Annotated in this window: 215 protein-coding genes, 4 tRNA genes, 2 rRNA genes, 4 pseudogenes and 1 riboswitch (2 of these 226 running past the window's edge); of the genes and pseudogenes, 130 read left to right on the top strand and 95 right to left on the bottom strand. The window is 70.3% G+C overall.

Annotated elements, in window-relative coordinates; all coding sequences use genetic code 11:
* The 11 genes from EDD30_RS13100 to EDD30_RS13050 form a co-directional block, all read left to right on the top strand.
* A protein-coding gene (locus EDD30_RS13100) for a type VII secretion system-associated protein (RefSeq protein WP_071808603.1) crosses the window boundary here: on the top strand, positions 1 to 608 show its 3' portion. The gene continues 13 nt to the left of window position 1, outside the view; only the last 608 of its 621 coding nucleotides appear in the window; its start codon lies beyond the left edge, outside the window; it ends in the stop codon at positions 606 to 608.
* A 65-nt stretch (positions 609 to 673) separates the two neighbouring features.
* A complete protein-coding gene (locus EDD30_RS13095) occupies positions 674 to 1,048 on the top strand; it encodes a WXG100 family type VII secretion target (RefSeq protein ID WP_071808604.1) in 375 nt (124 codons plus the stop codon).
* Between the two features lie 47 nt (positions 1,049 to 1,095).
* Positions 1,096 to 1,398, top strand: coding sequence for a WXG100 family type VII secretion target (locus EDD30_RS13090; RefSeq protein WP_071808605.1), 303 nt, complete (start codon positions 1,096 to 1,098; stop codon positions 1,396 to 1,398).
* Between the two features lie 101 nt (positions 1,399 to 1,499).
* On the top strand, positions 1,500 to 2,285 hold the full coding sequence (locus EDD30_RS13085; protein ID WP_071808606.1) for a hypothetical protein: 786 nt from the start codon (positions 1,500 to 1,502) through the stop codon (positions 2,283 to 2,285).
* A 56-nt stretch (positions 2,286 to 2,341) separates the two neighbouring features.
* Positions 2,342 to 5,413, top strand: a complete 3,072-nt coding sequence (locus EDD30_RS13080; protein ID WP_123678269.1) for a WXG100 family type VII secretion target — start codon at positions 2,342 to 2,344, stop codon at positions 5,411 to 5,413.
* A 26-nt stretch (positions 5,414 to 5,439) separates the two neighbouring features.
* The gene (locus tag EDD30_RS13075; RefSeq protein ID WP_143162830.1) at positions 5,440 to 5,760 is read left to right on the top strand and encodes a hypothetical protein; all 321 of its coding nucleotides are present in this window, start codon (positions 5,440 to 5,442) and stop codon (positions 5,758 to 5,760) included.
* 31 nt (positions 5,761 to 5,791) lie between these two features.
* Positions 5,792 to 9,775 carry a type VII secretion protein EccCa gene (eccCa, locus tag EDD30_RS13070; protein WP_071807398.1) on the top strand — a complete coding sequence of 1,328 codons (3,984 nt, stop codon included), beginning with the start codon at positions 5,792 to 5,794 and terminating at the stop codon, positions 9,773 to 9,775.
* Positions 9,772 to 11,178 carry a type VII secretion integral membrane protein EccD gene (gene eccD, locus EDD30_RS13065; protein ID WP_071807397.1) on the top strand — a complete coding sequence of 469 codons (1,407 nt, stop codon included), beginning with the start codon at positions 9,772 to 9,774 and terminating at the stop codon, positions 11,176 to 11,178. The genes eccCa and eccD overlap by 4 nt, the downstream gene beginning before the upstream one ends.
* Positions 11,179 to 11,181: 3 nt before the next feature.
* Positions 11,182 to 12,525 (top strand): type VII secretion protein EccB, encoded by a 1,344-nt coding sequence (gene eccB, locus EDD30_RS13060; protein WP_123678268.1) that lies wholly within the window; start codon positions 11,182 to 11,184, stop codon positions 12,523 to 12,525.
* A gap of 1 nt (position 12,526) precedes the next feature.
* Entirely contained in the window at positions 12,527 to 15,106 is a 2,580-nt protein-coding gene (locus tag EDD30_RS13055; protein WP_071807395.1) for a hypothetical protein, read from the top strand.
* Between the two features lie 17 nt (positions 15,107 to 15,123).
* Positions 15,124 to 18,336, top strand: a complete 3,213-nt coding sequence (locus EDD30_RS13050; RefSeq protein WP_244945231.1) for a right-handed parallel beta-helix repeat-containing protein — start codon at positions 15,124 to 15,126, stop codon at positions 18,334 to 18,336.
* A 10-nt stretch (positions 18,337 to 18,346) separates the two neighbouring features.
* Here EDD30_RS13050 and EDD30_RS13045 read toward each other — a convergent pair whose 3' ends face one another.
* A complete protein-coding gene (locus tag EDD30_RS13045; protein ID WP_071808493.1) occupies positions 18,347 to 19,111 on the bottom strand; it encodes a maleylpyruvate isomerase family mycothiol-dependent enzyme in 765 nt (254 codons plus the stop codon).
* Between the two features lie 168 nt (positions 19,112 to 19,279).
* On the opposite strand from EDD30_RS13045, the gene EDD30_RS38250 reads away from it, so the two are divergent.
* Both EDD30_RS38250 and EDD30_RS13040 read left to right on the top strand, forming a co-directional pair.
* Positions 19,280 to 19,477: a hypothetical protein gene (locus EDD30_RS38250; RefSeq protein ID WP_143162952.1), complete on the top strand. Its 198-nt coding sequence runs from the start codon at positions 19,280 to 19,282 to the stop codon at positions 19,475 to 19,477.
* A gap of 47 nt (positions 19,478 to 19,524) precedes the next feature.
* Positions 19,525 to 20,358 carry an alpha/beta fold hydrolase gene (locus EDD30_RS13040; RefSeq protein WP_084557217.1) on the top strand — a complete coding sequence of 278 codons (834 nt, stop codon included), beginning with the start codon at positions 19,525 to 19,527 and terminating at the stop codon, positions 20,356 to 20,358.
* Here EDD30_RS13040 and EDD30_RS13035 read toward each other — a convergent pair.
* From EDD30_RS13035 to EDD30_RS12990, 9 genes and pseudogenes are all read right to left on the bottom strand, one after another.
* Positions 20,351 to 20,842, bottom strand: coding sequence for a SecDF P1 head subdomain-containing protein (locus EDD30_RS13035; RefSeq protein WP_143162951.1), 492 nt, complete (start codon positions 20,840 to 20,842; stop codon positions 20,351 to 20,353). The two genes, EDD30_RS13040 and EDD30_RS13035, sit on opposite strands and share 8 nt — an antisense overlap.
* Before the next feature lie 143 nt (positions 20,843 to 20,985).
* Positions 20,986 to 21,531, bottom strand: a complete 546-nt coding sequence (locus EDD30_RS13030) for a SigE family RNA polymerase sigma factor (protein ID WP_071808490.1) — start codon at positions 21,529 to 21,531, stop codon at positions 20,986 to 20,988.
* Positions 21,532 to 21,641: 110 nt separating this feature from the next.
* A complete protein-coding gene (locus tag EDD30_RS39080) occupies positions 21,642 to 24,827 on the bottom strand; it encodes a glycosyltransferase (RefSeq protein WP_071808489.1) in 3,186 nt (1,061 codons plus the stop codon).
* Between the two features lie 8 nt (positions 24,828 to 24,835).
* The gene (locus tag EDD30_RS13020; RefSeq protein ID WP_123678267.1) at positions 24,836 to 25,087 is read right to left on the bottom strand and encodes a hypothetical protein; all 252 of its coding nucleotides are present in this window, start codon (positions 25,085 to 25,087) and stop codon (positions 24,836 to 24,838) included.
* Positions 25,088 to 25,268: 181 nt separating this feature from the next.
* On the bottom strand, positions 25,269 to 26,330 hold the full coding sequence (locus EDD30_RS13015) for a hypothetical protein (protein ID WP_143162950.1): 1,062 nt from the start codon (positions 26,328 to 26,330) through the stop codon (positions 25,269 to 25,271).
* Between the two features lie 384 nt (positions 26,331 to 26,714).
* The gene (locus EDD30_RS13010) at positions 26,715 to 27,083 is read right to left on the bottom strand and encodes a hypothetical protein (protein WP_071808487.1); all 369 of its coding nucleotides are present in this window, start codon (positions 27,081 to 27,083) and stop codon (positions 26,715 to 26,717) included.
* Positions 27,084 to 27,545: 462 nt separating this feature from the next.
* Positions 27,546 to 27,848, bottom strand: a pseudogene (locus EDD30_RS13000) (EAL domain-containing protein); the annotation flags it as partial.
* Positions 27,849 to 27,978: 130 nt separating this feature from the next.
* Positions 27,979 to 29,277, bottom strand: a complete 1,299-nt coding sequence (locus tag EDD30_RS12995) for a low temperature requirement protein A (protein WP_211277972.1) — start codon at positions 29,275 to 29,277, stop codon at positions 27,979 to 27,981.
* Between the two features lie 51 nt (positions 29,278 to 29,328).
* Positions 29,329 to 30,075, bottom strand: a complete 747-nt coding sequence (locus EDD30_RS12990) for a TetR/AcrR family transcriptional regulator (RefSeq protein ID WP_211277971.1) — start codon at positions 30,073 to 30,075, stop codon at positions 29,329 to 29,331.
* 56 nt (positions 30,076 to 30,131) lie between these two features.
* On the opposite strand from EDD30_RS12990, the gene EDD30_RS12985 reads away from it, so the two are divergent.
* A complete protein-coding gene (locus EDD30_RS12985) occupies positions 30,132 to 30,893 on the top strand; it encodes a globin domain-containing protein (RefSeq protein ID WP_071808484.1) in 762 nt (253 codons plus the stop codon).
* Between the two features lie 166 nt (positions 30,894 to 31,059).
* Positions 31,060 to 31,182 (top strand): hypothetical protein, encoded by a 123-nt coding sequence (locus EDD30_RS41450; protein WP_280526144.1) that lies wholly within the window; start codon positions 31,060 to 31,062, stop codon positions 31,180 to 31,182.
* Positions 31,183 to 31,290: 108 nt separating this feature from the next.
* On the opposite strand, the gene EDD30_RS12980 is transcribed toward EDD30_RS41450, so the two are convergent.
* Positions 31,291 to 31,986, bottom strand: coding sequence for a maleylpyruvate isomerase family mycothiol-dependent enzyme (locus tag EDD30_RS12980; protein WP_170047604.1), 696 nt, complete (start codon positions 31,984 to 31,986; stop codon positions 31,291 to 31,293).
* A gap of 442 nt (positions 31,987 to 32,428) precedes the next feature.
* Here EDD30_RS12980 and EDD30_RS12975 point away from each other — a divergent pair, with 442 nt between their 5' ends.
* A complete protein-coding gene (locus tag EDD30_RS12975; protein WP_148088132.1) occupies positions 32,429 to 33,349 on the top strand; it encodes a carbohydrate-binding protein in 921 nt (306 codons plus the stop codon).
* 247 nt (positions 33,350 to 33,596) lie between these two features.
* On the opposite strand, the gene EDD30_RS12970 is transcribed toward EDD30_RS12975, so the two are convergent.
* From EDD30_RS12970 to EDD30_RS12960, 3 genes are all read right to left on the bottom strand, one after another.
* The gene (locus tag EDD30_RS12970; RefSeq protein ID WP_071808481.1) at positions 33,597 to 34,754 is read right to left on the bottom strand and encodes an FAD-dependent monooxygenase; all 1,158 of its coding nucleotides are present in this window, start codon (positions 34,752 to 34,754) and stop codon (positions 33,597 to 33,599) included.
* A gap of 30 nt (positions 34,755 to 34,784) precedes the next feature.
* Positions 34,785 to 35,501 (bottom strand): alpha/beta fold hydrolase, encoded by a 717-nt coding sequence (locus tag EDD30_RS12965; protein WP_071808480.1) that lies wholly within the window; start codon positions 35,499 to 35,501, stop codon positions 34,785 to 34,787.
* Between the two features lie 94 nt (positions 35,502 to 35,595).
* Entirely contained in the window at positions 35,596 to 36,222 is a 627-nt protein-coding gene (locus EDD30_RS12960) for a TetR/AcrR family transcriptional regulator (protein ID WP_170047602.1), read from the bottom strand.
* Positions 36,223 to 36,512: 290 nt separating this feature from the next.
* Between EDD30_RS12960 and EDD30_RS12955 the strand changes: the two genes are divergently transcribed.
* Both EDD30_RS12955 and EDD30_RS12950 read left to right on the top strand, forming a co-directional pair.
* A complete protein-coding gene (locus tag EDD30_RS12955; protein ID WP_071808478.1) occupies positions 36,513 to 39,386 on the top strand; it encodes an AfsR/SARP family transcriptional regulator in 2,874 nt (957 codons plus the stop codon).
* Between the two features lie 168 nt (positions 39,387 to 39,554).
* A complete protein-coding gene (locus EDD30_RS12950; RefSeq protein ID WP_394328307.1) occupies positions 39,555 to 40,034 on the top strand; it encodes a sigma-70 family RNA polymerase sigma factor in 480 nt (159 codons plus the stop codon).
* Here EDD30_RS12950 and EDD30_RS12945 read toward each other — a convergent pair.
* Positions 40,018 to 41,307: a hypothetical protein gene (locus tag EDD30_RS12945; protein WP_143162948.1), complete on the bottom strand. Its 1,290-nt coding sequence runs from the start codon at positions 41,305 to 41,307 to the stop codon at positions 40,018 to 40,020. The two genes, EDD30_RS12950 and EDD30_RS12945, sit on opposite strands and share 17 nt — an antisense overlap.
* Positions 41,308 to 41,463: 156 nt before the next feature.
* Here EDD30_RS12945 and EDD30_RS12940 point away from each other — a divergent pair, with 156 nt between their 5' ends.
* The 3 genes from EDD30_RS12940 to EDD30_RS12930 all read left to right on the top strand — a co-directional run bounded on the left by EDD30_RS12940 (position 41,464) and on the right by EDD30_RS12930 (position 48,105).
* Positions 41,464 to 43,278 carry a ParB N-terminal domain-containing protein gene (locus tag EDD30_RS12940; RefSeq protein ID WP_071808475.1) on the top strand — a complete coding sequence of 605 codons (1,815 nt, stop codon included), beginning with the start codon at positions 41,464 to 41,466 and terminating at the stop codon, positions 43,276 to 43,278.
* 67 nt (positions 43,279 to 43,345) lie between these two features.
* Entirely contained in the window at positions 43,346 to 43,639 is a 294-nt protein-coding gene (locus tag EDD30_RS12935; RefSeq protein WP_071808474.1) for a WXG100 family type VII secretion target, read from the top strand.
* Positions 43,640 to 43,698: 59 nt separating this feature from the next.
* Positions 43,699 to 48,105 carry an FtsK/SpoIIIE domain-containing protein gene (locus EDD30_RS12930; RefSeq protein ID WP_211353747.1) on the top strand — a complete coding sequence of 1,469 codons (4,407 nt, stop codon included), beginning with the start codon at positions 43,699 to 43,701 and terminating at the stop codon, positions 48,103 to 48,105.
* Between the two features lie 65 nt (positions 48,106 to 48,170).
* Here the strand turns inward: EDD30_RS12930 and EDD30_RS12925 are convergent, their stop codons facing one another.
* Positions 48,171 to 48,800, bottom strand: coding sequence for a hypothetical protein (locus EDD30_RS12925; RefSeq protein ID WP_071805937.1), 630 nt, complete (start codon positions 48,798 to 48,800; stop codon positions 48,171 to 48,173).
* 5 nt (positions 48,801 to 48,805) lie between these two features.
* Entirely contained in the window at positions 48,806 to 49,096 is a 291-nt protein-coding gene (locus EDD30_RS12920; RefSeq protein WP_071805936.1) for a hypothetical protein, read from the bottom strand.
* 155 nt (positions 49,097 to 49,251) lie between these two features.
* On the opposite strand from EDD30_RS12920, the gene EDD30_RS12915 reads away from it, so the two are divergent.
* Positions 49,252 to 49,935 (top strand): hypothetical protein, encoded by a 684-nt coding sequence (locus EDD30_RS12915; RefSeq protein WP_211277809.1) that lies wholly within the window; start codon positions 49,252 to 49,254, stop codon positions 49,933 to 49,935.
* Positions 49,936 to 50,176: 241 nt separating this feature from the next.
* On the opposite strand, the gene EDD30_RS12910 is transcribed toward EDD30_RS12915, so the two are convergent.
* From EDD30_RS12910 to EDD30_RS12895, 4 genes are all read right to left on the bottom strand, one after another.
* Positions 50,177 to 51,001, bottom strand: coding sequence for a hypothetical protein (locus tag EDD30_RS12910; protein WP_244945229.1), 825 nt, complete (start codon positions 50,999 to 51,001; stop codon positions 50,177 to 50,179).
* 264 nt (positions 51,002 to 51,265) lie between these two features.
* Positions 51,266 to 52,105 (bottom strand): DUF3626 domain-containing protein, encoded by an 840-nt coding sequence (locus EDD30_RS12905; protein WP_394328285.1) that lies wholly within the window; start codon positions 52,103 to 52,105, stop codon positions 51,266 to 51,268.
* 211 nt (positions 52,106 to 52,316) lie between these two features.
* Entirely contained in the window at positions 52,317 to 53,087 is a 771-nt protein-coding gene (locus EDD30_RS12900; protein ID WP_244945227.1) for a site-specific integrase, read from the bottom strand.
* On the bottom strand, positions 53,084 to 53,377 hold the full coding sequence (locus EDD30_RS12895) for a helix-turn-helix domain-containing protein (protein WP_071807466.1): 294 nt from the start codon (positions 53,375 to 53,377) through the stop codon (positions 53,084 to 53,086). The genes EDD30_RS12900 and EDD30_RS12895 overlap by 4 nt, the downstream gene beginning before the upstream one ends.
* Before the next feature lie 475 nt (positions 53,378 to 53,852).
* On the opposite strand from EDD30_RS12895, the gene EDD30_RS12890 reads away from it, so the two are divergent.
* Complete coding sequence (locus tag EDD30_RS12890; protein WP_143162837.1) at positions 53,853 to 54,137, top strand: ATP-dependent DNA ligase; 285 nt, start codon at positions 53,853 to 53,855, stop codon at positions 54,135 to 54,137.
* 88 nt (positions 54,138 to 54,225) lie between these two features.
* Here EDD30_RS12890 and glpK (EDD30_RS12885) read toward each other — a convergent pair whose 3' ends face one another.
* A complete protein-coding gene (glpK, locus tag EDD30_RS12885) occupies positions 54,226 to 55,749 on the bottom strand; it encodes a glycerol kinase GlpK (protein ID WP_123678262.1) in 1,524 nt (507 codons plus the stop codon).
* Between the two features lie 43 nt (positions 55,750 to 55,792).
* Positions 55,793 to 56,560 (bottom strand): IclR family transcriptional regulator, encoded by a 768-nt coding sequence (locus EDD30_RS12880; protein WP_071807458.1) that lies wholly within the window; start codon positions 56,558 to 56,560, stop codon positions 55,793 to 55,795.
* Positions 56,561 to 56,753: 193 nt separating this feature from the next.
* On the opposite strand from EDD30_RS12880, the gene EDD30_RS12875 reads away from it, so the two are divergent.
* From EDD30_RS12875 to EDD30_RS12865, 3 genes are all read left to right on the top strand, one after another.
* On the top strand, positions 56,754 to 57,575 hold the full coding sequence (locus EDD30_RS12875; RefSeq protein ID WP_071807457.1) for an MIP/aquaporin family protein: 822 nt from the start codon (positions 56,754 to 56,756) through the stop codon (positions 57,573 to 57,575).
* Between the two features lie 42 nt (positions 57,576 to 57,617).
* A complete protein-coding gene (gene glpK / locus EDD30_RS12870) occupies positions 57,618 to 59,135 on the top strand; it encodes a glycerol kinase GlpK (protein ID WP_071807456.1) in 1,518 nt (505 codons plus the stop codon).
* Between the two features lie 104 nt (positions 59,136 to 59,239).
* Complete coding sequence (locus tag EDD30_RS12865) at positions 59,240 to 60,964, top strand: glycerol-3-phosphate dehydrogenase/oxidase (RefSeq protein ID WP_071807455.1); 1,725 nt, start codon at positions 59,240 to 59,242, stop codon at positions 60,962 to 60,964.
* Positions 60,965 to 61,626: 662 nt separating this feature from the next.
* Here the strand turns inward: EDD30_RS12865 and EDD30_RS39075 are convergent.
* Together EDD30_RS39075 and EDD30_RS39070 are read right to left on the bottom strand one after the other, a co-directional pair.
* Positions 61,627 to 62,184, bottom strand: a complete 558-nt coding sequence (locus EDD30_RS39075; protein ID WP_071807454.1) for an IS110 family transposase — start codon at positions 62,182 to 62,184, stop codon at positions 61,627 to 61,629.
* Positions 62,181 to 62,474, bottom strand: a complete 294-nt coding sequence (locus tag EDD30_RS39070; RefSeq protein ID WP_071807453.1) for a hypothetical protein — start codon at positions 62,472 to 62,474, stop codon at positions 62,181 to 62,183. The genes EDD30_RS39075 and EDD30_RS39070 overlap by 4 nt, the downstream gene beginning before the upstream one ends.
* A gap of 8 nt (positions 62,475 to 62,482) precedes the next feature.
* Here EDD30_RS39070 and EDD30_RS39065 point away from each other — a divergent pair, with 8 nt between their 5' ends.
* A complete protein-coding gene (locus EDD30_RS39065) occupies positions 62,483 to 62,656 on the top strand; it encodes a hypothetical protein (RefSeq protein WP_170047471.1) in 174 nt (57 codons plus the stop codon).
* Positions 62,657 to 62,953: 297 nt separating this feature from the next.
* Here the strand turns inward: EDD30_RS39065 and EDD30_RS12855 are convergent, their stop codons facing one another.
* Positions 62,954 to 63,307: a hypothetical protein gene (locus EDD30_RS12855; RefSeq protein WP_071807452.1), complete on the bottom strand. Its 354-nt coding sequence runs from the start codon at positions 63,305 to 63,307 to the stop codon at positions 62,954 to 62,956.
* A gap of 354 nt (positions 63,308 to 63,661) precedes the next feature.
* Between EDD30_RS12855 and EDD30_RS12850 the strand changes: the two genes are divergently transcribed.
* The 3 genes from EDD30_RS12850 to EDD30_RS12840 are packed head-to-tail and all read left to right on the top strand — an operon-like array spanning position 63,662 to position 65,424.
* Positions 63,662 to 64,573, top strand: coding sequence for an SPFH domain-containing protein (locus tag EDD30_RS12850; protein ID WP_071807451.1), 912 nt, complete (start codon positions 63,662 to 63,664; stop codon positions 64,571 to 64,573).
* Between the two features lie 4 nt (positions 64,574 to 64,577).
* Positions 64,578 to 64,793, top strand: coding sequence for a type II toxin-antitoxin system antitoxin (locus EDD30_RS12845; RefSeq protein WP_071807450.1), 216 nt, complete (start codon positions 64,578 to 64,580; stop codon positions 64,791 to 64,793).
* Position 64,794: 1 nt separating this feature from the next.
* Positions 64,795 to 65,424, top strand: a complete 630-nt coding sequence (locus EDD30_RS12840; RefSeq protein WP_071807449.1) for a GOLPH3/VPS74 family protein — start codon at positions 64,795 to 64,797, stop codon at positions 65,422 to 65,424.
* A 408-nt stretch (positions 65,425 to 65,832) separates the two neighbouring features.
* On the opposite strand, the gene EDD30_RS12835 is transcribed toward EDD30_RS12840, so the two are convergent.
* Positions 65,833 to 67,557, bottom strand: a complete 1,725-nt coding sequence (locus EDD30_RS12835; protein WP_084556751.1) for a glycoside hydrolase family 13 protein — start codon at positions 67,555 to 67,557, stop codon at positions 65,833 to 65,835.
* A 219-nt stretch (positions 67,558 to 67,776) separates the two neighbouring features.
* Here EDD30_RS12835 and EDD30_RS12830 point away from each other — a divergent pair, with 219 nt between their 5' ends.
* The 6 genes from EDD30_RS12830 to EDD30_RS12805 all read left to right on the top strand — a co-directional run bounded on the left by EDD30_RS12830 (position 67,777) and on the right by EDD30_RS12805 (position 74,776).
* A complete protein-coding gene (locus EDD30_RS12830; protein ID WP_123678261.1) occupies positions 67,777 to 69,009 on the top strand; it encodes an ROK family transcriptional regulator in 1,233 nt (410 codons plus the stop codon).
* Between the two features lie 322 nt (positions 69,010 to 69,331).
* Positions 69,332 to 70,627: an ABC transporter substrate-binding protein gene (locus tag EDD30_RS12825; protein WP_071809161.1), complete on the top strand. Its 1,296-nt coding sequence runs from the start codon at positions 69,332 to 69,334 to the stop codon at positions 70,625 to 70,627.
* A gap of 77 nt (positions 70,628 to 70,704) precedes the next feature.
* The gene (locus EDD30_RS12820) at positions 70,705 to 71,655 is read left to right on the top strand and encodes a carbohydrate ABC transporter permease (RefSeq protein WP_084557563.1); all 951 of its coding nucleotides are present in this window, start codon (positions 70,705 to 70,707) and stop codon (positions 71,653 to 71,655) included.
* Entirely contained in the window at positions 71,652 to 72,569 is a 918-nt protein-coding gene (locus EDD30_RS12815; RefSeq protein ID WP_084557561.1) for a carbohydrate ABC transporter permease, read from the top strand. The genes EDD30_RS12820 and EDD30_RS12815 overlap by 4 nt, the downstream gene beginning before the upstream one ends.
* A gap of 1,263 nt (positions 72,570 to 73,832) precedes the next feature.
* The gene (locus EDD30_RS12810) at positions 73,833 to 74,303 is read left to right on the top strand and encodes a hypothetical protein (RefSeq protein WP_143163005.1); all 471 of its coding nucleotides are present in this window, start codon (positions 73,833 to 73,835) and stop codon (positions 74,301 to 74,303) included.
* The gene (locus tag EDD30_RS12805; RefSeq protein ID WP_071809157.1) at positions 74,300 to 74,776 is read left to right on the top strand and encodes a hypothetical protein; all 477 of its coding nucleotides are present in this window, start codon (positions 74,300 to 74,302) and stop codon (positions 74,774 to 74,776) included. The genes EDD30_RS12810 and EDD30_RS12805 overlap by 4 nt, the downstream gene beginning before the upstream one ends.
* Positions 74,777 to 74,810: 34 nt before the next feature.
* On the opposite strand, the gene EDD30_RS12800 is transcribed toward EDD30_RS12805, so the two are convergent.
* The 3 genes from EDD30_RS12800 to EDD30_RS12790 all read right to left on the bottom strand — a co-directional run bounded on the left by EDD30_RS12800 (position 74,811) and on the right by EDD30_RS12790 (position 78,641).
* Positions 74,811 to 75,617 carry an IS5 family transposase gene (locus tag EDD30_RS12800; protein ID WP_244945226.1) on the bottom strand — a complete coding sequence of 269 codons (807 nt, stop codon included), beginning with the start codon at positions 75,615 to 75,617 and terminating at the stop codon, positions 74,811 to 74,813.
* A gap of 389 nt (positions 75,618 to 76,006) precedes the next feature.
* Positions 76,007 to 76,948: a hypothetical protein gene (locus EDD30_RS12795; RefSeq protein ID WP_143163004.1), complete on the bottom strand. Its 942-nt coding sequence runs from the start codon at positions 76,946 to 76,948 to the stop codon at positions 76,007 to 76,009.
* 913 nt (positions 76,949 to 77,861) lie between these two features.
* Positions 77,862 to 78,641: a type I restriction enzyme HsdR N-terminal domain-containing protein gene (locus EDD30_RS12790; RefSeq protein WP_084557559.1), complete on the bottom strand. Its 780-nt coding sequence runs from the start codon at positions 78,639 to 78,641 to the stop codon at positions 77,862 to 77,864.
* A 350-nt stretch (positions 78,642 to 78,991) separates the two neighbouring features.
* Between EDD30_RS12790 and EDD30_RS12785 the strand changes: the two genes are divergently transcribed.
* Positions 78,992 to 79,192 carry a helix-turn-helix transcriptional regulator gene (locus tag EDD30_RS12785; protein WP_244945225.1) on the top strand — a complete coding sequence of 67 codons (201 nt, stop codon included), beginning with the start codon at positions 78,992 to 78,994 and terminating at the stop codon, positions 79,190 to 79,192.
* Between the two features lie 256 nt (positions 79,193 to 79,448).
* Here the strand turns inward: EDD30_RS12785 and EDD30_RS12780 are convergent, their stop codons facing one another.
* The 3 genes from EDD30_RS12780 to EDD30_RS12770 form a co-directional block, all read right to left on the bottom strand.
* Positions 79,449 to 80,093 (bottom strand): hypothetical protein, encoded by a 645-nt coding sequence (locus tag EDD30_RS12780; RefSeq protein WP_071809154.1) that lies wholly within the window; start codon positions 80,091 to 80,093, stop codon positions 79,449 to 79,451.
* Between the two features lie 672 nt (positions 80,094 to 80,765).
* A complete protein-coding gene (locus EDD30_RS12775; RefSeq protein ID WP_071809152.1) occupies positions 80,766 to 81,371 on the bottom strand; it encodes a DUF2625 family protein in 606 nt (201 codons plus the stop codon).
* 234 nt (positions 81,372 to 81,605) lie between these two features.
* On the bottom strand, positions 81,606 to 82,229 hold the full coding sequence (locus tag EDD30_RS12770; RefSeq protein ID WP_143163003.1) for a hypothetical protein: 624 nt from the start codon (positions 82,227 to 82,229) through the stop codon (positions 81,606 to 81,608).
* A 225-nt stretch (positions 82,230 to 82,454) separates the two neighbouring features.
* Between EDD30_RS12770 and EDD30_RS12765 the strand changes: the two genes are divergently transcribed.
* Positions 82,455 to 82,799: a hypothetical protein gene (locus tag EDD30_RS12765; RefSeq protein ID WP_071809179.1), complete on the top strand. Its 345-nt coding sequence runs from the start codon at positions 82,455 to 82,457 to the stop codon at positions 82,797 to 82,799.
* Between the two features lie 444 nt (positions 82,800 to 83,243).
* On the opposite strand, the gene EDD30_RS12760 is transcribed toward EDD30_RS12765, so the two are convergent.
* A complete protein-coding gene (locus EDD30_RS12760; protein WP_071809148.1) occupies positions 83,244 to 84,050 on the bottom strand; it encodes a hypothetical protein in 807 nt (268 codons plus the stop codon).
* A 383-nt stretch (positions 84,051 to 84,433) separates the two neighbouring features.
* Between EDD30_RS12760 and EDD30_RS12755 the strand changes: the two genes are divergently transcribed.
* On the top strand, positions 84,434 to 85,336 hold the full coding sequence (locus tag EDD30_RS12755) for an aminoglycoside phosphotransferase family protein (RefSeq protein WP_211278021.1): 903 nt from the start codon (positions 84,434 to 84,436) through the stop codon (positions 85,334 to 85,336).
* Here EDD30_RS12755 and EDD30_RS12750 read toward each other — a convergent pair.
* Positions 85,333 to 86,589 carry an NsdA family TPR-like regulatory protein gene (locus EDD30_RS12750; protein ID WP_483400373.1) on the bottom strand — a complete coding sequence of 419 codons (1,257 nt, stop codon included), beginning with the start codon at positions 86,587 to 86,589 and terminating at the stop codon, positions 85,333 to 85,335. The genes EDD30_RS12755 and EDD30_RS12750 overlap by 4 nt on opposite strands.
* Positions 86,590 to 86,823: 234 nt before the next feature.
* On the opposite strand from EDD30_RS12750, the gene EDD30_RS12745 reads away from it, so the two are divergent.
* The 18 genes and pseudogenes from EDD30_RS12745 (at position 86,824) to EDD30_RS12655 (ending at position 98,346) form a co-directional block, all read left to right on the top strand.
* Positions 86,824 to 87,641, top strand: a protein-coding gene (locus tag EDD30_RS12745) for an IS5 family transposase (RefSeq protein WP_394328318.1) whose coding sequence is annotated in 2 segments (ribosomal slippage) — positions 86,824 to 87,169 and positions 87,169 to 87,641 — 819 coding nt in all. Because the reading frame shifts where the segments join, the coding sequence is not laid out codon by codon here.
* Between the two features lie 191 nt (positions 87,642 to 87,832).
* The gene (locus EDD30_RS12740) at positions 87,833 to 88,216 is read left to right on the top strand and encodes a hypothetical protein (RefSeq protein ID WP_143163001.1); all 384 of its coding nucleotides are present in this window, start codon (positions 87,833 to 87,835) and stop codon (positions 88,214 to 88,216) included.
* Positions 88,217 to 88,338: 122 nt separating this feature from the next.
* Positions 88,339 to 89,283, top strand: coding sequence for an RAD23 family protein (locus EDD30_RS12735; protein WP_071809138.1), 945 nt, complete (start codon positions 88,339 to 88,341; stop codon positions 89,281 to 89,283).
* A 103-nt stretch (positions 89,284 to 89,386) separates the two neighbouring features.
* Positions 89,387 to 89,620, top strand: a complete 234-nt coding sequence (locus EDD30_RS40585; RefSeq protein ID WP_071809136.1) for a hypothetical protein — start codon at positions 89,387 to 89,389, stop codon at positions 89,618 to 89,620.
* On the top strand, positions 89,617 to 90,480 hold the full coding sequence (locus EDD30_RS12725; RefSeq protein WP_071809134.1) for an FtsK/SpoIIIE domain-containing protein: 864 nt from the start codon (positions 89,617 to 89,619) through the stop codon (positions 90,478 to 90,480). The genes EDD30_RS40585 and EDD30_RS12725 overlap by 4 nt, the downstream gene beginning before the upstream one ends.
* Positions 90,481 to 90,884: 404 nt before the next feature.
* On the top strand, positions 90,885 to 91,364 hold the full coding sequence (locus EDD30_RS12715) for a DUF6197 family protein (protein WP_071809130.1): 480 nt from the start codon (positions 90,885 to 90,887) through the stop codon (positions 91,362 to 91,364).
* Entirely contained in the window at positions 91,361 to 91,558 is a 198-nt protein-coding gene (locus EDD30_RS12710) for a hypothetical protein (protein WP_071809128.1), read from the top strand. The genes EDD30_RS12715 and EDD30_RS12710 overlap by 4 nt, the downstream gene beginning before the upstream one ends.
* An 896-nt stretch (positions 91,559 to 92,454) precedes the next feature.
* On the top strand, positions 92,455 to 92,802 hold the full coding sequence (locus EDD30_RS12700; protein ID WP_071809173.1) for an RRQRL motif-containing zinc-binding protein: 348 nt from the start codon (positions 92,455 to 92,457) through the stop codon (positions 92,800 to 92,802).
* The gene (locus EDD30_RS39060; protein ID WP_170047678.1) at positions 92,799 to 92,975 is read left to right on the top strand and encodes a hypothetical protein; all 177 of its coding nucleotides are present in this window, start codon (positions 92,799 to 92,801) and stop codon (positions 92,973 to 92,975) included. The genes EDD30_RS12700 and EDD30_RS39060 overlap by 4 nt, the downstream gene beginning before the upstream one ends.
* Positions 92,972 to 93,235: a hypothetical protein gene (locus tag EDD30_RS12695; RefSeq protein ID WP_071809126.1), complete on the top strand. Its 264-nt coding sequence runs from the start codon at positions 92,972 to 92,974 to the stop codon at positions 93,233 to 93,235. Before EDD30_RS39060 ends, EDD30_RS12695 begins: the two co-directional genes overlap by 4 nt.
* A 13-nt stretch (positions 93,236 to 93,248) precedes the next feature.
* Complete coding sequence (locus tag EDD30_RS12690) at positions 93,249 to 93,464, top strand: hypothetical protein (protein ID WP_071809125.1); 216 nt, start codon at positions 93,249 to 93,251, stop codon at positions 93,462 to 93,464.
* A gap of 21 nt (positions 93,465 to 93,485) precedes the next feature.
* Entirely contained in the window at positions 93,486 to 93,782 is a 297-nt protein-coding gene (locus EDD30_RS12685; RefSeq protein WP_071809123.1) for a hypothetical protein, read from the top strand.
* A 25-nt stretch (positions 93,783 to 93,807) separates the two neighbouring features.
* Positions 93,808 to 94,698 (top strand): hypothetical protein, encoded by an 891-nt coding sequence (locus tag EDD30_RS41790; protein ID WP_071809121.1) that lies wholly within the window; start codon positions 93,808 to 93,810, stop codon positions 94,696 to 94,698.
* 96 nt (positions 94,699 to 94,794) lie between these two features.
* Positions 94,795 to 95,163 (top strand): hypothetical protein, encoded by a 369-nt coding sequence (locus EDD30_RS12675; RefSeq protein WP_071809119.1) that lies wholly within the window; start codon positions 94,795 to 94,797, stop codon positions 95,161 to 95,163.
* Between the two features lie 300 nt (positions 95,164 to 95,463).
* Positions 95,464 to 96,861 carry a replication initiator gene (locus EDD30_RS12670; RefSeq protein WP_071809117.1) on the top strand — a complete coding sequence of 466 codons (1,398 nt, stop codon included), beginning with the start codon at positions 95,464 to 95,466 and terminating at the stop codon, positions 96,859 to 96,861.
* 71 nt (positions 96,862 to 96,932) lie between these two features.
* On the top strand, positions 96,933 to 97,118 hold the full coding sequence (locus EDD30_RS39055; RefSeq protein ID WP_170047676.1) for a helix-turn-helix domain-containing protein: 186 nt from the start codon (positions 96,933 to 96,935) through the stop codon (positions 97,116 to 97,118).
* Positions 97,118 to 97,480, top strand: a pseudogene (locus tag EDD30_RS42000) (tyrosine-type recombinase/integrase); the annotation flags it as partial. The gene EDD30_RS39055 and the pseudogene EDD30_RS42000, both read left to right, overlap by 1 nt.
* 377 nt (positions 97,481 to 97,857) lie before the next feature.
* The gene (locus EDD30_RS12655) at positions 97,858 to 98,346 is read left to right on the top strand and encodes a tyrosine-type recombinase/integrase (protein ID WP_084557555.1); all 489 of its coding nucleotides are present in this window, start codon (positions 97,858 to 97,860) and stop codon (positions 98,344 to 98,346) included.
* Between the two features lie 62 nt (positions 98,347 to 98,408).
* Here the strand turns inward: EDD30_RS12655 and EDD30_RS12650 are convergent.
* Positions 98,409 to 98,484 (bottom strand) — tRNA-Lys (locus EDD30_RS12650).
* A 111-nt stretch (positions 98,485 to 98,595) separates the two neighbouring features.
* Complete coding sequence (locus tag EDD30_RS40575) at positions 98,596 to 98,745, bottom strand: hypothetical protein (RefSeq protein WP_244945223.1); 150 nt, start codon at positions 98,743 to 98,745, stop codon at positions 98,596 to 98,598.
* A 94-nt stretch (positions 98,746 to 98,839) separates the two neighbouring features.
* Here EDD30_RS40575 and EDD30_RS12645 point away from each other — a divergent pair, with 94 nt between their 5' ends.
* Entirely contained in the window at positions 98,840 to 99,916 is a 1,077-nt protein-coding gene (locus EDD30_RS12645; protein WP_244945222.1) for a L,D-transpeptidase, read from the top strand.
* A gap of 201 nt (positions 99,917 to 100,117) precedes the next feature.
* Positions 100,118 to 101,347 (top strand): L,D-transpeptidase, encoded by a 1,230-nt coding sequence (locus EDD30_RS12640; protein ID WP_071809113.1) that lies wholly within the window; start codon positions 100,118 to 100,120, stop codon positions 101,345 to 101,347.
* Between the two features lie 16 nt (positions 101,348 to 101,363).
* Here EDD30_RS12640 and EDD30_RS12635 read toward each other — a convergent pair whose 3' ends face one another.
* The 5 genes from EDD30_RS12635 to EDD30_RS12615 form a co-directional block, all read right to left on the bottom strand.
* Entirely contained in the window at positions 101,364 to 101,765 is a 402-nt protein-coding gene (locus EDD30_RS12635; protein ID WP_244945221.1) for a hypothetical protein, read from the bottom strand.
* A gap of 56 nt (positions 101,766 to 101,821) precedes the next feature.
* Positions 101,822 to 102,184, bottom strand: a complete 363-nt coding sequence (locus tag EDD30_RS12630) for a nuclear transport factor 2 family protein (protein WP_071809109.1) — start codon at positions 102,182 to 102,184, stop codon at positions 101,822 to 101,824.
* A 29-nt stretch (positions 102,185 to 102,213) separates the two neighbouring features.
* Positions 102,214 to 102,558: a PRC-barrel domain-containing protein gene (locus tag EDD30_RS12625; protein WP_071809107.1), complete on the bottom strand. Its 345-nt coding sequence runs from the start codon at positions 102,556 to 102,558 to the stop codon at positions 102,214 to 102,216.
* Positions 102,559 to 102,601: 43 nt separating this feature from the next.
* Positions 102,602 to 103,033: a response regulator gene (locus EDD30_RS12620; RefSeq protein ID WP_071809105.1), complete on the bottom strand. Its 432-nt coding sequence runs from the start codon at positions 103,031 to 103,033 to the stop codon at positions 102,602 to 102,604.
* A 112-nt stretch (positions 103,034 to 103,145) separates the two neighbouring features.
* Positions 103,146 to 103,478: a DUF2750 domain-containing protein gene (locus EDD30_RS12615; protein WP_071809103.1), complete on the bottom strand. Its 333-nt coding sequence runs from the start codon at positions 103,476 to 103,478 to the stop codon at positions 103,146 to 103,148.
* A 96-nt stretch (positions 103,479 to 103,574) separates the two neighbouring features.
* Here EDD30_RS12615 and EDD30_RS12610 point away from each other — a divergent pair, with 96 nt between their 5' ends.
* Positions 103,575 to 104,060: a GNAT family N-acetyltransferase gene (locus tag EDD30_RS12610; protein ID WP_071809101.1), complete on the top strand. Its 486-nt coding sequence runs from the start codon at positions 103,575 to 103,577 to the stop codon at positions 104,058 to 104,060.
* A 174-nt stretch (positions 104,061 to 104,234) separates the two neighbouring features.
* On the opposite strand, the gene EDD30_RS39050 is transcribed toward EDD30_RS12610, so the two are convergent.
* The 3 genes from EDD30_RS39050 to EDD30_RS12595 all read right to left on the bottom strand — a co-directional run bounded on the left by EDD30_RS39050 (position 104,235) and on the right by EDD30_RS12595 (position 108,598).
* Positions 104,235 to 106,748, bottom strand: coding sequence for a lipopolysaccharide biosynthesis protein (locus EDD30_RS39050; RefSeq protein ID WP_071809099.1), 2,514 nt, complete (start codon positions 106,746 to 106,748; stop codon positions 104,235 to 104,237).
* 246 nt (positions 106,749 to 106,994) lie between these two features.
* A complete protein-coding gene (locus EDD30_RS12600; protein ID WP_170047674.1) occupies positions 106,995 to 107,501 on the bottom strand; it encodes a GrpB family protein in 507 nt (168 codons plus the stop codon).
* On the bottom strand, positions 107,498 to 108,598 hold the full coding sequence (locus EDD30_RS12595) for a magnesium and cobalt transport protein CorA (protein WP_071809168.1): 1,101 nt from the start codon (positions 108,596 to 108,598) through the stop codon (positions 107,498 to 107,500). The genes EDD30_RS12600 and EDD30_RS12595 overlap by 4 nt, the downstream gene beginning before the upstream one ends.
* A gap of 141 nt (positions 108,599 to 108,739) precedes the next feature.
* On the opposite strand from EDD30_RS12595, the gene EDD30_RS12590 reads away from it, so the two are divergent.
* Positions 108,740 to 109,705 carry a helix-turn-helix transcriptional regulator gene (locus EDD30_RS12590; protein WP_071809097.1) on the top strand — a complete coding sequence of 322 codons (966 nt, stop codon included), beginning with the start codon at positions 108,740 to 108,742 and terminating at the stop codon, positions 109,703 to 109,705.
* Positions 109,706 to 109,964: 259 nt separating this feature from the next.
* Here the strand turns inward: EDD30_RS12590 and EDD30_RS12585 are convergent, their stop codons facing one another.
* Positions 109,965 to 110,771 (bottom strand): ATP-binding protein, encoded by an 807-nt coding sequence (locus EDD30_RS12585; RefSeq protein ID WP_071809095.1) that lies wholly within the window; start codon positions 110,769 to 110,771, stop codon positions 109,965 to 109,967.
* 255 nt (positions 110,772 to 111,026) lie between these two features.
* On the opposite strand from EDD30_RS12585, the gene EDD30_RS12580 reads away from it, so the two are divergent.
* Positions 111,027 to 112,514, top strand: coding sequence for a beta-N-acetylhexosaminidase (locus EDD30_RS12580; protein WP_071809093.1), 1,488 nt, complete (start codon positions 111,027 to 111,029; stop codon positions 112,512 to 112,514).
* Positions 112,515 to 112,593: 79 nt separating this feature from the next.
* Here EDD30_RS12580 and EDD30_RS12575 read toward each other — a convergent pair whose 3' ends face one another.
* A complete protein-coding gene (locus tag EDD30_RS12575) occupies positions 112,594 to 113,193 on the bottom strand; it encodes a CGNR zinc finger domain-containing protein (protein WP_071809091.1) in 600 nt (199 codons plus the stop codon).
* A gap of 101 nt (positions 113,194 to 113,294) precedes the next feature.
* Here EDD30_RS12575 and EDD30_RS12570 point away from each other — a divergent pair, with 101 nt between their 5' ends.
* A complete protein-coding gene (locus EDD30_RS12570; RefSeq protein WP_071809089.1) occupies positions 113,295 to 114,143 on the top strand; it encodes an SDR family NAD(P)-dependent oxidoreductase in 849 nt (282 codons plus the stop codon).
* A gap of 118 nt (positions 114,144 to 114,261) precedes the next feature.
* Here EDD30_RS12570 and EDD30_RS12565 read toward each other — a convergent pair whose 3' ends face one another.
* Positions 114,262 to 115,476: a cytochrome P450 gene (locus EDD30_RS12565; RefSeq protein WP_071809087.1), complete on the bottom strand. Its 1,215-nt coding sequence runs from the start codon at positions 115,474 to 115,476 to the stop codon at positions 114,262 to 114,264.
* An 85-nt stretch (positions 115,477 to 115,561) separates the two neighbouring features.
* Between EDD30_RS12565 and EDD30_RS12560 the strand changes: the two genes are divergently transcribed.
* The gene (locus EDD30_RS12560) at positions 115,562 to 117,445 is read left to right on the top strand and encodes a M48 family metallopeptidase (RefSeq protein ID WP_071809165.1); all 1,884 of its coding nucleotides are present in this window, start codon (positions 115,562 to 115,564) and stop codon (positions 117,443 to 117,445) included.
* 199 nt (positions 117,446 to 117,644) lie between these two features.
* Entirely contained in the window at positions 117,645 to 118,124 is a 480-nt protein-coding gene (locus EDD30_RS12555; protein ID WP_143163000.1) for a hypothetical protein, read from the top strand.
* Positions 118,125 to 118,187: 63 nt separating this feature from the next.
* Here EDD30_RS12555 and EDD30_RS12550 read toward each other — a convergent pair whose 3' ends face one another.
* Together EDD30_RS12550 and EDD30_RS12545 are read right to left on the bottom strand one after the other, a co-directional pair.
* A complete protein-coding gene (locus EDD30_RS12550) occupies positions 118,188 to 119,099 on the bottom strand; it encodes a hypothetical protein (RefSeq protein ID WP_123678259.1) in 912 nt (303 codons plus the stop codon).
* An 11-nt stretch (positions 119,100 to 119,110) separates the two neighbouring features.
* Entirely contained in the window at positions 119,111 to 119,755 is a 645-nt protein-coding gene (locus EDD30_RS12545; RefSeq protein ID WP_071807386.1) for a hypothetical protein, read from the bottom strand.
* A 192-nt stretch (positions 119,756 to 119,947) separates the two neighbouring features.
* On the opposite strand from EDD30_RS12545, the gene EDD30_RS41445 reads away from it, so the two are divergent.
* The 6 genes from EDD30_RS41445 to EDD30_RS12515 all read left to right on the top strand — a co-directional run bounded on the left by EDD30_RS41445 (position 119,948) and on the right by EDD30_RS12515 (position 127,516).
* Entirely contained in the window at positions 119,948 to 122,917 is a 2,970-nt protein-coding gene (locus tag EDD30_RS41445) for a nitrate- and nitrite sensing domain-containing protein (RefSeq protein ID WP_071807384.1), read from the top strand.
* On the top strand, positions 122,918 to 123,334 hold the full coding sequence (locus EDD30_RS12535; RefSeq protein ID WP_071807383.1) for a roadblock/LC7 domain-containing protein: 417 nt from the start codon (positions 122,918 to 122,920) through the stop codon (positions 123,332 to 123,334).
* On the top strand, positions 123,324 to 123,710 hold the full coding sequence (locus EDD30_RS12530; RefSeq protein ID WP_071807382.1) for a DUF742 domain-containing protein: 387 nt from the start codon (positions 123,324 to 123,326) through the stop codon (positions 123,708 to 123,710). Before EDD30_RS12535 ends, EDD30_RS12530 begins: the two co-directional genes overlap by 11 nt.
* On the top strand, positions 123,691 to 124,287 hold the full coding sequence (locus tag EDD30_RS12525) for a GTP-binding protein (protein WP_071807381.1): 597 nt from the start codon (positions 123,691 to 123,693) through the stop codon (positions 124,285 to 124,287). The genes EDD30_RS12530 and EDD30_RS12525 overlap by 20 nt, the downstream gene beginning before the upstream one ends.
* 114 nt (positions 124,288 to 124,401) lie before the next feature.
* The gene (locus tag EDD30_RS12520) at positions 124,402 to 125,559 is read left to right on the top strand and encodes a lactonase family protein (RefSeq protein WP_071807380.1); all 1,158 of its coding nucleotides are present in this window, start codon (positions 124,402 to 124,404) and stop codon (positions 125,557 to 125,559) included.
* Positions 125,560 to 125,818: 259 nt separating this feature from the next.
* Positions 125,819 to 127,516, top strand: coding sequence for a substrate-binding domain-containing protein (locus EDD30_RS12515; protein ID WP_071807379.1), 1,698 nt, complete (start codon positions 125,819 to 125,821; stop codon positions 127,514 to 127,516).
* 116 nt (positions 127,517 to 127,632) lie between these two features.
* Here EDD30_RS12515 and EDD30_RS12510 read toward each other — a convergent pair whose 3' ends face one another.
* Complete coding sequence (locus EDD30_RS12510) at positions 127,633 to 128,763, bottom strand: PP2C family protein-serine/threonine phosphatase (RefSeq protein ID WP_071807378.1); 1,131 nt, start codon at positions 128,761 to 128,763, stop codon at positions 127,633 to 127,635.
* A 49-nt stretch (positions 128,764 to 128,812) separates the two neighbouring features.
* Here EDD30_RS12510 and EDD30_RS12505 point away from each other — a divergent pair, with 49 nt between their 5' ends.
* The 4 genes from EDD30_RS12505 (at position 128,813) to EDD30_RS12490 (ending at position 133,389) form a co-directional block, all read left to right on the top strand.
* Positions 128,813 to 129,286 carry a MarR family winged helix-turn-helix transcriptional regulator gene (locus EDD30_RS12505; RefSeq protein WP_071807377.1) on the top strand — a complete coding sequence of 158 codons (474 nt, stop codon included), beginning with the start codon at positions 128,813 to 128,815 and terminating at the stop codon, positions 129,284 to 129,286.
* Between the two features lie 72 nt (positions 129,287 to 129,358).
* Positions 129,359 to 130,534, top strand: a complete 1,176-nt coding sequence (xylA, locus tag EDD30_RS12500) for a xylose isomerase (protein WP_071807376.1) — start codon at positions 129,359 to 129,361, stop codon at positions 130,532 to 130,534.
* A 7-nt stretch (positions 130,535 to 130,541) separates the two neighbouring features.
* On the top strand, positions 130,542 to 131,957 hold the full coding sequence (gene xylB / locus EDD30_RS12495) for a xylulokinase (RefSeq protein ID WP_071807375.1): 1,416 nt from the start codon (positions 130,542 to 130,544) through the stop codon (positions 131,955 to 131,957).
* Positions 131,938 to 133,389: an MFS transporter gene (locus EDD30_RS12490; RefSeq protein WP_071807374.1), complete on the top strand. Its 1,452-nt coding sequence runs from the start codon at positions 131,938 to 131,940 to the stop codon at positions 133,387 to 133,389. Before xylB ends, EDD30_RS12490 begins: the two co-directional genes overlap by 20 nt.
* On the opposite strand, the gene EDD30_RS12485 is transcribed toward EDD30_RS12490, so the two are convergent.
* The 7 genes from EDD30_RS12485 to EDD30_RS12460 form a co-directional block, all read right to left on the bottom strand.
* Complete coding sequence (locus EDD30_RS12485; protein WP_071807373.1) at positions 133,367 to 134,998, bottom strand: glycoside hydrolase family 13 protein; 1,632 nt, start codon at positions 134,996 to 134,998, stop codon at positions 133,367 to 133,369. The two genes, EDD30_RS12490 and EDD30_RS12485, sit on opposite strands and share 23 nt — an antisense overlap.
* Positions 134,999 to 135,007: 9 nt before the next feature.
* Positions 135,008 to 135,715 carry an HD domain-containing protein gene (locus EDD30_RS12480; protein WP_071807372.1) on the bottom strand — a complete coding sequence of 236 codons (708 nt, stop codon included), beginning with the start codon at positions 135,713 to 135,715 and terminating at the stop codon, positions 135,008 to 135,010.
* Positions 135,716 to 135,769: 54 nt separating this feature from the next.
* On the bottom strand, positions 135,770 to 136,681 hold the full coding sequence (locus EDD30_RS12475) for an MHYT domain-containing protein (RefSeq protein WP_071807371.1): 912 nt from the start codon (positions 136,679 to 136,681) through the stop codon (positions 135,770 to 135,772).
* A 169-nt stretch (positions 136,682 to 136,850) separates the two neighbouring features.
* Entirely contained in the window at positions 136,851 to 136,997 is a 147-nt protein-coding gene (locus EDD30_RS39045) for a GPGG-motif small membrane protein (RefSeq protein WP_170047466.1), read from the bottom strand.
* Positions 136,998 to 137,095: 98 nt separating this feature from the next.
* Positions 137,096 to 137,839 carry a metallophosphoesterase family protein gene (locus tag EDD30_RS12470; RefSeq protein WP_071807370.1) on the bottom strand — a complete coding sequence of 248 codons (744 nt, stop codon included), beginning with the start codon at positions 137,837 to 137,839 and terminating at the stop codon, positions 137,096 to 137,098.
* A complete protein-coding gene (locus EDD30_RS12465; RefSeq protein ID WP_071807369.1) occupies positions 137,836 to 138,090 on the bottom strand; it encodes a hypothetical protein in 255 nt (84 codons plus the stop codon). Before EDD30_RS12465 ends, EDD30_RS12470 begins: the two co-directional genes overlap by 4 nt.
* A 1-nt stretch (position 138,091) precedes the next feature.
* Positions 138,092 to 138,676 carry a nucleotidyltransferase family protein gene (locus EDD30_RS12460; protein ID WP_071807368.1) on the bottom strand — a complete coding sequence of 195 codons (585 nt, stop codon included), beginning with the start codon at positions 138,674 to 138,676 and terminating at the stop codon, positions 138,092 to 138,094.
* 183 nt (positions 138,677 to 138,859) lie between these two features.
* Between EDD30_RS12460 and EDD30_RS40565 the strand changes: the two are divergent.
* A pseudogene (locus tag EDD30_RS40565) lies at positions 138,860 to 139,558 on the top strand (dTMP kinase); the annotation flags it as partial.
* 336 nt (positions 139,559 to 139,894) lie between these two features.
* On the opposite strand, the gene EDD30_RS12450 reads toward EDD30_RS40565, so the two are convergent.
* A complete protein-coding gene (locus EDD30_RS12450; protein WP_071809786.1) occupies positions 139,895 to 140,581 on the bottom strand; it encodes an SDR family NAD(P)-dependent oxidoreductase in 687 nt (228 codons plus the stop codon).
* Between the two features lie 596 nt (positions 140,582 to 141,177).
* On the opposite strand from EDD30_RS12450, the gene EDD30_RS12445 reads away from it, so the two are divergent.
* Positions 141,178 to 142,179 (top strand): sigma-70 family RNA polymerase sigma factor, encoded by a 1,002-nt coding sequence (locus EDD30_RS12445; RefSeq protein WP_071809785.1) that lies wholly within the window; start codon positions 141,178 to 141,180, stop codon positions 142,177 to 142,179.
* A gap of 245 nt (positions 142,180 to 142,424) precedes the next feature.
* On the opposite strand, the gene EDD30_RS12440 is transcribed toward EDD30_RS12445, so the two are convergent.
* From EDD30_RS12440 to EDD30_RS12430, 3 genes are all read right to left on the bottom strand, one after another.
* Positions 142,425 to 143,351, bottom strand: coding sequence for a C40 family peptidase (locus EDD30_RS12440; RefSeq protein WP_342353729.1), 927 nt, complete (start codon positions 143,349 to 143,351; stop codon positions 142,425 to 142,427).
* A 45-nt stretch (positions 143,352 to 143,396) separates the two neighbouring features.
* Positions 143,397 to 143,525, bottom strand: a riboswitch (cyclic di-AMP (ydaO/yuaA leader).
* A gap of 208 nt (positions 143,526 to 143,733) precedes the next feature.
* A complete protein-coding gene (locus tag EDD30_RS12435; protein ID WP_071809783.1) occupies positions 143,734 to 144,063 on the bottom strand; it encodes a DUF3817 domain-containing protein in 330 nt (109 codons plus the stop codon).
* 11 nt (positions 144,064 to 144,074) lie between these two features.
* Positions 144,075 to 144,518: a hypothetical protein gene (locus EDD30_RS12430; RefSeq protein WP_071809782.1), complete on the bottom strand. Its 444-nt coding sequence runs from the start codon at positions 144,516 to 144,518 to the stop codon at positions 144,075 to 144,077.
* Between the two features lie 134 nt (positions 144,519 to 144,652).
* Between EDD30_RS12430 and EDD30_RS12425 the strand changes: the two genes are divergently transcribed.
* Entirely contained in the window at positions 144,653 to 144,898 is a 246-nt protein-coding gene (locus EDD30_RS12425; RefSeq protein WP_071809781.1) for a DUF6158 family protein, read from the top strand.
* 10 nt (positions 144,899 to 144,908) lie between these two features.
* Positions 144,909 to 145,493, top strand: coding sequence for a DUF1360 domain-containing protein (locus EDD30_RS12420; protein WP_071809780.1), 585 nt, complete (start codon positions 144,909 to 144,911; stop codon positions 145,491 to 145,493).
* 22 nt (positions 145,494 to 145,515) lie between these two features.
* Here the strand turns inward: EDD30_RS12420 and EDD30_RS12415 are convergent, their stop codons facing one another.
* Positions 145,516 to 145,704 (bottom strand): hypothetical protein, encoded by a 189-nt coding sequence (locus tag EDD30_RS12415; protein ID WP_071809779.1) that lies wholly within the window; start codon positions 145,702 to 145,704, stop codon positions 145,516 to 145,518.
* Between the two features lie 191 nt (positions 145,705 to 145,895).
* On the opposite strand from EDD30_RS12415, the gene EDD30_RS40560 reads away from it, so the two are divergent.
* Complete coding sequence (locus EDD30_RS40560) at positions 145,896 to 146,222, top strand: hypothetical protein (RefSeq protein ID WP_244945220.1); 327 nt, start codon at positions 145,896 to 145,898, stop codon at positions 146,220 to 146,222.
* 47 nt (positions 146,223 to 146,269) lie between these two features.
* Entirely contained in the window at positions 146,270 to 147,412 is a 1,143-nt protein-coding gene (locus tag EDD30_RS12405) for a GAF and ANTAR domain-containing protein (protein WP_244945219.1), read from the top strand.
* A 20-nt stretch (positions 147,413 to 147,432) separates the two neighbouring features.
* Here the strand turns inward: EDD30_RS12405 and EDD30_RS12400 are convergent, their stop codons facing one another.
* Genes EDD30_RS12400 through EDD30_RS12380 form a run of 5 tightly spaced genes read right to left on the bottom strand, consistent with a single transcriptional unit; the run spans position 147,433 to position 151,299 of the window.
* Positions 147,433 to 147,735: an antibiotic biosynthesis monooxygenase family protein gene (locus EDD30_RS12400; RefSeq protein ID WP_071809778.1), complete on the bottom strand. Its 303-nt coding sequence runs from the start codon at positions 147,733 to 147,735 to the stop codon at positions 147,433 to 147,435.
* A 47-nt stretch (positions 147,736 to 147,782) separates the two neighbouring features.
* Positions 147,783 to 149,426: an MDR family MFS transporter gene (locus EDD30_RS12395; RefSeq protein ID WP_071809777.1), complete on the bottom strand. Its 1,644-nt coding sequence runs from the start codon at positions 149,424 to 149,426 to the stop codon at positions 147,783 to 147,785.
* Complete coding sequence (locus EDD30_RS12390; protein ID WP_071809776.1) at positions 149,423 to 149,905, bottom strand: MarR family winged helix-turn-helix transcriptional regulator; 483 nt, start codon at positions 149,903 to 149,905, stop codon at positions 149,423 to 149,425. Before EDD30_RS12390 ends, EDD30_RS12395 begins: the two co-directional genes overlap by 4 nt.
* 29 nt (positions 149,906 to 149,934) lie before the next feature.
* Complete coding sequence (locus EDD30_RS12385) at positions 149,935 to 150,573, bottom strand: class I SAM-dependent methyltransferase (protein ID WP_071809775.1); 639 nt, start codon at positions 150,571 to 150,573, stop codon at positions 149,935 to 149,937.
* A 60-nt stretch (positions 150,574 to 150,633) separates the two neighbouring features.
* The gene (locus EDD30_RS12380; RefSeq protein ID WP_071809774.1) at positions 150,634 to 151,299 is read right to left on the bottom strand and encodes an AfsR/SARP family transcriptional regulator; all 666 of its coding nucleotides are present in this window, start codon (positions 151,297 to 151,299) and stop codon (positions 150,634 to 150,636) included.
* A gap of 240 nt (positions 151,300 to 151,539) precedes the next feature.
* Here EDD30_RS12380 and EDD30_RS12375 point away from each other — a divergent pair, with 240 nt between their 5' ends.
* Positions 151,540 to 152,202 carry a response regulator gene (locus EDD30_RS12375; protein ID WP_071809773.1) on the top strand — a complete coding sequence of 221 codons (663 nt, stop codon included), beginning with the start codon at positions 151,540 to 151,542 and terminating at the stop codon, positions 152,200 to 152,202.
* Between the two features lie 862 nt (positions 152,203 to 153,064).
* On the top strand, positions 153,065 to 154,030 hold the full coding sequence (locus tag EDD30_RS12365; RefSeq protein WP_071809772.1) for a hypothetical protein: 966 nt from the start codon (positions 153,065 to 153,067) through the stop codon (positions 154,028 to 154,030).
* A gap of 101 nt (positions 154,031 to 154,131) precedes the next feature.
* Here the strand turns inward: EDD30_RS12365 and EDD30_RS12360 are convergent, their stop codons facing one another.
* Together EDD30_RS12360 and serA are read right to left on the bottom strand one after the other, a co-directional pair.
* Complete coding sequence (locus tag EDD30_RS12360; RefSeq protein WP_071809771.1) at positions 154,132 to 155,490, bottom strand: FAD-binding oxidoreductase; 1,359 nt, start codon at positions 155,488 to 155,490, stop codon at positions 154,132 to 154,134.
* The gene (serA, locus tag EDD30_RS12355) at positions 155,487 to 156,701 is read right to left on the bottom strand and encodes a phosphoglycerate dehydrogenase (protein WP_071809770.1); all 1,215 of its coding nucleotides are present in this window, start codon (positions 156,699 to 156,701) and stop codon (positions 155,487 to 155,489) included. Before serA ends, EDD30_RS12360 begins: the two co-directional genes overlap by 4 nt.
* Before the next feature lie 186 nt (positions 156,702 to 156,887).
* On the opposite strand from serA, the gene EDD30_RS12350 reads away from it, so the two are divergent.
* The 4 genes from EDD30_RS12350 to EDD30_RS12335 all read left to right on the top strand — a co-directional run bounded on the left by EDD30_RS12350 (position 156,888) and on the right by EDD30_RS12335 (position 159,332).
* On the top strand, positions 156,888 to 157,868 hold the full coding sequence (locus tag EDD30_RS12350) for an ATP-binding cassette domain-containing protein (RefSeq protein WP_071809769.1): 981 nt from the start codon (positions 156,888 to 156,890) through the stop codon (positions 157,866 to 157,868).
* Positions 157,865 to 158,710, top strand: a complete 846-nt coding sequence (locus EDD30_RS12345) for an ABC transporter permease (RefSeq protein WP_071809768.1) — start codon at positions 157,865 to 157,867, stop codon at positions 158,708 to 158,710. The genes EDD30_RS12350 and EDD30_RS12345 overlap by 4 nt, the downstream gene beginning before the upstream one ends.
* Complete coding sequence (locus EDD30_RS12340; protein ID WP_170047705.1) at positions 158,707 to 158,910, top strand: hypothetical protein; 204 nt, start codon at positions 158,707 to 158,709, stop codon at positions 158,908 to 158,910. Before EDD30_RS12345 ends, EDD30_RS12340 begins: the two co-directional genes overlap by 4 nt.
* A gap of 176 nt (positions 158,911 to 159,086) precedes the next feature.
* A complete protein-coding gene (locus tag EDD30_RS12335; protein ID WP_071809767.1) occupies positions 159,087 to 159,332 on the top strand; it encodes a hypothetical protein in 246 nt (81 codons plus the stop codon).
* A gap of 7 nt (positions 159,333 to 159,339) precedes the next feature.
* Here the strand turns inward: EDD30_RS12335 and EDD30_RS12330 are convergent, their stop codons facing one another.
* From EDD30_RS12330 to EDD30_RS12320, 3 genes are all read right to left on the bottom strand, one after another.
* Positions 159,340 to 159,537 carry a hypothetical protein gene (locus EDD30_RS12330; RefSeq protein ID WP_071809766.1) on the bottom strand — a complete coding sequence of 66 codons (198 nt, stop codon included), beginning with the start codon at positions 159,535 to 159,537 and terminating at the stop codon, positions 159,340 to 159,342.
* A gap of 491 nt (positions 159,538 to 160,028) precedes the next feature.
* Positions 160,029 to 160,745, bottom strand: a complete 717-nt coding sequence (locus EDD30_RS12325; protein ID WP_071809765.1) for a DUF4352 domain-containing protein — start codon at positions 160,743 to 160,745, stop codon at positions 160,029 to 160,031.
* A 56-nt stretch (positions 160,746 to 160,801) separates the two neighbouring features.
* Positions 160,802 to 161,902: an SPFH domain-containing protein gene (locus EDD30_RS12320; protein WP_071809764.1), complete on the bottom strand. Its 1,101-nt coding sequence runs from the start codon at positions 161,900 to 161,902 to the stop codon at positions 160,802 to 160,804.
* Positions 161,903 to 162,539: 637 nt separating this feature from the next.
* Between EDD30_RS12320 and EDD30_RS12315 the strand changes: the two genes are divergently transcribed.
* Positions 162,540 to 162,740 carry a helix-turn-helix transcriptional regulator gene (locus EDD30_RS12315; RefSeq protein WP_244945218.1) on the top strand — a complete coding sequence of 67 codons (201 nt, stop codon included), beginning with the start codon at positions 162,540 to 162,542 and terminating at the stop codon, positions 162,738 to 162,740.
* A gap of 258 nt (positions 162,741 to 162,998) precedes the next feature.
* On the opposite strand, the gene EDD30_RS12310 is transcribed toward EDD30_RS12315, so the two are convergent.
* From EDD30_RS12310 to EDD30_RS12300, 3 genes are all read right to left on the bottom strand, one after another.
* Positions 162,999 to 163,499 (bottom strand): hypothetical protein, encoded by a 501-nt coding sequence (locus tag EDD30_RS12310; RefSeq protein WP_071809763.1) that lies wholly within the window; start codon positions 163,497 to 163,499, stop codon positions 162,999 to 163,001.
* Positions 163,500 to 163,656: 157 nt separating this feature from the next.
* Entirely contained in the window at positions 163,657 to 164,151 is a 495-nt protein-coding gene (locus EDD30_RS12305; protein ID WP_143163058.1) for a hypothetical protein, read from the bottom strand.
* A gap of 807 nt (positions 164,152 to 164,958) precedes the next feature.
* Positions 164,959 to 166,077 (bottom strand): IS630 family transposase, encoded by a 1,119-nt coding sequence (locus EDD30_RS12300; RefSeq protein ID WP_071809189.1) that lies wholly within the window; start codon positions 166,075 to 166,077, stop codon positions 164,959 to 164,961.
* Between the two features lie 107 nt (positions 166,078 to 166,184).
* Here EDD30_RS12300 and EDD30_RS12295 point away from each other — a divergent pair, with 107 nt between their 5' ends.
* Positions 166,185 to 166,499, top strand: a complete 315-nt coding sequence (locus tag EDD30_RS12295; protein ID WP_071808133.1) for a tyrosine-type recombinase/integrase — start codon at positions 166,185 to 166,187, stop codon at positions 166,497 to 166,499.
* Between the two features lie 80 nt (positions 166,500 to 166,579).
* On the opposite strand, the gene EDD30_RS12290 is transcribed toward EDD30_RS12295, so the two are convergent.
* Together EDD30_RS12290 and EDD30_RS12285 are read right to left on the bottom strand one after the other, a co-directional pair.
* Positions 166,580 to 166,652, bottom strand: a tRNA-Arg gene (locus tag EDD30_RS12290).
* A 48-nt stretch (positions 166,653 to 166,700) separates the two neighbouring features.
* Complete coding sequence (locus EDD30_RS12285; protein ID WP_071808132.1) at positions 166,701 to 167,774, bottom strand: alpha/beta hydrolase; 1,074 nt, start codon at positions 167,772 to 167,774, stop codon at positions 166,701 to 166,703.
* Between the two features lie 172 nt (positions 167,775 to 167,946).
* Here EDD30_RS12285 and ssb point away from each other — a divergent pair, with 172 nt between their 5' ends.
* From ssb to EDD30_RS39035, 12 genes are all read left to right on the top strand, one after another.
* Positions 167,947 to 169,020 carry a single-stranded DNA-binding protein gene (ssb, locus tag EDD30_RS41995; RefSeq protein ID WP_211277934.1) on the top strand — a complete coding sequence of 358 codons (1,074 nt, stop codon included), beginning with the start codon at positions 167,947 to 167,949 and terminating at the stop codon, positions 169,018 to 169,020.
* Positions 169,021 to 170,243: 1,223 nt separating this feature from the next.
* Positions 170,244 to 171,239, top strand: a complete 996-nt coding sequence (locus EDD30_RS12265; protein WP_071808131.1) for a cobalamin biosynthesis protein — start codon at positions 170,244 to 170,246, stop codon at positions 171,237 to 171,239.
* Entirely contained in the window at positions 171,236 to 172,771 is a 1,536-nt protein-coding gene (locus EDD30_RS12260; protein WP_071808130.1) for a cobyric acid synthase, read from the top strand. The genes EDD30_RS12265 and EDD30_RS12260 overlap by 4 nt, the downstream gene beginning before the upstream one ends.
* 52 nt (positions 172,772 to 172,823) lie before the next feature.
* Positions 172,824 to 173,468, top strand: coding sequence for a uridine kinase family protein (locus EDD30_RS12255; RefSeq protein ID WP_244945217.1), 645 nt, complete (start codon positions 172,824 to 172,826; stop codon positions 173,466 to 173,468).
* Between the two features lie 21 nt (positions 173,469 to 173,489).
* Entirely contained in the window at positions 173,490 to 174,560 is a 1,071-nt protein-coding gene (locus EDD30_RS12250) for a M48 family metallopeptidase (RefSeq protein WP_071808129.1), read from the top strand.
* 74 nt (positions 174,561 to 174,634) lie between these two features.
* Positions 174,635 to 175,987 carry a dipeptidase gene (locus EDD30_RS12245; RefSeq protein ID WP_071808128.1) on the top strand — a complete coding sequence of 451 codons (1,353 nt, stop codon included), beginning with the start codon at positions 174,635 to 174,637 and terminating at the stop codon, positions 175,985 to 175,987.
* A gap of 1 nt (position 175,988) precedes the next feature.
* Positions 175,989 to 177,569, top strand: coding sequence for an FAD-dependent monooxygenase (locus EDD30_RS12240; RefSeq protein WP_071808127.1), 1,581 nt, complete (start codon positions 175,989 to 175,991; stop codon positions 177,567 to 177,569).
* Positions 177,570 to 177,863: 294 nt separating this feature from the next.
* Positions 177,864 to 178,364 carry an RNA polymerase sigma factor gene (locus tag EDD30_RS12235; RefSeq protein ID WP_071808126.1) on the top strand — a complete coding sequence of 167 codons (501 nt, stop codon included), beginning with the start codon at positions 177,864 to 177,866 and terminating at the stop codon, positions 178,362 to 178,364.
* 52 nt (positions 178,365 to 178,416) lie between these two features.
* Positions 178,417 to 179,184, top strand: coding sequence for a hypothetical protein (locus EDD30_RS39040; protein ID WP_071808125.1), 768 nt, complete (start codon positions 178,417 to 178,419; stop codon positions 179,182 to 179,184).
* A gap of 206 nt (positions 179,185 to 179,390) precedes the next feature.
* On the top strand, positions 179,391 to 179,597 hold the full coding sequence (locus EDD30_RS12225; protein ID WP_071808124.1) for a hypothetical protein: 207 nt from the start codon (positions 179,391 to 179,393) through the stop codon (positions 179,595 to 179,597).
* Between the two features lie 401 nt (positions 179,598 to 179,998).
* The gene (locus tag EDD30_RS12220) at positions 179,999 to 181,552 is read left to right on the top strand and encodes an ATP-dependent DNA ligase (protein ID WP_123678253.1); all 1,554 of its coding nucleotides are present in this window, start codon (positions 179,999 to 180,001) and stop codon (positions 181,550 to 181,552) included.
* Between the two features lie 754 nt (positions 181,553 to 182,306).
* A complete protein-coding gene (locus EDD30_RS39035; protein WP_071810248.1) occupies positions 182,307 to 182,534 on the top strand; it encodes a GNAT family N-acetyltransferase in 228 nt (75 codons plus the stop codon).
* Here EDD30_RS39035 and EDD30_RS12210 read toward each other — a convergent pair.
* Both EDD30_RS12210 and EDD30_RS12205 read right to left on the bottom strand, forming a co-directional pair.
* The gene (locus tag EDD30_RS12210) at positions 182,517 to 182,975 is read right to left on the bottom strand and encodes a hypothetical protein (protein WP_071810250.1); all 459 of its coding nucleotides are present in this window, start codon (positions 182,973 to 182,975) and stop codon (positions 182,517 to 182,519) included. The two genes, EDD30_RS39035 and EDD30_RS12210, sit on opposite strands and share 18 nt — an antisense overlap.
* Positions 182,976 to 183,102: 127 nt before the next feature.
* Positions 183,103 to 183,918: an SURF1 family cytochrome oxidase biogenesis protein gene (locus tag EDD30_RS12205; RefSeq protein WP_071810247.1), complete on the bottom strand. Its 816-nt coding sequence runs from the start codon at positions 183,916 to 183,918 to the stop codon at positions 183,103 to 183,105.
* A gap of 104 nt (positions 183,919 to 184,022) precedes the next feature.
* On the opposite strand from EDD30_RS12205, the gene EDD30_RS12200 reads away from it, so the two are divergent.
* Positions 184,023 to 185,591 (top strand): cobyrinic acid a,c-diamide synthase CobB, encoded by a 1,569-nt coding sequence (locus EDD30_RS12200; protein WP_071810246.1) that lies wholly within the window; start codon positions 184,023 to 184,025, stop codon positions 185,589 to 185,591.
* A 321-nt stretch (positions 185,592 to 185,912) separates the two neighbouring features.
* Positions 185,913 to 186,509, top strand: coding sequence for a TIGR03086 family metal-binding protein (locus EDD30_RS12195; protein ID WP_071810245.1), 597 nt, complete (start codon positions 185,913 to 185,915; stop codon positions 186,507 to 186,509).
* Between the two features lie 461 nt (positions 186,510 to 186,970).
* On the opposite strand, the pseudogene EDD30_RS12190 reads toward EDD30_RS12195, so the two are convergent.
* Positions 186,971 to 189,112 (bottom strand): annotated as a pseudogene (locus EDD30_RS12190) (transglycosylase domain-containing protein); the annotation flags it as partial.
* An 89-nt stretch (positions 189,113 to 189,201) separates the two neighbouring features.
* On the opposite strand from EDD30_RS12190, the gene cobC reads away from it, so the two are divergent.
* Genes cobC through EDD30_RS12170 form a run of 4 tightly spaced genes read left to right on the top strand, consistent with a single transcriptional unit; the run spans position 189,202 to position 192,887 of the window.
* Entirely contained in the window at positions 189,202 to 190,245 is a 1,044-nt protein-coding gene (gene cobC, locus EDD30_RS12185; protein ID WP_071810249.1) for an Rv2231c family histidinol phosphate aminotransferase CobC, read from the top strand.
* A complete protein-coding gene (gene cobT, locus EDD30_RS12180; RefSeq protein WP_071810244.1) occupies positions 190,242 to 191,294 on the top strand; it encodes a nicotinate-nucleotide--dimethylbenzimidazole phosphoribosyltransferase in 1,053 nt (350 codons plus the stop codon). Before cobC ends, cobT begins: the two co-directional genes overlap by 4 nt.
* Complete coding sequence (cobA, locus tag EDD30_RS12175) at positions 191,291 to 192,484, top strand: uroporphyrinogen-III C-methyltransferase (RefSeq protein WP_071810243.1); 1,194 nt, start codon at positions 191,291 to 191,293, stop codon at positions 192,482 to 192,484. The genes cobT and cobA overlap by 4 nt, the downstream gene beginning before the upstream one ends.
* Positions 192,485 to 192,512: 28 nt before the next feature.
* Positions 192,513 to 192,887: a VOC family protein gene (locus tag EDD30_RS12170; RefSeq protein WP_071810242.1), complete on the top strand. Its 375-nt coding sequence runs from the start codon at positions 192,513 to 192,515 to the stop codon at positions 192,885 to 192,887.
* On the opposite strand, the gene EDD30_RS12165 is transcribed toward EDD30_RS12170, so the two are convergent.
* The gene (locus tag EDD30_RS12165) at positions 192,876 to 194,318 is read right to left on the bottom strand and encodes an alpha,alpha-trehalose-phosphate synthase (UDP-forming) (RefSeq protein WP_071810241.1); all 1,443 of its coding nucleotides are present in this window, start codon (positions 194,316 to 194,318) and stop codon (positions 192,876 to 192,878) included. The two genes, EDD30_RS12170 and EDD30_RS12165, sit on opposite strands and share 12 nt — an antisense overlap.
* 129 nt (positions 194,319 to 194,447) lie before the next feature.
* Between EDD30_RS12165 and EDD30_RS12160 the strand changes: the two genes are divergently transcribed.
* From EDD30_RS12160 to EDD30_RS12140, 6 genes are all read left to right on the top strand, one after another.
* Entirely contained in the window at positions 194,448 to 194,987 is a 540-nt protein-coding gene (locus EDD30_RS12160) for a hypothetical protein (RefSeq protein WP_143163080.1), read from the top strand.
* 119 nt (positions 194,988 to 195,106) lie between these two features.
* On the top strand, positions 195,107 to 196,783 hold the full coding sequence (ettA, locus tag EDD30_RS12155; protein WP_071810239.1) for an energy-dependent translational throttle protein EttA: 1,677 nt from the start codon (positions 195,107 to 195,109) through the stop codon (positions 196,781 to 196,783).
* Positions 196,776 to 197,015, top strand: a complete 240-nt coding sequence (locus tag EDD30_RS38245; RefSeq protein WP_148088131.1) for a hypothetical protein — start codon at positions 196,776 to 196,778, stop codon at positions 197,013 to 197,015. Before ettA ends, EDD30_RS38245 begins: the two co-directional genes overlap by 8 nt.
* Complete coding sequence (locus EDD30_RS12150) at positions 197,012 to 197,422, top strand: acyl-CoA thioesterase (protein ID WP_071804479.1); 411 nt, start codon at positions 197,012 to 197,014, stop codon at positions 197,420 to 197,422. Before EDD30_RS38245 ends, EDD30_RS12150 begins: the two co-directional genes overlap by 4 nt.
* Complete coding sequence (locus tag EDD30_RS12145; protein WP_071804480.1) at positions 197,419 to 198,081, top strand: DUF8185 domain-containing protein; 663 nt, start codon at positions 197,419 to 197,421, stop codon at positions 198,079 to 198,081. Before EDD30_RS12150 ends, EDD30_RS12145 begins: the two co-directional genes overlap by 4 nt.
* A 129-nt stretch (positions 198,082 to 198,210) precedes the next feature.
* Positions 198,211 to 198,792 (top strand): type III secretion system chaperone family protein, encoded by a 582-nt coding sequence (locus EDD30_RS12140; RefSeq protein WP_071804483.1) that lies wholly within the window; start codon positions 198,211 to 198,213, stop codon positions 198,790 to 198,792.
* A gap of 49 nt (positions 198,793 to 198,841) precedes the next feature.
* On the opposite strand, the gene EDD30_RS12135 is transcribed toward EDD30_RS12140, so the two are convergent.
* The 4 genes from EDD30_RS12135 to EDD30_RS12120 all read right to left on the bottom strand — a co-directional run bounded on the left by EDD30_RS12135 (position 198,842) and on the right by EDD30_RS12120 (position 203,453).
* Positions 198,842 to 200,101 (bottom strand): delta-60 repeat domain-containing protein, encoded by a 1,260-nt coding sequence (locus tag EDD30_RS12135; protein ID WP_071804484.1) that lies wholly within the window; start codon positions 200,099 to 200,101, stop codon positions 198,842 to 198,844.
* A 37-nt stretch (positions 200,102 to 200,138) separates the two neighbouring features.
* Complete coding sequence (locus EDD30_RS12130) at positions 200,139 to 200,546, bottom strand: globin (RefSeq protein WP_071804486.1); 408 nt, start codon at positions 200,544 to 200,546, stop codon at positions 200,139 to 200,141.
* Positions 200,543 to 202,159, bottom strand: a complete 1,617-nt coding sequence (locus EDD30_RS12125; protein WP_394328231.1) for an MFS transporter — start codon at positions 202,157 to 202,159, stop codon at positions 200,543 to 200,545. The genes EDD30_RS12130 and EDD30_RS12125 overlap by 4 nt, the downstream gene beginning before the upstream one ends.
* A gap of 217 nt (positions 202,160 to 202,376) precedes the next feature.
* A complete protein-coding gene (locus EDD30_RS12120) occupies positions 202,377 to 203,453 on the bottom strand; it encodes a mechanosensitive ion channel family protein (protein WP_071804491.1) in 1,077 nt (358 codons plus the stop codon).
* Positions 203,454 to 203,678: 225 nt separating this feature from the next.
* Here EDD30_RS12120 and EDD30_RS12115 point away from each other — a divergent pair, with 225 nt between their 5' ends.
* Positions 203,679 to 204,221, top strand: a complete 543-nt coding sequence (locus EDD30_RS12115; protein WP_071804504.1) for an HNH endonuclease — start codon at positions 203,679 to 203,681, stop codon at positions 204,219 to 204,221.
* An 18-nt stretch (positions 204,222 to 204,239) separates the two neighbouring features.
* On the opposite strand, the gene EDD30_RS12110 is transcribed toward EDD30_RS12115, so the two are convergent.
* Positions 204,240 to 204,851, bottom strand: coding sequence for a class F sortase (locus EDD30_RS12110; RefSeq protein ID WP_244945215.1), 612 nt, complete (start codon positions 204,849 to 204,851; stop codon positions 204,240 to 204,242).
* Positions 204,852 to 205,187: 336 nt separating this feature from the next.
* Positions 205,188 to 205,673 (bottom strand): hypothetical protein, encoded by a 486-nt coding sequence (locus EDD30_RS12105; protein WP_071804494.1) that lies wholly within the window; start codon positions 205,671 to 205,673, stop codon positions 205,188 to 205,190.
* Between the two features lie 222 nt (positions 205,674 to 205,895).
* Between EDD30_RS12105 and ctaJ the strand changes: the two genes are divergently transcribed.
* Positions 205,896 to 206,183, top strand: a complete 288-nt coding sequence (gene ctaJ / locus EDD30_RS12100) for an aa3-type cytochrome oxidase subunit CtaJ (protein ID WP_455580203.1) — start codon at positions 205,896 to 205,898, stop codon at positions 206,181 to 206,183.
* Between the two features lie 91 nt (positions 206,184 to 206,274).
* On the top strand, positions 206,275 to 206,658 hold the full coding sequence (locus EDD30_RS12095) for a DUF5130 family protein (RefSeq protein ID WP_071804508.1): 384 nt from the start codon (positions 206,275 to 206,277) through the stop codon (positions 206,656 to 206,658).
* Positions 206,659 to 206,667: 9 nt separating this feature from the next.
* On the opposite strand, the gene EDD30_RS12090 is transcribed toward EDD30_RS12095, so the two are convergent.
* Both EDD30_RS12090 and pepN read right to left on the bottom strand, forming a co-directional pair.
* Positions 206,668 to 207,204: a Uma2 family endonuclease gene (locus tag EDD30_RS12090; RefSeq protein ID WP_244945214.1), complete on the bottom strand. Its 537-nt coding sequence runs from the start codon at positions 207,202 to 207,204 to the stop codon at positions 206,668 to 206,670.
* A 147-nt stretch (positions 207,205 to 207,351) separates the two neighbouring features.
* Positions 207,352 to 209,907: an aminopeptidase N gene (gene pepN / locus EDD30_RS12085; RefSeq protein ID WP_071804512.1), complete on the bottom strand. Its 2,556-nt coding sequence runs from the start codon at positions 209,905 to 209,907 to the stop codon at positions 207,352 to 207,354.
* A 195-nt stretch (positions 209,908 to 210,102) separates the two neighbouring features.
* Between pepN and EDD30_RS12080 the strand changes: the two genes are divergently transcribed.
* From EDD30_RS12080 to EDD30_RS12065, 4 genes are all read left to right on the top strand, one after another.
* On the top strand, positions 210,103 to 210,345 hold the full coding sequence (locus EDD30_RS12080) for a hypothetical protein (protein WP_071804497.1): 243 nt from the start codon (positions 210,103 to 210,105) through the stop codon (positions 210,343 to 210,345).
* Positions 210,346 to 210,407: 62 nt separating this feature from the next.
* Entirely contained in the window at positions 210,408 to 211,598 is a 1,191-nt protein-coding gene (locus EDD30_RS12075; RefSeq protein ID WP_071804498.1) for a DUF1015 family protein, read from the top strand.
* A gap of 34 nt (positions 211,599 to 211,632) precedes the next feature.
* A complete protein-coding gene (locus EDD30_RS12070) occupies positions 211,633 to 212,553 on the top strand; it encodes an alpha/beta hydrolase (RefSeq protein ID WP_071804500.1) in 921 nt (306 codons plus the stop codon).
* A gap of 23 nt (positions 212,554 to 212,576) precedes the next feature.
* Complete coding sequence (locus EDD30_RS12065; protein ID WP_071804502.1) at positions 212,577 to 213,050, top strand: ribose-5-phosphate isomerase; 474 nt, start codon at positions 212,577 to 212,579, stop codon at positions 213,048 to 213,050.
* 23 nt (positions 213,051 to 213,073) lie between these two features.
* On the opposite strand, the gene EDD30_RS12060 is transcribed toward EDD30_RS12065, so the two are convergent.
* Both EDD30_RS12060 and EDD30_RS12055 read right to left on the bottom strand, forming a co-directional pair.
* Positions 213,074 to 213,382 (bottom strand): hypothetical protein, encoded by a 309-nt coding sequence (locus tag EDD30_RS12060; RefSeq protein WP_123678252.1) that lies wholly within the window; start codon positions 213,380 to 213,382, stop codon positions 213,074 to 213,076.
* Positions 213,383 to 213,729: 347 nt separating this feature from the next.
* Positions 213,730 to 214,962 (bottom strand): GNAT family N-acetyltransferase, encoded by a 1,233-nt coding sequence (locus EDD30_RS12055; protein ID WP_123678251.1) that lies wholly within the window; start codon positions 214,960 to 214,962, stop codon positions 213,730 to 213,732.
* Between the two features lie 98 nt (positions 214,963 to 215,060).
* On the opposite strand from EDD30_RS12055, the gene EDD30_RS12050 reads away from it, so the two are divergent.
* A complete protein-coding gene (locus EDD30_RS12050) occupies positions 215,061 to 215,828 on the top strand; it encodes a DNA-directed RNA polymerase II (RefSeq protein ID WP_211353746.1) in 768 nt (255 codons plus the stop codon).
* Positions 215,829 to 215,922: 94 nt separating this feature from the next.
* Here EDD30_RS12050 and EDD30_RS39885 read toward each other — a convergent pair whose 3' ends face one another.
* Complete coding sequence (locus EDD30_RS39885) at positions 215,923 to 216,303, bottom strand: LapA family protein (protein WP_123678250.1); 381 nt, start codon at positions 216,301 to 216,303, stop codon at positions 215,923 to 215,925.
* Positions 216,304 to 216,393: 90 nt separating this feature from the next.
* Between EDD30_RS39885 and EDD30_RS12040 the strand changes: the two genes are divergently transcribed.
* Positions 216,394 to 217,290 (top strand): glucose 1-dehydrogenase, encoded by an 897-nt coding sequence (locus EDD30_RS12040; RefSeq protein WP_071806717.1) that lies wholly within the window; start codon positions 216,394 to 216,396, stop codon positions 217,288 to 217,290.
* Positions 217,291 to 217,364: 74 nt separating this feature from the next.
* Here EDD30_RS12040 and EDD30_RS12035 read toward each other — a convergent pair.
* Positions 217,365 to 217,438 (bottom strand) — tRNA-Gly (locus tag EDD30_RS12035).
* A gap of 141 nt (positions 217,439 to 217,579) precedes the next feature.
* Here EDD30_RS12035 and EDD30_RS12030 point away from each other — a divergent pair.
* The 6 genes from EDD30_RS12030 to EDD30_RS12005 all read left to right on the top strand — a co-directional run bounded on the left by EDD30_RS12030 (position 217,580) and on the right by EDD30_RS12005 (position 223,093).
* Positions 217,580 to 217,653: transfer RNA gene (locus EDD30_RS12030), tRNA-Pro, on the top strand.
* Positions 217,654 to 217,693: 40 nt separating this feature from the next.
* Positions 217,694 to 219,043, top strand: coding sequence for a trigger factor (tig, locus tag EDD30_RS12025; RefSeq protein ID WP_071806716.1), 1,350 nt, complete (start codon positions 217,694 to 217,696; stop codon positions 219,041 to 219,043).
* Between the two features lie 187 nt (positions 219,044 to 219,230).
* Positions 219,231 to 219,860: an ATP-dependent Clp protease proteolytic subunit gene (locus tag EDD30_RS12020; protein WP_071806715.1), complete on the top strand. Its 630-nt coding sequence runs from the start codon at positions 219,231 to 219,233 to the stop codon at positions 219,858 to 219,860.
* Positions 219,861 to 219,871: 11 nt separating this feature from the next.
* The gene (locus EDD30_RS12015; RefSeq protein WP_071806714.1) at positions 219,872 to 220,534 is read left to right on the top strand and encodes an ATP-dependent Clp protease proteolytic subunit; all 663 of its coding nucleotides are present in this window, start codon (positions 219,872 to 219,874) and stop codon (positions 220,532 to 220,534) included.
* Positions 220,535 to 220,822: 288 nt separating this feature from the next.
* Positions 220,823 to 222,115 carry an ATP-dependent Clp protease ATP-binding subunit ClpX gene (gene clpX / locus EDD30_RS12010; protein WP_071806713.1) on the top strand — a complete coding sequence of 431 codons (1,293 nt, stop codon included), beginning with the start codon at positions 220,823 to 220,825 and terminating at the stop codon, positions 222,113 to 222,115.
* A gap of 183 nt (positions 222,116 to 222,298) precedes the next feature.
* Positions 222,299 to 223,093 (top strand): carbon-nitrogen hydrolase family protein, encoded by a 795-nt coding sequence (locus EDD30_RS12005; RefSeq protein WP_071806718.1) that lies wholly within the window; start codon positions 222,299 to 222,301, stop codon positions 223,091 to 223,093.
* Positions 223,094 to 223,208: 115 nt separating this feature from the next.
* Here EDD30_RS12005 and EDD30_RS12000 read toward each other — a convergent pair whose 3' ends face one another.
* Positions 223,209 to 223,424: a hypothetical protein gene (locus EDD30_RS12000; RefSeq protein ID WP_084556570.1), complete on the bottom strand. Its 216-nt coding sequence runs from the start codon at positions 223,422 to 223,424 to the stop codon at positions 223,209 to 223,211.
* 616 nt (positions 223,425 to 224,040) lie between these two features.
* Between EDD30_RS12000 and EDD30_RS11995 the strand changes: the two genes are divergently transcribed.
* Both EDD30_RS11995 and EDD30_RS11990 read left to right on the top strand, forming a co-directional pair.
* Positions 224,041 to 225,561 (top strand): 16S ribosomal RNA (locus EDD30_RS11995).
* Between the two features lie 386 nt (positions 225,562 to 225,947).
* Positions 225,948 to 227,439: ribosomal RNA gene (locus EDD30_RS11990) — 23S ribosomal RNA — on the top strand (it continues 1,617 nt past the right edge of the window).
* The 16S and 23S rRNA genes sit together here, the layout of an rRNA operon.

Here is a 227,439-nt window from a genome sequence, read left to right as displayed (position 1 = left end):
ACTTCCTGCTCATGGACCCGGACTGGCGGCCCGGCCCCGACGAGCGCGTGCCGCCTCCCGCTGCCGTGATGGGCGCCTGGCCGCTCGGTGGGGACGGCTCCGTCGAGCCGTTCCGCGGCAATCCCGGATACCGCCCCCGTGACGCCGGCGCTGCGGCCGACCCGCTGGACGCGGTGCTCCGCCTGCTCTCACGGCGGCGGGCCGAGCCGGAGCAGCTTCAGGTGCTGTTGCACGAGGCGCGGCTCGACGTCGCGCTCGACGGCGAAGAGCAGGAACTGGTGGTCCCTGCTCCCGATGGCGTCGACTGCGTCGTCGTCGCCACCAGTGCCGCCCAGCGTGACCTCGCCGACGTGCCGCGGTGGCGTGGTGCCGACCTGATGGGCCTGGTCACGGCCCTGCCGGACGGCATCGACGTGCTGTTCAACCCGGGCGGCCCGGTGCCGGTGCGGCTGACCGGCGACTTCCTGCGCGAGACGCTGATGATGGGCGACGAGGAGCTCGCCGAGGCGTACGACCACCTGCGGTCGTCGGCCCCGGGGCCCGTGCCGGTGCTGCCGTGGGTGCTCGGCGACGGTCGTAGCGACCGAAGGGGCACTGTTCTCCGGTAGTTGGTGCATAGCAGCGGGATTGACGCTCATCGCGCCCTGATCGTCGCGGAGGATCCAACCCTGGGGTGCGCGAATCCCCCTTCGCCGACCTCGCCACCGTCCGAGAAGGAGTAGCGATCATGGCCCAACCAGACGTCAGTACCACAGATGAGGGCATGGCCAGGGCCATGGCCCTGTTCATCGACAAGAAGGGCGAGTTCTCCACCCACCGCCAACGCGTCGAAAACGCCATCGCCAACCTGAGGGCGTCGTTCGACGGCCGGCCGGCCATCGCCTTCGAAAAGGCGATGTACGAGTGGGGTCAGGGATTCAATGTGATCACCGAACAGCTCAATATCCTCATGGATTCGATGAGCGAAAACAGCAAGGAGAACCAGAGGCGCGAGGAGTCCGGCGTGGAGGACGCCGGCATGTTGATGCAGGCCCTGCCCGGCTTCTGACCCGGCCGCGCCAATCGTTTCCGCCCGCTGAAGAGGAAGGCAGCACAATGTCGTACCGCACCAACTATGCAGCGGCTGAGCAGGCCGGCACCGAACTTGTGGATGCCTGTCAGAAGATCCACCTCGGCGTCGAGGAATTGCTGGAGTACTGCATGAGTCATCTGCAGGAATGGACCGGTGAGGCGCAGAGCGCGTACGGACCGGTGCAGGCCAAGTGGACTGGCGCTCAGGGCAAGATGGGCCAGCACCTCGTTGTCGCCGAGCAGATCCTCGCCAAGATCCACGCTGACATCCGCGATGGCGACGTGCTCAACGCGAACCGGTGGAACGACACGAAGGTCGGGTTCTGACCAGCAGTTTCCGCTGATGACGCGCCGGGGCCGGTCGGTGACGGCCGGCCCGGTGGCGCCCTTGCGCAGTCAGGAGTGCACCCGTGGCCGACACGCCTCATGTGGACATCCCGTACAAGAACTACAACTCGATCCCGCCGGAGGTCGTGTACCAGGAAGGCGGACTGACCAAGGAACAGTACGACGCCTATCTCGAGCTCGAGAGAAAGCGGAGTGAATACCAGGGGGACCAGAGCAACCCGGAGGACACGTATAACCCGACGGACGCGGAGGCGGCTGCCGAGTTCGCGTACAACAAGTGGACGCGGGAACACCCCGACTTCCCGATCAAGGTCAACACGGCACTCGCCTCCAACGAATTCCAGAAATTCGATCCGAACACGGACTACTGGGCCGGTGGTAAGGCGAAAGGTCCCGACTCCCATGCGGACACGCCGCCCGGCCTGCCTGACGTGCCGAAGACGGAGGGGGACGGAAAGGCCTCCGTCAGCGTTCATCAGGAGGCGTTGGAGAAGTTCCGGGTGAACCTCAAAGAACTGAAGGGCGTCCTCGCGGGCGCCCGGACGAAGCTGGGGACCGTGGAGGCCAACCCCGGCCGTTTCGGCGCCGGAGTCGATCTCGCCGTCGCCGTGAACTCCGATCTCGTCGGCGACGTCGACAAAGCGCTCGGCCGTGTCGTCCAGATCTTCAAGGACATTGACGACGACTGCGTCGCGGTGATCAAGCAGTACGACACCGTCGAGGAGTGGAACGAAAAGGACGCGAAGAAGCTCGACAACATCTTCCGCGAGACCTTCGGCGGGATCACCGCGAAACCCGAGGCCGCAGCCGGCGGGAAACCCGACCCCGCGGCCGACCCGAAGGGCGGCGGCGCCAAGTCCGGCTGAGCGAGGACTTCGCCTTGCACGTCGTCAACATGATCCCTCGAGAATGGTGGGCCCCGGTGGCGGATGAGAGAGATTCCCAGGCGACCCGCCCCCCGGAGCTGAAGCCGGGGGAGCGGCCCAAGATCGACGACTTCGAAGATGAGAAGCTGGACTGGCGCCAGCTCAAGGCCCTGATCACCGGGTCCGCGGCGGTGGAGGTCGATTTCCCCGACATGGCGCAGGATCTGCGCCTCGCGAGCGTCGACCCGAACTCCCTCTTCCGGGCCGGCGACACCATGATCACCGTGCGGCGCCACATCGCCGAGGTGGCGAACAACCTCCGCGCCCAGGCCGCCGCCATCGCGGGCGAGGGAAAGGTGTGGCAGGGAGCCGGCGCGGAGTCGTTCCTCAGCAAGATGACCCAGCTCGGGGACGGCCTGGAGGGCGTGGCCGAGGAGCTGGCCGGCGGTGACGACGAGAGCTCCGTCTCCATCAGCAGCAAGCTCTACGACGCCGGCAACATGTTGCAGTGGGCCCAGAACCAGGTCAACTTCATCGACCACTACTACGCGACCTGGGCGTTGGCCCTCGGCGCCAAGAAACACTCGGACGGCCTCGTCCACATCAGCGAGGCCCACGGCGCCGACAAGCTGAAGAAGCAGATGGCCGAGGACATGCGGAAGGTCCTTCGGCAGGTCGCCACGAGGTACGAGGAGACCAGCGCCGCGGCCAGGGCGATCGAGGCCACCTCGACCGGTACGAGCTCGTCCGGAGGCGGCGGTCCGGAGACGAGGATTCCGCCACCGACCGTGCCGAACGGCCCGCCACCGACCGGCGGGCCACCGAACGGGCCGAACGACCGGTCACCGAACGGCGACAGCCCCAACGGCCAGGACGGATTCAACATCCCTCGTCCGGAGGGTGGCAACTTCGACATCCCGTCGCCGGACGATGACTTCGACATCCCTTCGTCGGATGGCGGCAACTCCGCCATTCCCTCGCCGGATGGCGATGACTTCAAGTCGCCGAGTGGCGACAACTTCACGTCGGATGGCGGCAAGCTCGACATCCCGGCGCCGGACGGCGGCTTCCAGCCCCCGCCTTCGCCCACCGGCGTCGGCGCACCTTCGCCGAGCGGCGTCGGCGCACCCCACCCGGGTGCGAACATCCCGCCGGTCGTGCCGCCGGTGATCCCGACGGGCCCGGGCGCCAACGGCCGCACCGCATCCGGCAACTCCGCTTCGCCGCCGAATGGTGTGAACCGCCTGCCGCCACCGGTGGACCCGTCGAGGGCGCCCGCACCCTCGGGGCCGGACGGTGCGAACGGCGGCCGCGTGACTCCGCCCACCAGGCCGGGCACGCTGCCGAACATCTCCGGCAGTACGCCCTCGCTCGACGTGCCGAATGCACCGGACGCCACCCCTCCGAGCCGCGTGCCGGGCTCCCCGGTTGGTCCGGGTCTGGGTGATGTGCCGAGTGCTCCGGGTGACTCGCCTCCGGGTCGGGTGCCGGGTGTTCCGGGTGGTCCCGGTCTGGGTGATGTGCCGAGTGCTCCCGGTGACTCGCCTCCGGGTCGGGTGCCGGGTGTTCCCGGTGGGCCGGGCCTCGGCGATGTGCCGAACGCCCCGGGCAGTTCGCCTTCGGGTGCGGGGATACCGCCCGCCATGCCGCCGGCGAGCCCGGGTGGTGGCCAGGAGTCGCCACCGGATCGATCGGAGTCGTCGGGCCTGCTCGACCCGGACGGCAAGCAGTGGCAGCCGAGTCCGGTCGAATCCGGCCTGCCCGACGCGCCGACGGGCGCGTCTCCGGGCCGCCCCGGCGGCGTCGACGCCGCCGGGGCGGAAACGCCGGTCGTGGAGGCGCCGGATGTCGGGCGCCCGGTGGGCGTGCCGGGCGTCGAGCTACCGAGCGTGACGTCCGCGCCGGGTGCGGGCGGACCGGGCGCGATGATGCCGCCGGCGATGCCGCCGCCGAGTCCGGGTGGTGGCCAGGAGTCGCCACCGGATCGATCGGAGTCGTCGGGCCTGCTCGACCCGGACGGCAAGCAGTGGCAGCCGGCGCCGCCGGTGCCGGACGCCCCCGACGCCCCGGTAGGCGTTCCCCCGGGACGGGCGGGCATCGCGGGTTCCGGAGTGGACTCGCCCGCGGCGGCGGGCGTGGGCTCTCCGGACCTGCCGGTCGCCGGGCCCGGTTCGCCGGTGCCGGAGACCGGCCTGCCGGCCACCGGCCAGCACGGCGGTGTGCCGGGCGGACCGGGCGCGATGATGCCGCCGGCGATGCCGCCACCGAGTCCGGGTGGTGGCCAGAACTCGCCGCCCGACCGATCGGAGGCGTCGGGCCTGCTGGACGCCGCCTCCCGGCCGTGGGACGCCACCGTGGTGGAACCGGATGGCCCGGATGCCCCGGCCGGCGCGGCTCCCGGCCGGCCGGAGGCACCGCCGGTGGCCGCCGAGCCACCGGACGCCGCGACCGCCGCGCCGGAGAAGGCCACGGCCGGGAGCGCCGCGCCTGCGGGAGTGCCGGACCTTCCCGGTGCGCCCGAGGGCGGCCCCGGCCCGGTAGCGCCGCCGATGATGCCGATGCCACCGGTGGCACCTCCGCCGGCAACGCCTCCCGGCGGAGCCTCGACGCCGGGCCAGGCGCGGCCGGGAGCCGCCGGGAGTCCGGGGACCACGACGCCGGATCGCGGGGAGACCGAGCCGGAGGTCACGGGGGATCCGGGGGACGGGCCGGTGCTGCCGGTGGTCGTACCGTCGGCCGACGCCGTGGGTTGCCGCCCGGAGCGCTCCGACCGGCCCACCGTCGTCGCGGCGGGCGCCGAGGACGATGACGATGCGGTCCTGGTCGTGCCGCCGGTGCCGTTCCCGCGCGGCGCGGCGAAGGCCGGCGATCGCGAGCGGCGGCCTTCCGCTTCGGGCGTGCAGGTCGCGGCCGATGGGCGGGTGTGGTTGCCCGGGGAAGCCGGCGTCCCCGCCGTCCTGGACGACGAGGGCGAGGCCGCGGCGGCCGACGGGGAGCCGGACGGCGAAGCGCCCCCGCCCGACAACCACGTGGCCGTCATCCGGCCGTCCGACGGCGCCGAGGACGTCAGCGACTGGGACACCGGACTGCTGCCGTGGAGCGCGCCGCCGGCGACGGCGGAGCGGTGATGACCGGGAACGGACGGAGGCAGACCATGACGGACGGGACGGGCCCCGATCCGGGGCTCGACGGCGCGCCGGGGCTGCGCCGCTGGCGGCCGCGGCGGGCGGACGGTCCGGCCGCCGGCGGGCTCGGTGCCGCACCGCAGATGCTGAGCTGCGGCGGCCCCGATCTCACTGCCGAGGAGGCCGAGAAGCTGCGCGAGCAGCGGCGGCGCGCTGAGGCGCAGCGGGAGGGCAAGACGGCGGAACCGACCGAACCGGGGGAACCGGCCGAGCGCCGCGCCGTGGACCTGCTCCAGGGGCGTAGCTCGTCGTGGACCGTCAGCAGGCCGGCGAGCGGGGTGATCGAGTGAGGATCACTCCCGCCCGGCGGAGGGCTTGCGCATGAGTACGGTCACCGTCAAGCGCCCGCCACGGGCCGAGGGCCCGGTGCTGCCCGAGGGCCAGGTCGAGATGCAGGAACCGCCGGTGATGGCGGAGCCGGCGCCGCTGGACTTCCGGTCGTTCCTGATGATCCTGCCGATGGGCATCGGCATGGGCTCCATGATGATGATGTTCGGGATGCTCAACCGGGCCCCGGCGATGTACGTCATGGGCGGCGCGATGGGCGTCGGCATGATCATGATGGGTGTCGTCCAGATCGGACGGAACGCGGCCGAGCGCAAGCGCAAGATGCGCTCCGAGCGCCGCGACTTCCTGCGCTACATCACCCAGCTCCGCGAGAAGGCCCGGGAGGCGGCGGACCAGCAGCGGCGGGCGGTCACCTGGAACAACCCGGACCCGGGACGGCTGTGGTCGATCGCCATGAGCGACCGGGTGTGGGAACGCCGGGCCGCGCACGACGACTTCGGCCGGATCCGCATCGGGGTCGGCCGGCAGCGGGCCGTGGTGACGTATCTTCCGCCGCACACCAAGCCGATCGAGGACCTGGAGCCGCTCTCCTCGATCTCGCTGCGCCGCTTCACCGAGGCGTTCTCGTCGGTCGCGGGCGTGCCCACGTCGCTCGGTCTGCGCAGCTTCGCCAGCGTGGAGTTCGCGGGCGACCTCGCACCGGCGCTGGGGCTGTTGCGTGCGGTCGTCGGCCAGTTGGCCACCTTCCACGCCCCCGACGAGCTGCGGATCGCCGTGCTCGCCGCCGGGGCTGCCCGCGACGAGTGGGACTGGGTGAAGTGGCTGCCGCACAACGCGCACCCGGTGCGGCAGGACGCCTGCGGCATGGTGCGGCTGTTCTCCGACGACCACGACGAGCTGATGGACCTGCTGGGCGCGGAGGTCACCGATCGCGGTGAGCACGACCGCGGAGCCCGGCCCACCGTGCTGGAGCCGTTCGTGGTGATCGTCGCCAACCGTGCCGAGATCCCGGACGGTTCCCCGCTGTTCGGCGCCGGGCTGCGCAACGTCGTCCTGCTGGACGCCACCGGCCAACTTCCCGGCGGGCCGAAGACCTTGCGGCTCACCGTCTCGGACACGGAGGTGGAGTTCCCCGCAGGCGACACCACCGGCCGGGCCGCCTGCGACGGTTTGGCGATCGCGCAGGCGGAAGCGCTCGCGCGGATCCTTGCGCCGAAGCGCACCAGCGGCACCCTCGAGGTGGTGGACGAGCCGCTGACCTCCGACTTCGAGCTCACCACGCTGCTGGGCATACGGGACGCGCGCGGTTTCGACGTGAGAGCCCTGTGGCGCCCGCGGCAGACCCAGCGCGCGCGCATGCAGGTGCCCATCGGGGTCACCGAGGACGGCGAGGTCATCGAGCTCGACCTGAAGGAGTCCGCCCAGGGCGGCATGGGACCGCACGGGCTCATCATCGGCGCCACCGGCTCGGGCAAGAGCGAGCTCCTGCGGACGCTCGTCTGCGCCCTGGCCGCCACGCACTCCTCCGAGATCCTCAACCTGGTGCTGGTCGACTTCAAGGGCGGCGCGACGTTCCTCGGCATGGACCGGCTGCCGCACACCTCGGCGGTCATCACCAATCTCGCCGACGAGCTACCGCTGGTCGACCGCATGCAGGACGCGCTGAACGGCGAGATGAACCGCCGCCAGGAGTTGCTGCGCGCCAGCGGCTACGCGTCGCTGTTCGAGTACGAGAAGGCCCGCCTCGCCGGCGCGCAGCTCGTGCCGTTCCCCGTCCTGCTGGTGATCGTGGACGAGTTCAGCGAGCTGCTGGCCAGCAAGGCGGAGTTCATGGACCTCTTCGTCTCGATCGGCCGCCTGGGCCGCAGCCTCGGCGTGCACCTGCTGCTCGCCTCGCAGCGCCTCGACGAGGGCCGGATCAGCCGGGTCGAGGGCCACCTGTCGTACCGGATCGGGCTGCGCACCTTCTCGTCGATGGAGTCCCGCGCGGTGATCGGCGTCGGTTCCGCGTACGAGCTGCCATCCGAACCCGGCAACGGCTATCTCAAGATCGACATGACGAACCTGGTCCGGTTCAAGGGCGCCTACGTCTCGGGTCCGTACGTGCGCCCCGCCCTCGCGGGCAGCGCCGAGGAACAGCGGCGCGCGCTGGCCGAGATCGTCCCGTTCACGACGCGCGCCGTCGCCCGCCCCGACGCCGAACCGGCGACGGAACGCGACCCGCAGGTCGGGGAGGCGGAGCCCGCCGAGGAGGCCGAGGACGACGCCACCCCGCCCAACTTGATGGATGTCCTCATCGACCGGCTCGTGGGCGCGGGCCCGCCGGCGCGCCAGGTCTGGCTGCCGCCCCTGGGCGAGGCGCTCACCCTCGACACGCTGCTGCCCAGCGTCGTGCCCGACCCCGACCTCGGCGTCACCGTGGAGAACCCGCGCCTGCGCGGCGGGCTCAAGGTGCCCGTCGGGGTGGTCGACCGGCCCTACGAGCAGAGCCGCGAACTGCTCATCGTCAACCTCGCGGGAGCGGACGGGCACGTCGGCATCGCCGGTGCGCCGCAGAGCGGCAAGTCCACGCTGCTGCGTACCCTCGTGCTCTCCCTGGCCCTGACCCACACCCCGCGTGAGGTCCAGTTCTATGGCCTCGACTTCGGCGGCGGCGGCATCATGTCCGTCGCCGGGCTGCCGCACGTCGGATCCATCGCCAACCGGATGGAACACGACCGGGTCGTGCGCACCATCGAAGAGGTACGGCAGGTCATGGAGTACCGCGAGGCGATGTTCAGTAAGCACGCCATCGACTCCATCGGATCCTACTTCGCCGCCCGCGCCCGCGGCGAACTGCAGGACCCGCACGGCCACGTCTTCCTGATGGTGGACGGGTGGTTCACGCTGAAGCAGGACTTCTCCGACCTGGAATCCGGCCTCTCCGAGATCGCCGCCCGGGGCCTGTCGTTCGGCATCCATCTCGTCATCACCGCCAGCCGCTGGTCGGAGGTCCGTACGTCCCTGCGTGACATGCTCGGCACCAAGCTCGAGCTGCGGCTGGGCGACTCCATGGAATCCGAGGTCGGCTCCCGCAAGGCGGCGACCGTGCCGAACCACCCGGGCCGCGGCATGACGTCCGAGGCACTGCACTTCCTCGGCGCTCTGCCACGCCTCGACGGCGTGGACAGCACCGACGACCTCAGCGATGTCACCAAGTCGCTGGCCGAGGAGATCAGGACCTTCTGGCCCGGCGAGGCGGCTCCGCCCGTACGGATGCTGCCGGCCCGGCTTCCCGTCGAGCAGCTTCCGGCTCCCGAGAAACCGTTCCGCGTCTGCCTCGGCCGCGACGAGCAGCGGCTCGCCGACGTGTGGCACGACTTCCGGGTGACGCCGCACCTGATCGTCATGGGCGACAACGAGACGGGCAAGACGAACCTCTTGCGGTTGGTGCTGCGAGCGGTCTCCCAGCGATACCGCCCCGAGGAGGCGAAGGTCGTCATCGGCGACTCGCGCCGCGATCTCGACAACGCGCTCGATCCGGCGTACCGGGCCGGCTACGGCATCACCTCGGACTCGCTCTACGACCTGGCGGCGCAGGGGCAGGTGTCGCTGCGCGGCCGGGTGCCCGGGCCGGACATCACCTCCGAGCGCCTGCGCCGCCGCGACTGGTGGACCGGGCCGGAACTGTTCGTCGTCGTCGACGACTACGAGCTGCTCGCCCGCGGGCACGGTCAGTCGGCGCTGGAGCCGCTGCTGCCGCTGCTGTCGCAGGGCGCGCACATCGGGCTGCACGTCATCATCGCCCGCAGCACCTCGGGAGCGATGCGGGCGTTGATGGACCCCGTCATCCGCCGCATCTGGGAGCTGGGCAATCCCGGGCTGCTCTTCTCGTACCCGAAGGAAGAGGGCCGGTTCCTGGGCGACGCGCCACCGCGCCGCCTGCCGTCCGGCCGGGCCCAGCTCGTGACCCGCCGCGGCGTACGCCTGGTGCAGACCGGCGCCGTCGCCGCCGGTGACAGTGGAGGTGCGGCATGACCAGCGCGATCAGTGACGACCTGTGCCGCATCACCGTGAACGGCCCGGACAAGCGCGTCGACCTCGTGGTGCCCTCGTCGACGACGGTTGCCGCCCTGCTGCCGGTGCTGCTCTGGCACACGGTCGAGCTCAACGCCTCCGACGGGCACCGCCCCGACGGCACCTGGGTGTTGCAGCGCCTCGGCGGCAGGCCGTTCGATCCGACCGGCACCCCGGAGTCCCTCGACTGGCTGGAGGGTGAGGAGTTCCACCTCCGGCCGGCCGCCGAGCCCCTGCCGGAGCTCGACTTCGACGATCTCGCCGATGGTATCGCCACCACCGTCAACAAGCGGCCGGACCGCTGGCAGCCGCACTACCGCAGATATCTGTTCCTCGCGCTGTCGCAGCTCGCGCTGGCCCTGCTGACGGCCACCGTCGTCGCGGGCTACGCCGGCGCGGCGCTGGCCGGCGTCGGCTTCGGCCTCGCGGGCCTGCTCGCCGCGGCCGCCGTGGTGGCCGGGCGGCAGGCCGGCGATGCCGGGCTCCCGTTCGTCTTCGCCACGTCCGCGTACGGGTGTGCCGCCGTGGTCGCCCTCACCCTCGCCGACGGGGTGGCCGGCGCACCGTCGCTGCGCGAGCCGGGCCTGGCGATGGCCGCGGTGGCCGGGCTGGCCGTGGCGGCGCCGCTGGTCGTGGTGCAGCGGCTGTGGGCGCGGGCGCTGCCGTACCCGGTGCTGCTGGGCCTGCTCGTCGTTGCGGCGGAGACCGTCGTGATCACCTGGCTGCACCGGACGTTCGGCCTCTCCTGGCCGGGCGCCGCGGGCCTGTCCGCGTCCGTGCTGTTCGGCGTCGTCGTGTTCGCGCCGAAGATCGTGCTGCGCTCGGCGCACCTGCGCGGGCCGCAACTGCCCAAGACCGGGGAGGAACTGCAGTTCGACACCGAGCCGCATGAGGCCGATGACGTGCACCGCCGGGCCAACGACGCGGACCGCTACCTCAGCGTCGCCACGGTGACGGCCGCGGTGGTCCTGTCGGTCCTCTTCTGGCTGGCGATGGCGGAGCCGGGCTGGGCCGGGTGGCTGTTCGTCCTGGTGCTGGCGAGCGCCCTGCTGCTGCGGGCCCGGGCGTTCCTGGGCGTCTGGCAGCGCGTGTCGCTCACCGCCGCCGGTGCGACCGGCATGATCCTGGTGATCGTTCACTGGTCGCGCACCGCCACACCCGGCCGGCTCATCGTCATCCTCTGCGGGCTGGCCCTGCTGGTGGCGGCCTTCGTGATGGCGGCGCTACGTCCCTGGCCCCGGCGGCTGCTGCCGGTGTGGGAGTTCACCGCAACCATTCTCGACGTGGCTACCGGCCTGGCGGTGCTCCCGATCGCCCTGCAGTTGCTCCACACGTACGCGTGGGCGCGCGGATTGGTGGGCTGACGCATGCAGACCCAGCGCGACCACGTGCACGCCCACCAGTTCCTCATGGGCCGGATGAGCAACGCGCTCGTGCTCGGCGATCCGGACACGGTGGAGAATCCGTTCACCCGCGCGGTGACCGGCCTGCTCGCCGGCATCCTCATCGCCCTGCTGATCGTCGCCGGCTTCGGCATCTACGGCTGGCTCGTTCCCGGCGGCAGTAAGGCGTGGCGGCAGAAGGACGCCATCATCGTCGAGAAGGAGACCGGCGCGGCGTACGTCTATCTCAACGGCGCGCTGCTGCCGACGATGAACATGGCCTCGGCCCGGCTCATCAAGGGTGCCGACGCCCGCATCCAGCTCACTTCCCGCCGCTCGCTGAAGGGCGTGCCGCGCGGCAACCCGATCGGCATTCCCGGTGCTCCGCTGGTCCTGCCCGAGCCGGGCAGGATGCTGACCGGGCCCTGGCTGGCCTGCCCCGACGCCTCCGGCGAGAAGGCCGGCGCCAACCTCGACCCGAAAGCCCCGGCCGATGCGCTCGCCGACGACAAGTACGTGCCGGTCAGCGCCGGCGGCAGGGACTACCTGATCTGGCGGGGGCAGCGACACCCGATGGCCGACCGGGCCGCGCCCGTGGCGCTGGGCCTGTCGACCGTGACGCCGATCCGCGTGCCGCAGTCCTGGCTCGGCCTCCTGCCCGAGGGCGAGCCGCTGCGGGCACCCCGGATCGACGGCGCCGGACAGCCCGGCCCGGCCGTCGCCGGGCGCGGGCATGTGATCGGCACGCTGTTCCGGCAGCCGGTCGCCGGTGGCACCGAGCAACTGTTCGTGCTCCGGCGCGAGGGGCTGGCACCGGTCAACGCCACCCAGTTCCGATTCCTGCAGGCCGCCCGCGCCGGCCGGCCCGTCGAGCTCACCGCCGCCGACGTGGTGTCCGCGCCCCGCTCGGCGAACGTGTCCCTGACCGGCGGGCCCCCGGAGCTGGCGGCCGCCCGCTGGGAGGAGCCGCGCGGCCGGGTGCTGTGCCAGCGGCAGGAGCCGGTCGGCGTCGGCGCCGTGGCCGCGACCGTCGTGTTCACCGGTGACGTCCAGGCCGTCCGCAAGTCGGACGGCTCGCCCCGGGTGTCCGTGCCGTCCGGCTCCGCGATGGTGGCGTACCCGGTGCCGCTGCCGCCGGGAGGGCGGATGCCGGCGCCCTACCTCATCTCCGAGGTGGGCGTCCGGTATCCCGTGCCGAAGGACCAGGCACTGACGGCGATGGGCGTCAACGGTGTCTCGAGGCCGATGCCGGGGATCGTGCTGGCGTCGATGGAGAACGGGCCCGTCCTCGACCGCGACGCGGTCATCGTGGCCGGAATGGGAGGCTGACATGAGCGGACAGATGCGATGGCCGCGGCGGCGCAGCGGAGACTCGGCCATCATCCGACACACGGTGGGCAACGCCGTTGTCCTGCGGGCCCGGTCGCGGATCAGCCCCGAGGCCCGGGACATCGCGCTGGCGGTGCAGGAGGACGCGCACAACGACATCGTGCTGCTCGACCTGCACGGCGAGGTGCCTATGGGGCTGTGGGAATCGGTGGCGGCCGAGCTGCGTCGCCGCCGGCGCGGCATCCGCCTCGTCGTCTGCGGGCAGCGGCAGGAGACCGCGGCGCTCGCCGGGCAGTGGCTGTCGGACCGGCTGCACCGCACCGTCATCGCACCCTACGGCCACCTGTACCAGGGCGTGGCCGGGTCGCTGTTCGTGCACGCCACCGACGGCGGAGGATGGGTACGCCACCGGCCGGGCAAACCGCCCGCGCTGGAGGCCAAGCGGTTCCCCCAGCCGGAATGGGACCTGGCCGTCGCCACGCCGCGACCGACCAGCTCGGTCGGCGTGGCGGAGCCGCTGCCCGGCGGCGTGTGGATCCACGACACCGAGGACAGCCCGACGGTCCAGCGGCACTGGCGGTGGCTCGCCTCGGCGGTGCCGTGCCAGCCGCAGGCGCTGTCCATCGTGCTCGGCTGCCCCGGCACCGCGCCGCTGTCGCTCGACGACGTGGCCCGGTTCTGGCGTGAGCTGGACGACGAGGGCCGCCGGTACGCCCGCTTCATCCAGTTCGGGCCGGTGGCGCTGCCGAAGGGCGACGCGCTGGGCCAGGCGCTGGCCGACACGCTGCGCTCCCGCGTCGTGTGCTTCGGCGGCATCCCCGTCGGTGAGCCGGAGCGGCCCGACATGTACACCGTGGAATCGACCGGCTCGCTGGGCTGGCAGGTGTTCGCCCGCGAGCTGGCGTACGAGCCCCGGGCGCGTCCGACGGCCACCGCCGCCACCCCACAGGTGCTCAGCCACCAGGCGCCGCCGCTGCTGGGTGAGCCCGTCGGGCCGATGGTCTACTGGTATGCCCCCGACGCCGTCGTCGAGGTCGTCCAGGCGGGGCTGTGGATGCGGCCCGCGGTGGAGCCCCGGACCGCCGACTCCGTCCGCGCGGTCAAGGCGCGGCCGGACCGCAACACGTTCGTCTTCGACGACTCCACCGAGCACCTTGCCCAGCGGATGCGGGAGCTGGCCGAGGACGCCATCGCCCGGCTCGACCCGGCCACCCGCCAGCGCAGCGTGCTGTGCGCGGCATCGGAGGTGGCGGCCGGGGCGCAGGTGAGTACGACCGCCGATTCCACCCTCGCCGACGACCCGATCGAGGTGGCGCACGCGGCCACCGTGGCGGCTCTCGAGGAGGCGACGGGCGCCATGCCGGCGCTGGCCGGCTCGCCGCCGCCGGCGACCTCGATCGCCGTACCGCTGGCGAGCAATGTGATCGACGCGCCGGTGCGGGAGATCGCCGCCGCCCCTGAACCCGCCGTGGCGGCGCCGGTGCCCTCGACTCCGCCGGAGCCATCGGCTCCGCCGGCGCCACCGGTGCAGCCCGCGACCGCGCCTGCCACGGCGGTCGCGGTGCCGAGCCCGTCGGCGTCCGTTCCCAAGCCGGTCGCATCCCCGGTCCCTGCGGCCTCCGTGCCGTCCGAGAGCGCGCCGCCGTCCGCGCCCGCTTCGCCGTCCGCGCCTGCGCCGGCGACTGCGCCGGCGACTGCGACTGCGCCGCCGACCGCGCCCGCTTCGCCGTCCGTGCCGGTGCGGAAGGCGCCGGCGAGCCGGACCGTGCCGGTCGCCCGGGCGCAACCGACGCCCGCGGCGTCCGCGTCGGCGGCGCCGTCCGGGCGCCCGATCGACGAGGAACGCGCCTGGATGCGGCGCAGCCTCAGTCGCGAGTTCGACATCGTCGCCAGCTCCATCGCCCGGGTGCTGTCTCAGCACCCCGGCCTGCAGGGCGGCCCCGGCCGCGCCACCGACGAGATCGTCAACGACTCGGTGGCGGTCCGGTTGTACCTGTCGGCCAAGGGCACCGCCATCGACACCGGGCTGCGCTCGGGGGCGAAGGGTCCGCACGTACCCTTCGCCCGCTGCGTGGTGGCCGGGCTCAGCCTCCTCCCGTCGCACCGGGGCACGGCCGTCTTCTCGGCGAGCCCGTCGCCGGAGCAGTGGGACCTGCTCCGGCGGCGCCGGCTGGTCACGGAGTGGGGCTTCACCGCCGCGCTGACCGCGCCCTCCGCCGACCAGACCGGCGACGCCGACGTGCTGCTCTGGTCGATGACGGCGCGGCGTACCCGGCTGCTCGAACCCGACGGCGAGGACCGCGCGGACGACCGCGTGCTCTTCACGCCCGGCACCAGCTTCAAGGTGCTGGACCTGGTCGAGCCCGGTAGGAACGGCGACCGCGGGCAGATCCTCCTGCGCGAGCTGGCCGCCAACGAGATCGACGCCGACGGCCGGGTGGCCACCGACCGGGCGTCGCTCGACGAGCTGGCCGCGGCCTCCCTGCGCAGATGCGCGGAGCGGTGGGCGGCGTCGGAGCCGGGGTCGCGGGTCGGCCCGTCGGCGGTTCTGCGCTTCGGCGCATTGCCGGGTCTGCTGTAGACGTCGGGGTGGCGCGGATGAATCGGCAGGTTCTGGTGGTGGCGAACGGCCGCCCGGGAGCGTACGGCACCATCGCGGCCGCCGTGGCCCGCGCGACCGACGGTGCGACGATCACCGTCGGCCCCGGCCGGTACGAGGAGAACCTGGTCCTCGACAAGCGGCTGACCATCCTTGCCGAGGAGGGCCTCGGCACCGCGGTGGTGCTCGCGCAGACCGGCAGCGTTCTGACCGTCGGAGGACCGGGTGCGCAGTTGCGCGGCCTCGAGCTGTCCAGCGCGGATGCGGACCTCGCGGCGATCGACATCCACCGCGGTCAGCTCGCCCTGGACGGCTGCCGGGTCACGGGCGCCTCGTGGGCGACGGTGCTGGCCCGGCTGAGCGGTTCGGTCGCGATGCGCGACTGCGAGGTGGGCAGCAGCGCCGGCGCGGGTGTCGTCGTCATCGGGGCGCAGGCCAGCAGCGTCGAGGACACTGCCTTCCGCCGGATCGCGGGCTCGGCCGTCCTGGTCGGCGACGTCGGCGTGCTCACGATGCGGCGCTGCGAGCTGCAGGAGCCCGCGGCCAATGCGGTGTGCGTCCACGGTCAGGGCACCTGCGTCGTCGAGGACTGCCAGATCGTCGGTGCCGGCAAACCCGCGCTGGCCACCGAGCAGGGCGGCGTCCTGGAGGTACGCCGCACGACCGTACGCGACAGCCGCAACGTCGACCTCTTCCTGCGCGGCACGGGCGCACTGTCCATCGAGGACTCGACCTTCACCGGCGCCGCCGTGCAGGCCGCGCACATCGCCGAGAAGGCCGCCCCGGTCATCAGCCGCTGCACCTTCGCGGGCGCCGAGCACGTCGGCGTCCACGTCACCGATGAGGCGGCACCGCGGCTGCTCGGCTGCACGGTCGAGGGTTCGCCGATCGGCGTACGGGTCGACGGGTCCGCCCACGCCACCTTCGAGGCGATGACCGTACGGGAAACCTCCGCGATGATCGCCGTCGTGACCGGCACCGCGACGGCCGGGTTCGTGGGCCTGCGGGCGTCCGCGTCCGCAGGGTCGGGGATTCGCGCCGAGGGCGGCTGCCGGCTGGACCTCGCGGACCTGAGGCTGACCGTGGCCGCCGCCGCTCTCGACGTCGACGGCGACGCCGACGCGACGGTGAGCACCGCCACGATCGACGCCGCGGCAGAGGCGGGCGTCACCGTCGCGGGCTCGGCCCACGCCACGATGAGCGGACTGACCCTGCGGGGCGGCGGCCTGCTCGTCACCGCGTCCGGCCGGGCGGTGGTCCGCGACAGCGAGGTCGGCTCCGCGCCGGGCGCCGGCATCCGGGTGACCGGCTTCGGCACCCTGACCGCCACCCAGTGCCGCATCCGCGACTCCCGGGGGTACGGCGTCCACGTCGAGCCCGGTGGCCGCGCCACGCTGCGGCAGTGCGAGATGTTGCACAACGCCGGAGACGGCGTCCACGCCGACCCGGCCGACTCCGTCGAGCTCACCGAGTGCGTCGTCCAGAACGACGCGTCGCCCGCCGGTCCCGTCCCGGAGGAACGTGCCGAGGACCGCCAGGACGACGTCGAGGAGGCCGCCGGGGACGAACTCAGCGGCGCGCTCGCCGAACTGCACACCCTCATCGGCCTGAGCGGCGTCAAGAAGGAGGTCACCGGCCTCGTCAACCTCATCAAGATGGCGCAGCGACGGCAGCGGATGGGCCTGCCGATGCCGCCGATGAGCCGCCACCTCGTCTTCGCCGGCCCGCCCGGCACGGGAAAGACCACGGTCGCGCGGCTCTACGGCTCGGTCCTGGCCGAGCTGGGCATCCTCGCCAAGGGCCACATGGTCGAGGCGGCGCGCGCGGATCTCGTCGGCCAGTACATCGGCTCCACCGCCATCAAGACCACCGAGCTGGTCACCAAGGCCCTCGGTGGGGTGCTCTTCATCGACGAGGCGTACACGCTGACGGCCTCCACCGGCGGCTCGGGGCCGGACTTCGGCCAGGAAGCCGTCGACGCGCTGATGAAGATGATGGAGGATCACCGCGACGAGCTTGTCGTCATCGTGGCCGGCTATTCGGCGCTGATGGAGAAGTTCCTGGCGTCGAACCCCGGTCTGGCGTCGCGTTTCACCCGCACCATCGAGTTTCCCAACTACAGCGTCGACGAGCTGGTCACGATCACCTCGAATCTGTGCCGCAAGCACTACTACGAGCTGACCGACGACGGTCTGCAGAACCTGATCCAGTACTTCGAGCGCGTGCCGAAGGACGAGACGTTCGGCAACGGCCGCGTCGCCCGCAAGCTGTTCGAGGCCATGGTCAACAACCAGGCGTCCCGGCTCGCGCTCTCCCGCCCGGCCCGCGACACCGAGCTGAACCGCCTCACCGGCGCCGACCTGACCGGGGAACTCGCCCAGCTCGACGCCCTGCCCGACGCACCCGCCGCCGGCCCGGCCACCGCATCCGACCCGGCCGCGGCACTGACCACGAGCCGTGCCTGGAGACGGCTGACCGATGCGGTGGGCGTCGCGGGGATCCGCCAGTCGGCCGGTGCGGCCGTCCTGCGCCTCGCGGCGGCGCGCGCCGCACGCCGGCCGATCGGCCGTACGGGAAACGTCATCCTCGCCGGCCGCCGAGGCACCGGGCGCCGCCACTTCGCCCGTCTCTACGCCCAGGCCCTCGCCGAACTGGATGTACTGCCGAGCGGCCACGTCACGTACGCCCGGCTCACGGACGAGCTGTGCCCGCAGTGGCCCGGCCAGGGCCGCATCCTGGCCCGCCAGGCCCTCACCGACGCGGCCGGAGGCATGCTCGTGCTCAACTGCGACGGTGCCGACGACAGCCGCGGAGACCTCGCCGAGGGCCTCGGCGAGGCCTTGGCGGAGGCGCCCGGCGACCTCGTCGTCGTCCTGACCGGCGAACCGACGGCCGTGGCGCGGGTTCTGGCCGCGGCGCCGGAGCTGGCCGCGCACTTCCCCGAACGCTGGGACGTGGCGGACTACACGGTGCCCGACCTGGCCGAGATCGCGGTCCGCCACCTCGTCCGCCGCGGACACGACGTCCCCGACGAGGTACGGACGGCGTTGCTGGCCAGAGTCGCGGATCTTCCGGAGAGGACGGTCGCCGCCGCGCACCGCCTCTCGGAACAACTGGCCCGGACCGCATCGGCCCGCACCCTCACCATGGCGGACCTGGGCGAAGCGGCCGCCTCGCCCCGGATCACGGGAGGCCTCGCCGCGGTCGGCTGACCCCGTCCTACTACTCCGGTTCCCAGGCGATGAGCTGGTCGAAGATGCGTCGGTCGCCGTCCAGCTCCACCGAGTCCAGCGGAATGCGGCCGTAGAAGACCAGAACCAGCTCACTGGCCGTGGCCCGGGCGGAGGCGTCGGCAGCGGTGACGGGTTCGGCAAGGCGGGCGATCCGTGCGCCGTCGCCGGAGAGCCGAAGGCGCCAGGAACGGCCCTCGGTGGCGTGGTAGTCGATGACAGCGGGCTCGTGCGGCCAGGCGGCCGTCGTTGCACAGCAGGTGAACTGGAACTCCTCGACACCGTCGAGGGCGACCTCGTCCGGCAGCGGCTGCGGGGCGCCGAGGGTGACCTGGACGTCGTAGGTGTGCACCGCGATCTCCTGGAGCTGGTGCCGGGCGGCGGCGCCGCAGGTCTGCGGCACCTGCGACGTGCCCCACCACGTCCAGCAACCGCTATCCGGGCCGACCTCCCGCAGTGCGTCCAGGAGCTCCTGCGTCGATGCGGCCGACCAGGCCAGCAGAGCTTCGCGCTCCCGGGGCGCGGCGCTCTTCCATGCGGATTCGGCCGGGGGAGCGTCGGCAGGCCCTGCGGCGATGATGGCGGCCCACTTGCGGCGTCCCTCGCCCAGATGCTCCACCAGATCGAACAGCGTCCACCCGGGGCAGGTCGGCACCGGCACGTCGAGGCTGGGCGCGGAGGCGACCGCGGCGCGGAAGGCGACCGACCGCTCGTCGATCAGCCGCAGCAGGTCGGGGAACTCGAGAATCTCCTTCACTGAGGCTGTCTATCACCGTGTCCCGGCAACCGACAGCGCTCTTCCCGGCCGCGCAGGCAGCTCCCGACACTTCCGCAAGAAAACCTCAAGTTTTCCGCGGGCCGGACGATGGAGTCGCTGCCAACTCGCCCGGCGCCCGCCGTGCGGCAGTCACAAGGTGGTACTCACATGTCAATCGCCTCGATCGGCTCGGGTGCTGCTCTCTGGGGACACGTCATGGCTCCCGGTGCGGCGCCCGACCCGAGGGCACAGCAGGAGCAGGTCAACGCGCAGGCCGACCTGCTCCAGGCGCTCCGCGGCGTCCAGGCCGGCACCGTCGTCGCCGCCAAGGTCACCAACGGGACGGGCATCGACATCTACATGTGACGGCGGAGCCGTCTCCCGGCCGTCGACCCGCTGGTATTCCTGTAACCATGGTTGTGCGACTGGGAGCCAACGACCGCGAGGCGCAGGTCCACGGCGTCACGATGGCGTGCGACGACAGCGCTCCCGGCCGCGACGAGCTGCCGGTCCTGCTGTGCCTGCACGCGATCGGGCACGGGGCACAGGATTTCGCGAGCCTGCGCGCCGCCCTGGCCGGGCAGTGGCGAGTCGTCGCGCCGGACTGGCCCGGCCAGGGCAATTCCGGCCCGGACCGGGAGCCGCCCACCGCCACCCGATACGCCGAACTGGCCCTCGGCCTGCTCGACGCGCTCGGCATCGCGCGGGCCACCGTGCTGGGCAACTCGATCGGCGGCGCCGCCGCGCTGCGGTTGGCGGCCCTGCATCCGGAGCGTGTCACCGGCCTGGTCCTGATCGACGGCGCCGGCCTGGCACCGATCGGCCGGCGCGAACGGCTCGCCATCCGCGCGTTCGTCGCCCTGTTCCGCGCGGGGCGACGACGCCGGTGGTGGTACCGGTGGGCGTTCGCGGCGTACTACCGGCAGATGTTGCGGACCCCGGCGGCCGCGACGCACCGGGCCGCGATCGTCGCCGCCGGCTACGACTCCGCGCCGATCCTCGCCGCGGCATGGCGCGGTTTCGCGGACCTCGACGTACGGGACCTGGCCGGGCGGGTGCGCTGCCCGGTGCTGGCCGCCTGGGCCCGCCACGATCGGATAGTCCCGCTGGCGGCGAGCCGTCCGGCGCTGGAGTGCGTCCCGGATCTCACGTTGTCCACGTTCGACGCCGGCCACAGCCCGCACGTCGAGACCCCGGCGGAGTTCGAGGCCGTGCTGCGCTCGTTTCTCCGCAACCACATCACTTGATCCGGTGGAACAGTTCCTCGCCTCCCTTTACCTCAGTGGGGAGGATCTCTACGGTGGGGCCGGTGATGTGGCCCATGATGATGGGTGCCGAGACGACCTGGTCATCCACGATGATGGCGAGCATGCCCTGGTGTGGCTCCAGAGCCGCGGTGATCTCGTCGAAGCGGACCGTGTCGCTGTCCGACATGGTCAGACGCACCACTTTCTCATTGGTGGTCGGATCGATCACGAGTTCGACGTTGCGGGGGCTGTCGACGCGGAGGCTGTTCGGAGCGAGCCGGAAGCAGCCGTCACTGCCGGGCAGCCAGCCGCTGGCGCAAGTGCCCTGCCGCCGGCGGACCTGTTCGACGGCTGCGAACACCACGGGACTGCCCGGGGCCGGGGCTGCGTTGGGCGCGGCCGAGACGTGCGACGGCGGCGCGGATTCCGCTGTCACCGCGAACGCCGCCGTGGCGGCAACGCCGACGGCGCAGATCGCCGCCAAGGACGTCCTTCTCCGGCGTGACTGGCGGCCGCGGTGCTCGACCATGTGCAGGAATCCCGGCGGCACGACCGGAGCCAGCGAGGCGCTGTCGGCGAGGGCGCGGCGGGCGGAGCTCATCAGTTCGCTGTCAGGGTGGTCCATAACTACTCCTGTCCATCGTGAGCTCGTTGGAGGACGCGGTGCCGCTGTGGCGCCCAGTCGTCCAGTGCGCCGTCGGCGCGGAGTTTGCTCAGACCTCGGGAGGCCTGACTTTTCACATTGCCGACCGAGGTGCCCAGCAGAGCGGCGACCTGTTGCTCGGGGAGGTCCTCGTAGTAGCGCAGGACCACGACGGCACGCTGTCGTGGCGGAAGCTGAGCGAGCGCCGCGATCAGAGCGCGGCGGGCACCGATGCTTTCCAGCTCTCCGTCGTGCGCTCCCGTGTCCGGCAGGCTCTGAGCCGGGCGTTCACCCCGCCATTTCCGGCGCCACCACGAGGTGGCCGTCGTCACCATCACCCGGCGTACGTACGCGTCCGGCGAATCCTGGCGTCGTACGTTGCGCCACGTCCGCCAGGTCTTGACGAGGGCCGTCTGCAGCAGGTCCTGGGCGAGGTGGGAGTCCGCGGTCAACAGGAACGCGGTACGCAGCAACGCGGGGGACCTGGCATGCACAAAGTCCGTGAAGTGTAGTTCGTCATCCTCTGACACAGACCCACCGTTCTCGATCCTTCGCAGTTGCCGGTACGGACTAGAGACGCCTCGAAAGATCGCTGAAGTTGCACGAGATCGAAAAACAGTGCCGTCCCCGTTCGGGGGCCCTACCGGGCGGCGCCCGAGACCAGCTCGGGATGGGCGGCGACGAACTGCGGCAGCGTGCCGTCCCGGACCGCGCGGAACATCTCGTACGCGGCCGGTTCCAGCTCCTCGCCGAGATACTGGCCGGCGCGGCGCACGCCGTGCCCCGGTGTCTTGATCATGGTGATCTGGTCCGGGCTGATCCCGCGCAGGGCCAGCGCCAGATCGGTCGGACTGGCCGGCCCGGTCGTCATCGTCATCGCGTTGCCGGCCCGCCGGAGCACCGCGTCGAGCTTGACCGGGTTGGTCGCCAGGTTCTGCCGCTTGGCCTCCGCCGCGATCGACGCGATGAACTCCTGCTGGTGGTGCTGCCGCCCGTAGTCGCTGCCCTTCACCGACTTGCGCTGCCGCAGGTAGTCGATGGCCTCGCCGCCGGTCATCCGGTCGCAGCCCTTCGGGAACACCCGGCGGGTGTGTATCGAGCGGACCTCGGCGTCGACGCAGACGCGCAGCCCACCGAGCGCCCGGATGACATCGGCGAAACCGTAGAAGTCGACGAGCACCGCGGCGTCCAGCCCGGGCAGGCCGGTCAGCCGCTTGACCGTGGCGGCGAGCAGCCGGCCGCCCCGGGCCCGGTCCTGGTCCAGCCCGGACCCGTACGCGAAGGAGCTGTTGAGCCGGTCGCGCCCGCCCTGGAAACCGATCTCGGGCAACGCCGGGATGTCGACGAGGGTGTCTCGCGGCAGCGAGAACAGGTACGCGCGATCCTTGCTCTTCGGCACGTGCAGGACGATCACGGTGTCCGACCGGATCGTGCCGGTGGACCCCTTCCGCCAGTCGATGCCGATCAGCAGGATGTTGAGCGGCTTGTCGAGGCTCCAGCCGTCCGCGTCGCCGTGGTAGGTGGCCGCCTCGCCGAGTAGATCGGCGCGCTGGATGGAGTTCTCGTAGCGGTGGCGTAGGACCGCGGTGACCACCGCCGTCGTGCCGCTGATCGCGATCAGGACGACGCCGGTCCACAGCGTGAGCCGGGCCCACAGCGGGCCCTTGTCGCGCCCGAGCCGCCGCAGTCGGACCCGCCGTTGGATGCGTACAGCGCGGCTGTCGGCCGCCGTGGCGTTCGGGGCGAGAGCCGCCGCGCGCCCGGTGCGCGCCGTGACGTGCCAGCGCAGGCGGCTGCCGATCAGTGCGGTCACCGTCGACTGGATGGTCACCAGATAGATGAGTTGCCGGTAGCCGATCTGTTGCAGCGGCAGCGACCACAGCGGGCCGGCCGGCTCCCGGTCGAGGCGGAACGCGTAGACGGCGACCAGGAACTGGGCGACGTGGATGCCGAGCCAGAGCACCGCGACCCAGCCGGCCGGCTCGAACAGCAGCGACCAGAGCAGGTAGATGTCGACGGCCGGGGCCAGCAAGGGCTGCAGGACCTGGAAGACGGCGACGTAGACCAGGCCACGGCGGCCGAGCCGGCCGCCGGCGCCGCGTTCGCGCAGCGCGGCCCGGTGCTTCCACATCGCCTGCATGGTGCCGTAGCACCACCGGTAGCGTTGCCGCCACAGCCCGGCCCAGGTGCCCGGCGCCTCAGTCCAGGCGCAGGCCTTGTCGTCGTACACCACCCGCCATCCGGCCCGGCAGATCGCCATCGTGATGTCGGTGTCCTCGGCCAGCGTGTCGGTGTCGAAGCCGCCGGCCGCCTCCAGCGCGGCCCGGCGGAAGGCGCCGAGGGCACCGGGCACGGTCATCATGCAGCCGGCGGTTTCGAACACCCGGCGGTCCAGGTTGAACGCGACCACATACTCCACGTGCTGCCAGCGGCCGATCACGCCGGTGCGGTTGGCGACCTTGGCGTTGCCGGCGACCGCGCCGACGCCCGCATCGGCGAACCGGCGAACGAGCAGCTCGATGGTGTCCGGCTCGACGATGGTGTCACCGTCGATCAGCACCAGGATGTCGTGGCGCGCCTCCGCGACGCCGGTCCGCAACGCGGCCGCCTTGCCCAGGTTGGTACGGCGCAGGACGCGAACGTCGGGCCGGTCGAGCGCCTCCACCAGGGCCGCCGTGTCGTCGGTCGATCCGTCGTCGACGACCACGATCTCCATGTCGGGATAGTCGTTGGCGAGCAGTGACTCGACGGTGGCGACGATGTTGGCGGCCTCGTTGTGTGCCGGCACGATCACCGACACCGGCGCGCGGAACGGCGGCGGGGTCCGGCGCGAGCGACGGGAGTGCCGCCACGCGCAGAAGGTCTGGATCAGCATGCGGGTGCCGGCGAGCACGGTCGCGAAGATCATGAGGACGAAGAGGGCGTCGCCGACCAGGCCGGCGCCGTGCTGCGCGATCGCGAACGCCTGACCCTGCACCTTCAGGCGCAGCGACGCCGGAGCGGTGGCGGGCAGGTCCGGCAGCGCGCCCGAGACGGTGACGCTGTGCCGCCCCTGCGCGGCGAGTTGCGGCAGCAGCACGTCCAGCGCCTCGACGGTCTGCTGCCGGTCCCCGCCACCGTCGTGCATCAGCACGATGGTTCCCGCGTCCCCGCCGGGCAGGGCGGCGTTGGCGATCCACTTGACGCCAGGGCGCCGCCAGTCGTTGGTGTCCCGGTCCGCCAGCACCGTCACGTAGCCGTCTCGCCCGGCGGCCCGGATCAGGTCGAGGCCGCGTTGGTCGACGCGGGCCGACGATGCCAGGTAGGGCGGCCGGAACAGGCGGACGTCGCGGCCGGTGGCGTGGGCGACGGCGTTGCGCGTCAGGGCGAACTCGAGGCGGCGCCGGCTCTCCGACATCGTCGCCAGGTCGTGATGGGTGAACGAGTGCAGGCCTAGCTGATGCCCCTCGGCAAGGATCCGGCGTACCAGCTCGGGATGCTTGTTGACCTGGGCGCCGACCACGAAGAACGTGGCCTTGGCGCCGTGCCGGCGCAAGGCGTCCAGGATCTGTGGCGTCCATACCGGATCCGGGCCGTCGTCGAAGGTCAGCGCGAGGGCCCGGGCGGGGAGCCGCCGCGCGGTCAGCCGTCCCGCCTCGGACTGGATGACCGGCCCGGAGAGGGCCGAGGCCTTGTCGACGATCTCGGTCTGGCCGGGCTGTACGGTGCCGCCGCCGGTCGTCGTGGTGTAGGCGTTCAGACTCAGTGTGATCATGAGGGCGGACACGGCCAGCGCGAAGATCACCCAATGCGCGCGGGGCCGATCGGCGCCTCGGTTGCGCACCACCGGTGACCTCAGGACGGTGCCGCCGCGATGACGACGCTCACCACGATGATGGCCAGCCAGGCGGTGAGCGTGACCGCCACGAGCACGCCGAGCGCGGCGAGCAGCCGGCGTCGCGAGCCCCGATGATCGACGAACACACCCTGTGGTGGCAGGCCCAGGACCTGCGTATCGCTCTGCTCTTCCCAGCTCCCCCGTTGCACGCGGCGATGGTAGTCATTGATGGCCACCGGTGCCCTTTCTTTGACCGAGACGATCGACACACAGCGATCCGCAACCGCGCGGACGCGCCCGGTGATCAGTGACCGGCCTTCCCGGCTCCGGGCGGTGGTGGACGACTTCCTCGGGCGGCATCGGATGGCGCTAACCCTCGAACGGCGGCTGCCCAACCTGGCACGGCGAACGACCGGGCGCGGCCGGTGCCGGCCTTTCGCTCGCGACAAGCTATGGCTGATGGAGTAGGACAAATTTCGCGTCGGCGGGTTGGCCACCCTTCCAACAGCGCACTCCGACGGTGGTGGAGTCGCCGAGACGCTTGGTCGAATGTGCGATGGCGCAGTAGGCGGAGCCGCCGTATCCGGAAATCTGCGCCTGGCCCTGGCCGGCGTCGAAGCCGGCCAGTTCCACCGCGTAGTCGCCCGGTCCCTGGCGTTGAATCATGATGTCGTGTCCGGTGGAGTTGCACTGATAGCTCATCATGGGCGTGTACCGCTGCGCGTGCTCGTCGTTGGCCCAGAGCTGAGCACCGGGCATCCTCAGGTCCGGTCGAGACGCCAGCTCGACGGTGTAGGTCACGGTGAATCCCGTGTCCACTCCGACGCCCGCCGCGTCCGAGCAGTGGACTTTCGCCAGCAGGAAGCGGTTGCCGGTGTCCTTGTTCTTCCAGGAGTTCCACATCTTCGGGTTGCACACCCTTGGTACGGGCCCGAGTGAGGTCACCTTCATGACGCCCGGCGCTCCGTTGTCCACCGATTGCTGGATGTCCTGGAGGAAGACTTCATACTCGCCGGCCGCCTCGCGTTCCACCGAGATGGCGGAATTGAAGGAGTTGAACGAGTAGTTGGGGTCGGGAATGAACGGCGACACGGATCCGGCGTCGTAGCGCAGGTAGGCGAGCGCACCGGTCCCTGCCCTGGCCTGCAGGAAGCGCAGGGTGAAGCCCGAGTCTCGTGGCGTCCCCCGCTCGTCGGAGCAGACCACCCGGGCGTCGAGGTCCTTGCCGTTGCCGGCCATGCCCCACCCGTCGGTACCGCAGACCCGCGCGGCGTCGCTGACCGCGGTGACCTCCACGGTTCCACCGTTGACCCCTAGCTTCTCCAGGCGTACGTCGTAGCGACCGGGTCCGCGCCGGGTCACCCGGTTGTCGGCATCGCGGGAGTTGCAGGCGCGCGAGACGGAAGGCCGGGGTTTGGTGGCGCCCGGACTGTCGATCACGACGTAGCCACTGACCAGCAGATCGGGCTCTCCCGTCATCGACATGCCGCAGACCGGTCGCCGGGAGGCCATGCTGGCGCTCGTCTGATCTATGAGCCACGTCGCACCGCCGGCCAGGAGGCCGACCACTGTGATGGCGAAACCGGCCGCGGCGATCCACTTCTCCAAGGTCCAGTCGGGCCACCGTCGCCTGATCGGCTCGAGCCTGGAGGGCGGGCTGCCGCTTGATCCGCTGGACTCGGGCGGGGTTGTTGTCGGCGTCTTGCTCCGACGACCTGCTGGGCGCTTGTCCTGAGGGCCGGTGGCCCCATGGATCTCAGCCTTCTGACGGTCAGCGGTCCTACCGCGTCGCGGCGAACGCAACGGACTTCCCTTCGAAGAAGAGGGGACGCCGTCGTCGGCGACGGCCGACTCGACGGCGTTCCGGAGATCAACGACACATGAGCCGCCGGTCAGCTAGCAGCCGGCGTGCTGCATGCCGTCGGCCGGCTCGCCTGGCATCGTGCCGTTGCCGGCGTGCTGCATGCCGTCGGCCGGTCCGCCCGGCATCGTGCGGCACTCGGTGTCCCGCACCGTGGCGCCGTCCCGGTTCATCATCTGTGTGCCGGTGTCTTGCTGCATGGTGCCGGAACCGTCGTTCGAGCCGTCACCGTGATCTACTTTTCCACCGCTGTCCGTGCTGCCCTCTCGGCCTTCACCCGTGTCGCTGCGCGACTCCTCGCTCGGCTCATCTATGTGACGACCTGGTTCGGTGCCGTCCGTGGTGGGCTTTGTGGTGTCGTTCTGATCGCGCTCGGGCATGGTGCCCCTGTCGTCGTCCGGCATAGTGCCGCGGTACGGGGTCTTCGGCATGGTGCCCTGGCTCACCTTGCCGTCCGATGCCTTTGTTCTGCCATGTGGGGGCCGCATCCCATGGCTACCGGCGTCCGTGCTCCCGCTCGGCGGGGACGTCGTTGAATCCGTGGGCTGGCCGCAGGCAGCGAGCAGGGCACAGGCGAAGAGGCCGACGAAGAACGTTCGCCGCCGGCGCAGGTGTCCCGCGGACGCTGACTTGATCATGGACTGGCTCCTGTACCCCGTGGAGGACGATCCTCATAGGACAGTGCTGCAATCCAGGCTGGCGGCGGTGAGTGGTTGAAGGGTAGCTCGGAGTGTCGAGTCGCGCCGTACCGCGAGCGGGCGACATCGGTCCTCGCCGTGCTTCGGGCTCCCGGTGAGTCCGGACCCCGGGCGTCGTCGTTCGCCGCGATCGCCTGAACCTGCAACCCGCGGATTAGGAGTCCGCGATCATGGGGTGGCCGCGGCGAGAGCGGACCGCTTCCCGGCGTGCCAGTGCGCCGCGAACTCGGCCGCGGGCACCGCCGGCCCCCACAGCCGGCCCTGGCCGTTCGGTACGCCCATCGCGGCGAGCGCGCCCTGCTGGAGCGGGGTCTCAACGCCCTCGGCGATGACGCTCAGCCCTAGCGCGTGGCTCATCGCCACCACGGCCCGGACGATCTCCTCGTCCTCGGTACTCGACCCGAGCCCGGTCACGAACGACCGGTCGATCTTCACCCCGGTCACCGGGAGGCGGCGCAGGTAGCCCAGCGCCGAGAATCCCGTTCATCCTGGTCACCGACCGACCAGATCAGCGACCGGCCCACCACGAGAAGGGCACCAAGCCCCGCCGCACGGGTTGAGGAACAAGCTCAGAAACGGTCGTATTGCGTTACGGACGCGGTCATTGTGAGGCGCTTCCAGATGCCGCCGGTGAATGGCCCGAGCGGACGTCGTGCCGGGCGCGGTCGCGATCGCTGGCGTAGCGCAGGGACTCGAAGGTGACGAGGGCGATCACGATGGCGGTGAGCAGTGCGAGGGTGGCCAGGGCGGGCAACGCGCCGCCGAGCCAGGCGAGGGGGACGAGCAGCAGAGCCACGGTGAGCCGAGCGGGATTGAGTCGGCCGGTGGTGCGGAGCTGGAAGGCGACGTGGGCCAGGAGGTACAGCACCACGCCGCCGACCAAGGCGGCCAGCGCGGCACCCTTGAGTGGGTCGGACAGGGAATGGTGGCCGGTATCTCCGACGTACTGGAGGACCTTTTTCAGCCCGAGCGCGAGCAGCACGATCCCGGCGACCAGGGGCAGGTGCAGGAAGCTGTAGGCGTCCCGCGCCAGCCCGGCGCGCCGTTGTTCGCCGGCGGCGGCCAGAGCGTGCTCGGCGACGAGGGCAGAGACGTCGAAGTAGGCCCACCACAGCGCGCCGGCCAGCGCCAGGCCCAGAATCGAGGCGGCCACGATCGGCCAGGAGATCGGCAGCTCCGCGACCCCGACCCCGATCGCCACGATCGATTCCCCCAGCGCGACGATGACGATGAGCCCGTGCCGCTCGGCGAAGTGACCCGGCGAACGGACTCGCCAGCCGTGCGCTCCACCGAGGTATGTCCCGACGTAGTCAGCGACCAGGGCGGCGACCCACAGCCACGTCTGCGCTGCGCCGTCGGCGCCCGCGGCGGCGAGCAGCAGCGCGGTACCGGCCAGCATCGCCGGGGTAAAGCGCAACAGCTGGGCGCGCAGGCCCGGGTCGTCGGCCGACCAGGCGTAGAACAGCAGCAGGTGTAGCGCGCGGAAGACGAAGTAGCACACCGCGACCACGACGGGCCCGGACAGTCCGCCCGGGGCGTCGTCGAAGGCCTCCGGGATGCACAGCGCCAAGACGAACATGGCCGCCATCGCCGCGAACATCCCGACCCGCGCCACCCCCTCGTCGGCCCGGACCAGGTTCGCCAGCCACGCGTAGGCGGTCCAACTCCACCACAGCAGCGCGATCACCAGCAGCCCGCGGAGCAGTCCGTAGCTGGTGAGGTCGTCCGCCATCGTGGCCGTCACCTGGGTCAGGGCGAAGACGAACACCAGGTCGAAGAACAATTCCAAAGTGGTGACCGACCCGGCCTCCGGCATCGGCCGCGACGGCATCCGCACTGCTCTCCTCGAGCGCTGCGCACGCCCCACCCGGCCCTGGACCGCGTCGCTGTGCTGACTCACAAAGCCCTCCGTTCGTGACTACCGGCGCCATCCTGGAAGCACCCAGCCGGATCAGCTCTGGTGCCATTGCGTACCCCGCGGACCGATGTCGCCGAAACCACCGTCGGGCAGGCCATCGTCGGCACATGCCGACTCAGGTGAACGTCGTGATGCCAATCCGGCAGCGTCGGGAGACCCATCGGGCGTCGGCGGTCGGCCACCCAGCGCCCGCCACACCAGCGTGGCTGTGCGCTGCGGCCAGTTCGCCGGCACCGGCGTACCGGCGAGCGCCCGTCCGTACCAACTGCCTGTGCACATGGTTACCGCGACCGAGAGGTCTGCGTCCTGGTCGATCAGGCCGAGACGCTGCGCGGCTTCGAAGATGGCCCGGATCCTGCGCCGGCGCGGGGTGATCACCTGAGCGCGGTACCGGTCCACCACATCAGGCTCGGTCGTCTCCTGCAGCATCGTCCCCACGAGCGAAAGCCGGCCGGGCCGCGAGACGCCACGCTGGAAATCGGCCAACTCCGCAACCAGCGCGCCGAACGGATCATCCTCCGGGACGAGTCGTCCGGGATCCTCCTCGATCGCCGCAACGGCGGCGCCGGCCAGGTCTGCCTTCGAAGCCCACCGTCGATACAGCGCCTGCCTGGTGGTTCCCGCTTCCTGGGCCACAGATGCGAGGGACATGCCCTCGTAACCGAGCAGTGAGAGCTGGCGTCTCGCCGCTGCCAGGATCCTGGCGTCGATGTCAGGATCCCGGGCGCGGCCCGCCGGGGCGGGGGTGGGCTCGGCGCCGGAGGCACGGTTGCGATACACACCTGTAGTGTATGTTTCCAATGCACACCTGTATTGTATTGGAAGGTGACCGCGACATGATCATCGAGTACATCCGCTACCGGATTCCGGCCGAGCAACGAGGCGACTTCGAAGCTGCCTACGCACGCGCGGCCACGTCATTGACGACGGCCCCGCAGTGCATTCAGTTCGAACTCGCCCGCTGTGTCGACCAGCCGGAGTGCTACATCCTGCGCATCGAGTGGACGTCCGTCCACGATCACACCGAGGGATTCCGGCGCAGCCCGCAGTTCGCGGAGTTCCTCGCCCAGATCCGGCCATACGTCTCCGCCATCGAAGAGATGCGCCACTACGAGCGCACAGCGGTCAAAGGCCCGGGCGGCTCCGTGCCGACCCTGTACGAGTGGCTCGGCGGGATCGAGGCCCTCGAACGACTCACCGAGGTCTTCTACGTCCGCGTCGCGCAGGACGAGCTGATCGGGCCGCTGTTCGCCCACATGGACCCGGACCATCCGCGGTTCGTCGCGATGTGGCTCGCCGAGGTCTTCGGCGGCCCCACCCGCTACAGCGACGAGCGCGGCGGCTACCACCACATGCTCACTCGGCACCTGGGCAAGGCCATCACCGAGCCGCAGCGTCGGCGCTGGATCAACTTGCTTCTCGACGCCGCCGACGAGGTCGAGCTTCCCGCCGACCCCGAGTTCCGCGCCGCATTCCTCAGCTACGTCGAATGGGGAACCCGACTGGCCCTCGCCAACTCCCAGCCCGACGCACACCCCACGACCGAAGCCCCCGTGCCGCGCTGGGGCTGGGGCGTCGCGCCGCCGTTCCGCGGCTGACCTCCGTCGTCCTCGTACCGACCCGCATCGATGACACATCCTGGCCGCGATGCCACTGTGGGGCACTCAACCGCACCTCGCTGCCGCACTTCCTCATCCCGCTGCTTGTGCTGTGCAGCCGTCTCAATGGATCGCTTCGTGGTGAAGCCGGGCGTACCGTGACGGCATGCCGGTGCTGGAACTGCTGCGCGCCGCGGGCGCTGATGAGGAGCGTGCGGCGGTTAAGGCGACATGGCTACGGCACCAGCAGACAATCCGCGAGGCGGAGAACAGCGGCAAGCGCGCGTAGGCAGCTCTCGGACCTGGGCCGGCCGGGTAGACCTGAACTGTCGATGACCGCCTGGTTGAGTCTTCAGGGGAAGTGATCGACTACTGGCGCCGGCCACACCTCACCGGGTCATCCTCCGCGATTCTCCTCGATGCCGTCGGCAGCGTCAGACGCTGACTCGCACGGTGAAGGAAGGTCAGCGGCGATCCGCCCACCGAGCGCATCGGCGCCGTCCCCGTCGAGCTCCGCCAGCGTCGCCGCACGCCCGGCCACCGCCATGAGCAACGCCTGAGCCGGCCCGCGCACGAGCGCCCCGCGGCCTACCGACCAGTCGAGGTCGGTCGCCTGCAGGCGCAACCCTCGCAGCATTCCGTCGGGCACTACGCGCTTGGCCGCACCGCTGGTGAGATAGGCCAGGCAGACGCGGACCCGGTCGAGCGCCGGAGCGTGGGCGATCCCGAGTGGGTGGCTGATGTCCTGCTGGTGGATGACGAGATCAGTGAGTGGCGCCTCGTACCCCACGCCCGGTGGCTTGAACCGGTGTTCCGCGTGCTCCCTTAGTCCTGCCGCGATCTCGGCCGCGGGGCGGCCGGCGACGGCGGCGGTGAGCCTCACGTTGGCCCGGTCGAAGTCCATGCCGCTGGCCACCATCGCCATCAGCAGCCGAGTCCTGGACAGGACCAGCGGCATCAGCAGGTGCGCGGCGACCTCGTGCACCGTCCACTGCCCACAGAGGCTCGGTGCGCGTAGCTGGTCGACGCTCAGCGACTCGATCAGGTCCGCCGCCCGCCGCCGCTCGTCAGCGATGTGGTCGTGGATATTCATCGCGGCAGCGTAGCGCGTCATCCGGTGGCCGAAGGTGCGCAAACGTCGTGGTCCGGTTCCGCACGGCAGAGGGAAGAGTTTGTCGCACCGTAATCTTCCGTATTGCCGGGTCAGCGCATTGCGGGGCGGGATGGCCCATCTTGTTGAGAACCGAGTGGCGCAGGCGCCAATGACATCACGGCGGGATTGGCAAGCGGGTGTTCAGCGACGCCGTCTCCGCGCGAACGGCGAGCACGCTGCGCCGATGACCTGATAGAGCATCCGCACATGCGGCCGGGCGTTCGGTGAGGATGACGCGGCTCGGCCAGCGGCGTTCCGCCGGGAGCCTAGGTGGTCCAGACGGCGGCCCAACGGCGGGATCAAGATCGTCCGAACGGATGGTCGCGCCGGATGGCGGCGCGGTTAACCTCGGCCGGCGGAACGGGAATGAGGACAGGCGAGCATGCAACAGGACGACCAGGAGTCTCCCGCCACCCCCCTGCGGATCGGCGGGTGGGTGCCACCGGCCAGCCCCGGACGTCCCGCGGCGCAGGCCCCGGGGGCCCGGCCGGTGACACCGTTGCCCGAGCCCAGGTCCGGGACAGGCGGGCGCCCGACCGGCAGCCGGGCCGCCGCGCGGACCGCGCGTCGTCGGGTCGCCCTGCGGCGGAGCGGACGCCGCTCCGCCGCCGTGACGATCATCGCCCTGGCCGCGACGGGTGTGCTGGTCGCCAGCATCTCCAGGATCGGATCCCCGGCCACGTCGGCCCAGTTGCCGGCCCTCCCGCTGCCGTGGTCCCCGACTCCGGTGCCGGCATCCGCCGCGGCCGTTGCGCTGCCGCCGGGATCTCCGACCCGTCCACCCGATCCCACGCCGAGCAGGTCGCTGGCGCGACCGGAAGGGTCGGTGACATCCTTTGTTCCGGCCGCCCGACCGTCGGCGTCACGGTCCTCACCCGCGCCGCCGGCTGCGGCCGAACCGGCTCCGGCAACTCCGTTCCGGGCGTCCTACGAGGCCGAGTCGCAGCGCAACGTGCTGGGGGGTCAGACCCGGCCGTTGCCGCGCGACGACGCCTCCGCAGGCCTGGTCGTGCGGTTCGTCGGCAACGGCCCGGACAACTTCCTGCGCTTCGTCGGAGTGACGGTGCCCGAACCCGGCACCTACAACGTCCGGGTCCAGTACATATCGGGTGAACCCCGGCCGGCCATGGTGCTCATCAACGGCCGGGCCGTGATGTCCCTCGTCTACCCGGCCAGCCCCGACTGGTACACGGTGGCGGCTGTGACGCTGCGGCTCCCGCTCGACGCCGGGCCGAACACCATCGAGTTCCGTAACGACACCGCGTGGGCTCCCGACTTCGATCGCATCGACCTGACCCGCTGAGGGCCGTCATCAGGGGCAGGCCCGCCTGGTCCGGCAGAGCCCGACGACCGGCGGCGGCATTCCGCGGTGCGCCGCCGCCGCCGGCGAGCTGGGGCAGGTCCTCACCTCGCCGGTATGGCATCCACGACCACGCCCGAGGTCACCCCGCGACAACACCGTGCAGGCGTCGGTCTCGGTGCTACAGCCGGCGACGGTGCGCGGCTCGGTTCGATCGAGGGCATCGGACTCGTAGGGGCGGAACGCCCCGTCAGCCGCATGCGCCACGGCCGGCGGGCGATCCGTCGTCGACCGGCGAAAGCCGCAGCGGACCATAGGTCGCCCGGTACGACTTAGGCCCCATCAGCGGCGTGACCAGATCACGGAGCCACGGGGGCATGGCTGCGATTCGCGAAAACCTGTCGGTCATGGCCTGGATGTGAGTGACGCGATCTCGGCGGCGGTCTTCATACCGTGCGCCCACACCATCCCAACTGCCGTCGGCGAGCAGGTCCGCGAGCACGAGCGCGTCCTCCATCGCGAGGGCCGCACCCTGCGCCCACACCGGCGCCGTCGCATGGGCCGCGTCACCTATCAGGACGCAACGGCCACGGGCCCACACGGAGGTGCGAACCTCCGCAACCGGCGAGTGATACAGCGACTCAGGATGGCGCAGCGCGATGTCGAGCACTTCGGGAACCGGCGCGGCAAAATGGCGGAAGGTCGTGTGCAGCCAGGTCGGATCGGCGTCGACCGAACCGCCACTGGTGGCGGATGCGTACCCGTACACCGCGTTGCCATCGACGGGGATGAGCAGGATGACCCCGGCTGGCCCGGTCCACGCGGTCCAGTTATCGATGCCCGGATTCGGCACCATGAAGCGCCAACTGGCGGCGCTCAGCATCGCGGGTCGCACACCCTCATGGCCGAACACGGTGGCGCGTACGACCGAGCGCACGCCGTCAGCGCCCACGACGAAGCCGTGCGGCTCCGTTCTTCCGTCGTCGAAAGCAACCTCGGCGCCGGGCTGAGTCAGCCGTACGGATTCCACCGTCGAGGCCTCTCGGAGGGCGGAGGCTTCCGAGTCGTCATCGAGCAGCGCGATCAGGTCGGATCGGCGGACGCATCGCGGTCGAGCCTCGGGGCCCCAGAAGGCGTCCTCGTCGACCGCGAACAACAGGCGTCCGCGCATGCTGCGATATTCCCGGCGTCGAATCGGCCTGCCCAGCCTCTCGAGACCGTCGCGGAGCCCCAGGGCCGCGAGGGCCGACACCGCGTTGCCTGGAAGGTTGATCGCCAGTCCGCCCGTCGCCGGTGCGGCGCTCCGTTCGGCAATCGCCGCCGGTATACCGCGTTGCCTCAGCGCACGCGACAGCGCGAGTCCCGCGATGCCGCCGCCGACGACGAGTACTGAATCGTCCGCCACCATACCTCCTGAATACTGATGAAAATCACAGGGTCATCCCGCTTTGGAGCTGCCGGTGGCCAAAGGGCCCTGGCTCACGACGTCCTCGAGCGTGTCGGCGAGAGTGGCCGGCCGAGCCAGGAAGGGCGAATGGCTGCCCGGAAGGCGACGTACGAGGTCCGCCTTCGGCGCCAGTTTGTCCGCCAACCCCTCGGGAAATACCCTGTCCTGGTCGCAGACGATGTACGCGGACCGAATGCTCTTCCAGGCCGCCCTGGTCAGCGGCTCCTCGAAGGACCTGGCACTCTGCGGGCGGAGCCGGGACGCGGCGTCGTCCGCGATCTCTGCCGGGACGTCGTGGTAGAACAGCTCCCGCGGGTTCTCCGGAGGCGCGATCGATCGGTTCTCCGGCGGATACCACGGCCCGCCGATCGGACTCACCAAAGACTCGCCCTCGTCGAGCATGTGCGCGCTCAGATAGACAAGTTGTCGGACGTTCGGCACGTCGGCGGCCGCCTCGGTGACGGGCATTCCCCCGTACGAGTGGGCGAGCACGACCACAGGCTCGTCGAATCGGGCCAGGTGTTGCCGGACCGCTCGCGCGTCGTCATACAGGCCTGCATCCGAATCGCCCGTGGCGCTGGGCAGGTCGACGACCGCGGGGTTGGGCCAGCCCCGCCCGGTGAGTTCGGCGATGAGGTGGTCCCAGCACCACGCGCCATGCCATGCCCCGTGAACGAGCACGAGGACCGGTAGGTTCCGAGCAGTCATGTCGGAGGTTTCCTTTCGTTGCGAAGGAGGGTGAAGCTCGTCGACGGCCCCGGCCGTCGTCCCGCCACCCCGGATGGAAGGCCCACCGGAAGCCCTACTCGGCTGGACGGCGAAACGCGCCATACCAGACGATGCGGGCCAGTTCCCCGGCGAAGATCGCGTCGCGGCCGGCGTCGCATGTGTCCAGATGTCGGCTCATCGCCTCGCCGCCGCCCCAGACGACCATGGTGACGGCGGCGTCGACGTCCATCGATGCCGGCACCAATCCCGCTTGCTGATCACGCAGCAGCCGGGCGCGTGCCCCGGTCGCCAGCCGCTCGACATGCGCGGCCCGGGTCTCGCGGACATCCGGGTCGTACGCCGCGACCTCCCGGAGCGCCGCCCACACCACCGCGTGTCGGCGAAACAGCGCCATCAACCGCTCGTACAGCGACACGAGGGCGGCCAACCCGGCCACATCGTCGGAGTGCCAGGCGGTGACCAGCTTTGCCGACTGGTCCTGGAAGTCCTGGGTCAGTCGCAGCAGTAGCGCCGTCTTGTCGGGGAAGGCCGTGTAGAAGGCGGAGCGGCTCATGCCGGCGGCGTCGGTGATCCGCTGCACCCCCAGCTCGGTGAAGCTGGCCCCGTCGGCCAGCAGCCGCACGGTGGCCTCCAGCAGCCGGCCCTGCGCCTCGGCCCGCCGGTCGGCACCGCCGCCCGGCCGGTACGGCAATGGGGTCACGGCAACCTCCTCACCCGCTCGCGGCGCGCGCTCCTGACGCGGCACCAGGGCCGGCATCTGCGGCCGGTACCAGGCTAACATGCTGTCTGACACAGTGTCTAACAGCATGTCTGAGGTGGCGAACGGGTGGCTGGGCCGGTGGTTTACCGGTCGTCATCCACCCGCCGGCTTATCCGGCGTCGCAGCAGCCGGGGTCGCGGCAGGCCCGAGGTCGTCGATAACCTCAGCGACCACGGCGAGGTGTCATGGCGCCCCTCGCGTCAGGAAGATCTGTACGAGGTGCTTCGATCATGAAGTTCTGCGTGCTCGGCCCGGTAAGGGCATGGCGCGGCGACACCGAGCTGGATCTGGGGCCGCCCAAGCAGCGGGCACTCCTGGCACTACTCCTGGTGCACGCCGGCCGCCCGGTGTCGTTCGACGAAATACTGGGCACCCTCTGGGGGGAGTCCCCGCCGGACACCGCGGTGAACGTGGTGCACCGGCACATCGGAGCGCTGCGCCGGCTGTTCGAGCCGGACCTGCCGGCCCGCGGCACCTCCCGCTGGCTGATCCGCAGTTCCGGCGGCTACCGCCTCGACGTGGACCCGCAGAGCATCGACCTGTCTCGGTTCCGCAGCCTGCGCCAGGAGGCGGCCCGGCTCGCGGAGCTGGACCGGCGCGGCGAGGCCGCCGGGAAGCTGCTGGAGGCGCTGAGTCTCTGGCACGGTCCGACGGCCGCCGGGATCTCGCCGGAGATCCGCTCGCAGCAGACCTTCACCACGGTGGACGGTGAGCGGTTGTCGGCCCTGAAGTCGGCGGCCGAATGGGTGCCGGCGGCCGAACCGGCGGTGGCCGAGGGGGTGTTGGCCGCGCTGCGGCAGGCCGCCCTGGAGCATCCGCTGGACGAGGTCCTGCAGGCGCGGCTGATGCTCGTCCTGGCCGCGACCGGCAACCAGGCCGAGGCGCTCGAGGTCTACCGGTCGGTGCGTGACGCCCTCGCCGGCGACCTGGGCCTGGACCCGGGGCCGGACCTGCGGGCTGCGCAACAGCAGGTGCTGCGCCTGATGACTCCCACCCCGCAGACCGCGGCTTCGCCGGCGGAGGAGCAGAGGGCTGCCGCGCCGCGTCTGGCCCAGCTTCCCGCGGACCTTGCGGTCTTCGCCGGCCGGCGTCACGAGCTCGACCAGTTCCGCACGCTGCTGTCGGAGTCGGCCGAGGCGCGGCCGGCCTCGATGGTCACCATCGGTGGCATGGCCGGCGTGGGCAAGACCACGCTCGCCGTGCACTGGGCCCATCAGGTCGCCCATCTGTTCCCTGACGGGCAGCTCTACGCCGATCTGCGCGGATTCCACCCGAGTGGTGTGGTCACCAGCCCGGCCGAGGCGATGCTCTCCTTCCTCGACGCCCTGGGTGTGCCGCCGCATCGTGTGCCGCCCAGCCTGGAGTCGCAGGCCGCGCTGTTCCGGAGCCTGCTCGCCGGTCGCCGGATGCTGATCGTGCTGGACAACGCCCGGGACAGTGAGCACGTCCGGTCGCTGCTGCCCGGGGCGCCCGGCTGCCTCACCATCGTGACGAGCCGCCACCAGCTCTACGATCTCGTCGCGGCGCAGGGTGCGACGGCCGTCACGCTGGACCTCATGCCGCACGCGGAGGCCAGGGAGCTCCTGTCCCGCCGGATCGGGGCCGCCCGGGTCGGCCTGGAACCCCGTGCCGCCGCGGACATCATCGAACTGTCCGGCCGCCTGCCGCTGATCCTGGCCATGGTGAGTGCCCGGGCCGCGATGAACCGCGGGTTCTCGCTGCACTCCATCGCCGACGAGTTGTCCGCCTCGCACGGCAGCCTGGACGCGTTCTCCGGGGAGTCGCCGCGCTCCGACGCCCGGTCGGTCTTCGCCTGGTCGTACCGCACCCTCACGCCTGCCGCCGCGCGGCTGTTCCGGCTGATGGGGCTGCATCCGGGGCCGGACTGCTCGCTCGCCGCGGCGGCATGCCTGACCCGGCAGACCGCCGCGCAGCTGCGGCCGCAGCTCACCGAGCTGCTGCGCGCCCACCTCATCGTGGAGACCGTGCCGGGGCGCTTCGGTTGCCACGACCTGCTGCGGGCGTACGCCGGGGAACTCGCCCAGCAGCCGGAATCCGCCGAGGAGACGGCCCGGGCCCGTTGCCGCCTGTACGACCACTACCTGCACAGCGCGCACGCGGCGAGCAGTGTCCTGTTCCCCGGCCGGGAACGCCTGGAACTCGAGCCGCCGGTCGTCGGCGCCGACCCGGTCACCGTGCTCGACCAGCCGGCCGCCGTGGCCTGGCTCGACACCGAACTGGCCGTCCTGATCGCGGCGATCGAGCAGGACGCCCGCCACGGCAGCGGCCGGCGTAGCTGGCAACTGGCTACCGCGCTGGAGCTGTACCTGGACCGGATCGGTTCCTGGCAGGTGCAATGGGACGTGCAGTCCACCGCGGCCGAGGCCGCCGAACGCATCGGCGACCGGCACGGCGAGGCCTGCACGCAGCGGTCGCTCGGCTTCGTCAACGGCCGGCTGCGGCGATGGGCGGAGGCGGACCTGCACCTGAACCGGGCGCTGGAGCTTTTCGCCGAGATCGGTGACCGCGACGGCGAAGCGCGGGCACATCGCCTGTCCGCCATCTTGGCCAACCAGCGGAAGCGGCATCACGAGGCGCTGGACCACTACCGGATCGCCAGTGAGCTGTACCGGTCGAGCGGCTGGGCCAGCGGGCAGGCCAGCGTGCACAACGAGGTCGGCTGGACGCACATCCTGCTGGGCGAGTACGCCGAGGCCGTAGTCCGGTGCCGGCAGGCGATCGAGGGACATCGCGAGATCGGCGACCGCAACGGCCAGGCGGCGGCGTGGGACAGCCTGGGCTACGCCCAGCACCACATGGGGGAGTACGACGACGCGTTGTCCTCGTTCGGGCACGCCGCGCGGTTGTACCGGTTGACGTGCGACCGCTACCTGGAGGCGGACACGCTGGTCCACATCGGAGACGCCCAGCTCGCCGCCGGCCGGGACGGGCCGGCCGCCCAGGCGTGGCGGCAGGCGCTGGAGATCCTCGACGGGATCGGTCACCCGGACGCCGATCCGGTGCGCGACAAGGTACGCAGCCTCGGTGCCCGGTCCGGATCGGACGCTGAACGGTCGTCAGAGTTCCGTCACAGTTTCGGCTGAGCCTCCTGCCTATGGTCCTCGACGTGCCGCGCCCCCGGTCACCGTGGCCGTCGGACAGTCGGCGGCCACGGCACCGGGTAGCGGCTCCTTCGAGCCCTCTACCACAGGAATCCGGCCCCCAGAATGACCACGATCGTCGACGTCTCCACTGCTGATCACCGGCAACACCTGCTGGACGTGCTGTTCGCCGAGCACGCCAAGGCCCTGCTCGCGTACACCAGAACGCTGGTGAACGACCACCACCTGGCGGAGGACATCGTTCAGGAGACTCTGATCCGGGCCTGGCGCCACGCCGAGCGGCTCCACTCCACCGAGGGATCGGTGCGCGGTTGGCTGCTCACTGTGGCGCGGAACCTGGCGATCGATTGGTTGCGTAGCGCCGCCTCCCGGCACGAGAGCGTCGGCGCCGAGGACTGGGACCTGACCCTGCCCGACCACGCCGAGGCGGTCGCCGCCTCGGTCGAGGCGGTCGCGCTGCTACGAAAGCTGTCCACGGAGCACCGTGCGGTGCTGCTGCACACGTACCTGGGTGGCCGGACCGCGCAGGAGACGGCGCGCCTCCTCGGTGTCCCGGTCGGCACCGTCAAGTCACGTCGGCACTATGCCCTCACGGTCCTTCGCGCCAACCGGCTCAGGCCGGCACCGTGAGCGTCATCCCGAGCACCGGGATGTCCACGTTGCCGTCCCCGCCGGTGTGCCAGCGCCAGTGTGCGCCGCCACCGACCGGGCCGCACACCAGGCCGGTCCAGCCCGCCCCGCCGGGGCCGCAGAGCACCATCAGCTCGGCGGCCTCGCGCTCGTCCGGAGTGCCCGTCACCACCACCAGGCCGCGCACCGGGCGCCGGGCGGCGGCGCCGCGGACCGGGCCGTTGGCGTGGTGACCGCCGGCCGGTACCGGTACGGGGACCCGGGGAACCGGGGCGAGCCCGGACGGGATCGGCAGCGGCACCCCGCCGGCCACCTCGAACAGGGTCACCGGGAGGTTCGGCCGGACCTGGGCGATCTCCGACAGCAGATTCCGTACGACGTCGCGGGTCACCGCCTGATCGCCGGTCACGCTGAGGACCCCGTCCAGCCGGCTGAGGTCGACGAAGACGGGTTCACCGTCGGCGTCCGCGCCGGCCCGCACCAGGCACGCCGCCGCCTGCTCGGCCCGTACCCGGTGGGCCTGGTCCGCTGTGCTCCGGCCGCCCCACCCGGCGGCGGCGGTGGACGCCCGGCGCCAGCGGGTGCGGTCCAGGCTCTGCCAGGGGGCGATCAAGTGGTCCGAGGCCGACAACCACACCGTCGTACCCGCACGGTCGACGCGTACCGCGTACACCGGCCGCTCCGCGTGGTCCGCCGTGGCGGCGACCTCGCCGATCGTGTCGTAGGCGCGGCGCACCGAATCCGCGTCGGCCGCGAACCGCAGACCGAGTGACTGCCGTGCGGCGACCAGGCGGCGCCGGCGAACCGGCTCGCCGAGCGCCCGGAAGCCGCGGCCCACGAGGGCGAACCAGCGGGCCGTTCGCCGCCGGGCGACGATCGCCGCCGTCACCAGGGCCAGCAGGATCGAGCCGAGGACCGCCAGCGCCGCCGGCAGCGGGAAGGTGACGACGGTCCCGGAATTGCCCGGCGCGGCCGCGGTCCCGCCCGGATTCCCGCCGCCGCCGTTGTCCTGGGCCAGTTGGACGTCCGGGCCGGAAGCGTCGGCGGGCAGGCGATGGATCCAGCCGGGACGCAGCCGGTCGTCCGACCCGCGCCCCGTCCGATCCCCGCCCGCGACCACGAGCACATTGACCGGGTCGGATGCGGTGCCGACCGGGGCACCCACGGTGAATACGGCCGCGCACGCCAGCGCCAGAACCGCAATGGCGACCAGAAGAGCGGGCCGGGCCCGGCCCGTCACCGGACCGGCCGATCGTTCGGTGCTGTCACCCATGTTCTCCGTCCACATCGCTCGGTGTGCCTCGGCTGCAAGTGCCGTCGTGTACACGGGGACGACCGGGCGAAGGGTTCGATCCTCGCCTGAACCCTCCGGTGGGGGCGTCTCGTGTATCCCGCGGACAAGCCCCGAGTGCTCGTCGAGAGGTGGAGAATGGCGCGGCAGCACGCGACTCCTGCGGACTTCGAACTGGTCGGGATGAGCGAGGACCCGACCCCCGGCGACCCGCAGCTGATCCAGGGCATCCTGCAGCGGTACAACGACATCGGCGACGCCGCCGACAGGGCGCTGACCATCCTGAAGAAGGACGGCGAAATCGCGGTCGGCCGAGGCTCGGCGATGGACAAGCTGCGCGAGAAGATCGGCGACGATCTCCCGGACAAGCTGACGAAGACGGCGACGTCCTATCGCGACGCGGCAGCCGCCTACCGGGACTACATCCCGAAGCTGCAGGAGGCGCAGGACACCTTCGACCGGGCGGTGGAGCAGGCACGAAGCGCGGCACCGCAGGCGAACCAGACACCGCCGGTGCTGGCGGCCGACGCCACAGACGAGGACAAGGTGGCCGCGGCCAAGGCGCAGGACGCCATCGACGCGGGCAAGAGCCGGATGTCGGCGGCGCGGAGCCTGGCCGAGCAGGCGCAGACGATGCGGGAGACGGCCCAGCGGTCGTGCGCCGACGTGCTCGACCGGGCTGCCGGGGAGGCGATCCCGGAACGCGACATCTTCCAGAAGATCGCCGACTTCTTCGAGGAGTTTCCGTTCGTGCAGCTCCTGCTCGGGTTGCTGATCGCCGTGATCTCGGTGTTCTTCCCGGTCGTCGGGCTGCTGCTGGGGGCGGCGTTGTTCGCGGTTACTCAGGTAGCCGCGATAGCCAGCGGCAACTTCAAACTGGGTGACTTCCTGGTGGGCCTGATCGCCCTGGTGCCCGGGGCGTCGGTGGTCAAGGTTCTCGGGGGAGTGGTCAAGGCCGGCGCCGGTGCGGTGGCGAAGGTCGCTCCGCTGGTGACGAAGAGCGGGAGCGGCACCATCACCGGGATCACGTCGTCGATCAGCGCCAGCAAGACCATCGGGCCGCTGGTGAACAGTACCGCGGGCCAGGTGGCCGCGGGCGGCGCCAAGGGCTTCGCCGAGGGCGCCGCCGAGCAGGCGGCGACGCAGGTGCTCAACGGCGAGGGGCTCGACCCCGGGCAGATCGCCGCGGGCGGCGCCCTCGGTGCCGTTCTCGGCGGGGTCGCCGGCGGGGTCGCCGGGCGCAAGGGTGGCAAGGGCTTGAACGCAGGCGCCGCCCCGGGCGGGATCCCGGTCAAGACCGCGCCGGGAACGGGCACCCGGGCCCTGGACGGTCCCGACCCCTCGTCGCCGCCCGTGACCACGCACGTGCCCGATCCCGACGATCCGTTCCTTGACGTTCCGCGCACTGTCGCGAGGAAGAACGACCCGGACAACCCGCTGGGGTTCACCCACACCGACTCGAAGACCGGGGTGTCCACCGACTTCACCCTGACCCGGACCGACACCTTCCCGCCGGTCTTCACGGTGAACCGCACCGGCGAGCAGATCTTCTTCGATGAGGACATCAACAAGTTCCGCAAGTTCGAGGGCGGGAACGAGACCAGCTTCGACAGTCCCCTGTCGGACTTCTCGCAAGGCGGAGTGACGATCCCGAAGGACCATTTCCAGATCCAGGGTCTCGAGGGCCAGAGTCCCGGGACAGTGAAGTTCAGCGACCTCGACCGCGTGTCTGACGGCAAGGTCGTGCTGGTGCCGACGGACCAGATCCCCGATGGCCTGATCCGCGCGGACCTCGATCCGCAGCGGGTGCAGAAGATCAAGGACGGCTTCGCCCAGGGCATCGCGCTGCCGGCCGTCAGCCTGGACAGCAATCTCACCGTCAACGACGGCAACCACCGCATCCGCGCGGCGAAGGATCTCGGGCTTCCATTCGTCCCCGTGAAGATCACGTAGCCGCGCGCCCCCTATTTCCATCCACCCGGATGGGCAGTCAGCACCACCACCATGAAGGAGAAGCACCATGCCCGACTACAAGGTCAACTCGGACGAGACCGCCGCGACCTCGCAGGCCCTGCTCAACGACTTCAGCCAGCTTCAGGACAAGCTGACCGAGGTCAAGGGCAAGATCTCCGGGCTGCTGGCGAACGGCTACTCCACGCCGGCCGCGCAGCAGAGGTTCTCGCCCTTCTTCGACGAGTTCGCCAAGGGGTTCGACCAGGTGAACCAGGGCCTGCAGGGAATCAGCCAGTACGTCAAGTCCGTCGGCGACGCGTTCTCCCAGACCGATGACCAGCTGGGTGCCAACCTCGGTTGATCCGCGGGCCGCCGCCGCGGCCACGCCGTCCCTCCCTCCGACATGAAGGTCGAGTAGCCGTGCGATTGAACCTGAGCGTCCGAGATCCGCAGGTCGAGGACGTGTCCACCACCGTCGTGATCGACACCGAGCCCTCCGCCACCGTCGGCCGTCTCGCGGCCGCACTGGCGGGCGCGGTCGGCCAGGCGCCGCTCGACGGTGCCGGCACGTCCGGACCGGTCCTGTACATCGGGTCCGATCCGGTGGATCCGGAGGCCACGCTTCAGGCTGCCGGGGTGCGCGACGGCATGGACCTCGGGCTCGGCGGGCCGGTTCCCGCCGAGCCCGAGGCCGAGGGGCGCACCGAGATCCGCGTCGTCTCCGGTCCGGGCGCCGGGATCGTCTTCCGGCTCGTACCCGGCGACTACGACATCGGCAGTGCCGGCGCCTGCCGGATCAGGTTGTCGGCGGTGGACGGCACGCCCCCGTGGGCGGCCCGGGTGCGGATCCGTCTGGACGGCACCGCCGAGCTGCTGACGGCCGAGAACGCCCTGCTGGACGGGCGATCGGTGCCCGACGGCACGAGCTGGCGCGAGGGCAGTCAGCTCGCCGTCGGCGACATCCTGCTGGAACTCACCTCCCGCCGGTCGGCCCGGGCGCCGCTCACCCCGGCCGCCGACGGTCTCGGCCTGGAGTTCAACCGTCCGCCGCGGTTCCTGCCGGCCGCGGCCGGCGGCAAGTTCCGGCTGCCCGCCCCACCGACCAAGCCCGACAAGCGGCCCATCCCGCTGCTGCCGATCGTGCTCCTGCCGGCCGGCAGCGCCCTGGTCGCCATCCTGGCGACCGGGCGATGGATCTTCATCTTCATCGCGCTGCTGTCCCCCGTCGCCGCGCTGGTCACCCAGTTCGGCGGGCGCAAGCAGGCAATGCAGAAGTACCTCGAGGACGTACGGGCGCACGAGGAGAAGCTGGCCCGGGTCCACGCGGACATCGAGTCCGGCGTGCTGGAGGAACAGCGCAACCTGCGTTTGTCGCTGCCCGACCCGGCCTCGCTGCTGCAGATGGCCGTACAGCCGTCCGAGCGGCTCTGGGAGCGGCGCTGGCAGGACCCCGACTTTCTGGCCGTACGGGTCGGGACCGCCGACGTGCCGTCCTCGCTCAGCGTCGACGACCCCACCCAGGATGAGCATCGGCGCACCACCGTGCCGTGGCTGAACCAGGTGCCGGTCTCCCTGGCCGTCCGCCGGGCCGCCGTGGTCGGCGTCGCCGGACCGCAGGCCAGCAGCGTCGCCGGCTGGCTGACCGCGCAGGCCGCGGCCCTGCACAGCCCCACCGACCTGCGCATCGTCGTGCTGGCCGGCCCGGACGGCGACCGCGACTGGGCGTGGACGCGCTGGCTGCCGCACACCCAGCCGCAGGGCGAGGACGCTTACTCCCTGGTCGGCAGCACCACCGACTCGCTGGCCCGGCGGATCGGGGAACTCGGCCAGATCGTCACCGCCCGGACCGCCGCCGGGCCCGGTCTCGTCCGCGGGGGCGACGGCGGCTACCCGGACATCCTGGTGATCCTGGAGCAGGCCCGCCGTGCCCGTTCCCTGCCCGGCGTCATCGCTCTGCTGCGGGACGGCCCGGCCGTCGGCGTCTACGTCGTCTGCATCGATCGTGAGGAGCGGCTGCTCCCGGAGGAATGCGGCGCGGTCGTCGTCACCGGGTCCAGCGCCCGGAACATGTCCAGGGTGCGCACCGGCACTGGTGCGGCGCTGGAACAGGTCCGGACCGACTCGCCCGAACCCGGATGGTACGAGCCGTTCGGCCGGGCGCTGGCCCCGCTCCGCGGCGTCGGGGACGGCGACGACAGCGTGCTGCCCGGGTCGGTGCGGCTGCTCGACCTGCTCGGCATCGAGCCGCCGACCCCGCAGGCCGTGGTCGCCGGATGGTCGCTCGGCGGCCGTAGCACCTCGGCCATCCTCGGCGTCGGCTACGACGGCGCGTTCGCCGTCGACCTGGTACGCGACGGCCCGCACGCCCTGATCGCCGGCACCACCGGCTCCGGCAAGTCGGAGCTGCTGCAGACCCTGGTCGCCACCCTGGCCGTGGTGAACCGCCCGGACGAGATGACCTTCGTGCTGGTCGACTACAAGGGCGGCAGCGCGTTCGCCGAGTGCGCCGACCTGCCGCACACCGTCGGCCTGGTCACCGACCTCGACACCCACCTGGTCGAGCGCGCCCTCGTGTCCCTCGGCGCAGAGTTGCGCCGCCGGGAGACGCAACTGGCCCGGGCCGGCGCCAAGGACATCGTCGATTACCTGGACAAGCGGTCGCGCGGCGGCGACGTGCTGCCGCCTCTGCCGCGGCTGCTGCTGGTCATCGACGAGTTCGCCTCGATGGTCCGGGAACTGCCGGACTTCATCGCCGGGCTGGTCAACATCGCCCAGCGGGGCCGCTCGCTCGGCATCCACCTGGTCCTGGCGACCCAGCGGCCCGGCGGGGCGGTGACCCCCGACATCCGGGCCAACACGAACCTGCGGATCGCGCTGCGCACGACCGACACCTCGGAGAGCCGCGACATCATCGACGCCCCCGACTCCGGGGAGATCTCGCCGGCTAATCCGGGCCGCGCCTACGTCCGGCTCGGCCCGTCGGTGCTGCTGCCGTTCCAGTCCGCCCGGGTCGGTGGGCGCCGCCCGGGCAGCGCCGTCGCCGAGGGGGAGCCGGTCAAGGTGCGAGCCTCGCCCGTGGCCTGGCCCGACCTCGGCGGTCCGCTGCCGGCCGGGCGGGCCGGCCGCGGCGATCCCGATGCACAGCGGACCGAGGCGGTCACCGACCTGGCGGTCCTGACCGCAGCGATCGCCCAGGCCGCCGACCTGTCCCGGGTGCCTCGCCAGCCCAGTCCGTGGCTGCCGGCCCTGCCCGAACTGCTCGAATGGACCAGGCCTCCCGCCCCCGAACCCGCCGCCGTCCGCGAGGCCGCGTTGCCGCCGGTCGAGTACGGGGTGGTCGACCTGCCCGCGCAGCAGACCCGGGCGCCGTTGACGTTCGACCTCGACCGGGCAGGTCATCTGCACGTCGTCGGATCCCCGCGCAGCGGCCGGTCGCAGACGCTGCGCACGTTGGCCGCGGCGTTGGCGTTAGCACACGGCGCCGACGACGTGCACCTCTACGCCGTGGACTGCGGTAACGGCGCGATGAATGTCCTGACCGCGCTGCCGCACTGCGGTGCGGTGGTGGACCGCAACCAGGTGGAGCGCCTGGGCCGGCTGCTCGACCGGCTCAACGCGGAACTCACCGCCCGGCAGGCGGCCCTGGGCGCGCGCGGCACCGCCGACCTCGCCGAACTGCGCCGCTCCCAGGCGCCCGGCGAGCGGCTGCCGCACATCGTGCTGATGGTCGACCGGTTCGAGGTGTTCGACCGCGAGTTCGTCTCTTACGACAACGGCAGCTATCTGGAGCGCATGGTCCGGCTGCTGCGCGACGGCGCCGGCGTCGGCATCCACCTCGTGCTGGCCGGTGACCGGGTGCTGGGTGGCGGCCGGTACTCCGGCAGCACGGAGGAGAAGATCGTGCTGCGGTTGAACGACCGCCAGGACTACTCGTCCGTCGGCATCCCGACCAAGGCGGCACCCTCGGATCCGGCCCCGGGCCGGGGGATCCGGACCGCGGACCTCAGTGCGGCGCAGATCGCGGTGCTGGACAGCGACCTGGGTGGCACCGCGCAGGCCCAGGTGCTGCTTACCCTCGGTGAGGAACTGGCCAAGCGGGAGGCGCAGGTTCCGGACGGGCGGCGGGCGCTGCGCCTGGACGTCCTGCCCGACCGGATCACCTACGCCGACGCGCTCGCCCTGCACGCCCTCCGCGGTCCGATGCGGCCACTGATCGCGGTCGGCGGTGACCGGCTCACCTCACTCGGCCCCGACCTCACCGACGTGCCGTCCTTCGTCATCGGCGGCCCGCCGCGCACCGGCCGCAGCACGGCGCTGCTGTCGGCAGCCGAGTCGCTGCTGGCCGGGGGGACCGGCCTGGTCGTGCTGGCGCCCCGCCGGTCGCCGCTGCGCGACCTCGAGGGTCGCCCCGGGGTGGCCGCGGTGATCACCGATCCGGAGGTGTCGATCAGCGAGTTCCGCGGTGTCCTGCGCAACATCCCCCAGGCGAGCGCCGTGATCGTCGTGGACGACGCGGAACTGCTGATGGGCGCCGAGATCGACGCCGACCTGGCTCAGCTCGCCCGGGGTGCGCAGGGCAACGGATGGGGGCTGCTCGCGGCCGGCAACGCGGAGTCGCTGGCGTTGAGCCTGGCCGGCTGGATGGGGCAGGTGAAGCGCAACCGCACCGGCCTGCTGCTGTCGCCGCAGGGCCTCAGCGACGGCGAGATCATCGGCGTGAAGCTGACCCGTGGCGTCGTCGGCCAGGTCCCGCAACCGGGCCGCGGTCTGCTGCACCTGGGCGACGGCAGCCTGGTGTCGGTGCAGGTACCGCTGGCCACCGCCTGACCCGGGCAGGCAGAAAGGGCGGCCGGAGGAACTGTCCGGCCGCCCTTTTCGTCGTCGGGACGTCCTCAGCCGGTGGGGGCGACCTCCACCGGCTCGCCGTCGTCGGTCAGGAAGCGGAAGGTGCTGGTGATCGCGTCGAACAGGTCGTAGACCTCGTTCCGCAACGGCAGATTGGGGCTGGCCATGGTGACCACGAGGAAGTCCCCGGTCTGGCCGGGCACCGGCATCATCGTGTGCATGGTCAGCAGCTTGACGTCGACGTCCGCGGTCAGCCGGGTGGTCTCGGTGCCGGTGACCCGCGCGACCGTGCCCACGTGCGGCACCTCGGCCGAGCTGATCACCCGGTCCTTCGGGGCCACACCGGTGGCGGACGAGATCCCCAGCTGAGCCGACAGGACCGGCAGCGTCAGCTCCTGCCCCCGGGGCGTGGTGACGGCGAAGACCATGCCGTACGCCATGAAGAGTCCCTCGTCGTACACGGTCGCCGTGCCGGTGGCCAGCAGGGCGCCCTGCCGCCGCGCCGCGCGGCTGATCTCGCGGCCCTGTCGGAACATGTCGTTGATCCGCATCCGTTGCCGCGGATCGTCCGTCATGGACAATGCCCTCGCCCGAGTCCGGGCCAGTTCCTCGCCGCTGAGGTCGACCTGGTCCCACAGGTCGGGCACATTGAGCAGGAATCGTTGCGCGCTGGTCATCTCCGTCACCGTTGCCCGGCGTCGAGGCTCTTCGCGGCGTCCTGGTCGGTCTTGTCGAAGGAGTCGAGGATGCTGCCGATCGCGTCGCGCAGTTCCTTCACCTGCCTCTGCAGCTGGTGTTTGCCGTCCTCCCACTTGTTCTCGAAGTTCTGGGCCGAGCCGCGCGACAGCTCCGGCCCGAACGCCGCGTCGAAGTCGAACGTGTGGTGACCGATGTCGATGAAGTCATGGACGAATGCGAGCATGTCCTGCGCTTCCTTGAGCTCGTCCCCGGGAATGTTCACGTCCGCGGCCATCCCGCCCCTTTCCTCCGCTGGGTTGACGACGGCCCGTCATCCCGGCATACACACGGGATCGGGTTATCCCTGGGTTCAATCGCTGCGCCCTCGCGGCGAGAGCCCCGGCGGTGATGAACCTTCGGCGGGCCCGGTCTCGTGTGTCCGGTATGCCATTGAGTCTTGCTTTCCCCCCACCGTGGCGGACTCGGCCTGCGGGCCGCGCCGTCGCCGCCGCCGTGCTCGCCCTCAGCGCCGTCGCGGTCACCTCCGGCTGCGGAAAAACCGTCAGCATCGGCGACTCCAGCCCGGCGACCACCGCGGCCGCGTCGTCGGCGGCCGCGTCGTCGGCGGCCGCGGCGGACCAGGCGGGCCAGAACGCCGGGAACAACGCCTTACAGGTGGTCGACTCCACCGCCGCGCAGGACGGCAAGACCGGCGACGGCGGCACCGTGGTCGGAGTCGCGGTGCAGGCGACCCCACCTCAGTGGGTGCAGCTGTCGGCGGTGACGTCGCCGGCGCTGAACGTTCCACACCTGATCAACATCAACCAGGCGGTGCTGTACCGCTTCGACGACGACACCTCGAAGCCGTCCCGATCCAACTGCAACGATGCCTGCGCCATGAAGTGGCCGCCGGTGACCATCCAGGAGGACGGGAAGGTGTACCTGGCCGGTGTCGACCCGGAGCAGGTAGGGGCGATCCGCCGTGAGGACGGCGCCATCCAGCTCACCATCGGCGGCTGGCCGGTCTACCGCTTCGCGGAGGACTCGAAGCCCGGAGACCTTAAGGGCCAGGGTGTGGCGGGCTCGTGGTTCGTTGTCAGCCCGCAGGGAGAAAAGATCACCGGCGGCCGATAGTCCATGGAGGAGCATGCGCCGGGCTATTCTCCGGCGTGGCGGCGTCACCGCTTCTCGTTGCCGTAGGCCGCTGCGCTGTCGATGGCCCGGTAGCCGACGGCGAGAGCGGCGGTGAGGACCTGCCCGGTCCGGCCTCCGGGATCTGGTGGGCCTGGCCGACTGGTGAGAGCGTCTGTTCAACTGTCGCCAGTTTCTCGGCATCGAGTCGCCGTTGATCATCTTTCGTGATCAGGTCCGGCGGTCAGACGAAGACGTCCAGGAGCGTACTGATCCGCAACCGCAGCGCCGGCGAGTGCGCGCCGGCGACAGTGACGGAGACCAGGTCGTCGTGGACCGCCAAGCGGATGTCGAGCGATTCGAAGGTCCCGACCATGGCGTACGAATGCCAGGTGGCTTGATCCTCAGCTTTGCTGCTCTCCATCGCTCGTGCCACTACGTCGCGGGCACTGTCGGCCGGGCGGTGCAGGGCGTACTCGGACAGCAGGTCGAGGAAGGCACCGAGGTGCGGTAGCCGGATCCGCCCGTCGATTTCCGTGCCTCTCGTCTCCGGCCACGTCTCCTCCTCATCGTCATGGCCCGGCTGCAGGCCACCGCTTACGGCGTGCTTGTCGTCGTACCCGACACGCGCGGCCGCCCAGAGGTCGAGATTGCGGATTACGCGAGCGGGATCGTAGGCGGCGGTCGGCAGCTGCGGGATGCGCTTTCGGCCCGTCTCGTCGAGGCGGTAGGGGACGTCGAACGCGGCCCGCCACTGCTCGACAGCCGGCGCGAAACGCTCTTCCGCCGCGGGACCGCTGAGGTCGAGGTGCCGGCCGATGTCCGCCCAGGAGCTGCCGCGTTCCCGTTCGTAGATCACCGCGCTGGTGACGAGCCGATCCGCGTGACCGGCCACCGCCGCTGCCTCACTGACCCGACCGCCGGCGCCAGAGAACTCGTCGTAGCGGGTGACCGCCAGACTTCCCGCGGCATCGGACAGGCCGCTGGCCTCGTGGGAGAGCACCAGCCGAGCGAGGGCTCGGCGCGAGAACCGGGAGCGGTCGTCGTCGTACGGCGTCTTGGCAGTCACCGATCGAGCGTCGCACAACGATGCAGCAAGCCTGCTGGCCCACGCGCGCGCCGGCCGGCTCGGCCGCCCGAGAGGTGACCGCGAGGCGGCGCAGCGCGGCTTCCACGTCCGAGGCATCGCCCGCCGTTGAGCGGAAGCCACCGAGACTCATCCTGATCCGAATGCCCGGCCGTCCTTGCGCTCGAACTGGCCGTTGAGACTGGTGAGGCCGGCCTATTCAACTGTCGCGGGTTCTCTACTGAGGCGATGACGCCACTCGGACGACTACGTTGTGTAGCTGGCAGCTCTCTCGTCTGCCCCGTTCGTGATCGTGGGTGAGGAAAGCTTCGGTGCGCCAAATCGTGCGAGGTAGTGCCAGACCCGCTTGAGGTCCTGCTGGTCGTAGTGGCCGCTGCGGGCAGCGTCACCGATCAGTCGGGGCGTGAGGTGGGCGTCCTCGGCAAGTCGGGCGCCGAGGTCGACGTATCGCTGACCGCGGTATTCGGGGTGCCGGTTGAGTTCAGCGACGGAGAGCCGGAATCCGGGGTGCCATTCCAGTGGGCAGGGCAGCTGCAGGGCGGCGGTTTCCACGTCGGTGTTTCGGTAACTGGGGTCGAGCACGAGGGCTTCGACGTCGCGGTCGAGGCGGACTTCGCCGTGGACCTGGGCCTCGATGTAGTCGTCCAGCTCGTCTTGTTGATCGGCCAGGGCGAGGTCGATGAGCGACATGCGGCTGGCGACCGCGAAGGCGGTGGGTTCCAGGTGGCTGTCCGGGTAGCAGAACGTCGCCCGTGCCAGGGCCGCTGCCGTTAGCCGCAGGTGGGCGGATCCGAAGCGGGGTGCCGCGCCAACGATTTTGTGGCGGAAGTTCAACGCTCCGTAGATGGGCCGGACTCGGGCGGGGGCGTCGTCGTAGGCTCCGCCGAACATGGTGTGTTCCCAGCGCCATCGGTCGCCGCCGTGATGGGCGGTCAGTCCACCGTTGCTGGTGCCGGTGACAAACTGCGATAGGTAGCTCCCATCGGCGCCGAGAGCTTGGAGGAGAGGCTGGCCAGCGGCTATGCGGTCGGGATGAAAGTTGAGTGTGATCCGCAGGGACGCCTCGAGGGGTGGACCGGCTGACAAAGTGGCGACGTGCTGCAGCGCTTGCCGGCATGAGGGGTGAAGGGCGGCGGCCTGCCCTTGGCCCGTGGTTGCAGAGACGGTTTCGCCCTCGCTGCCTGTCACATCCACGGCGATCATCATTGCAGGGCTTCTAACTCGACAGGCCGGAAGGTCAGGAAGCGACGGTCCTGAGCCGACCGTCGCGGGGTTCTGCTGAGGGACAAGGCAATGGCTAACGGCCGTGATCGCTCGGGGCGTAGTTGGACCAGGTGGTGCCGGCTTCGGCGGCGAGACGGGTGGTGGTGACGTGGTGGTAGCCGAATGCGGTGGCGACGATCGGGGCGGGCAGGTCGAGGACGTGCTGGCGGATCGCGGCGGTGCGGGCGGCGGTGGTCGGGACGCCGAGTTCGTGAATCAGTGGCGGCAGGGTGCGCGCCTGGAGCGGTTGACCGGCGCGGCGGCCAGGGAACAGCCAGCGTGAGTTGCGGTTGGTGGCGGTGCGCATGTTGGTGCGCTGGCCGAGGTACTCGAGCAGCAGGGCGGCGACCGGTTCCGGCATCGGTGAGGGTGGGTCGCCGAGCCGCAGCAGGATCTGGTCGCCGTCGTGGATGATGTCGTCGACGGTCAGCCGGGTGATCCGGGTGACGGGTTGGGCGTAGAGCAGCAGGATCACCGCGGCGACCCGGGTGCGCAGCGGGGTGCGGTCGTCGGTGAGGAGTTGGCCGAGCAGCTGGGTCCGGTCGCGTTCGGGCAGCGGCGTGCCGCCCGGTCCTTGGGTGGCGGGCAGCTCGAATCGTGGGCTGAGCCGGTTCGAGGCTGACCACTGCAGGAAGGCCCGGACGTTGGCGCGGTCGCTGATGCTGTGCTCGACGGCCCATGCGTCGACGTCGGCCTGAGTGCAGTCGGCGAGCGCGCGACCTCGGGCGGCGAGCCAGCGGCCGCAGCGGGCGCAGTCGCGCTTGTGCCAGCGTTCGTACTGCTCGGCGGTGTAGGCGGGGCTCATTCGTCGGGCAGGATCAGGGCCGGGCGGGGCCGGAACCTTCCGCCGGTGGGTGGGGCGGGCAGGTCGCCGGTGGCGGTCTTGCGGACGCCGGCGTTCTGGGCGCTGGTGGTGATCAGCTCTGCGGGGGTGCAGCCGAGGATGTCGCAGAACGCGGACAGCACCTGCAGCGACAGCCGCTCGGGGGTGCCGGAGACGAGTCGGTGGACCTGCGAGGCGGACAGGTCGATGCCACGATCGCGCAGCAGCGGCATCACGTCGGTGGCGGTGAAGATTTTGTGCTGCGCCAGCACAACGCGATGACTGCATCGCCCAGTTTGACTTCACTGTCGGATACCACGCGCGATCGAAAAGCTGTTGACCATCCGAGAGTCGGACGGAGGTGCATCCTGCCAGGGTCGTCGCGATCGCCATGGCCGATGCCGCCACGGCCACGGATCGCGTTCTCTTCAACATTTCTCTTCCCTGCACTGGTCGGAGCGGAGGCCTGGAGATATCTTCAAGCCTCCGCAGTGACTCGGTCGCCTCAATGCGAATAGTGCGGTCCTACTCGCTAGTTGACGGGCGTCGTAGAGTCGTCGCGGAAGTACCGGATTCCTCGCGACAACCCGCCCGCCGCCGCCAGACGGCCGCGGGGAGATCCGAGGGCGCGCTTGCCGCCGGGCACGGTGGTCGACGGCGAGCTGATCGTCCTCGACCCTGACACGGGGCGGACGTCGTTCGCGGCGCTGCTCGGCCGGGTCACCGCCGGTCGGCGGCTGGTGCGAGGTGGCAGTGCGGCCGGCGAGCATGATGCTGTTCGACCTACTCGCCGACACGGGCGAGGACGTGACCGGCCGACCGCTGCGGGAGCGCCGAGCCCGGCTCGCGCGGCTGCTGGCAGGAGCCCCGGCCGCGCTGGCGCTGTGTCCTCAGACCGCGGACGTGGACGTGGCCCGGCTGTGGTTCGACGAGTTCGGGGTGACCGGCGCTGAGGGCCTCGTCGTCGATCCCGAGTCAAGTCCGACACCTCCAACGGCGGGGCGGCATGGGTCCCAGCCACGCCGCGGCTAATCGCGGCGATGTGGGCAGCGTCACTATCCGTCGACGGGCCGCCATGCACCGGATACGCCAGCGCGACGGCCGGCGAGCCGCCGCGGCCTCAGCGCCGGTCGGTCCGGGCCTCCGACTTGATCCAGCCAAACGTGTGCTCCACCGCCCGCTGCCAGTTCTCGTGCTCCTCGGCGCGGTGCCGGTCGTCCATCTGCGGCACCCACCGGGCGGCCCGATGCCAGTTTCGGCGCAGGCCGTCGAGGTCGGGCCAGTATCCGACGGCCAGCCCGGCCGCGTACGCGGCGCCGAGGGAGACCGTCTCGGCGGCCATGGGACGCACCACCGGCACGTCGAGCACGTCGGCGACGAACTGCATGAGCAGGTTGTTGGCGGTCATCCCGCCGTCGACGCGCAGCGAGGTCAGCGCCAGGCCGGAGTCGGCGTTCATGGCGTCGACCACCTCGCGGGTCTGCCAGCCGGTGGCCTCCAGCACCGCCCTCGCCAGGTGTCCCTTGGTGATGTACGAGGTGAGCCCGACGATCACCCCGCGCGCCTCGCTGCGCCAGTGCGGGGCGAACAGCCCGGAGAAGGCCGGCACGATGTAGCAGCCACCGTTGTCCGCCACGCTGCGGGCCAGGGTCTCGATCTCCGGGGCGCTGGTGATGAGCCCCAGCTGGTCGCGGAACCACTGCACCAGGGAGCCGGTGATCGCGATCGAGCCCTCCAGGGCGTACACGGCGGGCTGGCCGGCGATCTGGTAGCCGACGGTGGTGAGCAGGCCGTGCGTGGAGTGCACCGCCTCGGTGCCGGTGTTGAGCAACAGGAAGCTGCCGGTGCCGTAGGTGCACTTCGCGTCCCCGGGGTCGAAGCAGGTCTGCCCGAACAGCGCGGCCTGCTGGTCGCCGAGGGCGGCGGCGATGCGCACGCCGGGCAGCACCGCGGTCGCCGTGCCGTACACCTCCGAGGAGGAGCGGATCTCGGGCACCATCGCTGCCGGGATGCCGAAGAAGGCCAACGAGTCGGGGTGCCAGCGCAGGCTCTGCAGGTCCATCAGCATGGTTCGGCTGGCGTTGGTGACGTCGGTGAGGTGCAGCCCGCCGTCGGGACCGCCGGTCAGGTTCCAAATCAGCCAGGTCTCCATGGTGCCGAACAACACCTCGCCGCGATCGGCCCGCTCGCGCAGCCCGGGCGTGGCGTCGAGCAGCCAGCGCAGCTTGGGTCCGGAGAAGTACGTGGCCATGGGCAGCCCGCAGCGGCGTTGCACGTCCTCGGCCCCGGCCGCCGAGGTGAGCGTTTCGACGAGGGTGTCGGTGCGGGTGTCCTGCCAGATGATGGCGGGGGCCACCGGCACGCCGGTGCGCCGGTCCCACACCACGGTGCTCTCCCGCTGGTTGGCGATACCGATGGCAGCCACCTCGTCGGCGCCGATGCCGGCCTGGGACAGGGCCCGCGGCACGACCTTGCCGACGTTGCGCCAGATCTCCAGGGCGTCGTGCTCGACCCAGCCGGGCCGGGGGAAGTGCTGATGATGTTCGCGCTGAGCCACCGCGACCAGATTGCCTCGCCGGTCGAACACGATGCACCGGGTCGAGGTGGTGCCTTGGTCGATGGCGACGACGTAGCTCTCAGTCATGGTGCGTCCTCGTCTGACGGGGATGGGAGAGCGGCCGGCCGGCTCACCAGCGCGCTCCGCCGAGGTCTCGGGAAACGGCACGTGCGGCGTCGCGGACGTACGCCACCAGGGTCGGACGGGGACTGCCCTGCGCGGTGCAGACCCGCTCGACCGGCCCTGAGAGCCCGATCGAGCCGACGACGAGTCCGCCGTAGCCCCGGATCGGCACGGCGATGCCGGCCTCGCCGGGGGTCATCTCCTCCACCTCGAAGCCCCAGCCGTGGTCGCGGATCTCGCCGAGCGCCTTGGCGAGGCTGCGCGGGGCCACCAGCGTGCGGCGGGTGTACGGCTCAGGCTCGCCCTGCAGGACCGCGTTGGCCGCGCCCACGTCGTACGCGAGCAGCACCTTGCCGAGCGCGGTGGCGTGCGGAGGCAGCAGCGTGCCCACGTCGAGGGTCTGGAGGGTGTCGTCGGGGCGGAAGACGTGGTGCACCACGAGCACCTTGCCCTCCAGGAGGGTGCCGATGCGCACCGCCTCCCCGCTGCGTACGGCAAGCGGGTCGGCCCAGTTGATGGAGCGGGACCGTAGTTCGTTGACGTCGAGGTAGCTGGTGCCCAGGTGCAGCAGCGCCGCACCGAGCTGGTACTTGCCGGAGGTCTTGTCCTGTTCGACGAAGCCCACGTCCTGCAGGGTGCGCACGATGCCGTGCGCGGTGCCCTTGGGCAGGTCGAGGGACCGGGCGATCTCGCCGATGCCGAGGCGGCCGGAACTGCTGGCCAGCAGGCGGAGGATCGCCGCGGCCCGTGCGATGGACTGCACCTGCCCTGGCATGGGCGCGATCGTAACGGTCGTTCGGGCTGACGCAACAGTGTTCGACAATGTCGACCGGCGTTCGTTGACCTGTTGCCGTGATGTTTCTTACGGTTCGCCGCACGGTTAACACACGCCACCGCGGCGCCACCGGACCGGGCGATCCATTCTCTGCCCGACGCCAGGGCCGCCGCTTTCGATACCAGGAGTAAGCATGACAATACCGAAGGTGCCCGGGCTTCTCGGCGAACTCGCCGCCGAATTCGCCGGCACAGCCGTCCTCATTCTGTTCGGCGTCGGCGTGGTAGTCCAGGTGGCCGCCGGGGGCACCGGCGAGTTCGACAGCATCGCCTGGGCCTGGGGTCTCGGCGTCACCCTGGGCGTGTACGTGGCGGGCCGGATCAGCGGCGCGCACCTCAACCCGGCCGTCACCCTGGCCCTGGCCGTCTTCAAGGGCTTCGAGTGGCGCAAGGTCATGCCGTACGCGCTGGCCCAGACCGCCGGCGCGTTCGTCGCCGCCCTGATCATCCGGTGGAACTACAGCGAGGTGCTGTCCCGCTTCGACCCCGGCTTCACCAGCAAGAGCCAGGGTGTCTTCTCCACCCTGCCCGGCGCCGGCATCACCGAGTGGGGAGCGCTGCGCGACCAGATCATCGGCACCGCCCTGCTGCTGTTCCTCGTCCTCGCCGTCACCGACGCCCGCAACTCGCTGCCCGGCGGCAACATGGCGCCGCTGATCGTCGGCCTCATCGTGGTGGCCATCGGCATGGCGTTCGCCGTCAACGCCGGCTACGCCATCAACCCGGCCCGCGACTTCGGTCCCCGCCTCGCCTCGTTCCTCACCGGTTACGAAACCGCGTTCCAGGACGCCAGCGGCTACCCGTACTTCTGGGTGCCCATCGTCGGCCCACTGGTCGGCGGCGTGATCGGCGCCGGCCTCTACGAGCTGGCGATCGGCCGCTTCCTGCCCAAGGAGGACGAGCCCGAGCCCGGCACGCTCGCCACCGAGCCCGCGGTCGAGCCCGCTCGAGCCTGACCCGTCGCCACCCCATCCGCACCTTTCACTAAGGAGACCCGCATGGCTGACTTCGTCGGCGCCGTGGACCAGGGCACCACCAGCACCCGATTCATGATCTTCGACCACGGCGGCAACGAGGTGGGCCGCCACCAGCTCGAGCACCAGCAGATCCTGCCGCGCGCCGGCTGGGTCGAGCACAACCCGCTGGAGATCTGGGAGCGGACCTTCACGGTCGTCCAGACCGCGATGAACGCCCACGGCCTGACCGCCTCCGACCTGGCCGCGCTGGGCATCACCAACCAGCGCGAGACCACCGTGGTGTGGAACCGCCACACCGGCCGGCCCTACTACAACGCCATCGTCTGGCAGGACACCCGCACCGACCGCATCGCCTCGGCGCTGGAGCGTGAGGGCAAGGGCGACGTCATTCGGCGCAAGGCCGGCCTGCCGCCGGCCACGTACTTCTCCGCGGGAAAGATCCAGTGGATCCTGGAGAACGTCGACGGGGTCCGCGAGGCCGCCGAGCGGGGCGAGGCGATCTTCGGCAACACCGACACCTGGCTGCTGTGGAACCTCACCGGCGGCGTCCAGGGCGGCGTGCACGTCACCGATCCGACCAACGCCAGCCGCACCATGCTGATGAACCTGGAGACGCTGGACTGGGACGACGAGCTGCTGTCGTTCTTCGGTATCCCCCGGGCCATGCTGCCGGAGATCCGCCCGTCGTCCGACCCCCGCTCGTACGGCAGCACCCTGGAAACCGGTCCGTTCGCCGGGGCCGTACCGATCACCGGTGATCTCGGCGACCAGCAGGCCGCCACGGTGGGGCAGGTCTGCTTCGCCCCGGGCGAGGCAAAGAACACCTACGGCACCGGCAACTTCATGCTGCTCAACACGGGCCACGAGATCGTCCGGTCCAAGGCGGGCCTGCTCACCACGGTGTGCTACCAGTTCGGCGACGACGCGCCCGTGTTCGCACTCGAGGGCTCGATCGCGGTCACCGGCTCGGCGGTGCAGTGGCTGCGCGACCAGCTCGGCATCATCAGCGGCGCGTCGCAGAGCGAGACGCTGGCCAGGCAGGTCGACGACACCGACGGCGTGTGCTTCGTGCCGGCGTTCTCCGGGCTCTTCGCGCCCTACTGGCGTTCCGACGCCCGGGGAGCGATCGTCGGCCTGTCCCGGTACCACACCAACGCCCACATCGCCCGGGCCACCCTGGAGTCCATCTGCTACCAGAGCCGGGACGTTGCCGAGGCGATGGAGCAGGACTCCGGCGTACACCTGGAAACCCTGAAGGTCGACGGCGGGGTCACCGCCAACGACCTGTGCATGCAGCTGCAGGCCGACATCCTCGGCGTGCCGGTGAGCCGACCGGTGGTCGCGGAGACCACGGCGCTGGGCGCCGCCTACGCCGCCGGCCTGGCCGTGGGGTTCTGGAAGAACACCGATGAGCTGCGGGAGAACTGGAACGAAAGCCAGCGCTGGCAGCCGACCTGGTCGTCGGAGCGGCGCCAGAACGGCTACGCCAGGTGGCAGAAGGCCGTTCAGCGGACCCTCGACTGGGTCGACGTCGACTGACCTGCGCTCGCCCCCTCTACCCCGGACGGCAGGCGACCCCCGCGCCTGCCGTCCGGCACCCAGCGGCGCCCCACCCAGGGTGCCCGACCCGAAAGTGAGAAAAGATGTACTCCGCGACACTGTCACCGGCCGCCCGCGAGCGGTCCATGGCCGTCCTCGGCAGCGGCGAGGAACTGGACGTCCTGGTGATCGGCGGCGGCGTCACCGGGGCCGGCTGCGCGCTCGACGCGGTCACCCGGGGCCTGTCGGTCGGACTCGTCGAGGCCCGCGACTGGGCCAGTGGCACCTCCAGCCGGTCCAGCAAGCTGATCCACGGCGGCCTGCGTTACCTCGAGATGCTCGACTTCGGGCTGGTCCGGGAGGCCCTGCGCGAACGCGGCCTGCTCGTGCAGCGGCTGGCCCCGCACCTGGTGCACCCTGTGCCCTTCCTCTACCCGCTGCGCCACCGCGGCTGGGAGCGGCTGTACGCCGGCGCCGGCGTCCTGCTGTACGACACCATGGGCATCTCCAGCGGGAACGCCCGCGGGGTGCCCGGGCACCGGCACCTGAGCCGCCGCGGCGCTCTGCGGGCCTGCCCGTCGCTGCGCCCGGACGCGCTGACCGGCGCGCTGCAGTACTACGACGCCCAGGTCGACGACGCCCGGCTCGTGACGTTCCTGGTCCGCACCGCCGCGCAGTACGGCGCGCACCCCGTCTCCCGGGCCCGGGTGGTCGGCTTTCTGCGCGACGGCGCCCGGGTAGTCGGGGCCCGGGTACACGACCTCGAGACCGACAAGGTGTACGAGGTGCGGGCCCGGCAGGTCATCAACGCCACCGGCGTCTGGACCGACGACACCCAGGCCCTGCTGGGCGAGCAGGGGCACTTCCAGGTGCGCGCCTCCAAGGGCATCCACCTTGTGGTGCCGCGGGGCCGGATCAAGTCCGACACCGGACTGATCCTGCGCACCGACAAGAGCGTGCTGTTCGTCATTCCGTGGGGCCGGCACTGGCTGATCGGCACCACCGACACCGACTGGGACCTGAGCAAAGCCCACCCCGCCGCGACCAGCAGCGACATCGACTACCTGCTCGATCGGGTCAACGAGGTGCTGGCCGACCCGCTGACCCGCGACGACGTGGAGGGCGTGTACGCCGGGCTGCGCCCGCTGGTCTCCGGTGAGTCGGAGCTGACCGCCAAGCTGTCGCGGGAGCACTCCGTGGCTACTCCGGCGCCCGGCCTGGTCGTGATCGCGGGCGGCAAGTACACGACCTACCGGGTGATGGCCCGCGACGCCGTGGATCAGGCGGTGCGCGGCCTCGGTGGCGGGCTGCCCGCGTCCTGCACCGACCGGCTGCCGCTCCTGGGTGCCGAGGGGTACGTGGCCCGGTGGAACCAGCGCCGCGGACTGGCGCAGCAGCACGGCATGCCTGTGCAGCGGATGGAGCATCTGCTGCGGCGCTACGGCACCGCCGTCGACGAGGTGCTGGAACTGCTGCGCGACGACCCGACGCTGGCCGAGCCGCTGGAGGGCGCGGAGGACTACCTGCGGGTCGAGGTGGTGTACGCGGTCACCGCCGAGGGGGCCCGGCACCTGGAGGACGTGCTCACCCGGCGGACCCACATCTCGATCGAGACCTTCGACCGGGGCCTGCTGGCGGCCCGGGGCGTCGCGGGGCTTATGGCCGAGCCGCTCGGCTGGACGGCCGAGCAGGTGGACCTCGAGGTGGCCCACTACACCGCGCGGGTCCAGGCGGAGCGCGCCGCCCACGAGCAGCCCGACGACGAGTCCGCCGACGCGGCCCGCTCGGCGGCGCCCGAGGTGGTGCCGACGGCCGCGCTGTCGGCCTGACCGGCGCCGGCGGTGTGCCGACCCGGCACACCGCCGCATCGCCGGGCTCAGCGGTCGCCGTTCTTGTTCGTCAGCGGGTTCCGCCCCGCACCGTCCCCGGCCAGTAGAGCTCGGCGTACTCGCAGCCGGTCCCGACGTCAGGTTGACGTGCCGGCGGCTATCGATCAAATCGCCGGGTGATGCCAAAGGTGGTTGCGGCACCTGCCGCCCGCCCGCTGCGGAGCGGGCGGGTAACGGGGGTGATCCTGAGTCAAGTCCGTCACCTCCAACGGTAGGGCCGCATGGGCCCTGGCCGCGTCGCAACGGACCGTGACGATGTCGGCGACATCACTGTTGGCTAGCGGGGCACCATGCGCGGTGGGCGATGCGGGACGTGTTCAAAGCTCTAGAGCACACATCGATCACACGGGCGTCCACAAGGGACATCAACAAGGCTCTGATCAGACGTAAAACGCCTGATCAGAGCCTTGACCACCTGTGCGCCGCGTAGGACTTGAACTACAACCCGCGGATTAAGAGTCCGCGATCATGGCTGTTGGGAACTGCTGGGCTGTGCCGCTTTCTGTCGGCTGAGATCGTTTCGTCCTGCTGGTTGCGGGGCGCGGCTGCCGACTCGTGCCAGGCAGTGTTGTTCCACGCCAGAATCGTCGATCACGCATGGATCACGCGTACTGCCCGTGGACGCCGCCACGCGCCGATGCCGTGCGCAAGCCGGCTTCGGTGCATCGCCGTCTGGTCGAGGGCGCGGATGTGTCCATCGCGGGGCTGGCGAAGCGGTGCGCGTCGCCGATCTCCGCGACGAAGATCGCCCCGAGCACCGGTCCGACACCCGGCACGGCTTGCACGGCCCGGAACCCGGCATGCCCGGCCAGGCCGGCGCGTAGCGGGCCGGCGACCGCGCGGATCTCAAAGTCGATCGCGTCGATCAACCGCACAAGCGCGTTGACCCGCAACCGATACGCCGTATCCAACGGCGCCGCAGCGAGCAACTGCCGGCCGCCGACACCGAACAGGTCAGACACGCCCAGGTGCAGACCCTGCTTGGCCAGCACAGCGTGCACCGACGCCTTCAACGCGCTGCGCCACGCGACCAGCTTCGCCCGATGACGGGCCAGCTCGCGCAGCTCGCGGACCTCCGGCGGGGCGATCCAGCCCTCGGGTAGCCGGCCCATCCGTAGCAGATCCGCCAGATCGGCGGCATCGCGGACATCGTTCTTCACTCGGCGATAGGCGAACCCTTCACGCCCAACGGGTGCGCGAGGTGGACGTCGGCGCCGGCGTCGGTCAGCACGTCGACGGCCCAATACCAGCCGTAGGTCGCTTCCAACACGACCTGCGGCTGTTCGCCCGGCATTTCGGCCGCCAGGGCCATCGGGTTGTTGTCGATATGCACATTCGCGAAGTGCTCGCCGGTCTCGGTCATCCGCACCATCACCGAACGGCGACGGTGCAGATCGATGCCAACGATCTGCTGACCGTCGTACTCTGCTACATGTGGGGCCTCCTTCATCGATTGACGTGAGTACCCCGAGCATCCCGCCGGGAGTCACGAGGAGCGAGGCCCCGCTCCTTCATGCCATCAAGGTCGACGAGGGCGGTGACCTCGGCCTTGAGTTCAACCTTGCCGAGGTGGCCGGTCTCCGTAGCGAAGCAAAGATGACCCTCAACTACTGCGCCGCCGCGCAGTGGTGAGGTGGGCGCAGGGGCCGGCAGAAGCTCCCGCGTCGCCGCGATCCACCGCCCGCCGGGCATCACGCCACACAGCGGTACCTGCCCCGAGCCCTTCGACCTGGTTCCCGGCAGACCGTTGGGGCGCCACGGAATTCGAATCTGGAGCCTGAAAGCGCTCAGCTAATACTGATTCACACGGACAAGTCCTGCCCGATCCGACTCGCACGATCGGTTCGTTGTAAGCGCAACGGCGAGTCGGATATCGCCAAGATCGATTTGGCTATCATGCCGCGAACAACGGTCGCGTCCGACGCCCTGTCACTCGGGTGATGGCTCCAACCGCTCGCGGTCGCGGCTGAGTTGGAGCCGCATCGTTCCGTTGTCATATGTCTGCCAGCCCGCGTCGAGGGCCTGCCGGACGATCTTCGCGACCAGAGCCGGGGCGATCGGGCTCAGTTCGAACACTTCGGCCGCTCGGCCGGCAGGTGCGGTGATGATCGGTCCATAGTTCAGCCATGGGTCATCAAAGGTCGCCAGGACCTCCAACGCACCGCCAGGCTCGGGTCCGTCGCGCCAGATCTTGACCTTGACATGGCCGGGATCGACCAGGCCGACGGTCCATCGGTAGGCGATGTCCTCGACGACAATGCTCCTGATACGAGGCCGTGCCACGACGGAAGAGTACGCGCTCCCCGGCGCACAGTCTGGTAGCGAGATACCGCTTCGCCGATTCTTCGTCTACCTGTCTGTGAGCCGGGCGGCGGCGTAGCTGTCTGTAGCTCAAGTGGGGCGGCCAAGGGGATGACGGGCGACACGGCACCCCAGCGCAGGCACGGGAAGACGTACTGATCTACCGCGCCGAGGGCGCTTGAGGTGAGCCGGCCTGCGCGCCGGCCGGCAGTGAACGCGTCGCCAGTGCCCGACCGCGTTCCTGCCGGTTCGGCGACACCGCTCACGAGGCACCCACTTGATAAAGTGATATCACATTGATAGCGTCATGACATTGCCACGCTGAGGGAGGCTCATATGACGGAACACCTCGACCTGCCCGCCCCGCAGGTTCGTGAACGCATCGCTCGGGGTGTCTCGGGCTGGCCGGTCCTCGCCGTGTCCGCCTTAGTGCTGGTGCTCAGTGGCGCCGGCTTCATCACCGGCCTACAGCAGGAGGGTGACGCAGTCGTTCTCAGCGTCGTCGGCGTCAGCTTCCTGTTCGGGCTGACCGCTCTGATCGCCCTAGCCGGTCTCACGCCAGTCGCGCCCGGTGAGGCTCGCGTCCTTCAGCTTCTCGGGCGCTACACCGGGACCGTCCGCACCGACGGACTCCGCTGGGTCAACCCGCTCACCGCCAGGCGCCGCGTCTCCACCCGGATCCGTAACCACGAGACCGACGTGCTCAAGGTCAACGACGCCGACGGCAATCCCATCGAGATCGCCTCTGTCGTCGTCTGGCAGGTCGAGGACACCGCCCGGGCCGTCTTCGAAGTCGACGACTTCATCGAGTTCGTCGCCATCCAGACCGAGACCGCCGTACGGCACATCGCCAACAGCTACTCCTACGACTCCCACGACACCGCCCGGATGTCGCTGCGCGACAACGCCGACGAGATCACCGCCCGGCTATCCGAAGAGATCGGGATACGGGTCGCCGCCGCCGGAGTGAAGATCATCGAGTCCCGGCTGACCCGCCTCGCCTACTCACCCGAGATCGCCCACGCCATGCTCCGCCGACAGCAGGCGAACGCCATCGTCGCGGCCCGCACCCGCATCGTCGAAGGCGCGGTCGGCATGGTGGAGATGGCGCTGGTCCGCCTCGCCGAGCACGACGTCGTCGACCTCGACGAGGAACGCAAGGCCGCGATGGTCAGCAACCTGCTGGTGGTCCTGTGCGGCGACCGGGACGCCCAGCCCGTGGTCAACGCGGGCACCCTCTACTCATAGGCGCATGGCTACCGAACGGAAGAAGCTTCTCCTCCGGCTCGACCCCGCCGTGCACGACGCACTCGCACGGTGGGCCGGAGACGAGCTGCGCAGCACGAACTCCCAGATCGAGTATCTGCTGCGTAAAGCCCTCGCCGACGCCGGTCGCCTTCCCGGAGGAGTCAGCCGGATGCGCGGCCCCGGCAGGCCCCCAGCCGAAACCGACCCGGACGAGGAATGAGATGGCACTGCCCAGCAGCCTTCCCCAACGCATCTACCTCCTGGCCTACAACCCCGCCAAAGGAAAAGTCGGCATAGGCACCGAACTCGGCGCCATGCTGCGCGCGGGCGCCCTCGCCGACCTCTACATCAAGGGCCAACTCACCGACGTGCGCGGACGCGCCGCCATCAACGACCAGCACCCGTGCAGCGATTCCGTCCTTGCCGGACTCCTCGAGGAGATCGCCGGCTCCAAGCCCCGCAAATGGCAATACTGGATCGGCAAGCGACAGCGCACCACCGTCGGCGCGGTCCGCCAGCAACTCGAGGACGGCGGCTGGGCGCGCTGCCAGCGGTACAGAATCCTCGGTCTTTTCCCCGCGACCAAAGTGACCCTCCGCGACCCTCGGGTCCGCAAGGAACTCATGAGCCGGGTCAACGGCGCCTTCCGGACCCCCGCCGGCAGAGTCGATCCCGCCGACGCCGCGCTCGTGACCATCGTCGCCGCGGCGGAGCTCAATCTCGTCGTCGACCGGAAGACCAGACGCGACAACAAACGGCGCATCCAGGAACTCAGCGAAACCACCGGACCAATCGGGCCCGCCCTGCACAAGTCGATCCAGGCCGCTGCCAGCGGCGGCGACGGCGCTTGAAGAGCTCTCGTGCCGATGGGCGCCAGGGCTGCACTGATCTGGCCGCCGATCGTGCGCGCCGGCTCCGCCGTAGCGTCACGCTCCGTGTCGCCGTCGCGGCGTGCTGGGCACACGCTCGTGCCGATGAGCGCGCACCCGATCATGCCGACGGCCGCGCGGGGCGTGACTGCCACGTGGGATGATCGCCGGGTGTCCAGCGCCGAGCCCATTCACGTTCAACTGAACGCAGACGAGCGCGAAGTCCTGCGTGCCGGATTGCTGGATTGGGGCGGGCCAGCCAGGCCAACCGATGCTTTTGCTACGGCCACGGGTTTCACCGACGCTGCATCCCTATCGAGCGAGGCCCGAGAGCTATGGCAGCAGATCGACCGCTCGTCCTCGCTTACCGCCGAGCGGCGGTGGTGGACGTCAAGTCGCGAGCCAAGCCGCGGTGTCGGGTGGCAGGAGTTGGCCACGCAGCGGCCCGCTCGCCAGGAGACTTGTCTCGTGGGCCGGCAGGGCGAAGTCGTCGGCGGACAGATTGACGGCGCAGACGAAGCCGGGGTCGCGAGCGATCAGCAGGACGCCCTCGGGTGCCGGGAGCCAGCGCATCCCGCCGTCGCCGAGCGCCGGGTGCGCGCGTCGGATCCGCAGCGCTGACCGGTACAGCTCCAGTGTGGAGCCCGTGTCGCCGGTCTGCGCGGCCGCGGTCAGTCGCCGCCAGCCGTCGGGCTGTGGCAGCCAGGGTCGCTTCGCCGCCGTGGCCGGGCTGAAGCCGAACGGCGGCGCGTCACCCTCCCATGGCAGTGGGACGCGGCAGCCGTCGCGGCCGCGGTCCCGGTGGCCGGAGCGGTGCCAGACGGGATCCTGGAGCACCTCCTCAGGGAGGTCTTCGACCTCCTCCAGGCCCAGCTCCTCGCCCTGGTAGACGTAGGCGCCGCCGGGCAGGGAGAGCATCAGCAGGGCGGCCGCGCGGGCCCGGCGCCGCCCCAGCGCCGGATCGACCGGCTCCGTGCCGATCTCGGCGAGCGAGTGGACGGGCCGGTGGGACTGGGGACGGCCGTACCGGGAGACGTGCCGCGCGACGTCGTGATTGGACAAGACCCAGGTCGCCGGCGCCCCGACGGTCCCGAGGTGGGTCGTGGACCGGTCGACCGCCGCGCGGAGATCCGCGGCGCGCCACGGGGCGCGGAGGAAGTCGAAGTTGAAGGCGGTGTGCAATTCGTCAGGCCGCACGTACCGGGCGAGTCGGTCGGGCCGGTCCAGCCACGCTTCGGCCACGAATACCCGCGGCTCGGTGTAGGAGTCCGCGATCGCGCGCCAGGACCGGTAGATGTCGTGCACCTCGTCGCGGTCCCAGTGCGGATGGTCTTGTCGGTCCGGCGGTGCGAGGAGCTCCTCCGCGTCGAGGCCGAGATCGGGCAGGCCGTCCTGCTTGACCAGCGCGGTGGCCACATCGATCCGGAAGCCGTCGACGCCGCGGTCGAACCAGAAGCGCAGTGTCTGTTCGAAGTCGGATCGCACCTGCGGGTGTTCCCAGTTCAGATCGGGCTGCTGCGGGGCGAACAGGTGCAGGTACCACTCGCCGGGACTGCCGTCCGGTTCGGCGACCCTGGTCCAGGCGGGACCGCCGAACACGCTGCGCCAGTCGTTCGGGGGACGGTCTCCCTCCGGACCCTGGCCAGGTCGGAACAGGTATCGGCGGCGCGCCGCTGAGCCGGGCCCGGTGGCGAGCGCCTCCTGGAACCAGGGATGCCGGTCGGAGGTGTGGTTCGGGACGATATCGAGGATGACCCGTAGGCCGTGCCGGTGGGCGTCCTCGACGAGCGCCTCGGCCTCCGTGAGCGTGCCGAACTCGGGTGCGACCGCCCGGTAGTCCACAACGTCGTAGCCCGCGTCGGCCATCGGCGACGGGTACCACGGGTTGATCCACAGGGCGTCCACGCCGAGGGCCGCGAGGTGACCCAGCCGGGAGCGGACGCCCGCGATGTCTCCCAGGCCATCGCCGTCGCCGTCGGCGAAGCTGCGGATGTAGACCTGGTAGATGACGGCACTGCGCCACCACTGCGCGGGTTCGATGGCCGGCGCCTCGGCGGCTACGGGAATGGGCTCGCGTTCGAGGTCGGCAACCTCGGTGCGCACAATGGGGGCCATGGTATCGCTCCCTAGCGGTCTTGGGCGTGCTGGTGGGGTTTTGCTGAGCCTCGCCCGCGGTGTGCCGGTGGACGGGCGCTGCCGGGGCGGCGGGCCGGCGTCATTGCTGGACCGGCGGCATACCGGGCGGTCGGGCCGAGAAGATAAAGTTAACGACACTTAGTAAATCGGTCTGAGGTAGCGTGCCCTCGACGGGCTGGCCGTGTCAAGGAGGAGTCAGTGGAGCTGGAGGGCACCGCGACGTCGCCCCTGCTGCGCCGGCTCAACGCCGGGCTCGTCCTCGACGCTCTGCGGGCATCCGGCCCGATGACCGTGACAGATCTGATGGCGCAGACGCAGTTGTCCCGCCCGACCGTGCATGCCGTGGCCGACGCGCTGATGCGGCTGGGACGGATTCGGGAGCTGCCCGGGGATGAGGTGCCCGGGTCACGCCGGGGGCGGCCGGCCCGGCGCTACGAGTTCCGGGCCGACGCGGGCTACGTGGTGGGTGTGGACATAGGCGCTCACCGGACCGGGGTCATGGTCGCGGATCTGCGCGGCGACCCGGTGGCCGAGCGGCAGCACGCGTTCACCGATCCGCACCAGCCCGCCGCCGCCAGGATCGCCGCGGTACGCAGGACCGTCGTGGCCGCCCTGACCGCAGCCGGCGTCGATCCGGCCGACGTCATGGCGATGTGCGTCGGCGCGGCGGGCACCGTCGACCCCCGCGACGGCGTGGTGAAGTTTCGCAGCGGCATCCCCGGCTTCATCAACGTCAAACTGCGCGAGGCGATGGAGCACGGGTTCGGCTGGCCCGTCGTCGTCGACAACGACGCCAACCTGGCCGCGATCGGCGAGCAGTGGCGCGGAGTCGCCGCGGAGGTGGACGACTTCATCGTCCTGCTGGCCGCGGAGCGGCTGGGTGCCGGCATCGTGGTCGGCGGCCGGCTCGTCCGCGGGCGCGGCGGCGGCGCCGGCGAGATGGGGTTCCTCGGCCTGATGGATCCCGCCTGCACGGCGGACGGCGTCGCGGCGCTGGCGCGCACGCTCGGCGCGGAGGCGGTCGCCCGGATGGCGGCGCAGCACGTGCCCGCCGTGCCGGCCCCCGGTTCCCTGCGTGAGCTGGTCGGGGGCGATCCGCGCAGGGTGGACGCCGAAACCGTCTTCGCGGCCGCCCGCGCGGGCGACGAGGTCGCCGGGGCGATCCTCGAGCGCGTCGTCGGCCAAGTGGCCAAGGCCGCCGGCACGATGGTCCTGCTCCTGGATCCCGAGCTGGTCGTCGTCGGCGGCGGCGTCGCCAACGCCGAGGACGTACTCCTCGGCCCGCTGCGCCGCCGGCTCGCCGAAATCACCCCGGACCCGCCCCGGCTGGCGGCGTCCGCGCTGGGACACCGTGCCGTGACCATCGGCGCGGTGCGGGCCGCTCTGGACCACGCCGAAGGTCGGCTCTTGGAAGGCTTCGCCGCGGCGTGACGTCCGGCCGGACAAGCCTGCCGGGGCCGGCCGTGGACGCTGGCCCGGATCGGGCACACAGGGGCGCTCGCGGGCGTCGCAACGGCGTGGCCGAGCGCCACCGCGATCTTCTTCGCCGGGGCTATTGACGGCGTTGCCAGCGTGTTGCATCCTTCCTGCACCCGCTTTACAAAAACCCACTTATAAAAGCGTCTCTTTGCCGGTCGGGCGCCTTCTGCCGTGGTCGTCGACTGCCCTGGACTGGCATATCCCTCACCATTCCGGTCGCGCATCGGCCGCGCGCCGAAACCGCCGAACGACACTTCCAATAGATGGGAACCAGATGAAGCGCCTGCCCAAACTCCTCGCCGGGGCCTTCACCACCGTCCTGTTCCTGTCCTCCTGCGCCGCGGGCGACGTGGGCAAAGACCAGCAGGACGCGGGCAAGGACGGCCAGATCGTTGTCACGGCTGTGTGGGGCGGCGCCGAGCAGAAGGCGTTCGAGAACCTGCTCCGCGCCTTCACCGCGAAGACCGGCGTCGACGTCCGCTACGAACCCCAGCGCTCCGATTACGCGACCGTCCTGCGGACCCGTATCGCCGGCGGCAACGCCCCGGACGTGGCGGTCATTCCGGGTATCGGTTACCTGCGCGGGCTGGTCCGCGACGGACTCGCCAAGCCGCTGAAGAACTACGGCGTGGAACGCGCCGCGATCGAGGGCAACTACCCGCCCGGCATCCTCGACGTCGGTACGGTCGACAGCGAGCTGTACGCGGTCATGCTTAAGCTCAACTCCAAGGCCACTGTCTGGTACAAGCCCGAGTCGTTCCGCGCCGACGGCTTCCAGCCGCCGCGGACCTTCGCGGACCTGGTGAGCGTCACCAAGGCGTACAAGGCCAAAGGCAAGATCCCGTGGGCGGTGGGCGCGAAGGACGGCTGGACCCTCACCGACTGGTTCGAGATGGTGTACCTGCGCCAAGCCGGGCCGGGCAAGTACGACGATCTCTTCAGCGGAAAGCTGCCCTGGACCGATCCGTCCGTCAGCCGCGCCATCGACACGGTGAAGCAGATCATCAACGAGGAACACGTCGCCGGTGGCATCAACGGCGCGCTCGGCACCGGCTTCGTCGACGCCATGGGCCAGACGTTCGGCGGGAAGCCGGCGGCAGAGATGTTCTACGAGGGCGGGTTCGTGGGACCACTCGTACTGGAACAGGTCAATCCGCAGCTGAGCGTCGGCAAGGGGATCGACTTCTTCCCGTTCCCCGGCTTCGACGGCGGCGACGCCACGCAGATCGTCGTCGGCGGTGACCTCGCCGCAGCCTTCACCGACAAGCCGGGGGTCAAGGAGTTCCTCCAGTTCATCACCAGCCCGGAAAGCGGCGATGTGGTCGCGAAGGACGGCACGTTCGTAACCCCGCTCAAGACCGTCGACCCGGGCTCCTACCCCAGCGCGCTGACAAAGAAGGAGGCGCAGCAGGTGGCGTCGGCCAGCGCCGTCCGCTACGACGGATCGGACCTGCTGCCGGCCGGGCCCGATTTCGGCGCCCTGCTGCAGACCGCGATCAAGGGCGGCAACCCGCCGCTGGCCCAGTTCCAGGAGCAGGTCGCCGACGCCTGGAACGACGAGCGCGGCTGACCCCCGATGGGTGGCGGGCCGGCCTCGGCCACCCGCCACCCACTCGCATCCGGTGACCTGACGAAGGAGTACCCGCGATGACCGCCACCACCCCGGCCGCCGCCGAGCCGCGCCGAGCCGGCCAGGCCCGCCTGCACCGCAAGGGCTGGACGGCCCTGGTGTTTCTCGCCCCCGCACTGTTTCTTCTGCTCGTGTTCCTGGTTTATCCGGCGTTGTACACCGTCGGGCTGAGCTTCTTCCGGGGCCGGCTGGGACGCTTCGACGGATTCGTCGGCATCGACAACTACATCCGGCTGTTCACCGACGACCCGCTGTTCCTCGACCTATCGACGTTCCCGCCGTCCGGCGCACTGCTCAACAACGTGCTCTGGATGGTCGTGTACGTCAGCGGCTGTCTCATGCTCGGGCTGCTCGTCGCGGTCCTCGCCGGCCGGGTACGGTACGAGGCACTGATCAAGGCCATCATGTTCATGCCGATGGCCGTCTCGGCGACGGCCCTCGCCGTGATCTGGACCCTGATGTACGCCCCCAACCCGGAGATCGGGCTGCTCAACGCCGTCCTCGGCAGGGTCGGCGTGGACCCGGTGTCGTGGCTCGGCCGGACCGACACCGTCAACTGGGCGCTCATGGCGGTGGGCGTGTGGAGCACCGTCGGCTTCACCACCGTCGTGCTGTCCGCGGCGCTGAAGGGCATCCCCACCGAGATCCTGGAGGCGGCCCGCACCGACGGCGCCGGCGAGGCACAGCTCTTCTGGCGGATCCTCCTGCCCATGGTGCGCCTGCCCGCGACCGTGCTCGCCGTGACGCTCGTCGTCAACGTCATCAAACTCTTCGACCTGATCTACGTGATGACGCTCGGTGGCCCGGGCGCGTCGAGCCGCGTCATTGCCTTCACGATGTACCAGGAGTCGATTCCCGCCGGGCGTTACGGCTACGGCGCCGCCGTCGCCGTCATCATGCTCGCGCTGCTGATCCCGGTCATCGCCTACAACGTCAAGCGTTTCCGGACGGAGAACGTCAGCTCATGACCGCCCTGATCACGCCCAAGCGCCCCCTGGCCGCATCGACCGCGCGCCGCACGCTTGCCCCCGCCGCCGGGCGGTGGCGCAGGGCGGAGCGGCTCGTCCGCCGGGCCCCGCTCCACCTCGCCCTGTGGGCCATCGCCCTCGCGTGGCTGGCCCCCGTCGTCGGCCTGCTGATCACATCGTTGCGCCCCAAGTCCGACATCCTGTCGACGGGCTGGTGGGCCGCGGTGGTCCAGCCCCGGTTCACCTTCGACAACTACGCCGAGGTGCTCGGCTCCCACGGCATGCTCGGCGCCCTGCTCAACAGTCTGCAGATCACCATCCCGTCCACGCTCATCCCGCTGGTCGTCGCCGCTTTCGCCGGGTATGCGTTTGCCTGGCTGCGCTTTCCGTACCGTGACACGATCTTCATGGTGATCGTGGCGCTCATGATGGTGCCGGTCCAGCTCGGGTTCATCCCACTGCTCCATCTGCTCGGCGACGCTGGGCTCACGCAGAACTTCACGGGGATCTGGCTCGTGCACTCGGCGTACGCGTTGCCATTCGGCGTCTTCCTGCTCCGGAACTTCTTCGTCGGCCTGCCCAGCAGCATCATCGAGGCGGCCCGGCTCGACGGCGCCGGTGAGTTCCGCATCTTCCGTACCCTCGTGGTGCCTCTGTCCACGCCGGCGATCGCGTCCTACGGCATCTTCCAGTTCCTCTGGGTCTGGAACGACCTGCTGATGGCGTTGGTGTACGCGCAGAACCCGGCCGCGAGCCCCATGACACGACAGATCCAGGGTCTGCTCAGCGAGTTCGGCACCGAATGGCACCTGCTCGCCGCCGGCGCCTTCGTCCTGATGGTGGTGCCGCTGACCGTGTTCTTCGGTCTGCAGCGATATTTCGCGCACGGTCTGCTCAGCGGCTCGGTGAAGTGACGTGTGCGGCTCGTAAACCCGGTTTCTGTGGCCTGACGTGCGGGTCTGTGCGCGATCTGACTCTCGGCGGGCTGTCAGGCTGCGGGGTCGTGAACGCGTCGTTGGTGAACCTGCTGCTGTGCCAGGTGCTGCAGATGTTGACCCAGCTCGGCCGCGACGATTCCGGCTGCTGCACCGGTCAGGAGCGCGGGAACGACGGTCCAGGCCGGTCGTGCGGATGCGCCGAGCCACCACCTTCGGTAGACGGATGCCACCCTGGGCAGGCACCGAGTAGGCGATAGCCGCGACCGGGATTCCGGCAAGCGCGCCCACGACGGCGAGGCCGCTCGCGGCGAAGGTGTTCACCGGCTACCGGTCATCCTCGTCGCGGTCTTCGGTGCGGTGTTCCCGTGTCCATCGTTCGAGTTCGGCAAGCAGAGCGACCAGTTCACTGCCGGCGGTGGTGAGGCGGTAGTCGGCGGTGTCCGCGTCCTGGTGGTGCTCGACCAGTCCCTCTCAAGCTTCCCCCCGAGGTCCGCCTCTTCGTTGATGAGCTCGCCGACGAGCTGCGGGCGAACGTCAGCTATGCCGTCTTAGTAGGAATCTCGCTGACCGGCCTGCTCGGTGCCGTGGTCATGTTCAGTGACACCGACGAGCCACTCGGCCGACTCCCGACAGCGCTCATCGCCTTCACCGGGATACACCTGCTCATGACGATCTTCATGATCCTTAAACGGGTCCGTGCGATGTTCCGCTCCTTCCGGATCAAGCACACGGAGACTGTCCCGTAGGCGGCACACCACGAAGTAGCCCCCGCACCAGGACTGGTGCGGGGGCTACTTCGTAAGGCCCTGCTTCGGGACGGCCAGGGTCACCTGGCCTTAGAGATCAGTTCAAAATGAGTCGGCTGTCGGGTTGAGTGATCCGGCAAGGTGATCACCGCTCGTGCGGTGTCGGACACGGTGTTCGGTCGCGTCGACGGTGGCGCCGGCCGCGTACAAGCGCCTCGACCCCGGGCAGGCCGTGGCGGGCCTGCACGCCCGCGCTCGACCGGCGGCCGGGGGCCCGCCCGCGCAACGAGGACCTGCTGCGGACCAAGGCCGAACGGCTGAAGTCCGCGCTCACGGTGCTCGCCAACGGCCTCCGGGCTGCTGATCCTGGCGGGTGTCCTCGCGTGGCTCGTCTGATGGGTTCGTGCGCGGAACATGAGGATCAAGTTCAGAGCTTGTGAGGATCATGTGAAGGCCGTGGCGGAGCGCGACGACAGGTGCCTACGTTGATCGCGTGCAGCGGGGATTGCGAACGGCGACGTGGGTCATGGTGGCGGTGCTCGGTGGCGCGTGCTTCGGGGGTCGCCTGCCGTCCTTGCCCCGCACGGAGCAGCGCAACGTCGACCTGACCGCCGACATCGTCGCCGGCGTCTGGGTCGGCCACCTCAGCGGCGCCACCTACACATTCGCCCCCGACGGCACGTTCGACGCCGTCGGCGTGCCATCCGCGACCTTCGACGACAAGTCGTTCCGCATCGGTGGACCGTTCGGGCCGTTCCACTGCCGGGGCTCCTGGCGCATCGCCGAGGACCACCATCTGCTCGTGCTCGACGTCACCTCCATCCGCGACGAGCACGACAGGCAGCCGTACCCGCAGCCGCCCGGCGTGACCTTCGACGCGAAGCAGTGGGTCAGCGAACCGCCGGACGATCCCCTGAAGCCGATCACGCTGGCCCATGGCGAGGACTGGATGACCAAGAAATGAAGAAGCGAAGCATCGCGTTGGCCATACCCGCGCTGCTACTGACCGCGGCCTGCGGCGGCCTCGCCGACATGCTCAACGACGGTCCTACGGCCCCGTGGGAGGTGGACGCCGCCACCTTCGTCGACGTCTGGGCCGGCTACCAGAGTTCGGCCCACTACGACCTGCGATCCGACGGCACCTTCACTGCGACCGGCGTTCCGGCCGGCCAGCTGGGCGACCTCTACGAACGCACCGGCCGGGTGGGTCCGTTCCACGGCCACGGCCACTGGAAGCTCGACGACCCGTCGAACGACTCGCCGCCGACCTCCCGGAAGGCCGCGCTCGACTTCGACGAACTGCTCGACGCCGACAACTCGCACGTCCCGCGGCCCGGCACCATCCAGTTCTATGCCATGGTGCCGAAAGACTCCGGCTTCAGCCCCGCCGTGATCCTGGAAACCGACGAGGGCGACCATTTCCAGCGGCTACGGTGAACGGCTGGTCAACAAGGTCTGATAAGAGGTCACATCAGAAAGAGGCTAGAAGCTTGCGTAGGCAGATGACGGCGCAGGCGAGGCTGAGCATGGCTTGGTGGACGTCGGCGCGGCGTTCGGAGCGGGTGCGGAGGCGTTTGAAGGCGTGTAGCCAGGCGAAGGTGCGCTCCACGACCCAGCGTTTGGTGCCCAGTCCGGAGCCGTGCGCGGTGCCGCGGCGGGCAATGACTGGAGTGATGCCGCGTTGGCGCAGCAGCCGGCGGTACTTGTCGTGGTCGTAGCCGCGGTCGGCGTAGATCCGCCGCGGGCGGCGCAGCGGCCGGCCGACCAGGCCGCGGATCGGCGGGATGGCCTCGACCAGGGGCAGGAGTTGGGTGACGTCGTTGCGGTGCCCGCCGGTCAGGGTCACCGCCAAGGGGGTACCCGCGGCGTCGGTGATCAGGTGGTGTTTGCTGCCTCGTCGGCCCCGGTCGACCGGGCTCGGCCCGGTGTGATCCCCCCTTTCCGCGCCCGTAGATGGGAGGAGTCCACCACGGCATGGGCCAAGTCGATGCGGCCCGCGGCGCGTAGTTCGGCCAGCAGCCGCTCGTGCAGCCGTTGCCAGACACCGGCGGCGTGCCACTGTCAGCCGCCGCCAGCAGGTCGCGCCGGAGGCCCCGAACGCCGCGGTGGGCAGGTCGTTGAACGCGATGCCGGTCCGCACCACCAACAGGATGCCTTCCAACGCCGCCCGGTTGTCGGTACGCCGCCGCCCCGGGTAACGGAACCGGCGGGGCGGCAGCGCCGGCAGGAGCGGCTCCAGCCGCGCCCACAGTTCGTCAGTCAGGATCCGGTCGGGCATGAACCTCAGCGTCCGACGGGCGGTCAGTACATCGACGGACGCCGCGTCCGCTCTTTCTGAACTGATCTCTTAGCCTGGCGTTGCCGAGGGACAGCCGCGAGGCCAAGAACACGTTCGCCAGGGCCGAGCAGGGTGCGCGGCGAAGGTCGCGCTGAACGCGGCGGTTGGCGGAAATTCGGCTTGCAGCAGCCACGGCTGATCGCCGCGACCGGCCCGATCGGGCGCCTCGGCGGTCCGGAGCTGAGGACGAGCCTCTCAAACTCTCACGGATTCTGCCGACGATGGTCTCGGCATGCTGCGGATCAGACCAAGGGACTGCCCAAGCCGCTGAGCCTGCGTGCTGACGATTCTTCGTCACTGACCGTGGGTGCGACACACGAGGGCAGCGGCTAGCTGAGCTGGGGATGGTGCGGTCCGCCGAGTTTGACGGAGATGGCGTCCACGAGCGTGCGGTAGGCGGTGCCGTCCGGCGCTGGGTGGTCCTCGTCGGCTTCGGCGGCGACCTCGTCCGCGATGAAGGCCGATTCGGTCAGTTGGAGGAGTAGGTCGGTCCAGCGCGGGCCGGTCAGCGTCATCCGGGCATGGGTCCGGCCGACGTTCGTGCCGGCGCGGAGCAGGCGTTGCTGACGGCCGGTCAGCCTGATTGTGTAAGCGCGGTCGGGACGCAGGCCGAGCTCGTTCAACGCTTCAAGGCTGACGTCGCCCAGTCCGCGGTAGTCGATGGCGTCCGGGGACACGGTGAACTCGCACCAGGGCGACCAGCCCTGCTCGTCGTCCGGGGCGTTGAAGGAGATGGGGTTGCGGGCCTGTTCCTGGCGGTCGTCGGCTCGTGCCCGCCAGCGGTAGCTTTCGCCCGGCGCCAGCTCGCCTGGATCGAACTCCAGGACCTCCATGCCGGATGCGTTGATGGGTTCGCCGCCGTGGAGCTGCTGGTACTGGTAGGTGATCGCTTCGCCGGGCCCGGCCGTCGCCGAGACGCTGGTGAGTGTCGTGTCGACCATTGGCCGGCCGGGACCGGCGACGCAACCTGCCTGGCCCGCGGTGATCGGCCGGGTCGGCGCCGGCCGGGTCGGTGGGGCCGGCCATAGCAGCTTCGGGTCCACGATTGTGCCGTCCGGCCGTTGGCAGATGAGCATGAACGAGGCGTTCTCGACTTGGCGGTACTCGTCGGCCAGTTCCTGCCCGGCCTTGCGGCATTGCGCGTACAACGCCTCGTCATCGTCGCCTCGTCCCGCCTGTGCGGGCACCGATCCGGCTGCGGTGAGGACGAACATCAGGACGGCGAACCCTGCTGGCCAGCGCAGCACTGCGCGTGTACGCCCCGCAGTCACCACCGCCACCTCTCGAGCATCGGACCGCCACCCCATCGGCTGCCTGAGGACGAACTTAAGTTGCCTTGGCCCGGACGGGGGTAGTACGAGACAGTTCTGACGGTATGGCGCCCGTGGTGGTTCTGGTGTGGTGCCCGTCATGCTCTGACTCAGCTCTTGGGGCGCTTCTCCCTGATCCACGCCCTCGACGTCCTTGATGAGCCACACCCCGCCTTGGCATACGGGCTCGTCAACGAAGGATCCGGGCGGTAATGGCGCCGGTTCGGCAGGGTAAGATGGATCACCAGCGGGCCGTCGTTGCGGTGGATGCTTCCCGCTGTCGCCAGGTCTCAGCGTCTCCAGATCACGCATGGATCACGCAAGCGTCCACAAGGGACACAGAAATGGCCCCGACCAAACGTATAAAGCCTGGTCGGGGCCATGATCACCTGTGCGCCGCGTAGGACTTGAACCTACAACCCGCGGATTAAGAGGACTCGCTCTCGACCGTGGTCAGCCGCTCCTACCTGCATCCAGTTGGCTGAGCGAACGCGCTCCTCTTGCAGGCATTGCGGCCGGTTGGGGTCAGACGGGGGTCAGGCTCTCGTCGCCCAGCAGCCGGCCGCACTGACCTCTTCCGTGTCAAGTTCACGCAAGACGGTCGCTGAGGGTCGCGTGCGAGGTCAGACGTGGTGTGCGCGCCTCCGATGGTCCGGTGCGGTGTGGCTGGTTGCTGTACTTCTCTGCTGTACGACTCGACCAGCCGCCCGACCGGCCACCTCACTGGCTGGCCGCAGAGCGGTACGACCGTCGGAAAGGTTCGTAGGACGGCGGGAGCTGCAACCAGATGCTCGGCCTTAGTCGCTGCTCACCGGCGCCGCACATCCTCGTTGCCGCTGCCACGAAGGCAGTTGGACTCGCACCGACGGGTTCCTCAGAGCGAATCGCGCAGGACTGTCGTCTGCAGCAAGCGGCCGAGTTCCTTGGCGTCGATGTTGTGGGAGGTCTGCCGGCGCAATTCCTTGCGAGCCGATTCCAACACCGCGTCAGATAGCAGAACGGATGCCAGGGACTTGGGCGAGGTAGCCGCCTTGGCCCGCCATAGATCATCGATGACGCGTCGCTTGAACGCCTCCTTCGACAAGGGGAAGAGGGCGTCGCCCTTGTGCGCCGGACCGCCGTCGCCCAACAGATCCACTTCCAAGGCGAGATCGATGACCACGGGCAAGCCCGCGGTCAGGTGGTAGACCTGCCACACCTGGCCGTTGGTCAGCACCATCCACTCGACGCCTTCATTGACGGCATACATCTCAACCTGCCGTAGATGCTTGGCGTTCAACTTGGTCGCGCAGCGCTTAACCTCGATGAATGCGGTCAGCTGCCTGTCGATGCGGACCCCGTAGTCGGCAAACTCGCCCTTGACCTGGTACTCGGTCGTCAGGTCCTCATACTTGTCGTAGCCGAGTCCCTCGCACAGGAAGTCGGTGACAAGAAGACGTGTGTCGCCTTCGTTGGCGTCACGGGCGACTAGATCGGCCAGGGGCTTGCTGAAGCGGCGCACAGCCGTTCGGACGCGGTCTCGCGCGTCGGTCTCCCACTTAGGAGCAGAACGAGCGGCCGGCTTCCGTGGGGCGATCACCGCAGCCGGATCTTCGATTACCGGTTGAGTGTCCTGGCCTGCCACGATCGCTACTTCGTCCATGTAGATCACCATCCGCCGAGGGGTACCTGTATGGCCCCCAACGAGCGGACGGTTCGGGCGCTACGGCCGTTGACCGAAGGCACGATCGAGGTCTGGACAAACCGTCAATGGGACATCGCCAATAGCGGACCCGCGGATTAGAAGTAGATCAGGACGGACTGGCAGGGGAGTGGCGTCCCTGCTCAGCCTGTCTGTCGGTGTCGGGTGATGTCGGTCCCAGCGTGGAGGCTTGGCTGTACGGGTGGCTGTACGACGCTCGGCGTGTGGGGGCCACGGGCGGCCGGCCTGCGGCGTCGAAGCGCCCAGCGAAGTTCCATCGACTGGGTGAAATGTTTGGCAGTTGTCGCTTGTAGGGTAGTCGTATGCCCAGAGATCTCATGGGAGCAGCCGAAATCCGCTTACGACTCGGAGGGATCAGCCGTCAGCGCGTCTACCAGCTCACGCACCGGTCGGACTGGCCGGCACCCTACGACGAGCTGATCCAGGGCAAGGTATGGCGACGAGATGACGTTGAAGCCTGGATCAAGCAGCATCGGCCGGACTTGAACGACCAGGCGCCTTGATTCCCCAGCGCACTTCCTGGCGCTGGCCTGGTCTGGCCTGAATCTAAGGAGTGCCGGCAGTGAGGGTGGACGCGGCACCAACCGCAGGTCAGGAGCCATCTCCGGTCGGCAGCGTGTCACCTCTGTCCCTCGAACCTAGTTCAAGACGGAGCGCCTAAAAGACTATCGCTTTGGCTGCTTATCCGAAATGGCTGGCACAGGTTGGTCAAGACCGGCCAACTGCGGCACGTCGCCGCCCGCCGGCTGTTTCTCGCACTCAGCCGTCTGCCCACAGGTGCACACTGAGGTAAGCCATACCGATTAGCGCCGAAGTTAGCGCCAGCGATATTACGGAGTAACCCATCGGGACTCGATCGTCCAGGAAGAGATTCACGTAAGCGGCGATTCCAAAAATGACAGGAGTAAGGAAAACAACAGCGAGATCGGTCCACATTACTACGTCTCCCCAGGATTCCGATCGCTTTGACGACAGCCCCTCTCCATAGACGAAGAGGAACTGCACGTCATCCACCGGAGCAAGATCTAGCCCCGATTCCGACCACCGAGGAAATCGCTTCTTGACAATCTCATGGTATAGGTTGCGTAACCGAGCGCGCCTGATCGCCAACAAGCTTACGCTTGCGAGCAGATAGGCCATCACTACAGGGATGCTCACACGGAAGAGGATAAAATTCTGCACTTTAATGCCGAACAGCTCGGCTTCCGTCAGCCCCCCGCTGGACAGCAATGCGAACACCCCTGCGGAAAGAACAATAGTCAAAGAGTAGCGCCTCATGCGTGCGGCGTAACTCTCGATCCGCGACGCGATCCTGGAGAGATAAACGCGAAGATCCTCCGGATCGGCGTTCTCTTCCGACAGGAAGATCTCAACGTTCCTCTGGAGGGGCGATACCTCATTCATGAGCTTTCCTCATGCATGTCGGAAGAATGTGGGACGTCACAGCATAGAGTACAAGTCCTTGATGAATGGCCAGTGATTGATCGATCCAGCATTCTGCTGCCACGCCATCCCGTCGGCCTTCGTCCACACATCGTGGGGCAGACAGGGCCTGCCTGGTCAAGGTGGAGCACCCTACGTCTGAACGACCTTGACCAGGCAGGCCCTGTCTGCTCGGCTTTGCCTGGACGAAGGGTGTCGGGATGGCACCCCCATCCCAGAGCGCCCGAGCTCCCCGCCGGAGGCGTCATGCCTTCACAAGCTTGTAAGTTCCGGATCTGCCGGCTACCCCGGCGGCCCGGGGCTTCTTCGTGTTCGCGCCTGCCGCAGGGCTGAACCGCCGGGTCCGCGCCCGCCGAAGGCATGGGCGCGGATCCGAGCGGCGGGCCGTAGGCCCGGCCCTGCTGGGCGGCGCGAGCGGCCTGCGAAGCGGGCCGCCTTGAACCCGTACAGAAACTTCTCACAAGTTCTGGCTTGCACCTTTGTCGTACTTCGCTTGATGCGTTACACGGCGACTGCAGTTGACGCGTGACACCCCGCCGAGTGCTGTGGCGATGAACGTGATGGACCGGCCTGCCTGAAGGAAGCCCCGTTGGCACCGCGTTCGGGGGCGTCGACCGGAAAGGCGGCGATGTTCTAGAGGAAGCCGAGCTGACGGGCAGTCTCCTGCTGAACCGAAACGAGCTCAGTGAGCCGGATCGGTCTACGGGACACCACCGAGAGATCCTTCCCCTCCCTGGTCCACGGCGGCGGCACCGCGCTGATTCCCTCGTCCAGAGCGACGCCGGCCACCTCGGCTTCCCACCCCGGCCAGCGCAGACCCGCATAGAACTGCGTCACCGCACCAGCAAGCATCGCATGCAGCCAATCGCCGTACCCGAACTCAAGATCTTGCCACGCTAGGTCCTCTGGGCCGAAGTAATGCACCGTCGGTCTCGCGCCTGGCTCTGTCGACAACCACGCGAACTGTCCACCCATCACGTCGAAGGCAACGACCAGGCGGCCATCATCGGCAGCCACCTCCGGCAGCCCGTCGTGCCCACCGCCGAGCACCCGAAGCCAACCGTGATCGATCACCAGCCCGCCGCTGTTGGCCACCACCGCGCCGAGCCATGACCTGGTGGTGATCCCCAGAGCCGTCAGGCAGGCCGACGCCCGTTCAGGGTCGGTCGACAGCACCTCCACCGGATATGGAGCTGCTGCTGCCAGCGCCGAGACCTCAGTCCACGCAGACTCTTCCACTCCCTCAGCCTCCCAGGGGCATCAACCGCGCAACCATAAGGGGCCCGCGACACGGCAAGCAAGATCGTCTAGCCGGAGCTGTTACGGATCATCTGACCCAGATTCGTAACGCATCAAGTGGAGCCCGACATCTGGCTTGCACCTTGTCCTCTGTCGACTGGCATGCGGCAGCGGTCAGCCAACTGAGGGGAACCTCTACGCGCGTTAGTCGCGGCAGATCCGGATGCCGCCGGATCACGTGAATGAACCCGCCAAGTGGTCGGCCACGTTGAATCGAATGCCGCAGCTCGGACAGTCCATCCGGCCGAACAAGCGGGTCATGCCTGTGCCCACCGCTCCTCGACCGGTGTGCGTCGCCTCGGCATGAAGGCGTTCAGCCAGTTCACTGGACAGTCCAGGCAGGATTTCAGGGTCGTCGCCGGACAGGTCCACCAGTGCTTCCTCATCGCATTCTGGGCACCGTACCTCTACTTCTCCGTCGTTGAGGTGATCGAGTTCCTTGCCCCACGTCTCGTCGCCGTCGAAGCCCAGGATCGCCTGCAAAAGGTAGACGAATGCCGGATCGTCGGATACCTCCGGCAAGCGCTCGACCGCCATCGTGCGGAGAGCCGCGATGTCGTCGGCGTAGGTTGCGCGGTCGGCATCAGTGGCGTCCAACGCGATGAAACCAGCCAGCGCCAATGGAGTTTCGCGTCGGTCCGCAGGGAACGCGGCAATCGTCGTCGAGAGCCAGGGCAGGAGAACAGCGCTCGCGGGGTCACAGGTTCCTTGATGGCACGACTGCTGCCAGATGGTGCTCCACGCCGCAGAGGCGGGATCGGCTGCAGCCGATTGAAGTACGTCGCGAGAGAATTCCACGCGCCGCATCTTCACACATTCTCCAATCGAACGCCCTCGTCTCGGTATCCGGATGTCAGCGGCGAGCGAGCTCCGACTACGGCGTGTGACCTGCTGAGCGCAGCCGGCGCGCACGGACTGCGGCAGATCAGTGCGTTCGGGCATGATGAGCGGTCGTTGCCATGAGATCTGCGCCGTCGGCCAATGAGCCGGACCCTTGAGGCTGGCCACGGCATGATGACTCTCGTGAGCAGCTCCAGTCCGTACCTGCTGGTTGAAGAGCCGACGTTCGTGGCGCGGTTCCTTCTAGACCCGGCTGATTCCGAAGAGTCGGTGGCGAACGTCGACGCGTTCGTCGACCTGCCGGACGCCTCCTGCTGGGTGCTGACAATTTTCACGGTCGACGAAGTCCGGCGGCTCCTCGGGGTGTGGCGGGAGACCGGCGAAGTGGCGAATGGCAGCTATTTCTATGGTGTCGACGCCGTCATCGTGCCGGCGCCCGGGATCGCCGTGATGACCGCTGCGATACGGGAGCTTGTCCGCAGCGGCGACATCACGAGCGCTGGAATCCGGTCTGAAGGCTCTTTCTGAGGCACGCGAACCGATGCAAGGCTTAATGATCGGCGTGGGTACTCAGCGGCATGACGGTACGACTGCATCGGGCCCGGCAACTGCTTTATAGCTGTCAGTGTCCGCTGGGGTGGTGCGAGAGCCAATCGCGATGCCGGGCTCGGAGGTTGTCGCGTACCTCACAGCACCGGCTGGGACCTGGATGCCGAAGAATCAGCATCTTCTCGCCCAACTAGCGTGCGAACTGAATAAGCAGTGAGCCCGGATGTGGGCGACCTATGCATAAGAGCCGCACGGCTTGATCGGATGCACTCTCCTCGGCATGACAAGACGTTGCGTCGGTGGCGAACCTTCTCGCAGGTGACCGGACCTTGGCGCACATCAGTAGACGAACAGGTGTCGCGGATTAGTGTGGACCACACTGGGGCTCGCCGACGCCCGACGCCCGACGGTCGTGGCCGAGGCTTAGACCGGCTGGAACTGGGCGATGGTCGCGTCGTCGTGCCGCTTGGTTCGGGGGTAGCGTTCACCGTCCGGATCGGCGATCTCGATGGCGCGAACCTGTTGGATCAAGCCTGCGGGACCGAGCTTGTCGAGGAGGTCCAGGTAGGTGCTCCATTCGAAGCACCGCATTTGGTCGACCGGACGTGTCGCGCCGTCGGTGAAGGCGCTTGCTCGCCGCATCGCTGTCCTGGGATAGCTCCTGACATGCGCGTACTGAGCTGCATCTGGATCGGCTGCTGCCACCCACCAGCCGTCCGGGCGGTTGCGTGTGGCGGTCTGTCTGGCGACGAGGTCGGCCAGGGCTGCCTGGTGCCCGTCGGTGCCGAAGCGGAGGCCTGCGACGGCGTCGGGTTCGGTCCCGCTGATGTGTTCGATCGATAGGTCGCACGTCACTTCGAGGCCTGATTCGAGATCCACGACGATGCTGACATCGGATAGCGCCAGGGTGTCGACCTGGTGCTCCCCCACGCGCAGAATTCCGATGGCCGCGCACGGCGTACCGGGGTTGGCAAGATCGCAGGTGGCAACGTGCATGCTGGCGACCGTCGCGATGCCCGTCGCGAGTCCGTCTGTCAGCGAGATGTCGGGATTCTGGGTTAACGCTGCCAAGGTTCTGACGCCGAGCTGCTTGGCGTACCAGGCGACTCCGTGGTGGCAGCCGCCGTACGGGATTCCTGCGCCGTCGACGACGACGGCGATCTCCGGGGTCGCTACGACGAAGTCCTCGTTGGGGCGGCCGGGAGCGGTATCGGTGGCTAGCGCGAACACTCGGCGGGTACCTCCGTCACTTCGTGCCGGCCGGGCCTCGAACCTACGACCGGCAAGTTCTGCAGCCAGCGTTCCAGGTGCTGTGGTTCTCACAGCGTGCATGGCTGACGGTAGGCTTCGTCCTGTGGCAGCGGATACGACGGCGGAGTGGTGGACAACCTCCGACGTGGCTGCTTACCTCGGAGTGCAGGTGGCGACCGTGAGCGGCTACCGCAACCGGGGCCAAATGCCGGAGCCGGAAATGAGGCTCGGTCGGACCCAAGCCTGGAAGCCGTCAACCATCATCGAGTGGCACGCGTCTCGGCCCCGTCCAGGCGTCGGCGGCCGGCCTTCCTCTAAGCGCACGGAAAGCGACGGAACCGAGGAGTAGGAGCGTCAGGATCTTGGCAACAGCGGCACCGTCCTTCGACAAGACCACTGCTGACGTCTCCCTGGCGGCTGCTGCTTCGCGGCTTGGCATCTGCTCCGATGATGCTGAGTTGATCCGGATCGGGTCTGCGGCGGTCTACTGGCTTAGTAGCCGAACCATCGTTGCACGGGTTTCGCGGTCGCTCGACCTGCTGCCTGTGGCCGTGAATGAGATCGCGGTTTCCAAGTGGCTCGCTGGAGCGGGTGTCCCGGCCGTCGTCGCTCTTGAGGTGGCTCAGCCGGTCGTGGTTGGCGAGCATGTCGTCACCTTCTGGGAGTCGGTGTCAGATCGCGAGGCGTACGGGACGACCTCCGAGTTGGGTCGTCTCCTTCGGGCACTCCATCAACTGAGTGTCCCCCAGGGCATCACGCTTCCCGAATTGCGACCATTCGACCGTCTTGAAGCGCGGATTCGATCTGCGCTGGCACTTAATGAAACGGATCGCGAGTTTCTGCTCCGGCGTACCCGCGAACTGTTCGCGGCCTACGAGCGGCTGGAATTTCCGTTGGGCGTCGGGGTCGTTCATGGGGACGCCAGCGTTGGCAACGTCCTGCGAACCTGGACCGGCACCGCTGTGTTGTCCGACCTGGACGGGCTTGCCCACGGGTCGCGAGAGTGGGACTTGCTGCTGACGGCAATGTTCTTCGAGCGATATGGGTGGCACACGGACGACGAGTACCGCGCATTCGTCGACACCTACGGCGTAGATGTCATGCAGTGGGACGGCTACAAGGTGTTGGCCGATACCCGCGAACTCTCCATGGTTGCATGGCTTTCGCAGAATGTGGCAGCAAGCGACTCAGCCCGACAGGAATTCGCGAAACGGATCCACGCGCTGCGGACGGACGGTAGTCGCCGAGACTGGAAGCCGCTCTAACGCTGAGCTGACAAAACCCACATCTCGTTCTCTGCGAAGGATTCGATGAACTCCTTGGCTGCCGAACATTCCTCGAAGGGAACGATGAGGGATCGGAAGTGGCGCACGTAGTCCAGGCACCTCGCGGACTTCAGCGACAGCCCCGCCGTCAGCGCCTCTCCGGCTGCACGAAACGCCGCTTCCGGGTTGCCTTGGCCCGCATGTCCGGATGCAAGAACCATCGACACGAAGAAGTCGCTCCGCGTGGACGCTCCGGCGTTCGTCAAAGACTCGCTTGCATACATTGCAGCTTCTCGGTGACGACCGAGGTCTCGTAGGCAGTGGCTGAACTCGGCGTTCAACTCGGCTTCGTCGAAGTACGCGATCCAATCTGGGTCGTCACCCGGCCGTCGCTGTTCGAATAGCCGGGACGCTTCGGAAAGCGCGGAAAGGCTTCCTCTCGCGTCGCCTCCGCAGGCGAGGGCGCGAGCCTCCATGGCGTAGAAGTGGGCGCTCAGGGTGGCTGTCGCCTTGCCTTGGGTCCCGGTCCGAGCTGCGCGCGCGAGGTCGACTGCCTCTCGGTGCCGTCGCAGGAAGGTCGCCTGGTGACTCATCGCGTCGAGCACGCTGCCCGCGAGCAAGGTGTCTCCGGCCTCCTGAGCGAGGCGTAGAGCTTGGATGAAGTAGCGCTGCGCAGCGCCGTGAACCCCCGAGTCGTATGCAGTCCAGCCGGCAAGGAGGGTGGCCTCGGCGACTGCCGCATGGAGCTGGCGCCCAACCGGGTCGGAGTAGGCGCCTCTGAGTAACGCAGTACCTTCGGTGCCAAGGAATTGGACGAGCGCCTTGCGCGCCTGCCCGCCTCCATAGGCATTGTCGAGGTTCGAAAAGGCATTGACGGTGGCTCGGAACGCCTGGATGTCAGGCAGTCCTACACGTCGTCCCGCCGCTGTTCGCGGGACAGCGCTGTATCCCCGGACAAGCCATGACAGCGCCGCAGCGACACCCGCAGTCCCGTGTGCCGGCACGCGGAGGATCTGTGGATCATCGGCCACATCCGCGCGCCAAAGTTGAGCAAGCGTCTCGGTGGCGACGTCAACGGAGTCTTCATATCTCGTCCCGAAGTCGTCGGGCAGCATTTCCGCAGAGGGGAAGCCGACCTCTGCCGGTGTGACACTTCGTGAAAGTCGGGTGCTCAGGGCCTCGGCGATGTACATCGGGACTCGCCCACGGGGGCGCATCCGCTGAGCCAGCGACTGACCGACGTGTGGTCGCAGTTGACCGGCTGACCATGGCGTGCGGACACCTCACGCACTGCTCGCGCGAACGCTTTATGGGACAGCGCGGCCTCACTGAGGACCCGGGCAAGTTGCTCGTTGCGCTGCGGCAATGCGGCCCTCCCGTCACTGCAACTGCGTTTGCACGAGTGCGCCCCTAACTGTCCCTAACACGATCTGCTGAATCGATGTTGATCAGCATGGCGATGTGAAGATCAGTCTCGTTCGACGGGCATGAGCAAGGCGTGGATCGTCGACGACGGCCTGTGGGAGTTGATCGAGCCCTTGCTGCCGACGTGGCCGGACAAGGCTCCGGGGCCGCGCCCGGTTCCGGACCGGTTGTGTCTGCAGGGCATCTTGTTCGTGCTGCACACCGGGATCGGCTGGGAAGACCTGCCGCAGGAACTCGGATTCGGCTCGGGCATGACCTGCTGGCGGCGGCTGCAGCGCTGGAGCGAGGCCTGGGTGTTCGATCAGGTGCATCAGATCCTGCTCGCCAGATTGAACGCGGCGAACCGGATCGACTGGTCGAGGGCGGCGATGGACGGCAGTCACATCGACGCGAAAAAAGGGGCGCCGGGACAGGCCCGTCGCCGGTCAACCGCGGTAAGCCCGGCTCGAAACACCACCTGATCTGCGACGGCCACGGCACCCCGATCTACGTGCTCACCAGCGGCGCGAACGTGCCCGACATCAGCCGTGCCCTCGAACTTCTCGACGGCTTCCCACCGATTGCCGGGCGCCCGGGCCGCCCACGGCGGCGTTTCGCCACGCTGCTGGCCGACAAGGGATACAGCAGCGAAGGCTTCCGCCACGCCTGCCGCGAGCGCGGCACCGAACCGATCATCCCGAAGCCCAAGACAACCGGCATCAAGGGCCTGGGCAAGCTGCGCTACGTCGTGGAACAGACTTTCGCACTGCTGCATCAGTTCCGCCGTCTGGCCGTGCGTTGGGAACGACGCCTCGACATCCACGACGGCTTCGTCAGCCTCGCCTGCATCCTGATCTGCTGGCGCAGACTGATCAACTGGACCACCCAGAGATCGTGTTAGGGGCAGTAAGTGCGCCCTCCTCGATGGAGTCGATCGGCGGCAACCTTGGGTTGTGCAAGCGATCGTACTCAATGTCAGCGACCTGCGATGCTTGCCAAATACAAACCTAGTTTGTACTCTGCTCCTGGGGCGACCGCCCCGAGAGACCTCGGCGCTGAGGCCCGCGCCGTCACCAACATGAGGAGCCAGTCGTGTCGAATCAGCCTCGTATCAGTACTCAGCCGCGTCTGATGCTGGACATCACCAACGTCATCTTCGAGATGGCGGACGACATCGTGCCCAAGCTCGACGACAAGGGCGCGCAGAAGATCGACACCCGGGACACCGGGCTGCCGATGTGGACCGCGCCGATGTTCGGCCGTGGCCGCGCAGTCGGCCGCAAGTGGTCCGGTCAGCTCAACGTCACGATCGTCGCGGCGGAGAAGCCGGCCGCCGAGGACGGCGACCAGGTCATCCCGCACGACCTGGAAGCGCTGCCGTGGGTGTCGGAGCAGAACGGCAAGACCCGCAGCGGTGTCGCGTTCAAGGCCTCGGGCCTGGAGGTGGTGTCCGTCCCGGCGATCAAGGCCGCCTGAACCCTTACCTGTCTGGCTCTCGAAGCCAGTGACCGCAGGATGCGGGGCCGCCAGAGATTGGCGTCCGAGTGCGGCCCCGCACCTGTTCGAACTCATCCAGCCCTGACAAGGGAGGAATCATCGTGTCCAAGTCTACCGGCCGGCGCCTGTTCGGATCGCACACTCGGGGGCAGACCGTCACGGTCATCGAGGCCCCGACCCGCTACAACCAGCGCCGCAAGGCCATCGTCGCGTTCTGGGTCACCGCAGTGATCGTCGCCCTGTTGGGCGGCACTATCGCCGCGCACTACATGCACCCGATCCTCGGTGGTCTGCTCGGGATTGTGTTCGGCGCCCTGTCGGGTGGTGCTCTGGCCGTTCTGATCATCATCTGGCCCGTGCTGCGGATGATCTGGCACTGGCTACCCGAAATCCTGCTCGCCGCGTTCCTGATCTACGGCTGGCAGTCGCTGATGTTCGCCACCCCGGTGTGGCTGTCTCTGCTGATTCTGGCCGTGATCGTGGGTGGCCCTGCCGCCTACGGCCCGACCCGCCGGGCCGTGCTGTCGCTGTTCTGGTGCCTGACGGTGCGGCACCGGCTGCGGATGTGTTTCGCCGCGTTCGTCGCGCACAACCGGCAAGGCACGCTGCCGTTCATCCTGCTCGCCCGACCGGCCCGGGCCGGGGAACGGGTGTGGCTGTGGCTGCGCCCCGGCCTGTCGCTGCACGACCTGGAACAACCCGGCCAGGTGCAGAAACTCGCGGTCGCCTGCTGGGCCAACGAGGTCCGCGTCAGCCGCGCCTCGCGTAAGTACGCGCCGTTCATCCGTGTCGACATCACCCGCCGTGAACCGCTGACCGACACGGTCCTGTCGACCCTGCCGGACCACGTTCCCGCGCACATGCCGGCCACCGCACCGGCGTCCCCGGCCGTGCCACCAGTCGGGGTGAACCTCGCCGAGGTACCCGCCCCGCGCAGCACCCGCGCGAGCAACAACAACACCAAGGACCGGCCGCGCAACCCGCGCAACGCGCGCCCGTCGGCCGCGCCGCCCTCGCCTGGTTTCGACCCGTCCGACTACGCCTGACCGTCGCTGACACGTACGTGTCAACACCCCGCTTGCTCCGGCGTGACCTCGACTCAGGTCAACAGCGTCACGCCGGACACCGATCCGATCGGAGTCCCTTGCCATGACCGATCTCGCCACGACCCCGCCGAGCATTCCGGTCGGCGCAGGCCCGTCCAAGCTCACCACCACCGCACCGCCTCAGCCCACCGACCCCGTCAACCTGCCGCTGATCTACCGCAACATCCTGATCGGCGGTGAGCCCGGCGCCGGGAAGTCCAACCTGCTCAACACCATCGTCCGTCACGCCGCGCTGTGCGCCGACGTCGACACGGCCCAATCGGAGCCCCTGCCATGAGTGACCTCACCACGGCCCCGCCGAGCATCCCGGTCGGCACCGGCCTGTCCATGTTCGACCCGCTGTTCCTCGGCATCGACGAGTACGGCCACCCGGTCTACCTGCCGTTGATCTACCGCAACATCCTGATCGGCGGTGAGCCCGGCGCCGGCAAGTCCAGCCTGCTCAACACCATCGTCGGCCACGCCGCGCTGTGCGCCGACGTCGACCTGGTGCTCATCGACGGCAAACAGGTCGAGCTCGGCCTGTGGAAGGACTGCGCCGACGTGTTCGTCGGACCCGACCTCGACCACGCGATCGACACCCTGGAACGGCTGCAGGAGGTGATGGACAACCGGTACGCCTACCTGCTGTCCCAGCGCCGCCAGAAGATCCATCAGGGTGACGACTTCGACCCGATCCTGCTGGCGATCGACGAGCTCGCGTTCTTCTCTGCCACGGTGGGCACCAAGACCGAGCAGGAGTACTTCTCCGCCCTCAACCGCGACATCGCCTCCCGTGGCCGGGCCGTGGGCATCATCGACGCCTCCGCCACCCAACGCCCTAGCTCGGACATCATCCCGACCTCGCTGCGGTTCCTGTTCGCCTGGCGCTTCGCCGGCCGCTGCGTCGACGAGTCATCGTCCGACGTCGTCCTCGGACGCGGCTGGGCCGCCCGCGGCTTCTCCGCCGCCAGCATCGACCCGGACAACCGCGGCGAAGGACTCCTACTCGCTCACGGCGGTATTCCCGCGCGCGTCAAGGGCGCCTACATGAGCAACGACGACATCATCCGCGTCGCCGACTACGCCGCCTGGACCCGCCGCACCCGCCGAACCACCACCACGACGACCGCCGCGGAACTCGGCGCGGTCGCCTAACTCACGAAGGAGCTACGGACATGACCGAGTGGGTGCCCGTCGACTTCCCGCCTCCACCGGATGACTTCCACACCTGGGCGAAACCGGCTCCCACTCCGTGCCCCGACTGCGACTGCTGCTCGAAAGCCTTGTGCGACAAGGCCATCGCGGACGACAGCGCATGCCACTTGCTAGGCAACGCGAACGACTTCGACCTGACCGAGTGCCCCTGCTGGCGCAAACAGCCCGGCCACCTGCCGCCCAACCCCCGCTACCCCCGCGGCAAGCCGCTGCGATAGCCCGCACATCTACCGGAAGGCAACACCTGCACGACCCCATAGGAACAGCCGACGAACCGGACCACGCCCTAGGAAAGCTGCCCGGTCCGTCGGCCACCACCACCGCCCACGAAAGGACGTGGCGTCATGAACCGTACCCAAAACCCGACCGGCACCGCCGCCGACACCGACAGCCCCACCGTGGTTGTCACCCCGGCTGACATCCTGCGCGGCGCCGCCTACTACCTCGAGGAACACGGCTGGAACCGCCGCAACTACTACGCCGAGGGCTACAAGCCGTTCCCGCCTGCCTGCGTCGCCGGCGCCATCGGCATGGCTGCCTTCGGTCGCTGCGTCGACCTGCTCTACCTGAACACCGACCCCCGCGTCGACCGTGAGGGCCTGCGCGACTACCAGCGCGCCGTCGACTTCTTCTGCACCTACCGCACCGATCAGATGCAGATCGCCCTAGACACCTACGACCCCGCCAGCGGCGACCCCACCCCGGAGTGGGACTTCGACCTCTACGCCTGGAACGACCACGCCGGCCAAACCGCCGAGCACGTCATCGCCACCCTGCGCGCCGCCGCTGACGAATACGACCGCACCCACGGGTCCCTGCGATGAGCACCGCCACCCTCATCAAGCTTCAGCGGCTCTGCATCCGCTGCCACCACGCCATTCCCGCTGCGCCCGCTGCTGACCTGGGCTTCGGCTACTCCCGCGAACCCGACACCACCGCTGAGCAGGCGGAGCCGGTGCCCTTGGGCGTCGAACTGCACTTCTTCACCGGCCGCACTCCTAGGAGGACCGCCGTATGACCACCACCGAGATCACCGACCTGACACGTACGTGTCAACCCACCTTCACCACCGCCGGACTGCTGACCGCCCTCGAAACCGCCTGGACGGCCATCCGCACCCGCCACCCGGAAGTCCCGGACGCTGTCCTGGTCGTTGGCTCCGGCTCACCCGCCAAGGGCAGCCAATCGATGAAGTGGGGCCACTTCGCCTCACTGCGCTGGCAATCCGGCGACACCCAACTCCCGGAAGTCCTCGTCTCCGGCGAAGGACTCCAACGCACCCCCGCCGAAGTCTTCACCACCCTGCTACACGAGGCCACCCACGGCCTGGCCGACACCCGCGGCATCCAAGACACCAGCCGCCAGGGCCGCTGGCACAACAAGAAGTTCGCCACCCTCGCCGCCGAACTCGGCCTCACCGCCCGTAAGGACGACAAGTTCGGCTACTCACCCTGCACCCTCACCGACACCGCCGCTGCTGAGTACGCGGCCACCATCACCACCCTCGCCGCCGCGCTGCGCGCCTACCGCCACCCCGAACCCACCGGCAACGGCAAACAGCGCACGAACAACAACAACGGCGTCAGCGCCGAATGCGAGTGCCCCCGCAAAATCCGGCTCTCCAAGACCGCCTTTGAAGAGGGTGGCCCGATCGTCTGCGCCGACTGCAACACGGCGTTCCTGCCCGAGACCGTCGACCGCGACACCTACTCGCATCCCACGTTCGGACCCGCCTGCACCCACGGCGACACCCCAGCCCGTACCTACGAGTTCGGCGACTGCCACGTCTGCGGGACCTCCGGTGTGCCCGTCATGCGGCCCACAAACCCAGATCCGCGCGGCCCGCTGTTCGTCTGCATCGACGGCAAAGCCTGCGAAGCCCGCTGCGACATCGACTCCGGCCCGGAGGACCCGATGGTGTTCTACGACCCCACCGGCGAGCGCTACGGCATCCCCACCTTCCCGTACCGGTTCGCCCCCGACGGGCTGGCCACCCTGCGCCAGCTCCACACCCAAAATCTGCGCCCTGGCGGGCAATCCGTTGCGGCGCAACTGATGTGGCGTCGCGGCAAACGCGTCGCCTACCTCTACCGCATCGACCTCGCCAAGCCGAAACGCACCGCGACCCCCGCGCAACTCGCTGCCCTCGACAAGGCCAACCGCGCCAAGCGCATCTGTCCCGCCTGCGGCCAGTTCAAGCCCTACCAAATCCCGCGCCGTAGCGGCGCCTGCCTCGACTGCACCCCCGGAGGTCCCTCATGACCAAGCCCGCCATCCGCGGCTGGCACATCCTCGCCGCCCTCGCCCTGGCCTTCGCCGCCCTGGCCTACCACTCCACCGGCACCGGCCGACCGCTGCTCGCCACCGCCGCCGTCGCCTTCACCATCTCGGCCACCTGCGCCGCCAGCACCCACCGCCCGGGGAACACCCGATGACCGCCGCTGTCTCCGACTGTCTGTTCTGCATCGAGGGACACATGCCCGCCGGACGTGACGAGTCCATGGGCGAACTCTTCGAAACCTGTCCCGCCTGCCGCATCCCGTGCGGCTTCTGTGACGGCATCGCCGTCTACCCCACGAACTACGACACCCCGACCGAACTGGTCATCGACCTGCTCACCCTGCGCTTGGCCCCGGTCTTTTGCCCCGGCTGCTACGGCGTCATCGCCGTCATCTCCCTCGGCTCCAGCCTGTGAAAGGACCTCTCCGGTGATCTACATCTACAGCGCCGACTTCACCTACGAAACCCGCGACGGCCAACCCGCCACCGAAACTCGCGAATTCACGTACCCGAACCACGTCACTGACCCCACCGACCTGGCCGACATCGCCGAACACCTCATCGGCATCGCCGTCAGCAGCCGCCGCCTGCACATCCTCGCCGTGCGCCCGGTACGCGCCCGCCTCAAGACCGACTTCGTCTGAAACCCCGAAGGGACCACTGCCATGTTCATCCACCTGATCGTCGCGATCGTCCTTCTCGCCGCGCTTCTCGCTGTTCGCTACCTGCCCATCAAGGCCCTCGACCGTCCGACCACCCGCCGGCCTTCCTCCCGCAACCGCAGCCGCCGCAACCGGCGCCGTAAGCCGCTGCGGTTCACCCCTGGCCTTCTCGACGGCCAAGTACGCCCCACCCGGGCAACCAAGTGCAGCCGCTGTCGCGGCCCGATCCTGCGTGGCGAAGACGCCTACCCGACCCGCAACCGCCGCGGACTCATCGGCCCGTGCTGCTACCTGCACTGACCGCCGCTCACCAGGAGGCCCGACCATGACCACGACCGACACCCGTCGACCGGCGCTCACCCGCGTCGACCGTCTCCGCGACGGCATCCTGCTCATCATCGTTCTGCTCACCGGTGCCATGGCCGGCGCTGCCTCGTTCCACCACGTCCACGACTTCACCATCACCAACAGTCCGGCCGGAACCGCGGACTGGTTCGGCTGGGCCAACGCCGTCATCAGCGAACTGATCCCGACCGCATCGCTGATCGAGATCGGCCGCCGCCGACGTCACCACCCGCAGGCGTCCGTGCGCTACCCGATGGGCCTGCTCGTGGCCGCCGTCGCCGTCTCACTCACCGCACAGCTCGCCGTGGCCAAGCCCGGCGTGTTCGGCTGGATGGTCTCCGCCCTCCCGGCGCTGGCCTTCTTCGCCCTGTCCAAGCTCGTCTTCACCGCCACCGCACCACCCCGGCCCACCCACCCGGTCCCGGCACTTACGCCGGCCACCTCGCCCGCCCCGTCACCCGACATCCCGCGCGCGCAGGTTCGCCCGGCCGCCGCAGCCACCAAGACCAGGGCCACCGCCGCCAAGAAAACCGCACCGGCCAAGAAGACACCCGCACGACGGACACCGGCCACGAAGACCACCACACCGGCAACCGCGGAACCCGTTCCTGCCGTGCCCGCACCGGCTTCTGCCCCGGCCCCTGCTGAACCGGTTGAGCGTTTCCCGGCGCCGCTGTTGGCCAACGCGCGCACCATCGCCGTCTCGCACCGCGACACCCACGGCGAAGACATCAAAGCGAACCAACTCGCCGTCAGGCTGCGCGTCCCGACCCCGATCGCGGCCGACATCCTGACCCAACTCACCGACAACCCGCCCACGGCGGCAAACACGAAGCCGCACAACGGCAGCACCGTCGAAGTTTCTGCATGACCAGCTCGACGCTGCCTTTCACACCCACAACCAACTTGGTTGTGGGTGCGGGAGAGAACGCCGAGACCCCTCGACGGCATCCCGAAAGGACCCGCAATGACCAGCTCACTGCCCCACGCACCGGAAGGCTTCGACATGGACGACACGCACGACAACGGCCGTCCCGAACCGGCGGCCATCGTGACTGCGCAGGACTTCTTGCGACCACACCTGCACAACCCGGAGGTGTACTGGCCCACCCTCGTGTTGCTGTTTGAGGAACGGATCTGGCTCGTCGACTCCCGGCACACCCCCTCCTGCACCAGCGCCGAGTGCCTGATCTGCGGCCTGATCAGAGACCTCAACGCGGTCTCCGCCGCACACGACCTGATCCAACCCTCCGGCTGCGCCTGCCCGGACCACATCACCCACCCGACGACGCCGACCGGCACCGACGTCACCTCGAACCCGAAGGCCACCGCCTAATGACCAGCTCGACGCTGCCTCTCACACCCACCGCCACCACGGCTGTGGGTGCGGGGGAGAACGCCGAGACCTGGCCCTGGGCCACCCCCACCCCCGCCGCCACACACCCCGACGCCCGGCACGGCTTCGACCCGGCCGAAGTCATCACCGCCCGCAATCGAGTGCGTTCGGGTGAGTTCCCCGAATGGCTCGACCATGTCAGTGCCGCCGCCGCGTGTACCCGCCCGATCCGGCTGACTGGTGCGATCGACGTGAAGAACCCCGACGGCACGCTCATGCGCCACGATCGACACCGACGCCATGCCCGACGGCGTCATCTACACCCCGTGTGGCAACCGCCGCGCCTCCGTGTGCCCGTCGTGTGCGGAGGTGTACCGCCGCGACACCTACCAGATCATCCGAGCTGGGCTCGAAGGCGGACGCTACGGGTTGCCCCCACTCGGCCAGCACCTGGCCGTGTTCCTCACCGCCACAGCGCCCTCGTTCGGCCCCGTGCATCACCGGGTCGTGAAGACCCACGCGGCCGACTGCCGCAGCAAGGACCGCTGCACCTGCCGGGCCTCACTCTGCCGGCCGTTCGGCAAGACCTGCCCGCACGGCGCCGAGATGCGCTGCACCGCCCGGCACGCGACTACAGATCCCGCGCTCGGGACGCCGCTGTGCCTGGACTGCTACGACCATCACGCCCAGGTCGTCTGGAACAACGAAGCCCCCGAACTGTGGCGCCGCACCATCCAAGAATTCGACCGCGAGCTCGAACGGCTCGGCAAACGCCTCGGGGTCACCCTGCGCCGCCGCTACGTCAAGGTCTACGAGTTCCAGGCCCGGGGGGTGATCCACTACCACGCGGTCATCCGCCTGGACGGCTACCACCCCGACTGCCCCGACGCGATCGTCCCACCCGACCGCATCGTCACCCGCGCCATGTTTGCCAGCGTTCTGGAAGAAGCGTTCGCCAAGACCAGCTACACCACCCGGTCACATCCGGCGAATAACGGTCGAGGTTGGCGGATGGCCTGGGGCGACAAGGGCCTGGACATCGTGCCCATCAACGCCGCCGGCGACGATGCCAACCTGAGCAAGCTCACCGGCTACCTCGCCAAGTACGTCACCAAGAGCACCGAAGTCACTGGCGCCATCTACCGCCGCGTCGACGACCTCACCATCGAGCTGTACGCCGGACCGGACACCCACCTCGGCCGCCTCATCCGCGCCTGCTGGGACCTCGGCACCGCCGACGGCTGGCACCCGCTGCGCCGCTACGCCCACCAATTCGGCGTCGGCGGACACGTCACCACCAAATCCCGAGGCTTCTCGGTCACCTACGCCTTCAAACGCCTCGAACGCACCATCTGGCGCCGCACCCAAGGCTTCCCCCACCTCTGGGACGACCAACAAGCCGACCTCGTCGTCTACCGCCTCGGCTACCACGCCACCGGATGGATCACCACCGGCGACGCCCTGCTCGCCAACAGCGCCGCCGACGCCGCCCGCCGCCGCGCCGACACCGCCCGCGACTACGCCGACGATCCCAACCCGTCGGCCCAACCCACCTTGCCTGACACGTACGTGTCAAAGCGTTCCTTGACAACTCCACAGCGACATATTCCACACAGTCGATGCGCCCTGCTCGTGAAGCACTCATCACCGCCTACACGAGAAGCACTCATCACACCAGCACGAGGAGACATCTCATGACCGATTCCCCACAGGCCGCCGTCGCGGCGCGCCCGACTCGTCCGAACTCCGCAACAAGGAAGGAGGTAGAGGTGAAGAACGACAACGCCTGGCTAACGATTGATCAGGTGGCCGCCATGTTGAACGTCTCGTATTGGACGGTCTACCGGCTGATCAAGACCCGCCAGATCGTCGGCGTACAAGTGGGACGCGCCCGGCGCGTTATCCCCGAGTCCGTCGAGGCATACAAGGCGCGTTTGATCGAGGAGGCCGCCTGATGCCCCGGCGCAACGTGAACGGGGAAGGGAACATACGGCAACGCCCAGACGGCCGATGGGAGGGCCGCGCCTGGGTCTACACCAGCGACGGCCGGGAGGTGCGGAGGAGCGTCTACGGCAGCTCCTGGGAGGAGGCACACGAGAAGCTGACCGCACTCAAAGCGAAGTCGCAGGCCGGTGTCCGGGTCGCCGGAACCATCCAGTCGGTGAGTGACTTCATGGCCTATTGGCTGCGCGAAGTCGTCCGGGATCGGGTTCGCCCCAGCACCATGCGGACCTACGACTGGCTGTCACGCTGCTACGTCGTACCGATGATCGGCAACCAGCGGCTCAGCAAGGTGCAGCCGCCCACCTTGCGCGCGTTCTTCAACCGGGCGAAGGACACCTGCCAGTGTTGCGCCCAGGGCAAGGACACTGCCCGGGTTGCCAAGGGTGAGCCGGCTCGATGCTGCGCCCGGCGTCCTCGGGCTTGTTGCGAGCAGAAGCCGTCCGACGGAACGATCCGGCATCTACACCGGATGGTGCGAGCGGCACTTCAAGACGCCGTGGTCGACGGGCTCATCGCAGAGAACCCGGCGCGGAATCTTCGACTGTCCCATAGGTACCGACCACGGTTCACCCCACTGACCGGGGCCGAAGCGAAGACGCTCCTGCGAGCCGCTCGTAGTGACCGGCTGTACGCGCTCTACGCGGTAGCCCTATCACTCGGATTGCGGCGTGGTGAGGCATTGGGCCTGCGATGGCACGACGTGGACCTGGTCGACGGCGTCTGTACGTCCGGCAGAGCCTGCAACGCCTCGGCGGCAAGCTCGTGGTCGGCCCGGTCAAGTCCGACGACTCCGAGCGAGTTATCGGTCTGCCCGAGCCGTGCATCGACGCACTTCGCCAGCATCGAGTGGCCCAGAACGCTGAGCGCAAGCTCAAGGGCAGGGACTGGAAGGAGACCGGCTTCGTCTTCACCACCGGCATCGGCACCCCGATCGAGCCGCGCAACGTCAACCGCCACTTCGCAGGTCTGCTCGACAGCGCCGGCCTTCGCCGTATCCGGTTTCATGACCTGCGCCACTCGTGCGCGACGCTGCTGTATGAACAGGGCGTGCCCATCGAGAAGATTCAGGACGTCCTCGGCCACAGCTCTTCCACGATCACCAAACTGGTTTACGTAGACGTCACCAAGCAGTCGCAGCGAGCGACTGCCGACCGGCTGGGTTATCTGTTCGAGGCGTGACGTTGGGGTCACAAAAAGGGGTCAGGGCCAGTCTCTGGGAGACCGGCCCTGGGTATTACTGCTGGTGCGCCGCGTAGGACTTGAACCTACAACCCGCGGATTAAGAGTCCGCTGCTCTGCCAATTGAGCTAGCGGCGCTCGCTGGCAACGGAGAAACATTAACACGCGCTCCGGCGGCCCTGAAAATCGGCCCTCCCGCATGATCGCCGGAGGCGACCCCGCACACAGGGGCCACCGCCGACCCGGTTTCTAGGGCAGGATGTGCCCGCAGAACGCGAGAACGGGGCTGGGGATGATCGGGATGCGGCGCTCGCTGCCGGCGGTGGTGTCGTTGCTGGTCGTGGCGCCCTTGGCGCTCGCCGGGTGTGGGGATGACGCGGGCCGCCCCGCGCAGGCCACCTGGGTCGCTTCTGGGGCGCCTTCGACTGCCCCATCCGTTTCGCCCGACTCATCCGCTCCGTCTGTGGCGCCCGGTGGTGGTGGGTCGCTGAATGTGACTCCGGTCGCGGGCAAGAAGGGCGTGCCGATCAGCGCCGAGATCGGGTTCGCGCTCTCCGGCGGCAAGGTCACCGCCGTCGTCCTCAAGGACGACAAGGGCAAGACCGTCTCCGGCGCCCTGCGTGAGGACGGTTCCTCCTGGGTGCCGGCCAAGCCTCTGAAGAACAGCCGGGGGTACGTCGCCTCGGTCACGGCCGTGGACGCCGCCGGGCAGTCCCGCACCGAGACCACGTCCTTCACCACCAGGGCGGAGGGCGGCCCGCTGACCGGGACCGGCCTCTACCTCTTCGACGGCAACACGTACGGCGTCGCGATGCCCGTCGTGGTCGAGTTCAACCCGGGCATCAAGCAGAAGGACCGGGCCGCCGTGCAGAAGCGGATGTTCGTCAAGAGTTCGCCCGCACAGCCCGGCACCTGGTCGTGGACCTCGAGTGGCACGCAGGCCTTCTACCGCCCGCCGAACTTCTGGCGCAGCGGCACCAAACTCAGCGTGCGCATCGCCGTGGAGGGGCTGCCGACCGGCGGTGGGCGCTACGGCGACCTGGACCGCTCCGCCGACGCCGAGATCGGCCGCAGCTTCGTCATGAAGGTCGACAACGAGTCGAAGAAGATGACCGTCACGCAGGACGGCGCGGTGGTCAAGAGCATCCCGGTCAGCCTCGGCCGGAAGAAGTACCCGTCGGCCAGCGGCACCATGGTGGTGATGGAGAAGAAGCGCAAGACCGTCTTCGACACGCGAGGCGAGTTCCCCGCTGAGGACGCCTACCGCGTGGACGTCGAGTACGCCCAGCGCCTCACCTGGTCCGGCCAGTACATCCACGCGGCAGAGTGGTCCGTCGCCGACCAGGGCCGGCGCAACGTCTCGCACGGATGTGTGAACGTGTCGCAGGCCAACGGGCAGTGGCTGTTCGAACGCACACTCATCGGTGATCCGATCACCATTCGGGGTACGGAGAACGAGGTGGCCTACGGCAACGGCTGGACGCCGTGGGACGTGAGCTGGAAAGAGTTCGTGAAGGGCAGCGCCCTTCCGGTGCCGGCCGAGCTGGCCGCCCAGGCGGGCGAGGCCTGAGCGGTTCCGGCCGCTCAGGGGCCCAACGGATGAGGCCAGACGGAGCCGAGGGGGAGAAGGGGTCGGATCGAGGACGCGAAGGGACCGGATTCCACAGCCCGGAAGTGGGAACCGATGTATCGCGGCACGATTGCGGGGTTGGAGCCCCGTCCATCGCTGACGGATGATGGTCGCCGGGACGACAGGGCGGTGAGACTGATCATGAGACTTCCTGGAGTGACCGGACCGACCGCGCCGCGGCGGTGGCGCATCGCCGTGGCGACCCTGGTGACCGCGGGTGTGTTGGTCAGCGCCGGTTGCAGCGGCGACGGCAAGCCGGAGTCCCCGTCCTGGCAGAACGGTGACGCGAACGCCTCGGGCGCCCCGGCGCAGCCCGCGCTGAGCACCGTCTCGGTCACCTCGCCGGGCGCGGACGCGACCGGCGTCCTGGCCAGCGCCGAAATCGCGTACGCGTCCGAGGACCCCGCGAACACCTCGGTCGAGGTCAAGGACGCCGACGGCAACGAGGTCAAGGGCACCCTCGACCGGGATGCCAAGGTCTTCCGCCCGGCGCAGGCGCTGGGCTGGGGCAAGAAGTACACGGTGACGGTCACCGGCACGCCCTCGGGCGACAAGGGCGGCACCGCCTCCAGCTCCTTCACCGTGATGAACAAGCCGTCGAAGCTGGTCCGGGTGATGAGCTTCCTCGGCGACGATCAGACCGTCGGCGTCGGCATGCCGCTGATCGTCCGGTTCGGTCGCTCGGTCCCGGAGAAGTACCGCGCGGACGTGCAGCGCCGGATGCAGGTCACGGCGACCCCGGCGCAGGAGGGCATCTGGCACTGGACCAGCCCCACCGAGGTGCACTACCGCCCGCAGACCTACTGGCAGCCGCAGACCAAGATCTCCTACCGGGTGCAGTTGGCGGGCGTGCCCATGGACGACGGCTGGTACGGCCGCTCCGACCTGACCGTGAACGTCAACATCGGGCGTTCCTTCGTCATGACGGTGGACAACAAGACCAAGCAGATGACCGTCACGCAGGACGGCACGGTGGTCAAGACCCTCCCGGTCAGCCTCGGCCAGAAGAAGTACCCGTCGGCCAGCGGCACCATGGTGGTCATCGAGAAGAAGCGCAAGACCGTCTTCGACACGCTGGACGAGTTCCCCGAGGGGGAGGGGTACCGCGTGAACATCGACTACGCCCAGCGGCTCACGTGGAGCGGCCAGTTCATCCATGCGGCCCCGTGGTCGGAGGGGGAACAGGGCCGCCGCAACGTCTCGCACGGCTGCGTCAACGTCTCGATGGCGATGGGCAAGTGGCTCTTTGAGCGCACCATGATGGGTGACCCGGTCACGGTCCGCGGCACCGAGGACAAGCTCGAGAACGGCAACGGCTGGACCGACTGGAACATGGGCTGGGACGAGTACAAGAAGGGCAGCGCGATCTGACGCGGTGCCGGCGCTCTCAGCCGCCGCTGGAGAGGCCCGAGTCGGAGCACACCGCGACCATCTCGGCCGCGGCGCCGCTCACCGCGGCCACCAGGTCCGGCTCCTCCTCGGCGCCCTGGGCCTTGACGGCCTGCTCGTAGGCCTGCTGGAGGCGGGCCGCCGCGTCCGCCACCGGGGCGTCGGCGGTGGCGGTCGACGCGCTCACGCCGGTGATCACTCCCGGCTGCATGAGGCTGCCCTCCCGGACGGCTTCGCCGATCTTCCCGCAGGCGAGGGCGCCCGGCGGCTCGTCGGCGACGGCGGGCGTGCTGGGCGGCGCCGCCGTCGCGGGTGCCGGAGCCGGGGCGCCGGCCGGTTCCGTGCATCCGGCGATGACTGCCAGCAACAGCAGGGCGCACATCGTTGCAGATCGCGACACATCTCTGACCGTAGGCGCTGGGTGCGCCGCCGATCTGCCCGTCCAGAAATCCCGGGTCACACCACGCTCGCGTGCGCCGCGATGATCCGCCAGCCGTGCGCGTCGTCGCGAATCCAGGTGCGGGTGTAGCGCATCCTCGCCGAGAACGGCACGCCGTCGATGCTGCCGCGCAGACTCCCGAGGAACCAGGTCACCCCCGTGTCGCCGGCCACCACGAGATCGAGTTCCTCCTCGTGCAGCGCGTCGATGACCTGCGCGCCGGTGCGGTGCACCCGCAGGTCGTCGTCCTTGCGGTAGAGCTGGCCGTCCGGACCGGTGAAAACCAGGCGGTCGTCGAGCAAGCGGTCGAGGGCACCGACGTCGGAGGCGACCTGGGCGGCCTGCAGCCGCCGCTCGGCGGCACGGAGTTCGTCATCCATACCGTTCTTTGTAGCCGAGGCGACCACGGCTACTTCGGTTGGACGAGCCAGTTCCAGGCGCGGCGCAGGCCGTCGGCGACGGAGTCGGTCCGGGCGGCCGCGTCCTCGCTCGGCTCGGCGAGCCGGTCGGCGCTCACGGCGACGATCACCCCGTGCTCGTAGATGCCGTCGACCTGGTCGGCGGCCGCATAACGGTGGCCGTCGGCGGTCTTGACGACCAGGCCGTGGAAGATGTCCGCGCCGTCGTCGGCCAGCACGTGCTCGACGGCGCCGACCCGGTCACCGGCCCGGTCGAAGACCGGCGTGCCGTCGGCCAGGACGAGGAAGGACTGCGGTGCCCCGAGGTCCTCGGGGGCGGATTCGGTGTCCGGCATGGCAGAGGACGTACCCCGCCGCACGCCGCGGTAACCGGCTTGTTCAGTCGGTCGGGGGCAGGACGGCGACCTCGCGGTAGAAACGGTCGATCGTGCGTACGGTCGACTCGAAGTCCTCCAGGTCGAACGGCTTCGTCACGTACGCGTTGGCCCGGTGCTGATAGCTCGCGACGATGTCCGGGGCGGCGCCCGAGGTGGTCAGGATGACCACCGGGATGGTCTTGAGCCCGTCGTCGGTCTTGATGGCCGCCAGCGTCTCCCGGCCGTCCATGCGGGGCATGTTGAGGTCCAGCAGGATGAGGTCGGGGCGGTGGGCATCCGCATACGGGTCGACGCGCCGCAGGTAGTCGAGCGCCTCTCGGCCGTCGGAGACCCGGTTGACGGTCGTCTGCCTCTGCGAGCTCTCCAGTGCTTCCGAGATCATGAAAGCGTCGGCGTCGTCGTCATCCACGACGAGGATCTCGAGACTGCGCACCCTGCCCCCTTGTTTGCGGTGCGGCAAGCATAGGGGGCATCCGGGTTCGGATACCACACGACACAGGTATGAAATGCCGCGTTGTGGGACGGTATGCACAAAAGGGTGCAGCTCAGGAGGTGGCGAACCATCCGCCGGCCTGCTCCGGTGCCACGTCCTGGCCGGTCGCGCGGGCTCCGGCCCAGTTCACCCCGACGAGCAGGCCGTCGCTGCGCAGTCCGGGCAGCCAGGTGCCGAGCCAGTCGGCCAGGGGGATCTCGACGACCTCGAAGCCCTGGTACGCCGCCACGGCCCCGACGACCCGCTCGGCCCGGGACCGCTTGGACCAGAACGGCATGGCGCCGCCGGACGCGGGGAAGCCTCCGGAGTCCCGGATCGAGAAGACCCGCCCCTCCCGGGGCACCTCCCGGCGGAACGCCGCCGCATGCGCCGCACTGAGCGACATCGCCGTCCCCTTTCCGATCCTCGTGAGTCGTTGCTGTCCCTATGGTGGCCCGTCGGCGGGTCCGAAATGATTTGAACGGCCAAATAGGGTCGTCCCATGGAGATCAGAGAGGCGACCGACCGGGATTGGCCGGCAGTTTTTCCGTTCTTCTCGGCGATCATCGAGGCCGGGGAGACGTACGCGTATCCGCTCGGCCTCGCCAGCGACGAGGCGCGCACCCTCTGGATGGAACAGCCGCCCGGCCGCACCGTGGTCGCCGTCGAGGGCGGTGCCGTGCTCGGCTCGGCCAAGATGGGCCCGAACCGGCCGGGCCGCGGCGCGCACATCGCCACCGGCAGCTTCATGGTGGACCCGGTGGCGCAGGGGCGTGGCGTCGGCCGGGCGCTGGGCCGCTGCCTCATCGAGTGGGCGCGAGCCGAGGGCTACCACGGGATCCAGTTCAACGCCGTCGTGGAGACGAACCGAGGCGCCGTCCATCTCTGGCAGTCCCTGGGTTTCGAGATCATGACCACGATTCCGGAGGCGTTCGACTCGATGCAGCATGGGCTCGTCGGTCTGCACGTAATGTACCTAAAACTATAAAAAGCCGGATACCCCGGCACGTACACGTCGGCGACGATGACCTACACCAACTGCAGGACCGACGAGGCGAAGGTCAAGAGCTTCCGGCTCACCCTGCCGGTCCTCGCGGCGTACCCCGGGCACTGAGCGGGGATACGCGCGGCCGGCGGGGGCGGCCGGCCGCGCGTACGTCTTCTACCGCGAGGCCATGATCAGTGCGGCCGGGTCGGTGCAGACGAGCTGCAGCGCCCGGGCCACCACGGCCGGGTCGTACGTCGAGGCGTGGAACGTGGCCTCGAGATGCAGCACGCCACCCATCTCGGAGGTGGTCAGCGTGATGCCCTCGGGACCGTTGAGGGTCGGGACGCTCTGGTTCACCCGGCCGGCCGCCTCCACCGTCCACGGCAGGTCGGCGAGCACGTCGTGGCGCCCCTGGTTGCTGAAGGTCAGCCGCGGCCGCGGCGCCGCCGGCGCCTCGGTCGGGTACGGGTCCGGCATGCCGGGCGCACCGGTCACGAGGATCTTGCCCTCGCGCAGCAGCATCATCGTCAAGATCCGGCCGGTGGCCAGCTCCGCCTTCAGCGTCGTGTGGATCGCCTGCGGGTCGGTCAGGCTCGGCGGCGCCAGGTACGGACCCTGGCAGAAGTTGCTGTCGATGCTGACGCCCTTGTCGACGTAGCGCCGCGCGTCGGCCAGGAACGTGCCGCCCGCCAGATCGGGGTTCAGCCCCACCTCCTGAAGCGCCGCGGTGAACGCCGCGAAGGTGATCGCCGAGGTGGTCACGCCGGGGGCGTGCTCGTCGCGCCAGACCCGCATCTTGCCCAGCACGTCCGCCGAGCGGGCCGTCTCGACGGTCAGGTTCGCGGTCCACGGCTGCGTCGCGCCCTGCTCCACGTGCGGCGGACGGGCGAAGCTCAGCCCCTGCTTCCACCGGCCCGGCTTGGTGCCGAACTGCTTCCACCAGGCCTTGGGCAGCGCCCAGCGGTGCCGCAGCGAGGGCTCGATGACCGCGGCGCGCTGCTCGCCGGCCGCGCGCACCAGCTCCCGGAGGAGGGTGTTCACGGGGCCCGCGTCGCCGTAGGCGTGCGCCACCTTCATCGCCACGTATCCGCCGCCGGCCAGGATGCGCACGGGGTGGTGGGCGCGGGGCTCGGCCTGCAACTGCCGGGTCATCGCGTCGAAGTCGACCGGTCCGTTGCCGAGGTCGGTCACGGCGTCCCGGACGTAGGAGGCGAACGCGGCGGCGTCCATGTGCAGCCAGCGGGCGCCGCTGCGATCGAGGCGCGACACCGCGCGGTGCGTCGGGTCGGCGGCGTGCAGCCCGATCAGCGCCTCGCGCAGCCGCTCGGCCGTCACTCCGGTCAGCGGGCCGACCGTACGGATGTACTCCAGCGGCAGCCAGGCGCGCTCGCGCAGGGTCAGGCTGGTGCTCGACATGATGTTCTCTCCTTCGGGGACTGCCGTGGCGAAGACGACGCGGAACACGGTCGGTGCGACCAGCACGGTCTCCACCGCCATCACCAGCGCCACCCAGGTGACCAGGTCGGTGAGGCTGCCGCGGCTGCCGCCGTACCAGGCGGCGGCGATCTCGGCGACCCCGGCGAACACCGCGAAGATGCCGGCGCCGCGGACCGTGCCCTGCACCCGGGAGATCGCCAGGAAGAAGTGGTGGAAGACGAACGGCACGTAGGTCAGTGCCAGGATGGCCAGCGCGGAACCGGCCGCCTCCGCGTAGCTCGCGCCGAAGACCGACATGATCGGCTTGGCGGCGAGCACGACCACCAGGGAGACGGGCAGGCCGCCACCGAGGCAGATGAGCAGGCCCATCCGGACCTTGGAACGCAGGGCGGCCTTGTCGCCGCTGGCCACCGCGAAGAGCGTCAGTGCCACGTTGCCCGGGACCATGGCCAGGAACGACAGCACCATGAAGGCGGTGTAGAACGCCGCGTTGGCCTCGGCCGACAGTACGGCGGTGACGACCAGCGGCAGCGCCGCCCGCGGCAGGTACGTCGCGAGGTTCAGCAGGTTGTGGTCGAACGTCGACCGGCCCCGGCCCCGCAGCAGCGAGGCGCGGGGGCGTACCGAATCGATCATGCCCTTGCGGCGCAGCGCCCGGCCGAGGATCGCGACCGAGAGCACCATCCCGGCCACCCAGGTCAGCAGCAGCTCTCCGCCGGTCAGGGTGATCGGCAGCAGCGCGACGGCGCCGAGCAGCGCGAGCTTGAGCAGCGAGAACCAGGCGTTGCGCATGAGCTGCATCGGCCCCTGCAGGAGGCCGACCAGGGCCTCGTCCAGGACCAGCGTCATCGCGTTGAGCGCGATGCCGAAGATCAGCAGCACGGTCGCGGGCGTACCGCCGAGCGCGTCGCGCAGGCCGGGTGCGGCGAAGTGAGCCAGCGCGACGTAGATCAGCCCGCCGAGCGTCGCGGCGCTGCCGGCGACGAGCAGGCAGGTGGAGATCAGCTCCCACTTGCGGCCCTTCAGGCCGGGCAGGTCCGAGATCAGCATGGTGCCCATGCCGAACATCCCGATCGTGCCGATCAGGGTCATCGCGGACACCGCCGCGGACGCCTGGCCGACCGCCTCGGCCGGCGCGGTCCGCGCGGCGAGCCACCAGTACGCGAATCCGAACAGCGAGGTGAGCGCCGTGGTCGCCATCAGCGAGCCGGCGTTCACGAACAGGTCGAGGTGCCCGCGCAGAACAGCCACGAGCCCCGTGCGGCCCGGTCCCTCAGGACCGGGATCAAGGCTCTCCGGTACGGCCTCAGTTACGGTGCTTTCCACTACTACCGCCCCCAGTTGCAGTGATCGACTCGCAACGGTAGTAACTGGACGTGTTGATCGACCATGGCAAAGGGGGGCACATCCGGGATGCCGTCCGGAGTGGAGAAGGTGCGGTCCGGGGGACTGGGCCGGGACCGAACGGCGGAGGTTTGGGACGGATGTGACCTGGGACTATTTTTCCCTTACCGGAACCGGCGGGAGACCTCGCCCGGCGCGGGCGGCATCGGTCAACTCTCGGATCAGTGCCTCCTTACCCCGCGTATACGCCTCTCCTGGGCCGAATCGGTCCATCAGCTCCTGCTTGGCGGCGGCGTACCGTTCGCGGGCCCCCGGATGGGTGAGCAGGTGGTCACGCAGCAGTCGCTCGCTGCGCGTGTCCCAGGTGTCGGTGGTCACGACGTACAGGTGGTACGCCGTGCTGTCGTAGTCCTCGCGCCGGTAGAGCAGCCGGTCCGGCAGCTCTGCCGGGTGCATCCGGTAACCGAACGTCTCCAGCGCGTCGTCGTTCACGTCGTCGAGGTCGTCGACGGCGGCCATCAGGTCGATCACCGGCGTGGCGGGCAGGCCCGGCACCGCGGTGCTGCCGATGTGTTCGATCGCGGTGAACAGGGGTGCCAGCGCCACGCACGCCTGCCGGCCCAGCTCGGCCCAGCGCGGGTCCGGTTCCGCGATCGTCACAACCAGCCCACCTTCTTGAACCTCCGATACAGCAGCAGGGACGCGACGAGCATGACTCCGATGACGGCGGGGTAGCCGTACTTCCAGTTCAGCCCGGGCATGACCGCGAAGTTCATGCCGTAGATGCCCGCGAGGGCCGTCTGCACGGCGGCGATGGCGGCCCACGACGCGATCTTGCGCATGTCGTTGTTCTGGTCCACGGAGACCTGCGCCAGCCGGGCCTGAAGGATCGAGTTCAGGAGGTCGTCGAAGGCGGCGACCCGTTCCACGGCACGCGCAAGGCGACCCCGTACGTCCACAAGGTACGGATACACCGCCTCCGGCACCACCCCGCGGTCCAGAAGTCGGTGCAGCGGCTCCTGCAGGGGCAGCACCGCGCGTTTGAATTCCACCATCTCGCGCTTCAACTGGTAAATGTGGCCGATCTCGGGCGATCTGTCCGCCGCGAAGGCGACGCTCTCCAGGGCCTCCAGGTCGTGTTCGACATGCCCGGCGACCTCCAGATACAGGTCGACCATCCGATCGCAGACCGCGTACGCGACCGCCCACGGGCCCGTCTCGAGCAGTGTGGGTCGGCCTTCCAGGTCTCGCCGTACGGAGGCGAGCGCGCCGGCCGCCCCGTGCCGCACGGTGATCACGAAGGAGGGCCCGAGCAGCACCGTGACGTCCCCGGTGTCGACGACCTCGGAGGACTCGGTCAGCTCCTCGTGCTCCACGTAGCGCGCGGTTCGCAGCACCAGCCGGGTCACGTCGCCGATCGTCTCGGCGGCGGGCCGGTGCCCGGGGTCGGCGGCCTGCGCGGCGGTCAGCTCGTGCAGGCCGAACACCTCGGCGACGGCGGCCATGGTGGCCTCGTCGGGCTCGTGCAGCCCGAGCCACACGAACGCGCCGCGGTGCCGCCGCGCGATCCGGGCGGCCTCGGCGTAGTGCGAGCCGCCGGGCCGGCGACGACCACCCTGGTAGACGGCGCAGTCCACGACGGCGCCGGGATTGTGGCGCCGCTGCCGTGGCACGGCCGGTTCCGGACGGCTCAGGCCCTCGATGATGCGCCCGAGCGTCCGCGGAATCAGGTACGGCTCCCGCCGCCAGCCCAGCATTCCCAGCGCCTCCCGCCCGTCGATGACGATGATCGGCACCGACGGTATCCGGAAGGCGCCCGCACGCAACGCACTGCACGCCCGGTATGACGCTGGGTATTAAGGTCATTTTCTGGCCGCAAGGGAGGGGAATCTGGGCTCATGGCGAACACCAGCGCGAGGATGCTCCGGCTGCTGTCCCTGCTGCAGACCCACCGCTACTGGCCGGGCGCCGAACTGGCCGAGCGGCTCGAGGTCAGCCCGCGCACCCTGCGGCGCGACGTCGATCGGCTCCGCGACCTCGGTTATCCGGTGGACGCCGCCCGCGGTGTCGCCGGGGGATACCAGCTCCAGGCCGGGGCGGCGGTGCCGCCGCTGCTGCTCGACGACGAGGAGGCGGTCGCCATCGCGGTCGGCCTGCGGACGGCCGCCGCCGGCGCCGTCGCGGGTTTCGAGGAGACATCGGTACGCGCCCTCGCGAAGGTCATCCAGCTTCTGCCGCCCCGCCTGCGCCGCCGCATCGACGCCCTGCAGGCGGCGACCGCCCCGGCCGTCCCCGGTGGCGGCCCGGTCCTCGACGCGACCACCCTGACCACGATCGCCATGGCCTGCCGGGGCGAGGAGCGCCTGCGTTTCGACTACCGTCCCCGCGACGGCGAGGGAGACACCCGGCACGTCGAACCGCACCGGCTCGTGTCGCTGGGTCGCCGGTGGTACCTGATCGCCTGGGACCTGGACCGGGGCGACTGGCGCAGCTTCCGCGTCGACCGCCTGACGAAGCCCGCACTGACCGGTGCCCGCTTCCGCCCCCGCGACATCCCCGGCGGCGACCCGGTCGCCTGGATGCGCACCCGCCTGGCCGGCGCGCCCAACCGCTACGACGTATCGGTGCTGATCGGCGCGCCGGCCGAGGTGGTGCGACGCCAGGTCGGTCACTGGGCCGCCGTCGAGCCGGTCGCCGAGCGGAGCTGCCGGATGCGCATGAGCGTCGACGACCTGGGTTGGCCGGTGATGATCCTGGGCGTGCTGGGCGCGGACTTCACGATCGAGTCACCGCCGGAGCTCCACGCCCGCGCCCGCGAAACCGCGCAGGCCCTGCTCCGAGGCGCCCCGGCCTCGACGACCTGAGGACGCCCGCATGGGAAGCATTCGTCGCGGAGGCGTACTCCTGACGGGCGTGGTTTGTGGCGGCGTCCCGGCCGCCGACGGCCCCGCGGCCGAGGCGTGGGCAGGCTGAGGCAGGCGCGGATCGGCGCCCCCGTGGCGCCGATCCGCATGGGGAAACCCTAGCGGGACCCTGTGACATTTTCGCGCAGATTAGTCCACAGTGGTGCGCTGAGCAGCGGAAATCGTTTGTGAGCCACGGCATACCCGGGTGCCGTCGCGCCTACCAGCGGCGTGGCCGTCCGGCGCGGTCGCGGACCGTGGCCCAGACCAGCTTGCCGCCCGCCGTGGGCAGTGCGCCCCAGGCCGTGGAGTCGGCGTGCACCACCCGCAGCCCCCGCCCGCGCTCGTCGAGGGGCAGGCCGCCGCGCACCGGCGCCAGCTCGAGCACCCGGGGCAGTTCCGGATTCCGGTCCCGTACGGCGATGTGCAGCGTCGTCCCCCGGCGCGAGACCGCGATGTCGATCCACGTCCCGGCGTGCTCGACCGCGTTGGTGACCAGTTCCGACATGACCGCCCGCGCGGGCAGTAGCAGCGTGGACATGTCCCAGTCCTGGCAGACGCGGCCGATGAGGTCACGGGCCATGCCGGGGGAGTTCGGGGCGGGCGGCAGGCTCAGCCGGACGACCTCGCCCGGGGAGAGCTGCCCGGCCAGGGCCGCGTGGGCCTCCGCGACGGTGGTGTGGATCGGCAGGTCGCCGGCGTCCTCGCGGCCGGGCCGGGGTCGCGCCGAGCCGGGCGGCAGGCAGACCGCGATGCGGGTCTTCGCCTCGGCGCCGGCGGTGGCCCGTACGGCGCCGAGCCACGTCGGCACGCCTCCCGGGCCGGGATCGTCGATCCGGCTGAGGTCGAACACGATTCCCGCCGGGCTTCCCGCGAGGCACTTGCGCAGCGTCCGCGAGACGACGGGGTGCAGCGACGCCGCCCAGGCCCCGCGCACGGCGACGTCGATGACCGTGCCGTCCGGGTCCGCGGTGACGCTGAAATGCTCGTCGCCGGGATCGAACAGGTACGGGGATTGCTCCTGCATTGCGCGGTCCTCCCACCGCCGGGTACTCGGAGTCTTCGGGTCGCGACCGCAACGGGTCAACGGGGAGGTCACCCGAACGGGCTCGCCCTTTCGGCGCCGATTGGCCGCCGGTGCCGCCGGTGACGGCTGGGCTGATTCCGGCCACCGCCGGGCGGTGCGCCTGCCTTGTCCGGCATGCCCGTCTCCGGGGTACCCGCGCCTCCGCCGGGTGAGGGACGGTCGCCGGAAACTGGAAAGAGGGTTTAGTGTTTCCGGGTGAGCAGAGAACTGGGCGATGTGATTCCGGCACCGGTCGAGGTGCGGCCCGACGCGGCGGCGCGGTTCACGCTCGATGCGGATACGGCGATCGGCGCGGCCCTCGAGGCGCGCAAGGTGGCGGCGTACCTGGCCGGCATCCTGCGACCGGCGACGGGTTTCGACCTGCCGGTGACCGACGGGCCGGCCGCGATCGTGCTGCGGCTCGATCCGTCGCTGGGCGAGGAGGAATACCGGCTCGAGATCACCGATGGCGGCGTCGCGCTGACCGGGGGCGCGCCGGCCGGGCTCTTCCGCGGCGTGCAGACCCTGCGCCAGCTCCTGCCCGCGGAGATCTTCGCGACCGTGCCGCAGGCGGTCCGGTGGACGCTGCCGGGCGGCACCATCGCCGACCGGCCGCGGTTTGCCTACCGCGGCGCGATGCTGGACGTGGCGCGCCACTTCTTCACCGTCGCCGAGGTCAAGTCCCACCTCGACACGCTGGCCCAATTCAAGATCAACCACCTGCACCTGCACCTCACCGACGACCAGGGCTGGCGGATCGAGATCGAGAGCTGGCCCAAGCTCACCGCGATCAGCGGCGGCGACGGCACCGGCGTGGACGGCGCCGGCCCGGGCTTCTACACCAGGGACGACTACGCGGAGATCGTCGCGTACGCGGCGAGCCGGTTCATCGTCATCGTCCCGGAGATCGACATGCCCGGGCACGTGAACGCCGCCCAGGTGGCGTACCCGGAACTGACCGCCGACGGGGTCGCTCCGCCGCAGCGGACGGACGTCGAGGTCGGCTACAGCTCGCTGGTCGCCGGCAAGGAGGAGACCTACACCTTCGTCGACGACGTGCTGCGCGAGGTCGCCGCGCTCACCCCCGGCCCCTGGCTGCACATCGGCGGCGACGAGGCGCAGGCCACCACCGCCGAGGACTACCGGACCTTCATCCAGCGGGTGCTTCCCCTGGTGGCCAAGTACGGCAAGAGCCCGGTCGGCTGGCACGAGATGGCCGCCGCGGACCTGCCGCCCACGGCCGTGACCCAGTTCTGGCGCATCGAGGCCACGGACGACGACACGGCCCGGGCCGTCGCCGGCGGCGGCAAAGTGATCATGTCGCCTGCGGATCGCACGTACCTCGACATGAAGTATGCGGACGACAGTCCGCTGGGGCTGGACTGGGCGGGGCTGCTCGACGTCGGGAAGGCGTACGAGTGGGACCCGGCCGAGCGCCTCCCCGGCGTCGGCGAGCAGGCCCTGCTGGGCGTCGAGGCGCCGCTGTGGTCGGAGACGTTGCGCAGCCTGACCGACGTGCAGACGATGACCTTCCCGCGGCTGCCCGCCATCGCGGAGATCGGCTGGTCGCCGCGGGGCAGCCGGGACTGGGAGTCGTTCCGCCGCCGGCTGGCCGCCTACGGTCCCCGTTGGACCTTCCAGGGCGTCGCCTTCCACCGCTCACCCGAGGTGCCCTGGGCCGGCTCCGGCGTCGGAGGGCTTTGAGTCGCTTCAGGCCGAAAAGCATCCGCTTCCTACATGGACGGCGGCGGATCACATGATGCGGTGGCGGACGCCTCCGGGTTCAGGGACTCTGGCGCCGTCGGCGGAGGGCGCGCATTGAGACCTGGGAGCCGCAGCCAGAACTGCAGTAGGCGCCGGAGGCGTTGCGCGTGCGGTCGAAGAATCCGATGTGACATGGGGGGTTGCGGCAGGCCTTGAGCCGGCCCCACTTGTCGGTGGCCGCGGTCTCGGTGATCGCCGCCAGGATCATCCCGAGGGCTCTGGGCACTCCCGCTTGCTCGGAGGTGAGGACGGCGCCCTCAGCAGTGATGACGGGCACCAGCGGGTATACCGACGCGGTCCGACGCAGATGTCTCTCCGCGGCGGCGAGTGCCTCGCCCTGAGCGCCCTCGGCTCCGGAGTGGGCGAGCAACACCATGACCAGGGCGTCGCGCAACTCTCGCGCGCCGGCCGCGTCCGCGGCCGTGACGACGACTTCGGGCTCGACCAATCCGGATGCCACCAGCCATTGCGCCAGGGACTCCGCGTCGCCGAGACGTTCCGGGCTGCCACCGCCGGTGGGCTTGGTGTTCACGAAGTCGAGCACCAGAGCCGCCCCCGGTGGAGTGGCGAGTGGGCTGCGCGCCGCGCCGGAACGTCCACCCGCGATGCCGTCGGTCATGCGGCCAGCATACCGGGACGGATTCGGTCAACGGAAATTGCCCACAACACAGGCTGCCATGAATCCTTGGATGTTGCGTTCTAACGCGTTACGGTCGCAACATGAACACCACGACACAGCCTCGGACCGCTTCCGCGAAGACCTGGTTCATCACCGGCGCCACCTCCGGCATCGGACGAGAGCTCATGCTCGCCGCACTGCGGCGAGGCGACCATGTCGCCGCCCTCGCCCGCAACATCGACGGCCTCGACGACCTCGCTCAGCAGTTCGACGCCACGCTTATCACCCTGGCCGCCGACGTCCGCGACGACGCATCCGTCCGTGCCGCCGTCCAGCGCACCGTCGAAGCATTCGATCGCATCGACGTCGTGGCCAACAACGCCGGTTACGGCCTGTTCGGTGCCGTCGAGGAGGCCAGCGACGCGCAGGCACGCGCCATCTTCGACACCAACGTCTTCGGCAACCTCAACGTTCTCCGTGCGACCTTGCCGGTGCTACGCGCCCAACGATCGGGCCACATCCTGCAGGGATCGTCCGTCTACGGCCAATCCGCTCACCCCGGGGTAGGCCTGCTGTCCGCCACCAAGTACGCCGTCGAAGGGCTCTCGGATGCGCTTGCCGACGAGGTCGCCCCGCTCGGTATCCGAGTGACGATCGTCGAGCCGCAGTTCGCGGCCACCGCGTTCCTGTCAAACCTGGAGACCGCCGAACCGAATGCGGACTACGACCACACCGTCCGCACGGTGCACCAGGCGATCGGCCGGCTTCCGGCATCCGCGTTCGCCGCCCCGGCGGACATCGCTGCCGCCGTCCTCCGTGCGGTGGACGCCGGCACGTCGCCCCTGCGACTGGCCCTCGGCGCAACGAGTGCCGAGAACATCCGCATCGCGCTGAACGCCCGGATGCGCGACCTGGACGCGTGGACCGACCTCACCGCGGCCGCCGCCTGACGCGCCGGCATCATCCAGCACCTGTGGCGTGGTGGTGGCCTGCGAGACGCAGCACGCAGGCCACCCGGCGCGGATCACAAACGACAAGGGAGCCGGACCAAAGCGCACTCTGACCCTCTCAGGGGACCACGAGCCGGACCCCGCTCGCGACCCGGGCGGGCATCCGGCTCAGGTCGATGGAGAGGTCCTGCGGCGGCAGGTAGTGGTCGAGCCACGCCAGGCGCTGGGCCAGCGTGCCCAGCACCGCCATCGTGATCTTCTCGCCGGGGCAGCGGTGGCCCGTCCGCGGGTCGCCGCCGCCCTGCGGGATCAGGTCGAACTCGCCGATCGTGCGGCCCGCGAAGCGCTCCGGCCGGAAATCGTACGGATCCGGCCACAGCGCCGGGTCGTGGTGCTGGCCGTAGACGTCGAGCAGCACGAGCGTGCCCCGGGGCACCCGCTCACCGCGGAACACCAGGTCACGGCTTGCCCGTCCGCCGAGGAACGGGGTGAACGGGTAGAACCGCCGCACCTCATGCGCGAACGCCGTCGTGAATTCCTCGTCACCGGTACGGAGCGCCGCGCGGTACCGCGGTCGGCGGTCCAGGGCATGCTCCGCGTACGCGACCAGCCACGCTACCGCCGTCGCGGGCCGGATGATGTTGAGCAACTCGACCGCGGCCGTCCGCGGATCCAGCAGCCCGTCCTCGTCGCGGAAGTGTGCCACTCGCGCCAGGGCTGTGTCCGCGGCGGCGTCGGCGGGCTCCCGGCGTACCCGCGAAATCAGGCCGGCCAGCCACCGCTCCCGCCGGCGCCGGGCCGCCAGAGCCCGCCAATGCCGCGGCCCGAGCGTGCCGAAGCCGTCCACCAGCGCGACCATGTCGGCCGCCAGGCCGTCCACCTCGTCGTCCCGCACCGTGACGCCGGTCCAGCGGGCGACCGCGCGCGCGATCGCCCGGGCCGCCTCGTCGAAGAGTACGACGGCCTGCCCGCCCCGCCACGACTCCGCGGCCCGGCCGAACTCCTCCCCGGCCAGCTTCGCGACGGCGTCGATCCCGTCGCCGAGCAGCAGCGACACGAACAACGCCTTGCGCGTCCGGTGGGCCTCTCCGTCGAGGGTGTGCACGGCGCCCTCGCCGAACAACGACGCCACCACAGGATGCGGCAGCGCGGTGTGGCGTTCGAGATTTCCCTCGCCGTAGAAGAACTCCGCGGCGTCGATGCCGCAGATGCCGAGGGTGGGCTGCCCCAGCACGCGCATGTGTACGGGCGCACCGCCGGCCCGGCGGCGCAGGTCGGGCAGCCAGGCGTACCCCTTGATACCGAGAGCGAGAGTCCGATCGAGTTCAGCCATGCGCTCCTGCATCCCCCGCCGGCCGGTGCCGAAACCGGATGGCGGGCGGCGCGGGCCGCTGCGGGTCACCGCCTACGCTTGCCGGGTGCAGAAGCGGGTGTGGGCCTCGATCGCCGGGCTGGCCGGGTTCCTCGTGGTCGCGGCGTCACAGCTCGCGCTCGTCGTGACGCCCGTGATGCTGGTGCTCTCCACGCTGCCCGGGGCGGCGGTGCTGCGGATCGGCCTGCCGGTGTGCATCGCCACGGTCGGCGTGATGGGGTATGCGACCTGGCGTGCCCTGCACCTGCGCCGACCGGAGCCGGTCGGCATTCCGGTGACCCGTACGGACGCTCCCGAGCTCTGGTCCCTGCTCGACGGGGCCGCCGGCGTGGCCGGAACCCGGGCGCCCGACCGCCTGACGATCGTGGCCGATGCCGCGGTCAAGGTCATCGAACGCACCCGCCTGCTCGGCCTCGCCGGCGGTCACCGCGACCTCTACCTCGGATTGCCGCTGCTGCAGGCCTGGGACACCGCCCGGCTGAAGGCGGCCGTCGCGCACGAGATCGGCCACTTCTCGCCGCGAGGCGGCCGGCTCGCCCCGATCGCCTACCGCGGGCGGATCGCCGTGGGGCGGGTGGTGCCGCGCATTCCCCGGCGCAACCCGGCAGGGCCGCTGCTGCGGGCGTACGCGCGCTTCTACCGCCGGGTCGACGCACCGTTCAGCGCGGCACAGGAGCTGCAGGCCGACCTGATCGCGGCCGAGTACGCGGGCGCGGGCGCCGCGGCCGCCGTGCTGCGCGACCTGCCCGCCCTCGACGGGATGCTGCGGATCTTCCACGCCGAGTACCTGGGGCCGGGCTGGCAGGCGGGCCACGTGCCGGAGGACGTCTTCGGCGGGTTCCTGCGGATGTTGGCGGCCCGGGCGGAGGAGGTGGCCGTGCTGCGGGCCCGGGAGGTGCTGCGGGCCGGGGAGCCGGCGGCGCCGTCCAGGTGGGACACCCACCCGGCCCGGGCGGACCGCCTCGCCGCGCTCGCGGCGCTCGCGGCGCTTCCCGGCAGTGCCACGCCGGCCGAGGATTCGTCGTCAGCCGAGGCACCTGCCGCTCTGGAGCTCATTCCCGACCTCCCCGGGCTCGGGCGGGCGTTGCAGACCGTCGCCTTCCCGGCACAGGGACGCACGGCGGTCGGCTGGGACGAGTTCTTCGGCGCCGCGCGCGTCGTCGAGATGGAGCGGGAGGCCGAGGTCGCCCTGACCGCCCTCTCCCGGGTGGCCGGCAACCCGATCGCCACCGCGGCCGACGTCCTGGATCTCGCCGCCGAGGGGCGGCTGCCCGAGCTCGCCGAGTCGGTCTTCCCCGATCTGAGCGCCGACGAGACCGCGTCGCGGATCGCCGACCTGGTCACGCTCCTGCTGGCCCTGGCGGCGCTGCGCAGCGGCGCGGCCCGGTGGCGGCATAGCTGGACCGGCACCGCCGAGCTCGTCGCGCCCGACGGCGCACACCTCAACCTCGGCGAGCTGGCCGCGCTCGCCGTCGACCCGGCGACCGTCGCGACCGTACGGGAGCGGCTCACCGCCCTCGGCATCGACGTCTCCGCCGGGCCGGCCACCGGCGTCGCGCAACCGCGGGCCGAGGTGGTCGGCGGCGTGGTCAATCTGCTGGTGGACGGCGCGCGGACGGACGTGCTGGTCGTCGACACCGGCCTGGTGCTCGTGCCGGGGCTGCCGCGGTCGCAGAACGGCTCCGCGAAACGGCGGCTGGCCGAGTTCGCCGCCGCCGACATCCCGCGGCGCACCGCCATCGCGCCGGAGAGCCGGTTCGTCGCGTACGCGGACGTGGCCGGTGCCACCCAGGTCAAGCGGCGGAGCTGGGACATTCGGCTGCGGGACGGGGCGACGCTCAGCGTGCGCGCGGCGTTCGACTCCGGCGAGCTGCCCGGGGGCTGGACGGCCTGGGACGAGGCCGTGGCGTTTCTGTCGCGTACCAGATAGTCATGTTCGCGGATGAACCGCTCGGGCCTGCCACCCGTGTTCTCCCCTGGACGGTCGCATGTCCGACGAAGCGGTGGTCGTGCCATCACAGGCGGTCACACTGAAAAGACTGGTGTCGTTCGCTTACCGTTCGCGAAATCGGGTAGATCAGCGTCACGCGGATCGGCGATGATCGCCACGACAGGGGGGAGGGGCGCTGATGGAGCGGGGACCCATGGCGCTCTTCGGGGCCATCGTCGCGGTGGGCCTCGGACCGGCGATGTGGCTGGGCGCGCAGTTCGGCGAGGCGACGCTGACGCCGCAGCAACCGCCCACGGTGATCGTGCAGCAGAACGAGGTGACCTCGTCCGACGGCGGCACCGGCGCCGGCGCCGCACCGGAGGACCAGGCGAAGATCGTCCGCAGCGGCCCCGCGGCGAACACCGGGCCGCTGCGCAACCGGCACAAGCCGAAGCCGGCGGCGACCTCGGCATCGCCGACGCCGTCCACCTCGACACCGACGAGCCCGCCGACCGAGTCCACGACGCCGCCGGTCGACGAGTCGGAGGAGCCCAGCACGCCGCCGACGGGGCCCACGACGGACCCGGCCACTCCGCCCACGGGCGGGAGCACGGACACGCCGACGCCGCCGGATCCGCCGTCGGCCGGGCTCGACATCGAGGAAGTCGCCGAGGCCTGAGGCCGGGAGGATGCACGCATCCCGCCCGGCCTGCTTCTTGCCGCCCGAGGTTCCGCTCGCTTCTTACAGCCCGAGGATCCGGTTGAGGATGTCGCGGTAGCCGCGCAACTGCAACCGCAGCGCCTCGGTGTCGTCGCTGTCGCCGCCGAGGTCCTCCTTGCGGGACCGCAGGCTGGCGGTCAGCTTCTCCACGGCCTCGTCGACCAGGCCGGCAGCCTCGGTGGTCGCCTCCTTGGGGTTGTCGACGAAACGGAGCTGGACGTCGCGCCACCGCTCCTGGAATGCCTCGGCGTCCCCCACGGCGAAGAAGGTATCGGGCTGAGCCGGCGTCACCGCCGCCGTCTCCTTCCGCTCTTCCGCCGGTGTCCCGGCGGCGGAGGTCTCGGCAACGGGGGTCTCGGCGGGCTGCTCCGTGACATGTGGGTCGTCGAAGGTGCCGCGGTCGTCGAGCGCCACGTCCACCTCCTCGGATTTCGTGCCGTCGCGTTCTTCGGTGGTCGTGCCCGCGTACGTCGTGGTGCCGGCGTCTGCCGGGGACTCCACCGTGCCGTCGCGGTCGCCGGTGTCCGCGTTGCGGTCCGTCGCCCGCCACCGGTCAACAAGCGGGTTGGTGGCGGCGGAGGCGGCCACCGCGCCGCCCACGGTAGACGCGCCGAAGGCGGTCGGCGCGGGGTCCGGCTCGCGGATCTCGGTACGGTCCGGGTCGTTCACGGCGTCCGTCGCCCGGTCCACCTCGTCGTCGCCGGGGGTGGCGTGCCGTACGTCGTCGTCCGGGGCGTGGCGCACGTCGTCGTCCGGGGCGTGGCGCACGTCGTCGGTCGAGACGTCGCGCGTGACGTCGGCCGGGGCGTCGGACCAGGGGGAGGGCGGCCGCTGACCGGGCACCGCCACCGGCTCCGACTGGACCCGCTCGGGCCGGTCGTCGCTCGCCTGCTCGTCGGCGGACTCGCGGGCGTCGTTGGAGAAGAAACGCATCGTCGCACTCCTCAGCGGCTCGTGGCGTCGGGACGGTGGCCCGCGACGTCGCTGTCGTGGTCATTGATCTTCTGGGACGGCACCTTCGGCTCGGACGCCGGGGCGGCGGCGCCCTCGGTGTGTACCGGGTTCTCGCCGAGCAGGTCGGCGAAGAGCGCACGATAGTGCACCAGAGCCTGGCGCAGATCCTCGGTCTCGGCCTTGCCGCTCTTGCTCCGCTCGCTGATCGCGTGGGCGTCGCGGTAGTGCTCGAGTGTGCGCGCGTGGTCGACCGACAGGGTGGCGAGCTGCTCGTCGTGGTCGCCGGTGGGGTAGCCCCGCTCGGAGATCAACCGGGTCACCAACTCGTCGGCGGTGGAGACGGCGTGCTCGGGCGCGTCCACGAACTGGATCTGCACCTCTTCCCAGGCGACAGAGTACTTCGCCTTCGATTCCGCCGACAGCGGCTTGAGCTCGAGCTGGGCGTGTCGCTTCTGGCGCTCCTCCAGCTCCTTCTCGCCGGCGGCACGGCTGTCCGCGTCGCCGACGACCCGGTCGTACTCGGGCCCGAACGTGTTCTGCAGCTTCTTGCGGCGGCCGGCGCGGACGCCGTACACGACGGCGCCGGTGACCAGCAGCGCCAGGACGATGAGAATGATTACGAGCGTGGGGGACATGGTCGCCTCCTTCTTCACCCGCTGGTATTCCCACCCAACCAGGGTCATCAATCCGATTCGACGCCGCGAGGTCAAAACCCTTCGACCGTGTCGTATCCTGCCGGAGGTGCGCAGCTCATCGACGGTCGTTGACGCCTCAAGCAACTGTCCACGCGGCGCGCGTTGTCCTGTACACCCCTCGGGCGGAGTCTGATGCGAAGCCGCAACTGGTCGATCCGGGTGAAGATCCTCGCGTTGGTCGCGGTGCCGCTCGCGGCGCTGCTGGCGCTCTGGGCCTTCGCCACGACGATCACCGCCGGCCCGGCGCTCAACCTGTGGTCGGCGCAGACGCTGCTCGACACGGTGGGCAACCCCGGCGAGGTCCTCATGGGCGAGGTCCAGCGGGAACGGCGGGTCTCCGTGCAGTTCCTCGCCGATCCCGAGGCCACTCCGGCCGCGATCGACGCCCAGCGGGCCGCTACCGACCGCGCCGCCGCGGAGTTCCGGAGCACGGCCGGCGGCGACAAGGCGCGACGGGCGGCCGGTGCGACCCTCGAGTCCCGCATCCGGCAGGTGATGTCCGACCTCGACGGCCTGACCACTGCCCGCGACTACATCGACCGGCGCGAGGTGGACCTGGTAGGAGCGCAGAACCTCTACAACGCCATCGTGGACAGCGGCTTCCAGATGTTCTCGGCCACCGCCACGTTCGGCGACGAGAGCGTCGACCGGGAGATCCGCGCGCTGACCACGGTCGGCCGCGGCCAGGAGTACCTCAGTCGGATCGATTCCCTGCTCGCCGGCGCCTACGCGGCCGGGAAGTTCAGCGAGCAGAGCCGTACCGAGCTGGTGCAGGCGATCGGCACCGCCCGCTTCCTCTTCGCCCAGGGGGTCGGTGACCTGCCGGAACGTGACCGCGAGGCATACCAGCGGCTGAGCCGGGGAGCCGCCTTCAACCGGCTGCAGGAGTTGCAGAACGTGCTGGTGGCGGCGAGCCGGGCCGACGCGCCGTCGCCCGTCGGCGCCGACGCGTGGCAGCCTGCGTACGACACCACCGCGCAACAACTGCGCGCCTTCGAGATCAACGCCACCGACTCGCTCGCCGAGGACGCGCGGCCGGTCGCGGTGAACGTGCTGACCCGCCTCGGCATCGCCGGACTGCTCGGCCTCGCCGCCTTCGTCGCGACCGTCGTGGTCTCCGTGCGGGTCGGCCGCTCGATCGCCGGCCGGCTGGTCCGGCTGCGCCGCGAGGCCCTCGAGGTGGCGAGCGAGCGGCTGCCCGCGGTGGTCCGGCGGCTGCAGCGCGGCGAGGCCGTCGACGTCGACGTCGACACCCCGCCCCTGCAGTACGGCCAGGACGAGATCGGCCAGTTGGGCCGCGCCTTCAACGAGGTGCGGCGCACGGCCGTACAGTCCGCGGTCGAGGAGGCGGCGGTCCGCCGCGGCATCAACGAGGTCTTCCTCAACATCGCCCGGCGCAGCCAGACACTGCTGCACCGCCAGCTCGCCCTGCTCGACCAGATGGAACGCCGCGAGACCGAGCCGCGGGAGCTCGAGGACCTCTACCGCGTCGACCACCTCGCCACCCGCATGCGCCGCCACGCCGAGGACCTGGTCATCCTGGCCGGCGCCGCCCCCGGCCGCGGCTGGCGCAACCCGGTGTCGATGATCGACGTTGTCCGCGGCGCGATCAGCGAGGTCGAGGACTACAAGCGGATCAATATCGTCGCGATCGAACCGTCCGCGGTGCTGGGCCGCGCCGTCGGCGACGTCATCCACCTCCTCGCCGAGCTGCTGGAGAACGCCACCGCCTTCTCGCCGCCGCAGACCAGGGTCGAGGTGGTCGGCCAGATCCTGCCCAACGGGTACGCCGTGGAGATCGAGGACCGGGGCCTGGGCATGTCCGCCGAGGCGATCGCCGAGGCCAACCGCAAGCTGCTCGAGTCGCCCGAGTTCGACCCCGCGAACAGCGCCCGGCTCGGCCTCTTCGTGGTGGCACAGCTCGCGGCCCGGCAGGGACTACGGGTCTCGCTGCGGCCCAGTTCATACGGTGGGGTGACCGCGATCGTGCTCATCCCCGGCGAGCTGGTCACCGCCGCCCCGCCCGGTCCCGTCGCCCTGCCCGGCCTCGCCACCCCGCCGGGCCTGGGATCCCCTCCTGGGCTCGTGGCGCTGCCCGGCCCCGAGGGCGCGGCCGGTCATGCATCCGGGCCTGCGGCCCTGCCGGCCGCCGGGGCGGAGCCGGCCACGGCGGCCGAGGCCTGGGACCGCCCGCGGACGGAGGAGGAGGTAACACCGGCGATCCACGGCAGCCCGGTGCCGCCTCCGGACGAGCCCGGCGGCCGCCCGATGACCGGCCCGACCCCCAGCGCCGTGATCGAGGGTCTGAGCGCCGACGGCCTGGTCCGGCGGCGCCGCACCGTGCCCCGGCGCCGTACGGACGATCCGGCCGAGCCGCCCACCCACCTGCCGCCGAACCTGACCTCTCCGGCGGACCTGACCGGCGCCCCGGCGCCGGGCGGCCCGACCGCGCCCACCGAGCAGATGCCGCTCGTGGCCGGCGACGGCCTGGACGTGGACCGGCCCTCCGGCGGCGAGCACCGCAACGGCCACCGGGGGGACACGACGGGTCTGCGGCACGGGGAGGCTCCGGCACTGCTGCCGGGGCCGGGCACGCCGGTCGCTCCCCGCATTCCGGCGCAGCGCGGACCGTCCGGGCCGGTCTCGCCGGCGTCCCCGCCCACTGTGGATGAGCGGCGGCTACCGCAGCGGGTACGGCAGGCAAGCCTCGCGCCGCAGTTGCGGGAGCCGGTCGCCGAGCGTACGGAGGCCACGACGGTCCGCTCGCCGGAGCAGGTGCGGAACCTGATGAGCGCCCTGCAGCGGGGGACCACGCGAGGGCGCCGGGAAGCAGCCGCCCTCATCGCCGGTAAACCCGCGGGAAACCCGCCGGAAGCGGCGGTGAGTGAGGGTGTCGCAGCAGGTAGTGAGCGACACGCCGGCGAGGGGGAGCAAGTCCCCTCTGGAACTGACAAACAGCGGACGGCGGGACAGCCGCAGTGGTCCGAGGCGGCTACCGTCACTCTCCCGGCCGTGCCGGGCGACGTGGTCGGGACCGACGGCACCACGGGCGGCACTCCCGACGAGAACCACCAGAACCACCGGCCGGATAAGGACGCATAAGTGGCACAGACGACGAACCAGAGCGCCAACCTCACCTGGCTCCTCGACGAACTCGTCGAGCGGGTGCCGTCGGCGCGGCAGGCGGTGGTCCTCTCCGCCGACGGGCTCATGCTGGGCGCGTCGGCCGGCATGGGCCGGGAGGACGCCGAGCACCTGTCGGCGATGGCCGCCGGGTTCCAGAGCCTCGCCAAGGGCGCGAGCCGGCACTTCCGCGCCGGCCCCGTACGCCAGACCGTGGTCGAGATGGAGGACGCCTTCCTCTTCGTCACGGCCGCCGGGCAGGGCGCCTGCCTCGCCGTCGTCGCGGGTAGCGACGCGGACCTCGGGCTGATCGCCTACGAGATGGCGATGCTGGTCATCCGGGTGGGCCAGACGATGGACGCGCCGGAGCGGCTGCCCGGGTCCGATGCCCGCTGATCCGAGGCGCGCGCCGCACGACTGGCTGGACCACGACGCGGGGCCGGTCGTGCGGCCGTACGCGATGACCCAGGGCCGGGTGGCACCCGCCGGCGACGAATTCGACCTCGTCGCGTTCGTGGTGGCGACCATGCCCGGCGCGCCTCCACCACCGACGCTGCCGCCGGAGCATCATGCAATCGTCGGCGCGGCGTGGGAGCCCACGTCCGTCGTGGAGCTAGCCTCCAAACTGGACCTCTCCCTCGGGGTCGTCCGGGTCCTGCTGGGTGATCTACGCTCGGCGGGACTGATCTCGCTCTACGAGCCTCCCGCGGCCTCCCAGCCGCATGACGTCGACGTACTCAAGGCGGTTGTCAATGGACTCCGTGCGCTCTGACCGTGACGGCGCGCGCTCGCGCATCCCGGTCGCGCTCAAGATCCTCATCGCCGGCGGCTTCGGTGCGGGCAAGACCACGATGGTCGGCTCGGTCAGCGAGATCCGGCCGCTGCAGACCGAGGAGGTGCTCACCGGTGCCGAGGGCGCCGACGACACCTCCGGCGTGGAGGCCAAGCGCACCACGACGGTGACGATGGACTTCGGTCGCATCACCATCACCGACGACCTGCAGCTCTACCTGTTCGGCACGCCGGGCCAGGACCGCTTCTGGTTCCTCTGGGACGAGCTGTCCCAGGGCGCGCTGGGCGCGGTGGTGCTGGCCGACACCCGCCGGCTCGCGGACTGCTTCCCGTCCATCGACTACTTCGAGCAGCGCGGCACGCCGTTCGTGGTGGCGGTGAACTGCTTCGACGAGCGCCGGTTCGGCACGGACGCGGTGAGCCGCGCCCTCGACCTCGACCCGGACGTGCCGGTGGTGGAGTTCGACGCCCGCGAACCGCTCGCCGCCCGCAACGTCCTCATCGAGCTGGTCGAGTACGTGGCCCGCCGCCAGCTAGCCTCGGCCGGCTCCCGCTGACAACCCGCCGCGCCGGGACGGCGTCCATCCCGCTGTGCCGACCTTCCCGCCGTGCCGGCGCTGGTTGTCCACAGGCTCCGGGCGGCCACGGCTCGATTGTGGTGGGATCGGGGTATGGGTGCGAACGACGAATTCGTGTTCCTCGGCTGTTACACGGGCGAGACCGGAGGTGAGGGCGAGGGCATCGTCCTGTTGCGCCGCGACGGTGTGACCGGCTCCCTCACCCGGCTGGGCGTCGCCGCCCGGACCCCGTCGCCGTCCTTCCTGGCGCAACACCCCACGCTGCCGGTGCTGTATGCGGTCAACGAACTGGACTCCGGCACGGTCAGCGCCTTCGCCGTCGCCGGGGACGGCTCCCTCTCTCCACTGGCCGTGCAGTCAACCGGTGGTTCGGCTCCCTGCCATCTCGCAGTGTCCTCGGACGGCCGTCATCTGCTGGTCGCCAACTACGCCAGCGGGGATGTGGCCGTGCACCCGCTGGAGGCCGACGGCGTGCCGGGCGAGCGCTCCGACCTGCTGAACCTCGACGGCAAGGGCCCGGTCGCCGACCGGCAGGAAGGCCCGCACGCGCACATGGTCGCGCCCGATCCGAACGGTCCGGACGTCCTCGTCTGCGATCTCGGCTCGGACCGGGTGTGGCACACCCGGCTGGACCCGATCTCGGGCCGGCTCACGCTGGTCGGGGCGGCGGCCGTCGCGGAGCCCGGCACCGGTCCCCGCCATCTGCTGCGGACGAGGGACGGTGCGCTGCTGGTGGTCGGCGAGCTGGCCGCGGACCTGACCTGGTTCCGGCCCGGCGCCAGCGGCGCCCTGGAGCGCGCCGGCGCCTGCCCGGCGAGCGCCGCGTCCGAGAAGGCGAGCGCCGCGTCCGAGAAGGCGAGCGCCGCCTTTGAGAAGGCGAGCGCCGAGGAGGGGCAGGTGGGCGCCGCGGACGAGAAGGCGGGCGGCGGCCGGCGGAATGAGCCGTCCGAGCTGGTCGCCGGTCGCGACGGCCGCTTCGTGTATGTCGCCAACCGCGGCCCCGATACCGTCTCGGTCTTCGCGTGGGAGCCCGACGGCGGCACCCTCGTGGCCGAGGTGGCGACCGGCGGCAAGGGGCCGCGGCACCTCGCGCTGCTGGCCGATCACCTATATGTAGCAAATGAGCGTTCACATTCCGTGACGGGATTCCGGATCGATCCCGACTCCGGCATTCCGCATCCGGAGGGCGAGCCGGTTTCCGGGGGCAGTCCGACCTGTCTCCTGCGGTGGGCGCCGGCCCCGGCGGCGTAAGGGATTCCAGGGAAGGAGCCGGACACCGCCGGAGTGTCGTGATCTTCGGGGAATAAACGGCAAGGCCGACGAGGGTGCCGCCACGCACCGAGATGGCAACACCACGCTGAGTTAATTGAGTATTCGGAATTTCCAATCCGAGTAAGTTTCGTCCGAACGTATATGGCATTCGGCCCAGCAGATGCGCAGTATGGAGCGCGTGTCAGGCCGCCATCGCAGAAATTTCACGCTCCGAGGAGCCGGCGTCGTCGCGTCTGCGATGGCGATCGTTGTAGTCCTCGCCGGGACCTGGCTTGGCTACCAGAAGCTCGCCGACGACGGCTGCTCGGGTCAGATCAAGCTCAACGTCGCCGCCGCGACCGAGATAGCGCCCGCCGTGGAGCGGGCCGCGCAGCAGTGGACCACCGGAGGCGCCCAGGTCAACGGCACCTGCGTCGCCGTGACGGTCACCGGTGCCAATTCGAGCACCATGGCCTCGACGATCGGGCAGAAGCACGGCGCCACGCTCACCGGCCTCGGTGCCGGCGGCAAGGACACCGTGCCGGACGTCTGGATCGCCGACTCCACGACGTGGCTCCTGCGCCTGCGCTCGGACGCCTCCGGCTTCCGGCCGACCGACGGCAAGTCGGTCGCCACCAGCCCGGTGGTCGTCGCCATGCCGGTTCCCGTCGCGCAGACCGTCGGCTGGCCCGACCGCAAGCTCGGCTGGAACGACCTGCTCAAGAAGATGACGACCGGAAACGCGCTGCGGACCGGCATCGTCGACCCGACCCGGGACGCCGCCGGCCTGGCCGGTCTGCTCGCCCTGGCCGCCGCCGCCGGCACCGGCGGCGGTGTGGAAGCCAAGGCCCAGCAGGTCGGCGCGATGCGGGCCCTCGCGGCCGGCAGCTCGTCGCTGCGCGAGGACCTGCTCCAGAAGTTCCCCCGCTCGGCAGACGCGACCGACCTGGCCACCGGCATCAGCGCGGCGCCGCTGTCCGAGGAGGACGTCGTGGCGTACAACGCGGACAAGCCGCCGGTGCCGCTCGCCGCGCTCTACCTGAACCCGCAGCCGCCGTCGCTGGACTATCCCTACCTGGTCATGCCCGGGGTCGACCTCACCAAGGCGGCGGCCGCCACGGGCCTGCGCGAGGCGCTGGAGCAGCCGGGCTTCAAGAACGAGCTCGCCAAGGTCGGGCTCCGGGCGCCGGACGGCACCGTGGGCGCCGGCTTCGCCGCTCCCACCGGCGCGCCGCAGGCCACCCCGGGGGCCACGGCTCCGTCGACCGGCACCGAGGGCAGCGCCGCGTCGGGCATCGACGCCAGCGCGATCAACCGGGTGCTGGGCAGTTGGACCGCCATCACGCTGCCGGGCCGGGTGCTCGCCGTCTTCGACGTGTCGGGCTCGATGAAGACGAAGGTGCCCACGGCCGGCAACCTCGACCGGGCCGCCGTGACCCGAGCCGCCGCCGTCCAGGGTCTCACCCTCTTCGACGACAAGTGGGAAGTCGGCACCTGGGTCTTCTCCACCGAGATGGACGGCGACAAGCCCTACAAGGAGGTCGTGCCGATCACGCCGCTGACCTCCGGACGGGCGAAGGTGCAGGCGTCGGTCTCCGAGATCGTGCCCAAGGAGGGCGGCAACACCGGCCTGTACGACACGACGCTGGCCGCGTACAAGGAGATGCAGGAGAACTGGGTCCAGGGCAAGGTCAACTCGGTCCTGCTCTTCACCGACGGCAAGAACGAGAACGCGAACGGCATCTCGCGGGAGACGCTGATCGCCGAGCTCAAGAAGATCGTCAAACCCGAGAAGCCGATCCGCATGGTGATCATCGGCATCGGCACCGGGGTCGACGCCGACGAGCTCGAGGCGATCACGGCCGCGACCGGCGGCGGAGTCTTCGTCGCCCCCGACCCGGCGAAGATCTCGGAGATCTTCCTCGAGGCGATCTCGTCCCGCAACGGCGCCCGCTGACCGGACCGCAGAAGGCGCCGCTGGGCGGACTGTAGAAGCCGCAACCGGCCAGAGCGCAGAAGGCCGCCGGTAAGAGCGCAGAAGCCGCTCCGCCCCACCAGGGGCGGGGCGGCCTCTCAGTGCCGGGGGCCGGTCCAGTCGAGGCAGACGGCGACCGCGTCGTCCTCGAGGTCCCCGCTCACGAAGGCCCGCAGATCGCCCAGGAGCGAGCGCACCGCCTGCAGCGGTGCCAGCGCCGCGGTCCGCCGCACGAAACGGTGCAGCGCCGCGTCGCCGTACCGCCCGGTGTGCCCGGCAGCGTCCGATATCCCGTCACTGACGACGATGAGGCGATCGCCCGGGGACAGCCGCAGTGTGCGGGTGACGTAGTCCGACGTCTCGAACATGCCGAGCGGGAACTGCGCCCCCAGCGGATGGTCCAGGACCTCTCCGGCACGCAACACCATCAGCCGGGGCGAACCGGTGTCGACCATCGTCAGTTCGCCGGAGAGCGGGTCCAGCTCCAGCAGGAGCGCCTCCACGTGCGCCTCGCCGCGGTGCTGGGCGAAGATCGCCTGGTCGGCGAGGGCGGCCTGATCCGCCAGGCAGAGCCCGGCCCGGCGGGCGTTACGCAGGGCGTGCACGGCCAGCGAGGTCAGGAGCGCGGCGCTCACGCCCTCGCCCATGCCGTTCAGCACCGTCAGGAAGACCCTGCCCTCGTACTCGGACCAGTCGAAACCGTCGCCGCGTACGGCGTACGCCGGCTCGAGCTGGCCCGCCAGGCTGAACTCGCGCCCGACGCGGCACCGTCCGGGCAGCAACTCCCACTGCATCTCCGCCGCCAGGGTCAGCCGGCGCGTGCGCGCGGCCACGGTATAGCGGTCGGTGCCCGCCCCGGCCGCCTGCAGCTCGTGCGCGAGCAGGGTCGCGATCTCGGCCAACTCGGCGCGCTCCACCTCCGAGGACGGCGCGGGGGAGCGGCGCAGCACCCCGAGCCGTTCGCCCCGCGTGGTCACCGGCAGATAGGCGACCTGCCCTGCCGTGACCTCGGCCTGATGGTCGAACGAGCGCCATGCGGGGTCGCCGGGACGCGTGACGGGCGGGCCGGCGAACAGCGGCAGCAGGGCAGCCAGCCGATAGTCGACCAGGAGCAGGTCGAGGTCGCCGGCGGCGTACTCCTTGGCCACGACCTCGGCCAGGCACTCCACCACGCGGTCGGCGGGAGCGTCCGCCAAGGCGCGTCGTACGGCCGTCAGCCGCTCTGACACGCTTTCACCCCCTCGACAGGTGCATCGTACGGGTAGTCTCTGCTGCACCATGGCCGAACACCATGGGCCGGATGGGCCACTCCACGCTGCGGCGGTCGACGACGCCGCACCCGCCTTGCTGGCCGCCTGGGATGCCGCCCGCGAGCGGGCCACCCCGCGGCTGTCCTGGCCCCAACTCAACGCCCTGCTGGTGGTGGAGCGCCAGGAGGGCATCAACCTGCGTGGCCTGGCCGGCGAGCTCAAGATGATCCTCTCCTCGGCGAGCCGGCTGTGCGACCGCCTCGTCGCGTCGGGCATGGTGGAACGCGTTCCCGGCCGCGTCGACCGGCGGGAGATTGCGCTCTATCTGACGCCGTCGTCGCGGCAGCTCCTGGACGATCTCCGCCGGACCCGCCGCGAGATCCTCGCCGAGGTGCTGCGCCGGATGAGCCCCTCGGGCCGCGCGTCGCTGATCCGCGGCCTCACCGAGTTCAGCGCCGCCGCGGCCACCGCCGAAAGGGATCCGCAAGCGCGTACGGCGTGAGTCGCCGTGGCGGCCGACGCCCGAGATACTGCGAGCAACGCACACATCGGTCTCGCCCCCGTGGAGGTAGCCGTGCCGCTCCGACCCACCCGCGATGACAAGTTCTCCTTCGGCCTGTGGACCATCGGGTGGCAGGCCCGGGACCCGTTCGGCGACGCGACCCGGGGGCCGCTCGACCCGGTGGAGGCCGTGCACCGGCTCGCCGAGCTGGGTGCGTACGGGATCACCTTCCACGACGACGACCTCGTGCCGTTCGGGTCCGACGCGCACTCCCGCGACGGGATCGTCGCCGGCTTCCGCAAGGCGCTCGACCAGACCGGCATGGTCGTGCCGATGGTGACCACCAACCTCTTCACCCATCCGGTGTTCAAGGACGGCGGCTTCACCAGCAACGACCGGGGCGTCCGCCGCTATGCGCTGCGCAAGGTCCTGCGCAACATGGACCTCGCCGCGGAGCTGGGTGCGAAGACCCTGGTGCTCTGGGGCGGCCGGGAAGGCGCCGAGTACGACGTCGCCAAGGACGTCCACGCCGCCCTCGACCGCTACCGTGAGGCCCTCGACCTGCTCGCGCAGTATTCGGTGGACCAGGGCTACGGCCTGCGTTTCGCCCTCGAGCCGAAGCCGAATGAGCCGCGTGGCGACATCCTGCTGCCCACCGCCGGGCATGCCCTCGCGTTCCTGCGCGAGCTGGAGCGCCCCGAGCTGTTCGGGATCAACCCCGAGGTCGGCCACGAGCAGATGGCGAACCTGAATTTCGCCCACGGCGTCGCCCAGGCGCTGTGGCACGGCAAGCTGTTCCACATCGACCTGAACGGCCAGCACGGCCCCAAGTTCGACCAGGACCTGGTTTTCGGCCATGGCGACCTGCTCAACGCCTTCGCGCTGGTCGACCTGCTGGAGCACGGCGCGCCCGGCGGCGGTCCTCGGTACGACGGACCCCGCCACTTCGACTACAAGCCGTCGCGCACCGAGGACCACACCGGGGTGTGGGAGTCGGCCGCGGCCAACATGCGGATGTATCTGCTGCTCAAGGAGCGGGCCCAGGCATTCCGGGCGGATCCGCGGGTGCAGGCCGCACTCGTCGAGTCCGGGGTGCTCGAGCTGGCACGGCCGACCTTGGACGAGGGCGAGACCTACCGGGAGCTGCTCGCCGACGAGAGCGAGTTCGACGTCGAGGCAGCCGGAGCCCGGGGCTACGGCTTCGTGAAGCTCCACCAGCTCGCCATCGACCACCTGCTCCGGGCGTGAGGACGACATGACTCTCGTCGCCGGGATCGACAGCTCCACGCAGTCCTGCAAGGTGGTCATCCGCGATGCCGAGACGGGCGAGCTGGTCCGGCAGGGGCGCGCCGGTCATCCCGACGGCACCGAGGTGCACCCCGACGCATGGTGGTCCGCCCTGCGGAGGGCCGTCGAGGATGCCGGCGGCCTGGACGACGTCGCCGCCGCCTCGGTGGCCGGTCAGCAGCACGGCATGGTCGTCCTCGATGAGGACGGGGAGGTGGTCCGCCCGGCGCTTTTGTGGAACGACACCCGCAGTGCCGGCGCCGCCGCCGAGCTGATCGAGGACCTGGGCGGTGGGGACGCCGGCCGGCGCGCCTGGGTCGACGCGGTGGGCATTGTCCCGGTCGCCAGCTTCACCCTCACCAAGCTGCGTTGGCTGGCCCGCCACGAGCCGGAGGCCGCGAAGCGGGTGGCCGCGGTGTGCCTGCCGCACGACTGGCTGACCTGGAAGCTGTCCGGGGCCTCCGGCCTGGACGCCCTGCGCACCGACCGCAGCGACGCCAGCGGCACCCTCTACTGGTCCCCCGCGACCAACGCTTACCGCCCCGATCTGCTGGAGCTCGGTTTCGGACGGCGCATCCACACGCCCGAGGTTCTCGGGCCGACCGGCGTCGCCGGACGCCTGCCCACCGGTGCTCCGCTGGGGCCGGGAGCCGGTGACAACGCCGCGGCGGGGCTCGGCACCGGCGCGCTGCCCGGCGACGTCGTGATCTCCATCGGCACCTCCGGCACGGTGTTCGTCTCCTCCGACGTCGCTCCGGACGACCCGAGCGGGACGGTGGCCGGGTTCGCCGACGCCACCGGCCGGTTCCTGCCGATCGTGGTCACCCTCAACGCGGCCCGGGTGCTCGACGCGGCGGGCCGGCTGCTCGGCGTCGACCACGCGGAGCTGTCGCGGCTCGCGCTGACGGCGCCCGCCGGGGCGGACGGGCTGGTGCTGATCCCGTACCTGGAGGGCGAGCGCACCCCGGACCGGCCCGACGCCACCGGGGCGATCCACGGCCTCACCCTGCGCACCTCCGACCCCGCCCATCTCGCCCGGGCGGCCGTCGAGGGCATGCTGTGCGCGCTCGCGGACGGGCTGGACGCCCTGGTCGCGCAGGGTGCCGCCGCCCACCGGGCGGTGCTGGTCGGCGGCGGCGCGCGCAGCGTCGCCGTCCGCCGGATCGCCCCGGCGCTCTTCGGGCTGCCGGTGCTGGTCCCGCCGCCGGGCGAGTACGTCGCGGACGGCGCCGCCCGCCAGGCCGCCTGGGTCGTCGCGGGCGGCGACGCGCCGCCGAGGTGGTCGGCCGGAAGCCCCGAGGTGTACGAGGCCGACAGCGTTCCGTTGATCCGGGAGCAGTACGCGGCGGCCCGGGACAGCGTCGTTGACCGAGCCGACCGTTAACCTTCTGCGGGTGACCGGAGGAGGCTCGGCGCACCGCGCGTACAGCGTGGTGGTCTTCGTCGTCCTCGCGTCGCTGGACAACGTCGCCATCGGGCTCGTCCCGCCGCTGTACGGCAGCATCGGCGCGGCCTTCGGCGTCGGCGAGGGGCACATCGCGCTGGCCACCACGGTCATGTTCCTCATCAGCGCCGTCGCCGCGGTCGGGTGGGCGTACGCGGGCGACCGTACCGACCGCAAGCCGGTGCTCATCGCCGGCACCGCGATCTGGGTGGCCGGCACGGCCTGGTCCGGCCTGGCCGGGGGCTACGGGTCGTTCCTGCTGTCGCAGGTGCTCGCCGCGATCGGCCTCGGCGGCGTCGCCAGCGTCAGCTTCTCGGTGGTCAGCGACCTGATCTCGCCGCGGCGCAGGGGACTGGTGATGAGCTTCTGGGGGCTCGCGCAGGGCATCGGCACGCTCGCCGGGACGATGGTCGGCGGCCTGCTCGGCTCGGGGGACTGGCGGCGGCCGTTCCTCGTGGTCGCGGCCGCCGGCGTGGTGGCGGGAGTGGCCTACCTGCTCACCTACGACGTGCCGCGCGGCGACAGCCAGCCGGAGCTGCGCGGTGTCGAGTACGACGAGCGCATCCACCACGATCATCTGCCCCGGATCCTGGCGCGGCGCACCAACGTCTGGCTGATCTTCCAGGGCCTCTCCGCGCAGATCGCGTTCGGCTCCCTGGTGTGGCTTCCGGTGCTGTTCCGCGCGCGGGCCGAGGATCAGGGCTACTCGACGTCCACGGCCATCGTCGTGGGCAGCGTCTTCGCGAGCCTGTTCCAGCTCGGAGGCGCCCTGTCGATCTTCGGTGGGCTCATCGGTGACCGTCTGCAGCGCCGGACGCCGCGGGGGCGGGCCCTCATCGCGGCGGTCGGTGTGCTGGCCGCCGTACCGTTCTACGTGGTGCTCTACTTCGTGCCGCTCCGCATCGACGTCCCCGACGGCGGCAGCACGGGCGCGGTGATCCACGCCGTCCTCGCCGACGTGCTGACCGAGCCGTCGGTCGGCCTCAGCCTCGCCACCGCGGTCTTCGCCCTCGCGCTGACCTCGGCGAACTCGCCCAACTGGTTCGCGATGATCGCCGACGTCAACCCGCCCGAGCACCGCGGCACCGTCTACAGCCTGGGCAACCTGGTCAACGGCGTGGGCCGGGCCGGCGGCAACGCGCTCGTCGGCGTCGCCTTCCGCGGGCTGTCGGGCGCCTTCCCGCCTCCGCTGAACTACGCGGTCGGGCTGGCGGCGTTCCAGTTCTTCTTCATCCCCACCGGGATCATGTACTGGCTCGCGAGCCGGACGGTGGCCAGGGACATGGCGGACACCCATGCGGCCCTGGCCACCTACGCGGACCACGAGCAGGCGTGCCGGGAGACGCCCCCTACGCGCGCGCCCAGACCGTGACGTCCTGCGGCACCCGGCCGTCGGAGGTCAGAGGTTCGCTCGTCAGCAGCACCCGGGCGCCCAGCGGCAGCTCGGCCGGCGCGGCGCCGAAGTTGGTCAGGACCAGCACCTCACCGTTGCGGAACGCCAGCACGTCGGCTGGGGTATCCACCCAGGTCAGCGTGCCGGAGCCCAGGGCGTGCTCGGCGCGCAGGCGCAACGCCGAGCGGTAGAGCTCGTACGTCGAGCCCGGCACGTCCCGCTGCCGGTCGAGGGCGTACTCGGCCCAGGAGTCGGGCTGGGGCAACCAGCTCGCGTCGGCGGGACCGAAGCCGTACGAGGGTGCGTCCGCCTCCCAGGGGATCGGCACCCGGCACCCGTCCCGGCCCCGCTCGGCGTGCCCGGAGCGTTCCCACGCCGGATCCTGCCGGAGCTCGTCGGGGATCGCGGTGTGCTCCGGCAGGCCCAGCTCCTCGCCTTGGTAGAGGTAGGCCGAGCCGGGCAGCGCCAGCATCTGCATCGAGGCGGCCCGGGCCCGGCGCAGGCCCAGCGGCGCGTCGGGCTGCGGGTCGTCCGCTCCGATACCGTGCCGGCGCGGCTCGCCCACCGGATAGCCCAGCCGGGTCGCGTGCCGCACCACGTCGTGGTTGGAGAGCACCCAGGTGGTCGGGGCGCCGACCGCGGCGTTGGCGACGGTGGTGGTGTCGATGACCTGGCGCAGCGGGTCGGCGGACCACGGAGTGTCGAGGTACTCGAAGTTGAACGCCTGGTGCATCTCGTCCGGGCGCACGTAGCGCGCGAGCCGCTCCGCGGGCCGCACCCAGGCCTCGGCGACGAGGATCCGGTCACCCTCGTACGCATCCAGCACCGAGCGCCACTCCCGGTAGATGTCGTGCACACCGTCCTGGTCCCACATCGGTGGCGGCGGGGCGCCCTCCGGTGCCAGACCACCGAGGATCATCTCGTCGGCGTACTCGTAGTCGGCGAGGTCGGCGTCCTTGATCAGACCGTGGGCCACGTCCACCCGGAAGCCGTCGACGCCCCGGTCGAGCCAGAAGCGCAGGATCGCCGAGAATTCGGCCCGGACCCCGTCGTCGCCCCAGTTCAGGTCGGGCTGGGAGACGTCGAAGAGGTGCAGGTACCACTGGCCGTCGGCGACCCGCTCCCAGGCGGGACCGCCGAAGACGCTGCGCCAGTCGTTCGGCGGCTCTTCGCCGTCCGGGCCCCGGCCGTCGCGGAAGATGTAGCGTTCCCGCTCGGGGCTGCCCGGCCCGGCGGCCAGCGCGGCCCGGAACCAGGCGTGCTCGTTCGAGGTGTGGTTGGGCACCAGGTCGACGATGACCTTCAGCCCCAGCGACCGGGCCTCGGCGATCATCTTGTCGGCGTCGCCGAGGTCGCCGAAGCGGGGATCGACCGAGCGGTAGTCGGCGACGTCGTAGCCGGCGTCGTGCTGCGGTGACGGATAGAACGGCGACAGCCACACCGCGTCCACGCCGAGGTCGCGCAGGTCACTCAGCCGCGCGGTGATGCCGGGCAGGTCGCCCATGCCGTCGCCGTCGCCGTCGGCGAAGGAGCGCGGATAGATCTGGTAGATGACGGCGCTGCGCCACCAGTCAGTGGGGGATGGCATGCATCCAGGCTATCCGTCCAGGATGGCGGCGAACCGTTCCTCCGCGAGGTCGAGCTGGTCGAGGATGTGGTCCTTGGCGGCGAGCGACAGCGGGGTGTCCGCCCGTCCGACGAGCTCGCGCAGCTTCGGCACCAGCGGCCGGTACTTCATCGCCGAGCTGCGCGCCTTGTCATCCGTCGTGTGGATCACCCCCAGCCCGTTGTCGGTGAAGTCGCTGACCTTGATGACCCGCGCCCACGGATCTTGTTCGAGGCTGGCCGCCACGTGCGTGCGGTACTGCTCGTTCCGGTCGCGGTGCGGGTCGTACTCCGGGTTGGTGACCGAGCGGACCAGCTCGGCCACCCGCGGGCTGTAGCGTTTGGCCAGCGCGGCGACGGCCGAGTCGGTCAGCTCCTGATGACTCAGGTCGGAGGGCAGCTCGGCCAGCTCCGCGGGATGGTCCTCGACGGCGTCGTGCAGCAGCGCCGCCGTCAGCACGTCGACGTCCTGGATGCGGTAGTAACCCACGATGCGGATGGCCACCCGCAGCAGGTGGTTGAGATAGGGCTCCCGGACCCGCCGGTCGTCGGCGTGCAGCCGGGACGCGAGCGCCAGCGCGTCCTCGAGCTGCCGCCGGTCACCGTCCGGGAGGCGCGCGATCTCGAGGTTGAACCGGTCCCGCAGGCCTGCCTCGCCGTACACCTCGGTGATCGCGTGCAGCGGCATCGACAGCAGCATCCTTGGCGCCACCCGACCAGGTATACCGGACGAGGCCGTCCCGCGGGGCCCCGCTCAGGAAGGAATGTCGATCAGCGGCTCTTCCTTGACCGGCTGGCGCGGGGCTACGGGCCGCGGGGACGGCCGGCTGCCCGGCGTACGCCGGGCAGCCGACAGCGACGCCTGCTTGAGCGACCACGGGTGGTGGTTCTCGGCGTGCACGCCGCGCCGGGGGATGCCGGCACCGTCGGTGAACTCCTCCTCGGTCATGGCCTGCAGGGCGCTGAGCGCGACGCCGAGGATGGTGGCGGCACTGATCAGGGTGATCGGCACGATCATGAGCAGCGGCCGGATGCCGGTCGTCTGGCCGGACACGGTGTCGGCGAGCTTTACGCCCATGGCCGCCATGCCGGTGTAGTGCATGCCGCAGACCGCGACGGCCATGATCGCCGCGGCGCCGAGCATCGGCGCCCACCCCTTGACGGAGACGGTGAACCACAGCGCGGTGGTGGACGCGACCACGGCGATGATGCCGGAGGCGATGACCATCGGCAGGTCATAGTGGATCGTGCCGGAGACGTGCATGCCGGCCATGCCGGTGTAGTGCATCGCCAGCACGCCCGCGCCGGTCAGCACCCCCGCCAGGACGACCCGCGGCAGGCTGCGCCGGCCGTGCCCGACCACCATCAGGCCGAAGCCGACCGCGAGCACCGCCAGGCCGAGACTGATCATGGTCAGTCCGGGGCTGTAGCGGACCGGGCTCTGCGGCACCTCGAAGCCCAGCATCGCGGTGAAGTGCATGAGCCAGATGGCGGCGCCGCCGATGGAGAACGCCGCGATGATGAGCCATCGGCTGCGCCGCCCGCGGGTACGCGCGGAGCGGGCCCGGCCGGTGGAGAGCAGGCCCAGGAAGGACCCGAGCATCGCCACGAGGAAAGCGGCGATCGGGTTGAACGCACCATAGGTGAAGTGATGGACCTCGGCCACAGCCGGACACCTCGCGAAGATCGGGGGGATCGATTCGCTGAGGATTCAGCCATGAGTCCGATCTCCGACATCGCACTTCGTGTGCGTGTCACTACATAGTGAACCGGGGCCACCGTATGGCTGCCTGCGCATGACAGCCATACGGCGACCCCGGTGCGGGTCGGGGGGCCTAACTGCTGAAGATGCTCACACCGCCGGGGCCCACGAGCAGGCCGACGACGATCAGCACCACGCCCCAGAGGATCTGCCGCCGGAACAGCGCAAGGACGCCGGCGACCACGAGTACGACTGCGAGAATCCAGAGCAAAAGTTCCATGACCAGGTGATACCCGAGTGACGCGGGTTGAAAACGTGGTCTACACACGACGGAGGCCCCGTCCCTGAGGGAGCGGGGCCTCGCGGAGTAAATCGGGATCAGACGGACACGAGTTCGGCGTCCACATTCTCCGACAGCAACTGGTAGACGTTGTACGCCTGCTTGATGACCGCGTGGGCCACGTTGCGGACGGGCACCCCGCCCGGCGTACGCCCCCGTTCCGAGCCGTGGTGCGCGTGCCCGTGCAGGGCCAGCGCGGTCGGCGCCGAGTCGATCGCCTGCCCCAGCAGGTACGACCCCAGGAACGGGTAGATCTCCAGCGGCTCGCCCACCAGCGTCTCCGGCACGGGGGCGTAGTGCGTGAGCGCCACGAGCGCGTCGCAATCGAGGCCGCGCAGGGCCGCTCCCAGCTTTTCCGCGATCGCCTCGGTGGTGCCGATGAAGTCCTTCATCTCGCGCTCGCCGAACGCGCTGGCGCACGCCCCGGCGAACCCGCCGCCGAAGCCCTTGGCGCCGGCGATGCCCAGCCGGTGGCCGTTGAGCTCGAGCACCGTGCCGTCGCCCTCCAGCACGGTGATCCCGGCGTCGGAGAGCACCCGGGTGACCTCGGCCTCCTGGTCGCTCTGGTGGTCGTGGTTGCCGAGGACGACGACGACCGGCACGGCCAGCCCGCCGAACTCGGTCGCCATGCACCGCGCCTCCTCGACCGTGCCGTGGCGGGTGAGGTCCCCCGCGATCAGCAGCGCGTCGGCCACGTCCGGCAGGCGGTCCAGCGCGGGCCGGTAGCGGCCGACCACGTCCTTGTCCACGTGGACGTCGCCCACTGCGGCGATCCGGATCATGAAATCTCCTCCACCTCGGTGGGCGCCGCGGCGCGCACGATGCCGATGTCACAGGCGATCTCGAGGTCCGGGAACCGCGTCGTGATCTGCCGGCAGATTTCGTCGCGGCGCTCGGCGCTCTCGACATCGCCGCCGAGCACGATCAGGTGTTCCCGGCGCTGCAGGGTGATGCCCTGCTCGGCGACCGCGCCGGTCTCCGTCAGGAGGCGCTGGATCTCCGCCTCCGTGTACTCGTCGATGTGTGTTGTCATCTCATCCCCCCACGGTCAGCTGTGCACTACCCGGCTCCGGTACCACCTCGAGGCGGTCCAGCAGCACCAGGAACGCCTCCGCGTACGGCGACTTCGTGGTCTCCTGCCGTACCCGGTCCCAGTCGATCTGCTCGCGCAGCGAGCGGGCCACGGGCAGGCCGGTGGCGAAGTCGCAGTAGTGCTGGGTGTAACTGAGCAATTTGTGCACCATCAGCTGGGTCGCCGACAGCACGGGCATGCTGATCGCCTCGACCGGACGCATCACCGTGTCGCGCAGGGTGGCGTCGGTCACCGGCGACTCGACCGGCCGGTAGATCAGGTCCACCATCCGGCCCTCGTCGTAGACCTTCACCAGCCAGTCCTCCGGCGGCTGCGCCACCTCGAAACCGACCGCGGACAACTCGGCGAGGGCGCGTTCCTTGTCCTGTTCACGGATGAGGAAATCGACGTCGTGATCGCTGGAGTGCCCACCGTGGGCGTACACGGCGAAGCTGCCGCCGAGGGCGAACGGGATCTCCGCCTGCTTGAGGACGGAGGCGACCCGTTTGAGCGTGTTCACCAGGCCCTCGTCCACCCGATACGGCATGGCGTCTCCCTGTGTCGATTGATGTCCGTTTCCAGACGGAACGACTACCCGTCACGGCCCCATCTGTAACGCGAGGCGCCCGCTAGCCAAGGTCAAATTCGACTACTAAGCCCTATTTTGTACGCCCGGAGCACCTCGTCGCCGAAGAACCGACCGCGACACCGGGGGCTACCCTCGGTGGGTATGGTCCCCGGCCCAGTCCTCGTGCCAGCGTCCGCCGCCTCCGCCAAGCGTCCCCGCACCATCGCTCTGGTCGGCATCGACGGCTCCGGAAAGACGACCCAGGCGCACCTGCTGGCGACCACGCTGGCGGCTCGCGGCCTGCCCGCCAGCTACCGCCGCAACGCGGGTGGCCGGCGCTGGTTCGGCCGGCTCGCGGCCGCGCTGGGCCGGCGCGACGGCGAACACCTGCTCGGCCGCAGGGCCATGCTGGTGGTCGAGTCCGTGCTGCGCTGGCTGGCGATCCTGCGCACCCTGCTGCGCCGGCGCATCACCGGTGAGGTCGCCGTCATGGACCGCTACGCCGTGTGCCAGTACGCCAGCATCCGCGCCCACGCCAAGACGCCCCGCCCGGAGCGCTTGAACCGGGCCGAGCGGCGGGCGCGGTTCGCATACCGGATCTTCCCGCGCCCCGACGTGACGTTCCTGCTGGCGGTCGACCCCGAGGTGGCCTACGACCGCATCGAGCGCCGCGGGTACGACCACGAGGAGATGTCTTACCTGTGCGCGGCGTCCGCGGCCTACCGGTCCCTGCCGGAGTACGACGACTTCGTGGTGATCGACGCGAACGGCACGCCGGAGCAGGTCCAGGCCGCCCTTCTGGCCCACCTGTCGCCCCCGGTCCCGCCGGCCCACCAGGATGCGCCGGCCCCGCTCGCCCGCCAGGGCGCTCCGGCCGGGCCGATCGAGGGCGCTCCGGCCGGGCCGATCGAGGGCGCTCCGGCCGGGCCGATCGAGGGCGCTCCGGCCGGGCCGATCGAGGGCGCTCCGGCCGGGCCGATCGAGGGCGCTCCGGCCGGGCCGGTCCAGGGTGCTCCGGCCGTGCCGGTCGCATCCGGTGTGCCGACCTCGTCGGGCTCGCACACCCGCGCCGTGCTGGTGGGGACCGCGGCGCTGGCCGCGGCGGCAGCCGCCCTGACCCTTCAGCTCACCGAGGTCTTCTGAGCCGTCCCGCCGTGATCTCCTGCGCCGGGCCGCCTCCGGCGCGGGTCTCGGTTGCTACGCCCTGCCGTAGACGGGGATGGTCGCGCCGCTGGTCGGCGCCGACTCGTCGCCGGCCAGGAAGGCGATCACCCGGGCGATCTCGGCGGGGGTAACCCAGCGGGTGTGGTCGGCGTCCGGCTGCTGCCGGCGGTTGAGCGGGGTGTCGATCACGCTCGGCAGCACCGTGTTCGCCCGTACGCCGTCCTTGCGGTACTCGACCGCGACGGCGTTGGCGAATGCGAGCACCGCGGCCTTGGCGGTGATGTATCCGGCCGCTCCGGCGAACGGAGCGACGGCGGCGCGGGACGAGACGCACACCACAGAACCGCCGCCGGCCGCCACCAGATGGGGCAGCGCCGCCGCGGTCACCAGGTACGTCGGCCGCAGGTTCAGCCGCAGCATCGCCTCGAAGTCGTCCACCGGGGTCTCGTGCACGCGGCCGCCCATCGCGAAGCCGCCCACCAGGTTGACCACGGCCCTCAGGGGCGCGCCCGGCTCCGCCGCGGCGAGCGCCACGGCCGCGGCAACGTCCTCCGGCACGCCGAGGTCGGCCTCGATGCCCGTCACGCCCGCGGGCAGCCGAGCCATCGCGCCGGCTCGTACGGGCGCCACCACGCGCCACCCCGCGTCGCGCAGGATCTCCGTGACCGCGCCACCGAGCCCGCCGGCTCCACCCGTCACCACCGCAGTGCGCTCTGTCATGAGCGTCACCGTAGTCCGCGGCGGCCAGGGCGCCGCTCCGTCGTCCGGCGGGCTCTCCCGGCTGTGTTCTCCATCACTGTCCGTGTGGCCGACGCGGATAGCGGAAACGGCGAGGGAGCTCGATGGTCGCCCATGCGGGGGTCACCCGGATGGGCTAGTGATCTGCGGCGGGATGTGCCGCATGGTGTCAGGGGCTCCCGGGCCTCGAGCGGCGCCGGGATCTTCGCCATGGCATTTGCATCAAGCCTGGGGGCAACCTGTCGATGCTGGGCGTGAACCCAACTGGCTACCGAGCCGTACTGGGTAGTGATGAGCGTCGCAAGGCTATCCGTGACGCCCGTCGCTGTGACGGATGAGGGGCTGATGGTGTCATGTATGGGGCGAAGGGTATGCGTCGATGCACGCACCCAGCGCCGGGTGCGGCTCCGAATGCCTTCCCTGGGAGCGCTCTTCAGTAAGTATCCACGCGGCTCTCAGGTGACGCTCAGGCATTCGTGACACTTTCGACCCACCAGCCGGAATCAGTGCAGGGCGCCACTTGTTGTGTAGGTGTCAGCACCGCAATGCACGAACTGCGGACGTTACGGGGAGGGCTGATGGACGCAGGAATTGCCCGTAACAGGGTTAGTGAAGGCAATGAGGGGACCGTGGGCAACGTGGAGAAGAACACCGTGATGCGGACGGACGAAGTCGCCGAGGAGCGCGACCTCGTCGGCGTCTACCTGCACGAGATCTCCCGGACGCCGCTTCTGGATGCCGCCAGGGAGGTCGACCTCTCCAAGGCAATCGAGGCCGGCCTCTATGCCGAGCACCTGCTCGACAGCGGTGACGTCCGTCGCGGCGTGAGCCGGGAGGAACTGGAGCGCCTGGTCGTCGAGGGCGAGCGGGCCAAGGACCTGTTCATCCGGGCCAACCTGCGCCTGGTGGTCTCTATCGCACGCCGGTACGTGCGCTCGGGCATGCCGATGCTCGACCTCATCCAGGAAGGCAACACCGGCCTGGTCCGCGCCGTGGAGAAGTTCGACTACGAGCGCGGCTACAAGTTCTCGACGTACGCGACGTGGTGGATCCGCCAGGCGATCAGCCGGGCGATCGCGCAGCAGGAGCGCACCGTGCGCCTGCCCGTGCACCTCGTCGAGGACGTCAACCGGATGCGCAACGTCACCCGCCAGCTCGTCCGCGAGCTCGGTGCCGACCCGGAGCCCGCGCAGGTCGCCGCGGCGCTGGGCGTGACGGTCGAGCGCGTCACCGAGCTGACCCGCTGGGCCCAGGACACCGTGTCCCTGGACACCCCGGTGGGCGACGACGGCGACACCAACCTCGGCGACCTGGTCGCCGACAGCGACGCGCCGTCGCCGGAGGAGATCGTGCTCACGGCGCTCGAGCGCCAGCGCATCGAGGGCCTTCTCAACCACCTCGACGACCGGTCGGCGGGCATCATGCGCGCCCGGTACGGCCTCGAGGACGGGCGGGAGCACTCGCTGACCGAGGTGGCGTCGCGCTTCTCGCTCTCGCGGGAGCGGATCCGCCAGCTCGAGATCCAGGCCCTGGGCCGGCTGCGTGAGCTGGCCCGCGCCGAGGGTCTGCAGGCCGCCTGAGCCTGAACCGGCACCTCTCCCTCCTCGTAGCCGACGAAGGCCGGTGTCCCGTAAGGGACACCGGCCTTCTCCGTGCGCGGACTCCGTGCGCGGACTCCGTGCGCGGACTCCGTGCGCGGACTCCGTGCGCGGACTCCGTGGGCCTTATCCGGGCATGGCCTTTGCCGGTCTTCTCCGGGGCACGGGAAAGGCCGGCGCTCCCCGAGGGGAGCACCGGCCTTCCGCGGTCGTGCGTTACGGCGTGATCAACGCACCCGGCCGTATCCGTACGGCGGCATGATATCGATCGATACCTTGCTGATCGGCTCGCCGGGCACCGACGCGTGGATGATCTGTCCGCCGCCGACATAGATGCCCACGTGGGCGAGCCCGCGGTAGAACACCAGGTCGCCGGGTTCGAGCTGAGACCGGCTGACCCGACTCGTCTCGTTGAACTGCGCCGCGGCGTTGTGGGGCAGGCTCTTGCCCGCGGCACGCCAGGCAGCGGAGGTCAGGCCCGAGCAGTCGTAGGAGTTCGGACCGCCGGAACCGTACGAGTACGGCTTGCCGATCTGGTTGTACGCGAACGTGACGGCCACCCCGGCATCGCCGGAGATGTCGGGGATGTCCCCGGTGTAGGCCGAGCCGCTCTCGGTCGCCCGGCCGAACGCCGCCGTGCGCATGGCGTACAGCTCCTTGAGGTCAGCCTCGATCTTCTTCTTGCGGGCGCCGAGCTCCTTGACCTCGGCCTCCTGCTTGTCCTGGGTGGCCTTCAGGGCGGCCTGACGCTGGGAGAAGGTCTGCGTCGTGGTCGTGTAGGTGTTGATGTCGCGCTGCCGAGTGCGGGACAAATGCTCCAGAATGGACATGCGGTCCATCAGGCTGTCCGTGCCCTCGAGTACGACGTTCATGGTGCCGACCTGACCGGTCTTGTACGCCGAGGCCGCGATGACCTGCATCTGCGAGCCGGCCGCCTCGAGCGCCGCCTTGGCGGGCGCGAGCGACGCGGCGAGCTTCTTCTCCTCGGCGTTCGTCTTCTTCAGGCTGAGCCGCATCTTGTTGTACGACTCGACGACGTCTTCGAGCTGGTGCGAAGCCTTCTCGATCTTCTTCTTGAGCTCCGTCGCGGAAGGCGCCGCGTGCGCGGCGGGTGCGACGGTGCTGGAGATCACGATCGCCAGGGCGGCAACCACCAGGGCGCGTAGCCTCGTGCGGGCGTGTGGCAACGTTACGTGGCCTTTCTTCCGCTGTGCCGCCTACCGGGTTAGCTGACGGATTCGGGCGGGAAGAAGGCCCTACCGCGGAACGCGGATTCACCCCAGGTGCTACTTCGGTGGTTCCCCGGATCGTCGAGGCGGTCCCGGTGCCCCGGGGGAGGGGTCACCGATTCCGCCGTCGGGACTCGGCGGCGTCGGCCGGCGCCACCGGTGTGGCTGCGGACCGGACCAACCGCACCAACTTATCGGCGATCTCGATTAACACAAGAGCCGGAAGAGTGACGTGCGCCAATTAGGGCAATGATCCGAATGATCCCGATAACCGAATGCAATGCGGCCGACCCGCAGCGTTACTTCTCTATTTCTTCGCCATCGCGACCGGCGTGTCCATCGGCTGGACGGCCCACTTGCGGGTGACGACGTGCTCGGCCCAGAAGGAGAGCAGCGGCACCGTGCCGGCGAGCATCACGAGCAGCATCCGGCCGAGCGGCCAGCCCGCACGGCGGCTCACATCGAACGTGGCCACCAGGTAGACCATGTAGAGGAAACCGTGGAAAGGCCCGACGGCGGCGACCACGGTGTCGTCGTCACCGGCGTACTTCAGCGGCATGCCCACCAGCACGAGCGCGATCAGGACCACGCCGACGATCCAGGCGATGATCCGGTAGCGGGTGAGGGCTCCCTGCACGATCCACGTCCTTACTTGATGCCGCTCTTGCGTCCGGGGTAGTCGCCCGGCCGCGCCCCGGGGTGGGCGTTGAGCCAGGCGAGATAGTCGTTGTAGGCGTCGAGCTCCGGGTCGCTGCCGGCCGGGGGAGCCTGCCGGTTCACCGAGGCCCGCACCGGCCGCCGCACCGTGACCGGAGCATCCGCGGCCGAGCCGGCAGTGCTCCGGGCGTCCTGTTCCACCGCCGGCTTTTCTGTCCGCTGGCGGCGGGACCTGAGCTCCTGCTGCACCTCGCGAAACCACAGAAAACCGACGAAGGCCGCGAAGACCGGCCATTCGACGGTGTAGCCCCAGCTCAGGGTGTTGCCGCCGGTCGCGCGGCTGAACTGCCACCAGCCCAGGCCCAGGAAGCCCGCGATGAGGACGAGGGCGACCACGTGGCGCACGATCCACGCCGGGGTCCACAGCGCTCTCATGCGTCGAGCGTACCGGCAGCCTCGGCCGGGCCGGGCCGCCGCTGCCGTCGGTCCGGGGCCGCGGTGTGCGGCAGGGGTTTGACCGAAGGCCACCCGGGCAACCGTTGCGGCAAGCACCGAGAGAGGAAGAGATCATGAGCGACTCCGAGGTCGGCGACCGTGTCGGCACCGAGCAGGGCATAGACCCGTCGGGTCTCGCCGACGACGATCTGCTCCGCGAGCTCGGCAGCCTGCACCGGACGCGGCTCGCGACGCTGCGGCACGGCCCTGACGCGGCGCTCGCCAATCATCTGCGGCGTACGGCCGAGTTGGAGACCGAGTACCTGGCCCGTCATCCCGGGCGCGAGGTCGATCCGCACCGGCTCACCCAGGATTTCTGAGAGGAACCGCATGACTCCCTCGGTACGCGCCCGGCTCGACCGGTTGCGTCGGCAGTACGCCCCTCACGAGCACCGGCCCCTCGGCGGATACGCGGCCATGATGGGCACCTTCGGGGTGCTCGCGGGAAGCCTGGGCGTCGCCGCGAAGATCACCGGTCGTGCGGTGCCGGAGCGTCCCTCCGTCGCGGACGTCGTCCTGATCTCGATCGCCACCCACAAACTGAGCCGGCTGATCGCCAAGGACTCGATCACCAGCCCGCTGCGGGCACCCTTCACCCGCTACGCCGAGTCCGGCGGCAGCGGGGAGGTCAACGAAGAGGTACGCGACCACGGCGGCAGCGTGCGCCACTCGATCGGCGAGCTGGTTAGCTGCCCCTTCTGCCTGGCGGTCTGGATCGCCACCGGCCTGACCAGCGGCCTGGTGTTCGCCCCGCGGCTCACCCGGCTGGCGGCCACCGTCTTCACGGCGACGGCGGCCTCGGACTTCCTGCAGATGGCGTACTCGCTCGCCAAGGAGGCCGCGGAAGGCGTCCCGGCGCGAAGCGAGGAGGAGGAGCGGCTCGGGCAGCAGACGTTCGGCCGCGCGCTCGCGTAAGCCCGACCTGCACCGGCCTTCGTCAGGGTGGGCCGTCCTTCTCCATGCCCGACCAGCCGCGCGGGCTCTCCTGCTCGCCCGTGTCGCGATCCTCGACGACGGCGCGCTCCACGGCCGTGTCGGCGTGCTCCCCGGCGAAGTCGCTCGCGCCGTCCGGGGTGCCGTCGTCGTCACCCAGGGCGGGCAGGCGTTCGTTCTGCTGCTGCGTCATGTCGCTCGACTACCCGGGAGGTCGGCGCGCAAACGATGGTGCGGTCCGTACGCCGGAATGAATGTGGTCCAGGTCACATTTGCTACCGGAATCATGGGGTGCTGCCGACGGTTGAGGGCAGATGCCGGTGTGCCCAGTGTCCCCGGGCCTCACCCATAGCCTTCGCGGAATACCGTCCGGCTGGAGCCGCGTTGAGCCACTCGCCGCGAGGCGACCTGCGCACCGGCATCCTCGTCACGCCGCCCCCGGACCCGTCCGGGGGCGGCGTCGTTTCCGGAGTTTTCGAGGCCGCCGATCGCGGGTACCGGACGGATATGAGTGATGATCGGGTGCGGCGGCGTGCGGTTGACCTGCTGCCGGAGGAGCGGGCCGCGGGAAGCGCCGACCCGCGGGCCCAGGCCGAGGCGATTCTCGCCGAGTCGGACGAGCGCGAGGAGGACCCGGGCGCCGCGCCGAGCACATTCCTGGAACATCGCGCGTCGGGCCAGACGGTTACGCCCGCGGATGGCACCCGTTAGTGGACACCACTTTCGTGTTCACGGATGAGCATGGCAATATCGGGCAAATGTCTGCCCCGGAACGGAGCACAGAGCGGCGGTCGGCGGCGCGTCTCGGCAAGCCGGCGAACGCCGTGGGCAAGCCCGACCCGAGCCGGCTCGGCGTTCGCGGGCGGTCCCGGCGCGAGGCGGAGACAGCGCTCTCCGTCGCCGCCCTGCCCGCCTCGGACGGCGCCCTGCCGGGCGTGGGAGGTGTCCCGCACGGAGCCGGGGCCTCGCCCGCCGATGACACGCAGAGCGGAGATACCGACCCTCGGCGGCGCCGCGGGGGGCGCAACGGCCGCCGGAGCGGCGGCCACAACAGCCGGCGGCCCGTTCGGGCGGCCCAGAGGGGCCGCCAGGGCGCCAACATGACGGCGGGTAAGCGCGGGGCCAAGGACCGCGCCTCGTCGCGCCAGGCCGACCGTGGCGGCGCTCCCGAGGGTCAGTCTGGGCGCGGCGCCGTTCCGGAGGGTCAGGCCACGAACGGTGGCGCGGCGCCGCACCCGGTCGAGGTGGCCGGGCTTCTGCACGAGTTGTCCGCCCTGCTGCTCGGCACCGACGACGTCGCGCAGGCGCTCGACCGGCTCGCCGTCTTCACCGCGGGCGCGGTGCCGGGCGCGGTGCGCTGCTCGGTGGCGCTGATCGGCGAGGGCGGCCCGCCCACCCTTGCCGCATCCGGTCCGCGGGCCCAGGCCCTCGACGATCTCCAGTACGCGATCGGCGACGGCCCCGGGCTGGAAGCGGCCCGGACCCGCGCGGTCGTCGCCGTTACCGACCTCTCCGCGGACGGGCGCTGGCCCGAACTGGCCGAGCGCGCCCGGGACGAGGGAGTGCGCGCCGTCGCGTCGATCCCGCTGGATCTGCGGCGGTCGGCCGTCGGCGCGGTGACCTTGTTCGCCGACCGGCCGGGAATCGAGCCGGAGACGCTGCTCACCGCGATGGCGGTGGTCGGGCAGGCCGAGCTGCTCCTCGGCGAGGTCCACCGCCGGGCGGGGCAGTGCTCGGACTCGGCCGTCGACCGTGCCGCCGGTGTGATCATCGCTCAGCGCGGCTGCGGCGTCCGGGAGGCCTACGACGTGCTGCGCGACACCTCGCAGCGGCTCGGCCTGCCGCGCGAGGAAGTCGCCGAGCGCCTGATCGCCGCCGCGGCCCGCTACGCCGACACCTGATCCGCCGCCACGGCGGCGGGTTACTTCGAGACGCTCTGGACGACCTCGAACTCGAGCAGGTCGGCGCCGGTCGCCACCGGACGGGCCCGCTCACCCGAATGCGCGGCGCGGCCCATGCCGGAGGACCAGGCCTGGAAGTGCTCCTCGCTCTCCCAGCGGGTGTAGACGAAGTACCTGGTCTCGCCCGCCACCGGACGCAACAGCTCGAAGCCTAGGAATCCCTCGGCCTTCTCCACCGCACCCTGCCGGGCCGCGAAGCGCTTCTCCAGCTCGGGGCCCGCGCCCTCGGGGACGTCGATCGCGTTGATTTTCACCACTGCCATGGACACAGGGTACGAGCACGGGCTGCGCCCGTACCCCGCGGAGGTTGTCAGCGAGCTCCTCCGCTTGCCGCGGCGGCGGCCGCTTCGTCGGCGCGCTGCTGCTGGGCCGAGCGCTGCGACAGCGCGATCTCCGGCAGGAAGAAGACGACGACCAGGCCGATCGCCATGACCGCGAGCGCCAGCAGGTACACGACCTGGATGCCGTCGGAGAAGCCGACCTTGAACGGGTGGGCGAGCGCCTCCGGCAGCTCGCTGAGGAACGACGTGTCGCTCAGGTCGACGCCGCCTCCGCCCTGTGGCGAGGGCACCCCGGCCTCCGTGTACGCATCCTTGATCTTGGTAGGCAGCACGTTGAAGAGCACCGACAGGAAGACCGCGGTGCCGAGAGTGCCGCCCATGGAGCGGAAGAACGTCACCGAGCTGGTCGCCACGCCGATCTCCCGCGGCGACACGGCGTTCTGCACCGCGGTGATCATCGGCTGCATGTTGCCGCCGAGGCCCAGGCCCATCAGCACCATGATCAGCATGGTCTTCCAGAGCGGGGTGTCCGCGCCGATCAGCGCGAAGAGCGCGAGCGAGATGGCCATGAGGATGCTGCCGATGATCGGGAAGATCCGGTAGCGACCGGTACGGGCGATGAGCTGCCCCGCGGTGATCGAGCCGGCCATGATGCCGACCACGAACGGGATCATCTGCAGGCCCGCGACGGTGGGGGAGCTGCCCTTGACGATCTGCAGGTACAGCGGGACGGTCATGAGCCCGCCGAACATCGCCATGCCGAGGATCGTGCTGGAGATCGAGCCGACGGCGACCGTACGGTTGCCGAACAGCCGCAGCGGCAGCAGCGCCTCGTCCTTGTACGCGCGCTCGGCCAGCACGAACGCCACCAGCCCGATGCCGCCGATCAGGTAGCAGGCGATGGCGCGGGGGGAGTCCCAGCCCCACTCGCGGCCCTGCTCGGCCACGGTCAGCAGCGGCACCAGGCCGACGATGAGCGCGACCGCGCCCGGCCAGTCGATGCGGTGGTCGGTGCGGTGGTGCGGCAGATGCAGGACGCGGGCCACCACGATCATCGCCGCGATGCCGATCGGGACGTTGAGGTAGAAGACCCAGCGCCAGCCGTCGATCCAGAGGATCTGGTCGGCGCCGGCGAAGAAGCCGCCGAGGATCGGGCCGATGACGCTCGCCGTACCGAAAACCGCGAGGAAGAAGCCCTGGTACTTCGCGCGTTCGCGGGGCGGGACGATGTCGCCGATGATCGCCAGGGCCAGCGACATCAGGCCGCCGGCGCCGATGCCCTGGATCGCGCGGAAGGCGGCCAGCTCGTACATGCTCTGCGACAGCCCGCAGAGGATCGAGCCGAGGATGAACACGCCGATCGCGAACAGGAAGAACGGCCGGCGCCCGTAGATGTCGGAGAGCTTGCCGTAGAGCGGGGTGGAGATCGTCGACGTGATGAGGAACGCCGTCGTCGCCCAGGCCTGCAGGTTGAAGCCGTCGAGGTCGTCGGCGATGGTCCGGGTCGCCGTGGCCATGATGGTCTGGTCGAGCGCCGCGAGGAACATGCCCATCATCAGGCCGATCAGCACCGTGATGATCTGGCGGTGGGTGAATTCCCCGGAAGGTTCGGCGCCCTCTGCGCCGGCGCCCGGCCCGGCCGCCGTCCCTGCGGTGGTGCTGGAGTTGGTCACGCGCTCTCCCGTGCTGATACGGCTGGGTCGCTGCGCAGCCGCGCCTCGACGGAGCTGTTGAATTCTTCGAAGAGGCCGGCGAACGCGCCCACGCGCTCTGCCGGCCAGTCACTGAGCGTCTCGCTGATCAGGACCAGTCGCGCCTCCTGCAGGCGCTGGCAGGCGGTGAGCCCGGCGTCGGTGACGGTCAGCCGGGACGCGCGCCCGTCGGCCGGATCCGCCTCCCGGCGGGCAAGGCCGGCCTTGACGAGCTGCGCCGCCTGCCGGCTGATCGTGGACGGGTCGGCGCCCTTGACCTCGGCCAGGTCGGTGACTCGCAACGGTCCCATCTGGCACAGGGGGAACAACAGCATCAGGGCGGAGAACTCGGCGCCGAGATCTCCGGCGTTGAGCATGCTCTTCGCGCGTGCGCCGAGGCGGAAGAACCGCTGAAGTTCGTCGGCCAGCCGGGAGACGGCCTCCTCGCCGTTCTGCTGCATGCTGCACTCCCCGTCAATATGCGTGCAGCCTACAACTTATTGGTTGGTGAAAGCATCGTGTTTCGCATCTCCCAGACGGCGGTGACCAGCGTTTCCGTCTCCTCCAGGGCCGCCGGCACCGGCACGGTGTATTCCGCCCTGCGGATGAACAGCCGCTCAGGGAAGTACCCCCGACCCGGGTCGCCAACCAGGATCAGGGCGCCCGAGGCGGCGACCGGGCGCAGGGCGGAGGTCATGCGGTCGGCGACCGTACGGGTGTAGAACACGTCCCCGGCCAGCACGACGTCGGCCGGGCCGGCCTCGGTGACGTCGGCGGCGCGGGCCCGGACCGTCACCCCGTTGGCCGCGGCGTTCCGCCGGGTTGCCTCCGCCGCCGCGGGATCGAGGTCCAGCGCCTCGACGCTCGCCGCGCCCGCCCGGGCCGCCGCGATGGCCGCGACGCCGGATCCGGCGGCGATGTCCAGTACCCGCCGGCCCGCGACGATCCGGGGATGGTCGAGGACGTAGCGCGCGAGGGCCTGGCCGCCGGCCCAGACGAAGGCCCAGAAGGGCGGCGGGACGTCGCTGCGGAATTCGCCCCCGGTCGCGTCGAACAACCCCGTGTCGCCGCCGGCGAGGTGCAGGGAGATCTCCGGAGCCAGGGGTACGGGAAGAAGCTCGGTTCGCACCCGGGCATTCTCGGCGTCGCAGCGAGGGGACGCCTGGCATTTAGCCGTACGGTGCGGGGCTTATGCGGTGATTTTCCCCGGAGCCGGCGCCGACGCGTGGTGCGTCTCACGGAGGGCCTGCCGGGCCTTGTCCATGATCGCCCGAGCGTGCTCGGAGGCGGGGTCGAGGTCGAGCGCCTGCTGCGCGAGGGTGAGCGCCGTCCGCGGGTCGCCGATCGCCGAGGCATACCCGGCCGCGTCCAGCAGGGCGGTCACCACCCGCACGCGGTAGCGCTCGCGGGCGTCGGCGGCCCAGCGCGGCTGCTCGACGTCCTCCAGCAGCGGGCGCCCCGCGAGGTGTGCCGCCGCCGTCAACGGGCGCAGGGCCCGGCTCGCCGTACGCCCGGACGCGGCGGCCACCAGTTCCTCGAAGCGGGCGACGTCGACGCGTACCTGCTCGGCCACCAGGGCGTAACCGCCGCCGGCCGTGGTGATCACCGATTCCGGATCCGCGTCGGGATCGAGCCGGTGGCGCAAAAGGGACAGATGACTCTCCATCGTGTCCTCGGCGGTGGCGGGTGGCCGTCCGGCCCACAGCATGTCGGCCAGCTCGTCCTTGCGCAGCGCGCCGTGCAGCGCGAGCAGGGCCAGGATCTGCCGCGGCTCCGCGCCGCCGAGGTCCTCGCCGGAGAGCCGCACTCCCCGGGTGCGAACCTCGAGGCGACCGAAAAGCTGGATTTCGTACATGACGTATCACCCTGTACGGGGGACGGTCGTGCGACAAGCCACCGCCACGGTGAACAGAACCCCGAAAGCGAGGGGTGGGTTCCGCCGAAGATACGAGTTTTGGCGGCCGCTCGTCCTCATCCCTCCGGCGGGCGGGCACTGCGGTCGGCTTGGCTCGGATGTGCTGTCAGACTGTTGGTACGCCTTGGCTTCGCGACACGGACACATAGACTTCCAGCGCTGGCGGATCAGGAGGCGTGAATGGTGAGCGAGGCGATCACGGTGCTCGTGGTGGACGGGCATCAGACGTTCGCCGAGCTGCTCGGTGTGGCGCTGGCCGGGCAGCCCGAGCTGCACTACCAGGGGCATGCGCGTACGGGTGAACAGGCCATCCGAATGGTCCAGGAGCTGCGCCCCAACGTGGTGCTGCTCGACCCGGACCTCCCGGACGCGGACGGCATCGCCATCGCCGAGCTGCTACGGCACCGCCTGCCCGACACCCGCTTCGTGATACTGACCGCGAACAACGAGTCCGCCCTGGTCGGGCGCGCGACCGCGGCCGGGGCGTCGGGCTTCCTGTCGAAGAACGGCCCGCTCGGCGACGTGATGAACGCCATCCGCACCGCGCACGGCGGCGGCATGACGGTGTCGACCGACATCCTCGCGCGTCTGTTGCGCAGCACCGCCCCGGTCGTCGGCCCGCGGGCCGGTGGGCTCACGGCGCGTGAGCACGAGGTGCTGGTGCTGATGGGCTCCGGCCTCGACCCGCGGGCGATCGCCCGGCGGCTCGGCATCAGCGTGCATACCTGCCGTGGCTACGTGAAGGCCGTGCTGGGCAAACTCGGCGCGCACAGTCAGCTCGAGGCGGTCGCGGTGGCCACCCGCAGGGGCCTGCTGCGGCCCGACGGACATAACGCAGAGTAGTTCACTCTCTCACTCATCCGCGTGGCTACGGAATCCGTACCACTCGCCGGAGCGCCCGGAGGCCGGCGCCGCGGGTGGGGGAGGGATTCGCGTGGAACGTCTGAGCGGCGATTCGTCCGATGTGTCCGTGGTGCTGGCCAACTTGCCGGCCAGTTCAGGTGCCGACTGGGCCAATAGGGACAAAAGATCGTTGAATCGCGGTCCCGGAGCCGACCCGCTGCCGTACCGGCGACCGCCTGCGGACAGCGCGCTCCGTGACGAGTGGGAGGACAGCATGGCCGACTCCGGGAGCTGGAACGCTTTCGCCGCGCCCTCGGAGGGTGGTCGCCCACCCACACCCGAGCCGGAGTTCGGTCCCGCACCGCCGGCCACGGGCGGGCGTACGTCGTTCGGCGTGAGCGCCGGGCCGATCAGCGGCAACTGGCGCGAGGATCGTCCGGTCCCCGGCGGCCCGGGCACGCCCGCCTCCGCCCCTGGCCCGGCATCCGGTCCTGCGCCCGCTTCCTCCCCCGGCTTCGGGTCCGGTCCTGCGTCGGCCGCCGGGTCTGGCTTCGGGTCCGGTCCTGCGTCGGCCGCCGGGTCTGGCTTCGGGTCCGGTCCTGCGTCGGCCGCCGGGTCTGGCTTCGGGTCCGGTCCCGCGCCGATGGCCGGGTCTGGCGCCTCGCCCGCCGGTGGTCGGAAGCCGCACTCGCATGCAGCGTCGCGTTCGCATGCGGCGGGGTCGCCTGCGCATGCGGCGGGGTCGCCTGCGCATGCCGCGGGGTCGCCTGCGCATGCCGCGGGGTCGCCTGCGCATGCCGCGCCGGCCACGCACGGATCGGACATGTCGGGTTCGTCGCGAACGTACGATCGTGCATCCGGTGTGGACCAGTGGTTCGACGCCGCTAACCCGGCACGCACCGTCAGCGCCGAATCGGTGCTCGACCGTTCCCGGCGCCCCCTGGCCGCCGGTTTCCCCGCCACGGACGACCACATAGGGGACGTCCTGGAGGGTCCGGGCCGCGAGATCCGGCCGCACCGGGCGCCCAAACACCCCGCCGGGCCGGCGCAGGCCGCCGGGATGCCGGCCCCGCCGCGCCGCAACCGGGGCGTCATGGTCGCCGGCCTGGCGCTCACCGCGGCCGTGCTGCTCGGCGGTACGGTCGCCGGCGTCACCTACTTCTCCGGCTCCGACTCCGACCTCACGTCCGTGCTCGAGCTCGGCGTCGGCGCGACCTCGCAGCGTACGGTCACCGGCCCCCTCGACGGCCGCACGGCGGCGAGCTTCGAACTGGTCAGCGCGGCGAAGCGGGTGACCGTCCGCAGCGAGGACCTCGGGGACGCCCTCTACAAGATGACGACGGCCGAGGACTCCGGCCTGCTGCCGAAGGCGGCGGTCGCGCAGGACGACGTACGGCTGGAGCTCACGCCGGACGGCAAGGGCGACTCCGGCACCGTGGAGGTCGTGCTCTCCGCCAAGGTCGTCTGGACGTTGCGTCTCTCCGGCGCCGTCGAGGAACAGGTCCTCAACATGCAGTCCGGCCGGGTCGCCGGGATCGACCTCGTCGGCGGCGCCCGGCGTGCCCAGATCCAGCTTCCCGCCGCGGCCGGCACCGTCCCGCTGAAGGCCACCGGCGCGGTCGAGGAGCTGGCCATGACCTCGCCGGCCGGCAACCCGGTCCGGGTGCGGGTGAAGGGCGGCGCGACGACCGTCGCCGCCGGCGACAAGACGCTGCGCGACGTGCCGCCCGGCTCCACCGTGACGCCGAAGGACTGGGCGACCAACGACCGCTACGACGTCGAGGCCGCCTCCCGGGTGACCCTGCTGTCGATCGACACCGCCCAGTGACGTCGCTCCCGGTCGCCATTCCTCGCTGAGCGGCGCTCCGGGGTTCAGCAGGCCTGCCGTTCCTCGCTGAGCGGCACTCCGGGGGTTCAGCAGGCCCGGCCTTACTCGCTGAGCAGCACTCCTGGGTTCAGCAGGCCCGCCGGGTCGAGGGCCGTCTTGATCCGGCGCATGGCCGCCACCTCGGCCGCCGAGCGCGACAGCGGCAGCCACCGCGCCTTGGCACGGCCGACGCCGTGCTCGGAGCTGATGCTGCCTCGGCGCGAGGCGACCAGCCGCAGCACCGCGTCGGTGACCTCCTCGGCATGCGCGCCTGCGTCGAGCACGTTGACGTGCAGGTTGCCCTCGCCGAGGTGACCGAAGATGATCGGCCGAGCGCCCGGTGCGGCCGCCGCGACCGTGCCGGGCAGATCGGCGACGAGCCCGGCCAGCTCGCGCAGGGGCACGGAAACGTCCAGCTTCACCGGTACGCCGGCGGCGCTGATCGCCTCGGTGTGGGTCTCCCGGTACGCCCACAGCTTCGCCACGCCGGTGACGTCCGAGGCCACCGTCGCGTCGCGCACGGCCTCGCACTCGCCGAGCACCTCGAGCAGGTCGTCGGTGGGATCGGTGCGCGCCGCGCACTCCAGCACCACGTACGCCGGGTGTGCCTCGGCGAACGGGGCGGCGAGGTTGCCGTGCGCCCGTACCAGATCGAGGCCTTCGGAAAGGAAGAGCTCGGCCGCCGCCAGGGCCGGAAGGCCGGCGCGCGCCGCGGCCAGCAGGTCGAGCGCGCCCCCGATGCCGTCGACCGCGACCAGTGCGACCGCGCGGGCGGGAAGCAGCGGGACCAGCCGGAGCCGGACCCTTGTCACGATCGCCAGCGTGCCCTCGCTGCCGGCGAGGAGCTGGGCGAGGTCGTACCCGGTGTTGTCCTTGGCGAGGCCGACCAGCCGAGTCACCACGCTGCCGTCCGCGAGGACGGCCTCGATGCCGGTCACCTGCTCGCGCATGCTGCCGTAACGCACCACCCGGATGCCGCCCGCGTTGGTCGCGACCAGGCCGCCGACCGTCGCGGCGGACCGGGCCGCGAGGTCGACGCCGACGTCCAGGCCGTGCGGCCGGGCGTGCTGCTGAAGCCGTTCCAGCGTCACGCCCGCGCCCACCGTCACCTGGGCCTCCAGCACGTCCACGTCCTCGCACGACGTGAGCCGGCCGAGACTCAGCAGCACCTCGCCGCCGGCCGGCACGCCGCCGCCCACCAGGCCGGTGTTGCCACCCTGCACGGTGACGGCCACCCCCGCCTCGGCGCAGGCGCGCACGACCGCGGCCACCTCGGCGGTGTCCGCCGGCCGCACGACGCAGCGGGCCTCGCCGGAGAAGCGCCGGGTCCAGTCGGTCTGATACTGCGCCTTCAGGTCCTCGTCGACGAGAACGTGCTGGTCGCCGACGACCCCGCGCAGGACGTCCTCGAGGTCGCTCACGAAAGCACCCGCAGGCGGACCGTCTGGTTCATGCCGCGAAGCTGGTCCAGGACGTCGGCGCTGTACTCGCCGCTGATGTCGGTGATCAGGTAGCCGTACTCGCCGCGGGTGCTGAGCAGTTGACCTTCGACGTTGACCTGGTGCTCGGCGAGGATGCTGTTGACCTGCGCCAGCACGCCGGGCATGTTGACGTGCACGTGCACGATGCGGCTCATGCCGGGCTGCGCCGGCAGGGCGACGCTGGGCAGGTTGACGCTCAGCGTCGTGTTGCCCTCGTGCACGAAGTGGGCCAGCTTGTTGGCCACGAAGTCGCCGATGTCGGCCTGGGCCTCCTCCGTGGAGCCGCCGATGTGCGGCGTCAGGATGACGTTGGGCAGGCCCCGCAGCTCGGAGACGAACTCGTCGCCGCGGCCCTTCGGCTCCTTGGGGAACACGTCCACGGCCGCGCCCGAGAGGTGGCCGCTGGTCAGCGCCTCGCGCAGGGCGACATGGTCGACGACGATGCCGCGGGAGAGGTTGAGGAAGATCGCACCCTGCCGCATCCGGGAGAACTGCTCCGCGCCGAAGAAGCCGGCGTTGCCCGGCCGGCCGTCGACGTGCAGGGTGACCACGTCGGTGGACGCGAGCAGCTCGTCCAGCGAGCTGCACCGCTGGGCGTTGCCGAGCGCGAGCTTGTCCGCCGTGTCGAAGAAAGACACGTGCATGCCGAGGTTCTCCGCGAGCACCGAGAGCTGGGTGCCGATGTTGCCGTACCCGACGATGCCGAGCCGCCGGCCCCGGACCTCGTGGCTGCCGTTGGCGGCCTTGTCCCAGACGCCGGCGTGCATGAGCTCGTTCTTCTCGGTCAGCCGCCGCGTCATCGCGATGATCTCGGCGAGCGCCAGCTCGACGACCGAGCGGGTGTTCGAGAACGGGGCGTTGAACACGGCGATGCCGGCCCGCGAGGCGGTGCCGAGGTCGATCTGGTCGGTGCCGATGCAGAAGGCGCCGATCGCGACGAGGCTGTCCGCGGCCTCGAGCACCTTGGCGGTGACTCGGGTCTTGGAGCGGATGCCGAGCAGGTGCACGCCCGGGATGCGGTCGATGAGCTCGGCCTCGTCGAGAGCGTTCCGCAGGGACTCGACCTGGTAACCCTCTGCCTCGAGCCGGGACACCGCGTCGGGGTGAATGCTCTCGAGCAGCAGAACTCGTACCTTGGCTTGGTCGATCATCACTGTCCGTTCCGTGTGGGGAATCGCTTCGCCCGGGCCGCCACGCCGAAGCCCAGTTCACAGGCGTCCCAGCCTAGTGCCCGCCGCTCGAACGGAACTCGACGGTGGGCGGGGTCCCACCTGCCGGGCGTCCCCTCTTCACGGCGTACCGAGGAAAATGTCACACGGTCGCGGCAGGATGCGTCCATGCCCAACACACCTGCCGTCGAGACCTCCGGTCTCGTCAAGGTCTTCGGAGACAACCGCGCGGTCGACGGCGTCGACCTGACCGTCCCACAAGGCACGGTGTACGGCTTGCTCGGCCCCAACGGCGCCGGCAAGACGACCCTCGTGCGTATGTTCGCCACCCTGCTGAGACCCGACGGCGGTCAGGCCCGGGTCTTCGGGCACGACGTGGTCCGCGAGGCCGACGCGGTCCGCGGCCGGGTCAGCCTCACCGGGCAGTACGCCTCGGTCGACGAGGACCTCACCGGCACGGAGAACCTCGTCCTGCTCGCCCGTCTGCTGGGCCACGGCAAGCCGGCCGCCCGGGCCCGTGCCGCTCAGCTCCTCGAGGCGTTCGGCCTCACCGAGGCGGCGGACCGACAGGTGAAGAAGTATTCCGGCGGCATGCGGCGGCGCATCGACATCGCCGCCAGCATCCTCAACACCCCCGACCTGCTGTTCCTGGACGAGCCGACCACCGGCCTCGACCCGCGCAGCCGCAACCAGGTCTGGGACATCATCCGGGTCGTGGTCGCCCACGGCACCACGGTCCTGCTCACCACGCAATATCTCGACGAGGCGGACCGGCTCGCCGGCCGGATCGCCGTGATCGACCACGGCAAGGTCATCGCGGAGGGCACCCCCGGATCGCTCAAGGCGTCGATCGGGGCGGGCACCGTCCACGTGCGGTTGCGCGACGCCGCGCGACGCCCCGAGGCCGAGCGGCTGCTGGCGGCGGTGCTGGGTGTCGGCGTGCAGGCCGAGGCCGACCCGGTCGCGCTCACCGCGCGGGCCGGTGCGAGCGGCTCCGAGCAGGGCGCCGCCGAACAGGCCTCGCGGGCACTCGCGGCGCTGGCCGACGCCGGCATCGTGGTCGACGACTTCTCCCTGGGTCAGCCCAGCCTCGACGAGGTCTTCCTCGCGCTGACCGACAAGCCGATCACCGAGGAGGTGGCCGCATGACCGCCACGACCACCGAGGCCACCACCGTCTACACGCCGTCGGCGGAGACGCTGGCCGCCGTGCTCGCCCGCGAGGAGCGCCCGAGCCGGCCCGGCGCCCTGGCCGCCTCGCTGACCTTCGGGTGGCGGGCGATGCTGAAGATCAAGCACGTCCCCGAGCAGCTTTTCGACGTGACCGCCTTCCCGATCATCATGACGCTGATGTTCACGTACCTCTTCGGCGGCGCCCTGGCCGGCTCGACCAGGGAATACCTGCAGTTCCTACTGCCCGGCATCATGGTCACCAGTGTCGTGATGATCACGATGTACACCGGCGTGGGCCTGAACACGGACATCGAGAAGGGCGTCTTCGACCGCTTCCGGTCCCTGCCCGTCTGGCGGCCCGCGGCCCTGGTCGGCATGATCTTCGGCGACGTCCTGCGCTACGTCCTCGCCGCGACGACCATCATGATCGTCGGTCTGGTCCTCGGCTTCCGCCCGTCCGGCGGCTTCGCCGGCGTCGCCGCCGGCGTGGGCCTGCTGGTGGTCTTCTCCTTCGCCTTCTCCTGGATCTGGACCATGTTCGGCCTGTTCCTCAGGTCGGAGAAGTCGGTCATGGGCGTGAGCATGCTGGTGCTGTTCCCGATGACCTTCCTGAGCAACGTCTTCGTGGACCCGGGCACGATGCCCGGCTGGCTGCAGGCCTTCGTCAAGGTCAATCCGATCACCCACCTGGTCGCGGCGGTCCGATCGCTGATGGCCGGCGACTGGGACTCGGGCGAGACGCTGTGGGTCCTGGTCGCGAGCGCGGTGCTCGTCGCCGTCTTCGGCCCGCTCACCATGCGCCTCTACAACCGCAAATGACGACGGCTCCGCAGGAGTGGCGCCAGCGGTTGCGGGCGCGCGCGGAGGAGACGAGGCGCAGCCGGGCCGCTGCCGCAGCGGCCCGGCACGACCGGCGCCGGCGCCGCGCCCACGGGCTGGCGGACCGGCAGGCGGCACGGCTGGCCCGGCTGCGGGGAGACCGGCACCCGTTCGCGCCGGATCCGGCCTGCTCTGAGTGAGGAGAAGGCCCCCTGAACCGGGTCGAGAACACCGACTCGACCAAGGACCGGACCGACATCTACCGGCGGACCCTGGACGCGGTCGCCCACTCACCGTTGATCGGCTACGGCGGCCCGCGCATGGTCGACACCACCCACGCCTCGGAGCCGCTCGGCACCCAGGCCGGATCTGGCTCATGATGTACAGCCACGGCATCCCGGCCCTGCTGGTGTTCCTGCTGCTGTTCGTGATCGCCGCTCGGCGGCTGGCGGCGGTGAGCACGCCCGCCAAGTGGCTCCGCGTCATCCCGGTGATCGCGCTGGTCGTGATGCCGTTCTACGGCTACACCGACATGAACCTGTCGGTGATGTTCTTCGGCATCGGCTGGCGATGGCGGCGGTCGACGGCCCGGTCAACCGTGGCGCCGACGCCGAACCTGTAGGCGCCGCCTACGGAGTGTCGGCCTCGGATACGGCCTGAACTGCCCTGGCGCGCGGTGTCAAGAACGTCCGGTTCTGCGCCCAGCGTGCAGGGGACAGGCCGCGCTCGCGCAGCACACGGAGCCCTTCCTCCACCAGAAAGACGCCCAGCATCCCGGCGAGGCCGGCCAGCAGTGTCTGCGCGATATCCGCCCAGGTGAGATACATGCTTGGAATCTCCTGCCCCCGTCGTTGAATGTCAGTCTCGGTCCGGCGCGTAGCGAACTGCGAACCGGTGCGGTTGCAGGATGGATGCGGCCGGAGGGAAATCCGATACGACACGAAGCTGACAGCGGCAGATTCACCGATCCGTGACGCCCTGCCGCCCGGCGGTGGCTTCCGCTCATCGACCGCGACCCTGCGCGTCTGTCGTCTGCCGCGTCCTCGCCGTCGAAGCGACCGGCTCTGCCCTGATCACCTGACTTCCCAGCATCCGGTCAGCCGGCCAGCCCTTCACGGCCTTCCGGATTTCCTCGACCGACATGCCATGACCAGCCGACAGCTCCGTCCGGGCGACCCTCAGCGCACCGACGTCATGGCGGCGGCACGCCCACCCTCGGCCCATCTGTGGGCACCGGGTTGGCGCCGGCCCCCCGGCTTTTCCCGGCGATGGCCCTCGCCGGTCCGACCTGCCCGAAGCCAGGTCGGACCGGCGACAATCATGAGCTGAACTTCACCTTGATGGTGGGTTCGTCGAACACAGCGCAAATTTGTAGGTATGCGAGTGTCGTGTCGGTGGGAACGTCGAAGACCAGAAGCTGATCGGCAGTCTTTCCTGGATCGATCGGCTCATCGAGAGCTTTGCTCCCTTTGTTGGCGTAGTCCTCGGCGGTGTATTTTCTGTCGAGCACGCGTTCCGTCGGGCTGGTGGCCTCGAAGCTCCATGTCGGATAGGTGTCGGTCTTCTCGCCGACGTTCTTCACCGAGAAGGAGACCACGCAGAACTTGCCCTCGGCCTTCTCGGCCATGGTGTCGTCGAAGGAGGTCGCCGGATCATCGGGTTTGGTGATCGACTGCTTGGTGCAGTCGACGCCGCGGACCGTCGCTTCGAACGACTTGAACCGCGCCGCAGCTCCCACCTCCACCTCTTCCACGTCGCCAGACGAATCGAACAGAGTGGACGAGAGGATCGAGGTCAGGACGGCTCCCATCGCCAGGAAAGCCCCTATTCCGAAGATCAACACCATCAACTTCTGGCGGCGGATCGCTTCGGGCTTCTGTGTGAACGTCCGAGCGCTGCTGATGGTGATGTGCGGCATGTCTGCGCCACCCGTGCCGAACGGCCAGCCGGTCCCGGAGGCCGGCGTCGCCGGCATGAGGACCTCTCGCCGGCAGTACGGGCATCGCATGACACCTGCGCCCTGGTCGACCTCCATCCCGGCTCCGCAGGACGGGCAACTGGAGGAGATGGCGGCGGACGGACCCGGGCCGGTCATCGGGGCATCGGGGGCGGCGTGTGGGCGAACAGGGGCGCAAGCTCGGGTATGTCTGCAGCTCGTGCCCATTGAGCCATTCCGGCCCGCCACACCAGCGTTTCTCGGGTGACCGCACCGGCGCCCACCTGCCCGGTAAGCGTGCCGAGGTCGAATGGGCCCTGCTGACTGCCGTCCAAACCCACGTACCACTGCGGGGTCACGGGCAGCGGAGGCGGCTGTACGGGCACGGAGGCGTGGCCGGCGTTCCCGTCGAGGGCCCCACCCATGCGCTGGCCGAAGAGCATCCCCATGCCCAGTCCCGTGCCCAGCCCGGCGGCGCCCGGGTTCCGGGCGGCGTCCTCGATGGCATTGGCGGTCTGGAACGTCGTGTATCGCTGCAGGTCCCCAATGATGCCCATCTGTGTACGCCGGTCGAGCGCCTGCTCCACCTCGGGCGGCACCGAGATGTTCTGCACGATGACGGTCGGAATCGTCAGGCCCATCGGGGCGAGCTGCTCGGCGAGCACCTCGGTGAGCTGCGTGCCGATGGCCTCCTGGTGGGCTGCCATGTCGAGCAGAGATACATGTGCGGTGGCCAGCGCGGAGGTCAGCCTGCTCACGATCAACTGCTGGAGATAGTTGGCGACCTCCTCCGAACGGAATTCCGGGTCGGTGCCCACCAGCTCGGTGAGGAGCCGGCGTGCGTCGATGATGCGCAGCGCGTACGCGCCGAATGCGCGTAGTCGCACCATGCCGAACTCCGGATCCCGGACGATGACCGGGTTCTGGGTGCCCCATTTCAGGTCGGTGAACTGTCGAGTGTTGACGAAGTACACCTCGGCCTTGAAAGGCGACTCGAATCCATACTTCCACCCCTTGAGAGTGGACAGTACCGGGAGATTCTGGGTGTGCAGGACGTGCGTGCCGGGACCGAAGGCGTCCGCGATGGTGCCCTCGTTCACGAAAACGGCGACCTGCGATTCGCGCACCACGAGGCGGGCGCCCATCTTGATCTCGTTGTGATACCGCGGGAATCGCCACACCATCGTGTCGCGGCTGCCGTCCAGCCACTCAACGATATCGATGAATTCACCGCGTACCCTATCCAGCATCGCCATTCGGACCTACCCGACATCTCCCCAGCCGGCCGGTGCTCGGCCCGCGTCATCCGGCCGGATGATATCAATCATGATCAACGTCGCCACCTGGCCTTGAGAGCTGCCGGCTCGACCCTCATCGACGACGAACACCGCACGCTCGACGAGTCGGGCACACTGCGAGGGGTGCGGTCGGCGTTGGACTGGGGCTTGTCACCTCTGCGGCCGACTCGCTGCCTCGGGCGGATAACAGGAGGCCTTGCCGATCGCTCAGGCGGCCATGACCGCCGGCGTGCACCTCGGCTGCAACCTCATGGGACGAGTCCTCTGTGGCTCAGGCGCCGAAGCAGGCAACGAAACCGATGAGGCGAACGCCCGATAATGCAAGTAATGGCGCGCCCGGCAGAATTCGAACCTGCGACCGACGGATTAGAAGTAGATCAGGACGGGCTGGCAGGGGGGGGGCGGTGTCCCTGCTCAGCCTGTCTGTCGGTGTCGGGTGATGTCGGGGTCAGCCGGGCGACTTGGCTGTACGGCTGGCTGTACGACGCTCGGCGTGTGGGGGCCACAGGCGGCCGCCCTGCGGCGTCGAAGCGCCCAGCGAAGTTCCATCGATTGGGTGAAATGTTTCGGCAGTTGTCGCTTGTAAGGTAGTCGTATGCCCAGTGATCTCATGGGAGCAGCCGAAATCCGCTTACGGCTCGGAGGGATCAGCCGTCAGCGCGTCTACCAGCTCACGCACCGGTCGGACTGGCCGGCACCCTACGACGAGCTGATCCAGGGCAAGGTATGGCGACGAGATGACGTTGAGGCCTGGATCAAGCAGCATCGGCCGGACTTGAACGACCAGGCGCCTTGATCCCAGCGCACTTCCTGGCCTGGCCTGGCCTAAATCTAAGGAGTCTCGGCGGTAAGGGTGAATGCGGCATGAACCGCAGCTCAGAAGCCATCTGCGGACCGGTTCGCCTCAGTCCGGCTCGGTCGGTTGCTGTACTTCGCTGCTGTACGGTGCCGTACGACTGCGGTCGCGAAGTCATCCTGAACTTGAGTTCTCGTTAAGGCGACTCGTCGCTCGGCGAGCTTCTCAACCGAGAGTCGCGCCCTTGAGGCACGGGGATCAACCATCAGTCGGCGAGTCGTGGACCGGCGCGTTGAGTAACGGCCGCAACGTCTCGTCGTACTGGTCGGCGTCGAACGTGAATGGGTCGAGTTCTCCAAGGTTGCGAATCTGGCGGCCGATATCGGTCCAGTGCACCCGGTTGCTGTCCCGGATGAGCCGGGCAGACAGTACGCCGCAACCGCCGTTGGCGCAGTAGGGGCACATGAGTAGTGCGACATGATCCGGCGGGTCGTCGTAGTGGAGGTCTGAGGGCCCTTCGCCGAGCAGGGCACGCGCGTGGATCGGGACGAGCGGGCGGCCGACCCATAGTGGGGACCGCAGCGAGAAGGTGGGCAGCCGCGCAAAGACCATGTCCAGGAACGATGTCCCGTCGATGACCAGGTCGAGCACCACGAGTTCCGGGACGGGCCGGTCCTTCGGCCACCGGGCGGCGAGTCGCGGTGACCGCAGGTCGTGCGTGCGTGATGCCACGGTCAGTACGGAGATCGACTCTCCCACCCCCACAGTGTCGCATCTGTTCCAGGGCGATGTACGGCTGAGCGAGATCCGGCGCGTGCCGAGCCACGGAGAATCGTCGGCGAGGCACTCAAGCGGATAGCTGTGGGTTGGTGGTGACTGGGCTTCAGTCTGACGACCCCGGTCGCGAATCTGCGCTCTAGATGAAGGTGTCCCCGCAGACCCGCCAACGATTCTTGTCGCCGCCATTCAGGGTGAGATTCACCTCGCGGATCGCACCGCTTCCTGTGACGAGCCGTACGTCGATCAAGGCCTCATAGCCGGATTCGCCCAAGAAACTCCCATTGAGGACGGTGTGATCGACCGGTCGGGAACCATCTTTCAGCTTGGCGGCGAAGGAGTCCTGAGTCATTTCGTTCTGGGCCTTGGTGCAGAGCAACCGGTACGCTCCCGTGTCGTCACCCACTTCGATCCGGTCGAAGTATTGCCCGGCGGTCGCCTTGGCATCGTCGAGGTCTGGCCCCAGGAACCAGTACACGAAGAATCCAGCCATCGGAACCGAGCAGATCACTATGGCCGCGACGATGCTGACCGCGAGACCGACCTTGGCGCCGGTCGACCAACCATCGGTGCCCCCGTCCCACGACGAGGGCAGCACCGTTCCGGAACCCTGTGGTGGCTCTGGCCAGGTCATGGTCCGGACCGTATTGATCTGCCACACCGGGACGATCACGCTTCGGACACGGCTGCGTCAAGGTCGCTCTCCGGAGTCCCGCCGCGATGACGGCGCCTATCCATCCTCGATGGAGCGCATTGTGGCGGCCATCTCGTGCGAACTCGTGGTAGCAAACCCGATCCCAGGATCTACCGTGCGACGACCGAAGGGCTTGGCGCGAACCCGGCCGAGTGCGACTACGTCGCCGATAGGCGGACGATGAACTGCCGCCGCCGCGGTGGCCCTCGCAGTGACCGTCAACAGCACGACCGAGCACAACGACACCGACCCGGCTTCGCCTGGACGGAGGGTGACGGGATGGCACCCCCATCGCAGAGGTCAGAGTCCCCGCCGGAGGCGTCGTGCCTTCGTGAGCTGTAAGCCCCGGATCTGCCGGCTATCTCGGCGGCCCGGGGCTCTTTCGTGTTCGCGCCTGCCGCAGGGCTGGAACCGACGACACCGCAGCGCAGCGGAGCGTGTCGGCGGCGGGCCGCCGGCCCGGCCCTGCTGGGCGGCGCGACCGGCCTGCGAAGCAGGCCGTTTAAACCCGTACAGAAACTTCTCACAACATCTGATCAGTGATGCTGTCGCGCCTCTCCTGTCTGATGACACTGATCAGTGATGCTGATCAGTGATGCTATGTTGCCGGTGGAATCCAAGTTTCGCCCACCGATGACAATCGGGCTCGACTTGGTCCACTCGTACATCTGCTGGTCGCGGTGGAATTCGACCCCTGATTCTAGTCCTCTAGTGCGCTGTCCATGAACGTTCACCGGGTCTGAGCGGTCAGGCGGCTTTGGTGCGGGGTCGGCCCCAACGCTGTTGGCGTTCGCTGCGGACGCGGGCTCGTTCACGGCGTTGAGCGGCAAGGACGTCGGGGTGGCGGGCGTTGGCGTTGCGCCAGCGCAGATACCTCTGCAGCTCGCGGGTCTGGACGGTGTGGTTCGGGTGGTTCGAACCGGCCATCGTGAACGTTCGGAGCGGCCCGAACTGCGCCTCGATCGGGTTCGCCCAGGACGTGCTGGTGGGGGTCAGGCAGAGCTCGACCTTGTTCCGGGCAGCCCAATCTCGGATGGTCGGGGTCTTGTTCGCCGACAAGTTGTCCATGATGACGTAGATCGGTGCCCCGTCCGGCCGCGCGGCCCGGATCGATTTGAGCGCGGACAGGGTGTGGTCTGCGCCCTTGCGGCGGCGAACCACACCCCAGAGCTGATCGTCAGCGAAGCTGTAACAGCCGTGGAAGTAGCGGATCCCGTGCGTGCGCGTGTAGGTCGCCGGTAGCCGGTCCGGACGCTTGCGCTTCTGCCAGGTGGTGCCATGGTGCGGGCGGATCGACAACGGCCCGAACTGGTCGAACGCGAAACACCGCTGCGGGAACTGTGTGGTGACCCGCTCAATGCGATCGAGTTTCGTGTCGAAGTCCGGATCCGTGGATTCCTTCCACGTCCTCGTGCGCTGCCAGCTGACGTCGTTGGCGCGCAGCAACTGCCGCAGCCGTTCCCGGCCGCAGACCACCCGCCGATCAGCGTCTCGGGCAAGATAGTCGGCGAGTTTCCGCAGGCTCCAGCGGGTGAACGGGCGTCCGAGTTTGCTCGGGCGCGTGGTGGCCGTCGCGACGATGAACGCCTCATCGTCGTCATTGATCCGGCGGGGACGGCCTCCCGCCCACTGAGGGTCCAACGCGCGAAGACCCATCTCATTGAACAGATGGATCACGTCGCGGACGGTGTCCTCGTGCGCCGCCACGAGACGAGCGATCGACACCACCGGCGTCCCCGAAGCCGACGCCATGATGATCAGCGCCCGTCGCACCCGAACCGAGTCGTGCTTACCGCGCCGCACCAGTTGCTGCAGTCTGCGGCCCTCATCCTGCGTCAACCGCCGTGCCCGAACCGGCTCGGCCAACCCGCTCACCCACTCTCAACGGCGAACATCACCGCCGTCGAGAGTGATCCCCCCAGCCCCATACCGCCCGGACGCCACACGGCGTGTCACCAACCCGGTGAACGTTCATGGACAGCGCACTAGAGGGGTTGACCTTCTTTGATCGAGCGGTTACTTCCCGTGTCGGGACCCCATTCGATCCCGACAACCTGGAACGGTCCTGGTACAAGCTCCGGTCCGCCGCTGACCTGGAATGGCTCCGTATTCACGATCTCCGGCACGCCTGCGCGACGTTCTTGCTCGCCTCGGGCGCTTCTCCCCGCACGGTGATGAAGGTCCTGGGTCACAGCCAGATCGGGCTGACGATGAACACCTACGCGCACGTGCTGCCGGAGGTGGAGCGGACTGCCGTCGACGCGGCCACGAAGCGCCTCTTCGGCTGATTGGCTTTATGAATGGCTGTACGGTCGCTGTCGCCGTGCTGAGCCGACCCGCCAAAACGCCGTGAGCAGGTGTGGAGAGGCGCGCCCGGCAGGATTCGAACCTGCGACCGACGGATTAGAAGTCCGTTGCTCTATCCGCTGAGCTACGAGCGCCTGGCCTGCACATACTAGAGTCCTCGCGGCCCCGAGGCGAGCCGGATCTCAGGCCGTCGGTGTGTCCGCTTTGCCCCCGGTCGTCTCGGAAGCCCTCGCCGCCTCCGCTTCCACCCTGGCCGTCGCCTCCGGGCTGTCCTCCGGGGCCGGCGGGATCTCCTCCAGCGGCGTGCCTGCCGGCGGCAGGAACGCGTCCACCCAGCGCCCCAGCTCCCGGAACACTTCCTCGCGGACATCCTTACCCGACAACGTCAGGTCGTGCATGCCGCCGTCGAAGCGGGCGATCGTCACCCGCGGCCCGAGCCGCGGCGCCCACCTGACGATGTGTTCCACATCGAGAACCGAGTCGGTCACCCGGGCGTCCTCCGACCACGCTCTTCCCCGGAATGTACGGGTGGAGCACGCGACCAGCACCGGGGCGTTGACCGCCAGCCCTGCGCGCAGGCGGGCCTGGCCGCGGCGGATCGCTTCGAGCCAGCCCATCCGTACGGGGAAGCCCAGCAACGGCTTCCAACCGAGCTCGTACGTCCACTCGCCACGGTGGTCCGAGTGCAGGCTCTGCCCGTACACGCCGAGTGTGCTCACCGGCAGGGCGCGGTAGGGGTTGCGTGCGCTCGTACGCCCGACAAGCCTGACCAGTGGGCGGCGCAGCACCCACGGCACGTTGAAGTCGAAGAACGGGCTGTTGAGGAATAGTCCGTCGACGATGCCGCGGTCGCCGCGGGCGTGGGACCACAGCGAGGTGATCAGGCCTCCGGTGGAGTGGCCGGCGACCAGGAGCTGATCGTGGCCGTCCTGCTCGCGGATGATACGGGCCGCCTCGTCGAGCTCCGGGAAGTATTCCGTCAGGCTGCGGGCGAAGTTCGGCGTCTGGTGGGGAAGCAGGCTGCGGCCGTACTTGCGCAGATCCAGCGCGTAGAAGTCCCAGCCGCGCTCGACGAAGAAGTCCGCCAGATGGGTCTGGAAGAAGTAGTCGACGAAGCCGTGCACGTACAGCACCGCGCGCCGTGAGGGGGTCTCACCGCGGCGCCGGACCAGGGTCGCGACCACCGGCCCCTCGTCGTCGGTGCCCAGGTCGATGGTGTGCCGCTCATACGGCGGGCCCAGGACGTCGGTCTCCACGCCCGTAGGTTACCCGCGCGTAGGGGGCTCCGCGCCATAGCAGAGCCGGTCGATCTTCGAGAGATTTCCCCAACGTGCCGTCGTCCACAGGTCGACGCACCACTTTCTGCGGCCGGGATGGCATCCGCTGCACGCTTCTCCCCACGAACTCCGATCGATTGAGGAGAAAGCGATGTTCGACACCAACATTGTCGTGATCGGCAACGTGCTCACCGCGCCGGAATGGCGGCGGACGGCCAACTCCAACACTCTCGTGGCCAACTTCCGGGTCGCGTCGACGGCACGCCGGGTGGACAAGGAGACCGGCCGCTGGGTCGACGGAAACCACCTTCGCGTACGCGTCAACTGCTGGCGCCGTCTCGCCGAGGGCGTGGCGTCCTCCGTCACGGTCGGCGACCCCGTCGTCGTGGCGGGGCGCCTCTACACCCGCGACTGGACGGACTCGGAGGGCAATCTGCGCACGACGTACGAGATGGAGGCCGTCTCCGTCGGTCACGACCTGTCCCGCGGCCGCGCCAAGTTCTTCCGCACCAGGTCGGCCGCGACCGCGGCCGTGGAAAACCCCGAATCGGCGGACAAGGTACGCGGCGAGGCGGCCACCCCGATCCCGGACGACGACGCCCCGGCGGTGTACGGCGAGGGCCTCCCCGACGGCGACGAACCGACCTTCGCCGACGCGCCGGCCCGCACGCCGGAGGGCTTCGATCCGGTCGCAGCTATCCGCGGCGGCGGCTTCGAGCCGTTCGACACGGGTATCACCGTGCCTGCAGCCTCGGAGAGTCCTGCCTCCATGTCGTCGGAAGGGAACTCCGCGGGTCTCGAGCGGGAGGCGGAGAAGCTCATCGAGCCGGTCATCGAGGACACGCTGTCCACCCAACCCACCGCTAGACCTGTCGCCGCTTCGATTGATCCCGCGTCAACCGCTCCCGTCTCGACCGCTCCCGTCTCGACCGCTCCCGTCTCGACCGCTCCCGTCTCGACCGCTCCCGTCTCGACCGCTCCCGTCTCGACCGCTCCCGTCTCGACCGGTCCAGTCTCCACCGGCTCGGCCGCCGCCTCCACGGCCGCTCCCGCCTCCACGGCCGCTCCGGCCTCCACCGTCACGGCCGCCGATGAGGCCGTTTCCGCAGGGCAGGGTCGCGTCGAACACGCCTCCGCCGAGCCGAGCGACGCGCGGGTGACAGCCGAGCCGAGTCCCCGCCGCATGCGGGCACGAGCCCCGCGCCGCCAGCCGGTCGCGATCTGACCCGGCCATGTGCCGCCGCCGTTCCGTGGGCCTCCATCCCCCCGAATGGCTCAGGAACGGCGGCACCAGCCCAGCCCCGCCCCCCGATGAGACGGGCCGATCCGGCCGGCGCCGAACCTCCGCGGTCGCCGCCGATCCGCCCGATCGGGCGCGGCGCAGGCTGGCAGCCGGAGCCCTGCGCCAGGGTCGGGCGCGGGGCATCCGGCCCGCCCGGGTGGGTGCTCGGTGGTCGGCATCCGCCTGGGCGGCATAGCCGCTCGTCGCCCGTGGACGCGAGCGAGCGGCCAGGCCCGGTCGCCACCCCCCCCGGCGGCGACCGGGCCCCCACCCGATCCGCCACCTCAAGCCAGCCCAGAGCCCCCTGACCGGCCGCGGCGCTCGGGACCAGCCGGAGCGGACCGCCATGCAGGGTGCTTTGGCCAGGCCATGCAGGGTGCTTTGGCCAGGCAGGGCGCTCTGGCCAGCCGCAGCGCTGCGGCCAGCCACGGCGCTTCGACCAGCCGCAGCGCCTCCGAACGGCCGGTGGGCCGCCAAGGGGTGAGCTCGCGGCCACCGGCCGGGCGGGCGGATGGGTTAAGTAACCATCCGTTCGTCCGCGCTGTCCCGCCCTTCCCGTGGTGGCACCCGGAGAACCCGGCTCGGCGCCGTTCCCACGGCGACGCCGAGCCCACCCGCGGCGGACAGCGCAACCGGCCGCCGCCGGACACGTCCCGGCGGCGGCCGGCCCCAGCGCTGAGGCCGGCCCCAGCGCTGAGGCCGGCCCCAGCGCTGAGGCCGGCCCCAGCGCGGCGGCCGGCCCCAGCGCGGCATTAGCGCCCTAGCGCGGCGGCGGATCCAGCGCCGCAGCGGCCGACTTAGCGTCGCCGCGGCCGATCGAGCGCCGCCGCGGCGGGTCCCGTGGCCGGTCCCTAACGCAATGGCCGGTCCAGTGCGACGGCAGAGAAGCCGCTTTCGGTTGCTGTCTGAGACGCATGCGGATGTCCGGTGGTCGGCATTCCGCGTGCAGGCCCTCCCTCCCTGCCCCGGGCGGGACGGTCAGACCCCGCCCGGCCGCGCACGAAGAGGCGGGGCGGGCACGGATCGCCGGGCCGCCGGTCCCGCAGACGGACCGGTGGCCCGGCCCGGGTCATGCCGGCCCGGGTCACGCCGCGATGGCAGCGCCGGGCGGGCTGAAATCCGGGCACTGCGAAAGAGGCGCGGCGGCGCTCACTAGGGTGGTCAGGATGGGACGAGCAAGGCGGGCTGCGATCGTTGCCGATGCGGCCGGGATCGTGGCGGGTTACGTGCTGGATTCCGTGTTCGGCGATCCGCGGCGCTTTCATCCCGTGGCCGGCTTCGGGCGTGCCGCCGCCGCGCTCGAGCAGCGTCTCTACGCCCCGACCCGGCGTGCTGGCACAGCCTTCGCCGTCGTCGCCGTGGGCGTGCCCGTGGCTGCCGGTGTCGGCCTCTCCCTGGGAACACGCCGGTGCCCGTCCGCCCGGGCGGCCCTGATGGCCGCCGCGACCTGGACGGTGCTCGGCGGGCGGACGTTGCGGCGGGAGGCTCGGGTCATGGCCGGCCATCTGGAGCGCGCGGAGCTCGACGACGCGCGGGGACGGCTCAACCATCTCTGCGGGCGCGATCCCTCCGCCCTCGACGAGCCCGAGCTGGCGCGCGCCACGGTCGAATCCGTCGCCGAGAACACCTCCGACGCCGTTGTTGCTCCGCTCCTCTGGGGCGGCGTCGCCGGGCTGCCCGGCTTGCTCGGCTACCGGGCCGCGAACACCCTCGACGCCATGGTCGGGCATCGCTCGTCCCGGTACGCGCGCTTCGGCACCGCGTCCGCGCGGCTCGACGATGTGCTCAACCTTCTGCCGGCGCGGCTGACCGGTGTGCTGACGATCGGCGCCGCGCCGTTCGTGCGGGGACGGCCCGGGGAAGCGCTGCGGGTGTGGCGGCGGGATCGGCTCGACCATCCGAGTCCCAATGCGGGGCAGTGTGAGTCGGCGATGGCCGGGGCGCTGGGTGTGCGGCTGGGGGGACGTAACGTCTACTTCGGACGTACGGAGACACGCCCTTTCCTGGGTGACGGACCGCGACCGTCGGAGGACCACGTGCGCAAGGCCGCACGTGTCTCCGGCGCAGTAGGGCTGGCGGCAGTGGCGATCGCTGCGGGGACGGCCCTGCTCCGGGGTCTGGCGAAGGAAGCCCCGTTGCGAGCGAGAGGGGGACGCCGATGAGCGGCGGGCTGCTGGTCGCCGGGACCACCTCCGACGCCGGGAAGAGTGTGCTCACCGCCGGGATCTGCCGCTGGTTGCGGCGCCGGGGAGTCAAGGTGGCTCCGTTCAAGGCGCAGAACATGTCGAACAACTCGGTCGTCGTGGTCGGTGCCGACGGGCGTGGCGGGGAGATCGGGCGGGCGCAGGCGATGCAGGCCGCTGCCTGCGGGATCGCTCCGGACATCCGGTTCAACCCCGTTCTGCTCAAGCCCGGTAGTGATCTCTCCAGCCAGGTCGTCCTGCTCGGTGAGGCCGTCGACACGGTCACCGCCGGCAACTACCGCGCGTTGCGGCCGAAGCTTGCCGAGACCGCGCATGCCGCTCTTGCCGCGTTGCGCTCGGAGTACGACGTCGTCATCTGTGAGGGTGCCGGGAGTCCGGCCGAGATCAACCTGCGGGACGGCGACTTCGTCAACATGGGTCTCGCGCGGCAGGCCGGCCTCCCGGCGGTCGTGGTCGGCGACATCGACCGTGGCGGCGTCTTCGCCGCGCTCTTCGGGACCGTCGCCCTCCTCAGCCCCGAGGATCAGGCGCTGGTCAGCGGCTTCGTCATCAACAAGTTCCGGGGTGATCTCGGCCTGCTGCGGCCCGGGCTGGACATGATCACCGCGGCGACGGGGCGGCCGGTGCACGGTGTGCTGCCCTTCGACCTCGACATCTGGCTCGACGCCGAGGACTCGCTGGCGTACGGCCGGACGCTCGGGCGGCCGGCTCAGCCGCGCGGCACCGAATGGTTGCGAGTCGCCGTCGTGCGGCTTCCGCGGATCTCCAACGCCACCGACGCGGAGGCGCTGGCCACCGAGCCCGGGGTGCAGGTACGGCTCACCGTCGAGCCGGCCGAGATCGCGGATGCCGATCTCGTCGTCCTGCCCGGGTCGAAGGCGACCGTCAGCGACCTGGCGTGGCTGCGCGAGACCGGGCTGGTCGACGCGATCCGCGTGCACGCCGCTGCCGGTAAGCCGCTGGTCGGCATCTGCGGCGGCTTCCAGATGCTCTCGGAGACCATCCACGACGAGGTGGAGAGCCGCCGCGGCACCGTCCCGGGCCTCGGGTTGCTGCCGGTCGAGATCACCTTCGGCGCCCGCAAGACCCTGGCCCGGTCGCGCGGCGCGGCCTGGGATCAGGTCCCGGTCGCCGGATACGAGATCCATCACGGGTACGTCTCCAGCGGCGCACCGGAGCCACTTCTGCGGTACGCGGACGGCACACCCGAGGGAGCCGTCGTCGGCCCCGTCTGCGGCACGCACTGGCACGGCGCCTTCGAATCCGACGAGTTCCGCCGGCGCTTCCTCACCGAGGCCGCGCGGCAGGCGGGCCGGCACGGCTTCGTGGTGGCTCCCGACACCCGCTTCGCCGACGTGCGCGAGAAGGCGCTCGACACCCTCGGCGACCTCGTCGAGGAACACCTCGACACGGACGCGCTGTGGCGCCTGATCGAATCCGGCCCACCCGGCGACCTGCCCTTCATCCCGCCGGGAGCGCCCGGTGCATGATCCCGCGTCATCGCGCCCGGCGGACGGCCTCCCGCCCGGTGGGGAGCGCCCGGTGTGCGATCCGGCGTCGTCGCGCCCGGCGGACGGCTTCCCGGCCCGCGGGGAGCGCCGGGCGGGTAGCTTCGCCGAGCTTGCCGCGCGGATTCTGGCGACCGAGCCGCGGCTCGGACCCGTGCGGCTCGTCGCCGTCGACGGGCCGAGCGGCGCGGGCAAGAGCTGGTTCGCCGGCCGGCTCGCGAAAGTCGCCGACATTCCGGTCGTGCACACCGACGATCTGCTCGACGGCTGGGACGACCAGTTCACCTTCTGGGCCCGGCTCGAGGAGCAGGTGCTGGAGCCGCTGCGGCACGGCCGGACAGCCACGTATCTGCGCTACTTGTGGCATCTGGAGCGCTTCGGGGGAAGCCCTGTCACTGTCGAGCCTGCTGCGGCCGTACTTATCGAAGGGGTCTCATCCGCGCGCCGGACGATTCGGCCGGAGCTTTCTTTCTCGGTATTTGTCACGGCGCCCGCCGACTTGCGGTGGCGGCGGGCTTTGGCACGCGACGGGCGCGACGATGTTGCCTTCCGGGCGTATCTTGAGCGCTGGCGGGCCGCCGAGGACGAGCATTTCGCCGCGGAGGGCACCGCCGCGCATGTGGACCTGGTGGTCGACGGGGCCGCCGAAGGGCCGGGGGACCGTTACGAGGCTGTGTGAGCAGTGGGAACGGGGACGACGATGACGACCGACGACGACAACCGGCCGACGCGGCGGCGGGTGACGCTGACCGGCATCAGTTCCCGGGCGTGGGAGCATCCCGCGGACCGTGGCGCATTGACGGCCCTGCGTGAGCTGCGTGGCTTCGACGACGTGGTGAAGGCCTTCTTCGGCATGTGGAACGAGCGCGGCTTCCGTCTGCAGTTCCTCGCCGGGGCCATCCGGGTCGATCATCGTCAGTATCCCCGGGTCTACCAGCGTTTCACCGAGGCGGCCTCGGCTCTCGACGTCGCCGAGCCGCCCGAGCTGTACGTCACTCAGGAACCCGTGATCAACGGGCAGGCGATCGGCATGGACAAGCCGTTCATCGTGATCACCTCGGCGGCCGTGGAGAAGCTGGACGACGACGAGTTGCGGGCTCTGCTCGGTCATGAGATCGGCCATGTCCGCAGTGGCCACGCGGTCTACAAGACGATCATGATGATTCTGACCCGGTGGGCCGCCAATCTGAGCTGGCTGCCGGTCGGTGCGATCGCCCTGCGCGCCATCATCGCGGCGATGTTCGAGTGGTGGCGCAAGGCCGAGTTGTCCGCCGACCGTGCCGGCCTGCTCGCCGGTCAGGATCCCGCGGCGTCGACGCGGCTGCTGATGAAGCTCGCCGGCGGCGGCGACCTCTCGCAGATCGACACGGCCGCGTTCCTCGAGCAGGCAGCCGAGTACGAGAGCGGCGGCGACCTGCGCGACAGCATCCACAAACTCGGCATGACCGCGTGGAGTAGCCACCCCGTGCCGGTCGCGCGCGCGGCCGAGCTTCGCAAATGGATCGATTCCGGAGCGTACGGGCGGATCCTCGGCGGCGACTACCCGCATCGCGACTCCGACGGCGACGCCTCGGTCACCGAGGACGTGAAGGCGGCCGCCGACTCGTACCGGCAGACCTTCACTACGTCCCAGGATCCGCTGGTCGGGCTGCTGCGCAAGCTCGGCGACGGCGCCTCCGACCTGGCCGGGTCGGCCGTCCGCGGCGCTCGGGACTGGGCCTCCACCGCCGGCCGCCGGCGCGGCGAGGACCCGCCGCCACCGCCGAACTGACCCGCCCGGCCCGTTGTCCACAGGCCCGCGAACTGGCCCGCCACCCACCCGGACCGCAGGCCTAGGATCAGGGCATGAGCCTCACTGAAGACGAACTGCGCACCGCGATCGCGCGGGAGCTGCCCGGTGTCCGCGCCGATCTCGAACGGCTGGTCCGCATCCCGGGAATCGCGTTCGACGGCTTCGACCACTCGCACGTCGAGCGGTCCGCCGAGGCCGTCGCCGAGCTGCTGCGCGGCTGCGGGCTCGAGGTGCAGATCGTCCGGGCGGGCGGCGGCCAGCCCGCGGTCATCGGCCGCAAGCCCGCGCCGCCCGGGGCCCCGACGGTCCTGCTCTACGCGCACCACGACGTCCAGCCGGCCGGCGACCCTTCACTCTGGACCAGCGACCCCTTCGAGCCGGTCGAGCGCGACGGGCGGCTCTACGGCCGCGGCGCCGCCGACGACAAGGCCGGCGTGATGGCGCACGTCGCCGCGCTCCGGGCCTTCGGCGATGAGCTGCCGGTCGGCGTCGTGCTGTTCATCGAGGGCGAGGAGGAATACGGCTCCGACTCCCTCGACGAGCTGGTCCAGACCCACAAGGAGCTGCTGCGCTCCGACGTGATCGTGATCGCCGACTCGGGCAACTGGGACATCGGCGTGCCCGCCCTGACCACGTCCCTGCGCGGCCTCGTCAACTGCTTCGTCGAGGTCAGCACCCTGCAGAACGCCGTGCACAGCGGCATGTTCGGCGGTCCCGTGCCCGACGCGCTCACCGTGCTCTCCCGTCTGATCAGCACCCTGCACGACGAGGCCGGCGAGGTCGCGGTCGACGGCCTGTTCGGCCGCGAGGGTGCCACGGTCGACTACCCGGAGGACCGCTTCCGCCACGAGGCCGGCATCCTCGACGGCGTCAAGCTGGTGGGCAACGGCCGGCTCACCGACCGCATCTGGACCAAGCCGTCGATCGCGGTGCTCGGCATCGACGCCCCGCGCACCAGCGAGGCGCCCAACGCCCTGGTGCCCAAGGCCAAGGCCAAGCTGAGCGTACGGCTCGCTCCCGGCGACGACGCGGTCTCGGCATATGCGGCGGTCCGCGCCCACCTCGAGAAGTACGTGCCGTGGGGCGCCCATGTCGAGGTGACGCTGGAGAGCGGCGGCGCCCCGTGCATGATCGACGCGACCGGCCCGGCGTTCGACGCCGCCCGCGCCGCGTTCGCCACCGCCTGGGACGGCGTCGCGCCGGTCGACATGGGCGTGGGCGGCTCGATCCCGTTCATCGCCACCTTCCAGGAGCTGTTCCCGCAGGCGGCGATCCTGGTCACCGGCGTCGAGGACCCGTACGCCGGGGCACACGGGCCCAACGAGAGCCTGCATCTCGGCGAGTTCGCGAGGGTCTGCCTGGCCGAGGCCCTGCTGCTGCGCAACGTGGCAGAGCTGGAACGCTGACATGACGACCCCGGCCCCGGGTGAACCCCGGCCGAGCTGCGACGTACTGGTGGTCGGTGCCGGCCCCACCGGGCTGATGCTGGCGAACTGGCTGGTGAAACTCGGGGTCCGGGTCATCGTGGCCGACGGCAAGCAGGGGCCGACCCGCGAGTCGCGTGCGCTCGTGGTGCAGGCCCGCAGCCTCGAGGTGTACGACCAGCTCGGCATCGCCGACAAGGTTCTCGCGGCGGCGCAGCGGGCCCGGGCGCTGGCACCGGGCTTCGGCAGCCGGGTGTTCGGCCAGATCCCGTTGGGGGCGCTGGGTGAGGGGCTCACGCCGTACCCGTGGATCGAGGTCCTGGAGCAGAGCCGCAACGAGGAGATCCTCTACGAGAACTTGCTGGCGCTGGGCGGCGCCGTCCGCTGGGGCGCCGCTGTGTCCTCGCTCATGCCCGCGGCCGGCGACGGCTTCTCGCCGTTGCCGGCCGGCTCCGGTGGTGGCGTTTCCTCCTTGCCGGCCGGCTCTGGTGCCGTTTCGTCGTTGCCGGCCGGCTTCGGTGGTGTCGAGGCGGTGGTCGGCGGTGAGACGATCACCGCGCGGTTCTGCGTCGGTGCGGACGGCGCCAACTCGATCGTCCGCAAGGCCCGGGGGATCGGCTTCGACGGCGTGACCAATCCTCACCTGTTCTACGTCATCGACGCGACCGATGTCACCGGGCTGGCCGAGGACGCGATCAACGTGCGGCCCGGCAACGACGACTTCCTTCTCGGCTTCCCGATGACCGGCCGCGGCAACTGGCGCCTCATCGGCCTCGTCCGCGATGACGACGGCGACGGCACGGTGGGGGAGCAGGACGCCCGTGCGCGGATCAGCCGCGACTTCTCCGTCACATATGGCGACGCCCGCTGGTTCGCCACCTACCGGGTGCACCACCGTGTGGCGGCGGCCTTCCGCGAGGGTTCCTTCTTCCTCGCCGGGGATGCCGCCCACGTGCACTCGCCGGTCGGTGGGCAGGGCATGAACACCGGCCTGCAGGACGCGCACAACCTGGCGTTCAAGCTCGCCGACGTCATCCACGGCCGGGCGGGCCAGTCCTGGCTCGACCGCTACGAGGCGGAGCGGCGGCCGGTGGCCCGCACGCTCGTCTCGACGACCGATCGCCTCTTCGGCTTCATCACCTCACAGCGGACGTCACTGCGAGCGCTGCGCCGGGCCATCGTGCCGCTGTTGGCTCCGGTCGGCGTCCGCACACTGCCGGGCTCCTCGGGCGGGTCGCGCCTGTTCCAGTACGTGTCCCAGACCCGCATCCGCTATCCGATGCTGCCGGATTCACCCCGTGACGCCGTGGTGGGTCGGCGGCTCCCGTGGACCGGCGACAACTATGCGGTCCTGCGGGCTCTGGAGTGGCAGGTGCATGCGTACGGGGGAGTGAGCTCCACACCCGACCTCGGCCTCGCGATCCACCTCTTCGATCCCGCTCCCCGGACGCCGCTGAAGCCGGAAATGCTGTATCTGGTGCGGCCGGACGGCTTCGTCGCCGCGGCCGCGCCGCCGGAAGAGGCGGCGGCCGTGTTCCGCCGTGCCATGCCCTCGCGGGACTGACCCGGCGTGGAAAGGCGGCGGCCGTGTTCCGCCGTGCCGTTTTGTCGCGCCGCGCCGCGCCGCCGTCTCACCGTCCTGTCGCGGGCACTTCGCGCCCGTCAGCGCCGCGCCGTGCCGCCGTCCTGTCGCGCCCCGCCGTGCCGCCGTCCTGTCGCGCCCCGCCGTGCCGCCGTCCTGTCGCGCCGTGTCGTCGTGGGAGTGGCCTGGCCGCTCAGGCGAAAATTCCCGTTCGCTTGAAACCCGGTGATCGACTGGCGGGTGTTGTCAGTGACAACGCCACAAGGGGGACACGGGGTGGCCGACCAAAGCGGCTTCGAGGAGTTCTATACCGGCTCACGACATCGGCTGATCACTTATCTGTATGCCATGACCGGCGATCGGGCCGAGGCGCAGGACGCTGCGCAGGAAGCCTATGTGCGTGCCTGGCAACGGTGGTCCACCGTGTCCACTTACGACAACCCCGAGGCCTGGGTGCGCAGCGTGGCGCACCGGCTGTGTCTGAAGCATTGGCGCAAGGCGAAGAACCGGGTCACCGCCTACCTACGGCACGGGACCGATCCCGACGTCGACCCGCCGAGCGAGAACACCGTGGCGCTGATCACCGCGCTCCGGCAGCTCCCGGTGGCCGAACGTCAAGTCATCACCATGCATCACCTCATGGACCTGCCCGTCGCCGAGGTGGCGGCGCAGACCGGGATTCCGGTCAACACGGTCAAGACCCGGTTGTCTCGGGGCCGTCGTGCGCTCGCCGGCTTTCTCGACCAGGACGCATTCGAGGAGTACGCCAATGCCTGACCAGGCCTTCCGCTCCCTGTTACAGGAAACCGAAAACGTGAGGTGGGAATCGATGGACGAGGTTCGCGTACGCGCTCGGCGCCGTACCGTCGGCCAGGCCGCAGCGATGGCCGGCATTGTCGCGGTGGCACTCGTGTCCGGCGGCGTCGCCGTGGCCCAGACTCGGCAGAGCCCGGCGCCGCCCCCGGTCGTCGCGTCGTCGCCCTCGGCCGCGCCGTCCGCCCCGTCGTCGCCGTCCGCCCCGTCGTCGCCGTCCACGTCGCCATCCGCGACGCCGGACCTGGCCACGTCGAAGCCGGCGACGCCGCCGGCCGGTACCACCTCATCGCCGCGGACCCGCGTCACGCGAGCGATGATGTTGCAGCCGCAGGACGTGGGCTCCGGGTACACCATGAAGGAGGATGCGGACGGGGACTGGACCTTCGAGTTCAGCTTCTCGGCCCTCCAATGTCGTGGCACCCACCGAGAGGACCCGATCGCGGAGCGCCAGCGTGCGTTCTACAAGGGCCAGCAGGAGGACGCGGAATCCGTGCTCCAAGAGACGCTCCTCTACTCCGGTGGTGGGGCCGTGCGGTACATGAACCGGGTTAAGGAGTGGGTGGCCTCTTGCTCGCCCGCCGGTGATCAGTCGGTGCGGATCCTCGCCGAGGACTTCGCCGGCGACGATGCGCTGCTGCTGGAGTTCGACCTCGGAAGCGGCAACGTCTCCAAGACTGTGCTGGCACGCAAGGACAACGTGGTGACCCAGATCTTCACCAGGCCGAGCCGCAACGATTCGGCACACAAGGAGATGGCGGTGAAGGCCGTGAATCGGCTCTGACGGCTTGCTCCGCTTGGCGGCTCGAGGCCGTGACGGGTCCGGTCCATGCCGGCGGCGGGCCGGCGATGCTCGCCGGTGTGACCGCGCTCGCCGTGTGGCGCCCGTCGGCCCCAGCCGCCGAGTTGGTCGGATGGCGCGGCCGATTCCGTTCACTTGATCGGATGAGTCGGCTGCGGATCGGAGATCATCCTTGATAGTATTCGAACATGAGTTCGAATGATGCCATCGAGGCGCTCCGCGCCGCCGGCAGCGCTCTGGGGGACGTCGATGTCTCCGGGTGGGACGACACTCTTCTCACCGACCAGCTCGCGGAGCTCTCCGCGGTCCTGTGCCAGCTCGACGCGCAGCTCAGCCGCGTCGCCGATGCCGTGCGAGCGCGTGGCTTCCGCATAGCGGAGCCGCTCGCCGCCTGATCTTCGTCCCATGGTCACGCCTGCTCCCGGCCGCGGACCCGGCGCCCCAGGGCTCCGACGGCGGCGGGTCGGCAGGAACCGCCGCTGTGACGGCGGGCTTCGTCGCCACGGAGCCCGGTGGAACGGCCGGCGGGCTGCCGGGTCCTCCCGACCCGGCGAGCTGCCGGGTCCTCCCGACCCGGCGGCGGTCCGGGCCGGCCCGCATGTCCCGCACGGCCGGCCCGGCAAGCTTTTTCGGGTCGGCTCGTATGTCCCAGTTGGCCGGCTCGGCAAGCTTTTTCGGGTCGGCTGTGTTCCGCAAGGCCGGCTCCGCAAGCTTTCCGGGCCGTTCTGACGTGTTTCACGGGGGAGCACGTCTCGACGGTCCGGAAATTGTCGGAGGTGGCTGCCAGGATGAGTCCGTGCAGTTCTCGGACCTGGCAGCCACCTCGGCAGCCGTCACCGCCGTCTCGGGCCGTAAGGCGAAGATCGACCTGCTCGCCGACGCCCTGCGACGCCTCGACCCCGGGGAGATCGCTCCCGGGTCGGCCTATCTCGCCGGCGAGCTAAGGCAGCGACAGACCGGCGTCGGCTATGCGAGCCTTCGAGACCTGCCGCCGCCCGCCGTCGAGCCGAGTCTGACCGTCGCCGAGGTCGACGCGCGGATCGCCGAGATCTCCGTGGTCTCGGGTGCCGGTTCCCAGGCCCGCCGTCGCGAACTGCTGGCCGCGTTGTTCGGCCGGGCCACCGCCGACGAGCAGCGGCATCTCGTCGGGCTCTTCGGCGGCGAGCTGCGCCAGGGCGCCCAGGCCGGCCTGCTCGCCGACGCGATCGGCAGGGCCGCCGAAGTTCCGGTCACCGCCGTCCGGCGCGCGCTGCTGCTCAGCGGCGATCTCAAGCAGGTGGCTGTCGCCGCGCTCGCCGGCGGGTCGTCCGCGCTGGCCGAGATCAGCCTGCGGGTCGGCACGCCGCTCACCCCGATGCTGGCGAGCAGCGCTCCCGACGTCGGGGCGGCCCTCGTCGCCACCGGCGTGCCCGCCACCGCGGACGTGAAGCTCGACGGCATCCGCATCCAGGTGCACCGCTCCGGCGACGACGTGGCCGTCTTCACGCGCAGCCTCGACGACATCACCGCGCGGCTGCCCGAGGTCGCCGCCGCCGCCCGTGCGCTGCCGGTCGACGACATCGTGCTCGACGGCGAGGCGATGGCCCTCGATGCCGCCGGCCGGCCCCGCCCGTTCCAGGAGACGTCCAGCCGGGCGGCGACCCGAGGTGCCCGCCGGGGCGGCAAGGCCGGTCCGGCCGAATTGCCCGCGCTCGTGCCGTTCTTCTTCGACCTGCTCCACGTCGACGGCACCGACCTTCTCGACGAGCCCGGCCGCGTCCGCTGGGCGGCGCTCGCGGACGCCCTGCCGGCCGGGCTCATCGTCGACCGCCGCACCGTCGAGACTCCCGAGCAGGCTCAGGAGGCTTTCGCCGCGGCGCTCGCCGCCGGCCAGGAGGGCGTCGTGATCAAGGCTCAGGAATCCCCGTACGACGTGGGCCGGCGCGGCGCCGCCTGGGTCAAGGTGAAGCCCCGCCACACCCTCGACCTGGTGGTGCTGGCGGTCGAGTGGGGGCACGGCCGCCGCAAGGGCTGGCTGTCCAACCTGCACCTGGGTGCGCGCGACCCGCGTACAGGTGGCTTCGTGATGCTCGGCAAGACCTTCAAGGGCCTGACCGACGAGCTGCTGCACTGGCAGACCCAACGCTTCAAGGAACTGGCCGTCGACGACTCGGGCTGGGTGGTGACGGTCCGCCCCGAACAGGTCGTCGAGATCGCCTTCGACGGGGTGCAGGCGTCACCCCGCTACCCGGGCGGAGTGGCGCTACGGTTCGCGCGAGTGCTCCGCTACCGCGACGACAAGCGAGCAGAGGAGGCGGACACGATCGACACCGTCAAGGCAATCGGCACCCCGGCGCCGCCGGACGACTGACGGTCGTGCGCCAGTTCCGCTACGGCCAGTTCCGCTACGGCCAAGACGCGCGTCTGATGTCGCTCGGCTCCGCGGAGCCACCATCGGAGACCACCTGCTCCAGGGGTGTGACTCCACCGTCGGTAGCCGGATGTCCTCGGCGCGCGCCGAGGCCGCAGGGGCGCACCCGGAGGCGACCGGGGCCGGCGCGCCCTGCTCAGCCGGCGGTGATGTGCGTCCAATCCAGAGATGTGCGTCCAGCCCAGATCCGCCGAACTTTGTGACCCATCACCGGAGGACAGATGCCGGAGTTGATCGCAACTACCGTCCGCCTGCACCGCGCCTGGCTCGACGCTCATGCGGAGTGGGGCCCCGGCCTGCACGAGGACGGTTTCGGGTTGCGGCCGAGCGACGACGTCGATACGCCGGGCCGGCTTTGCGGCCCGGGTCGCGCGGTTGGCCGACCACTCCGTTCCGGCGAAGAGCATCGATGCCGGCGAACGCCGGTGCGTGTATCGATGGATCGTCGAGAACGGTCGCGTGCTCGGCGGGGTCGCGCTGCGGTACGCCGCGAGACCGGCTCAGCGCCGGCGGGCCCCGTCGCTCCCGGTGGAGCGGGCCCCGTCGCTCCCGGTGGAGCGGGCCCCGTCGCTCCCGGTGGAGCGGGCCCCGTCGCTCCCGGTGGAGCGGGCCCCGTCATCCCCGCCGGAGCGGGGCACGACGCGGGCGGACGCGGACGACGACTACATCCAGTGGGCCGGACACATCGGTTACGGTGTCCGTCCTTGGCGAGCGTCGGCGCGGGCTGGCCGCGTGGGCGCTGGAGCGCATGCTCGACGAGGCACGAGCGCTCTCCCTCGACCGGCTCCTCGCTGTCTGCGCGGTCGACAATGTCGCCTCGGTGAAGGTGATCGAACGGTGCGGCGGCGTCTTCGAGGGCATCGGGGACACCCCGTTCGGACCTGCCAGGCGTTACTGGATCGACTTACAGCGCGGCCAGTGATCTGACGTAGTTGACCTGCTGGTGGACATAGGTGACGTGTCCCTGATCCGTGACCGGGATCCGAGCCACATACTGCCGGGTCCCGTTCGTCACGGTCACCTGCACCGTCCCACGCGGAATCGTCACCTTGACCAGCAGGAACAGCAGGCTGAACACCGTCAGGACGCAGAACCCCACGATGGAGGCCACGATCGCCCAGGTGGGGATCTTCGTCTCGTGGTGCCAGTAGTCGCTGACCGTCCAGGTCGAGCCCGCGAGCGGGATGTCGCCGGCCGGGGTGTGGACGACCGTGGAGGTCACACCCATGTCGCCGATCTGGACGATGACCGGGCCCGGTGCGGCCCACGCGCCCGGGGCGGGCGGGGGCGGGGCCGGGGCGAGCGGGGGCGGGGCCGGCACACTCCACGGGTCGCTCGGGGCCGGATCCTGGGAGAACGTCACCTGCAAAACCCTAGCCGGGCACCAAACACACGAAAACCCCAGCGAAGACCAGCGGTCGCCCCGGGTCGAGGCAGATCGGTAGATCGACGCCGCCAGGGCGTCGCGGTCAGGCCGCTGAATATGGCGGTCAGTCCGCTGGGCGTGCCGACTGCGCCGCCGTGCGCTGGTCGGCCTCCTCTACCCGGTCCAGCCGCTTCTTCGGCGTGTCGCCCTGTGCCTCCTTGCGGGCCTGCCACCCGTACGCCAGCAGCGCCATCACCGCGAACGTCCACCACTGGACCGCATAGCCGCCGTTCTGCCATGCGTCCTCGTGGTTGATCGGGATCGGGGAATATCCCTCCGCCGGCTCGCTGTGCAGGATGTACGCCCCGTACACGGGATAGGGAAGCTTCTCCGCCAGCCGGGGCAGCGCGATCCTGCGGGTGTCGATGCGTCCGTCCCGCTGCGTGATCGCCGACGGGCGGCTTTCCGTGAGGTGGATCTGGCCCACCACGGTGACCTCGCCCGCCGGGGGAGGGGGTGCCACCGGTGGAGACACCGCGTCGCCGTTGGCGGAGGGAACCCAGCCCCGGTCCACCAGCACCGCCGTACCGTCCGCCAGCACGAGAGGGGTCAGGATCTCGAAGCCGACCTTGCTGTTGACCGTACGCCCGCGGGCCTGGATCTCGTGCGTGGCGTCGTACCGTCCCGTCACGGTGACCTTCGTCCATGCCCGGTCCTCGCCGGGCCTGGCGCCCAGCGTGCCCGGCGCGGTGGGCTTGGCCAGCACGGACGTCAGCGGCGCCGCCGGCGTCGAATCGGCGGCGTCGATGCGCTCGTTGACCGCTTTGCGCTCCTGATACCGGTCCATCTGCCAGTTGCCCAGGAACACCATGGCCACCGAGGCGGCCACGGTCAGCGCGGCCCCGGCGAGCCAGCGGGGGGTCAGCAGGAACCGGTACACGACCCGAGGCTACCGACGGGCGCTGGCGGTTGACAGGTAGGGTGCGACTTCCGGCGGTCAATATCACGTCGGCGGCGTTTTCCGTATCCCCGAGGGAGCCACTGATGACCACCCAATCACGTCTGGTGGTGAGCGCCCCCTCGTCCGGGCACGGCAAGACCGCGATCGCGGTGGGGCTGCTGGCCGCCTGCGCCGCCCGGGGTGTGCCCGCAGCCGGCTTCAAGGTGGGCCCGGACCACACCGACGCCGCGTACCTGGGCCTCGCCGCGGGCCGGCCGGGCCGCAACCTCGATCCGCGCCTGGTCGGCGCGCACCGCATCGCCCCGCTGTTCGCGCACGGCGCGGCCGGGTCGCAGGTCGCCGTCATCGAGGGCGCGATGGGCCTGTTCGACAGCCTGACGGGCCAGCCCGAGATCGACGGTACGGCGGCGGTCGCGGCCGCCCTGCGTGCGCCGGTGCTGCTCGTCGTGGACGTCGCCGCGATGGGGCATTCGCTCGCCGCGCTGGTGCACGGCTTCCGGATGTTCGACGAGATGGTGCACCTCGGCGGCGTCGTGCTGAACCGGGTGGCATCGCCGCGGCACGAGGAGATGCTGCGCACCGCCCTCGACGATATCGGCATGCCCGTGCTCGGCGCGCTCCGCCGCGGTGACCTGCCCGCGGTTCTGCCGGCCCGCGCGCAGGGCCCGGTGCCGGTCGCGCACCGTACGGTCGAGGCCGTCCGCGCCGTACGCCGACTGGGTGAAACCGTCGCCGAAAGCCTGGACCTGGACCGCATCATGGCGCTGGCGAACACCGCCCCGGCGCTACCCGGCGCGCCCTGGTCCCCGGCGGACGCGCTCGCCGAAGCCACCGGCGAGCCACCGGTCCCGCCGGAGCACCGCCCGGTGATCGCCCTCGCCGGCGGCCCCGGCGCGCCCTACACGTACGTGGAGACCGCGGAGCTCCTGTCGGCGGCCGGAGCGGACGTCGCGGTGATCGATCCGCTCCGCGACGAAACCCTCCCACCCGGCACCCGAGCCCTCATGATCGGCGCGGGACTCCCCGAGGAATACGCGGAGGAACTCTCCGCAAACCGCCGCCTGTGCGCCGCCGTCGCGCAACTCGCCCACGACGGCGGCCCGATCATCGCCGAGGGAGTCGGCCTGCCCTGGCTGGGCCGCGACTTCGACGGACGCCCGATGTGCGGAGTCCTCGACGCCTCCGCGACCACGGCCGCCCAGACGGTGGCCGGCTACCGCGAGGCGACGGCGCCGGCTCCATCCGCTCTGGCGCCGGCCGGGGCCAGGATCACCGGCTACAAGCAGCACCGGGCGATCGTCACGCCGCGCGCCGGGCAGGTCCCGGCGTGGACGTGGTCGGGCGGGCATCCGGAAGGCTTCATCTGGCGGCAGGTGCACGCCTCGCAGCTAGGACTGCACTGGGCGGGCGCGCCGGAGATCGCCCGCCGGGTCGTCGCGGCGGCGCTGCCGCCGGTCGCGGTTGCGGCGCCGATGATCGGTGGTTCACCGGCTGGTCCGGCCGGCGCCCAGATGAGTCCCGGGCCGATGGGTGCCGGGCCGTCGAGCGCCGTGCCGGCTCAGCCCGCCGCCTCCGCTGCGGGCACCTCACCGGACAACGACCCGGGCGAGGCCACACTGTCGCTCTCGGCCGTAACACCCACAAACCCTTGATGGGTACGGCCACACGAGTGCCGTGACACCAAGGCTCGCGACCGCCGAGGCGACCACAGCGGCGCGACGACGTCCGTCCGCCACGCCTCGCCGTGCCCTCTCTCACCGGGCCTCGCCGCGCCCCGTCTTGCCGCGCCTCCGCGTGTCCTGTCGCGCCGGGCTTCGTGTGTCCTGTCGCGCCGGGCTTCGCGTGTCTTGTGTCCGCCGGGCCTCGCCGCGCTCCGCCTTGTGCCGCACGGCGTGTCGTGGCTCGACACGCCGTGCGGCAATTGTCGCAGGGCGGCCTTACGGTGGGAGGGTCAGCGAGAAGGGAGAACGGCCGTGGCAGATCGTGTGCCCCTGGATTTCGACCCGCCGGTCCGTCGGATCCGGGCACTGCTCTTCGGCGTCACCGACGCTCATCTCACCGCACCGACGCCGTGTCCCGACTGGTCGGTCGGCGACTTGCTCGATCACCTCATGAGTCTCTGCTGGGCGTTCACCCAGGCGGCGCAGAAGAAGACCGACGGTGTCACCGCCTCGCCGCCACCCCCAGCGTCCGCGGCCAACCTTTCGCCCCACTGGCGTAGCCGGCTCCCCGTGGTCCTCGAAGACCTCTCCACCGCCTGGAAGCAACCGACCGCCTGGGAAGGAACGGCCCAGGCCGGCGGCGTGACCATGCCGGCCGCCGCCATGGGCAGCGTGGCGATCAACGAGCTCGTCATGCACGGCTGGGACCTGGCCCGGGCCACCGGCCAGGAATACGCCGCCGACCCTCGCATCCTCGAGCACCTGATCGAGTTCCTGTCCCAGGGCCCGGCGGAGGGCACCCCCGGACTCTTCGGCCCCGTGATCGACACCGACGACGAGGCGACACTCCTCGACCACGCGGTAGCCCTCGCGGGCCGCAACCCCCGCTGGCGCCCGGCCCCTCGCTGACAAACCCGACGTAACTCGCCCACCTCACCACCCAGCCAACGCCGGGCGGGTCGTGGTGGGGCGGGCCGCGACGTTGGCGGGCGAGCGACGCCCGGGCGGGCCGCGACGTTGGCGGGCGGGTGCGCGGGCAGGCGGGCCGTGGCGTTGAACGGGTCGCGATGGCGGGCGGCGCGCGACGCCGGGAGGGCCATGACGCCGGGCGGGCCACGACGCGGGACGGCCGGGCCCGCGTCGTCAGGATGCTGCGGTGCGTCTGGCCGGCGTCGGCCCATGTCGGCCATTCCGCCCCGGTGCCGCTCGCTCAGTCGGCGTCTCGCCGCCCCGTCGGGTCAGTCGTCGTCACCGTCGTCGTCACCGTCGTCGTCGTTGTCGTCGCTGTCGCTGTCGCTGTCGCTGTCGCTGTCGTCACCGCGCCAGTTATCGCCGTCGTTGCCGTCACGCCAGTTGTCGTTGCCTTCGCCGTGGGCGATCTCTCCGGAGGGCGGGGTGAACTTGGCCTTCGGCAGTCCCTTGAGGGCGTCCTTCAGCGTCTGCGCCACCGTGAACTTCGAGATGGTTCCCCGGCTGGACCCCACGGTGTTCTCCGGATTATCCGGGTCGGCCACGAAGGCCGCCGCCGCCAGTTGCGGCGTGTAGCCGCAGAACCATGCGCTCCGGTTGCTGTCCGTCGTTCCGCTCTTGCCGGCCACCGGCCGCTTCAGGATCGCGTGCACCATCGGTGAGGTCGACCATCCTCCGCAGCCGCCCTTCGCCGCCCCGTAGCCCGTCACGCAGCGGGCCGCGTCGGTCGCCGCCCGGGCCACCTCCGGGTTCAGTTCCTGCCGGCAGCGCGGTCCCGCGACCTTCTTGCCCTCGAATTCGAGGCTCGCCCCGTCGCGGGTGTTGATCATTTGGACCGGGATGGGCTCGCAGTACTTCCCCTCGGCGGCCAGGGTCGCGAAGACGTTGGCCATCTCGACGGGCGTCGCGTCGGTCACGCCCAGGGTGAACGCTCCCCAGCCGCTCCGGCTGTCGGGGTGGGCCAGGTCCTGGTCGATCTTCGTACGCCACTTCAGGCCGAGCCGTTCCGCCATCCGGACCGCCTTCTCCGCACCCACCTTCTGCACGAGCTGGACGAAGTACGTGTTCACCGACTTGCCGAAGCCGCTCCACATGGTCTGCCGACCGGTCATCGACGGGCTGGAGTTCTTCGGGCACCAGCGGATGCCGCAGGTCGCCGGGCCGGGGGCGGTGATGTACTTCGTCACGAACCGCGGCGGGGAGTAGAAGCTCGTGGACAGCGGCATGTCCTCCTCCAGCGCCGCCAGCATGGTGAAGATCTTGAAGGTGGAGCCGGCCTGGTAGCCGGCCATGTCGCCGCCGCCGAGGAGTGGGTTGACCGTGTTCGGGTAGTTGCCGCGGACCTGGTCGCGCCGGCGGCGGTCGCTGTGTTCGCCGTTGTTCTTCTGGTCCAGCGAGTAGCGGCGGTTCACGGCCATCGCCTTGATGCGGCCGGTGCCCGGCTCGATCACGACCTCGCCGTGGGCGTACACGCTCTTGCGCTTCTCCTTGTCCAGGATGTGCTTCATCGCCGACGCCTGGATCTTCGGGTCGAGGCTGGTGACGACCTTGTAGCCGCCGCGGCGGAGGTTGGCGAGGCGTTCCTGCGGGCTGGGGCCGAACGCCGGCTGTTCCATCCACCAGTTGCGGAGGTAGTCGCAGAAGAAGCCCCAGTCGTTCTCCTTCTGGGGCACCGACACGCAGTCGTTCGGCGGCGACGTCAGGTTCAGCTTGATCTTCGACTTCTGCGCCGACCGGGCCTCGGGCTCGCTGATGGCACTCATCTTGAGCATCTGCTCGATGACGTAGTTGCGCCGGTCGGTCGCCGCCCGCTGGTCGTTGACCGCCGGGTCGTACGCGGACGGGGCCTTGACCAGCCCGGCCAGCAGGGCCGCCTCGGTGAGCGTCAGATCCCTGGGCGTCTTGGAGAAGAAGACCTCCGAGGCCGCGAAGATTCCGTACGCCCGGTGCCCGAAGTACGCCGAGTTGAGGTACCGCTGCAGGATCTCCTGCTTGGAGATGCGCTGCTCCACCTCGATGGCGAGGCGCATCTCCCGCAGCTTGCGTTCGGTGGTCTGCTCGGTGGCCTCGAGCGCCTCCTTGGGCGTCTTCGCGCCGTCGCGCAGGGCCATCCGTACGTATTGCATGGTCAGCGTCGATGCGCCCTGCGAGACGCCGCCGGCCTGCTGGTTCGCGACGAAGGCGCGGGCGACGCCCTTGGGGTCCACGCCGTTGTGCTCGTAGAAGCGGGTGTCCTCCGACGCCACGATCGCACTCGTGATGTACGGCGACATGTCCTCGATCCGGGTGGGCTTGCGATGTTCCTCGTAGAACATGGTGAGCAGCGTTTTGCCGTCGTTGGCGTACACGTAGGTGGTCTGCGCCGACGGCACGACCGTGAGCTGTTCGGGCATGCTCTGCAGGGCGTCCGCCCCGGTCTTCGCTCCGACCCCGGCGAGGGCGACCAGCGGGAAGAGCAGGCCGGCGATCGCGAGTCCGGCGATGAGTCCGGCCCGGATGAGCGGGGCGAGTCGTCCAGCTTGGGCGAGTCCGGTCTTCGTCACCCTTCGAAGGTATGACAAAAAGCCTCATGTCCTGACGGAACGGCCGAAGTGGGCCCTGCTTTCCCGTCCGGCATGCTGGGCCTGTGGAGATGGATCTGCACCACCACGGCGACGCCGAGGTGGCACCCGGGCTGGTCGATCTGGCGGTCAACGTCCGGCGGCACCCGATGCCCCCCTGGCTCGCCGATCCGATCGCGGCGACGCTGGCCGATCTGGCCGCCTATCCCGACGCCACCCGGGCCACCGCCGCCGTCGCGCGGCGCCACGGCCGGACCCCGGCGGAGGTCCTGCTGACGGCCGGGGCCGCGCAGGCCTTCGTGCTGATCGCCCGGGCGATCGCGGCGCGCCGGCCGGTGGTCGTGCATCCCCAGTTCACCGAGCCGGAGGCGGCCCTGCGCAATGCGGGCCACGACGTCGCTCGGGTGCTGCTGCGTGAGGCGGACGGGTTCCGCCTGGATCCGGCGAGCGTGCCGGAGGACGCCGACCTGGTCTTCGTCGGCAATCCCACCAATCCGACCTCCGTCCTGCATCCGGCCGCGGACATCGCCGCGCTCGCCCGGCCGGGACGCGTCCTCGTCGTCGACGAGGCCTTCTCGGACACGACCTGGCGTGCCGGCGTCGCCGGGGAGCCGGAGTCGCTCGCGGCCCGCACGGACCTGCCCGGTCTGGTCGTCCTGCGCAGCCTCACCAAGACCTGGGGCCTGGCGGGCCTGCGGATCGGCTACGTCCTCGCGGAGCCCGCGGTGATCGGCCGGCTGGCCGCGGCCCAGCCGCTGTGGGCCGTGTCGACACCGGCCCTCGCGGCGGCCGAGGCATGCGCATCGCCGGTGGCCGTCGCCGCCGAGCGGGACATCGCGGCGGCCCTCGCCGCCGAGCGCGACCATCTGGTCGCGGGCCTCCGCAACGTGCCGGACGTCACTGTTGCCGGAGAGCCGGCCAGCGCCTTCGTCGCGCTGCACCTCCCCGGCGCCAGCGAAATGCGCCTTAAGCTGCGCAAACGAGGGTACGCGGTCAGGCGCGGCGACACCTTCCCGGGGCTGGGCGCCGACTGGCTGCGGATCGCCGTACGCGACACTGCCACCAGCGACGCGTTTCTGGCGACGCTGACCGACGTGGTGAAGGAGCGACCGTGACCCTGGAGCCGACCCTCGCGGCCATCCGGCCCGCCGACGAGCCCGCGATGGCCGCCGCCCGTGACCTGCAAGCCCGGCTGACGAAGCCGGCGGGTTCGCTGGGCGCGCTCGAGGAGCTGTCCGTACGCCTGTCCGGCCTCGCCGGCACCTGCCCGCCGCCGATGCCGGAGCCCGCGGCCATCGCGGTCTTCGCCGGGGACCACGGGGTGCACGCCCAGGGCGTCACGCCCTGGCCGCAGGAGGTCACGGCGCAGATGGTGGCCAATTTCGTCGGCGGGGGAGCGGTGATCAACGCCTTCGCCCGGCAGGTCGGCGCCTCGCTCATGGTGGTCGACGTCGGCGTGGCCGTCCCGCTGCACGGCGGCGACACCCTCCTGGACGCCAATGTCCGCCGGGGCACCCGCGATCTGGCCGTCACCGCGGCGATGACCGAGGACGAGGCCCGGGCGGCGCTGGAGGCCGGGATCTCGGTCGCCGGGGCTCTGGTCGACGGCGGGGCGAGGTGCCTGCTCACCGGCGACATGGGCATCGCGAACACCACCCCGGCGGCGGCCCTGATCGCGGCCTTCACCGGCGCGGATCCCGCCGCGGTCACCGGCCGGGGCACGGGGATCGACGACGACACGTACGCGCGCAAGGTCGACGTGGTCGCCCGGGCCCTCGCGCTCCACCGCCCCGACCCGGCCCGCCCGCTCGCGGCGCTGGCCGCCGTCGGCGGTCTGGAGCACGCCGCCCTGGCCGGGTTCATCCTCGGCGCCGCCGCCCGCCGTGTCCCGGTGATCGTCGACGGCGTCATCGCGGCCTCGGCGGCGCTGGTGGCGGCGGCGTTCGCGCCGGACGCCGTCGCGGCGATGGTCGCCGGGCACCGCTCCGCCGAGCCGGGCGCGACCGTGGCGCTCGCCCATCTCGGCCTGGTCCCGCTGCTCGACCTGGGCATGCGGCTCGGCGAGGGCTCCGGCGCCGCCCTGTCTCTCCCACTGGTCGCGGGCGCGGTGCGCGTGCTGCGCGAGGTGGCCACCTTCGATTCGGCGGGGGTCTCGGAGAAGTGAGTCTCTATCCACTCGCTTTGCGGCTCGAGGGCCGTCCGGTGCTCGTCGTGGGTGGCGGGTCGGTGGCGACGCGCCGGGTGCCGGCCCTGCTGGATGCCGGGGCCCGGGTCCGGGTCGTGTCGCCGGTGCTCACCCCAGCGCTGCGCGCGCATCTGGACGCCGGGCGGCTGACCTGGCGCGAGGGCCGCTTCGAGCCCTCCGACCTGGACGGTGCCTGGCTCGTCCAGGTGGCGGTGGACGATGTCGCGGCGGCGGCACAGGTCAGCGTCGCGGCGGAGGAGCGCCGGATCTTCTGCGTACGCGCGGACGACCGCGACGCCGCGACGGCCTGGACCCCGGCGGTGACCCGGCAGGGGCAGATCACCGTCGCGGTGACCGACGGCGGCGACCGCCGCAACGCGATAGCGCTGCGGGATCTCGTCGCCGCCGCGCTGGAGAACAACGAGCTGGCCGCCCGGCGAGGCGAGCCCGGCCAGGTCTTCCTGGTCGGCAGCGGCCCCGGCGACCCGGAGCTGATCACGGTGAAGGGCCGCCGGCTGCTCAACCGGGCCGACGTCGTGGTGGCGGACCGGCTCGTGCCCGGCATGCTTCTCGACGAGCTGCGTCCCGAGGTGGAGCTCGTCGACGCCGCCAAGATCCCGTACGGTCCGTCCGTCGCCCAGGAGGAGATCAACCGGATCCTGGTCGAGAAGGCCCTGGACGGCAAGGTCGTGGTGCGGCTCAAGGGCGGCGACCCGTTCGTCTTCGGCCGCGGCGGCGAGGAGGCGCTGGCGTGCGCCAAGGCGGGCGTGCCCGTCACGGTCGTGCCCGGGGTGACCAGCTCGATCGCCGCGCCCGCGCTGGCCGGCATCCCGGTCACCCACCGCGGGGTCGCGCACGAGTTCACGGTCGTGTCGGGGCACGTCCCGCCGGAGAGCGACCAGTCCCTGGTGGACTGGGCGGCGCTGGCCCGGCTGCGCGGCACCCTGGTGATCCTCATGGGCCTCAAGAACCTGCCGAAGATCGCCGAGAAGCTGCTGGCCGAGGGGCGCCCGGGCGACACCCCGGCCGCCGTCGTGCAGGAGGGTTCGACGAGCGCGCAGCGGGTGCTGCGGAGCACCCTGGGCGAGGTCGCGGCGGCGACGGCCGCGGCGGGGCTGCGCCCACCGGCCGTGGTCGTTATCGGCGAGGTCGTTCCCGTGCTGGGATAGTCACCCTACGGGTGGGTAATCCATGCCCATGAGTGAGCGACCGCAGATGACCGTTGCCGGGGTGGTCCTCGACTCCCCGGATGCGCAGGCGCTCGCGGCGTTCTACCAGCGCCTGCTGGGCTGGAACGTCGTGCAGGACGAGCCGGGCTGGGTGAAGCTGGGCGCCCCGGGCGGCGGCCCGGGGCTGTCGTTCCAGACCGAGTCCGCCTACGTGCGCCCGGTCTGGCCGGCCGGCCCCGGCGACCCTCAGATGAGCGTCCATCTCGACATCCACGTCGACGATCTTGACGCGGCCTGCCTGCACGCCGAGAAGGCCGGGGCCACCCTGGCCGACTTCCAGCCGCAGGAGGACGTCCGGGTCTACCTCGACCCGGCCGGCCATCCCTTCTGTCTATTCCTGTGAGTCGTCTCCGTCGGCCGTCTCCGTGGAGCCGTCCCTGTCGGCCGTCTCGGTGACCCCGAGCTCCTCGAGGAACGAGCGGGCCCATTCGGCGACGTCGTGGGTGCGCAGGTGCCGCTGCATCACCCGCATGCGGCGCTTGAGCTCGGCCGGTTCCGCGCCCGCGGCCCGCAGCAACGCGTCCTTGACGCCGTCCGGGTCGTGCGGGTTGCAGAGGAACGCCTGCCGCAGCTCGGTCGCCGCGCCGGCGAACTCGCTGAGCACCAGTGCGCCGCCACGGTCCGAGCGGCAGGCGACGTACTCCTTGGCGACGAGGTTCATGCCGTCGCGCAGGGGCGTGACCATCATGACGTCCGCCGCCACGTACAACGCGGCGAGCTCCTGCCTGCTGTACGACTGGTGCAGGTAGTGCACGGCCGGCATGCCGACCTTGCCGAACTCGCCGTTGATCCGGCCGACCTCGCGCTCGACCTTCACCCGCAGTGTCTGGTAATGCTCGACGCGCTCCCGGCTGGGAGTCGCGACCTGCACCATCACCGCGTCGGGCACCTTGAGCTTGCCGTCGGCGAGCAGTTCGCGGAACGCCTTGAGCCGCAGCTCGATGCCCTTGGTGTAGTCGAGCCGGTCGACGCCGAGGATGACCGTCTCCGGGTCGCCCAGCTCGGCGCGGATCTCCTTGGCCCGGGCCTGCACCTTCGGGTCGGCGGCCATGCGTTCCATGTCCCGCGTGTCGATGCTGATCGGGAAGGCGCCCGCCTTCACCTTGCGGCCGTCGACCTGGATCGACTGCCCCTCGTAGCGCAGGCCGAGCAGGTGCCGGGCGAGCCGGACGAAGTTCTGCGCGGCGAGCCGCTGCTGGAAGCCGACCAGGTCGGCGCCGAGCAGGCCGCGCAGGATCTCGGCGCGCAGGGGCATCTGCATGAACAGCTCGATCGGCGGGAACGGGATGTGCAGGAAGAAGCCGATCCGCAGGTCAGGGCGCATCTCGCGGAGCATCGCCGGCACGAGTTGGAGCTGGTAGTCCTGCACCCAGACGGTCGCGCCCTCGTCCGCGACGTCCGCCGCGGCCTGGGCGAATCGCTGGTTGACCGTCCGGTACGCCTCGCGCCAGCGCCGCTTGTAGACGGGCGTCTCGACGGCGTCGTGGTAGAGCGGCCAGATCGTCGCGTTCGACTGGCCCTCGTAGTAGCGCTCGAGCTCCTCGGCGCTGAGCGGCACCGGATGGATGTGAATGCCTTCGAGCTCGAACGGCTCCGGTGCCTCGCCGTCTCCGCCGGCCCACCCGATCCAGGTGCCCCGGTGCTGGGCGAGCACCGGGTGCAGGGCGGTCACGAGGCCGCCCGGGCTGGGGCGCCACTGCCGAACGCCGTCGACCATGACCTCGTCCACGGGCAGGCGGTTGGCGACTACGACAAAGGAACTTCGTTCGGCCACGCTGAGAGCACCTCCGGGTCGTTCTGGTTCCCCGCCCCTGAGCCTACTGTGCGTAAACGCATGGGGCGCGTTGAGACATCTTCCGGCCGTGCGGCACCGTGCTTGGTGAGCGGATGCCATCCTTGGCCGGTGAGCCTGCCCGCTGATCTTCCCCCGCCGCGACGACCACTGTTCTTCCCTGTGGTCATCGCCACGGTCTTCCTGAGCATCATCGGGATGTCGGCGGGATTCGTCCTGGGCACTCACCACGAGGCTGCTCCCGCCCCTGATCCCGGCCCCACCCGGCAAGACACCCCGGCCCGCCCGGCCGCCACCGATGACGCGAAGAAGTGCCCGGCGCAGATGCACGACACCGCCCAACGACTCGGTATCACCGATACGCTGACCCAGCTTCTGCGCGTGCGCACCACGGACACGGTCCCGGACAGGGACGTGACCGTCTGGATCTGCCAGGACTCCGGCGATCGCCTGTACTACCAGGCCAACCGGGGTGAGGAGGCCAGGTGGGCCGAGGGCGAGACCGCGCTCTTCCTGAGGGATGTGGTCCCCGAGGACGGCGGATACCTCGCCAAGGCCGAGGACGGCGTCAGAATCCGCGTGAACGAGCGGAAGCTGCGGATCTACGCGACAAACGGGGCCGTGGAGAGCCACAACGTCGAGACCTTCTGACCGGGTGGCGGGAATCCCCGCGGGCGGGGCGGGGTTGTCGTCAGTGGCCGGGAGCGACCTGGAAAGATTGTGCTCTCGTTCCGGCACCGGAAACCACGATCACGGAGGTAGGCCGCACCGTGGCCCAGTTCATCTACACCTTGGAGAAGGCGCGCAAGGCGCACGGCGACAAGGTCGTGCTCGACAACGTGACGCTGAACTTCCTGCCCGGGGTCAAGATCGGGGTGGTCGGTCCCAACGGCGCCGGTAAGTCCAGCCTGCTGAAGATCATGGCGGGCGTGGACCAGGTCAGCAACGGCGAGGCCCGGCTGATGCCCGGCTACACCGTCGGCATGCTCGCCCAGGAGCCGCCGCTCAACGACGCGAAGACGGTCCTCGGCAACATCGAGGAGGCCGTCGCGGAGACCAAGGCCAAGCTCGAGCGGTTCAACAAGATCGCCGAGCAGATGGCCACCGACTACAGCGACGAGCTGATGGAGGAGATGGGCAAGCTCCAGGAGGAGCTCGACCACGCAGGCGCCTGGGACGTGGACTCCCAGCTCGAGCTGGCGATGGACGCGCTGCGCTGCCCGCCGCCGGACGCCGACGTCACCCAGCTCTCCGGTGGCGAGCGCCGCCGGGTCGCGCTCTGCAAGCTGCTGCTCGAGGCGCCCGACCTGCTGCTGCTCGACGAGCCCACCAACCACCTCGACGCCGAGAGCGTGCAGTGGCTGGAGCAGCACCTCGCCAAGTACGCCGGCACCGTCATCGCCATCACCCACGACCGGTACTTCCTGGACAACGTGGCCACCTGGATCCTGGAGCTGGACCGCGGCCGGGCGTACCCGTACGAGGGCAACTACTCCACCTACCTGGACAAGAAGGCCCAGCGTCTCGCGGTCGAGGGCCGCAAGGACGCCAAGTTGAAGCGCCGGCTCTCCGAGGAGCTGGAGTGGGTGCGCTCCAACGCCAAGGCCCGCCAGACCAAGAGCAAGGCCCGCCTCGACCGTTACGAGGAGATGGCCACCGAGGCGGAGAAGACCCGAAAGCTCGACTTCGAGGAGATCCAGATCCCGCCGGGCCCGCGCCTGGGCAACACGGTGATCGAGGTCAACGACCTGGTCAAGGGCTTCGACGGCCACACGCTGATCGACCACCTGTCGTTCTCGTTGCCGCGCAACGGCATCGTCGGCATCATCGGCCCGAACGGCGTCGGCAAGACCACGCTCTTCAAGACCATCGTCGGCCTCGAGCAGCCCGACGAGGGCTCGGTCCGCGTCGGCGATACCGTCCACCTCTCGTACGTGGACCAGAACCGTGCCGGCCTCGACGGAGACCAGACGGTGTGGGAGGTCGTCTCGGACGGGCTCGACCACCTGATGGTCGGCAAGGTCGAGATGCCCTCCCGGGCGTACGTGGCCGCCTTCGGCTTCAAGGGCCCGGACCAGCAGAAGCCGGTCAAGGTCCTCTCCGGCGGCGAGCGCAACCGCCTCAACCTGGCGCTGACGCTGAAGATCGGCGGCAACGTGATCCTGCTCGACGAGCCGACCAACGACCTTGACGTGGAGACGCTCGGCAGCCTGGAGAACGCGTTGCTGGAGTTTCCCGGTTGCGCCGTGGTCATCTCCCACGACCGGATGTTCCTCGACCGGGTCGCCACCCACATGCTCGCGTGGGAGGGCACCGAGGAGGACCCCGACAACTGGTTCTGGTTCGAGGGCAACTTCGAGGCGTACGAGAAGAACAAGATCGATCGCCTCGGCGCGGAAGCGGCCCGACCGCACCGCGTCACATACCGCAAGCTCACGCGTGACTGAGTATCCCCGCGGCGGAAAACCGAAAGAAAACCCGATGGAGTATCCCCGCGGCGGAAAACCGAAAGAAAACCCGATGGAGTATCCCCGCGGCGGAAAACCGAAAGAAAACCCGATGGAGTATCCCCGCGGCGGAAAACCGAAAGAAAACCCGATGGAGTATCCCCGCGGCGGAAAACCGAAAGAAAACCCGATGGAGTATCCCCGCGGCGGAAAACCCAAGGGAACCCTATGAGGTTCATCTACGACGCGGCCGTGCGCTGGTCCGACATGGACGCGTACGGCCACGTCAATAACGCGCGCTTCCTCACTCTGTACGAGGAGGCGCGCGTCGCCATGTTCTTCGTCGGCGCGCGGGCGCAGGGGCTCACGTCGTTCGAGGACGGCATCGTCATCTCCCGGCAGGAGATCGACTACCTTCGCCCAGTGGACTACGGCGACACCGTACGCATCGAGCTGTGGGTCTCCGAGCTGCGGGTGGCGGCGTTCACCGTCTCCTACGAGCTTTTCGACGGTGATGTGCTCGCGAGCCGCGCCCGGTCGGTGTGCGTGCCGTACAACCTGGCCGAGGGTTTCCCCCGCCGGCTGACGGCGGAGGAGAGGGCCTTCCTCGAGCCCTACCGGGAAGTCTCGGCGGCGTGACCGGGCACGGCATCACCGGAGTTCCGGACGCCGGGGCGTTCCTCGCCCGGCTGACCCGCCTCGACCGGGCACTTCCCGTGCGGCTGCGGTCGAGCCGCCCCGAACGTACGGCGCTGTGGGCGAGGCTGCCGTGGGGCGTGCTGGTCACCCGCGAGGTGGCCGGTCCCGGGCCGGGCGACGCGACGGTGTCCGCGGACGCCTTGCTGTCCACATTGGCCGCGGGTGACGACGAGCTTCCGCCCCGTCGCGACGCGGACTGGCGCTGGCCGCTGCCGCCGGCCCGGATGCGCGCCGTCGAGTCGGTCGCCGCGTCCGAACTCCACCGGCTGGCGGCCGCGGCGGCGGGCACTCTGCGTGAGGTCACCTCGAGCGGGTTGAGTGGTCGTTCGGTGGGGCAGCGTGCGGTACGTGACGCCCTCCTGGATCACGCCGCGCTGGTCGTCACTCCGGCCGACGGTGGCTCGGTGACGGTGCCGCAGCGTCTCGTTCAGGCGGTCTCCCGGATGGGCTTCCTCGGACCGGCCGACATGGACGGTCCGGGAGCGCGCGTGTGCACAGCGGGACGATGGGTGGGACTTTCGGCACCATATGGAGTTGCGTGGCTACAGCCAGTCCAGGAATTGACTGTTATGCCTATAGGGGCTCACCCGAAAGGGTGATGCTGCATCGGTTGTCCGGTCGCGCCCTCCCTTTGAGGGGATGACCTCCGCGACCTGTACGGGTACCGTCGCCCCCGGGCCACCCGCCACGCCCGGCGGCTGACCTGCTGGGGAGTGAGGTGCACAACGATGCCGTGGTGGTCATGGCGTCCCGGGTCGTCCGGAGACAACGAGCGCGAGAGCGGCGAGGTCGCCGTGCAGAGCACCGTACGCGTCGGCGTGCCGACGCAGCGTGAGCCCGAGCGCTCGGCGATATCCTCCGCCGATCTGTCCACGATCGATGAGCCCGACCAGGTCGCCCCGGTCGACCTGGCCCGGATCGGCAAAGCCCTGGACCTGCTCGACATCCGGTTCCTCGCCGACGGCGGCGGCAGCCTGCTGGCGATGTGGGAGCGGCACGCGGTGCTGTTCACCCTCGAGGGGCCGGACGACGAGATCCTCGTGATGCGGGCCCGCCCGCACGCGACCGTCCCGCCCGACTGGGCCGACCGCGCCTACCGCGTGGTCAACGAGTGGAACCACACACGACGCTTCTGCAAGGCGTACGTCGGCGACCCCACCGAGCGTGGCCAGCTTCCGATCTACGCCGAGCTGCAGGTGCCGCTGGCCTCCGGCGCCCACGACGCGCTCCTGGTCGAGATGATCGACTGCGGCGCCGCGGTGGCCACCTCGTTCGTGGACTGGCTCCACGACGAAGGCGCTTTGTTGTAGTTCGCTCATGGAAAAGGCCGGGCCCCAGAGCCCGGCCTTCCGCGTTCTCTCAGCTCAGCGGGAACATGCCCAGGCGGCCGTGGTACTCCTTGCCGAGCTGGTCGGTGTCGGAGCCGACGATCAGGCCCTCCGGGACGGCCTGGAAGGCGCGGACGCCCACGCCGCGCTCGCGGGTCGGGTTCCAGGGCAGCGCCCGGCCGGTCGTCGGGCTGATCGCGCCGATGCCCACCCGGGAGACCGCGCCCGGGCCGGGGCCCTTCGCGTCGCTGCCGTACGGGTTGTCCAGGTATCGCTGGTGGCCCCCGACGTACACGGCGCTGCCGGTCACCGCGACCGCGTAGAGCGAGTCTCCGCCGGTGCGCTGGACCCAGGTCGGGTTGTGCCGGCCGCCGCCGGCGGTCTCGAAGCGGGCGGCCGAGTCGCACAGCTTCGTCGGCGAGGAGGCCCGACCGGTGGCCGCCACCACGAAGTACCTGCCGTCGGGCGAGAACTTGACCTGCCGCAGGTAGGTGTCGAAGCCCTCCATGCACTGCGGCTTGTACGCGTCGGTGTACCAGCTCAGCAGCGTCGCCGCGGCGCCCGAGGTGTCGAACATGGCGAGCTGCGTCCGGTCGGCCGTGCCGACCTTGAGCAGCGCGCCGATGATGACCAGGCGCCTGCCGTCGGGGGAGAGGTCGAGGTGCTCCACCCGGGTACGGCTCAGCCCCGGCGCGGACAGCTTGGCGTCGAAGCCGGCGTCGACCGCACCCGAGCTGGTGTGCACCCGCGCCAGGCCGACCCGCGGCACGCCGTTGACCGCGGAGAACGTGCCGCCGAGGTAGAGCCGGCTGCCGTGTGCGCTCAGGACCCGGACGTCACCCCAGTTGATCTTCGCCGTGAAGCCGGGAAGCCGCGCGCCGTCGCCGAGCGACACCCGGGCGAGGCCGCGCTGGGCGGCCTGGTTCACGGTCTTGAACGCGCCGCCGAGGTAGACACTGTTGTCGGCGCCGGGCGCCAGGGCGTAGACCGCCGCGTCCACCTCGGGGGCGAACGGGCGGATGATGCCGTCGCGGAGCCCGTACGCGAAGATGTTCTTGCGGTCGTAGGTCAGCTTGCGGGTGCTGTCCTGGACCTTGGTGAAGCTGCCGCCGACCACCACCGTGTCACCGACCACGGCGAGGGCCCAGACCGTGCCGTCGAGCACGTGCGGCGTGTGGTCGACCGGATTCGCCGAGACCACCGCGGGATGGGCGAGGTCCGCTGCCGCGGGCGTCCCGCCCAGCAGGGCGGCGCAGGACAGCGCGGCAGCGGCGAACAGGCGGCGTCGCATCGGTGGCAGCTCCTGGGATCGAGACGCGGTCACCCGATCAACGAGCGGCCGGGCCCCCAGGATGCGCGTCCATGGTGTTGACCATGAAGTACGCGGCGCGCTCGAGATAGTCCCAGAGGGTGGTGTGCTGCGGCTCCGGCAGCTCGAGCGAGTCCACGGCGTCGCGCATGTGCCGCAGCCACGCGTCGCGTTCCTCGGCGCCGACCCGGAACGGCGCGTGCCGCATCCGCAGGCGAGGGTGCCCGCGGCTGGCCGAATACGTGTTCGGGCCGCCCCAGTACTGCATGAGGAACAGCGTCAGCCGCTCGGCGGCCGGTCCGAGGTCCTCCTCCGGGTACATCGGGCGCAGCAGAGGATCCTCCGCGACGCCCTCGTAGAACCGGTCGACGAGCTTGCGGAAGGTGGGCTCGCCGCCGACCGTCTCGAAGAAGCTGACCTCGCTCACCCGTCCAGTCTGCCAGCCGCCGAGTGGCGGCCCGGGCCGGGTGTGGAGCGCGCGGTGGTTCCCCGGGGCAGCGCCTTGGCGCCGTTCATCTCCGCGGGTCCGCGCGGGCGGCCCGCGTTGCCGGTGAGATCCGGTCCCGGCGGCCGGACGGCGCGCTCGTAGCCGTGGTGGGGACGGCTCACGGGTGAACCAGGACCGGGTGGGATCGTGCCGGCCGGGGTGGCGGGATCGTGCACAGGAGCCGGGGGAGGGGCCACCGCGGCCGGTGGCCCGGCGTCGGTTTCGGGCGCCGCGCCGGTCTCGGGCGCCGCGGCGGTCTCGGCCACGACGGTCGTGGCGTTCGCGGTGTGGCTTCGCCAGCGTATGGCCAGCACCGTCATCAGGACCAGCCCGCCGAGGCTCCACCAGCCGACGACCAGCGGGATCGTCGACTGCTGCGCGAGCGCGCCGCTGACGATGAGCGCGAGGCCCTGGCTGAGCTGCATGCCGCCCTGCATGACGCCGAAGGCCCGGGCACGGTAGCCGTGGGGCAGGGTGAGCACGAAGGCGCCGTTGAGCGTCGGCACGAGCACCCCCTGCGCGACGCCCGAGATCATCACGAGGAGTGCGACGACCGCCGCGTTAGGTGCCCACATGGTCAGCGCCAGCGCCAACGGTGCGAGCATGGCGAAGGGTCTGACCAACGAGTTCCGGCGCGAGTGCGGGACGAGCCGGCCCACCGCGAGACCGCCGATCACGAAGCCCACCGGCCCGGCGGCCATGATCAGGCCCTGGTCGAAACCCCGCGCCCGGGGATCGTCGTGGAACACCGCCGCCCAGCCCGCCGCGAGGCCCTCGGGCAGGATCGTGAAGGTCGTCAGCGCGAAGACCATCAGCGCGATCGACCGCAGCAGCGGCGTGCCGAAGACCAGCCGGTATCCCTCGCCGGTCTCCCGCAGCAGGTGGCGACGCCGGTCCCGGCTGCTCGCCGCCGGCCGGGGCCGGACGCCGACCGCGATGATCGCCGCCGAGGCGAGGAACGACAGGGCGTCGAGCGCGAGGCCGAGCCGGGCGCCGACCCCGGCCGCCAGCGTGGCGCCGGCGAGATAGCCGAGGACCTGGGCCGCCTGCGCGGTGGAGGAGTTCACGGCCAGGCCGGTCACGACCTGATGGCGCGGAAGCAGCAGCGGGATCAGCGCGGACCGGGCCGCCTGGGTCGGCGGCGCGCCCAGCATCGCCACGAACATCAGCACGAGGATCACGGGCACGGGCACATCGGGCAGCGCGATCAGCGCGATCGGCACGGCCCGGGCCAGATCACAGACGATCAGGACCCTTCGGTACGGATAGCGCTCGGCGACGGCCGCCAGCACCGGTCCGCCGGCGATCCACGGCAGGTAGCTCACCGCGAACGAGGCGGCCGACAGCAGCACCGACTGGCTCTGCTGGTAGACGAGCACGACGATCGCGGCTCGGGCCAGGTAGTCGCCGATCCAGTTGACGATCAGGGAGAAGTACAGGGCTCGGAACTCGCGGACCGCGAAGACGTCCCGGAAGGTCACCGAGCGTTCCGGCTCCGTCACGCCGCCAGGCCTGTCGCCGAGTTGTGCAGCGGGTCGGTCGTCGGACACCAGGGCCCTCCATCGATCGCGACGGCCGGCGGGTTCACCGACGGCGGTCGGCCACGGACAGCGCGGGCCGGACGATCTCCAGCCCGCGTACGTGACGCTGCATGTGCAGATGCTCCTTGCACGATTCTGCCCGATCGGTCGACCCGTGGCTAGGGCGTACGGGGGGATCATCGGCCGTTCGGCCGAGGGCGGACATCCCCCATAATGCCCTATTCGCAGCTCAGGTGGGACCACCCGGCGTGCCCGAGGAATCCGTCGCGGTGCCCGAAGCGAACGGAGGGACCGCCGACCGCGGCAGCATCCGGGACACCGCGATGCGCTCGGCGATGCCCGAGCTCTCCAGCGCCTCGGTGAGCCGGCGCCGCAACTCGCGTTGCACCATCGGCTGACCGTCCGCCGTGGTCTTGGCGATGGTCCGGATGACCGCGCCGTCCACGGTCATCTGCTCGACCCCGACGACGTCCGGCGGCTCCAGGAACTCGGTGGCGTGCTCGGGCTCGTCCGCCAGCGCCAGCGCCGCCTCGCGCAGCACGGCGGTCGCCTCCTCGGAGTTGACGAAGCCGATCGGGATGTCGATGACCACCATCGCCCACCCCTGGCTCTTGTTGCCGACGCGGATGACCTCGCCGTTGCGGATGTACCAGAGCACGCCGCGCATGTCGCGGACGGTCGTCACCCTCAGCCCGACCGTCTCCACGACGCCGACCGCGTCGCCGAGGTCCACCGAGTCGCCGACGCCGTACTGGTCCTCCAGCAGCATGAACAGGCCGGCGATGAGGTCCTTGACCAGGCTCTGCGCGCCGAAGCCGAGCGCCACGCCCACGATGCCGGCGCTGGCCAGCAGCGGGGCGAGGTTGAAGCCGAGCTCGCCCATCACCAGAAGGGCCGCCATGGTGAAGACCACCGCGGTGACGAAGCTGCGCAGCACCGAACCGATCGCCTCGGCGCGCTGGCGGCGGCGTTCGGGGATGAACTGGTTTTCGGTCGCGTCCGGTTGCTTGTCCTTGCGCTCGCGCAGGGGCTTGAGCAGCGCCGGCATCTCGGCCCGGGAGGTCGAGGTGGTCAGCCGCTGGATCGCGCGGTGCAGCACCCAGCGGATCAGCATCGCGACCAGGACGATGGCCAGGATCCGCAACGGCTTGACGATGAACACGTAGCCGCCGTTGGCCAGGAACTGGTTCTTAGTCTCGTCGTAGATCCACGAACAGAAGGTGTCCGTCTTGCAGCGTTCGGACAGCGGTGTCGTGTCGACGATGATGCCGGTGGAGGGCGCGGGAGTGGGAGCTTGCCAGATCACGGGTCCTCACCGTACCCGCAGCGGGACGCGGCTCAGGAACCGGACATCTTCGCATGAGACCTCAGACGTTTACGTCCCGGCCACAGATTGTGCTCGCAAAATCGTCATCCATCAGGGACTATTGGCGCACGAGGGTCACCGTCAGCGGGGCCCTCGCTCAGACTCGGCCGAGACGACAAGCACATCGGGAGCGGTAACAAGCACCTACACCGAAGGGTGATCGCGATGCCTGACATACGACCCACAGTGGGCTCATCCGCGTTGGTTCTGAACGCTACCTACGAGCCGCTGTGCGTCGTATCGGTGCGTCGGGCGACCATCCTGGTGCTGACCGCCAAGGCGGAATGCGTTTCCGACGGGGACGGCGTCCTGCACAGTGCCCGCCAGGCCCTCCCGGTGCCCTCGGTGGTGCGCCTCACCCGATATGTGAAGGTGCCGTACCGGACGCATGTGGGCCTCTCCCGCCGGGCCATCTTCGCCCGGGACGGCGGCCGCTGCGCGTATTGCCGTGGCTCGGCCGAGACGATCGACCATGTCTTTCCCCGCAGCCGCGGCGGCCAGCACGCCTGGGAGAACGTGGTCGCGGCGTGCGCCAAGTGCAACCACAGCAAGGGCGACAAGACCCCGGCGGAACTGGGCTGGCGGCTGCACTCGCCGCCCCAGGCGCCCCGCGGCGTGGCCTGGCGGGTGCTGGGCCACCGCACGCCGGACCCGCGCTGGGCGGACTGGCTGGATCTACCCACCCCGGTCGAGGCCGAGGCCGCCTGACCCCGACCCGGCGGTCGATCAGTGGTGCCGCTTCGTGCCGATCAGGGACGCGAAGACGATGACGTTGTCGGCATAGCCCCGGTCGCCGCCGAGCCACGTTCCCCCACAGGTGACCAGGCGTAGCGACGGTCTGCTGTAGTCGCCGTAGACCCGCTGGATCGGAAGCTTCTCCTTGCCGAACCGCTCCACCGAATTCACCTGGAAGACGGCCGTCTCGTCATCCTCTCGGAGGACCTCGATCCGCTGACCCGGCCGCAGATCCCGGAGCCGGTGGAACACCCCCGGACCGGTGTCGCTGTCGACATGTCCCACGATCAGGGCGGGGCCGAACTGCCCCGGTGTGGGACCGTCGCCGAACCAGCCCGCCTCGTTGCGCCGGTTCGGCGGGGGTACGTCCACGGTCCCGTCCTTCGCCAGCCCCACCGACAGCACCGGAGCCTCCACTTCGATGGCCGGGATCGACAGGCGTCTCGGCGGGCTGGGGTCGAGCACCGGGAAGTCGCGCGGCGGCGGCTTGTCCGGCCCCTTGAGCAGGTCGCCGACGGCGAACCCGGTGGCGGCGCCGAATCCCGCGCCGACTGCGAAGAGCCCCACGAAGACCAGCACCGTGGCGATCAGTCCGAGGGGCATGGGCCGGCGCCCGCGTGCCGGCGAGGGAGCCGGGAGCCGTCTGGGGCGTGGCGAGCTCCGCGGCGACCGCGCCGGCGCGTGCGGCGGCGGAGGCAGCCGGACGGCGGTGGCGGAACGGCCGTCCGGCCGACGCCCGCTGCGGGGCGGCACCATCGCGCCGGACGGGGTGGCCGTCACCTCGAGGCGTGCCGCCGGCGGTGCCGGCGCGGCCGGACCGGCGGCGATTTCGGCGGGACGACGACGGAGCACCGACTCCGGCATCCGGGGTCCGGGCGCGGCTCGCTCGGGGCTGCGGGGCCCGGGGACGGCCGGGTCCGGGCGCGACATCGGCGCGCCTCAGCTCACGCGGCGGCGGCGCAGCGCCACGAAACCCACGAGGATGCCGGCCGCGATCGTCGCCGCTCCGCCGCCGATCAGCATCGGCGCCGACGCGCCCGGGGCCGTGCCGCCGGCACCGGTCGCCGGGCCGCGCGCCGGCTCGACCTTGGCCACCACGTGCAGCGTGGTCGTGGCCGTCCTGCCGTCGGGGCAGCGCAGCTCGATCCGGTAGTCGCCCGGGTCCGCGGCGGCGGGGACCCGGACGGTGGCGGTCAGGAAGCCGTGCCGGGGAGAGACGGTGACGGTGCCCATCGGGCCCGCCGTCACCTTGGCGGCGGCGAGGTTGTCGTCGCAGCTAGCCCGGATGCCGACCTGGTCGCCGGCGCGGGCGGTGCTGGGGTTGATCTCGACGAACACGGCGGCCGCCGATGCGGGTGCAGGCGACAGCACGGCCGGCAGGGCCAGGGTGAACATGGCGAACGCGGCCGGGACGAATGGGCGCATGACCTCCCCTTCCTGCCGTCCGGTCGGAAACCTCGCGGACAGCGCGTGAGGGTGATTTTCGCACCTCGGCGCCGTTTTCGCGTGGCCCGCGAGATCCCACGTAGTGGGTCTTGACACCCGGCGCTCCGTGACGGCGCCCACTCCGCTACCGTGATTGACGTTCGGATCACTGGGAACACAGTGACTTGGCCCGGTTCCTTTTGACGCCTGGGGGCGTTGAGGTTGTCGATATTCAGCACGATTCTGGTCTTCGCGGTGATCCCCTTCGCGGTCATCGTCGTGATCGCGGCCCTGGCCGCCCTCGGCGGTCGGCGCAACCGGCCCGACCGCCGTTACCGGCCCGGCCGGCCGTATGACTTCGCGCCGATCTGGTTCCTGGCGTCGCCCGCGCAGGTGAGCCCCGCCTTCGGCGGCAAGACCTCCGGCCGGCAGGCGCTGGAGCCGGGCGTCGAGGAAGAGTCGGGCCGGCACCGGCCCGGACCGGTAGGAGGCGCAAGTGACCGTTGGTGAGCAGCAGGCCTTCATCAGCGTCGGTGAGCAGCCGCTGACGGCGCTGGACCACCCGGGCGGCCCGACGCTGACCGAGCAGCCCGAGCTCAACATGTCCCCCGAGGGCATCGCGGCGCTCGACGGCCCGTTCTCGACGCGGCAGTTGCTGCGCCTCGACGAGGCGCTGCGCGTCGCCGACCAACAGACCGGCCTGACCTTCAGCGTCTACATCGGCGACCTCGCCGAGCCCACCCGCGAGAGCGCGGAGCGACTGCACCGCGAGCTCAAGGGCGCGGCCCGCGCGGTGCTCGTCGCGATCTCGCCCAACCAGCGGATCCTCGAGATCGTCACCGGCTCGGACGCCCGCAGGCGCATCTCGGACCGCGACGCCAAGCTCGCCGCGCTCTCCATGGCCGCGGCGTTCGCCGGCGGAGACCTGGCGGGCGGAGTCCTCGCCGGCCTCGACCAGCTCGCCTCCCACGCCGGCCGCCACTGAGCCGAGGTCTTACCACCAGGTGTCCGGGGCGACCCGGACCGGGAACGGGGCGTCGACCTTCACCAGGTCGGCGCCCTGAATCGTTCTCGGCGCCAGATAACCGTCCGGCCCCAGCTCGTAGACGTAGAGCACGACCTCCGGCCCGGAAGCGACGCGCCAGTATCGCGGGATGCCGGCGGCGGCGTACAGGGCGGGCTTGAGCAGCCGGTCGTAGCTGCGGCTGGTGGCGGACTCCACCTCGACGACCATGGCGACGTCCGCGGGGTCCGCCCAGATCGCGCCGGACGAGTGCGGCCGCAGTACGGTCACGTCCGGGATGAGGTTGCTCGTGCCCAGCTCGATGCCGAGCCGGTCGCACACCCACCAGCCCTCCGGCGCCGCCGCGCGCAGCACCGCGATCAACGCCTGGACCAGGGTCTCGTGCGCATCGTCCAGCGGCGGCGTCACGTGCAGGCTGCCGTCGACGATCTCGTAGCGATGGCCGTCCTGCGGGAACAGGTGCAGATCCGGCTCGGTCCAAGGGCCTTCAGGGGCAGCCCATCGCACCGGGGAACCTTGGCCGATCACCACCACCGCACCACCTCCATCACCGCGGAGTGTCAGCGTACTCACGTAGTGTGGTTTTCGGTGGTTTTCTTCGCGGTGAGTTTTGCGGGTCGCGAGGAACGGACTCCCCGCGACCCGCGCGACGGCTCAGGCGGAGGCGTCCTTGGCCCGGGCCTTGAGGGCGCGCAGCACGCCGTCGCGGCCCTCGGCCACGAGCCGGCGCAGCGAGGGCGAGTGGCCCTCGCCCGCCAGCCAGGCGTCGGTGGAGGCGACGGTCTGCTCGCTCACCTGATAGGCCGGGTACGCCAGCATCACGAACTCCTGGGCCGGCTCGCTGTCCGAGCGCGCCCAGACCTGGTCCACGACCTCGAAGAACTTCGGCGCGTACGGCGCGGTCAACGCCACCTGCGTCGAGGACTGGAAGCCCTGCAGCAGCGACCGGTTGAGCCAGTTCGGCAACTTCTCGCCGCCGGTGAGCTTGTCCCAGACCGCCGCCTTGTTCTCCGGCGTGGGCAGCAGGGCCCGGGCCAGGGCGGCCTCGCGCTCGCCGCTCGCGGTGCGGTCCGAGTCGAGCTCGGCGGCGATCTCCGGCTCGGTCGCGGCGCCCCGGGCGGCCAGCGACTCCAGCAGCGACCAGCGCAGCTCGGTGTCGACGGTCAGGCCCTCCGGCACGTCCCGGCCCTCCAGCCAGCCGCGCAGGACCGCGAGCTCCTCGGGGCTGCGGGCGGCGCCGACGAAGGCGCGCGCCCAGGCGAGCTGGAAGCCGCTGCCCGGCTCCGCCGCCGCCAGCGCCGTACGGGCCGTGGTGGCGAGCTGCGCCCAGCCGGTCGGCGCCCACTGCGGGTCGGCGTACATGGTCAGCGTGGTCGCCGCCTGCCGCAGCGTGGCCGTGGTCAGGTTGATGTCGCGTTCCTTGGGCAGGCCGGTGCTGACCAGCGCCACGTAGTCGCGGGCCGCCAGCTCGGCGTCGCGGACCATGTCCCAGGCGGCCGCCCAGCACAGCGCCCGCGGCAGTGACGACTCGAAGCCGTCGATGTGGCGCACGACCGTCGCCATGGAGCGCTCGTCGAGGCGCAGCTTCGCGTACGTGAGGTCGTCGTCGTTGACCAGCAGCACGTCGGCCGCCGGCACCCCGGCCAGCGCCGGGATCGCGGTCTCCTCGCCGCTCACGTCGATCTCCAGGCGGTCGCGGCGCACGAGCCGGTCGCCCTGCAGGTCGTAGAGGCCGACACCGATGCGGTGGGTACGCAGCGTCGGGTACGCGGCCGGCGCCTCCTGCCGCACGACCACGTTCTCGTACGTGCCGTCCGCGCCGATGGTGATGACCGGCCGCAGTGTGTTCACCTGCGCGGTCTCGAGCCACTGCGCGGCGAACTTGCGCAGCTCGCGCCCGGACGCCGTCTCCAGCTCGGTCAGCAGGTCGTCGAAGGTGGCGTTGCCCCACGCGTGCCGCTGGAAGTACGCCCGCAGCCCGGCCCGGAACGCGTCCAGCCCGACGTACGCCACGAGCTGCTTGATGACGCTCGCGCCCTTGGCGTACGTGATGCCGTCGAAGTTGACCTCGACCGCCTCCAGGTCCGGCATCTCGCAGTAGACGGGGTGGGTCGAGGAGAGCTGGTCCTGCCGGTAGCCCCACGTCTTGCGGACCGAGAGGAACGTCGTCCAGGCGTCGGTGAAGCGGGTGGCGCCGGTGTTGCACCAGTGGCTCGCCCACTCGGCGAACGACTCGTTCAGCCACAGGTCGTTCCACCAGCGCATGGTCACCAGGTCGCCGAACCACATGTGGGCCAGCTCGTGCAGGATCGTGTTCGCGCGCTGCTCGTACTCGTAGTCGGTGACCTGCGACCGGAAGATGTAGTGCGCCTCGGCGTGCGTGACGCAGCCGAAGTTCTCCATCGCGCCGGCGTTGAAGTCGGGCACCCAGAGCTGGTCGTACTTCGGCAGCGGGTAGCGCACCCCGAACTGCTCGTGGAAGAAGTCGAAGCCCTGCTTGGTGATGAGGAACAGGTTGTCGGCGTCGAGGTACTGCGCCATCGAGGCCCGGCAGAAGACGCCCAGCTCGATGCCGTCGTGGCTGTCGCGAACCTCGTGGTACGGCCCCGCGCACAGCGCCGTGATGTACGTGCTCATCCGCGGCGAGGTCGCGAAGTGGACCGTCTTGGCGCCCGCCTCGGCGTCGACGGTGCTCTCCACCGGCATGTTCGAGACGACCTTCCAGTGCCCCGGCACGGTGGCGTGCCAGGTGAAGACGCTCTTCAGGTCGGGCTGGTCGAACGCCGCGTACACCCGCTGGGCGTCCGCGGTCTCGAACTGGCTGTAGAGGTAGACCTCGTGGTCGACCGGGTCCTCGCTGCGCTGCATGCCCTGGCCGCTCGCCGAGAAGAAGAAGTCGGCGTCGACGACGAGGGTGTTCTCGGCCGCGAGGCCGGTCAGCGTCAGACCGTTCTCGGCCGACCAGCCGGACGTGTCGACGGGCGTGCCGTTGAGCACCGCGGAGCGCACGGACGCGGCGGCGACCTCGATGAAGGTCTGCGCGCCCGGCTCGGCGCAGCGGAACGTGACCTCGGTGACCGATCGGAAGGTGCCCTCACCCGGGCGTCCGGCCCCGTCGGTCAGATCCAGGGCGATGTCGTACCCCGTCACCTCGAGCAGGCGGGCCCGCTCGGCGGCCTCCACCTGGGTCAGGTTCCGAACTCCGGCCACGTTCACTCTCCTCCACGCTGGCAGGGCCGCGTCGCCCCGCCTCGAGCTTCGCACGCCACCTTATGCGGTGAGCCCGCAGCTACCACCCCCCGCTGTCACCGTGAGGGCGATCCGGGTAGTTCGCCGGAAAACATCACGTCCGCGGTGAGAGTGTCGTTGGAAAGGTGAGTACCGTCACCCTGACCGGAGGCTCCGATGGCCGAATCCGACACCGTCGCCACGAGCACCATCGCGGTGCACCGGGGCGCCTGGGCGAGCATCTGCCCGAACCTGCCCGCCGACGTGGCCGCGATGGTCGCGCCGCCCGTCCTCGTGTCGAGCCTGCCGGTCACCGACGCCGGGACCGCGCAGCAGGAGCGGCGGCGGGCCCGCGAGGCACGCTTCCGGGGGAACATGCCCTCGGTTCCCGCGTACGGACGGCACCGGCGCGCGACCTGAAGGATGGGACGGTCCGGGGCCGGGCCCCCACGGGACCGGCCCGTTTCGGTAGGTTCGCGGTCATGACGGTCGTGCACCCGATCAGCCGGGCCTGGATCACCACTGGCGGCACCGGCGCGCAGAACTACGACGAGTTCGCGGACGACGCGGAGATCACCGAGATCATCGCCGCCAATCCGCACAGCGCGCTGGCCATCGAGATGCCCCACCGGGCACCGGAGGCGGTGGGCCGCTCCTTCCTCGACAGCCTGTCCGACGCCGCCACCCGTCTCGACGAGGAGAAGGCGGCCGGCAGCTACACGCCCGCCGAGCAGGTGGTCGTGCTCTACCGGATCAGCGCTCCCGGCGAGCCGGCGGCATACGGTCTGTGGGCCATGGTCGACACCGACCAGATCTCCACCAGCGCCGACGAGCCCGGCCTGGTGATCCGTAACGAGGACGTGTTCCTCGCCAAGGTGCGGGAGCGCGTCGCCCTCGCCGAGACGTTGCGCACGCTGCTCTCGCCCGTACTGCTGCTGCAGACCGGCAAGGGTGACGAGCTGCACGCCGCGCTCGCCGCCGCGACCGAGGCGGCCGGGCCGCCCGCGGCGACCGACCAGGACCAGAGCGGGCGCACGCACGCGATCTGGGTCGTTCCCGCCGGTCCGCTGCAGGACGACCTGACCGCGCTCGCCGGCGGCGGCGAGCTCGTCGTCGCCGACGGCAACCACCGCAGCCTCGCCGCGCAGACCGGCGGCCTCCCGCGTTTCCTCGCCGTGGTGACCACCCCGGCGTCGGTCGCCATCCAGCCCTACAACCGGCTCGTCGCCGAGCTGCCGGTCGACGACCTCGTCGCGCAGCTCACCGCGGCCGGCGCGCGGGTCGAGGAGCTGCCGCGCCCCGCGGACATCCCCGCCAAGGGCACCATCCATCTCTACGCCCACGGCACGTCGTACGCGGTCACCCTGCCCACCGCCGAGGGCGCCGTGGCGGTGGAGAACCTCGACCACGCCCTGGTCGAGCGGGTGCTGCTGCGCGACGCGCTCGGGCTGGACCCGGGCGACAAGCGGATCTCGTATGTCGGCGGCGACTACCCGGCCGAGTGGCTGCGTGGCGAGGTCGACGCCGGCCGCGCCGAGCTGGCGGTGCTGATCGCGCCGGTGACCGTCGACGACTTCGTGGCGGTCAACCTCGCCCGGCAGAAGCTGCCCCGCAAGAGCACCTGGTTCACCCCGAAGGCGCGGGGCGGCCTCGTCCTCGCCCAGCTCGACTGATCCGACCACCCCACCCACCACCCAAAGCAGGAAAATGGCTCTACATCCCCAAGTCGAGGCGTCGCTGGCGATCCGGCAGCGCCCACCGGCGGAGGTGCTCGCGGCCGAGCCTCTCGAGCGGCTGCGCTACGCCCGGCAGGCCATGGAGGACTCCAACGAGGCGGAGTGCGGCCCGGCGATCCCGCTGCCGGTGGTGGTCGACGTGGATGCCGGCGGCGTCGGCTGCCGGCTGTACGCGACCCGCACCGGCGCACCTGTCGTCGTCTACGTGCACGGCGGCGGCTGGTGCTACGGCAGCGTGGAGACCGTCGACCGGCTCTGCCGCCGGATCGCCGACCGCTCCGGCTGCGCGGTCCTGTCCGTGGACTACCGGCTCGCCCCCGAACACGTCCACCCGGCCGCGCTCGACGATGTCGAGACGGTGCTGGCCTGGGTTCGCAAGGAGGGCGGGAGCCTCGGCGTCGACCCGTCGCGGCTGGCCATCGGCGGCGACAGCGCGGGGGGCCAACTCGCCACGGTCGCGGCCCGCCGTCAGCGGGACGCGACCACCCCGCTCGACTACCAGGTGCTCATCTATCCGGCGATCGACCCGATGACGGCCTCCGCGTCGTACGACGAGGTCGGCGGCTACGGCCTCGACCGCGCGTCGATGCGGCTGGCCTGGGAGACCTACGTCCCCGCCCCGGCGGACCGCTTCGGCCCCGACGTGGCGCCGCTGGCCGCCGAGGACCTCGCGGGCATGCCACCCACCCTGCTGATCACCGCGGAGTACGACGTCCTGCGCGACGAGGGCGCCGACTACGCGGACGCGCTGCTCGCGGCCGGGGTGCCGGTCGTCCATGTCCGGTACGCCGGCGTCAACCACGGCTTCGCGCGCAAGCTGGCCCTCTTCGACGCGGCCCGCGCCGCCGCGGACCAGATCGCCGCCGGCCTCCGGGCGGCGCTCACCTTCTGATCGGCGTTTGACAGACTGCCGTCATGCGCGTCTACCTCGGTTCCGACCACGCCGGCTACGAGCTGAAGAGCCACCTCGTCAACCACCTCGCCAAGCAGGGATACGACGTCGTCGACGTCGGCCCGCACGTCTACGACCCCGAGGACGACTACCCGGCGTTCTGCTTCCACACCGGCGCGAAGGTGGTCGCCGACGAGGGCAGCCTGGGCATCGTCATCGGCGGCTCCGGCAACGGCGAGCAGATCGCCGCGAACAAGGTGGCCGGCGTCCGCGCGGCACTGGCCTGGAAGATCGAGATCGCCCAGTTGGCCCGCCAGCACAACGACGCCAACATCCTGGCGATCGGCGCCCGCCAGCACACCCTGGACGAGGCGACGGCGATGGCGGAGGCGTTCCTGACCACCCCGTTCTCCGGCGACGAGCGGCACTCCCGCCGCATCGGCCAGCTCGCCGGATTCGAGCGCACGCGCGAGCTTCCGGCGCTTCCGCAGGCCTGATCGCGACCGCCGGATCGGCCGCGTCAGCGGCCCTTCGGCAAGTCCTCGCGCGGGACCCAGTTCCGGCGGACGATCACGAGATCCCGCTCGGCGTCGGCGAGCTGCTGCGCGGACGGGCGGGTCGCGTCCCGGGCCCGCATCGCCGCCGACACGCTGACCTGCGACGACCCCGAGCCCACGAGCCCCCGCAGGCCGCGCTCGGACTGGTCCTCCCCGCCGGCGGGCCGGGCGGCCGGGCCGGGACGGAATCCCGCGGCGGCACGGGCACCGGCGGGCCGGGCGGCCGCGGACGGCGGCCGGGATGCCGGGCCCGCCGTCGCGGCGGCCCGCATGGAAGCCGGACTCGCCGCAGGGCCTGCCGCCGGCGGGCCGGGTGCCGGCGGGCCGGGTGCCGGCGGGCCGGGTGCCGGCGGGCCGGGTGCCGGCGGGCCGGGTGCCGGCGGGCCGGGTGCCGGCGGGCTTGACGCCGCCGCGGCGGGCGCCGGGCCTGGAGTCGTCGGGGGTGGCCCCGGCACCGGGGCCGACCCGGGCGCGGGGGTCACGGCCGCGGCGGGCGGGTCGGCGGCCGCGTCGGTCCCCGAGGCGGTCTCGGACGGGGCCGAGGGGAAGGGACGCACGCGGCGGCGCCGGCGTCCGGGTTCGTCACCCATGATGCCGAACCTACCGCCGCGGCGCCCACCTAGAACACCTCGGTCGGACTCGGCAGCCGATGCCAGCCGAACGCCGTCGACGCCGCTTGCATCGCGCCGCTCGTCAGCTCCCGGATCGCGCCGGCCGCGCCGAGCGTGGCCGGCGACACCGCGCCGAGATAGGCCGTACCCAGCTCCAGCACGGTGCAGGCCAGGTCCACGGCGTCATCCGTACGGGTACAGCTCGCCTTCCCCGAAGCGTCGACGGTCAGCCGCCAGCGGCCGGTGTTCTCGGTCAGTAGCGAATCCGTCACGTCGAGCACGACGTCGAGCGGGGCGGCGTACCACCGGGCCGTCAGCGCGCGGGGCACGTCGACGATGCGAATCCACAGCGCGTCGGACAGGTTGCTGCCGAGCCGGCGCGGCTCGTCGACCAGATACTGCAACGGTTCGTCCACGGCCGCGAAGGACACGGTCGCCGTCCGTGCGAGGTCGATGGTGAGCAGGAACTGCCACAGCGCCCGATAGGCTTCCGAGCCGGCCGCGACCACCTCACGGATCTGGACCTCGCAGTCCGGGCCGTGATCGTTCCAGCGGGACCTGGTGCGCCACAGGGCGTATCCGGTGGGCCCGTCGGCGCTCTCGTACACCACGCCGTGCTGGGCCGTGGCACCCTCGCGCCGCGACGCGAGGTCCGCCAGCACGAAGCGCCACCACCGCTCGTCGCGGCTGGACCAGCCGATGCGGGTGCCGCGCAGGTCCTCGTACACCTTGGTCAGCTCGGCGATCGACGTGAGCGGCTCGACCAGGCGCAGCCGGCCGTCGCGCGCCGCGGCGGGCAGTTCGACCTCGCGCATCATGATGTTCATGACCAGCCGCTGCGCCGCCGGACCGTACCCGAAACGTGGGTAGATCTTGGTCTCGCTGGCCCAGAGGACCGCGATCGGCTCGCGGCCGGCGTCCGCGATCTCGCGCAGTTGCCGGTGCATCATCCGGGTGAACAGCCCCCGCCGCCGGTGGGTCGGCGCGACTCCCACCCCGGTCACGTGCGCGGCCGGCACGATCGCACCGGGCACGGTCAGTTCCCTGGTGTACGCCGCCGCGTGGCCGACCACCGTGCCGGCGTCCGCGACGACCAGCGACCGCTCGGGCTCGAACACCGAACCCTCGACGCCGCGTTCCTCGGGCGACGGCGTGTGATGGAAGACACGGCCGAGCAGGTTCGAGATCGCGTCCCAGTCCTCCGCCGTGCCGCCCCTGAGCGTCATTCCGGAGCCGTCCATGCTGTTTGTGTAACGGACGGCGCGCGGTACGGCGAGCGATTTGCGGGCTCGTTACTCTCGATGTGGGGCGGCGACCGGCCGTACCAGGGGAGGGGACGATGCCAGAGCAACCGCAGTGGCCCGAGCGGACGCTCGACATGCCGCCGCAGGATCCCTGGGCCGATCCGCCGACGACGGACATGCCCTCGCGTGCGGCGGCGCCGCAATACGACCCCACCCGCCAGCACGGTGGCTCCGGCCCGGCCCGTCAGCACGGCGGTTCCGACCCGACCCGCCTGCAGGGCGCCGCGGATCCCACCCGCGCCGCGCATCCGGATCCCACCCGGGCTGGGCATCCGGATCCCACCCGGGCGGCGCATCCGGGTCCCGCGCCGGCCGCCCCGGCCGCGCCGCCGCCTTCGCCGTTCTCCAGTGGCCGCGCTTCCGTCACTCCGCGCCCGCAGCAGCAGTTCACGGCGGAGCACGAGCCGACGGGCACCGGCTGGCCCGGCGCCGCGCCGCCCGCCCAGCGTCACCCGATGGGGTGGCACCTTGCCCAGTTGCGCCGCGGCGGCGAGTGGAGCTTCGCGGGGCTGCTGTTCGCCTTCGTCTGCTGGGGCATCTGGGCCCTCTCGACGGACGGCGACGACCTCACCACGCCCATCGTGATCTTCCTGGTGTCGGTGGTGGTGGCCGGCGGCGTGTTCGCGCTGTCGCGGCTGGTGGGCCGGCTCGTGCTGGAGCGCCAGTTCGGCCGCGAACGGCGTACGGCGCGGGGCTCGCACATGGTGGCGGGCCTCTTCCTGGCCGGCGTGGGCGTCGCCCACCTGCGCCAGACCGGGTGGGTCATGACGGCGGTCAACTGGGTCGTCGACCTCGCCCGCTGAGCCCGCGTCGGCGTGGAGCGAAGGGATCGGCCCCTCGCCGTGTCGAGGACGGAAGAGGCCCGCCCGGCGCGGTGCCGGACGGGCCGATCAGGATTCAGCGGCGGCGCCGGGGAACCCGGGCGGCGGCCACCGCCCGCGCGAGCGCGGCCCCGGCCATGCCCGCGGCCAGCAGCGCCACGGCCAGCGGGATGCGTCCCTGCGCCCAGAGGAAGCCGATCTCCACCCCACCGGTGTTCTGCACCAGGAAGACGAGGACGAACAGCAGCGCCGCCCCCACGAGCCCCAGCACGAGCGGTCGGGACCGCGTACCCGCAGTACCGCGCGAGGACGGGGCGGCGCCGGCGGGCCCGAGCCCGGCGAGCGTCCGCGCGAGTTCGTCCGGCAGCGGCGGAGCGTGGTCGGCATGGGCCGTGGCGCCGTCCGGCAGCAGGTGATGAGCTTCCGGCACGGGCCGGTTCTCTGGGGAGTACGCCATGACTGACAGTGTTCCGCAGATCGCCCGTCCAGGTCCGTGAACTCGGCAATCCCGGGGTTAGCGCGGCCCTCGTCCGGGCATCCGACCGCCATGACCCAGGACCAGTACACGCGCCGGGATCCGCGCGGCCAGCACCCCGGACCCGCCCTCGACGGCGGCGACCAGCCGTACCCGGGCCTCACGGACGCGATGCCCGATCGGCCGGACCACGGCGAGGAGACCTACCGCGGCAACGGCCGGCTCACCGGGCGGCGCGCGGTCATCACCGGTGGGGACTCCGGCATCGGCCGGGCGGTCGCCATCGCCTTCGCCCGCGAGGGCGCCGACGTGCTGATCTCGTACCTGCCGGAGGAGGAGCCGGACGCGCGCGACACGGTGAGTCTCATCGAGGAGGCGGGGCGCAAGGCGGTGACCGTCCCCGGCGACATCTGCGACGAGGCGCAGTGCGCGGCGATCGTGGACCGCGCCGTGCAGGACCTCGGCGGCCTGGACATCCTGGTCAACAACGCCGCCTTCCAGATGGCCCAGCCGGGCGGCATCGCCGAGATCACCACCGAGCAGTTCGACCGGGTCATGAAGACCAACCTGTACGCGATGTTCTGGCTGTGCCGGGCGGCGGTGCCACACATGGCCCCGGGCTCGGCGATCATCAACACCGCGTCGGTGCAGGCGTACCTGTCGTCGAGTGCTCTGCTCGACTACGCGACCACCAAGGGCGGCATCGTGGCGTTCACCAAGGCCCTGGCGGAGGATCTGGCCGAGCAGGGCATCCGGGTCAACGCGGTGGCGCCCGGCCCGATCTGGACTCCATTGATCCCGACCACCATGCCCCCGGAGAAGGTCGAGAAGTTCGGCGCCGACACCCCGCTCGGCCGGGCCGGGCAACCGGCGGAACTGGCCCCGGCGTACGTCTACTTCGCGTCGCAGGAATCCAGCTATGTCACCGGGGAGGTCCTCGGCGTGACCGGCGGCAAGCCGGTCAGCTAGCCCGACGCACACCGCTTTCGGACCGATCGCACAACGAAGGCCCAGATCAAGTGCCTGACCTGGGCCTTCGTCGTTGGAGCGGGCGACGAGAATCGAACTCGCGTAATCAGTTTGGAAGACTGAGGCTCTACCATTGAGCTACGCCCGCATGGCGCTGCACTTCCGCGCGGCGCCGTGGCTAGCGTACTGAATCTCCGCGCCGGACGCGAACCGGTTCCCCCGCGTGGCGCATCCGGGCGACGCCGAGGCACACACCACACGACCGACCGCATACACTTGCCTGCGGCCTCGGGGTGTGGCGCAGTTTGGTAGCGCACTCGCTTTGGGAGCGAGGGGCCGTGGGTTCAAATCCCGCCACCCCGACTTTCATCAACAACGAAGAGATCCATCAAGGAGTACGCCTGTGAAGAGCACCGTCGAGACTCTGAGTCCGACTCGGGTGCGGCTCGCCATCGAGGTGCCGTTCGACGAGCTGAAGCCCAGCCTGCAGAAGGCGTACCGCGAGATCGGGTCCCAGGTCCAGATCCCTGGCTTCCGGCGCGGCAAGATCCCGCCCGCCGTCATCGACCAGCGCGTCGGCCGCGGCGCGGTGCTCAACGAGGCCGTGCAGGAGGCGATCCCGCAGCAGATCCTCGCCGCCGTGCGCGAGCACGAGGTCAAGACGCTCGGCCGCCCCGAGGTGGAGATCACCGAGTTCGCCGACAACGAGCCGCTGAAGTTCACGGCCGAGGTCGACGTGCGTCCCGAGATCACCATCCCGGACCTCTCCACCATCAAGGTCGAGGTGCCGGCGCTCGAGATCGGCGACAACGAGATCGACGAGCAGATCAACGGCCTGCGCGAGCGGTTCGCCACCCTCAAGACGGTGGACCGTCCGGCCGCCGAGGGCGACTACGTGCAGCTCGACCTCAAGGCGACCGTCGACGGCGAGGAGGTGCCGGGCGGCTCGGCCACCAACATCTCCCACGAGGTCGGCAGCAAGCAGTTGCTCCCCGGCCTCGACGAGGTCCTCGTCGGGCTGTCCGCCGACGCCGAGACCACCTTCACCACGCAGCTCGTGGGCGGCGACTTCGCCGGCCGTGACGCCGATGTGGCGGTCACCGTGCGGACGGTCAAGGACAAGCAGCTTCCGGAGATCGACGACGAGTTCGCCCAGATGGCGAGCGAGTTCGACACCCTGGAGGAGCTCCGCGCCGACCTCAAGGAGCGGCTCACCAAGGTCAAGAAGGTCGAGCAGATCTACGCCGCCCGGGACGAGGCGCTCAAGCAGCTCGTCGCGGCCGCCGACATCCCGGCTCCCGAGGGCGTCGTCAAGGAGGAGGTCGAGGGCCGCAAGCAGGCCATGACCGACCAGCTCGAGCGAATCGGCGCCACCCTCGAGGACTACCTGGCCTCCGAGGAGAAGACCGAGGAGCAGATCGACACCGAGCTGACCGAGGCGGCCGCCGAGGGCGTCAAGATCCAGTTGCTGCTCGACACGATCGCCGACGCCGAGGACATCCAGGTCTCCGACGACGAGTTCGGTCACGAGATCGTGCACCGGGCGCAGCGTGCCCAGATGCAGCCCCAGCAGTACTACGACCAGCTCGTGAGGTCGGGCGCGGCGGCGGCCGTCTTCGGCGACGTGCGCCGCGGCAAGGCCCTGGCCAACGTCATGGAGCAGGTCGAGATGAAGGACACCGAGGGCAACGTCCTCACGCTCGACGACCTGCGCGCCGCGGGCGAGGACGAGCACGCCGGGCACGACCACTGAGATTTTCCGCCAAGGGCCGCCGCGTAGCCGTGGCGGCCCTTTCGGCATTCCGCCGACCCCCGGTGCGCTGTCAGCGAACACCTGCCCGAGCGGGAAGCTGATGCGCATTCGACCGGTTAGGTTGGTCGTACGACGGACAACCTGCCGGCCGGATCTCGGCCGACACAGTCAGCTGTGAAGGGCTGCCATGACCGATCTGCACATCCCAGCGAGTCCCACGCTGCGTGGTGACTCCCTCAGTGGCAACCTCGACGACTCGGTCTACAACCGCCTCCTGCGCGAGCGGATCATCTTCCTCGGCAGCGAGGTGACCGACCAAGTCGCCAACCGCATCTGCGCGCAGCTGCTGCTGCTCTCCGCGGAGGACCCGGAGCGCGACATCAACCTCTGGATCAACTCGCCGGGCGGCTCGGTCTACTCCGGCATGGCGATCTACGACACGATGCAGTTCATCGACAACGACGTCTCGACGGTGGCGATGGGCATGGCGGCGTCGATGGGGCAGTTGCTGCTCTGCGCGGGAGCCAAGGGCAAGCGCTATGCGCTGCCGCATGCGCGGATCATGATGCACCAGCCGTCGGGCGGCATGGGTGGCACGGCCGCCGATATCGCCATCCAGGCCGAGCAGATGCTGTATACCAAGCGCATGTTCCAGGAGCGGGTGGCTCACCACACCGGCCAGGACCAGGCGACCATCGAGGCCGACTCCGACCGGGACCGCTGGTTCACGGCGGAGGAGGCCAAGGACTACGGCTTCATCGACAAGGTGATCACCGGGGCCACACAGGTTCCCGAGGGCGCCGGAACGCTGAACTGAGGAGCTGAGCAATGACGGACCTGACCATGCCTCCCGGCTTCGCTCCGGTGCACAACCGCTACGTCCTGCCCTCGTTCGTCGAGCGCACGTCGTACGGCGTGAAGGAGTCGAACCCGTACAACAAGATGTTCGAGGACCGGATCATCTTCCTCGGCGTGCAGGTGGACGACGCGTCGGCCAACGACGTGATGGCCCAGTTGCTGACGCTGGAGAGCGCCGACCCGGACCGCGACATCCTGATGTACATCAACTCGCCCGGCGGCTCGTTCACGGCCATGACGGCGATCTACGACACCATGCAGTACGTACGCCCCGACATCAGCACGGTGTGCCTGGGCCAGGCGGCGAGCGCCGCCGCGGTGCTGCTCGCCGGCGGCACCCCGGGCAAGCGGATGGCGCTGCCGCACTCGCGGATCATCATCCACCAGCCGGCCACCGAGGGCGGCTACGGCCAGGGTTCGGACATCGAGATCCAGGCCCGGGAGATCATGCGCATGCGCACTCAGCTCGAGGAGCTGATCTCCAAGCACTCCAACCAGCCGCTGGACAAGGTGCGCAAGGACATCGACCGCGACAAGATCATGACGGCCGACGAGGCCAAGGAGTACGGGATCGTGGACACCGTCCTCGCCACCCGCAAGAAGAGCCTGCAGGCTGCCGGCGTCGGTGGCTGACGCACGACATTCCGCAGGTCCCGCCGCGGTCGCGGACCGGATTGTTCCGTTGCGTGAGCGTGGCAAGTGACCGGTGGGAACGCGATGTCAGGGGTCGGTCCGCGCGCGCTAGACTGACTGGCCCCTGACACGCCCGTTTTGGGGGGTCGGAGAACTGCCCTCGAGCGGGTAACGTCGAGTCGGCAACCTCAGCAACGCGGGTCGGCAGACGATGAGATACCGACGAGGAAAATCGTCCTCGGGCCGAGGGCCGGTGCGAACCGGTCGATGAGCGCAGGGAGAACGTAGGTGGCACGGATCGGTGACGGTGGCGACCTACTGAAGTGCTCCTTCTGTGGGAAGTCTCAGAAGCAGGTCAAGAAGCTCATCGCGGGCCCAGGGGTCTACATCTGCGACGAGTGCATCGACCTCTGCAACGAGATCATCGAGGAAGAACTGGCCGAAACCGGCGAAGTGAAGTGGGAAGAGCTTCCCAAGCCGATGGAGATCTGCCAATTCCTCGACAACTACGTGGTCGGGCAGGAGCAGGCCAAGAAGGCCCTGTCCGTGGCCGTCTACAACCACTACAAGCGGATCCAGGCCGAGTCGGCCGGTGCGCCCGGTGCGGGCAGCGACGTCGAGGTGGCCAAGTCCAACATCATGCTCATCGGCCCCACCGGCTGCGGTAAGACGCATCTCGCGCAGACGCTGGCCCGGATGCTCAACGTCCCGTTCGCCATCGCGGACGCCACGGCGCTGACCGAGGCGGGCTACGTCGGCGAGGACGTCGAGAACATCCTGCTCAAGCTCATCCAGGCCGCCGACTACGACGTCAAGCGCGCGGAGCAGGGCATCATCTACATCGACGAGGTCGACAAGATCGCCCGCAAGAGCGAGAACCCGTCGATCACCCGGGACGTCTCCGGCGAGGGTGTGCAGCAGGCCCTGCTCAAGATCCTCGAGGGTACGGTCGCGAACGTCCCGCCGCAGGGCGGCCGCAAGCACCCGCACCAGGAGTTCATCCAGATCGACACCACCAACGTGCTGTTCATCGTGGGTGGCGCCTTCGCCGGGCTGGACCGGATCATCGAGTCCCGGGTCGGGCAGGGCGGTGTCGGCTTCGGTGCGCACCTGCGCTCGGTCTCCGAGCGCAACACCGACGACATCTTCAGCAAGGTCATGCCGGAGGACATGCTGAAGTTCGGCCTGATTCCCGAGTTCATCGGCCGGCTTCCGGTGATCACGACCGTGCGCAACCTCGACCGCGAGGCGCTCATCAAGATCCTCACCGAGCCCCGCAACGCGTACGTCAAGCAGTACCAGCGCCTCTTCGAGCTCGACGGCGTCGAGCTCGAGTTCGACCAGGGTGCCCTCGAGGCGATCGCCGACCAGGCCATGCTCCGGGGCACCGGCGCCCGCGGCCTGCGCGCGATCATGGAGGAAGTCCTGCAGAACGTCATGTTCGAGGTGCCCAGCAACCCCGACGCCGCCCGGGTGGTCATCACCCGCGAGGTCGTCGTCGAGAACGTGATACCGACGATCGTGCCCCGCGAGTTCGTGGGCCGTCGCGCCCGCCGCGAACGCGAGGAGAAGTCCGCCTGACGGCTCTCGGCTAGCCGAGCCCGCCACGTCACCCGTCACCGTCGCCCTGAGGGCGGCGGTGACGTCGTTTCCGCCCCGACGGTAGCCCCGGACGCCGCCTCGGCGGTTCCGGCCGGTAGGAGCCTGTTGGGCGTCCGCTGCCGGGCGTTTCCGGTGGGCGCCGAGTTCCGTACGCTGGCGGGCATGCGTGTTGCCGTCTGCCAGATGAACGCTCGCGACGACCGTACCGTCAATCTTGCCGCGGCCCGCGACCTCCTGGGCCGCGCCGCCGCAGCCGGGGCGACCCTCGCCGTCCTGCCCGAATACGTCGACTACCTCGGACCGGGTCCCGGCATGCCGAAGCCGGAGCCGGTCGACGGCGAGTTCTCGGCGTTCTTCGCCGAGGCCGCCCGTGAGCTCGGCATCTGGGTGCATGCGGGCTCGTTCCACGAGGCCGGCCCCGACCCGGAGCGCACCTTCAACACCTCGCTGATCTTCAATCCGGCGGGTGAGCTGGTCGAGACCTACCGGAAGATCCACCTGTACGACGTGGAGATCCCCGGCAGGGTGTCCTACCAGGAGTCCCGCTCGGTGGCACCGGGTGAGCGCGCGGTCGTCACCGAGATCGCCGGCGTTCCCACGGGACTGTCCATCTGCTACGACCTGCGGTTCCCCGAACTGTATCGGCGGCTCGCCATCGACGGCGCGAAGATGCTCGTGGTGCCGGCGGCGTTCATGATGCACACGGGGCGCGACCACTGGGAGGTCCTGCTCCGCGCCCGCGCGATCGAGAACCAGTGCTACGTGGTGGCGGCCGGCCAGATCGGCGACCACGAACCGGGTCGGACATGCTTCGGCCGCAGCATGATCATCGATCCTTGGGGGACGGTGGTCGCTCAGGCGCCGGACGGGGTCGGCATCGTCTGCGCCGATATCGACCTGAGCCGGCTGGAGAACCTTCGTACCGAGCTGCCCAGCCTGGCGAACCGCCGCCTTTAGTCGACGTCTCTTGGCGTCCTTGCCGGGGTGGCGTCTCTTCGCGCCTTGCCGGGGTGGCGTCACTTCTCGCTCCGATGCGGTGACGTCTGTTCTTGCTTGGCGCGGCGGTGGTGTCTCAGAAGGTCTGGAACAGGTAGCTGACCACGGCGATGCAGACCACGGCTCCACCCGCGAGGAGCATCGCGCCGCCCATGCGGGACGGACCGCGCTGGATCAGGCGGTGCACCGAGACCACTACCGCCGCCAGGACCAGAATGCCGATGACGAGCTGAGACAGCGGCATCAGGAGGTCGAACAACGCGTCGGCGGCGAGCGCCGGTTGAGGTGCCATGCCTGCCACTCTGGCATGGCCGCGCGCCTCGTGGGATTCCTGGGACGGGGGCCGATTTGCGTTTCCGGTGGGACGTCAAGTAACTTTCTCTCTGCCCGAGGGGAACCCGGACGGAGCGGCACGAAAGTGACCGGTCTGGCGGATTGCGTGAGGGCGGCTGGAAGCAGGCGATATGCTTGCCGACAGTTCCGGGCGAGGCAGGCGGCAGGATTTGCGCCAGCGAGAACGACCGGGTAGAGTTAACCGGCCAGCAGGAACCGGGCGGATCGATCACTGAGTGATCTCCGGACGGCTGCCAGGCCACCTTACGACGCTCACGCCTTCCAGGGTGAGCGTCAGCACGGGAAAACACTTGGGCGATGCCACGAGGATCCTGCGGGATCTTCCAAGACTCAGGTCTTGCGCTGGCGAGGTTGACCAGGTAAGTTAGAGCGGTTGCCCCGAGCGGGTCTTCTCGGAAGAGGGGAACGAGCGGTGTGTGGTTGTTCTTTGAGAACTCAACAGGGTGCTTGATAAGCCAGTGCCAAGAATGATTTACCCGGCCAGGCGTTTTGATGTCTGGTGGGATTCCTTTGGCAGCATTACATGTTGCCGGGATGGATTCACAACAAGGTTTTTGTTGGAGAGTTTGATCCTGGCTCAGGACGAACGCTGGCGGCGTGCTTAACACATGCAAGTCGAGCGGAAAGGCCCTTTCGGGGGTACTCGAGCGGCGAACGGGTGAGTAACACGTGAGCAACCTGCCCTGGACTTTGGGATAACCCTCGGAAACGGGGGCTAATACCGGATACGACACGCCTTCGCATGGGGTGCGTGTGGAAAGTTTTTTCGGTCTGGGATGGGCTCGCGGCCTATCAGCTTGTTGGTGGGGTGATGGCCTACCAAGGCGACGACGGGTAGCCGGCCTGAGAGGGCGACCGGCCACACTGGGACTGAGACACGGCCCAGACTCCTACGGGAGGCAGCAGTGGGGAATATTGCACAATGGGCGGAAGCCTGATGCAGCGACGCCGCGTGAGGGATGACGGCCTTCGGGTTGTAAACCTCTTTCAGCAGGGACGAAGCGTAAGTGACGGTACCTGCAGAAGAAGCGCCGGCCAACTACGTGCCAGCAGCCGCGGTAAGACGTAGGGCGCGAGCGTTGTCCGGATTTATTGGGCGTAAAGAGCTCGTAGGCGGCTTGTCGCGTCGACTGTGAAAACCCGCGGCTCAACCGCGGGCCTGCAGCCGATACGGGCAGGCTAGAGTTCGGTAGGGGAGACTGGAATTCCTGGTGTAGCGGTGAAATGCGCAGATATCAGGAGGAACACCGGTGGCGAAGGCGGGTCTCTGGGCCGATACTGACGCTGAGGAGCGAAAGCGTGGGGAGCGAACAGGATTAGATACCCTGGTAGTCCACGCTGTAAACGTTGGGCGCTAGGTGTGGGGGACCTCTCCGGTTCTCTGTGCCGCAGCTAACGCATTAAGCGCCCCGCCTGGGGAGTACGGCCGCAAGGCTAAAACTCAAAGGAATTGACGGGGGCCCGCACAAGCGGCGGAGCATGCGGATTAATTCGATGCAACGCGAAGAACCTTACCTGGGTTTGACATCACTCGAAAACTCGCAGAGATGCGGGGTCCTTCGGGGCGGGTGACAGGTGGTGCATGGCTGTCGTCAGCTCGTGTCGTGAGATGTTGGGTTAAGTCCCGCAACGAGCGCAACCCTCGTTCGATGTTGCCAGCGCGTTATGGCGGGGACTCATCGAAGACTGCCGGGGTCAACTCGGAGGAAGGTGGGGATGACGTCAAGTCATCATGCCCCTTATGTCCAGGGCTTCACGCATGCTACAATGGCCGGTACAAAGGGTTGCGATACCGTGAGGTGGAGCGAATCCCAAAAAGCCGGTCTCAGTTCGGATCGGGGTCTGCAACTCGACCCCGTGAAGTCGGAGTCGCTAGTAATCGCAGATCAGCAACGCTGCGGTGAATACGTTCCCGGGCCTTGTACACACCGCCCGTCACGTCACGAAAGTCGGCAACACCCGAAGCCGGTGGCCTAACCCCTTGTGGGAGGGAGCCGTCGAAGGTGGGGCTGGCGATTGGGACGAAGTCGTAACAAGGTAGCCGTACCGGAAGGTGCGGCTGGATCACCTCCTTTCTAAGGAGCAACTAGACCGCGAAAGTGGTCCAGTAGCCCGCACTGCCCGGATGTGGTGGTGGGGTGCTCACAGGCGGAGACACTGGCCAGTGTTTGTCGGCAACGGTCACCACGATCTAGTACAGCCTCGTTTTGCGGGGTGGGAACGACACGGTGATGCGGCTGGCGGAACATGATTAGCACCCTGTTGGGTCCTGAAAGAACAACCGTGGCGGTCGTGGACCGTGGGTTGTTGTTTCGGACTTCGCCAGGCATGACCTGGCTGCTCATACCGCTCGAAATATGTCGGCTGGTGCCGTGATCGGGGTTTGGTGGGTGGTCGTGTGGGTTGTGGGTTGGTTGTTGGTTGAGAATTGCACAGTGGACGCGAGCATCTTGTTTTCTGTGGTTAAGTTGTCAAGGGCGAACGGTGGATGCCTTGGCACCAGGAGCCGATGAAGGACGTGGGAGGCCGCGATAGGCCTGGGGGAGCTGTCAACCTAGCTGTGATCCCAGGGTGTCCGAATGGGGAAACCTAGCACGAGTCATGTCGTGTTACCGCTAGCTGAATTCATAGGCTAGTTGGGGGGAACGCGGGGAAGTGAAACATCTCAGTACCCGTAGGAAGAGAAAACAACAGTGATTCCGTGAGTAGTGGCGAGCGAAAGCGGATGGAGCCTAAACCGTGCGCGTGTGATACCTGTCAGGGGTTGCGTGTGCGGGGTTGTGAGACCCGCATGTCTGTGCTGACACGCAGGCGAGGAGTTACAAAGTTGCTGGTTAGTCGAACGACGTGGGAAAGTCGGCCGTAGACGGTGAGAGCCCGGTAGACGAAAATCTGTGACCTCCTTGTGGTGTTCTCGAGTAGCAGCGGACCCCTGTAATCTGCTGTGAATCTGCCAGGACCACCTGGTAAGGCTGAATACTTCCTGGTGACCGATAGCGGACAAGTACCGTGAGGGAATGGTGAAAAGTACCCCGGGAGGGGAGTGAAATAGTACCTGAAACCGTTCGCCTACAATCCGTCAGAGCCTTTCGGGGTGATGGCGTGCCTTTTGAAGAATGAGCCTGCGAGTTAGTGGCATGTGGCGAGGTTAACCCGTGGGGGGTAGCCGTAGCGAAAGCGAGTCTGAAGAGGGCGTCTGAGTCGCATGTTCTAGACCCGAAGCGGGGTGATCTAGCCATGGGCAGGTTGAAGCGTGGGTAAGACTGCGTGGAGGACCGAACCCACCAACGTTGAAAAGTTGGGGGATGACCTGTGGTTAGGGGTGAAAGGCCAATCAAACTCCGTGATAGCTGGTTCTCCCCGAAATGCATTTAGGTGCAGCGTCGCGTGTTTCTTGCCGGAGGTAGAGCACTGGATGGTCTAGGGGGCCTACAAGCTTACCGAAATCAGCCAAACTCCGAATGCCGGTAAGTGAGAGCGCGGCAGTGAGACTGCGGGGGATAAGCTTCGTAGTCGAGAGGGAAACAGCCCAGATCACCAGCTAAGGCCCCTAAGCGTGTGCTAAGTGGAAAAGGATGTGGGGTCGCATAGACAACCAGGAGGTTGGCTTAGAAGCAGCCATCCTTTAAAGAGTGCGTAATAGCTCACTGGTCAAGTGGTTCCGCGCCGACAATGTAGCGGGGCTCAAGCACACCGCCGAAGCTGTGGCACTCACACAATGACTCCGCCATGATCCTTGAGGTTGTGGTGCAGGTGTGTGGGTGGGTAGGGGAGCGTCGTGTAGCGGGTGAAGCGGCGGAGTGATCCAGCCGTGGACGCTACACGAGTGAGAATGCAGGCATGAGTAGCGAATGAAGGGTGAGAAACCCTTCCGCCGGATGACCAAGGGTTCCAGGGCCAGGCTAATCCGCCCTGGGTGAGTCGGGGCCTAAGGCGAGGCCGAGAGGCGTAGT

The organism is Couchioplanes caeruleus, from assembly GCF_003751945.1.
Lineage (GTDB): Bacteria > Actinomycetota > Actinomycetes > Mycobacteriales > Micromonosporaceae > Actinoplanes > Actinoplanes caeruleus.
Note: the sequence above shows the minus strand (reverse complement) of the source record. Positions and strands in the feature narration are given on the sequence as shown.

Coding starts and splice junctions, on each gene's coding strand:
- EDD30_RS12575 (WP_071809091.1), bottom strand. CDS start 113,193: ATGACCGACGGCATCGCGGGTGGACGTTCCGGCGCGGCGCGCAGCCCA.
- EDD30_RS12725 (WP_071809134.1), top strand. CDS start 89,617: ATGAGTGACCTCACCACGGCCCCGCCGAGCATCCCGGTCGGCACCGGC.
- EDD30_RS12105 (WP_071804494.1), bottom strand. CDS start 205,673: ATGCGCCCATTCGTCCCGGCCGCGTTCGCCATGTTCACCCTGGCCCTG.
- EDD30_RS12675 (WP_071809119.1), top strand. CDS start 94,795: ATGACCAGCTCACTGCCCCACGCACCGGAAGGCTTCGACATGGACGAC.
- EDD30_RS12350 (WP_071809769.1), top strand. CDS start 156,888: ATGCCCAACACACCTGCCGTCGAGACCTCCGGTCTCGTCAAGGTCTTC.
- EDD30_RS12975 (WP_148088132.1), top strand. CDS start 32,429: ATGCAACAGGACGACCAGGAGTCTCCCGCCACCCCCCTGCGGATCGGC.
- EDD30_RS39885 (WP_123678250.1), bottom strand. CDS start 216,303: ATGGCGTACTCCCCAGAGAACCGGCCCGTGCCGGAAGCTCATCACCTG.
- EDD30_RS12150 (WP_071804479.1), top strand. CDS start 197,012: ATGAGGTTCATCTACGACGCGGCCGTGCGCTGGTCCGACATGGACGCG.
- EDD30_RS40585 (WP_071809136.1), top strand. CDS start 89,387: ATGACCGATCTCGCCACGACCCCGCCGAGCATTCCGGTCGGCGCAGGC.
- EDD30_RS12790 (WP_084557559.1), bottom strand. CDS start 78,641: ATGGTGATCTACATGGACGAAGTAGCGATCGTGGCAGGCCAGGACACT.
- EDD30_RS12325 (WP_071809765.1), bottom strand. CDS start 160,745: ATGGAGGTCGACCAGGGCGCAGGTGTCATGCGATGCCCGTACTGCCGG.
- EDD30_RS12200 (WP_071810246.1), top strand. CDS start 184,023: ATGACCACCCAATCACGTCTGGTGGTGAGCGCCCCCTCGTCCGGGCAC.
- EDD30_RS12780 (WP_071809154.1), bottom strand. CDS start 80,093: ATGAATGAGGTATCGCCCCTCCAGAGGAACGTTGAGATCTTCCTGTCG.
- EDD30_RS12700 (WP_071809173.1), top strand. CDS start 92,455: ATGGTGTTCTACGACCCCACCGGCGAGCGCTACGGCATCCCCACCTTC.
- EDD30_RS13055 (WP_071807395.1), top strand. CDS start 12,527: ATGAGCGGACAGATGCGATGGCCGCGGCGGCGCAGCGGAGACTCGGCC.
- EDD30_RS12445 (WP_071809785.1), top strand. CDS start 141,178: ATGGACGCAGGAATTGCCCGTAACAGGGTTAGTGAAGGCAATGAGGGG.
- EDD30_RS12135 (WP_071804484.1), bottom strand. CDS start 200,101: ATGCGACGCCGCCTGTTCGCCGCTGCCGCGCTGTCCTGCGCCGCCCTG.
- serA (WP_071809770.1), bottom strand. CDS start 156,701: ATGATCGACCAAGCCAAGGTACGAGTTCTGCTGCTCGAGAGCATTCAC.
- EDD30_RS12825 (WP_071809161.1), top strand. CDS start 69,332: ATGAAGCGCCTGCCCAAACTCCTCGCCGGGGCCTTCACCACCGTCCTG.
- EDD30_RS12225 (WP_071808124.1), top strand. CDS start 179,391: ATGAGTTCGAATGATGCCATCGAGGCGCTCCGCGCCGCCGGCAGCGCT.
- EDD30_RS12670 (WP_071809117.1), top strand. CDS start 95,464: ATGCCCGACGGCGTCATCTACACCCCGTGTGGCAACCGCCGCGCCTCC.
- EDD30_RS12820 (WP_084557563.1), top strand. CDS start 70,705: ATGACCGCCACCACCCCGGCCGCCGCCGAGCCGCGCCGAGCCGGCCAG.
- EDD30_RS12480 (WP_071807372.1), bottom strand. CDS start 135,715: ATGCTGCTGTCGATGCCGCTGCACGCGATCACCGAGGTGTACGGCGAG.
- EDD30_RS12405 (WP_244945219.1), top strand. CDS start 146,270: ATGTCTGCCCCGGAACGGAGCACAGAGCGGCGGTCGGCGGCGCGTCTC.
- EDD30_RS39060 (WP_170047678.1), top strand. CDS start 92,799: ATGACCAAGCCCGCCATCCGCGGCTGGCACATCCTCGCCGCCCTCGCC.
- EDD30_RS12875 (WP_071807457.1), top strand. CDS start 56,754: ATGACAATACCGAAGGTGCCCGGGCTTCTCGGCGAACTCGCCGCCGAA.
- EDD30_RS12590 (WP_071809097.1), top strand. CDS start 108,740: ATGGCGAACACCAGCGCGAGGATGCTCCGGCTGCTGTCCCTGCTGCAG.
- EDD30_RS13090 (WP_071808605.1), top strand. CDS start 1,096: ATGTCGTACCGCACCAACTATGCAGCGGCTGAGCAGGCCGGCACCGAA.
- EDD30_RS12710 (WP_071809128.1), top strand. CDS start 91,361: ATGAGCACCGCCACCCTCATCAAGCTTCAGCGGCTCTGCATCCGCTGC.
- EDD30_RS12110 (WP_244945215.1), bottom strand. CDS start 204,851: ATGCCCCTCGGACTGATCGCCACGGTGCTGGTCTTCGTGGGGCTCTTC.
- EDD30_RS12315 (WP_244945218.1), top strand. CDS start 162,540: ATGCCCAGTGATCTCATGGGAGCAGCCGAAATCCGCTTACGGCTCGGA.
- EDD30_RS12295 (WP_071808133.1), top strand. CDS start 166,185: ATGGACAGCGCACTAGAGGGGTTGACCTTCTTTGATCGAGCGGTTACT.
- EDD30_RS12040 (WP_071806717.1), top strand. CDS start 216,394: ATGACCCAGGACCAGTACACGCGCCGGGATCCGCGCGGCCAGCACCCC.
- EDD30_RS12000 (WP_084556570.1), bottom strand. CDS start 223,424: ATGGCACCTCAACCGGCGCTCGCCGCCGACGCGTTGTTCGACCTCCTG.
- EDD30_RS12585 (WP_071809095.1), bottom strand. CDS start 110,771: ATGCAGGAGCAATCCCCGTACCTGTTCGATCCCGGCGACGAGCATTTC.
- EDD30_RS12170 (WP_071810242.1), top strand. CDS start 192,513: ATGAGTGAGCGACCGCAGATGACCGTTGCCGGGGTGGTCCTCGACTCC.
- EDD30_RS12800 (WP_244945226.1), bottom strand. CDS start 75,617: ATGCCCGACCGGATCCTGACTGACGAACTGTGGGCGCGGCTGGAGCCG.
- EDD30_RS41450 (WP_280526144.1), top strand. CDS start 31,060: ATGCCGGTGCTGGAACTGCTGCGCGCCGCGGGCGCTGATGAGGAGCGT.
- EDD30_RS12715 (WP_071809130.1), top strand. CDS start 90,885: ATGAACCGTACCCAAAACCCGACCGGCACCGCCGCCGACACCGACAGC.
- EDD30_RS12630 (WP_071809109.1), bottom strand. CDS start 102,184: ATGGATGACGAACTCCGTGCCGCCGAGCGGCGGCTGCAGGCCGCCCAG.
- EDD30_RS12970 (WP_071808481.1), bottom strand. CDS start 34,754: ATGGTGGCGGACGATTCAGTACTCGTCGTCGGCGGCGGCATCGCGGGA.
- EDD30_RS12140 (WP_071804483.1), top strand. CDS start 198,211: ATGCCGTGGTGGTCATGGCGTCCCGGGTCGTCCGGAGACAACGAGCGC.
- cobC (WP_071810249.1), top strand. CDS start 189,202: ATGGATCTGCACCACCACGGCGACGCCGAGGTGGCACCCGGGCTGGTC.
- EDD30_RS12835 (WP_084556751.1), bottom strand. CDS start 67,557: ATGGCCCCCATTGTGCGCACCGAGGTTGCCGACCTCGAACGCGAGCCC.
- EDD30_RS12095 (WP_071804508.1), top strand. CDS start 206,275: ATGTCCCCCGAGGGCATCGCGGCGCTCGACGGCCCGTTCTCGACGCGG.
- EDD30_RS12555 (WP_143163000.1), top strand. CDS start 117,645: ATGGAGCGGGGACCCATGGCGCTCTTCGGGGCCATCGTCGCGGTGGGC.
- EDD30_RS12345 (WP_071809768.1), top strand. CDS start 157,865: ATGACCGCCACGACCACCGAGGCCACCACCGTCTACACGCCGTCGGCG.
- EDD30_RS12625 (WP_071809107.1), bottom strand. CDS start 102,558: ATGCCGGACACCGAATCCGCCCCCGAGGACCTCGGGGCACCGCAGTCC.
- EDD30_RS12415 (WP_071809779.1), bottom strand. CDS start 145,704: ATGACGCAGCAGCAGAACGAACGCCTGCCCGCCCTGGGTGACGACGAC.
- xylB (WP_071807375.1), top strand. CDS start 130,542: ATGACTCTCGTCGCCGGGATCGACAGCTCCACGCAGTCCTGCAAGGTG.
- EDD30_RS12065 (WP_071804502.1), top strand. CDS start 212,577: ATGCGCGTCTACCTCGGTTCCGACCACGCCGGCTACGAGCTGAAGAGC.
- EDD30_RS12980 (WP_170047604.1), bottom strand. CDS start 31,986: ATGAATATCCACGACCACATCGCTGACGAGCGGCGGCGGGCGGCGGAC.
- EDD30_RS12695 (WP_071809126.1), top strand. CDS start 92,972: ATGACCGCCGCTGTCTCCGACTGTCTGTTCTGCATCGAGGGACACATG.
- EDD30_RS12050 (WP_211353746.1), top strand. CDS start 215,061: ATGCCAGAGCAACCGCAGTGGCCCGAGCGGACGCTCGACATGCCGCCG.
- EDD30_RS12815 (WP_084557561.1), top strand. CDS start 71,652: ATGACCGCCCTGATCACGCCCAAGCGCCCCCTGGCCGCATCGACCGCG.
- EDD30_RS13010 (WP_071808487.1), bottom strand. CDS start 27,083: ATGCCGGACGACGACAGGGGCACCATGCCCGAGCGCGATCAGAACGAC.
- EDD30_RS12685 (WP_071809123.1), top strand. CDS start 93,486: ATGTTCATCCACCTGATCGTCGCGATCGTCCTTCTCGCCGCGCTTCTC.
- EDD30_RS13040 (WP_084557217.1), top strand. CDS start 19,525: ATGGTTGTGCGACTGGGAGCCAACGACCGCGAGGCGCAGGTCCACGGC.
- EDD30_RS12920 (WP_071805936.1), bottom strand. CDS start 49,096: ATGGCCGCGGACGTGAACATTCCCGGGGACGAGCTCAAGGAAGCGCAG.
- EDD30_RS12005 (WP_071806718.1), top strand. CDS start 222,299: ATGCGTGTTGCCGTCTGCCAGATGAACGCTCGCGACGACCGTACCGTC.
- EDD30_RS39045 (WP_170047466.1), bottom strand. CDS start 136,997: ATGGAACTTTTGCTCTGGATTCTCGCAGTCGTACTCGTGGTCGCCGGC.
- EDD30_RS12615 (WP_071809103.1), bottom strand. CDS start 103,478: ATGTCGCTCAGTGCGGCGCATGCGGCGGCGTTCCGCCGGGAGGTGCCC.
- EDD30_RS12515 (WP_071807379.1), top strand. CDS start 125,819: ATGGCGATCGTTGTAGTCCTCGCCGGGACCTGGCTTGGCTACCAGAAG.
- EDD30_RS12430 (WP_071809782.1), bottom strand. CDS start 144,518: ATGAGAGCGCTGTGGACCCCGGCGTGGATCGTGCGCCACGTGGTCGCC.
- EDD30_RS12485 (WP_071807373.1), bottom strand. CDS start 134,998: ATGCCATCCCCCACTGACTGGTGGCGCAGCGCCGTCATCTACCAGATC.
- EDD30_RS12525 (WP_071807381.1), top strand. CDS start 123,691: ATGGACTCCGTGCGCTCTGACCGTGACGGCGCGCGCTCGCGCATCCCG.
- eccCa (WP_071807398.1), top strand. CDS start 5,792: ATGAGTACGGTCACCGTCAAGCGCCCGCCACGGGCCGAGGGCCCGGTG.
- EDD30_RS12570 (WP_071809089.1), top strand. CDS start 113,295: ATGAACACCACGACACAGCCTCGGACCGCTTCCGCGAAGACCTGGTTC.
- EDD30_RS12545 (WP_071807386.1), bottom strand. CDS start 119,755: ATGTCCCCCACGCTCGTAATCATTCTCATCGTCCTGGCGCTGCTGGTC.
- EDD30_RS12260 (WP_071808130.1), top strand. CDS start 171,236: ATGAGCGGCGGGCTGCTGGTCGCCGGGACCACCTCCGACGCCGGGAAG.
- EDD30_RS12850 (WP_071807451.1), top strand. CDS start 63,662: ATGACGGAACACCTCGACCTGCCCGCCCCGCAGGTTCGTGAACGCATC.
- EDD30_RS12550 (WP_123678259.1), bottom strand. CDS start 119,099: ATGCGTTTCTTCTCCAACGACGCCCGCGAGTCCGCCGACGAGCAGGCG.
- eccD (WP_071807397.1), top strand. CDS start 9,772: ATGACCAGCGCGATCAGTGACGACCTGTGCCGCATCACCGTGAACGGC.
- EDD30_RS12250 (WP_071808129.1), top strand. CDS start 173,490: ATGACGACCGACGACGACAACCGGCCGACGCGGCGGCGGGTGACGCTG.
- EDD30_RS12840 (WP_071807449.1), top strand. CDS start 64,795: ATGGCACTGCCCAGCAGCCTTCCCCAACGCATCTACCTCCTGGCCTAC.
- EDD30_RS12240 (WP_071808127.1), top strand. CDS start 175,989: ATGACGACCCCGGCCCCGGGTGAACCCCGGCCGAGCTGCGACGTACTG.
- EDD30_RS13050 (WP_244945231.1), top strand. CDS start 15,124: ATGAATCGGCAGGTTCTGGTGGTGGCGAACGGCCGCCCGGGAGCGTAC.
- EDD30_RS12460 (WP_071807368.1), bottom strand. CDS start 138,676: ATGCCGTATCGGGTGGACGAGGGCCTGGTGAACACGCTCAAACGGGTC.
- EDD30_RS12400 (WP_071809778.1), bottom strand. CDS start 147,735: ATGGCAGTGGTGAAAATCAACGCGATCGACGTCCCCGAGGGCGCGGGC.
- EDD30_RS12505 (WP_071807377.1), top strand. CDS start 128,813: ATGGCCGAACACCATGGGCCGGATGGGCCACTCCACGCTGCGGCGGTC.
- EDD30_RS12595 (WP_071809168.1), bottom strand. CDS start 108,598: ATGCTGGGCTGGCGGCGGGAGCCGTACCTGATTCCGCGGACGCTCGGG.
- EDD30_RS12425 (WP_071809781.1), top strand. CDS start 144,653: ATGAGCGACTCCGAGGTCGGCGACCGTGTCGGCACCGAGCAGGGCATA.
- EDD30_RS12055 (WP_123678251.1), bottom strand. CDS start 214,962: ATGGACGGCTCCGGAATGACGCTCAGGGGCGGCACGGCGGAGGACTGG.
- EDD30_RS12080 (WP_071804497.1), top strand. CDS start 210,103: ATGGCCGAATCCGACACCGTCGCCACGAGCACCATCGCGGTGCACCGG.
- EDD30_RS39040 (WP_071808125.1), top strand. CDS start 178,417: ATGGACGAGGTTCGCGTACGCGCTCGGCGCCGTACCGTCGGCCAGGCC.
- EDD30_RS12380 (WP_071809774.1), bottom strand. CDS start 151,299: ATGTACGAAATCCAGCTTTTCGGTCGCCTCGAGGTTCGCACCCGGGGA.
- EDD30_RS13015 (WP_143162950.1), bottom strand. CDS start 26,330: ATGGCCTCCCGGCGACCGGTCTGCGGCATGTCGATGACGGGAGAGCCC.
- EDD30_RS12935 (WP_071808474.1), top strand. CDS start 43,346: ATGCCCGACTACAAGGTCAACTCGGACGAGACCGCCGCGACCTCGCAG.
- EDD30_RS39070 (WP_071807453.1), bottom strand. CDS start 62,474: ATGAAGGAGGCCCCACATGTAGCAGAGTACGACGGTCAGCAGATCGTT.
- glpK (WP_071807456.1), top strand. CDS start 57,618: ATGGCTGACTTCGTCGGCGCCGTGGACCAGGGCACCACCAGCACCCGA.
- EDD30_RS12880 (WP_071807458.1), bottom strand. CDS start 56,560: ATGCCAGGGCAGGTGCAGTCCATCGCACGGGCCGCGGCGATCCTCCGC.
- EDD30_RS12340 (WP_170047705.1), top strand. CDS start 158,707: ATGACGACGGCTCCGCAGGAGTGGCGCCAGCGGTTGCGGGCGCGCGCG.
- EDD30_RS12945 (WP_143162948.1), bottom strand. CDS start 41,307: ATGGGTGACAGCACCGAACGATCGGCCGGTCCGGTGACGGGCCGGGCC.
- EDD30_RS12845 (WP_071807450.1), top strand. CDS start 64,578: ATGGCTACCGAACGGAAGAAGCTTCTCCTCCGGCTCGACCCCGCCGTG.
- EDD30_RS12115 (WP_071804504.1), top strand. CDS start 203,679: ATGCCTGACATACGACCCACAGTGGGCTCATCCGCGTTGGTTCTGAAC.
- EDD30_RS12305 (WP_143163058.1), bottom strand. CDS start 164,151: ATGACCTGGCCAGAGCCACCACAGGGTTCCGGAACGGTGCTGCCCTCG.
- EDD30_RS12245 (WP_071808128.1), top strand. CDS start 174,635: ATGAGCCTCACTGAAGACGAACTGCGCACCGCGATCGCGCGGGAGCTG.
- EDD30_RS12520 (WP_071807380.1), top strand. CDS start 124,402: ATGGGTGCGAACGACGAATTCGTGTTCCTCGGCTGTTACACGGGCGAG.
- EDD30_RS12015 (WP_071806714.1), top strand. CDS start 219,872: ATGACGGACCTGACCATGCCTCCCGGCTTCGCTCCGGTGCACAACCGC.
- EDD30_RS13075 (WP_143162830.1), top strand. CDS start 5,440: ATGACGGACGGGACGGGCCCCGATCCGGGGCTCGACGGCGCGCCGGGG.
- EDD30_RS12465 (WP_071807369.1), bottom strand. CDS start 138,090: ATGACAACACACATCGACGAGTACACGGAGGCGGAGATCCAGCGCCTC.
- glpK (WP_123678262.1), bottom strand. CDS start 55,749: ATGACTGAGAGCTACGTCGTCGCCATCGACCAAGGCACCACCTCGACC.
- EDD30_RS12020 (WP_071806715.1), top strand. CDS start 219,231: ATGACCGATCTGCACATCCCAGCGAGTCCCACGCTGCGTGGTGACTCC.
- EDD30_RS12985 (WP_071808484.1), top strand. CDS start 30,132: ATGATCATCGAGTACATCCGCTACCGGATTCCGGCCGAGCAACGAGGC.
- EDD30_RS12925 (WP_071805937.1), bottom strand. CDS start 48,800: ATGACCAGCGCGCAACGATTCCTGCTCAATGTGCCCGACCTGTGGGAC.
- EDD30_RS12940 (WP_071808475.1), top strand. CDS start 41,464: ATGGCGCGGCAGCACGCGACTCCTGCGGACTTCGAACTGGTCGGGATG.
- EDD30_RS41790 (WP_071809121.1), top strand. CDS start 93,808: ATGACCACGACCGACACCCGTCGACCGGCGCTCACCCGCGTCGACCGT.
- EDD30_RS12955 (WP_071808478.1), top strand. CDS start 36,513: ATGAAGTTCTGCGTGCTCGGCCCGGTAAGGGCATGGCGCGGCGACACC.
- EDD30_RS12390 (WP_071809776.1), bottom strand. CDS start 149,905: ATGCAGCAGAACGGCGAGGAGGCCGTCTCCCGGCTGGCCGACGAACTT.
- ssb (WP_211277934.1), top strand. CDS start 167,947: ATGTTCGACACCAACATTGTCGTGATCGGCAACGTGCTCACCGCGCCG.
- EDD30_RS12530 (WP_071807382.1), top strand. CDS start 123,324: ATGCCCGCTGATCCGAGGCGCGCGCCGCACGACTGGCTGGACCACGAC.
- EDD30_RS12075 (WP_071804498.1), top strand. CDS start 210,408: ATGACGGTCGTGCACCCGATCAGCCGGGCCTGGATCACCACTGGCGGC.
- EDD30_RS38250 (WP_143162952.1), top strand. CDS start 19,280: ATGTCAATCGCCTCGATCGGCTCGGGTGCTGCTCTCTGGGGACACGTC.
- EDD30_RS12265 (WP_071808131.1), top strand. CDS start 170,244: ATGGGACGAGCAAGGCGGGCTGCGATCGTTGCCGATGCGGCCGGGATC.
- EDD30_RS12450 (WP_071809786.1), bottom strand. CDS start 140,581: ATGACAGAGCGCACTGCGGTGGTGACGGGTGGAGCCGGCGGGCTCGGT.
- eccB (WP_123678268.1), top strand. CDS start 11,182: ATGCAGACCCAGCGCGACCACGTGCACGCCCACCAGTTCCTCATGGGC.
- EDD30_RS12470 (WP_071807370.1), bottom strand. CDS start 137,839: ATGATCCGGATCGCCGCAGTGGGCGACGTCCACGTGGACAAGGACGTG.
- EDD30_RS12865 (WP_071807455.1), top strand. CDS start 59,240: ATGTACTCCGCGACACTGTCACCGGCCGCCCGCGAGCGGTCCATGGCC.
- EDD30_RS12375 (WP_071809773.1), top strand. CDS start 151,540: ATGGTGAGCGAGGCGATCACGGTGCTCGTGGTGGACGGGCATCAGACG.
- EDD30_RS12965 (WP_071808480.1), bottom strand. CDS start 35,501: ATGACTGCTCGGAACCTACCGGTCCTCGTGCTCGTTCACGGGGCATGG.
- EDD30_RS12565 (WP_071809087.1), bottom strand. CDS start 115,476: ATGGCTGAACTCGATCGGACTCTCGCTCTCGGTATCAAGGGGTACGCC.
- EDD30_RS12335 (WP_071809767.1), top strand. CDS start 159,087: ATGATGTACAGCCACGGCATCCCGGCCCTGCTGGTGTTCCTGCTGCTG.
- EDD30_RS12330 (WP_071809766.1), bottom strand. CDS start 159,537: ATGTATCTCACCTGGGCGGATATCGCGCAGACACTGCTGGCCGGCCTC.
- EDD30_RS12900 (WP_244945227.1), bottom strand. CDS start 53,087: ATGAGCCCCGCCTACACCGCCGAGCAGTACGAACGCTGGCACAAGCGC.
- EDD30_RS12640 (WP_071809113.1), top strand. CDS start 100,118: ATGAGACTTCCTGGAGTGACCGGACCGACCGCGCCGCGGCGGTGGCGC.
- EDD30_RS12320 (WP_071809764.1), bottom strand. CDS start 161,902: ATGGCGATGCTGGATAGGGTACGCGGTGAATTCATCGATATCGTTGAG.
- EDD30_RS12060 (WP_123678252.1), bottom strand. CDS start 213,382: ATGCGGGCCGCCGCGACGGCGGGCCCGGCATCCCGGCCGCCGTCCGCG.
- EDD30_RS12655 (WP_084557555.1), top strand. CDS start 97,858: ATGGCACGACGTGGACCTGGTCGACGGCGTCTGTACGTCCGGCAGAGC.
- EDD30_RS12785 (WP_244945225.1), top strand. CDS start 78,992: ATGCCCAGAGATCTCATGGGAGCAGCCGAAATCCGCTTACGACTCGGA.
- EDD30_RS12420 (WP_071809780.1), top strand. CDS start 144,909: ATGACTCCCTCGGTACGCGCCCGGCTCGACCGGTTGCGTCGGCAGTAC.
- EDD30_RS12805 (WP_071809157.1), top strand. CDS start 74,300: ATGAAGAAGCGAAGCATCGCGTTGGCCATACCCGCGCTGCTACTGACC.
- EDD30_RS12610 (WP_071809101.1), top strand. CDS start 103,575: ATGGAGATCAGAGAGGCGACCGACCGGGATTGGCCGGCAGTTTTTCCG.
- EDD30_RS41445 (WP_071807384.1), top strand. CDS start 119,948: ATGCGAAGCCGCAACTGGTCGATCCGGGTGAAGATCCTCGCGTTGGTC.
- EDD30_RS12070 (WP_071804500.1), top strand. CDS start 211,633: ATGGCTCTACATCCCCAAGTCGAGGCGTCGCTGGCGATCCGGCAGCGC.